Consider the following 217,969-nt stretch of genomic DNA (forward strand, 5'->3'; position numbering starts at 1 on the left):
GACGGCCGCGCCGCCGACCTGGACGTGCTCGCCTGCGCCACCCAGGGCGCCAACGCCTGCGTGATGCTGCTGGCGTTCCGCGACGGGCGCAACATGGGCACGCGGCCGTTCTACCCGCGTACCAATGGCGAGGAGAGCGCCGAGGAAGTGCTGGGCGCCTTCGTGTCCCAGTACTACGCCGAACAGACCCCGCCGCGCGAGATCCTGCTCGACCGCGAGATCCCCGATGCCAGCCTGATCGAATCCGCGCTGAGTACCTCGGCCGACTACAAGGTGCAGCTGAAGTGGAACGTGCGCGGCGAGCGCGCCGGCTATGTGGAACTGGCCAGCCGCAACGCGCAGATCACCCTGGTCAGCGAGCTCACCAGTCGCAGCGCGCAGCACGCGCGCAGCGAAGACCTGCGGCAGATGCTCGGCCTGGCCGAACAGGTCAAGCGCGTGGAGTGTTTCGACATCAGCCACACCATGGGCGAGGCCACGGTGGCATCGTGCGTGGTGTTCGACGCCAGCGGCCCGGTGCGCAGCCAGTACCGTCGCTACAACATCAGCGGCATCGAGCCGGGCGATGACTACGCCGCCATGCGCCAGGCGATCGACCGCCGCTTCCGCCGCGCCGTGGAAGAAGAGGGCGTGCTGCCCGACCTGCTGCTGATCGACGGCGGCGCCGGCCAGCTCGCCCAGGCCCAGGCGGCGCTGGCCGACCTCGGCGTGGAAGGGGTGATGCTGGTGGGCGTGGCCAAGGGGGTGGAGCGGCGCGCCGGGCATGAAGCGCTGGTGCTGCCCGACGGCCGCGAGCTGCGCCCGGGTGCGGCGTCGCCAGCGCTGCAGTTCATCCAGCAGGTGCGCGACGAAGCGCACCGTTTCGCGATCACCGGCCATCGCGGTCGCCGCCAGAAGGCGCGCATGACCAGCAAGCTGGAAGACATTCCCGGAATCGGGCCGCGCCGTCGCGCCAGCCTGCTCAAGCATTTTGGTGGCCTGGTCGGCCTGAAAGCAGCCGGCGAAGCGGAAATCGCGAAGGTCGAAGGCATCAATGACGCCCTCGCCGCACGCATCTACGCTAACCTTCATGGACTGCCCACGCCCCCTGCGGCCGGCGAGTAGAGAGACGCAATGAAGTTGACCCTCCCCACCTGGCTGACGCTGCTGCGGATCGTGATGATCCCGGTGCTGGTGCTGGTGTTCTACCTTCCCTATACCTGGACCAACTTCGCCTCGGCGGCGATTTTCGGGCTGGCTGCGCTGACCGACTGGCTGGATGGCTGGATCGCCCGTCGCTACGACCTGGCGTCGGCGTTCGGTGCCTTCCTCGATCCGGTCGCGGACAAACTGATGGTGGCGGTGGCGCTGTTCCTGATCGTGCAGGGCCACCCGACCCCGTGGATGGCGTTCTGGGCAGCGGTGATCGTCGGCCGCGAAATCGCGGTGTCGGCGCTGCGCGAATGGATGGCCGAAATCGGCCAGCGCGCGAAAGTGCGCGTGGCCCTGATCGGCAAGATCAAGACCACCGCGCAGATGGTCGCGCTGCTGTGCCTGCTGTATTCGGTCGCGCCGAACACGCCGGTGTCCGACATCTGGATGGGCGAACCGGTGTTCCATATCGGTGACTGGACCCTGGCCATCGCCGCCGTGCTCACGCTGTTCTCGGGCCTGCAGTACCTGCACGCCGCATGGCCGAGCCTGCGCGAGGACGAGCGCGCCGCACGCGAAACCGCGCGTGCGAAAAAGAAAGGCTGAGGGCTGTTGACAGCACCGCGTTTGGCTGTAGAATTTCGCCTCCCAAGCGGGAATAGCTCAGTTGGTAGAGCGCAACCTTGCCAAGGTTGAGGTCGCGAGTTCGAGTCTCGTTTCCCGCTCCAGATACAGAAAAAAGCGACCCGCGGGTCGCTTTTTTCGTGTCAGGCCGGTGTCGCGACTGGTCGAATGCGTCGCAGTCGAATCACGCTGAATATCGCTGCATAAACCTGTTGACGACGTGAAGGATTACCGACACAATAGCGCTCCTTCGACGCAGGTCGACGGAAAACGCAACAAATCTGCGGGAATAGCTCAGTTGGTAGAGCGCAACCTTGCCAAGGTTGAGGTCGCGAGTTCGAGTCTCGTTTCCCGCTCCAGATTGTGTCGCGATGTGAAAGAGCTGGTGTGTTTCCAGTGGTTTTGGTAGCATATCCGCTTGATTCTGCGGGAATAGCTCAGTTGGTAGAGCGCAACCTTGCCAAGGTTGAGGTCGCGAGTTCGAGTCTCGTTTCCCGCTCCAGATTCCCGGCCTGGTGGCAGAGTGGTCATGCAACGGATTGCAAATCCGTGTACGCCGGTTCGATTCCGACCCAGGCCTCCAGTTGTTGAAAAACCCCGCTTCGGCGGGGTTTTTCGTTTCTGCTGCCGACCTTCACCCGCCCCGTACAACGCCCTGCCTACTGTGCAGGAACGTTCCTGATCGAGGTGTTCGATGTATCTGGCCATGTGGATTGCGGCTGCCGGGGTGCCCGGTTCGTTCTGGGATTCGCCCAGCAACGTCAGCGGCGCGGTGGTGCTGGGGTTCGGGGTGGCGGCCATCGCCCTCTCGTTCGGCCTGGCCAAGGTGTTCAAGCGCTTCAACGGCGTGGCCTGGATGGTCCTCGGGGCGGGGCTGGCGATTGCCGCCTACGGCATCTGGCGGATGGGCGCCTGACATCATCCTGTCACCGCAGCACCGGCATGCTGTCTGCGTGTCGGTTTCAACTTGCTGAACGGTTCAGTTCACCAGCGAGGCCGGTTGCGCCACTGGTTGACTTCGCGCGAAGAGCGTGAAAGGGTGGAGTGAAACGTGGGTGAAGTTCCGTTGCCACCCAGCAGCGGAGCGGCAGGCGCAAGCCTGGCAGGGGGGAATTGCTCGTCTCGATCGCAGAGCAGGTCCAAGGGAGGTCGTATGCAATACGGCGCGAATGACCTGGCCAACGGTGTGCGCACCGAGCTGGAGGCCAGTTACAGCAAGCATGGATGTGGGCCGGAGTTCTGGACGACGTATCAGCAGGTGCTGGAGCGCCTGGTGCCGCAGGGGCGCAGCCGCACCCAGGTCACCAACGAGCTGGCCATGATCATTGAGCAGCTCGGGATTGTCCGGCGCGCGCAGATGGTGCCGCCGCCGAGCACGCGGGTGCGCTGAATCCGGTTGGGGAACCGGCGGTTACAGCTGTAGCAGACCCAATCCAAGCAGGCCCAGCAGGCACGCCAGCGCCGCCAGCACGCGTGGCCGCAGCCAGCGCCGGGGCCTGCCCTGCAGTGCATTGGCACTGGCCATCCTTACCAGCCCGGACGGGAACCGCCACGCACGCATCTGCGCATCGCAGGCGTCCACGCAGGCGCCGCAGGCGATGCAGTCCGGCAGCGGTGCACTGCGCACATCCAGCTGCATCGGGCACGCCTGCACGCAGGCCATGCAGTCCACGCAATCGCCCAGCCGGTCTTCGCTGAAGCGTGGCGGTGGCCCTGCCAATCCGGGATGTGCCGCACGGAACGCGTAGTCGCTGGCGCTGGTCGGGTCGAGCAGGCCACGGCCGCGTTGCGTCACGCTGCCCGTGCCGCGTCCGCGTGGGCCCCGCGGTTCGGCGCGGCGCGCGTCGTAGCAGACCTGCGGGGTATCGTCGTCGCACAGCAGCGGGGCCACGCGTGCGAACGGGCACAGGTCGATGCAGACCTGCTCGCGCAGGAAGCCGGCATTGCCCCAGGTTGCAGTGGCATAGAACAGCACCCAGAACCGCTCCCAGCCGCTCCAGCTGGCTGGCCAGAACCCGGCCACCAGCGTCTGGATGGGCGTGAACAGTCCGACGAAGGTGATGCCGGTCCACAGCGCCACCAGCGCCCACGCCAGTTGCGTGGCAACCGCTGCGGCGGTGGGTCGGGGCAGCCACCGCACGCAGGCGCGCTCGATCCAGCGGAACAGGCCGCTCCACAGCGTCTGCGGACAGGCATGCCCACACCAGACCCGGCCGGCCACGGTGGTCAGCAGCACCAGCGAACAGGCCATCACCGCGATCAGCCCGAACAGCATGCCCACGTCCTGTGGCCACAGGGTCCAGCCGAACAGGTCGAAGCGACGCGCCGGCAGGTCCAGCAGCAGCGCCTGGCGGCCCTCCCAGCGCAGCCAGGGCAGGGCGTAGAAGCCGCCCAGCAGCATCGCGTGCAGCAGCGGGCGCCAGCGCAGGGCAGGGCGCGCAACCGGGGCGCAGGGCGTACTCACCCCAGCGGCAGCTCGTCGTCGTCGCGCGACAGCGGCCGCAGCAGGTAGCCGGTGACCGCACTGGCCATCGCCGTCACCGCCCAGAACATGAAGAAGCCCAGGGTGTAGCCCAGCTCGCGGCTCACCGCGTGGCCGGGAAAGCTGATCTCGCGCAACCGCAGCGGGTCCACGAACGCGAAGAACACCGCGCTGGCCAGGCCGGCGGCGATGAAGCTGGGCCACAGCACCGCGCCCCAGTGCTGGACCAGCGTGCGGCGGTGGCGTCGGGTCGGGTCGTTCAGCGGCGTCATGGCCTGCACGGTAGGCCCTGCGACAGCACGCCACATTGATCCTGATCAAACCGGCGTAGCATCATGCCCACCCCACCGTGTGCCGTACGCTGCCGAGGAATCCATGTCGTCCCCCGCCGTTCCCGACCTGCCCGTGGCCTCGCTCGCTCTGTGCAGCGAACAGGAGGTCACGCGGCTGGTGCACGACTTCTACGCCCGGGTGCGCCAGGACCCGAAGCTGGGCCCGGTGTTCGATGCCCGCGTCCACGACTGGGACGCGCACCTGGCCCAGCTGGTCGATTTCTGGTCGGCCATGCTGCGCGGTACGCGCCGCTTCAGCGGCAACCCGATGTCCAAGCACATGGCCATGCCCGAGCTGGAACGCGAGCTGTTCGATCGCTGGCTGCTGCTGTTCAGCCAGACCACCGGCGAATCGGGCAACCCGCCGATGCAGCGCCTGGCCGACGACGTGGCGGTGCGGATCGCCGACACCTTCTGGCGGCGCATCCAGATGCAGCGCTGGCCGGAACTGCCGGTCGTGCGCAATCTGCGCCCGGATTGATCTGGCTCAATGCGTGAAGGCGCCCGGGCGCGCACGCTGGCGCCATGGACACCCTTTCGCCTGCCGCCGCCGGGCTTGCCTGGCACTTCGATCCCGAGCTGCTGCGCCGGCATGACCGGCCCGGGCCGCGCTACACCTCGTACCCGACCGCGCCGCATTTCCACGACGGCTTCGGTGAGCACGGCCTGCGCGCGGCGATCGCCGACAGCAATGCGCAGGCGCTGCCGCTGTCGCTGTACGTGCACGTGCCTTACTGCAGCAGTCCGTGTTTCTACTGCGGATGCAACCGGGTCATTACCCGCGACCATGGCAAGGGCATCGCGTACGTGGCACGCGTGCTCAGCGAAGCGGACCTGATCGCGCCGTTGTTCGATGCCTCGCGGGAGGTGATCCAGCTGCACCTGGGCGGTGGCACGCCGAACTTCCTGGCGCCTGCGCAGATGCGCGAACTGATCGACGGCCTGCGCCGCCGGTTTTCCTTCAGCAGCGCCGCCGACCGCGACTTCTCGATCGAACTGGATCCCCGTTTCGTCAGCCGCGACGACATTGCCGAGCTCGGCGCGCTGGGGTTCAACCGGGCCAGCCTGGGCATCCAGGATTTCGACCCGGTGGTACAGCGGGCGATCAATCGCGAGCAGGGGGTGGATGCCACGCTGGACGTGTTGCGTGCGTGTCGCGAACACGGCCTGTCCTCGGTCAACGTCGATCTGATCTACGGGTTGCCGCACCAGACGTTGGAGGGTTTCGCCACGACCCTGGAAACGGTGCTGCGCGAACGTCCCGACCGCCTGGCGATCTACGGGTACGCGCACCTGCCGAACCTGTTCAAGGCACAGCGGCAGATACCGGATGCGGCGCTGCCCAGCCCCGAGCAGAAGCTGGCCCTGCTGGGCCTGGCGGTACGGCGGTTGTCGCTTGCGGGCTATCAGTACATCGGCATGGACCACTTCGCGCTGCCCGGTGAGAACCTGGCGCGCGCGCAGCGTGCCGGCCAGCTGCATCGCAATTTCATGGGCTACACCACGCACGCCCGGACCGACCTGGTCGGGTTGGGCGCCAGTGCGATCAGCCGCATCGGCAGCAGCTACAGCCAGAACCCGCGCGACCTGCCCGGCTGGGAGAGCGCCGTGGACAGCGGCCGCCTGCCGGTGTGGCGCGGCCTCACCCTGGACGCCGACGACGAACTGCGCGCCGAACTGATCAACCAGCTCATGTGCCAGGGCGAAGTGGACGGCCGCGCACTGGGCGCGCGCCATGGTGTCGATTTCGACCACTATTTCGCCGACGCCCTGGCGTCCCTGTCGGCGCTGCAGGCAGACGGCCTGGCCGAGTACCGCGACGGCGTAGTGCGCGCCACCGAACGCGGCCGCCCCCTCCTGCGCCTGCTGGCCATGTGTTTCGACCGCTACCTGGCGCAACCCGAACAGCCGGTGCGCTACTCGCGGGCGATCTGAGCGCTTCTGCGTTTGGAGCCATGAATGGAAATCGGCGTTTTCATTCGGAAAATCGTCTGGAGGCGGGAAAACCGCAGCGGTAGCATCCCCCGGTCGCGGGGATGCGCTCATCCAATGATTCTGGCGAGCCAAAAGGCGCCTTTCCGTGGCATTGACAACCATTCGTCAATAAACGAAACTGGCCATGCACGCGATCGAGCACTACCTCACCCCTGAAGGTCAGAAGGACGTCTACGTGGAATGGCTGCGGCGACTGCGCGATGCGGAGGCCAAGGTCGCGGTCATCCGGCGTATCGCCCGCGTTGAACACGGGAACTTCGGTGACTGCAGGTTCTGCCGCGATGGCGTCTGGGAGTTGCGCATAGACGTGGGCCAGGGTTATCGCGTGTATTACGGCATGGCCGGCGCGCGGCTGGTGCTGCTGCTGTGTGGTGGCGACAAGCGAACCCAGGACGCGGACATCGAGCGCGCGGTCGACTATTGGCAGGACTGGAAGCGGAGAACCGAACAATGAGAAGCCGATCCCATGATGAGGCGATGGCCGAGCTGTACCGTAGCGATCCCGCGCTCGCGCTGGATGTCATCAACAGCATCCTTGCCGACGGAACGCAGGCGGAGCTCATGACGGTCCTGCGCCACGTGGCGCAGGCTGTCGGTGGCGTGCAGTCGGTAGCCGAACAGGCGCATCTCAATCCTACCCAGCTGTACCGGACCCTTTCGCCGAAAGGCAATCCGGCACTGAACAGTCTGACGGCCATTCTCAAGGCGATGGGGCTGAGGCTGGCAGTGCAACCGCTCTCTGCGGCCCCTGCGCTTCACGCAACGTGACAGGACGAAGTTGTGGCTGTCCAACTGGTGCCCGGAGCCGGAATCGAACCGGCATGGGGTTGCCCCCGGCGGATTTTAAGTCCGATGCGTCTACCAGTTTCGCCATCCGGGCGCGCTTGGCGGGGTGAAGTGTAGCGGAAAGCAGGCCCGGCGCTGCGCTAGCATGGCGCAACCCTCCTGCCCGGATCCGCTGGCCATGCTCGAGCTCCATATCGGCAACAAGAACTACTCCTCGTGGTCGATGCGGCCGTGGGTGCTGATGACCCAGGCCGGCATCCCGTTCAACGAGGTGGTGCTGCGCTTCGACAGCTTCGACCCGGACTCGCAGTTCAAGCGCAGTGCCGAGGCGTTGTCGCCCTCGGGCACGGTGCCGGTGCTGGTCGATGGCGAGCGGGTGGTGTGGGACTCGCTGGCGATTGCCGAGTACCTGGCCGAAGGCTTCCCCGAACATTCGCTGTGGCCACGGGATCGCGGCGAACGTGCCCTCGCGCGCAGCGCCACCGCCGCCATGCACAGCGGATTCGGCGCGCTGCGCTCGCATTTCCCGATGAACATCGAAGCGCGGCTGCCCGAGATCGGTGCGCGCGTGCTGCGCAACCAGCCGGACGTGGTCGCCGACCTGCAGCGCCTGCAGGCGCTGTGGGAACGCCTGCTGGCGCGGCATGACGGCCCGCTGCTGTTCGATCGTTTCAGCATCGCCGACGCCTTCTTCGCACCAGTGGTGATGCGCCTGCACACCTACGCGGTGCCGGTATCGCCGCGCGTGGCGTCCTACATGCAGCAGGTGCAGTCGTTGCCGGGTGTAAAGGCCTGGGTGGCCGCGGCGCTGGCCGAACACGACTTCCGGCCCTTTGAAGAACCGTACCGGCAGGCGCCGGACGGAGGCTGAGCATGGCCCGGGCAATCGCAGCGGGCGTCCTGCTGGCGTGGCTGGCCTGCGCCGGCCTGGCCGAGGGCAGGGCGCAGTCGCCGCCGCCGGAGGTGATCGACCTGGCCCCGGTCGTGGTGTCCGGGGTGCAGCCCGGGCCCGGCATGTGGCAGGTACGCAACGCGCAGGGCCACACCCTGTGGATCCTGGGCACGGTGTCGCCGCTGCCGGCCAGGCTGGACTGGCGCGCCGACGAGGTCGAAGCGGTGATCGCCAGTGCGGACGCGATACTGGGTTCGCCGGGCTGGTCGCTGGATGCCGACGTGGGTTTCTTCGGCCGGCTGACCCTGCTGCCGTCGGCCATGAAAGCCGCGCACGATCCCGAAGGGCGGCGCCTGCAGGAGATCCTTCCCGCCGATCTGTACGCGCGCTGGCAGCCCCTCAAGCAGCGCTACCTCGGTCGCGGCGATGGCGTTGAGAAAGACCGGCCGCTGGTGGCGGCGACACGGCTGTACGCCGCCGCGCTGGACGAGGTCGGGCTGACCCCGCGTTCGGGCGTGGGAAAACAGCTGTCGAAGGCCTACAAGCGACGCGGGTTGACGCCGGTCTTAACCAAGGTCGAGATCAAGGTCGACGATCCCCGCAAGGCGTTGAAGGAAGTGCGCGCCAGTACGCTGCAGGACGTGACCTGCCTGCAGCGCACGCTGGACGTGGTCGAACACCAGCTGCCGCTGCTGGTTGAACGCGCCAATGCATGGGCCGTAGGCGACACCGAGGCGCTGCAGCAGCTGGCACTGAAGAGCCAGTACGACGCCTGCGTGGGCGCCATCGCCAGCAGCGAGCTGGGACAACGCCGTGGCATGACCCAGCTGGACGCACGCGCGTCCGCGAAGTGGCTGGCCGCTGCACGCGATGCACTGGCGAGGCACCCGGTGACCTTCGCCACGGTACCGGTGCATTCGCTGGTCGAGCCGGGCGGGTACCTCGACCGGCTGCGCCAGGCCGGTTACGCCGTGCAGTCGCCCTGAAGATCGGCCCGCGCGTCTTTTCCACCGCGCAGGCTTCATGGCATAGTCGTCTCGACTACACCGGGGGGTGCATATGGCATTGCACGCGTTCGCCTACGTCAGCGAAGCGGTCGAAGGAATCGACGGGTCGGACATCGACCGCATACTCGCCGCCGCGTCCAGCTTCAACAAGGTCACCGGTGTCACGGGTGTCCTGATGTTCGACGGCCAGCGTTTCCTGCAGTACCTGGAAGGACCGGACGATGGCGTCGCCTCGGTCGAACAGCGCGTCCTGAATGCCCGAAGCCACCTGCGCGTCCGCGCGCTGGCGCGTGGCGAAGTGGCCACCCGCCATTTCCCGCGCTGGACCATGGCGTCGTCCCGGATCGACCCGGACGTGATGAGCGCGATCGTCGACGCCGAGTGGCCGGGATTCAGCGCGGCCCCACCGGTGGAGGGCCAGCGGCGGGTGGGTTTCGCGCGCCTGCTGGAGCTTTGGACCGGTGTCTCCGGCGAGCTGGAGCCGGCCGCAGTGACCCTCGGTTCGTGATTGCGTGCGCGCCGTAACAGAAAGATCACAGTGCAGCGCCTACGATGTGTCTACCAGCTGTGACCGGTCCGGGGGAGGCCCCCGGGGTTGTCTGAAAGGGTAGTAACCGCAGCTGGACCACTTTGTTGGCCGTCGTCCGTACTCTCCGCGGGCGGCGGCTTTGTTCTTTGTAGGCCTGCCCGCGACACGTTAGGCTTGTCGCACCTGCATCCTGCCTCCTGGCCACGAATGATCGAATCCAACCTGCCGTTCCCGCACGCGGCCAGCGCCGCTGCGCAGGCGCGCATCTGCGTCATCGGGCTGGGCTATGTGGGGTTGCCGCTGACCGTGGCCTTCGGCGCGGTGCACCCGACCCTGGGCTATGACATCGATACGGCACGGGTCACCGAGCTGCAGCAGGGCCGCGACCACACCCTGGAACTGGAACCGCAAGAGCTGGCTGCGGCGGTGCAGGCGCGCTACAGCGCCGACCCGGCCGACCTGGCCGACTGCAACGTCTACATCGTCACCGTGCCCACCCCGATCGATGCGCACGAGCAGCCGGATCTCGGCCCGCTGCGCGCCGCCAGCACCCTGATTGCCAGCGTGCTCAAGCCGGGCGACCTGGTGATCTACGAATCCACCGTGTATCCGGGCACCACCGAAGAAGTGTGCGTGCCGCTGCTGGAAGCTGGCTCCGGCCTGCGCTTCAACCAGGACTTCCACTGCGGCTACAGCCCGGAGCGGATCAACCCGGGCGACCGCCAGCGACGCCTTGCCGACATCCGCAAGATCACCTCCGGCTCCACCGCCGAAGTGGCTGCGGTGGTCGACGCGCTGTATGCGCGCATCATCCATGCCGGCACCTGGCCGGCGCCGTCGATCCGCGTGGCCGAGGCGGCCAAGGTGATCGAGAACATCCAGCGCGACGTCAACATCGCGCTGGTCAACGAACTGGCGCTGATCTTCGACCGGCTCGGCATCGACACCCAGGACGTGCTCGATGCCGCCGGCAGCAAGTGGAACTTCCTGCCGTTCCGGCCGGGCCTGGTCGGTGGGCACTGTATCGGCGTGGACCCGTACTACCTGCTGCACAAGTCCGAGAGCGTGGGCTACCACCCCGACCTCATCCACACCGCGCGCCAGGTCAACAACCGGGTTGGCGCGCACGTGGCGCAGCGCGTGCTGGCGCTGCTGCAGGCGCGGGGCCACGCGGTGCCGCAGGCGCGCGTGCTGGTGCTGGGCGTGACCTTCAAGGAGAACTGCCCGGACCTGCGCAACAGCCGTGCGCTGGAGCTGGCCCAGTCGCTGCAGGACGCCGGCGCCCGGGTACAGGTGCAGGACCCGTGGGTGGGGCCGGCCACGTTGCAGGGCAGTGGCCTGCAGTGGGTGGACACGCCGGACCCGCAGGGCTACGACGCGGTGGTGCTGGCGGTGGCGCATGACCGGTTCCGGACCATGGACCGCGCCGCGATCCAGGCGCTGCTGCGCCCGGACGGGGTGGTGTACGACGTGAAGTCGGTCTGGCCGCGCGACGTGGTCGACGACCGGCTATAGACCGGAACGGTTGTAGACTCCGCCGCATGTGTTGATTGAGGAACGCCATGCACCGGTATCTGGTCTACGTGCTCGCCATCCTGTTGTTCCCGCTCTGCGTCTGGCTGGCCACGATCTGGCCGGCCTGGTACTGGGGCGTGGGGATCACCGCGGCCATGGTCGCGATCGGTACCTGGGACCTGGTCCAGAAGCGCAGCACGCTGCGCCGCAACTACCCGGTGCTGGCCCACTTCCGCTATGGGCTGGAATCGATCGGGCCGGAGATCCGCCAGTACTTCGTGCAGAGCGACCTGGAAGACGTGCCGTTCTCGCGCCAGCAGCGCGCGCTGATCTACCAGCGCTCCAAGAACGAAATGGACGTCGTGCCGTTCGGCACGCTGCGCAGCACCTATGCGGTGGACTACGAGTGGATCAACCACTCGCTGGCGCCCACCGAAGTGGCCGACCATGATTTCCGCGTGCTGATCGGGCCGAACTGCGCCAAGCCGTACTCGGCCAGTGTGTTCAACATCTCGGCGATGAGCTTCGGCTCGCTGTCGGCCAATGCGATCCGCGCGCTCAATGAAGGCGCGCGGCGCGGTGGGTTCTACCACGACACCGGCGAAGGTTCGATCTCGCCGTACCACCGCGAAATGGGCGGCGACCTGGTGTGGGAAATCGGCTCGGGCTACTTCGGCTGCCGCGACGAACACGGCGGTTTCAGCGAAGAGCGGTTCGTGGCCAACGCCAACACCGACCAGGTACGCATGATCGAAATCAAGCTGTCGCAGGGCGCCAAGCCCGGCCATGGCGGCGTGCTGCCGGCGGCCAAGGTCAGCGCCGAGATCTCGGCCACGCGCGGCGTGCCGATGGGCGTGGACTGCGTGTCGCCGTCGAAGCATTCGGCGTTCAACACGCCGGTGGAACTGCTGCAGTTCGTTGCGCGGCTGCGCGAACTCTCCGGCGGCAAACCGGTGGGATTCAAGCTTGCAATTGGACATCCGTGGGAGTGGTTCGGCATTGCCAAGGCGATGCAGGAAACCGGGCTGCTGCCGGACTTCATCGTGGTCGACGGTGCCGAAGGCGGAACCGGCGCGGCGCCGGCGGAGTTCATCGACCATGTCGGCGTGCCGATGCACGAGGCGCTGCTGCTGGTGCACAACACGCTGGTCGGGCTGGACCTGCGCGACCGCATCCGGGTCGGCGCGGCCGGCAAGGTAAGCAGTGCGTTCGAGATCGCCCGCACCATCGCGCTGGGCGCGGACTGGTGCAATGCCGGGCGCGGTTTCATGTTCGCGCTGGGCTGCATCCAGTCGCTGAGCTGCCACAGCGACCGCTGCCCGACCGGTATCGCCACCCAGAATCCGAACCGCTGGCGGCACCTGGACGCGGCCGACAAGGCCACCCGCGTGCACAACTACCACGAGAACACCCTGCGCGCGCTGCGCGACCTGCTCTGCGCGGCCGGCCTGCAGCACCCGGCCGAGCTGGGCCCGGAGCACATCGTGCGCCGCGTCTCCCCGGTCGAGATCCGCTCGCTGGCCTCGCTGTACCGCTACCTCAGCCCCGGTGAACTGCTGCGCCGCGTCCCCGACCACGCCGTCTTCCACGACTTCTGGTCCGACGCCCGCAGCGACTCGTTCGAGCCGCCGGCGCGCATCCGGGCATTGCGTAACAGCAAATCGCGGTAGAGCCGGGCTCTGCCCGGCATGCCGGAAGCCGGGCAGAGCCCGGCTCTACGCCAGGAACTCCACGACCCCACGCCCCGCCCGCAACCCGCTCGCGAAGCACGCGGTCAGCAGGTACCCGCCGGTCGGCGCTTCCCAGTCCAGCATCTCGCCGGCACAGAACGTGCCGGGCATCGCGCGCAGCATCAACTGCGCATCCAGGGCCTCCAGCCGAACCCCGCCGGCGGTGCTGATCACCTCGGCGATCGGGCGCGGTCGCAGCAGCGACAGCGGCAGGCGCTTCAGCGCAGTGGCCACGGCCTCGGCCGGCAGATCGCCCGCCTGCCTGCCCAGCACCTCGAACAGCAGTGCCGACTTCACCCCGCCCAGGCCAAGCTGGCGACGCAGGTGCTCTCCGAAACTGCGGCCCTGGCGCGGCTTGCGCAGCTTCTCCAGCACCTGCGCTTCGTTCTGTCCGGGCAGCAGGTCGAGCTGCACGACCACCTCGCCATCGCGCGCCAGCGTGTCGCGCAGGTCGGCCGCCATCGCGTATACCAGGCTGCCTTCGATGCCGTCGGCGCTGATCACGCATTCGCCCTGCTGCGAACGCGGCTGGCCGTCCAGCGCGGTCCAGTGGGCCACCACCGGCTTGAGCGGCGCACCGGCCTGGCGTTCGCGGAAGTAGGGCGTCCAGGCGATGTCGAACCCGCAGTTGGCCGGCTTGATCGGCGCGATCTCCACGCCGCGCGCGGCCACCGGTGCCACCCACGCCGCATCCGAACCGAGCTCGGGCCAGCTGCCGCCGCCCATCGCCAGCACCACGGCATCGGCCTGCACGCGCACCACGCCCTCGGGCGTTTCGAACTGCAGCGCGCCGTCCTCGTCCCAGCCGGTCCAGCGGTGCTGCACATGGAAACGCACCCCGGACTCCTTCAGGCGCCGCACCCAGCCGCGCAGCAGCGGCGCCGCCTTGCGGTCCATCGGAAACACCCGGCCGGAGCTGCCGACGTAGGTGTCGATGCCGAAGCCCTGCGCCCACGCACGCAGCGCGGGGCCGTCGAAATCGGCGAGCCACGCGCCAACCTCCGCGGCGCGCTCGCGGTAACGCGCCACGAACACGTCCAGCGGATCGGAATGGGTCAGGTTCAGGCCGCCCTTGCCGGCGATCAGGAACTTGCGCCCGGGCGAGCCCTTGGCCTCGTACACGTCCACGGCATGGCCGGCGGCGCGCACGGTTTCGGCCGCCATCAGCCCGGCCGGGCCGCCACCGATGATGGCCACGCGTCGCATCGCGGGTACTGCTTCGTCCATGCCGGTCAGCGCGGCTTGACGTCGAGCAGCTCCACGTCGAACACCAGCGAGGCGTTCGGCGGGATCGGGCCGGCGCCGGACGCGCCGTAGCCGTACTCGGCGGGAATCATCAGGGTGCGCTTGCCGCCGACCTTCATGCCGGCAAACCCTTCGTCCCAGCCGCGGATGACCTGGCCCTTGCCCAGCCCGAAGCTGAACGGCTCGCCGCGATCGACCGAGCTGTCGAACTTCTCGCCGTGCTTGTCGGCCGCCTTCTCGTCGTACACCCAGCCGGTGTAATGGACCACGATGGTGCTGCCCGGGGTGGCCTCGGCGCCGATGCCGGGCTGGGTGTCGATCTTCTCGAACGCGGCGATGCTGCCACCCGGCGGCGGCCCGGGCGGGGTACAGGCGGCCAGTAGCGAGAGCAGCGCGGGAACCAGCAGGAACTTCGGCAGACGACGCATGGGCGGCACCGGTGGTAAAGGGGGACGCAAGGGTAGCGCATCGCCGGGCGCTATCATGGGCGGATGTCGAAACTGCTGCTCAACCTGCGCAACGTCGCAGACGATGAAATCCAGGACGTGACCGCCCTGCTGGACCAGGCGGGCATCGCCCATTACCGGACCGAGCCCAGCCCCTGGGGGATCTCGTTCGGCGGCATCTGGGTCCGTGACGACGCCGACCAGCCGCGGGCCAAGGCACTCATGGCCGAGTACCAGCAGGCGCGCAGCGTGCGGGTCCGGGCCGAGCGCCAGGCCGCGCTGGACGACGGCAGCGCCGAAACCTTCGGCACGCTGCTGCGGCGCCGCCCGCTGTTCGTGGTGGCTGTGCTGGCCGGCATGCTGGTGGCCGCCGCCCTGGTGCTGCTGCCGTTCGTGCTGCTGCGCGGGTGAACGCCGGATTGGGCGGGGCCGGTTAAAATGAGCGGATGATCGCCAATACCGCCGCCTACCACTTCACCCCCATTGCCGACCCGGACGCGCTGTGCGCCACGCTGCTGGAGCGCGCCGAAGCCGCCGACCTGCGCGGCACGGTGCTGGTGGCGGGCGAGGGCATCAACCTGTTCCTGGCCGGCAGCGAAGCGGGCATCGACGGCTTCTACGCTGCATTGCACGCCGACCCGCGCTTTGAAGGCATGCGGGTGAAGACCAGTTTCAGCCAGATGCAGCCGTTCGCCCGGCTCAAGGCCAAGGTCAAGCCCGAGATCATCAGCTTCCGCATCGACGACGGCCAGCCGCTGGCCTACCCGCGCGCGCCCTCGGTGGACCCGGCCACGGTGCAGCGCTGGCTGCGCCAGGGCCACGACGATGCCGGCAAGCCGGTGGTGATGCTCGACACCCGCAACACCCAGGAGATCGAGTTCGGCACCTTCCAGGACGCGCTGGTGCTGCCGATCACCAAGTTCACCGACCTGCCCGAGGCCCTGGCCCCGCATCGCGACGCGCTGCGCGACAGCACCGTGGTCAGTTTCTGCACTGGCGGCATCCGCTGTGAAAAGGCCGCGCTGTGGATGCGTAACGACGGCATGGACAACGTGCTGCAGCTCGAAGGCGGCATCCTCGGCTACTTCGAGGCGGTTGGCGGCGAAGGCTATGACGGCCGCTGCTTCGTCTTCGACGAACGCGTGGCGCTGGACCCGGCCCTGAACCCCATGGTCGATCACGCCGCGGAATGACCCGCGCGGGAATCAGCATCCCGCCAACGCCCATGGAATCGGCCGCTGGGCGCCCCATCTCAGGTGCATAACCTGGAATGGAACGCGTCCATGCAATTGTCGATTCTCGATCTGGCCCCGGTCTGCGAAGGCAGCGACACCACCGCCGCCTTCGCCAACATGCTGGACCTGGCCCAGCACGCCGAAGGCTGGGGCTACCACCGCTACTGGCTGGCGGAACACCACAACATGCCCGGCATCGCCAGCGCTGCCACGGCGGTGCTGATCGGGCACGTGGCCGGCGGCACCCAGCGGATCCGGGTCGGCGCCGGCGGCATCATGCTGCCCAACCACTCCCCGCTGCAGGTGGCCGAGCAGTTCGGCACGCTGGCCTCGCTGTACCCGGACCGGATCGATCTCGGCCTGGGCCGCGCGCCGGGCACCGACCAGCCGACCGCACGCGCGCTGCGCCGGTATTTCGACAGCGCCGACCAGTTCCCGCAGGACGTGCGCGAACTGCTGCACTACTTCGAACCGGCCCAGCCGGGGCAGGCCGTGCGCGCGGTGCCGGGCGCCGGCATTCCGGTGCCGGTGTGGCTGCTGGGCTCGAGCCTGTTCAGCGCGCGGCTGGCCGCGGCGATGGGCCTGCCGTTCGCCTTCGCTTCGCACTTCGCGCCGGACGCGATGGATGAGGCGCTGGCGGTGTACCGCCGCGAGTTCCGTCCTTCCCAGTACCTGACCGCGCCGTACGCGGTGCTGGGCCTGAACGTGGTCGCCGCCGAATCCGAGGCGGAAGCCAGGCGCCTGTTCACCACCCAGCAGCAGAGCTTCGTCAACCTGCGGCGCGGCAAGCCCGGCCTGATCCCGCCGCCGATCGACGACATCGAGGCGTTCTGGCAGCCGCACGAGAAGCTGGGCGTGCAGAACGCGCTGGCCTGTGCCGTTGTGGGCGACCTGCGCCAGGTCAGCGAAGGCATGGCCGCGTTCGCCGCGCGGCACAAGCCGGACGAACTGCTGCTCACCGCCAACATCTACGATCATGGTGCGCGCAAGCGTTCGTTTGGTCTGGCAATGCAGGCGTGGCAGTCGGCCACGCGTTGAGCCGCGAAGGCGACGTGACCAGTGGGTTCACGTCGCCATTCCCGGCGATCCGTTGAGATGAAGCTCCTTATTGCAGGAGACATCCCATGGCACACCAGGATCGCCAGGAGCACATCAAGCAGCTGGCCGAACTGATCCGCGGCGTGGACATCGCCATGTTCACCACCACCGGCGTCGATGGCCGTCTTTACAGCCGTCCGCTGGGCACCCAGGAAGTCGAGTTCGATGGCGACCTGTGGTTCGCCACCGCCGCCGACAGCCCCAAGGTCGCCGAGATCGCGCTCAATCCGCGCGTCAACGTGGCCTACGCCTCGCAGTCGAAGAACACCTATGTATCGGTGGCCGGCATCGCGCGCGTGGTCGATGACCGCGCCAAGATCGAGGAGCTGTGGTCGCCGCCGATGAAGCTGTTCTTCCCGGGCGGCAAGGACGACCCGAACCTGCGCCTGATCCACGTCAGCGCCGAGTCGGCCGAATACTGGGACGGCCCGGGCACGCTGCTGGGCAAGGCGCTGAGTTTCGTGTTGTCGGCAGTGACCGACGAGCCGGGCGCGTTGTCGGACAACGGCGTGGTCGATCTGCGTTAAACGTCTTTACCGGGGGCGCCGGCCAACGGCCGGCGCTACCGTGTCAGAACCACTTCTGGAACAACTCCGTCAGGTACTGCACGAGCTGCCCGGAGCTGAAACTGAAGAACAGCACCGCCGCAATCGCACCGATCCAGTTGATCAACATCAACGTGCCGTCGCGCTCCAGCAATGCCAGCGAAAACAGCAGCAGCTGGAAGCCGAACAGGTAATTCGTAAACGGGATCGGCAGCGACAGCAGCACGCCGGTCAGGATCAGCAGCAGGCCGGTGAATGCATGCGCCGGCAACGGCACCAGCAAGGTACTGCGACGCGGTTTCAGCATGCGGTCCAGGCGCCGCAGCGGCCCGTCGATCCGGGCCAGGAACTTGTGCATGGTGCCGCGCCGCGGCCCGCGGTTGGCAATGAAGCCCGGCAACCAGGGCCGTCGCATCCCGCACAGCATCTGCGCGCCGATCAGGATCACCAGCGGTCCACTGACCGCGCCACCGATGCCCGGAATCGGGATGAACGAGGGCAGGATCGCCACGAACAGGAACACCCCGAACGCGCTCTGCTGCAGGCCCTGCAGGATCTGGCCCAGGCGCAGGCGCTCGTCCGGATCGCCATGGTCGAACATCGCCAGCAGCGTGCGGATGCCCTCGTTCTGGTATTCGGGCCGGCTCTGGTCCGGCCCCGACGGCGGATCAGCCGGTGAGTTCATCGCTCTCCTCTTCGGCCAGTGCGCGCATCAGCAGCTTGTCCACGCGCGCGCCGTCCAGGTCGACGATCTCGATGCGCCAGCCGGCCCAGTCGAAGTACTCGCCCGCATGCGGGATGCGGCCGAAGTAGTGGATGCACATGCCGGCCAGCGTGTAGTAGTCGCCGTCCTCGGCATCGGGCAGTTCGGCATTGCCCATCAGTTCGCGCAGGTCTTCGATCGACAGCGAGCCGTCCACCAGCAGCGAACCGTCTTCGCGGGTCACCACCAGGGCGTCCTCGTCTACGTTTTCCACCGACTGCATGCGGCCGACCACGGCTCCCATCAGGTCGCTGATGGTGACCAGGCCCTGGATCTCGCCGTACTCGTCCACCACCAGCGCCATCGACTGCTGTTCCTCGCGGAAGATCTCCAGCAGCTTCATTGCATGGGTGGACTCGGATACATACAGCGGCTCGCGCAGCTGCTGGAACAGCGATTCTTCGTGGCGCGCCAGGCGGGTGACCAGGCTCTTCACTTCGAGCACGCCGACGATGTCCTGGTCGCTGCCGCGGTACACCGGATAGCGCGAGAACTCATGCTCGCGCATCGCCGTCAGGTTCTTCTCGGCCTCGGCCTGGGTGTCCAGCCAGGCGATCCGGTTGCGCGGGGTCATCAGGCTGTCGGCGGTGCGGTCGCCCAGGCGCATCACCCGGTTCATCATGTCGCGCTCGTGCGCGTCGATCACGCCGGCCTCGTGGCTTTCGGCCACCAGCATGCGGATCTCTTCTTCGGTCACCGTGGCCGCTTCGTCGTTGCCCAGTCCGATCAGGCGCAGCACCAGGCGGGTGGTTTTGGACAGCAGCCAGACGAACGGGAAGGCCAGCTTGGCCAGCCAGCTCATCGGCAGGGCGACCAGGCCGGCGATGTCCTCCGAACGGGTCAGGGCAAGCCGCTTGGGCACCAGTTCGCCGAAGATCAGGGTAACGAAGGTGATCAGGGTGACCGCCAGGCCCTTGCCGACCAGTTCGGCATGGCCGAAGCCGGGCATCAGGCCCTTGATCCACCCGGCAATGGCCTCGCCGATCGCGTCACCGCCGAGCAGGCCGGTCAGCACGCCGATCACGGTGATGCCGATCTGGACGGTGGAGAGGAAGCTTTCGGGCTTTTCGGACAGCTCCAGCGCCTTGGCGGCACGCTTGGAGGAGCCGGCCATCTGCTTCAGGCGGCTCTTGCGCGAGGTCATGACCGACATTTCGGACATGGCGAAGAACCCGTTGAGCAGGATCAGGGCGAAAACAAGCAGGATCAGTTCAAACACGGGCGTCGTCCCCGGTTGGTGGCAGGGAGGGCGTGTTCAAGCGGCGGCGGCTACCGGGCCAGGTCAGGCCTGGCGGGCGCGGCGGGGGGTAAGGGTCGTCGTCCATAGGGTGCACCCGAAGGTGCCGGAGCATCTTAACAAAAGCCGGGGGGAGGGACGCAAACAGGGTCGTTCAGGGAGCCCGGAGACGGTGTGAAGATGACGGGAGTACCCAGTTTGGACATCAAACGGTCATAATTCCGCCCGGTGCCGTCCTTCCTCGACGGCGAATAGGTTTCTCAATGTTCTCTCTGCAGACCATTTTCGGCTCCGGCAAACAGTTCTACACCCTGCTGGACGAGGCTGCCCAGGCCGCCCACGACAGCGCCAAGGCGCTGCATTCGATGCTGCGCGAAGCGGACCGCCAGCCGGCGCTGGACGCGTTCAAGCTGGCGCGCCTGCGCGAGCGCGCGGCGTCGGACAAGATCAGCCAGGCGCTGGTGGACAGCTTTATGACCCCGATCGAGCGCGAGGACATCGAAGCGCTGGGTTCGGCGCTTTACAAGATTCCGAAGCAGGTGGAGAAGTTCGCCGACCGCTACTCGCTGGCGACCAAGCACCTGGAGCACATCGACTTCGCGCCGCGCGCGGCGATGCTGGAGCAGGCGGCCAGCGTGGTGGTGGAGATGGTCAGCGACCTGCGCCACATGAACCTGGACCGGATGACGGCGCTCAACGAGAAGCTGCGCGCGCTGGAGAACGAAGCGGACCGGCTGATGCTGGAGCTGTACCGCGACATCTATTCCGGTCGCCTGGACAACCTGCAGATGTTCCTGCTCAAGGAGTTCTTCGAGATCCTGGAAAAGGCCATCGATCGCTGCCGCGAGGCGGGCGTGGTGGCGTACCAGATCGTGCTGAAGAACAGCTGACGGACGCCACAGCATGCTGACCCTCGTTCTGGTGGTGATCCTGGCCGCGCTCGTTTTCGAGTTCATCAACGGCTTCCACGACACCGCCAACTCCATCGCCACGGTAGTGGCGACCAAGGTGCTCTCGCCCGGCTGGGCGGTGATGCTCGCCGCCTTCATGAACCTGATCGGCGCGCTCACCGGTACGGCGGTGGCGCTGACCATCGCGTCGGGCCTGCTCAACACCAACATCATCGACGTGACTCCGCAGGTGATCCTGTGCGCGTTGCTGGGCGGAATCATCTGGAACCTGATCACGTGGTGGAAGGGCCTGCCGTCGTCGTCGTCGCACGCGCTGATCGGCGGTCTGTGCGGTGCCGGTCTGGCGGCGGCCAACAACAACTGGGACGCGTTGATCTGGTCCGAGCGGATCGGCACGTGGGCGCAGAACAAAGGCCTGCTGTGGAAGGTGTTCCTGCCGATGATCACCTCGCCGATCGCGGGCTTCCTGCTCGGCATCGTGGTGATGCTGCTGCTGTGGGCGATCATCGCGGGCATGGCGAAGGCGGGCGGCTGGCTGGGCCGGATGGCGCGGCCGCGCATCGTCAATGCGTTCTTCGGCAAGGCGCAGATCGTGTCGGCGGCGTACATGGGCTTCGCGCACGGCCACAACGATGCGCAGAAGACGATGGGCATCATCGCGATGACGCTGATCGGCGCGGAAGCGACCGGTGCGCTGAACGACCTGCCGTCGTGGCTGGCGTTCATGCATCCGGACGCGCACGCGGGCGAGGGCATTGCGATGTGGATCGTGCTGACCTGTGCGGTGGTGATGGCGGCGGGTACGGCGTCGGGCGGCTGGAAGATCATCAAGACGCTGGGCCACAAGATGGTCAAGCTGCACCCGATCCACGGTTTCGCGGCGGAGACCAGCTCGGCGACGATCCTGACCCTGGCCGCGCACTTCGGCATGCCGGTCTCGACCACGCACAGCATCTCCACCGCGATCATGGGCGTGGGTTACGCCAAGAACCCGCGTTCGCTGCGGTTCGGCGTGATCGAACGCATCGTCTGGGCCTGGATCCTCACCATCCCGGCCGCCGGCGGCTGCGCCTACCTGATCCTCAAGCTGTTCGAGCTGTTCGGCTGGGCCTGATCGGTCTGGTCTGAACCACGAAAAACCCGGCTCCGGCCGGGTTTTTTGTTGCCCGGCATTGGCCGACGCTCGTAGAGCCGGGCTCTGCCCGGCTGCTGTTGGATTCAGGCGAACAGCCCAGGTCTGCGGGGTTTTCCTGGCTTGGGCCGTCGGGGGTGGGTTGGTGGGGGACGCCGTAAACCCATCCATGGGGGCTAAGTCGCCGCATCCATGCGGCTCATTCCCCCACCAACCCACCCCCGCCGGCCCCAACCAGGGAACCCCGCAGCCAACGGCTGTTCGCCCAAATGCACGAAGCCGGGCGCTGCCCGGCGCCAACCGACCGCATGCAATCAGAGATGCACCCAACAAAAAAACCGCCGAAGCGGGTTTTCCGTAGTCCTCAGACTTCCAGCGATGCCAAGTCGCCCTTGTTCTCCAGCCACTGCTTGCGATCACCGGCGCGCTTCTTGGCCAGCAGCATGTCCATCAGCGCGCTCGTCTGCTCGCCGTCGTCGATGGTCAGCTGCACCAGACGGCGCGTATCCGGGTGGATCGTCGACTCGCGCAGCTGCTGCGGGTTCATTTCGCCCAGGCCCTTGAAGCGCGTCACGCTGACCTGGCCCTTGATCTTTTCCCGCTCGATCTTGTCCAGCAGCGAACGCTTTTCTTCCTCGTCCAGCGCGTAGAACACCTGCTTGCCCACGTCCACGCGGAACAGCGGCGGCATCGCCACGAACACGTGGCCCGCATCCACCAGCGCCGGGAAGTGCTTCAGGAACAGCGCCGTCAGCAGCGTCGCGATGTGCAGACCGTCCGAGTCCGCGTCCGCCAGGATCACCACCTTGCCGTAACGCAGCCCGGTGATGTCCTCCTTGCCCGGATCGCAGCCGATCGCGATCGCCAGGTTGTGCACTTCCTCCGACGCCAGCACGCTGCCCGACGACACCTCCCACGTGTTCAGGATCTTGCCGCGCAGCGGCATGATCGCCTGGAAGTCCTTGTCGCGCGCCTGCTTTGCACTGCCGCCTGCCGAATCGCCTTCCACCAGAAACAGCTCCGTGCGCGACAGGTCCTGGCTGATGCAGTCCGCCAGCTTGCCGGGCAGGGCAGGGCCCTGCGTGACCTTCTTGCGGACCACCAGCTTCTCGGTCTTCAGGCGCGCACTGGCGCGCTCGATCGCCAGCTGCGCGATCTGCTCGCCCAGCGCCACGTTCTGGTTCAGCAGCAGGCTGAAAGCGTCATGCGCCGCGCCCTCCACGAACCCCGCCGCCTGGCGCGACGACAGCCGCTCCTTGGTCTGCCCGCTGAACTGCGGGTCGGTCATCTTCAGCGACAGCACGAACGAGACCCGGTCCCAGACATCTTCCGGGGCCAGCTTCACCCCGCGCGGCAACAGGTTGCGGAAGTCGCAGAACTCGCGCAGCGCCTCGGTCAGGCCCGTGCGCAGGCCGTTCGCATGCGTACCGTGCTGCGCGGTCGGAATCAGGTTCACGTAGCTTTCCTGCACCAGCTCGCCTTCCGGCAGCCACGCCACCGCCCAGTCCACCACCTCGGTGTCCTTCTTCAGCGAACCCACGAACAGGTCCGCCGGCAGCATCTCGCGCTCGCCCAGCTCCGCCTTCAGGTAATCGCTCAGGCCGTCCTCGAAGTACCAGGTGTCCTGCTCGTCGGTGGCCTCGTCGCGCAGCTTCACCGTCAGGCCCGGGCACAGCACCGCCTTGGCGCGCAGCAGGTGGCGCAGCGCCCGCAGGTTGTACTTGGGCGTATCGAAGTACTTCGGGTCCGCCCAGAAGCGCACCCGCGTACCCGTGTTCTTCTTGCCGACGCTGCCCACCACTTCCAGCGGCGTGGCGCGGTCGCCGTTGCGGAACGTGATGCGGTGCTCGCTGCCCTCGCGCTTGATGTGTACTTCCACCAGCGTCGACAGCGCATTGACCACGCTCACGCCCACGCCGTGCAGGCCGCCGGAGAACGTGTAGTTCTTGTTGCTGAATTTGCCGCCCGCATGCAGCCGGGTCAGGATCAGCTCCACGCCCGGGATCTTCTCTTCCGGGTGGATGTCCACCGGCATGCCGCGGCCGTCATCGCTGACCTCGCAGCTGCCGTCCTTGTACAGGGTGACCTCGACCGTCCGGGCATGCCCGGCCAGGGCCTCGTCCACGGCGTTGTCGATCACTTCCTGCGCCAGGTGGTTCGGGCGAGCGGTGTCGGTGTACATGCCAGGACGGCGCTTGACCGGGTCCAGGCCAGACAGGACTTCAATATCGGCGGCGTTATAACGGGTGTTCATCGGTCTTCAGAAAGCGCAAAGCGACGGCGGAGTTTGCGGTCTGGGCGGCATTTTTGCACGCCACACGTTCAGGGGGCGGCCGAACAGCCCGCGATAGAATGGCCGCGTACCACCCCAGACACAGCGAGGAGACCTCCCCATGAAGAAGTTCCTGACCATCGCAGCCATTGCCGCCGCCGTCGTGGCCGTGCCGCTGGCCATGGCCCAGAACGCCGGACAGGGCCAGTCCACCGCGCAGCAGGGCGACCAGGCCGAGGCCAAGGCCCAGTCCGAGGCCGACGCCAAGGCCAAGCGCCGCGCCGCTGCCAGCGCCGAGATGAAGGCCAAGGGCCAGCAGGCGCCGCAGCAGGAAGAGGAAGAAGAGGCCAAAAAGAAGCGCTGAACCCGCTTCCTGGCCCCCCAGACGCCCCGGCTTGCCGGGGCGTCTTCGTTCCTGCCCCTTGGGCTTGGGCGCTTCACTCTGTAAACTATCGCTTTCCGGGAGCAGTACGTGTCATCCATCAGCGAATGGACGGGTCCGGTCGTGCGCGACCGCCCGCAGGGCAGGCAACAGGTGACGGTCCCCTCGGCGACCGGCACGGCCCTCCCGACCTCGCAGGATGCCCCGGCGCGTGACCTCTCCGCCGCCGCCCGGATTCCCACCGAGATTCCCCCCGATTCCCCCTTCACGTCGTCCGCCGCCTCGCGCGCCGGCGTCGTTTCCCCCTTCCTGACAGGACACCTCCAGCCATGACTCCCTTGATCTTCGTAACCGGCGGCGTGGTTTCCTCGCTTGGCAAAGGCATCGCCGCCGCCTCGCTGGCGTCCATCCTCGAAGCCCGTGGCCTGAAGGTCACGATGATGAAGCTCGACCCCTACATCAACGTCGACCCCGGCACCATGAGCCCGTTCCAGCACGGCGAGGTCTACGTGACCGACGACGGCGCCGAAACCGACCTCGACCTGGGTCACTACGAGCGCTTCGTGCGCACCCGCCTCAGCCGCAAGAACTCGGTCACCACCGGCCGCATCTACGAGAACGTGATCCGCAAGGAACGCCGCGGCGACTACCTGGGCGCCACCGTGCAGGTCATCCCGCACATCACCGACGAGATCCGCCGCTGCATGGACGAAGCCACCGAAGGCTTCGACGTGGCCCTGGTCGAGATCGGCGGCACCGTCGGCGACATCGAATCGCTGCCGTTCCTCGAAGCGATCCGCCAGGTACGTACCGAGCGCGGCCCGGAAAAGGCGCTGTTCATGCACCTCACCCTGGTCCCGTACATCGCCGCCGCCGGCGAGCTCAAGACCAAGCCGACCCAGCACTCGGTCAAGGAACTGCGCTCGATCGGCATCCAGCCGGACGTGCTGCTGTGCCGTTCCGAACAGCCGGTGCCGGAGTCCGAGCGCCGCAAGATCGCCCAGTTCACGAACGTCTCCGAACGGGCCGTGATCAGCGTGCCCGACGTCGACGTGCTGTACCGCATCCCGATGGGCCTGCACGAGCAGGGCCTGGATGAAATCGTCATCAACCAGCTCAAGCTCGGCGACAAGGCCGGCCCGGCCGACCTGCACGAGTGGGAAGCAGCGGTCGACGCCACCCTGCACCCGCTGGACGAAGTCACCATCGCCGTGGTCGGCAAGTACGTCGACCACCAGGACGCCTACAAGTCGGTCGGCGAGGCGCTCAAGCACGGTGGCCTGCGCCAGCGCACCAAGGTCAACCTGAAGTGGCTGGAAGCGCAGGACCTGGAAGGTACCGACATGGCCGCGCTGCAGGACGTCGACGGCATCCTGGTGCCGGGCGGCTTCGGCGACCGCGGCTTCGAAGGCAAGGTGCTGACCTCGCAGTTCGCCCGTGAAGAGAAGATGCCGTACTTCGGCATCTGCTACGGCATGCAGGCCGCCGTAGTCGACTTCGCCCGGAATGTTGTGGGCCTGGAAGGTGCCAACAGCACCGAGAACGACCGCCAGTCGCCGAACCCGGTGATCGGCCTGATCACCGAATGGCGCACCGCCACCGGCGATGTCGAGAAGCGCGACGACAAGAGCGACCTCGGTGGCACCATGCGCCTGGGCCTGCAGGAACAGCGGCTCAAGCCGGGCACGCTGGCCCGCGAGCTGTACGGCAAGGACGTGGTCTCCGAACGCCACCGCCACCGCTACGAGTTCAACAACCGCTACCGCACCCAGCTGGAAGACGCCGGCCTGGTGATCGCCGGCAAGTCGATGGACGACACCCTGGTCGAAGTGGTCGAGCTGCCGCGCGACCAGCACCCGTGGTTCCTGGCCTGCCAGGCACACCCGGAATTCCTGTCCACCCCGCGCGACGGCCACCCGCTGTTCATCGGCTTCATCAGCGCGGCACGCCAGCGAAAAGCGCAGCGAACTGCTGCATAATCACGACGCATGTTTCACGCGCCGCCGGAAGGGCGGCGCGTTTCCCTTACCGACTGGAAATTGGCCCGCCATGACCGCGATCCGCAGCATCCACGCCCGTGAAATCCTCGACAGCCGTGGCAACCCCACGCTGGAAGCCGAAGTCACCCTGGAGGACGGTTCGTTCGGCCGCGCCGCCGTACCGTCGGGTGCCTCCACCGGCACCAAGGAAGCGGTCGAGCTGCGTGATGGCGACAAGACCCGCTACCTGGGCAAGGGCGTGCGCAACGCGGTCAACAACGTCAACACCACCATCGCCTCGGCGCTGAAGGGCTTCGACGCCGCCGACCAGGAAGGCCTCGACCGCCGCCTGATCGACCTGGACGGCACCGAGAACAAGGGCCGCCTTGGCGCCAACGCGCTGCTCGGTGTTTCCATGGCCAACGCCCACGCCGTGGCCGCCTCGAACAAGCAGCCGCTGTGGCAGTACCTGGCCCAGGGCCGCGATGTGACCCTGCCGGTGCCGATGATGAACATCATCAACGGCGGCGCGCATGCCGACAACAACGTCGACTTCCAGGAGTTCATGGTGCTGCCGGTCGGCTTCACCTCGTTCTCCGAAGCGCTGCGCGCCGGTACTGAAATCTTCCATTCGCTCAAGTCGGTGCTCAAGGGCCATGGCCTGAGCACGGCGGTGGGCGACGAGGGCGGCTTCGCCCCGGACTTCCGCAGCAACGTCGAAGCGCTGGACACCATCCTCGAAGCGATCGGCAAGGCTGGCTACACCGCCGGTGAAGACGTGCTGCTCGGCCTGGACGTGGCCTCCAGCGAGTTCTACGAGAACGGCAAATACAACCTGGTCGGCGAGAACAAGCGCCTGACCTCCGAGCAGTTCGTCGACTTCCTGGCCGACTGGGCCGCGCAGTACCCGATCATCACCATCGAAGACGGCCTGGCCGAGAACGACTGGGCCGGCTGGAAGCTGCTCACCGACCGCATCGGCAAGAAGGTGCAGCTGGTCGGCGACGACCTGTTCGTGACCAACCCGAAGATCTTCAAGGAAGGCATCGAGTCCGGCACCGCCAACGCGATCCTGATCAAGGTCAACCAGATCGGCACCCTGACCGAGACCCTGGAAGCGATCGCGATGGCGCACAACGCCAACTACGCGGCCGTGGTCTCGCACCGCTCGGGCGAAACCGAAGACACCACCATCGCCGACATCGCCGTGGCCACCACCGCCACCCAGATCAAGACCGGCTCGCTGTGCCGCAGCGATCGCGTGGCCAAGTACAACCAGCTGCTGCGCATCGAGGAAGCCCTGGGTGCCGGCGCGCGTTACGCCGGGCGTGACGCGTTCGTTTCGCTGAAGCGCTGACCCGCATGCGCAACTGGCGCTGGCTGCTGCTGGTGCTCGCGGTACTGCTGGCATGGCTGCAGTACCGCTTCTGGTTCGGCCCGGGCAATTCGGGAGAAGTGATGACGCTCGAAGCCCAGGTCGAAGCCCAGAAGCGCGACAACGAAGGCCTGCAGCAGCGCAACGACGCGCTGGCGGCCGAGGTCAAGGACCTCAAGGAAGGCGAGGCCGCCATCGAGGAACGCGCGCGCAGCGAGCTGGGCATGATCAAGCCTGGCGAGAAGTTCTACCGCGTGGTCGAAAACGCCCCGGTGGCGGCGCCGCGTGCGCCGACCCAGGTCGCCGACCCGAACGCGCCGCACCAGGAAGTGCCCTGATGGGCAGCGTCTGGGCCGTGGTCCCGGCCGCTGGCCGTGGCACCCGTTTCGGTGGGCCGGTGCCCAAGCAGTACCTGGTCGCCGGCGACCGGGTGCTGCTCGCCCACACCCTGGAAGCGCTGCTCTCGCACCCGGTCGTGGCCGGGGTGATGGTGGTGATCGCCGAAAATGACGCCGACTGGCCGGGCTGGCAGTCGCTGGCCGACAAGCCGATCCTGGCCTGCACCGGCGGTGCGACCCGCGCCGAATCGGTGCTGGCCGGACTGCACGCGCTGCCCGACAGCGTGCGCGCCGACGATTTCGTGCTGGTCCACGACGCCGCGCGGCCGAACCTGGCCGCCGCCGACCTCGGCCGCCTGCTGGAAGTGGGGCGCAACGACCCGGTCGGGGCGATCCTGGCCGCGCCGGTGCGCGATACCCTCAAGCGTGCCGGCGACGACGGCGGCATCGACGGCACCGAGCCGCGCGCGCGCCTGTGGCGTGCGCTGACCCCGCAGCTGTTCCGCCGCCACCAGCTGGCCCGCGCGCTGCAGGACGCGGCCAGCGCCGGTGTCGAAGTGACCGACGAGGCCATGGCGATGGAGCGGCAGGGGCTGCGTCCGTTGCTGGTCGAGGGCAACGAAGACAACTTCAAGGTCACCACCCCGGCCGATCTGTCCCGTTTCGAATTCGAGCTGTGGCGCCGCGGGGCCTGAGTCCGCCGCGCGTCGCCCATTACTGCAGGTTTTTTGCCATGAACACCCCGTTTCCGCCCGTCCGCATCGGCCAGGGTTATGACGTCCACGCCTTCGGCGAGGGAGACCACATCATGCTCGGCGGCATCCGCGTCGACCACAGCTGCGGCGTGCTCGCCCACAGCGACGGCGACGTGATCCTGCATGCGCTGTGCGATGCCATGCTCGGCGCGCTGTCGCTGGGCGACATCGGCCAGCACTTCCCGCCGTCGGACATGCGCTGGAAGGACGCCGACAGCAGCCGCTTCCTGGAGCACTGCAACAGCCTGCTGCGCGAGCGCGGCTGGCAGGTCGGCAACACCGACATCACCGTGATCTGCGAACGCCCCAAGGTCGGCCCGCATGCGCTGGCGATGCGCGAGCGCATTGCCGGCGTGCTCGGGATCGCGCTGGATGCGGTCAGCGTCAAGGCCACCACCTCGGAGAAGCTCGGCTTCACCGGGCGCGGCGAAGGCATCGCCGCGCAGGCCGTCGTGCTGCTGGTGGCGCTGTGATTCCGCTGCCGCTGGCATTCGGCGCGCCGCTGCTGCGCGCCGACATCCGCACCGCGCCGGAGGATTTCCAGGTCGACGAACTGCCCGCGTTCGAGCCGAGCGGGGAGGGCGAGCACCTGCTGCTGACGATCCGCAAGCGCGGCGCCAACACCGTGCACGTGGCAAAGCTGCTGGCCAAATGGGCCGGCCTGCCTGAGATGGGGGTCAGCTTTGCCGGCATGAAGGACCGCCATGCGGTCACCACCCAACGATTCAGTGTGCACCTGCCCAAGCGCGTCGCACCGGACATCGCGGCGCTGGCCTCGGACGAAGTGGAGGTGCTCGAGTCGACCTGGCACAACCGCAAGCTGCAGCGCGGTGCGTTGGCCGGCAACCGGTTCCGGCTGGTGCTGCGCAACGTGGAGGGCGATGCGAAGGCGATCGACGAGCGCCTGTCGCTGATCGCCGCGCGCGGGTTGCCGAACTGGTTTGGCGAACAGCGCTTCGGTCGCGACGGCGGCAACGTGCCGGCCGCGCTGGCGATGTTCGGCGGCCGCCGGATGCGCCCGGACCAGCGCTCGCTGCTGCTCTCGGCGGCCCGTTCGGCGCTGTTCAACCAGGTGTTGGCCGAGCGCGTGGCGCAGGGCAACTGGGACGCGCCGCTGGACGGCGAAGTGTGGATGCTGGATGGCAGCCGCAGTGTGTTCGGGCCCGAGCCGTGGACCGACCTGCTGGCCGACCGCCTGGGCCGGTTCGACATCCATCCGAGCGGCCCGTTGTGGGGCGAGGGCGAGCTGCGCAGCAGCGGTGACGCCGCCGCGCTGGAGCTGGCGGCGATCAGTGATGAACAGTCCTTGCAGCTGCGCGCAGGGCTGGAAGGTGCACGGTTGAAGCAGGAGCGGCGTGCGCTGCGGCTGCGGCCGGCGAACCTGCAGCATCGCTGGCTGCAGGCCGATGTGCTGGAGCTGACGTTTGCGCTGCCGCCGGGATGTTATGCGACGGCGGTGTTGCATGAGCTGGGGCCGGTGAACGACGTTGCCGGGGTGTCGGCTTCGGAATGACCGGTAGAGCCACGCCCTGCGTGGCTGCACCGCCGGAAATCACCGGTTCGCCAACAACACCAATACCGCGCCGGTCCCACCTTGTCCGGCCGGCGCCGAATGGAACGCCAGCACGTCGTTGCGCTGGCGCAGCATCCGGTCCACCAGGTTCTTCAACACCGGCGCGCCGCCATCCGACTGCAATCCCTTCCCATGGATGATCCGCACGCAGCCATGCTCGTGCGCGTGCGCCTCCAACAGGAACTGGCGCAGCAGGGTCTCGGCCTGGGCCACGGTGGCGCCGTGCAGGTCCAGCTCGTCCTGCACTGAGTACTGGCCACGCTTGAGCCGCTGGAACATCCGCGCCGGCAGGTTCTCGCGCCGGTAGCTGGCGGTGTCGCCGGCCTCCAGCGGGCTGCTGTCGCGCAGCAGCCGGGCGAACTCCCCGCGTGCCGCATCGTCGTCCTGTTCGGCCATCCGCGCGCGCGGCTTCGGCCGCGGCGTGGCCGGCGGCGCGGCGACCGGTTTGCGCAGCGGCGTGACCTCGCCGATGGCCGCGCGGAACAGCGCCGCCGGATCTTCGTCTTCAGGATGTGACATGCGTACAGCCTAATGCCCTGAATCGGCCCTGCCTACCTCCCGGCGGGGTAGGCCGATCTGCCCGCTTGCGGCACAATAGCTGACGCACTTGCGCGGTCGGTGATCCCGGAACGGGTGAAGGCAGGCCCCGCCAACGCTGGAAAGTGATGGAAATGAAGTCTTGAACAATCAAGCGGTTAAAACCCCGATGCGGATCCTGGTCAGCAACGACGACGGTGTCGACGCGCCGGGCATCAGGATGCTCGCCACGGTCCTGCGCGAGGCCGGCCACGACGTGATGGTGGTCGCCCCCGACCGCGACCGGTCCGGTGCCAGCAACTCGCTCACCCTGGACCTGCCGGTGCGGGTCAAGCGCATCGACCACTACACCTGCTCGGTGGCGGGTACCCCGACCGACTGCGTGCACCTGGCCCTGACCGGCATGCTCGAGTACGACCCGGACATCGTGGTCTCCGGCATCAACAACGCGGCCAACCTGGGCGATGACGTCATCTATTCCGGCACCGTCTCGGCGGCGATGGAAGGGCGTTTCCTCGGCCTGCCGGCCGTGGCGATGTCGCTGGTCTCGCACAACCACGACCCGCGCAACTTCGAAACCGCCGCGCGCGCGGCGGTCGAGATCGTGACCCGGCTCAAGGCCGACCCGCTGCCGGCCGACACCATCCTCAACGTGAACGTGCCCGACCTCCCGTGGGCGGAGGTGCGTGGTTTCGAAGTCACCCGCCTGGGCAACCGCCACCGTGCCGAAGGCTGCATCGCCCAGCGCGACCCGCGCGGCAATGAAGTGTTCTGGATCGGCCCGGCCGGTCGCGAACAGGACTCGGGCCCCGGCACCGACTTCCACGCGGTGCGCAACGGTTACATCTCGATCACCCCGATCCAGGTCGACCTGACCCGCTACCAGGCGCTGGAAAAGGTCGCCAGCTGGGTCGGCGGCCTGACCGCCGCGCTGGACCGCCCGGCATGAGCCAGCGCCTTCGCCTGCAACCCGAAGCGGTCGGGATCGGCATGACCTCGCAGCGCGTGCGCGACCGCCTGGTCGAACGCCTGCGCGAAAGCGGCATCGTCGACGAAGCCACCCTCAATGCGATCCGGGTGGTGCCGCGCCACCTGTTCATCGACGAGGCACTGGCCTCGCGCGCGTACGAAGACACCGCGCTGCCGATCGGCCACGGCCAGACCATCTCGCAGCCGTGGGTCGTCGCGCGGATGACCGAAGCCGTACTGCAGTCGGCCCCCAAGCGCGTGCTCGAAGTGGGCACCGGTTCGGGTTACCAGGCGGCCGTGCTCGGCGCGCTGGGCCTGGAGGTCTACACCGTCGAGCGCATCGGCGACCTGCTGCGCCAGGCGCGCAAGCGCTTCCGCGCGCTGGGCATGAACATCCGCAGCAAGCATGACGACGGCCGCGTCGGCTGGGCCGAGCACGGTCCGTTCGACGCCATCGTGGTCACCGCCGCCGCCCCTGCACTGGTTGACGCACTGATCGAGCAGCTGGCCGTGGGCGGACGCCTGGTGGCGCCGGTGGGTGGGCCCGGGGCGCAATCGCTGATCCAGCTGACCCGCCGCGAAGACGGCAGTGTCGAACAGCAGGTACTGGCGCCGGTCACGTTCGTGCCGCTGCTGTCTGGCATGCTGGACTGATTCCAAGGAGCGTTGCGTCATGAAGATTTTCGGTCCGCTGTACGAGCGGGCAATGAAGTGGGCCGCGCACGAGCGCGCCCCGACCTACCTGACCGTGCTTAGCTTCATCGAGGCGATCATCTTCCCGGTGATGCCCGAAGTGATGCTGGCACCGATGTGCGTGGCCCAGCCCAAGCGTGGCTGGTGGTTCGCCACGCTCAGTCTGGCCGGCTCGATGGTCGGTGCCCTGGTCGGCTATGCATTGGGCCACTACGCCTTCGAAGCGATCAAGCCGCTGTTCGCGGCGATGGGCATGCTGACCAGCATCGAAGGCGGCATCGCCATCGTGCAGGCCAAGATGGCCGAGTCGCCGTGGGCGGTGTTCACTTTCCTGGTGCTGGGCGGCTTCATGCCGATCCCGATGAAGGTCTTCACCTGGGCATCGGGTATCGTCGGCGTGCCGCTGCCGCAGTATTTCCTGAGCATGCTGATCGGTCGCGGCAAGCGCGTGTACGTGCTGGCTGCGGTGATCCGCATCGGCGGCGCACGTGCCGAAGCCGCGCTGCGGCGCTGGATTGAACCGCTGGGCTGGATCGCCACCGTACTGGTGGTCGGTCTGGTGGCCTGGCTTGTATGGAGGTCGAAGTTCGCATGAGTGCTGATCGTTTGAACGGAAGCGCGCGCCTGGTCGCGCTGCTGCTGGTGGTGTCCACGCTGAGCGCCTGCGGCACCGCCACCGTGGTCAAGCCCTCGGGTGGCCGTACCGCGCACAGCACGCCGCAGAGTTCGGTGGCCAAGCCGGGCCAGACCGCCGTGGTGCGCCGGGGCGACACGCTGTACGCGCTGGCACGCATCCACAACATCACCCCGCGCGACCTCGCCGCCTGGAACGGGCTGGCCGAGCCTTACACCATCTACCCGGGCCAAAGCCTGCGCCTGTACCCGGGCGGCAGCCCCGGCCGCGCCCCGACCACCGTGGTCACCGCGCCGCGCCCGGGCAACGCAGCCACCCCCGCTCCGGCACCCACGCCGTCGCCGACCACCGCGATCAAGAGCAACATCAGCTGGCGCTGGCCGGCCGATGGCGCGCTGGTCGGCCGCTTCGTCGGTGCCGACGTCACCAAGCAGGGCGTGGACATCGCCGGCAGCAGCGGCCAGCCGGTACGGGCGACCGCGGCAGGCGTGGTGGTGTATTCCGGTGCCGGCCTGGTCGGATTCGGCGAGCTGATCATCGTCAAGCACAACGACCAGTGGCTGTCGGCCTACGGCCACAACCGCAAGCGCCTGGTCAACGAAGGCCAGAGCGTCAAGGCTGGGGAACAGATCGCCGAAATGGGCCGCACCGGCACCACCCGCGACATGCTGCACTTCGAGATCCGCTACAACGGCAAGCCGGTGGACCCGCTGCTGTACCTGCCGCCGAGGTAATGGCGGTGGGCGCAGCCACGTAGGGCGTGGCTCTACCGCCGAGAATCCCCCGCCGGTAGAGCCACGCCCTGCGTGGCTGAATCGCCGATCGGACATCAAAAAGGCTGCCAATGGCAGCCTTTTCTGAACGGAATCAACTATTTTCAGCCCGGCAGCAGGATCGCGGCGGCCACGTTCCGGCCTTCGCTGGCCAGCAGGTTGAAGGTCCGCGCCGCCGCCGCGTTGTCCATCACTTCCAGGCCGATGCCACGGCTCAGGCATGCGCCCAGCACGGCTGCGGACGGAAACCGCTGATTCGCCCCGGTTCCCAGGATCACCAGCTCCGGCTGCAACGCCAGGATAGGGGCCAGGTCGTCCGGGGCCAGTCCGCCGGCATCGCCGGCCACCGGCCAGGCCTCCACCAGCGTCTGCGGGGTCACGATGAAGCTCTGCTCGAGCTCACAGGTACGCACCAGCACCCGGTCCTCGATGAGCACCGAAGTACGGCCCACATTGCGGAACGAGTAGGCGTAATCCGGGATCTCGTGGTTCAGCTGCATGCCGGGATCAGCCGCGCGGCAGCACGATCTGGCGCATTTCCTTGCTCGGGCGGTACAGCACGGCGACGTGGCCAATGCGCTGCACCAGCGCGCTTTCCGAGGCTTCCACCAGCTCGGCGATCATCGCGTCACGGGTGTCGCGGTCTTCCGCACCCACCTTGACCTTGACCAGTTCATGGCGTTCCAGCACCTCGTTCAGCTCGGCCAGGAAGGCCGGCGTGATCCCCTTGCCCCCGATCTGCAGCAGGGCTTTCAGGTCATGGGCCTGGCCGCGGAGGAAGCGGGTCTGGGAGGAGGTGAGCTGGGTAGACATTCAGGAACAAGCGGTTAACTGGGGCGATCAGGGTATCATGACCACCCCGTCCGGCCCTATTTCCAATGGCTTCCCGCAGCAAAAGCAGTCAACGCTGGTTGAAAGAGCACTTCGCCGACCCCTTCGTGAAGAAGGCCCAGGCCGAAGGCATGCGCTCGCGCGCGGCCTACAAGCTGGAGGAGCTGCTCGAGCGCGACCGGCTGCTGAAGCCGCACATGGTAGTGGTCGACCTGGGCGCCGCCCCGGGCGGCTGGTCGCAGCAGGTGCGGCGCCAGATCGGCGCCACCGGCCGGGTGCTGGCGCTGGACATCCTGGAGATGCCGCCGCTGGCCGGGGTCGAGTTCCTTCACGGCGACTTCAGGGAGCAGGCCGTCCTATCGCAGTTTGAAGCCATGCTCGGCGACACCCCGGTAGACCTTGTGCTCTCGGATATGGCCCCCAATAAGAGTGGTGTGGACGCGGTCGACCAGCCGCGGATGATGCACCTGGCCGAGCTGGCGTTGGAGTTTTCCGACAACCATCTCAAGCCGGGTGGCGCGTTCCTGATCAAGCTGTTCCAGGGCGTGGGCTTTGACGACTACGTGCGCGAGATGCGCCGCCGGTTCGACAAGGTCGTGATCCGCAAGCCTGAAGCGTCGCGGAAGCGCTCGCCCGAGGTGTACGCCCTTGGGCAGGGCAAACGCGCCCAGATCAAGTAAGCTCAACCATACCAATAGCGTCAGGCATTAGAGGAACACCGGAGCCAATGAGGATGAACGACTTGACCAAGAACCTCCTGCTGTGGGTGGTCGTCGCCGTGGTGCTCATGGTGGTGTTCCAGAGCTTCTCGCCGAAGAGCTCCGGCGCCGGCGCCCAGGGCTCGACCTATTCGCAGTTCCTGGACCAGGTGGACAGCGGCAACGTGCAGAAGGTCACCTTCAGCGGCGACCTGCGCAGCGGCACCAACCAGCTGACCTACACCACCCGTGGCGGCCAGTCGGCCACCATCAACGCGCCGCTGGATCGCGACCTGATCAACGTGCTGCGCGGCAAGAACGTGGAAATCGTCCAGGAAGAGCCCTCCAGCGGCATCTCGCTGGGCGCGATCCTGATGAATTTCCTCCCGGTGATCCTGATCATCGGCTTCTGGCTGTTCATCATGCGCCAGATGCAGGGCGGTGGCGGCGGCGCCAAGGGCGCGATGTCCTTCGGCAAGTCGCGCGCCAAGCTGCAGGGCGAGGACCAGATCAAGGTCACCTTCGCCGACGTCGCCGGCTGCGACGAAGCCAAGGAAGAAGTCGGCGAACTGGTCGACTTCCTGCGCGACCCCACCAAGTTCACCAAGCTGGGCGGCAAGATTCCGCGCGGCGTGCTGATGGTCGGCCCGCCGGGTACCGGCAAGACCCTGCTGGCCCGCGCCATCGCCGGCGAGGCCAAGGTGCCGTTCTTCTCGATCTCCGGTTCGGACTTCGTGGAAATGTTCGTCGGCGTCGGCGCCAGCCGCGTCCGCGACATGTTCGAGCAGGCCAAGAAGCAGGCCCCGTGCATCATCTTCATCGACGAAATCGACGCCGTCGGCCGCCACCGTGGCGCCGGCCTGGGCGGCGGTCATGACGAGCGCGAGCAGACCCTGAACCAGCTGCTGGTCGAAATGGACGGCTTCGAGGGAGGCGAGGGCGTGATCGTCATCGCCGCCACCAACCGTCCGGACGTGCTGGACCCGGCGCTGCTGCGCCCGGGCCGCTTCGACCGCCAGGTCGTGGTCGGGCTGGCCGACGTCAAGGGTCGCGAGCAGATCCTCAAGGTGCACATGCGCAAGCTGCCGCTGGCCGACGACGTCGTGCCGATGGTCATTGCGCGCGGTACCCCGGGCTTCTCGGGCGCTGATCTCGCCAACCTGTGCAATGAAGCGGCGCTGTTTGCTGCGCGCAGCAACGAGAAGGAAGTGCGCATGGAGCACTTCGACCGTGCGCGCGACAAGATCCTGATGGGTGCCGAGCGCCGTTCGATGGCCATGAGCGAGGAAGAGAAGACGCTCACCGCCTACCACGAAGCCGGCCACGCCATCGTCGGCCGCCTGGTGCCCGAGCATGACCCAGTCTACAAGGTCACCATCATCCCGCGCGGTCGCGCGCTGGGCGTGACCATGTACCTGCCGGAAGGCGACAAGTACTCGATGAACCGCGTGGCGATCGAATCGCAGTTGTGCTCGCTGTACGGCGGCCGCGTGGCCGAAGAGCTGATCTTCGGCGCCGACAAGGTCACCACCGGTGCCTCCAACGACATCGAGCGCGCCACCAAGATGGCCCGCAACATGGTCACCAAGTGGGGCCTGTCCGACGAGCTCGGCCCGATCGCCTATGGCGAAGAGGACGACGAGGTGTTCCTGGGCCGTTCGGTGACCCAGCACAAGAGCGTGTCCGACGATACCGCGCGCCGCATCGACGAGGTCGTGCGCAGCATCCTGGACAAGGCCTATGCGCGCACCACCGAGCTGATGAACGCCAACCTGGACAAGCTGCACGCGATGTCGCAGCTGCTGCTGCAGTACGAAACCATCGACGCGCCGCAGATCGACGCCATCATGGAAGGCCGCGATCCGCCGCCGCCGGCCGGCTGGGGCAAGTCCAACAAGGACGGTGGCAGCAACAACGACAAGGGCGGCGACGCCCGCCCGCTGCCGCCGATCGCCGGTCCTGCCGAGCAGATCTGACGTTCTTGCGGCAAACCGTGGCGCCGGGCTCTGTCCGGCCGCTTCAAAGGCCGGGGCAACCCGGCCTTTTTCGTTCCAGACCTTCCGGAGTTTCCATGTCCACCCCACCGCCCCCGGTCTCCCACACCACCGAAATCGTGATCGCCACGGTGGTCGGCGCCGCCGTCGGCCTGATCAGCGGCAACTACTTCCTCGGCGGTGTCGCCGGCATCGTGCTCGGGATCGTGTTGAGCGTGGGCAAGACCCTGTATCTCGACCGCAAGCGCCGTCGTTGACGCAGCGCGGCGCGCGTAAACTACGCGCCTGCGCACTTCCTGGATGACCCATGTTCGACACCTCCCCCCAGCTTGACTGCGGCGGCCGCGTGCTGCGGCTGGACCGCCCGCGCGTGATGGGCATCGTCAACGTCACCCCGGATTCGTTCTCCGACGGCGGCGCGCACGATACGGTCGAAGCGGCGGTCGCGCACGGCCTGCAGCTGGTCGCCGAAGGCGCCGACCTGCTCGACATCGGCGGCGAGTCGACCCGTCCGGGCAGTGCACCGGTCCCGCTGGAGGAAGAGCTGCGCCGCGTCGTTCCGGTGATCGAGCAGCTCGCGCGGCAGGTCACCGTGCCGATCAGCATCGATACCTTCAAGCCCGAGGTCATGCGCGCGGCCGTGGCCGCCGGTGCCGGGATGATCAACGACATCCATGCGCTGCGCCAGGACGGCGCACTCGCGGCCGCAGCCGAGCTCGGCGTGCCGGTGGTGTTGATGCACATGCAGGGCGAGCCCGGCAGCATGCAGGATACCCCGCACTACGACGACGTGGTCGCCGAGGTGCACCGCTTCCTGGCCGACCGCATCTTCACGGCCGAAATGGCCGGCATCGCCAAGAAGAACCTGGTGATCGACCTGGGCTTCGGTTTCGGCAAGACCACCGAGCACAACATGATCCTGCTCGCGCGATCGGAACGCTTCCTCGAGCTGGGCTTTCCCATGCTGGCCGGACTGTCGCGCAAGCGCAGCATCGGCGAGCTGACCGGGCGCGACGTCCCGCGCGAACGCGTGGCCGGTTCGGTGGCCGCGCATCTGATCGCGGCCCAGCGCGGCGCGCGGATCCTGCGCGTGCATGACGTGGCCGCGACCGTCGACGCGCTCAAGGTGTGGGCGGCGGTCGACGCGGTGCCGATGCCGCGCGTGGACGCTGCCCCGGCCATGCCGCGCTGGCCGGACGAGGACTGATGGGCGCCGACCAGCGCCCGCTGGCGATCGCGGTGATGGGCCCGACCGCGTCGGGCAAGACCGCCACCGCCATCGCCCTGGCCCGGCAGCTGGGCGGCGAGATCGTCAGCGTCGATTCGGCGCTGGTCTACCGCGGGCTGGATATCGGCTCGGCCAAGCCCGACGCCGCCGAACGCGCGCAGGCTCCGCACCACCTGCTGGACCTGCGCGACCCGTGGCAAACCTATTCAGCGGCCGAGTTCGCCGCCGACGCCGCGCGCGCGGTGGCCGACATCGTCGCGCGGGGGCGCATGCCGATCCTGGCCGGCGGCACCGGGCTGTATTTCCGCGCGCTGCTGCAGGGGCTGTCGCCGATGCCCCCGGCCGACCCGGCGATCCGTGCCGCGATCTCCGCCGAGGCGGCCGTGCTGGGCTGGCCAGCGCTGCATGCGCAGCTGGCGGCGGTCGACCCGGCCGCCGGCGCGCGCATCCATGCCACCGACCCGCAGCGCATCCAGCGGGCGCTGGAGGTGTACCGCCTGACCGGCCGCGCCATCACCGACTGGCAGAAGGCACCCGGCGTGGACCGGCTGCCGGTGCGCTGCCTGAAGCTGGTGCTGGCCCCGCGCGAGCGCAGCGTGCTGCACCAGCGCATTGAAACCCGCTTCGACCGCATGCTGGAACAGGGCTTCCTGGACGAGGTGCAGGCCCTGCGTGCGCTTCCGGAGATGGCGGCGGTGGCCGCAGCGCTGGACCTGCCGGCGGTGCGCGCGGTCGGCTACCGCCAGGCCTGGGAGTTCCTGGACGGGCAGGGCACGGCCGCCGAATTCCGCGACCGGGGCATTTACGCCACCCGGCAGCTGGCCAAGCGCCAGCTCACCTGGCTGCGCGGCGAGCTTGATGCGCGCTGGTTCGACCCCCATATGGATCAGGCTTCCCTGGCGGACGCCGTTTCGGCCTTTGTGGGCCGCTGAGCCACAGCGTCAGGTCCCGTGCCCGTGTACCATCGGAGATTCCGGTGGCGGGGGCCGTGGCAGCTGCCGGAAGACCATAAAAACAATAATGAGGAGTGTGCAATGTCCAAGGGGCAATCGCTGCAGGATCCGTTTCTGAATGCACTTCGGCGCGAACGCGTGCCGGTGTCGGTGTATCTGGTGAATGGCATCAAGTTGCAGGGAACGATCGAATCGTTCGACCAGTTCGTTGTCCTGCTGCGCAATACGGTCAGCCAGATGGTGTACAAGCACGCCATTTCGACCGTGGTGCCGGCACGCAATGTCCGGGTCGGTCCCGGTGGCGGCTATGTGCAGTCCAATGAAGGTGGCGCCGACGGCGCCCAGGAAGAAGACGACGTTGAATGAAGTAAGTCACTGCGGAGACGCGCGTGTTTGACCGTTCCAAGCGAGGCGAACACGCGCTCCTGATCCAGCCGCACTCCGGCCGGCTGGAAGAAGACGTGCTGGAGGAATTCACCGACCTGGCCCGTTCGGCCGGGGCCAGCATCGCGGCCACCCTGACCGCGCGGATCGACCGTCCCAACGCGTCGATCCTGATCGGCACCGGCAAGCTGGACGAGATCAAGGCGGCCGCCGAGGCCACCGGCGCCGACCTGGTGCTGGTCAACCATGCCCTGTCGCCGTCGCAGGAGCGCAACCTGGAGAAGTTCCTGGAGCGCCGGGTGATCGACCGCACCGGCCTGATCCTGGACATCTTCGCCCAGCGTGCGCACAGCCACGAAGGCAAGCTGCAGGTGGAACTGGCGCAGCTGCGCCACATGTCCACGCGGCTGATCCGCGGCTGGACCCACCTGGAGCGCCAGCGCGGCGGCTCCATCGGCCTGCGTGGGCCGGGTGAAACCCAGCTGGAAACCGACCGCCGCCTGCTGCAGAAGCGGGTCGAACAGCTGCAGAAGCGGCTGGAAAAGGTCGAAGTGCAGCGCACCCAGATGCGCCGCGCCCGCGTGCGCAGCGAACTGCCGCGCGTGGCGCTGGTGGGTTACACCAATGCCGGCAAGTCGACCCTGTTCAACGCGCTGACCGGCGCTGAGGCGTACGCGGCCGACAAGCTGTTTGCCACCCTGGACCCGACCGTGCGCCGCATCGCGGTGCCGGGCGGCAACGTGGTGCTGGCCGACACCGTCGGTTTCGTCCGCGACCTGCCGCACGAGCTGGTGGCCGCGTTCCGCGCGACCCTGAGTGAAGCGCGCGAAGCTGACTTCCTGCTGCACCTGGTCGACGCCGCCGATCCGCATCGCGAGGAGCGCATCGCCCAGGTCGATGAAGTGTTGAACGAAGTCGGCGCCGGCGAACTGCCGCAGATGCTGGTGTTCAACAAGATCGACCGGATCGAGGGCAGCGAAGTCCGCCACGACGGCCAGGACGGCATTCCCGATACCGCGCGCCGCGAGCGCGTCTGGATTTCGGCGCGCGATGGGCTGGGGCTGGACCTGCTGCTGTCGGTGCTGGGCAAGCGCCTGGGCCTGCAGCACGTCAGCGGCGACCTGCGCCTGCCGCCGTCGGCTGGCCGCCTGCGCTCGCGCCTGCACCAGCTGGAAGTGGTGCGTGGCGAAACCGCCGACGAGGACGGCTGGCTGCTGCAGGTCGAGATTCCGATCGCCGAGGCCGAGAAATTGGCCGCAGGCGATGACGGCGCGCCGATCCGGGCGTTGTTGCCGGAGAAAGTGCCGGAATGGTGAGCAACATTCCCAGCGACGCGCAGCTGTCCGACCTCGCGCGCGAGGTCGGACAACGCCTGCAGCAGGCCTCGCTGCAGCTGGTCACTGCCGAAAGCTGCAGTGGTGGCTGGATCGCCAAGGCGATGACCGATATCGCCGGCTCGTCGGCGTTCTTCGACTGCGGCATGGTGGTCTACAGCTACGAGGCCAAGCAGCGCCTGCTCGGCGTGCGTGCGCAGACGCTGGAACAGTTCGGCGCGGTCAGCCGCGAAACCGTGCTTGAAATGGTCTCCGGCGCGCTGGTCAATTCCGGCGCCGGCATGGCTGTTGCGGTGACCGGCATTGCCGGCCCAGGCGGTGGCAGCGCGGACAAGCCGGTCGGCAGCGTCTGGATCGGCTGGAAGCAGCGCGGTGGCTATGCCCGCGCGCAACTGTTCCAGTTCGACGGCGACCGCGACGCGATCCGTCGCCAGACCGTGCTGCAGGCACTGACGGGAATTTTCCCGGCGGTGTGACATCCTTCCCCCGGGTTGTCGAACGAGGGTGCACCGATGTGGGAAACGCTGGGAACCGTCCGTGACCTCGGACGCCTGCAGGAAATCGCCTCGGTCCTGATCCGCTACGGCTTCGGCGACCTGGTGCGCCGGATCGGCCTGGCCGACGTGCTCGAACGCGCGGGCCGGCTGCTGCACTGGAACGACACCCAGCAGATCCTGCGCATGACCGCCCCCGTGCGGGTGCGCCGCGCGATGGAAGACCTCGGCCCGACCTTCGTCAAACTCGGCCAGGTGCTGGCCACCCGCGTCGACCTGTTCCCGCCGGACTGGATAGCCGAATTCTCCGAGCTGCAGAACGCGGTACCGGCCTTGCCGTATGCAGAGGTCCGCGAGCAGCTCGAGCATGACCTCGGCGCGCCGGCGCACGAGGTGTTCGCCTGGCTCGACGAAACCCCGATGGCGGCCGCCTCGCTCGCCCAGGCCCACCGCGCCACCCTGCACGATGGCAGCGCGGTGGTGCTGAAGATCCGCCGCCCCGGCATCCGCGAGGTGATCGAAGCCGACCTGCGTCTGCTGGCACGGCTCGCCGACATCGTCGAAGCGCGGTTGCCGGACCTGCAGCGCTACCGCCCGGCCGAAGTGGTGCAGCAATTCCAAGTCTCGTTGCGGCGCGAACTCGACTTCGCCGCCGAATGCCGCAATGCCGAGCGCATAGCGCGCAACTTTGCCGGCCGCAACGACATCCTGATCCCCAAGGTGCACTGGCAGTGGACCTGCGAGAGCCTCAACGTGCAGGACTTCGTCGACGGCATCCCCGGCCGTGACCTGGCCGGGGTCGATGCCGCCGGCCTCGACCGCGTACGGCTGGCCCGCACCGGCGCCCGCATCGTGCTGAAGATGGTGCTGGAGGATGGCTGTTTCCACGCCGACCCGCACCCGGGCAACATCATCTACCTGCGCGACGGCCGCATCGGCGTGATCGACTTCGGGATGGTCGGCGCGATCTCCGAACAGCGCCGCTTCCAGGTCGCGCAGCTGCTGCACGGCCTGGTCGGGCAGGAGCCGGAGGCGGTCACCGACGTGCTGCTGGACTGGTCCGGCGGCGGCGACGTCGACGAATCGCGCTTGCAGCAGGACATCAGCGCCTTCGTCGACCAGTACCGCGGGGTGCCGCTGAAGGACCTGCACATGGGCCTGATGCTGGGCAACATCACCCAGATCCTGCGCCAGCATGCGCTGACCCTGCCGGCCGACCTCGCGCTGATGATCAAGACCTTCCTGACCCTGGAAGGCATGGGCCGCCAGCTCGACCCGCAGTTCGACATGGCCACTGCCGCGCGCCCGTTCCTGGAGCGGGTGATGTGGCAGCGCTTCGCCCCGTCGGCGCTGCTCAAGCGTGGCAAGCGCAGCGTGGCCGGCCTGCTCGACCTGGCCGGCGACCTGCCGCGCGACGTGCGCCAGCTGGTGCAGATGGCGCGCCGCGGGCGCCTGCAGTTGAAGGTGGAGACCACCGCGTTGCAGGGCTTTGGCGAGCAGGTCAACCGGGCGGCGAACCGACTGGTGGTGGGGATCGTGACCGCCGCGCTGATCATTGGCTCCTCGATCGTGATGCACAGCGTGGGCGGCCTTTCCAGCCGCTGGCTGCTGGCGTTGGGCGTAGCGGGGTTCGTGGGGGCAGGGTTCTGCGGGGTGTGGATCCTGTTTTCGATCTGGCGGAGCGGGCGGGGACCATGACCGTGCCTCGGGGGTAGAGCCACGCCCTGCGTGGCTGCACTTCTTGCATCTTTCAAACGTTAGTAGTATTACTACTAACCATGGACCTTACGGACACCCAGCAGGCGATCCTGCAGTTGATCGCCGAGCGTATCGAGACCGACGGCGCGCCGCCGTCGCAGACGGAAATCGCCCGTGCTTTCGGCTTCAAGGGCGTCCGGGCCGCGCAGTACCACCTGGAAGCGCTCGAACAGGCCGGGGCGATCCGTCGCATTCCCGGCCAGGCGCGCGGTATCCGGCTGGTCCAGGCGCCGCCGCTGCAGGACGGCCTGCCGGGCGCGCTGGCGGTGCCGGCGCTGCCCGACCACGTGCTCCGCCTGCCGGTGCTGGGCCGGGTCGCGGCCGGCCTGCCGATCAGCGCCGACATCGGCTCGGACGACTTCGTGGTGCTGGACCGGGTGTTCTTCTCGCCCGCGCCGGACTACCTGCTCAAGGTCGAGGGCGACTCGATGATCGACGAAGGCATCTTCGACGGCGACCTGATCGGCGTCCATCGCACCCGCGACGCGCGTTCTGGCCAGATCGTGGTGGCCCGCATCGATGACGAGATCACCGTCAAGCTGCTCAAGATGGGCAAGGACCGGATCCGGCTGCTGCCGCGCAATCCGGACTACCAGCCCATCGAAGTCCTGCCCGACCAGGACTTCGCCATTGAAGGGCTGTACTGCGGGCTGCTGCGCCCGAACCGCTGATCCCTTCAACGCGCGAAATGCACGGTCTTTTGTGGCGATTCTCTGGTTCTGCTGAGGTTGGTACGGATGTCCGATAATTTTTTTCCGAATGCCGGGCAGAATCTCAGCCTGTGCGATACGCCAACTTTAAAGTGACCCCGTGGCCAAGAAGACCTCCAAAGACAACACCTCCAACGACATGACCTCTGCAAGGACCAATCCGATGGACGAGAACAAGAAGCGCGCCCTTACCGCCGCCCTGAGCCAGATCGAAAAGCAGTTCGGCAAAGGCTCGGTCATGCGCATGGGCGACCGCGTCATCGAAGCCGTCGAGATCATCCCGACCGGTTCGCTGATGCTCGACATCGCGCTCGGCATCGGCGGCCTGCCCAAGGGCCGTGTCGTGGAAATCTACGGTCCGGAATCCTCGGGCAAGACCACCCTGACCCTGCAGGCCATTGCCGAATGCCAGAAGAAGGGCGGCACCGCCGCCTTCATCGACGCCGAGCACGCCCTGGACCCGATCTACGCCGCCAAGCTGGGCGTGAACGTGGACGACCTGCTGCTGTCCCAGCCGGACACCGGCGAGCAGGCGCTGGAAATCGCCGACATGCTGGTCCGTTCGGGCTCGGTGGACATCGTGGTGGTCGACTCGGTCGCCGCGCTGACCCCCAAGGCCGAAATCGAAGGCGAAATGGGTGACCAGCTGCCGGGCCTGCAGGCCCGCCTGATGAGCCAGGCGCTGCGCAAGCTGACCGGCAACATCAAGCGCTCCAACACCCTGGTGGTGTTCATCAACCAGCTGCGCATGAAGATCGGCGTGATGATGCCGGGCCAGAGCCCGGAAGTGACCACCGGCGGCAACGCGCTGAAGTTCTACGCCTCGGTCCGCCTGGACATCCGCCGTATCGGCGCGATCAAGAAAGGCGACGAGATCATCGGCAACCAGACCAAGATCAAGGTCGTCAAGAACAAGCTGGCGCCCCCGTTCAAGCAGGTCATCACCGAGATCCTGTATGGCGAAGGCATCAGCCGCGAAGGCGAACTGATCGACATGGGCGTGGAAGCCAAGCTGGTCGAGAAGGCCGGCGCCTGGTACAGCTATGGTGAAGAGCGCATCGGCCAGGGCAAGGACAACGCCCGTGGTTACCTGCGCGACAACCCGCAGGTCGCTCAGCGCCTGGAAGCCGAGCTGCGCGAGAAGTTCCAGCCGGCCGAAGCCGTGCGCGAAGGCGGCGACGACGACAGCGACGACGAAGAGTGAGTTTCCTGCGGGGCAGGGCGGCGCCGTCAGTGACGCTCGCCCTGTCCCGCAGTTTCAGCAGCAGAGGTTGCCATGTTCGACTCCGATGCCCCGGAACCCGGCCGCAGGAAGCGCCGTGTACGTGAACAGACCCCCGTCCAGCGGGCGCTGGGGTTGCTGGTCCGCCGGGAGCACTCGCGCAAGGAACTGACCCGCAAGCTCACCGCGCGCGGGATCGAGACCGAGGCCGCCACCGCAGCGGTGGAGAAGCTGACCGAAGCCGGCTGGCAGGACGACACCCGCTTTGCCGAGAATCTGGTCCGCATGCGCGCCAACACCGGCTACGGACCGCTTCACATCCGTGCCGAACTGGGCACCCATGGGCTGGACAGCGAGCAGATCGCGGCTGCCATGGACACCTTCGAGGGCGACTGGACCGTCAACGCCCGCGACCTGGTCCGCCGTCGCTTCGGCGAGGCCGGCCCGCAGGAGCTGGCCCAGCGCCGCAAGGCGGCCGATCTGCTGGCCCGCCGGGGTTTCGACGGCGACAGCATCCGCCGGGCAACCCGATTCGATCTCGAAGATTAAGGCCGGGCACGCGCCGCGTGTCCCCATGCCCCGGGCCTGTTACCCTTGGTGGTTTCGGCGGTCCTGTAGGTGACACCCGGCCATAGGGGCCGCGTGCCAGGGGCCGACCGGCCCGCAGACAGCCAGCCCCCATGACCGAATCCGCCAAATTCACCACCTCCCAGATCCGCAGCGACTTCCTTGAGTTCTTCAAGGGCAAGGGCCACACCATCGTGCCGTCGGCGTCGCTGGTGCCGGGCAACGACCCGACCCTGCTGTTCACCAATTCCGGCATGGTGCAGTTCAAGGACGTGTTCCTTGGCGCCGAGAAGCGCAGCTACGTGCGCGCGGCCGACGTGCAGCGCTGCCTGCGCGCCGGCGGCAAGCACAACGACCTGGACCAGGTTGGCTACACCGCGCGCCACCACACCTTCTTTGAAATGCTGGGCAACTGGTCGTTCGGCGACTACTTCAAGAAGGACGCCATCGCCTGGGCCTGGGAGCTGCTGACCCAGGTCTGGAAGCTGCCGGCCGACCGCCTGCTGGTCACCGTCTACCAGACCGACGATGAGGCCTACGCGCTGTGGCGCGACATGGTCGGCATTCCGGAAGAGCGCATCGTGCGCATCGGCGACAACAAGGGTGCGCCGTTCGCGTCGGACAACTTCTGGCAGATGGCCGACACCGGCCCCTGCGGTCCGTGCACCGAGATCTTCTACGACCACGGCGCCCACATCGCCGGTGGCCCCCCGGGCTCGCCGGACGAAGACGGCGACCGCTACATCGAGATCTGGAACCTGGTGTTCATGCAGTTCGACCGCCAGCCCGACGGCAGCCTGGTGCCGCTGCCGGCGCCGTGCGTGGACACCGGCATGGGCCTGGAGCGCCTGGCCGCGATCCTGCAGCACGTGCACACCAACTACGAAATCGACCTGTTCCAGGCGCTGATCCGCAAGGCCAGCGAACTGACCGGCATGGCCGACCTGGAGAACAAGTCGCTGCGCGTGATCGCCGATCACATCCGCGCCTGTTCGTTCCTCATCGTCGACGGCGTGCTGCCGTCCAATGAAGGCCGTGGTTACGTGCTGCGCCGGATCATCCGCCGCGCGCTTCGCCACGGCTGGATGCTGGGCGTGCGCCAGCCGTTCTTCAGCAAGCTGGTGCCGACCCTGGTAGAGCAGATGGGCGAAGCCTATCCGGACCTCCCGGCCCAGACCGATACCGTGGTGCGTGCGCTGCAGGCCGAGGAGGAGCGCTTCGCGCAGACTCTCGACTCGGGCATGAAGATCTTTGACGACGTTGCCGCGCAGGTGACCAATGGCGTCATCCCGGGCGTGGATGCGTTCCGTCTGTACGATACCTATGGCTTCCCGCTCGACTTGACCCAGGACATTGCGCGCGAGCGGGACCTGACCGTAGATACCGATGGTTTCGATGCTGCGATGAAGAAGCAGCGCGAAGAGGGTCGCAAGGGCGGCAAGGGCGGCCCTGCAGTCGTTCTTTCCGCGGAGCTGGTCGCAACCCTGAAGCCGACCGCATTCCTTGGTTATGACCGCCTTCAGGCCGACGGGTTGACCGTCGTTGCGTTGCTCAAGGATGGTCGACCAGTGAATAGCGTGCAGGCGGGTGACGAGGTCATTGTGCTGACCGACCAGACCCCCTTCTACGCAGAGTCAGGCGGTCAGGTTGGTGATACCGGATCCTTGTCTGGAGCTGGCGTGCAACTTCAAATCAGCGATACCCAGAAGTTTGCGGGTCAGTACCACGGCCATGTTGCCGAAGTTTCCAGTGGCAGCCTGAAGGTGGGTGACGTGCTCAGCGGCCAGGTCGATGGCCAGCGCCGCGGCGCCACCATCCTCAACCACTCGGCCACCCACCTGCTGCACGCCGCCCTGCGCGAAGTGCTCGGCACGCATGTGCAGCAGAAGGGTTCGCTGGTCGCGCCGGACCGCCTGCGCTTCGACTTCTCGCACTTCCAGCCGATCAGTGCCGACGAACTGGCGGTGATCGAGCGCAAGGTCAATGAGCAGGTGCGTGCGAACAACGCCGCCGAAGTGCACAACATGGCCATGCAGGAAGCGCTCGACTTTGGCGCGATGGCCCTGTTCGGCGAGAAGTACGGCGAAAACGTGCGCGTGCTCAAGATGGGCGACTATTCCACCGAACTGTGCGGCGGTACCCATGTGTCGCGCACCGGCGACATCGGCCTGTTCAAGATCACCTCCGAAGGCGGTGTGTCCTCGGGCGTGCGTCGCATTGAAGCGGTGACCGGGCAGGGCGCATTGGACTATGTGGCGCACGAAGAAGCGCAGCTGGCCGAAGCCGCCGCGCTGCTCGGCGGCAATGTCGGCGAGGTGGTCGACAAGATCCGCCAGCTGGCCGAACGCCAGAAGAAACTTGACCGCGAACTGGAGTCGCTCAAGGCCAAGCAGGCCGCCGGCGCGACCTCGGATCTCGGTTCCAGCGCAGTTGAGGTCAATGGCGTCAAGATTCTGGCCGCGCGTCTGGAAGGTTTCGACGCCAAGGCGCTGCGTGAAGCGATCGACCGCCTCAAGCAGCAGCTGGGCGATGCGGTGATCGTGCTGGCCGGTACCCAGGACGGCAAGGCCGCCCTCGTGGCAGGCGTGAACGGCAGTGCAACCGGCAAGGTAAAAGCCGGGGAACTGTTGTCCCACATCGCCGGTCAGATCGGAGGCAAGGGCGGCGGCCGCCCGGACCTCGCCCAGGGTGGTGGTGAGGACGGGCCCGCCCTTGCTTCTGCACTGGCCGCCGTCGTGGACTGGGTCACCCCGCGTATCTGAACGCCTGAAGCCTCCTGCTCCTTGATGGCTCGGGAGGCCTGACGGTACTATGGCTAATCCTTTCCCTTTGTCGTGTGGCGTTCCCCAAGGGGGCGCCGAGCCGGTGGGGAAAATCCACCGGTTCCCTGGAGACTTGCAAAAATGTTGATCCTGACTCGCCGTGTTGGCGAAACCCTGATGATCGGTGACTCGGTCAGCGTGACCGTGCTCGGCGTCAAGGGCAACCAGGTGCGTATCGGTATCACCGCTCCGAAGGACGTGGCCGTGCACCGCGAAGAGATTTACCAGCGCATCCAGCGCGGCGACGAGCCGAATGCATCGGGAAGTGAAAATTCTTCCGATTAAGGCTTTACGTTGGGGTGTGAAAAACGTTATTCTTCGCGCCCCCGCTGAGAAGAAACACGCAGCGGCAGGACCAGATCTGGAGCGGTGCCCGAGTGGCTGAAGGGGCTCCCCTGCTAAGGGAGTATACGGCCAAAAACTGTATCGAGGGTTCGAATCCCTCCCGCTCCGCCAGTAGTAGAAAAGGCCTTCGTACGCGAGTACGAAGGCCTTTTTCTTTTACCGCTTCCGGCGTTTACAGCGGCAGGTCGAACACCAGTACTTCGGCATCATTGGCGTTCTCCAGCACCACCTGCGACTCGTCGGTGATCTGCAGCGCGTCGCCGGTGTCCAGGGTGATGCCGTTGACCTGCAGCTGGCCGCGGGCGACCTGCACATAGGCGCCACGCTTCGCGCCAAGGGCAAGGTGCGCGCGCTCGTCGCCGTCCAGGATCGTCGCGTAGATGTTGGCGTCCTGATGGATCAGCAGCGAGCCATCGCGGCCGTCCTTCGAGGCGATCAGGCGCAGCTGGCCGCGCTTGGCCTCCGGGGCGAAGTGGGTTTCCTGGTAGCTCGGGGTGATGTTCTCGGTATCCGGGAACAGCCAGATCTGCAGGAAGTGCACGGTCTCGTCGGCCGAGTGGTTGAACTCGCTGTGGCTGACCCCGCTGCCGGCGCTCATGCGCTGCACGTCGCCGTAGCGCAGCACCGAGCCGGTGCCCATCGAGTCCTTGTGCTCCAGCGCACCGCCCAGCACGTAGGAGACGATCTCCATGTTGCTGTGGCTGTGGGTGCCGAAGCCCTGGCCGCCGATCACCTTGTCCTCGTTGATCACCCGCAGCGGGCCGAAGCTGGTGTAGCGCGGGTCGTAGTAGTTGGCGAAGGAGAAGGTGTGCTGGGAGTTCAGCCAGCCATGGTTGGCCTGGCCACGGGTAGCGCTCTTGCGGATCTGCAGCATGGTGGTTCTCCTCGGGTGTTCGATGGTTTCGATGGCGGTCCGGGGTGGTTTGGGCCGCCCCTTTCCTGTTGGGGCCCAGTATCCGCTTGCGCCTTCGCTTTGAAAAACGGATAGTTTTGGCAGCCATCATCGAAAATTTCGAATGCTCAAGCTCAGCCTCGACGCGCTGCAGATCCTGGACGCCATCGACCGCCGCGGCTCGTTCGCCTCGGCCGGCAAGGAACTGCACAAGGTGCCCTCGACCATCTCCTACACCGTCTCCAAGCTGGAGCAGGACCTTGGGGTGCAGCTGTTCGACCGGATCGGCCCGCGCGCGGAGCTGACCGAGGCCGGCGTGGCCCTGCTCGAGGAGGGCCGGCACCTGCTGCGCGCGGCCCGCGAGCTGGAGATGCGGGTCCGCCGGGTCGCCTCCGGCTGGGAGGCCGAGCTGACCCTGGGCATCGACTCGATGTTCCAGCCGGCGCTGCTGGCCGGGGACATCGCCGACTTCAGCGCGGTGGCCGAGCAGACCCGGGTGCGGATGATCAGCGAGGCGCTGTCGGGCACCTGGGAGGCGCTGCTGGACCGGCGTGCCGACCTGCTGGTGGGCGCGGCGGGCGAGGGCCCCAGTGGTGGCGGCTACGTGGTGGAGCCGCTGGGCGTGGTCCGCTTCGTGTTCGCGGTGGCGCCAGGGCACCCGCTGGCCGCGATGACCGAGCCGATGGGCCGGGAGCAGCTGGCCGCCCATTGCGCCATCGCCGTTGCCGACTCGGCGCGGCGGCTGCTGCCCCGTACCGTGGGCCTGCTGATGGGCCAGGACACCGTGACCGTGCCGGACATGCTCAGCAAGTACCGGCTGCAGTGCGCCGGCCTGGGCTTCGGTTTCCTGCCCGAGCCCTACGTGCAGGCGGCGGTGGCGCAGGGGCGGCTGGTGGTGCGGCAGGTCGAGGAGCCCAAGCCGGACGAGACCTTCTGGCTGGCTTGGCGCACCGGCGAGGAGGGCGCGGCCCTGCGCTGGTGGCGCGAGCGCCTGCAGCAGCCCGGGCACATGGAAGCGTGGTGGGGGCAGATGCAGGGCTGGTTGGCATCCTGAACGATTGCCGGCGTGTCACGGTTCGGTCATCTGGTTGCGGTAGAGGGGCCGCAGGCGCCTCGGTAACCTGCCGGGCTCCACGTCGTGCACCTGATTCCCATGAAACGCCTCCTGCTGCTGTTGCTGGCGGGCGCCGGCCTCTGGCTGGCGGCCTGCTCGTCCCTTTCACCCCCGTCTGCCTCCACCTCGCTCAGTGACCGGCTGGTCGCGCCGGGTGGCGTCTCCACGCTGCTGGACACTGCCCGCATCGCCGAGGCGGTGGACGCGGTCCCCAACCGTCATGGTTTCGTGACCGGCCGCGCCGGCGTGCCGCTGTTCTGGCGTGCGTTCGACCCGGGCCGCTATGGCCTGCAGTACCACTACCTGGCGCAGCATCACGACAACGGCGAGCCCTTGGATACCGGCCTGCAGCTGGCGCTGCCCACGCCGTTCCAGGCGCAGGCGCCGCGCGGCACCGTGGTGCTGCTGCACGGATGGATGATGAACGGCGATTCGATGCTGCCGTGGTCGCTGCAGCTGGCCCAGTCCGGCTACCGGGTGGTCACCATCGACCTGCGCAACCACGGCCACTCCGGCGCCGGCCCCTCCGGCTACGGCACGTTCGAGTCCGACGATGTGATCGACGTGATCGACGCGCTGCAGGCGCGTGGTGAAGTCGTGGGACCGCTGTACTTGTTCGGCGTCTCCTACGGCGCGGCTACCGCGCTGTTCACCGCCGACAAGCTCGGCGACCGGGTCACCGGCGTGGTTGCGATGGAGTCGTTCGCCAATGCCGGCGACGCGATCCGCAGCATGATCCCGCACCTGATGTCGCTGCAACCCACCGCATGGAAGGCGCAGGCCATGGCCGCTTACGGGCGTTGGCTGTATGGCGGGCAGGACATCGACAAGGTGATCGCGGCGGCCAGCCAGCGCCTGGACCTGGACCTGGACCGCGTGGATGTCACCCGCGCGGTGGCGGACTCACGCGCGTGCGTGCTGCTGCTGCACGGCCAGGACGACGCGCATGTACCGGTCGGGCAGGGCCGTTTGATCGCGGCGGCCAGCGACCGCGTGCAGTACATCGAACTACGTGGCGAAGACCACATCACGCTGCCGCTGCGGCTGGACCTGCTGGGCGGGGTGGTGGACGACTGGCTGGCGCACGACGATCACGCCGGCGGCAAATGCCCGGCACCGGGACTGCCGGCAGAAGCGGACAGGCTGGCAATGGCAGATGCAATGTCCAAGCGCGCAGGGTAGAGCCACGCCCTGCGTGGCTGCACGGCCCGACCAAACAAAAAAGGCAGCCCATGGCTGCCTTCTTTCTCATCGCTGCAATGGTGCGCCCGGAGAGATTCGAACTCCCGACCGCCTGGTTCGTAGCCAGGTACTCTATCCAACTGAGCTACGGGCGCATTTGCATTGATGTGTCGCGATGTAATGGTGCGCCCGGAGAGATTCGAACTCCCGACCGCCTGGTTCGTAGCCAGGTACTCTATCCAACTGAGCTACGGGCGCATTTACATCACGTTTTTCTACAACCCTGTTGATGGTGCGCCCGGAGAGATTCGAACTCCCGACCGCCTGGTTCGTAGCCAGGTACTCTATCCAACTGAGCTACGGGCGCGTCAACAGGAGCGGAATTATGCGGATCGACGCCGCATCCGTCAACGTTTTTGTGAAGGACTTCATTCAAATGAATGAAAAAGCGCCTTCACCACGGCATCCGGCGACTTCATCCACGCGAAGTGATCGGCCCGCGTGCCAAGCGTGTCGGCGGGCAGAACCGACAGCGTTGCAGCGACCTGCGGCAGCTTGGCCAGCAGGCCCTGCATGGAGCTGGCAGGGGCGAACCAGTCGTCTGCCAGCACCACCGCGCTGGCCTGGCCGTGCAGCCGGCGCATGCCGGCTTCCAGGTCGGCGCTGATGCCCACGCCCGCGTAGTGGTTGCACCGCCCGACGCGCGCCCAGTCGGCGATCAGCCCGCGCGCCTCGGTGCCGCCAAAGCCCAGCCGGCGCCCGTGCAGCACGCCCTGGCGCTGCGCCAGCCACGGCAGGAAGCGGTACACCAGCGGCAGCAGCCACCCGCGCGGGGCGGGGAAGGTGCGCCAGTACGGGGTGCCGGTGGCGACCAGCCAGAACCGGGCGAACAGATCCGGGTGCTGCCCGGCGAACACGCAGGCCAGCTGGCCGCCCAGGCTGTGCCCGCCAATGATCAGCGGCGCGTTGCCGTGCAGGCGGATCGCCGCCAGGCTGGCCGGCAGGTCCTGTTCGAGGATCTCGCGGTAGCCCCAGTCGCGCTCGCGCGAAGGGCGCAGGCTGCTGCTGCCGTTGCCACGCCATTCGTGCAGGAACACGGCGATACCGTGCGCGGCCAGCGCGTCGGCAAACGGCTCGTAGTTGCGCGCCGACACGCCCAGTGCCGGCAGCCACAGCAGCTGCGCGCGCGGCTGCGCCGGGATCCGCGCGATCAGTTCGAAATGGTGGCCGTCGGTGGTCTCGACCGGAACCCGCACGGAACGGGTCATGCCGGCCGACCCGCGCCGAAGTGGTCGAGCACCAGTACCGCGCTGCGGCCGGGCATGTAACCGCCCTGCAGTGCGCGCGCGACGTAATCGATGCCGGCTTCGCAGGCGTTGGGCAGCGAGAGCCCGCAGCACAGCTGGGCCGCAATGGCCGAGGCCAGCGTGCAGCCGGTGCCGTGCGCGTCGACCGGCAGGCGTGCGTGGATGAACTCCTCGCGGGTGACGCCGTCGAAGTAGCGGTCGATCACGCGCGCGCCTTCGGCCAGGTGTCCGCCCTTGAGCAGCACCGCACCCGCGCCGAGATCGAGCAGCGCCGCAGCGGCATCCTCGGCCTCGTCGGCGGTTTCAATCGGGTGGCCCAGCAGCAGCTCGGCTTCGGGGATGTTCGGGGTCAGCAGCGTGGCGAGCGGCAACAGCCGCGTGCGCAGTGCCTGCAACGCGCTGTCCTCGAGTAGTTTCGCGCCGCTGGTGGCGACCATCACCGGATCCACGATCACATGGGTCGGGCGATGGCGTTGCAGGGCATCGGCGACCAGCTCGATCACCCCGGCATTGGCCAACATGCCCAGCTTGACCGCATGGATGTCGAAGTCGGCAAAGCACGCGTCGATCTGCGCCTGCAGGAAGTCCAGCGGCGGCACGTGCACCGCAGTGACCCCGCGCGTGTTCTGTGCAGTGAGTGCGGCAATCGCCGACAGGCCGTGCACGCGGTGCGCGGCAAAGGCCTTCAGGTCGGCCTGGATCCCGGCACCACCGCCGGAATCGGAGCCGGCGATGGTGAGGGCGGAAACGGGAGTCGATGGGCTCATGCCCCGATTGTGGAGCAGGCCATCGCCGGCTGCCAGCGTAGCGACACGCCATGCGTGTCCCACGGAACGCCGGTACCGCTCAGGCACGCATGGCGTATCAGTACGGCCCGTTGAACAGCACCTCGGAGAACTGGTTCGTGGCCGGATCAAACACCGCGCCCCAGAACATCCGTCCGCCATCGCAGACGCGGATCGCCTCGCGCGAGGGATCCACATCGCTGTGGTCGGGCAGGCGGAAGGCGTTGAGGTAGATCACCCTGCGTCCTTCCATTTCAATACCAACGTACTGCCGGTTGAAATCGGTGACCCCGGGAATCTGCGCGGCCAGCGTCGGCAGCTGCGCTTCCAGCTGCTCGACCTGCTGGCGGCTCGGCGCCCAGTAGCCGGTGACCCGGCCCGGGGTCTGGCCCGGGCTGGGACGCGAGCAGGTGTCGAGCACCTGCGCGACGATCACCGGGCGGGTCACCACCCAGGACTGGCCGGTCTTGACCGCTGTCGGCACGGTCGCGCCGGGACGCGTATTGGCGGGCGTGCACGCCGCCGCCAGCGCGGCGAGCGCCAGCGGCACGACTGCACGTGACAGGGAACGGTTCACAACACCTCCGAAGCGTAGTCGGCCAGGCGCGAACGCTCGCCCCGGCGCAGCGTGATGTGCGCGCTGTGCGGCCAGTTCTTGAAGCGGTCCACCGCGTAGGTCAGGCCCGAGGTGGTTTCGGTCAGGTACGGGGTGTCGATCTGTTCGACGTTGCCCAGGCAGACAATCTTGGTGCCGGGGCCGGCACGGGTGATCAGCGTCTTCATCTGCTTGGGGGTGAGGTTCTGCGCCTCGTCCAGGATCAGGTAGCGCGACAGGAAGGTGCGGCCGCGCATGAAGTTCAGCGAGCGGATCTTGATCCGGCTGGCAATCAGGTCGTTGGTCGCCGCGCGTCCCCACGCACCGCCTTCCTGGGTGTGGGTGAGCACTTCCAGGTTGTCGGTCAGCGCGCCCATCCACGGCGTCATCTTTTCTTCTTCGGTGCCGGGCAGGAAGCCGATGTCCTCGCCGACGCTGACCGTGGCGCGGGTCATGATGATCTCGCGGTAGCGCTGCTGGTCCATGGTCTGGGCCAGGCCGGCGGCCAGCGCCAGCAGGGTCTTGCCGGTACCGGCGGTGCCGAGCAGGGTGACGAAGTCGATCTCCGGGTCCATCAGCGCGTTGAGCGCGAAGTTCTGCTCGCGGTTGCGCGCGCTGATGCCCCACACCGCGTGGCTGCCATGACGGTAGTCGTTGACCAGCGACAGGATCACCTTGCCGCTGGGATCGACCTTGGCCACGCGCAGTTCGACTTCGTCGTCGCCGGGCAGGTAGGCGTACTGGTTCGGGTGCCAGTCTTCGTCGTCGCTGGCGTGGATCTCGTAGCTGGTGCGGCCCTTGTCGCTCCAGCTGCGCAGGTCGTCGGTGTGCTTCTTCCAGAAATCTTCCGGCAGTTCGGTGGCGCCGGTGTAGAGCAGGCTGAAATCGTCCAGCGCGCGGTCGTTCTCGTAGTCTTCGGACACGATCCCGGCGATCGCCGCCTTGATCCGCAGGTTGATGTCCTTGGAGACGAACACCACCGGAATGTCCGGGGTCTGTTCCTTCAGCGCGAGGATCGCACCGAGGATGGCGTTGTCCGGAATCACCGCGCCGAAACTTTTGCCGGCGTCGAAGTGGCTGGTCTGGAAGCGCAGCAGGCCCACGCTCTGCTTGCCGCGCAGCTGCAGCCCGTTGGGACGCTGCAGCGGGATGCCGTCGGCCAGGTTGTCCAGGCCCGAGGCCTGCACCAGCTCGTTGAGGAAGCGGCTCACCTGGCGGGCGTTGCGGCTCGCTTCGGAGGTGCCCTTCTTGCCGTTGTCCAGCTCTTCGATCACCTGCATCGGCAGGTAGACATCATGCTCCTCGAACTTGAACAGCGCGGTTGGATCGTGCATCAGCACGTTGGTATCCAGTACGTAGATGCGCTTGCCTCGGGTCATCGTCATTTCCTGGTGGCAGAACAGGGACAAGCCATCACGGCCTGCGGGGCAGGGTGATGGCCATTGCGGGGTGCCGGGTTGGTCACTGGGTTTTCGCGGCCTTCAGGGCTTCAAGGACGGACTGCGCGTGGCCGGCGACTTTCACCTTGCGCCACGACTGCACGATACGACTGTCGGGAGAAATGAGGAAGGTGCTGCGTTCGATGCCGCGCACCTGCTTGCCGTACATGTTCTTCAGCTTGATGACGTCGAAGGCGGTGCACAGCGCTTCGTCGGCGTCGCTGATGAGCGGGAAGGCGAACCCCTGCTTGGCGCAGAAGTTGTCGTGCGACTTCACCGAGTCGCGCGAGACGCCCAGCACGCGGGCGCCGGCGCGTTTGAACTGCGGCAGCAGGGCGTTGAAGTCGATGCCCTCGGTGGTGCACCCGGGGGTGCTGTCCTTGGGGTAGAAGTACAGCACCAGCCACTGGCCGGCCAGCGCGCCGAGGGTGGTGCTGTCGCCGCCGGACAACGCCAGCGGAAGCGAAAGGGTGGTGCTGTCCAGGGTATCGCCGTTGTTCATGAGGTCCTTGCTGCGGAGCCTGAGTGACGCGTTTTACAACTGCATGAAACACCGCGCCCGGGTGACGGGCGCGCGAAACCGTCAGAACTTCATCGGGTCCATGATCGCGTCCAGGTTCAGGTGGTCGCAGAACTCGAGGAAATCGTCGCGCAGGGCGGCGATGTGCATGTTGGCCGGCACGCCGATGGTGACCTGCGCCGAGAACATCTCCGCGCCGGTCTGCATGGCGCGGTAGCGGGTGCTCTGCAGGTTTTCGATGGTGATGCCCTGGCGGTCGAAGAAGTCGGCCAGCTGGAACAGGATGCCGGGCTTGTCGGCGGCGATCACTTCGACGATGTAGGGCAGCAGGTTGGACTGCGCCTGCTTGGCGCCGGTGCGGTACCACACCAGCTTCAGGCCTTCCTCGCGCTCGAGCCGGGTCAGCATGGCTTCCAGCTTGGCCACTGCGTCCCAGGAGCCGGTCGCCAGGGCGGTGACCGAGACGTCGCGGCCCACGGTGGACAGGCGGGCGTCGACCAGGTTGCAGCCGCTGTCGGCGATGCGCCGGGTGACGGGCAGCAGGGGGGACTCCGGATGCGTCGTGTAGGCGTTGATCAGGAGGTGGTTTTCGGTCGGCGCAGGCCGCGGCGTGGTGTCGGTCAAGGGGGTTCCGGTAATGCGGGGTGAGTCTGAACGGCGCCGAGGGGCGCACGTTCGCCGGAGTCCAGCATACTTGCCCGCGCTTTCGACCCGCAAGTAACATGCAACGTACCTCCGGCCGCGCTTTTCCGCGGCCTTTGGCCCCCTTACTTCCGAGCATCGTTTCCTTGTCCCTTTCCGGTCTCATCACCGCGCTGGCCACGCCTTTCCAGGCCAATGGCGCATTGGATCCCGACGGTTGGCAGCGCCTGCTGCACCTGCAACTGGAGGGTGGCGTTCACGGGGTGGTGGTGGCCGGTTCGACCGGCGAAGCCTCGACCCTGTCCGATGACGAATACGACCTGCTGCTGCGCAGCGCGGTCAAAACCGTCGCCGGGCGCATCCCGGTGCTGGCCGGTACCGGCCTGTCGGGCACGGCCAAAACGATCGCGCAGACCCGCCGCGCTGCGGCCAGTGGGGCCACCCACGCGCTGGTGGTGACCCCGCCGTACGTGCGCCCGACCCAGGCCGGCCTGATCGCGCATTACCGTGCGGTGGCCGACCAGGGCGGCCTGCCGGTGATCCTGTACAACGTGCCCGGCCGCACCGGCTGCGACATGCTGCCGGAGACGGTGGCCGAGCTGGCGGCGCACCCGAACATCGTGGGGATCAAGGAAGCGGTGGGCGACATCGGCCGGGTCCAGGCCCTGCTGGCGCTGCGTTCGCGGGACTTCGCGATCCTCAGCGGCGACGACGGCACGGCAGCGCGCTCGATCCTGTCGGGCGTGGACGGGCTGATCTCGGTCGGCTCGAATGCGCTGCCGGGCGCCTACCGCCGGATGTGCGACTTGGCTGCGGCCGGGGAGCGCGAGGCCACCGAGGCGTGGGACGCACGCCTCGAGCCGTTCCATGAATTCTGCGGGGTGGAGTCCAACCCGATTCCGGTGAAGGACCTGCTGCGCCGCATCGGCATCGGCCAGGGCCTGCGCCTGCCGCTGCTGCCGCTCTCGGCCGCCCACCACGCTGCCGCCGAACACCTGGCCACCGACATCGGTGCGCTCGAAGCCCTTTCCAGCCACTGAATACAGTGGCCTGACCCAGGAGATCCACATGCGTCAATCCGTTTCCGTCCTCCGCGTGCTGTCGTTCGCGATCGTGGCCACCGCTACCCTGGTCGGCACCACCGGCTGCTTCAAACGCGGCGCCCGCGGCGACTACGCCATGGCCCCGGAAGTGCGTCCGCTGGAAGTCCCGCCGGACCTGAACGCGCCGGGCAACAACCCGGCCGCGCAGGTGCCGGTGCTGGCCTCGCAGGCAGCCAAGCCGGCCCCGACCCAGGCGGCCGCCAACACCTCCGGTTTCACCATTCCGGGCACGAAGGAAGAGGTGTTCGGCAAGGTCGGCACCGCGCTGGAGTCCGTTGAAGGCGTGAAGATCGCCAGCAAGGCCCAGCTGCTGGGTTCCTACGATGTGAACTTCGAGGGCAGCGACTTCCTGGTCCGCGTGGTTGCCGTCGAAGCCGGCGCCTACATCTCGGCCGTCGACCCGCGCGGCCTGCCGGCCACCGGCGCCGCCCCGACCAAGCTGCTCGGCGAGCTGAAGGCCAAGCTGGCGCAGTAATGCGCGCGGAGCCGGGCTCTGCCCGGCTTCCCTGATTGCGTGCGATTCCTTGGAGCCGGGCTTTGCCCGGCTTCATGCGTTTTGGCGGACAGCCTGTGAGCTGCAGGGTTCCCTGGTTGGGGCCGGCGGGGGTGGGGGTACGGGACACGCCTTAAATCTCCCGTTAGGCTCGGGCGGCACATCCATGTGCCTTCACGGTCCCGTACCCCCACCCCCGCCGACCCTTCGACAGGGTGCAGGTGGCCATGGAAAGAGCCCAGCCCCGCATTCGTGTCGACCATTGGTCGGCATTTCGGCTTTTGCCGTGGCCATCGACGCACTGTCGGAGGGTCGGCGGGGGTGGGTTTGAGGGGGCACGAGCCGCATGGATGCGGCGATGAGCTTACATGGACGTACTTGCAGCGTCCCCCACAAACCCGCACCCGACGGCCCTGACCAGGGAAACCGCGCAGACCTCGGCTGTTCGCCTGAATGCACGAAGCCGGGCAACGCCCGGCGCCAGGCCACCACCTGCAACCCAAACAAAAAAGGCGCCCAGAAGGCGCCTTTTCGGCTTCACCGCTCCAGATACTGGAGCTTGTCCGGCTTGCCATCCCATTCGGCGGCATCCTCCGGCGGGTCCTTGCGTACGGTGAGCACCGGCCAGGCCTTGGCCAGCTCGGCGTTGAGCGCGACGAAGCCTTCCTGCCCGGCGGGCACGTCGTCTTCCGGGAAGATCGCGTTGACCGGGCACTCCGGTTCGCACAGGGTGCAGTCGATGCACTCGTCCGGGTCGATCACCAGGAAGTTCGGGCCCTCGTGGAAGCAGTCCACGGGGCACACTTCCACGCAATCGGTGTGTTTGCACTTGATGCAGTTTTCGGTGACGACAAAGGGCATGGCTGGATCTGGATTCCGCGTTGAGCCGGACAATTCTAGAACAGTTGCGGCTTTGACGCAGTGCACGATGCGCTGGGGGCCGCCGCTGGGGTTGAATGCGTTGGCTAGCGGTAGACAGGCTGGGGAGCCGGGGCCGCCTGCTGTGTTGACCCGTCGCTGTTCCCTTCCTGCCAGGGCCCTTCATGTCCACGACACTTAGCGCAAGCGCCGTCCGCGGCGAAAACACCGCCTTCATCGTCCTGATCAGCTGCGTCGCCACGATCGGCGGTTTCCTGTTCGGCTTCGACAGCGGCGTCATCAACGGCACCGTCGACGGCCTCAAGCAGACCTTCCAGTCCAGCGAGGCCGGGATCGGCTTCGAAGTCGCCTCCATGCTGCTGGGCTGCGCCGTGGGCGCCTTCTTCGCCGGCCGCCTTGGCGACCGGATCGGCCGGCGCGGCGTCCTGATCATCGCCGCCGTGATGTTCCTGCTGTCCGCGCTGGGTGCCGGGTCCGCGCACACCTCGCTGGCCTTCGTGATCGCCCGTGTGGTCGGCGGCATCGCCGTCGGCGCGGCCAGCGTCATGTCCCCGGCCTACATCGCCGAAGTCGCCTCCGCGCGTTATCGCGGCCGGCTGGCCACCGTGCAGCAGATCGCTATCATCAGCGGCCTGTTCTGCGCGTTCCTGAGCAACTTCCTGCTGGCCCGCGCCGCCGGCGCCTCCACCGAAGTGCTGTGGCTGGGCCAGGAAGCCTGGCGCTGGATGTTCTGGATGCAGGCCATTCCCTCCGCCCTGTTCCTGGTGCTGCTGCTGGCGATCCCGGAGAGCCCGCGCTACCTGGTGGTCAAGAAGCGTCGCGCCGAAGCGCTCGCCGTGATGACCCGCCTGTACGGCGCCGACGAGGCCCAGGCCAAGATCGCCGAGATCGAAGGCTCGCTCGCCCAGGACCAGCACCGCCCGCGCCTGTCCGACCTGGTCGACAAGACCACCGGCAAGCTGCGCACCATCGTCTGGGTCGGCATCGGCCTGGCCGTGTTCCAGCAGCTGGTCGGCATCAATGTCGTGTTCTATTACGGCGCGGTGCTGTGGCAGGCCGTCGGCTTCTCCGAAAACGACGCGCTGCTGATCAACGTCCTGTCCGGCGCCCTCAGCATCGGCGCCTGCCTGCTGACCGTCGTGCTGATCGACCGCATCGGCCGCAAGCCGCTGCTCTGGGTAGGCTCGGTCGGCATGGCCGTCGCGCTGGCGCTGATGGTGGTGGCGTTCTCCAGCGGGCACCTGGCTGATGGCCGCCTGCAGCTGTCCGACGGCATGGGCCGCCTGGCGCTGGTCGCCGCCAACGTCTACGTGGTGTTCTTCAACATGTCCTGGGGCCCGGTGATGTGGGTCATGCTGGGCGAGATGTTCCCCAACCAGATCCGCGGCTCGGGCCTGGCCGTGGCCGGCGCCGCGCAGTGGAGCGCCAATTTCGCCATTACCGTGACCTTCCCGGTCCTGCTGGCCAGCATCGGCCTGGCCGGCGCCTACGGCATCTACACCGTGGCCGCGGTGGCCTCGATCTTCTTCGTGCTGCGCTACGTGCGCGAGACCAAGGGCAAGGAGCTCGAGCAGATGGTCGGGTAGGGGGCTCGGCCGGCCGCAACGCAAAAACCCCGCCAAGGCGGGGTTTTTCGTAGCTCAGCGCGGCAGATGGTGCTCCCTAGGGGACTCGAACCCCTGTTTTAGCCTTGAGAGGGCCACGTCCTAACCTCTAGACGAAGGGAGCATGCTTTGTCGCGAACTGCGCAGCGCGCTAGTATATGGACCACGATGCCATTGGGCAATCCCGAAACTTCAACCGGAAGCGCCAACATCAATTCCTCCGCTACATCACCGTTCAGTCTGCGCGTGATCCCCCGCGACCAGCACAACATCTCCCGCAAGGACATCAGCCCGAACGCCCTGCGCGTGCTCTACCGGCTGCGCGAATCGGGCTTCGGCGCCTACCTGGTGGGCGGCGCCGTGCGCGACCTGCTGGTCGGCGGCAATCCCAAGGATTTCGACGTGGCCACCGACGCCACGCCGGAGCAGGTCAAGGCGCTGTTCCGCAACTGCCGCCTGATCGGCCGCCGCTTCCGCCTGGCGCACGTGGTGTTCGGCCGCGAAATCATCGAAGTGGCCACTTTCCGCGCCAACATCGATGACGGCAGCGGCGACCGCGAGATGGAAAACGGCATGCTGGTGCGCGACAACGTGTACGGCAGCATCGAAGACGACGCCGTGCGCCGCGACTTCACCTGCAACGCGCTGTACTACGCCATCGAAGACTTCTCGGTGCGCGACTACACCGGCGGCTTCGAAGACGTGCAGGCGCGCCTGATGAAGCTGATCGGCGACCCCGAAAAGCGCTACCAGGAAGACCCGGTGCGCATGCTGCGCGCCGTCCGCCTGGCGGCCAAGCTCGGTTTCCAGATCGAAGACGCCACCGCCGAGCCGCTGCCGCGCCTGGCCAGCCTGCTCGGCGAAGCCGCGCCGGCGCGCCTGTTCGAGGAAGTGCTGAAGCTGTTCCTGTCCGGGCATGGCGTGGCCAGCTTCGAAGGCCTCGAGCGTTACGGCCTGCTCGACGTCATGTTCCCCGAAAGCGCCGCCGCGCTGCGCAGCAACCGCAGTGGCGCGCTGCGCCGCATGGTGATCGAAGGCCTGCGCAACACCGATCTGCGCGTGGCCAATGACGAGCCGGTGTCGCCCTCGTTCCTGTTCGCGCTGCTGCTGTGGCCGGCGTTCTGCCGCGCCCTGGCGACCCTGCAGAAGCAGGGCGTCGCGCTCGAAGAAGCGCAGCGTCGCGCCGCCGACCGGGTCACCCTGCACCAGCTGACCACCATCGCGCTGCCGCGCCGGTTCTCGCTGCCGATGCAGGAAATCTGGCTGCTGCAGGGCCGTTTCAGCTCGCGCCAGCGCAAGCGCGTGATTCGCACCCTGACCCATCCGCGCTTCCGTGCCGCGTTCGACTTCCTGGCCCTGCGCCAGGTCGCCTCCAGCGAGCACGCGGCTGATGTGGAATTCTGGCGCGAGGCCCAGCTGCAGTCCGGCCCCGAACTGGACTCAACCCTCGACGCAGCGCATGCCGAAGCCGAACTGGACGAGAACGGCGCACCGCGCAAGCGTCGTCGCCGCCGCCGTCGTCCCGATGGGGCCGCGGGCGGGTAAGCCGTGACCCTGGCCTGTATTGGACTGGGCGCCAACCTCGGCGACGCCGCGCAGACCCTGCGCGGCGCGTTCGAGGCGATGGCCGCGCTGCCGTTGACCACGCTGCGGGCGCGCTCGCAGCTCTACAGCACCCCGGCCTGGGGCAATGAAGACCAGCCCGCCTTCATCAACGCCGCCGCCGTGCTCGAAACCGGGCTGGAGGCGACGGCGCTGCTGGACGCGCTGCTGGGGATTGAACGCGACTTCGGCCGGATCCGCGATGCGGCCGTGCACTGGGGTCCGCGTACCCTCGACCTGGACCTGCTGCTGTACGGCGACGCGGTGATCGACCTGCCGCAGCTCAAGGTGCCGCACCCCTACCTGCACGAACGCGGGTTCGCGCTGCTGCCGCTGGCCGAGATCGCCCCGGAGGCGGTGATTCCCGGCCGCGGCCGCGTGCGGGATGCTGCGATGCGTATCGAGGCCTGCGGGATCGCGCCAATAGGAGGATAATACGGGGCTTATCGCCACCGGTTATCAGCTAATGAGTACCCACGCAGACAGCAAGCCCTGGACCGTCCCCGCCCTGGCCGAGGCCAAGCGCAACGGCCAGAAGCTGGTGATGCTGACCGCCTACGACGCCGGCTTCGCCCGCGCGTTCGACGCAAATGGCGTCGACCTGATCCTGATCGGCGACTCGCTGGGCATGGTGGTGCAGGGGCATGATTCGACCCTGCCGGTGACCACCGACGACATGGTCTACCACACCCGCGCGGTGGCCCGGGTGCTGCAGCGTGCGCTGCTGGTGGCCGACCTGCCGTTCGGCGCCGACGCCACCCCGGAACGCGCGCTGGACGCGTCGCTGCGCCTGCTCCAGGCCGGCGCGGAGATGGTCAAGATCGAAGGCGCCGGGTTCAAGCTGGACATTATCCGTTACCTGGTCGAGCGCGAGATCCCGGTGTGTTCGCACCTGGGCCTGACCCCGCAGTCGGTGCTGCGCCTCGGTGGTTACAAGGTGCAGGGCCGCGGCGACGCCGCCCAGCAGCTGCGCGACGATGCCAGGGCCGCGGTCGAAGCCGGCGCCACCCTGGTGGTGCTGGAGTGCGTGCCGACCCCGATCGCCACCCAGGTCACCGCCGACATCGCCGTGCCCACCATCGGCATCGGCGCCGGCCCCGGCTGCGATGGCCAGGTGCTGGTGCTGCACGATTTCCTCGGCCTGGACAGCGGCCATCGCCGTCCCAAGTTCGTCAAGGATTTCCTTGCCGAAGGCGGGTCGGTGGCCGGCGCGGTCCGTGCCTACGCCGACGCCGTGCGCGACGGCTCCTTCCCCGACGCAGAACACGCCTACGCCTCATGATCGACACCGTCACCGACCTGTCCCGCCTGCGCACCGTCGTCAATGGCTGGAAGCGCGAGGGCCTGCGCGTTGCGCTGGTCCCCACCATGGGCAACCTGCACGCCGGCCACTATTCGCTGGTCACCCTGGCCCGGCAGTACGCCGACCGCGTGGTCTCCAGCGTGTTCGTCAACCCGACCCAGTTCGGGCCCAACGAAGACTTCACCCGCTACCCGCGCACCCCCGAAGCCGACACCACCGGGCTGGAGCAGGCCGGCTGTGACGTGCTGTGGCTGCCCACGGTCGAATCGATGTACCCGTTCGGGGTCGAACTGGCCGCCAGCGTGAACGTGCCGGGCATCTCCAGCCTGCTCGAAGGCGCGCACCGCCCGGGCCACTTCGACGGCGTCTGCACCGTGGTCTCGCGCCTGTTCAACCAGGTCCAGCCCGACGTGGCTGCGTTCGGCAAGAAGGACTACCAGCAGCTGGCGGTGATCCGCCAGATGGTCGAAGACCTGGCTTTCCCGATCCAGATCGTCGGCGGCGACATCGTCCGCGAAACCGACGGCCTGGCGATGAGCTCGCGCAACCAGTACCTCAACGCCGAACAGCGCTCGGTCTCGACCACCATCCACCAGGTGCTGCTGGGCATGCGCGAAGGCTTCATCACCGGCAAGCCGCGCAGCCTGATCGAGGCCGAGGCGGCAGCGGCCCTCCAGACGGCCGGTTTCCAGGTTGACTACGCCGTGGTGCGCAAGCCGGACCTGTCCGAGCCGGCCGACAGCGAGGCAGGCAACCGCGTGGCGCTGATCGCTGCCCGGATCGGCACTACCCGATTGATCGACAACCTCGAATTCTGACCCGTCACCTGCCTGAATCGTTGGCAGCGGCCGCGCCCCGGCCCCTGCCGTCGGGACGGCGGGTGCTAGAATTTCCCTTTCCTTTCATGTCGTCCCGTGCCATGCACCTCTCCCTGCTCAAGACCAAGATCCACCGCGCTACCGTGACCCATTCGGAGCTGAACTACGAAGGTTCCATCGCCATCGATGACAACCTGCTGCTGGCTACCGGCATCCGTGAGTTCGAACAGGTGCATATCTGGGACGTCACCAACGGTGCGCGCTTCTCGACCTATGCCATCCGTGCCGAGGCCGGCAGCGGCGTGGTCTCGCTCAATGGCGGCGCCGCGCGCCACGTGCAGGTCGGCGACATCATCATCATCGCCGCCTTCGCCAGCATGAGCGAAGAAGAAGCTGACAGCTTCCGGCCGAAGTTGGTATATGTGGACGGCAACAACCAGATCTCCCACACCAACGACAGCATCCCGACCCAGGCCGCATGACACAGAACAACGGATTCGACCCGCTTCATTCCCATGCCCAGCGCCTGCGTGGCGCGAGCATCCCCGCACTGATCGCCGCCGAACCGGGCCGCGCACAATCGCTGGGGCTGCGGGTCGGTCCGTTGTATGCCAGCTTCGCGCGGCAGAAGTACGACCGCGCGGCGCTGGATGCGCTGCTGCAGCTGGCCGCCGAGCGCGATGTCGCCGGCGGCTTCCAGCGCCTGTTCCGCGGTGAGACGGTCAACGTGACCGAAGGCCGCGCCGCGCTGCATACCGCGCTGCGTGGCGATGCCACCGGCGCGCCGGTCGCGGCCGAAGCGTTCGCCACGGCCGCGCAGGTGCGCGCGCAGATGGGCGAGCTGATCGCCGCGCTGGAAAAGACCGGCGTCACCGATATCGTGAGCGTGGGCATCGGCGGTTCGGACCTCGGTCCGCGCCTGGTGGCCGACGCGCTGCGTCCGGTCAGCGGTGCGCGCTTCCGCGTGCATTTCGTCTCCAACGTGGACGGCGCTGCCATGCAGCGCACCCTGGCCACGCTGGACCCGGCGACCACCGCCGGCATCCTGATTTCCAAGACCTTCGGCACCCAGGAAACCCTGCTCAACGGGCAGATCCTGCATGACTGGCTGGGCGGCAGCGACCGCCTGTACGCAGTCAGCGCCAACCCCGAACGCGCCGCCAAGGCCTTCTCGATCGCCGCCGGCCGCGTGCTGCCGATGTGGGACTGGGTGGGCGGGCGTTATTCGCTGTGGTCGGCGGTCGGCTTCCCGATCGCGCTGGCGATCGGCTTCGACCGGTTCGAACAGCTGCTGGCCGGTGCGGCCGAGATGGATGCGCATGCGCTCAACGCGCCGCTCGAGCAGAACCTGCCGGTGCTGCACGCGCTCACCGACATCTGGAACCGCAACCTGCTGGGCCATGCCACCCACGCAGTAATGACCTACGACCAGCGCCTGGCGCTGCTGCCGGCCTACCTGCAGCAGCTGGTGATGGAAAGCCTGGGCAAGCGCGTGCAGCTGGACGGCAGCCCGGTCGGCAGCGACACCGTGTCGGTGTGGTGGGGCGGGGCGGGCACCGACGTGCAGCACAGCTTCTTCCAGGCGCTGCACCAGGGCACCAGCGTGATTCCGGCCGACTTCATCGGCTGCGTGCACAACGACGACCCGTACACGGTCAACCACCAGGCGCTGATGGCCAACCTGCTGGCGCAGACCGAGGCGCTGGCCAATGGCCAGGGCAGTGACGACCCGCACCGCGAGTATCCGGGTGGGCGGCCGAGCACCCTGATCCTGCTGGATGCGTTGACCCCGCAGTCGCTGGGCGCGCTGATCGCGATGTACGAACACGCGGTGTACGTGCAGTCGCTGGTGTGGAACATCAACGCCTTCGACCAGTTCGGCGTCGAGCTGGGCAAGCAGCTGGCCAGCCAGCTGCTGCCGGCACTGCAGGGTGAGGCGCATGGCATCACCGATCCGGTGACGCTGGAGCTGCTGGAAAAACTGCGCGGTTGATCACCGCGTAGTGCCGGCCGCCGGCCGGCTCCGCACGGTGCCGGGTCATGCGTGGAGCCGGCCAGCGGCCGGCACTACGTCGGGATTTCCGGCAATGCCAGGTTACCCGGGGCGCTCGGGGCTTGGCCTTTTCGCCAGTTTTCGCTGCAACGAGCGCCGGTGCATGCCCAGCAGGCGTGCAGCGGCCGAGACGTTGCCGCCGGTCTCATGCATCGCCTGCTGGATGTGTTCCCACTGCAGGCGGCTGATCGGGGTCATCGCATCCGGTGGCTCCATCTCGCCGTCGTCGGCCGGGCCGTCGTCTTCCTCGCCCAGTGCGCGCAGGATCATCGGCACCGTCGCCGGTTTGGGCAGGTAATCGTCGGCGCCCAGTTTGATCGCTTCGACCGCGGTGGCGATGCTGGCATAGCCAGTCACCAGCAGGATGCGCATGTCTTCGCGCAGTGCCCGCAGCGGCTGGATCAACGCCAGCCCGGATTCCGAACCGAGCTTGAGGTCGATCAGCGCGTAGGCCGGCGGCTGCTGCCGGGCCAGCACCAGCGCCGAGGCGATGTCGCTCGCGGTCATGGTTTCCAGACCCTTGCGGGCCAGGCTGCGCTGCAGCGTGCGCAGGTACAGTTCGTCGTCGTCGACCAGCAGGCCATGGCTGGCGCCGGGCAGGGCAGGGGTAGTCATTCGGGTTTCTCCGGTGCAGCCAGGGGCAGGCGGAAGCCGACGCGGGTGCCGGCCCCCTGGGCCGGGCGCATCCACAACTCGCCGTCCAGGCGCTCGATGGTGGCATGGGACAGGGCCAGGCCCACGCCCATGCCCTGGGTCTTGCCGCTGTTGAACAGGGTGCCGGGCAGCACCGCGTCGCGCGCGTCGAAGCCGCGGCCGTAGTCGCGCACTTCGCCGATCAGGTCGGCGCCCTCGATGCGCAGGCTCAGGTCCACCTGCGGGCGCCCGGCCTGTTCGCCAGCGTCGGCGGCGTTGTTGAGCAGCACCATCAGCAGGTGACCCACGCCCGGGTCCAGCGGCAGCTGCAGCGGCGCGTCGTCATTGCGGTTGAGCGTGATGGTCGGGCGCACCAGGCGCCACTGTTCCAGCACCTGCGGCAGGGTGACCCGGTCGCGCGCGCTGGACTGTCCCGCCGCCGGTCGCGCCAGCGCCAGGACCCGTTCCCGGCACTGCACCAGCAGCTCGCGCAGGGTGTCGACGTCGTCGCGTACTTCGGGATTGTCGGTCTGGTCGGCGATGTCGTCGGCAAGCAGGGTCATCGTCGCCAGCGGGGTGTTCAGCTCATGCGCGACCGACGCGGCATGCGTGGCCAGCGCGACGATGCCTTCGTTGCGTGCGAAGCGCTCGCGCAGCAGCGCCACCTCGTGTTCGCGGCGACGCAGCGCCATCGCCAGGCGCGTGGCGAAGGCCAGCACGACCGCGGCCGAGAGCAGGAAGTTGGCGACCACGCCCCATTGGTGCAGGTCCATCGCGCTGAAGTAACCGTGCGGCAGCGGCTTGCCGAAGATCCCGCTGACCGCGTAGCCGAGCAGGCAGGCCGCCGCCACCGCCAACGTCCAGCGCACCGGCAGGGCCAGTGCCGCCAGCGCGATCAGGATCAGGAACAGCGACCCGAACGGGTTGGCCACGCCGCCGCTCCAGCCCACCATCCAGGTCAGCACCGCCACGTCCACCAGGATGTGGCAGAACGCGGTCAGCGGCGCGGTGTCGTCGTCCAGCACCCGCAGCTGCGCGTACAGGTTGAACAGGATCAGCACCAGCACGCCCGACCACAGCGGCAGCTGCGGCAGTTCCAGACCCAGCACCCGGCTGGCCACCAGGATGGTCGCGGCCTGGCCGGCCACGGCCAGCCAGCGCAGGCTGCACAGGGTGCGGAGGAAGGGGGCGTCGGTACCGGTCATCGGCTGCCATCGTATGCGCTTGCGCGCCGGCGTGCCTGCGACAATCGGCCGCGCCCGGCCCGCGCCATTGCGTTAAAATGGGCAATGCACGACGCCGTCAGCCAACCGACCCAACCTTCCGACACCACCGTGTGGGCCCGCCGCCAGACCCAGGCCGTCCGTATCGGCGGCGTGGTCGTGGGCGGGGGCAAGCCCGTGGTGGTGCAGTCGATGACCAACACCGACACCGCCGACGTCGCCTCCAGCGTCAAGCAGGTGGCTGAACTGTGGCGGGCCGGCTCGGAAATGGTCCGCCTGACCGTGAACAACCCCGAATCGGCCGCCGCCATTCCACGCATCGTGGAAAAGCTGCGGATGATGGGGATCGAAGTCCCGCTGATCGGCGACTTCCACTACAACGGCCACCAGCTGCTGACCCAGGAACCGGCCTGTGCCGAAGCCCTGGCCAAGTACCGGATCAACCCCGGCAACGTCGGCTTCGGCAAGAAGAAGGACACCCAGTTCGCGCAGCTGATCGAGTTCGCGATCCGCTACGACAAGCCGGTGCGCATCGGCGCCAACTGGGGTTCGCTGGACCAGTCGCTGGCCGCGCGCCTGATGGACGAGAACAACCACCGCGCCCAGCCCTGGGACGCCGGCCGGGTGCTGCGCGAAGCGCTGATCCGTTCGGCGCTCGACTCGGCGCACACCGCCGTGGAACTAGGCCTGCCGCGCGACCGCATCGTGCTCTCGGCCAAGGTCAGTGGCGTGCAGGAACTGATCGCGGTGTACCGCGACCTGGCCCAGCGTTCGGACTTCGCCCTGCACCTGGGCCTGACCGAAGCTGGCATCGGCAGCAAGGGCATCGTCGCCTCGTCGGCGGCGCTGGCGGTGCTGCTGCAGGAAGGCATCGGCGACACCATCCGCATTTCGCTGACCCCCGAACCGGGCCAGTCGCGCACTGCCGAAGTAATCGTCGCCCAGGAACTGCTGCAGACCACCGGCCAGCGCGCCTTCACCCCGCTGGTCACGGCATGCCCGGGCTGCGGCCGCACCACCTCCGAGTTCTTCCAGGAACTGGCCAAGGTCGTGCAGAACCATGTGCGCGAAAAAATGCCGATGTGGAAGATCAACAACCCGGGCGCCGAGAGCATGACGCTTGCGGTGATGGGCTGCGTGGTCAACGGCCCCGGTGAATCGCGCCACGCCAACATCGGCATCTCCCTGCCGGGTACCGGCGAAGCGCCTTCGGCCCCGGTGTTCGTGGACGGCGAAAAGTCCGTCACCCTGCGCGGCGAGAACATCGCCCAGGAATTCGTGGAACTGATCGACGCCTACGTCGAACGTACCTATGTCCGAAACGCCGGATAAGCCGCCAGTGATGGCGGCGCCGGAAGCGGCCGCCGGCTTCCGTCACTGGATGGCGCGCAACGCCTGGCGCTTCTTCCTGCTGTTCGCCGGCGTGCTGCTGCCACTGGCCGGCTTCGTCGCGCTGGCCGAAGAAGTGCACGAGCTGGAAGCCTTCTATTTCGATGCCCCGCTGCTGTGGCGCATGCACGACGTGGCCCGGCCCGGGCTGGACGCCGCCTTCGTGCTGGTCTCGAAGATCGGCTACCAGTGGGGCGTGATTCCCGGCGACATCCTGATCGTGCTGGCCCTGCTGCTGTACCGGCGCTGGCGCGAGGCCAGCTTCGCGGCGATCAGCTTTGCCGGCTCGGCGCTGCTCAACATCGGCAGCAAGCAGTTCTTCCAGCGCGACCGGCCGACCCTGTGGGAGTCGATCGCCCCGGAAAGCACCTACAGTTTCCCCAGTGGCCACGCCATGGGCTCGATGACCCTGGCCGCGGTGCTGGTCCTGCTGGCCTGGAACACCCGCTGGCGCTGGCCGGCCGTGGCGTTCGGCGTGCTGTTTGCCGGCTCGGTCAGCCTCTCGCGGGTCTACCTGGGCGTGCATTACCCCTCCGACATCCTGGCCGGGTGGTGTGCCGCGCTGGTTTGGGTGGTAGGGTGCTTCCTGGTGATGTTCCGCCGCCGCCATCCCTGGCGCCGCCGGAACTGACACCCGCCCGCAGGGAACGGGCTGCAAGCGGCAACGGTTTCCGCGGACTTCGATAGGCCCGGTATACCGAAAAGGCCCGGCTTGAAAGACGGCGTCTTGGGTAATGCACTTCGTATGTGATGTGGGCATCAGAACGCGCTGATGGGGAGCGAACTTCCTTGTTATCGCAGGACCCCGGGGCTAGGCTTGCCCCGGATTGCAGCGTTTGGAACAGGGTGGGTGGGATGACGATTCGAGTGTATCTGGTGGACGACCACGCGCTGGTGCGTACCGGCATGAAGATGATCCTGTCGAACGAGACAGACATCGAAGTAGTGGGTGAGGCCGAATCCGGCGAAGATGCCCTGCCGGAGATCCGCAAGCTGCGCCCCGACGTGGTGCTGTGCGACCTGCACCTGCCCGGCGTGAGCGGCATGGAAGTGACCGAACGCGTGATCCGTGGCGACCACGGCACCCGCGTGGTGATCGTCTCCGTGCTCGAAGACGGCCCCATGCCCAAGCGCCTGCTCGAAGCCGGCGCCTCCGGTTACATCGGCAAGGCCTGCGACGCCCAGGAACTGCTGCGCGCCGTACGCGACGCCGCCCTCGGCCGCCGCTACCTGGGCAGCAGCATCGCCCAGAACCTGGCCCTGTCCAACGTCGAAGGCAGCCAGTCCCCGTTCGACAGCCTCTCCCCGCGCGAACTCGAAGTCGCCCTCCTGCTGACCCAGGGCCTGCGCCAGGAAGACATCGCCAAGCGCCTGAGCCTGAGCGCCAAAACGGTGAACACCCACAAGGCGCGGTTGTTCGAGAAGATGGGCATCCACGACAACATCGCGTTGGCCCGCATGGCCAGCCAATATGGATTGGTGGACCCGGCGCGACCCATGTAAACGTCGCAGGACCGCCCAGAAAAAATGCCCGGAAAAGTCCGGGCATTTTTCGTTACGCCGGAAATGGGGCGTCAATGCGACCGGACGCGCGCCACGATCTTCGCCGCCTGCGCCGCGCTCTCGCGCACCTTGTCCCATTCGCCGTTTTCGATCCAGTTGTTCGGCACCATCCACGACCCGCCGATGCAGACCACGTTCTTCTGCTCCAGGTACTCGGCCGCCGTGGTTTCCGTGATGCCGCCGGTCGGGCACAGCTTCAGGTCCGGAATCGGACCGGCCAGGCCCTTGATCATCGCCAGCCCACCCACCGCCGACGCCGGGAACAGCTTGCACACCCGGAACCCGCGCGCATACAGCGCCAGCATCTCCGTCGGCGTCCCCGCACCCGGCACCACCGGCAGCGGCGCCGCCGCCAGCGCATCGGCCATGTGCGCCGGCGTACCCGGCGTCACCAGGAAATCCGCGCCCGCATCAATGGCCTGCTGCATCTGCTCCACCGTCAGCACCGTGCCCGCACCCACCACCACATCCGGCAGCTCGCGCTTGAGCATCGCCAACGCCTCCATGGCCACCGGCGTACGCAGCGTCAGCTCGATGGCCGGCAGGCCGCCTTCGAGAAGCGCAGCGCTGACCGCGCGGGCCTGGTCCAGCGTGTGAACGGTAACGACCGGCAGGATGCCAGCAGCAAGCAGAAGAGATTCAGCGCGTTTCTGATGTTCAGCAATAGACATGATTTTTCCCGATTCGCCGACGCCAACGAGGCGCCGAAATGTGTGGTGAGGCGGCGGCGGGGGCCTCCGTAGCGACGCTAGAAAACATGGATGTTTTCTAGCAGCCCCCATGGATGGGTTCACGGCGTGTCGCGGAGGAGGCCCCCGCCGTCGCCTCACATCAGGCGAAACCCACCGCAGCCGTTGGCGCAGACCCGTCAGGCGTCCTTGGCCTCATGCGGCGCAAGCGCTGCAGCAGCGTCATGCCCCAGCTCGTACTCCGCATCGTAATTCCAGACATCGCCATCGTCGGTAGCCGGACCGCACGAGATCGAAATCGCGCCCTGGTCGGCCGGACCCACCAGACGGCGGTTCATCGCGAACAGATTGCGGCCCAGATCGTGCGCCGCCGGCGCCGTGTTCGGCGCCAGCTCGCGCGCTGCCCACTCCGCCGCATCCACCAGCACCTCCAGCGTGCCCGCTTCACCATCCAGACGGATCATGTCGCCTTCCCGCATGCGCGCCAGCGGACCGCCACGCGACGCCTCCGGCGTCATGTGGATCGCCGCCGGGAACTTGCCCGACGCGCCCGACAGACGACCATCGGTCACCAGCGCCACACGCCGCCCCTGGTTCTGCAACAGCCCCAGCAGCGGCGCCAGCGAATGCAGCTCCGGCATCCCGTTCGCACGCGGCCCCTGGTAACGCACCACCGCCACGAAATCCTGCGGCAGCAAGCCCGCCGCGTGCAGCTTGTTCAACACCTGCGGCGCATCCACCACCACCGCCGGCGCCTCGATCGTCCGGTACTGCGGCTTCACCGCCGACAGCTTGATCAGCGAACGGCCCAGATTGCCGCGCAGCAGCCGCAGCCCGCCCTGTGCCTCGAACGGCTCCGCCACCCCGCGCACCACCTCAAGGTCCGCACTTTCCGCGATCCCCTCGATCCAGGTCAGCCCACCCTCGCGCAGCGCCGGATCCTGCGTGTACTGCCGCATTCCGCCCTCGGCCACCGTCACCAGGTCCGCATGCATCAGCCCCGCATCCATCAGCTCCCGGAACACGAACGCCGTTCCGCCCGCCGCCGCGAAACGGTTCACGTCCGCCTCCCCGTTCGGGTACACCCGCGCCAGCAGCGGCACCAGCTGCGACAGCTGGTCCATGTCGTCCCACGTCAGCACGATGCCCGCCGCCCGCGCCACCGCGATCCAGTGGATCGTGTGGTTGGTCGAACCGCCCGTCGCCATCAGCGTCACCACCGCATTGACGATCGCCCGCTCGTCGATCAACCGCCCCAGCGGACGGAAATCGTCGCCCAGCGCACTGATCTCCAGCGCCCGCGCCGCCGCATGCCGCGTCAGCGCATCGCGCAGCGGCGTCTCCGGATTCACGAACGACGCGCCCGGCAACTGCACCCCCATCGCCTCCAGCAGCGTCTGGTTCGAATTGGCCGTCCCGTAGAACGTGCACGTACCCACCCCGTGATACGACGCCGACTCCGCCTCCAGCAGCTCCTCGCGCGTCGCCTGGCCCGCCGCGTAACGCTCGCGCACCTCCGCCTTCTGCTTGTTCGGAATGCCCGGCGTCATCGGACCGGCCGGCAGGAAGATCGCCGGCAGATGGCCGAACGCCAGCGCCCCGATCAACAGCCCCGGCACGATCTTGTCGCACACACCCAGGTAGACCGTGCTGTCGAACATGTCATGGCTCAGCCCGATCGCCGTCGACTGCGCGATCACATCGCGCGAGAACAGCGACAGCTCCATCCCCCCGCGACCCTGCGTGACACCGTCGCACATCGCCGGCACGCCACCGGCCACCTGCGCCGTCGCACCCAGCGAACGCGCCGTCTCGCGCAGGATTTCCGGGTAATGCTCGAACGGCTGGTGCGCCGACAGCATGTCGTTGTACGCCGTGATGATGCCCAGGTTGGGCGTCACGCCGCCGCGCAGGCGGCTCTTGTCGGTCGGCCCGCACGCAGCGAAACCGTGCGCCAGGTTGCCGCAGCTCAGCCGCGAACGGAACGGACCATCGCGCAGCGCAGCGTCGATACCGGCCAGGTACGCCGCGCGCGACGCAGCGCTGCGCTTGAAGATCCGCTCGGTGATGGCATGAAGGGTGGGGTGCAGGCTCATTGGCTACTACCGGCTATGAGTGAGGCGAAAAGGAATACGCGGCATGCCGTCAATCGCACCAGTGGATGCGCAGCTTGGGACCGTCGATATCGATCGCGTTGAGGATGGGATACAGCTGTGCGTTGTTGCTTTCCAGCGCCTGCTTCAGCACTTCCAGCTTCTGCTTGCCACGCAGCAGCAACAGGCGCTGGCGGCACGTGCGCAGTCCGCGCGGGGTGAGCGTGATGCGCAGCGGCCACTGGTTCGCGCCCGGGCACCCGGTCGCATCCAGTGCCGCGTAGGGCAGGGTGCTTTCCAGCGCCTTCGCCAGGTCGCGCGAACCCGGGAACAGTGAGGCCGTGTGCCCGTCGTTGCCCATGCCCAGAACCGCGACGCTGGGCGCCTGGTTGTGCTGGGCCTGCAGGTTGGCCGCGTACACGCACTCCGGCAGCGGCTTGCCGACCCGCACCAGCGGATCGAAGTGTGCGCCTTCGGCGCGCTTGAGCAGGTTCTCGCGCACCAGCCATGCATTGCTGTCGCTGTCCTGCGGCGAAAGCCAGCGCTCATCGACCAGGCTGACTTCCACCCGGTCCCACTGCACATCCAGCTCGGCCAGCGCCTGGTACACCGGTGCCGGCGTCGAGCCACCGGACAGCAGCATGCGCGCGCGGCCGGTTTCCTCGATGTCGTGGTTGAGGATCTGCGCCATTTCCGCAGCGACCACCTCGATCCACGCGTCGGCTTCGCCATGCCGGATGAAGGTGAAACGATTGGAGTTTTCCAGCGAATTCATGCGGCGCCTCCTGGCAGGTCGCGTTCGAGATCGGCGGCATAGGCGGCTGCGCCCAGCAGCCCGGCATGCGGATGCATCACCGCCAGCGACGGCACCCGCGCCATGATCGAAGAGAACCGGCCCTTGTGTTCGAAGCGCTGGCGGAACCCCGAATGCTGCAGCGAATCGAGCATCTTCGGCACCAGCCCGCCGGTCAGGAACACGCCGTCCCAGGCGCCCTGGATCAGCACCAGGTCGCCCGCGATCGCGCCGAAGACCGCGCAGAACACATCCACCGTGCGCATCGCCTGCGGGTCGCCGTGAAGCGCACGCGCAGTGACGTCCACCGGCTGCAGCTGGCCCGGATCGACATCGGCCATTTCGCACACCGCGCGATGGATGTTGACCAGGCCCGGACCGCAGATCAGGCGTTCATTGGAGACCCGCCCGAACTGTTCGGACAGGATTTCCAGGATCCGGATTTCCTCCGGCGTACCCGGCGGGAAGCTGACATGGCCGCCCTCGGTTTCCAGCGGGTAGCAGCGGCCGTGGCGCAGGATCAGCCCGCCCACGCCCAGCCCGGTGCCCGGGCCGATCACCGCATAGTTGCGCGGCTGGCCCGGCTTGCCCGGCACCCACGCCGCGCCGCCGACCTGGACCACGTCCTGCGGCTGCAGCAGCGAGATCGCCATCGCCTGCGCGGCGAAATCGTTGATCAGGTGCAGCTCGGTGAAGCCCAGCATCTGCGCGGTGCGCATCCGCGAGATCACCCACGGATGGTTGGTGATGCGCGCTTCATCGCCATCGACGCGGCCGGCCACGGCGAACACGCCGCGCTGCGCTTCCGCACCGATCTGCTCCAGGTAATGCCGCGCCGCTTCGCCCAGCGAGGGGAAGTCGGCCACCACGAATTCGCGGATGCTGTCGTTGATCAGCGGCGCGGCCAGGCTGGTGTCGGCCAGCGCGAAGCGGGCGTTGGTACCGCCGATATCGGCGACCAGCGCCGGTTGGGTCGACACCGTCATGCCGGATCCTTGCGGGCGGCGTCGGCGTTCACGTCGGCAGGCAGGAAGCCGAAGGCCTGTTCCGGGCCCCACTCACCGGCCGGATACGGCTGCAGCGGCAGGTCCGCCGCCTTCCACGCATCGCTGACGCTGTCGATCCAGGCCCAGGCCGCGCGCACTTCGTCGTCGCGCACGAACAGCGCGTGGTTGCCGTTGAACGCATCTAGGAACAGGCGCTCATAGGCGATGCGGCGATGCAGGCCGGTCGGCACCGACAGTTCCAGTTCCAGCGGGTGCAGTTCCAGCGCGCCCCATTCCGGGCCGGCCAGGCTGCTCATCAGGCCCAACTCGATGTTTTCCTGCGGCTGCAGCTGGAAGGTGATGCGGTTGGGCGTGGCATTGCCGCGGTCCGGGCGCTCGAACAGCCAGTGCGTGACCGGCTTGAGCGTGACCACCACGCGGCTGGTGCGTTCGGCCAGGCGCTTGCCGGTGACCAGGTGGAACGGCACCCCGGACCAGCGCCAGTTGTCGATGTGCGCGGTGACACCCACGAAGGTTTCCACGTCGCTGCCTTCCGGCGGCTGGTAAGCCTGCGCCGGCTGGCCGTTGATGGTGCCGGCGGTGTAGCGGCCACGCACGCTGTCGCGCGCGGCGTGCTTTGCATCCAGCGGGCGCAGTGCGCGCAGCACCTTGACCTTCTCGTCGCGGATGCGGTCGGCTTCAAGCGACGCCGGCGGCTCCATCGCCACCAGGCACAGCAGCTGCAGGATGTGGCTCTGGACCATGTCGCGCAGCGCGCCCGAGCGTGCGTAGTAGGCATCGCGGCCATCCACGCCTTCGCTCTCGGCGACCAGGATGTGCACCGACTCGATGTAGTTGCGGTTCCACACCGCCTCCAGCAGCGTGTTGCCGAAGCGCAGCGCGATCAGGTTCTGCACCGCGGCCTTGCCCAGGTAATGGTCCAGGCGGAATACGCGGTCTTCGTCGATCCACTGGCCGATGGTGGTCAGGATCTGCTGCGCGCTCTCGCTGTCGCTGCCGATCGGCTTTTCCAGCATCAACCGGTGCGGTGCGGCGAGTGCGCCGCCCAGGGCCAGGCCTTCGCAGGTGGAGATGTACAGGCCCGGCGGAATGGCCAGATAGCTCACGCAGTTGCCGTGCACCAGGTCGCGCACCGAGTCGGCCACCGACTGCGCGTCGCGCAGGTCGACCGAACGGTAATCGATGCGATCCAGCAGCGACTGGATGTCGTCCTGGCTGGCGCTAGGCATCGCCTGCTGCAGGCGCGGGCGCAGGATGTCGCGGAACGCGTCGGTGTCATGCGCGGACAACGCCAGTGCGCGGATCTTGAAGTTTTCCGCCAGCAGGCCGTCGCCAAGGAGGCGCAGCAGCGAGGGGAACAGATAGCGCTGGGCGAGGTCGCCGGTGGCGCCGAACAGGAAGAGGGTGTCGTGCATCGCTCGAGTTTCAGATCCGGGTGACATCGTTGTCAATCGCTTCTCGTCTATGTTCTCGGGGGTCCCGCGGGGCGCGATGTCCGGTTGCTGCTTTGCAACATGAACAGGCGCGTACCCGCTCATCATGGGGCATGTCACGGGCAGAGTGCGACGTGGTCATGACCGACCATTGGATACTGCCACGTGAAAACGTTTACATGGCAGAATGAGCAGACTGTATTCGATTGCAGTGGTCGCCGTCATGCGGCACCACGCCATCGACCTGCCATCGGGAGGGCCGACGGCAGTTCCGCACAACAGCCCGGCAGCGGGCGGACTGGAATGGGTGATATGGCAAAAGTGCAGTTGCAGGGCGTGCGCAAGGTGTACGACAACGGCCAGGTGGCCGTTCAGGGCGCGACCTTCGAAGTGGCCGATGGCGAGTTGATGGTGCTGGTCGGGCCGTCGGGGTGTGGCAAGTCGACCCTGCTGCGGATGGTCGCCGGCCTGGAGGAAATCAGCGGCGGCACCCTGAGCATCGGCGACCGGGTGGTCAACGACGTGGCGCCCAAGGACCGCGACATCGCCATGGTGTTCCAGAGCTACGCGCTGTACCCGCACATGACCGTCGCCGAGAACCTGGCGTTCGGGCTGAAGCTGCGCGGGCACGACAAGGCGACCATTGCAAAGCGCGTCAACGACGCCGCGCAGACGCTGGGGTTGACCGAGATGCTCGACAAGCTGCCCAAGGCGATGTCCGGTGGCCAGCGCCAGCGCGTGGCGCTGGGCCGGGCGCTGGTGCGCGAGCCGGCGGTGTTCCTGCTCGACGAGCCGCTCTCCAACCTGGACGCCAAGCTGCGCCACAGCGTGCGCACCGAGATCGCGCAGCTGCACCGCAAGCTGGGCACGACCATGATCTACGTGACCCATGACCAGGTCGAAGCGATGACCCTGGGCCAGCGCATCGTGGTGCTCAAGGACGGGGTGATCCAGCAGATCGACACGCCGATGGCGCTGTACGACCGTCCGGCCAACCTGTTCGTGGCCGGCTTCCTCGGCAGCCCGGCGATGAACGTGCTGCGCGGGCGGCTGGACCAGGGCAGCGACGGCGTGGTCGTGCAGGACGGTGCGTTGCGTGCGCCGCTGGGCAACGCCACCATCGATCCGGCCTGGATCGGGCGGACCCTGGCCGTGGGCGTGCGCCCGGAGCACCTGCAGCCGGCGGCGGCAGGCGATGCGACCGCGTTCGACGCGGTGATCGACGGCATCGAGCCGGTGGGCAACGAGATCTTCGTCAACATGACCCACGGCAGCCAGGCACTGGTGATGCGCGTGGCGCCGCAGGCGTTGCCGGCGGTGGGCGGCACGATCCGCGTGGCGATCCAGCCGCAGGGGCTGCATTTCTTCGACGCGGACAGCGGCGAGCGGTTGAACCACGACGTTTGAGGGTAGGGCGGCACGCGGGTTCGTGCCGCCGCCCGTTGGTCGGGCGGTGCCGGTTTCCGTGGGACACGCATGGCGTGTCGCTACCGGGGTGGGTCGAGACGCGTAGAGACACGCCATGCGTGTCCCACGGAACCCGTCAGCGGGCGAGCCCGTCCAGCAACGGCACGCCATGTGCTTCCACCCCGCCCACGCTCAACGCGCCCTCGGCCAGCTCCAGCGGCAACACCGCCAGCGCCAAGTCCCCGGCCACGCTGGCCACGGTGCCGATGTCTGCGCCGTTCTGCTGCACCTTGGCCCCGCTTTCCACGCCATCGGCCACGCGCAGCAGCTGCAGGGCGCGCTTGGCCTTGCCCAGGAAATGGGTGCGCGCCACGATTTCCTGGCCCGGGTAGCAGCCCTTCTTGACGCTGTAGCCGTTCAACCGGTCCAGCCCCAGCTGCTGCGGGGTCCACTGTTCGCGCTGGTCGGCGGCCAGCCTCGGCAGCCCGTAGCGCAGGTCGGACTGGCGCCAGGCCAGTTCGAAGCCCGCATCCGGCGCGGGCACCCCGGCCGGCGCCGGGCCGATCTTCAGCGTGCGCGGCAGGGCGTCGCTGCCCACATCCAGCTCCAGCGTCTCACCGTCCACGGCGATTGCCGCGCCGCTAGCCGCTTCCGGTGCAGTGAAGCTGCCGGCGACCCACAGGTCATTACGCACCTCCACCTTGACCTTGCGGCGGAACACGAAGCGCTGCAACTGCGACGCAATCGCATCGGCGTCGCCGTCGGCGAGCACCAGCAGCACGTGCCCGGCGTCCACCTTCAACAGCTGGAACACCGCCAGGGTGCGGCCCTTGGCGCTCAACCACGCGCTCCACTGCCAATGCCGCTCGGGCAGGGCTGTGACGTCGCTGGAGAACTGGGCGTGGGCGAACACCGCCGCATCCGCACCGCGCAGACTGAGCAGCGCGTGACCGGAAAGCCGCGGAAAACCGATGAAATCGAGGGGCAGGTTGTCAGGCACGTGAACGGGGTCTAAAATTTGTGCGTTGCGAGACCACCCATGATAGGCCAAACAACCCCCACTCCAGATTCCGAACCTGAAGCCCCGCTGGTGCCGGAGGAGCAGACGCTCGTCCCGACCCCGGTGGAGCCTGTGGAAATCGGCGGCCGCGGCGGACTTGATCCGGTGCGGTATGGAGATTGGGAGAAAAACGGACGCTGCATCGATTTCTGATCAGCATTGAGCCAACGCGGCATTGTGCCGCCCAGCCGAGACAACGAGCCCAGCGAATGGCCGCCAGAGAACGTCCCCTTTCCCCGCACCTTCAGGTGTATCGCTGGCAGATCCAGATGGCCACCTCGATTCTTCATCGAGCGACCGGCATCTTTCTGTCTGTTGGAGCCTTGATCATCGCCGGCGGCCTGCTGGCCCTGATGATGGGTCCTGAATCCTGGAACTGCTTCACCGGCCATGCCGGCAGCTGGTACGGAAAGCTGTTCCTGTTCGCATGGACGTGGTCGTTCGCCTACCACCTGTGCAACGGCATCCGCCACATCGTGCAGGACTTCGCGATCGGCTTCAGCATTCCCGCCTTCGTGCGCAGCAGCTGGATCTCGGTGTTTGCCAGCCTGGTGATCACCGCGCTGGTCTGGGCGTATGTCTTCGTCGGAGCCGCCGCATGAGCAAGTACCGCACCCCCCTGAAGAACGTGCGTGGCCTTGGCGCTGCCAAGACCGGCACCGAACACTTCGTGATGCAGCGCCTGACCGCCACCGCGCTGGTCCCGCTGACCATCTGGTTCCTGGTGTTCGTGCTCAGCCTGATCAACGCCGACTACGTGACCGCCGCCGACGCGGTGTCCAAGCCGTGGAACGCGGTGCTGCTGGTCGGGTTCCTGGTGGCCATGTTCTGGCACGCCCAGCTCGGCCTGCAGGTCGTGCTGGAAGACTACATCCACAACTCGCTGCTGGCCCTGGCGCTGCAGACCACGGTGAAGTTCATCGCCGTGCTCGGCGCGATCGTCAGTGTTTTTGCGGTCGCCCGCATTGCGCTCGGCGTTGCCTGAGTCCAGGCACCAAGACAGGAATCCAGATTAGATGTCCGCTTACAAGATTACGGAACACAAGTACGACATGGTCGTGGTGGGCGCCGGCGGTGCCGGCCTGCGCGCCACGTTCGGTCTTGCCGCTAAGGGCCTGCAGACGGTCTGCCTGACCAAGGTCTTCCCGACCCGTTCGCACACCGTCGCCGCGCAGGGTGGTATCTCCGCCGCGCTGGGCAACATGGGCGAAGACGACTGGCGCTACCACTTCTACGACACCATCAAGGGCTCGGACTGGCTGGGCGACCAGGACGCCATCGAGTACATGTGCCGCGAGGCCATTCCGGCGATCATCGAGCTGGAGCACTACGGCGTGCCGTTCAGCCGCACCGAAGAGGGCAAGATCTACCAGCGCCCGTTCGGTGGCATGACCACCAAGTACGGCGAAGGCCCGGCGGCGCAGCGCACCTGCGCGGCGGCCGACCGTACCGGCCACGCCATGCTGCACACGCTGTACCAGCAGTCGCTGAAGCACGACGCGCGCTTCATGATCGAGTACTTCGCGCTGGACCTGATCTTCGATGACGAAGGTGCCTGCCGCGGCGTGCTCGCGCTGGACATGTCCGACGGCTCGCTGCACCTGTTCCGCGCCCAGGGCGTGGTGCTGGCCACCGGCGGCTACGGTCGCGCCTACTTCAGCGCCACCTCGGCGCACACCTGCACCGGCGACGGTGGCGGCCTGGCCATGCGCGCCGGCATCGCCATGCAGGACATGGAGTTCGTGCAGTTCCACCCGACCGGCATCTACGGCGCCGGCTGCCTGATCACCGAGGGTGTCCGCGGTGAAGGCGGCATCCTGCGCAACAGCAACGGCGAGCGCTTCATGGAGCGCTACGCACCGCATTACAAGGACCTGGCCTCGCGCGACGTGGTGGCCCGTTCGATGACCATCGAGATCCGCGAAGGCCGCGGCGTCGGCGAGCACAAGGACCACATCCTGCTCGACCTGACCCACCTCGGCCCGGGCGTGATCGACGAGAAGCTGCCGGGCATCGCCGAAAGCGCCCGCATCTTCGCCGGCGTCGATGTGCACAAGCAGCCGATCCCGGTCATCCCGACCGTGCACTACAACATGGGCGGCATTCCGACCAACTTCCACGGTGAAGTGGTGCGCAAGGTCGGCGACAACAACGACGCCGTGGTTCCCGGCCTGTACGCGATCGGCGAAGCCGCCTGCGTCTCCGTGCACGGCGCCAACCGCCTGGGCTCCAACTCGCTGCTGGACCTGGTGGTGTTCGGTCGTGCGGTGGCCAACCGCTGCGCCGAAACGATCAAGCCGGGCGCGTCGCACAAGCCGCTGGCGGCCGACGCCTGCGACAAGGCGCTGGGCCTGCTGGATAAGCTGCGTTACGCCAACGGCGACACCCCGACCTCGGTCATCCGCGACAACATGCAACGCACCATGCAGGCGGATGCTGCGGTGTTCCGTACCAGCGAGACGCTGAAGGAAGGCTGCGCGAAGATGGCGCAGGTGTTCGATTCGTTCCAGGACGTGAAGGTCACCGACCGTTCGCTGGTCTGGAACTCCGACCTGATCGAAACCTACGAGCTGAACAACCTGCTGCTCAACGCGGTGGCGACGATCAACTCGGCCGAACAGCGCAAGGAAAGCCGCGGTGCCCACGCACACGAGGACTATCCGGATCGCGACGACGTCAACTGGCACAAGCACACCCTGGTCAGCGTCGACGACAAGGGCAAGTGCAGCTTCGACTACCGTCCGGTGCACATGTACACGCTGACCGACGAGGTTGCCGTGGTGCCGCCGAAGCCGCGCGTGTACTGATCGCGACCCCCGCCTACCATGCAATCCGCGCCTTGAGGGCGCGGGCCGCCTGAGCCAACGAGAGCAGCCATGGCCGAGTTTTCCCTGCCAAAGAATTCCAAGATCACGAAGGGCAAGCACTTCCCCGCCAAGAGCGGTGGCAAGAACCTGCGCACCTTCAAGGTCTACCGCTGGAGTCCCGACGACGACAGCAATCCGCGCACCGACACCTACGAGATCGATCTGGACGCCTGCGGCCCGATGGTTCTCGACGCGCTGATCAAGATCAAGAACGAGATCGACCCGACCCTGACCTTCCGTCGGTCGTGCCGTGAAGGCATCTGCGGTTCGTGCGCGATGAACATCGACGGCACCAACACGCTGGCCTGCACCCGCGCCATCGCCGACTGCGGCAAGGCCGAAGTGCCGATCTACCCGCTGCCGCACATGAGCGTGGTCAAGGACCTGGTGCCGGACCTGACCCACTTCTACGCGCAGTACGCGTCGATCAAGCCGTGGATCCGCACCCAGACCCCGGCGCCGCCGGACCGCGAGCGCCTGCAGTCGCCGGAAGACCGCAAGAAGCTGGACGGCCTGTACGAGTGCATCCTGTGCGCGTGCTGCTCGACCAGCTGCCCGAGCTACTGGTGGAACGGCGAGCGTTACCTGGGCCCGGCGATCCTGCTGCAGGCCTACCGCTGGATCATCGACTCGCGCGATGAAGACACCGGTGCGCGCCTGGACGACCTGGAAGACCCGTTCAAGCTGTATCGCTGCCACACCATCATGAACTGCGCCCGGACCTGCCCGAAGGGCCTGAACCCGGCCCTGGCGATCGCCGAGATCAAGAAGTTGATGATGGCGCGCCGCGCCTGATGACCCGCGTGACACGCATGGCGTGTCACTACCGGGTTGGACGGTCCGCGGTGACACGCATGGCGTGTCACTACGCGTAGCGACACGCCATGCGTGTCCACGTGCAAATGATCGAAACCGGTAGAGCCACGCCCTGCGTGGCTTTACCGTATCCGGAGCCCGCAAAATGGAAGAAGACGTCCTCGTAAAGAAACTCCGCTGGCGCTGCCGCCGCGGCATGCGCGAACTGGACCAGCTGTTCGGCCGCTATCTCGACCGCGAATGGCCCACCGCCCCTACCGAAGAGCGCGAGGTTTTCCTGTTCCTGCTCGACTGCGAAGACGATAAGTTGTGGCGCTGGTTCATGGGATACGAGCAGTGCCCGCATGTCCACGCCGTACCGCTCCTCAACAAGATCGGCGCCCTGCCGGCTTGAGTGGCACCCCTCGCGCTGGCAGCTTGCCGCGCACCTGGTGTTCGCCGCGCTGATGCCCTGGGCTGCCGCCGCGACGGCACTGCCTGCCGCCGCGCAGTGGCCGGCGGGCCTGCTGGCCGCCGCGATGGCGGCAGGGCAGGGCTGGCACCATGCCCGGCGCCCGTCCCGCGCCTTCGTCATCCCCAGCGGAGAAGGTCCGGTCCGGGTCGATGGCCAGCCGGCAGAAGGCTTCACCGTGCACGACCGTGGCCCGCTGCTCCAGCTCGGCTGGCGTATGGACGGCCGTCGCCAGGCCTGCCTGTTCTGGCCGGACACGCTGCCGCCGCCCCGTAGACGTGAACTCCGGCTGGCCCTGCAGGCCCGTCCCATTTCGCGTTCACGTCCGTGATGGCACCATAGCCTGAACTGTCCGGCGTACCTGCATGTTCAAACCCATACCTGTCTCCATCGGCCTGCGCTACCTGCGGGCAAAACGCCGCAACGGCTTCATCTCTTTCATCTCCATGGCCTCGATCCTCGGCATCGCGCTGGGCGTGACCGTGCTGATCACCACCCTGGCGGTGATGAGCGGTTTCCAGAAGGAGATCCGCGACCGCCTGCTGCAGATGACCGCGCACACCACGGTGACCACCGACGGTGCGCCGATGTCGGACTGGCAGCGCACCGTCGACATGGCCCACAAGGACCCGCGCGTGGCCGGTGCCGCGCCGTACATCGAGATCCAGGCCATGCTCAGCGGCCCGCGCGTCCAGGGCGCGATCGTGCAGGGCATCGATCCGAAGCTGGAGCCGGCGGTCTCGGTGATCAACACCAAGGTCACCAAGGGCAGTTTCGACAGCCTCACCGAAGGCAGCTACAACCTGCTGCTCGGCCAGGAGCTGGCGCTGTGGCTCGGCGTGGACGTGGGCGACACCGTGCTGGTGACCCTGGCCGAAGTGCAGGGCACCCCGATGGGCGCCATGCCGCGGCTGAAGCGCTTCACGGTGAGCGGCATCTTCGAGGCCGGCTACAACGAGATCGACCGCGGCGTGGCCTACGCCAACATGGCCGACCTCGAGCGCGTGCTGCGCATGGACGGGGTGACCGGCGTGCGCCTGAAGCTGCACGACATGGACAAGGCGCTGGAAGTCGGCGTCGATCTCGCGCAGAACCTCGGCGGTGCCTACCGGGTCAGCGACTGGACCAAGCAGAACGCCAACCTGTACCACTCGCTGCGCATGGAGAAGGTGGTGATGGGCATCCTGCTCTCGCTGATCATCGCCATGGGCGCGTTCAACCTGGTGTCCTCGCAGGTCATGCTGGTCACCGACAAGCAGGCCGACATCGCGATCCTGCGCACGCTGGGGTTGACCCCCGGCGGGGTCATGCAGGTGTTCATGGTGCAGGGCTCGCTGATTGGCATCTTCGGCACCGTGCTCGGCGTGGTCGGTGGCATCACCCTGACCCTGAACCTGGAGCGCATCCTCGGCGCGATCGAGTCGCTGTTCAACGTCAAGCTGCTGCCGGAAGACGTCTACTACATCACCGGCCTGCCGACCGACATGCAGACCCCGGACATCGTCATCATCACCGTGGTTGCGCTGGTCATGAGCTTCCTCGCCACCCTGTACCCCGCGTGGCGCGCCGCCCGCACCCAGCCGGCCGAGGCCCTGCGTTATGAATGAGCCGATCAACCGCGGCGACGAAGTAATCCGTGCCCAGGGCCTGGCCAAGACCTATGCCGAAGGCCGCATGCAGACCCCGGTGTTCAACCGGCTGGACCTGAGCGTGGCCGCCGGCGAGACCGTGGCCATCATCGGGGCTTCCGGTGCCGGCAAGAGCACCCTGCTGCACCTGCTGGGCGGGCTCGATACGCCGACCGCCGGCGAAGTGTTCGTGGCCGGCCAGAAGATGTCCTCCCTGTCCGACGGCCAGCGTGGCCAGCTGCGCAACCGCGCGCTGGGCTTCGTGTACCAGTTCCATCACCTGCTGCCCGAGTTCACCGCGCTGGAAAACGTGATGATGCCGGTGCTGCTGGCCGGCGCCGAGGTCAACGACGCCCGGCAGCGCGCCAATGCGCTGCTGGAATCGGTCGGCCTGGGCCACCGCCTGGAGCACAAGCCGGGCGAGCTGTCCGGCGGCGAGCGCCAGCGTGCGGCGGTGGCGCGCGCGCTGGTCAACCGTCCGGCCTGCGTGCTCGGCGACGAGCCGACCGGCAACCTGGACGACAAGACCGCCGGCACCGTGTTCGAGCTGATGCTGGACCTCAACCGCGCGCATCACACCAGCCTGGTGCTGGTGACCCACGACCGCAGCCTGGCGCGCAAGCTGGACCGCGTGCTGGAGCTGCGCGAAGGGCGGCTGCACGCGCTGGCCCACGCCGACGTCTGAGCTGGCAGCTGAACAGCTTCGGGTCGACCGCTGCCGGTCGACCCGGACCGGTGCATGATCGCGGTACCCCCTTGCAGGCACCTGCCATGAAGAAGCTGATCGCCATCGCTGTGCTGGGCCTGACCCTCGCTGGCTGCGCCACCGGCCGGCTGACCAGCGCCGAGCGCCTGGACCTGTACCGCGCCCACGCCGCGCCGCCGCAGAATTCGATGCCGTACTTCGGCACGCTCAGCGGCTGGACCGAACTGGGCGACAGCGCGCTGGCGGTGTGGACGCGTCCCAGCGAGGCCTACCTGCTGGAGCTGCGCGGTCCGTGCTACGGGCTGAGCTACGCCACCGCGATCGGCCTGACCAGCCGCACCTGGCAGGTCTCCGCGCGATTCGACAAGGTGCTGATACGCGATCCCAACCAGGGCCCGAGCGTGCCGTGCTTCATCGGCACGATCAGGAAGCTCGACGTGCAGGCCCTGCGCGCGTCCGAAAAGGAACTGCGCCAGGCCCAGGTCGAAGAACGCGCCGATTAGGCCTCCGGAACGAACCCGGCCGGCTTTTCGGCGCCACCGCCGAACAGGTACTTGACCAGCTCTTCTTCCAGGAACGCGCGATGCTTCGGGTCGCGCGGCGAGAGGCGGTTCTCGTTGATCAGCATGGTCTGGTGCGCGAGCCAGGCGCTCCACGCGGACTTGCCTATGCCGTTGAAGATGCGCTGGCCCAGCTCGCCGGGGTAGGGCACGAAATCCAGACCCTCGGTCTCGCGTTGTTCGTACTGGCAGAAAACGGTGCGGGGCATGGGCTACTCGATGTTTTTCAGGGACGGTGCAGCGCGTAGTTTACGTCGCACGGCAGGGGCGGGCGGAACGCTGCCGGCATCCAGCAGTTTGCGGATCGGCGCGGGCAGGCCCAGCGTGTCCAGGTCCTGTGCGTCCACCCAGCGCAGCGCCGGGTCGTCGCTGCGCAGGCCCTCCACCCGCCGCACCAGGATCTGCAGGTGCAGGCGGTAGTGGCTGAAGGTGTGCTGCAGCACCGGCAGTTCTTCGGCGTCTTCCAGCGTTCCGTGCACGTGCGCGTCGAACCAGTCCTGCAGGGCGGTGCCGCTGTCGGCCTGGGGCAGGGTCCACAACTGGGCCCAGATGCCGGTGTCGGGACGCTTCTGCAGCAGTACGCGGCCCTGCGCATCGCGCAGCAGCAGCGCGACCGCTTCGCGCTCGGGCAGGGCCTTGGTCGGTTTCGGGGTGGGCAGCTGGTCGCTGCGGCCCTCGCGACGGGCCACGCAGTCCTGCTGCAGCGGACAGATCACGCAGGCCGGTTTCGCCCGCGTGCACACCGTGGCGCCGAGGTCCATCTGCGCCTGGGTGTAGTCGGCGAGGCGGCCGGCGGGGACCGCTTCGACATGGGTCTGGGCGAGCGCCCACAGCACTTTTTCCACCGCCGGCAGGCCGGGGAACCCCTCGATGCCGTGGTAGCGGCTCATCACTCGCTTGACGTTGCCGTCGAGGATCGAGAAACGATCGTTCCACGCCTGGCTGAGGATCGCGCCGGCGGTGCTGCGGCCGATGCCGGGCAGGGCGTGCAGCGCGTCGACGTCGCGCGGCAGGTCACCGCCATGCTGTTCGACGCAGCGCTGCGCAGCCGCGTGCAGGTTGCGCGCGCGGGCGTAGTAGCCGAGGCCGGCCCATTGCGCCATCACCGCATCGTTGCTGGCGGCGGCGAGGTCGGGCAGGGTCGGGAAGACCTGCAGGAACTTCAGGAAGTACGGAATGACCGTGGCGACCTGGGTCTGCTGCAGCATGATTTCCGAAAGCCATACCCGGTACGGCGAGCGCGGGTGCTGCCAGGGGAGGTCGTGCCGGCCGTGGGTGTCGAACCAGGGGAGCAGGTGGGTGACGAAGGCGTCAGCCACCCAACGCTTCCGGCAACAACGCATCGACAAAGGCTTCGGGATCGAATACGCGCAGGTCTTCCGGGCGCTCGCCGATGCCCGCAAAGCGGATCGGAATGCCGAACTCGCGGGCCAGCGCGAACACCACGCCGCCCTTGGCGGTGCCGTCGAGCTTGGTCACCACCAGGCCGGTCACGTTCACCGCGGCATGGAACTGGCGCAGCTGCGACAGCGCGTTCTGGCCGGTGGTGCCGTCGATGACCATCAGCACTTCGTGTGGTGCGTTGGGATCGATCTTGCCGAGCACGCGGCGGATCTTGCCCAGTTCGTTCATCAGCCCGCCCTGGGTGTGCAGGCGGCCGGCAGTGTCGGCGATCAGCACTTCGGTGCCACGGGCCTTGCCGGCCTGCAGCGCATCGAACGCCACCGAGGCGGCGTCCGCATTCTGGCCTTGGGCGACCACGGCCACGCCGTTGCGCTCGCCCCAGGCCTGCAGCTGGGCCACGGCGGCGGCGCGGAAGGTGTCGCCGGCGGCGAGCATCAGGCTGTGGCCATCGTCCTTGAAGCGCTTGGCCAGCTTGCCGATGGTGGTGGTCTTGCCGACGCCGTTGACGCCGACGGTCAGGATCACGAACGGCTTGGCGGTGCGGTCGATGACCAGCGGCTTGGCGACCGGCTGCAGGATCGCGATCAGCTCGGCGCGCAGCGCCTTGAGCAGGGCCGGGGCGTCTTCGAACTCGCGCGACTTCATGCGCTTGCGCAGGCCCTCGACCAGCGCGGTGGTGGCGCCCACGCCGACGTCGGCGGTGATCAGTGCGGTTTCAAGTTCGTCGAGCAGGTCGTCGTCGAGCTTGGGATTGCGCGAGAACAGGCCGCCGAAGCTGCGCGCGATGACGCTGTTGCGCAGGCGGTCGCGCCAGCCGGTCTTGCCGGGGGCGGCCGGGGCGGCTTCGTCGATGGCGGCCGGAGAGGCCAGCGGCTGGGCTGCTTCCTGCACGATCTCGGTGGTGACCAGAACCGGAGCAGGGGGGAGTGGGGCGACGGCAGGCTCCGCGAGCAGCCGGGCAGGGCCCGGCTCTACCGGCGATGCCGGAACCGCGATGTCATCGGCGACCGGGGCCTCGTCGGCCTGCGGGAACGCGGCGGCCAGCTCTTCAGCCGTGTAGTGCTGGGTCTTGGGCGCGTCCTGCGGAGCGTCCTGGGGCTTTTTGCGACGGAAGAAACTGAGCATGGGAATCGGCGCTGAAATCAGGGGGATATGCTAGCACCCGGGCCCGTTGGGCCCGTGTGCATTGGCCGGTGGCGGCGTTACGCCGACAGTTCCAGCAGCAGCTTGTTGAGCCGGCGCACGTAGGCGGCCGGATCCTTCAGGGTGTCGCCGGCCGCCAGCGCGGCCTGGTCGAACAGAACCCGGCTGAGGTCGCCGAAGCGGCTGGCGTCGGCTTCCTGGTCGAGCTTGCCGATCAGCGGATGGCCCGGGTTGAACTCGAACACCGGCTTGCTGTCGGGCACCTTCTGGCCGCTGGCTTCCAGGATCTGGCGCATCTGCAGGCCCAGGTCCTGTTCGCCGATGGCCAGGATTGCCGGCGAGTCGGTCAGGCGGTGTGAGACGCGCACGTCGGCCACCTCGTCGCCCAGCGCGGTCTTGAGGCGCTCGACCAGGCCCTGCTTTTCCTTGGCGGCTTCTTCCTGGGCCTGCTTGTCCTCGGCGCTTTCCAGGGCGCCCAGGTCGAGGTCGCCACGGGCGACGTCGACGAACGACTTGCCGTCGAACTCGGTGAGATAGCCCATCAGCCACTCGTCGATGCGGTCGGTCAGCAGCAGCACCTCGATGCCCTTCTTGCGGAACACCTCCAGGTGCGGGCTGTCCTTGACCTGGGTATGGCTGTCGCCGGTCAGGAAGTAGATCTTGTCCTGGCCTTCGATCATGCGGCCCAGGTAGTCGGCCAGCGACACGCTCTGCTCGCCGCTGGCGTCATGGGTGGAGGCGAAGCGCAGCAGGCCGGCGATCTTCTCGCGGTTGTTGAAGTCTTCGGCGGGACCTTCCTTGAGCACCTGGCCGAACTGCTTCCAGAACCCGGCGTAGACCTCGGGCTTGTCGGTGGCCAGCTTCTCCAGCATGTCCAGCGAACGCTTGGTCAGCGCGGACTTCATCGAGTCGATGACGGGGCCGGACTGCAGGATTTCGCGCGAGACGTTCAGCGAGAGGTCGTTGGAGTCGACCACGCCCTTGATGAAGCGCAGGTACAGCGGCAGGAACTGCTCGGCCTGGTCCATCACGAACACGCGCTGCACGTACAGCTTCAGGCCCTTGGGCGCGTCGCGGTGGTACAGGTCGAACGGGGCGTGGCCGGGCACATACAGCAGCGAGGTGTACTCGAGCTTGCCTTCGACCTTGTTGTGGCTCCACGCCAGCGGGTCCTGGTGGTCGTGCGCGGCGTGCTTGTAGAACTCCTGGTATTCGGCGTCGGTGATCTCGCTGCGCGGACGGGTCCACAGCGCGCTGGCGCGGTTGACGGTTTCCCATTCAATCTCGGCCGGGGCGTCGTCGCCGTGGTGCTCCTTGACCATCTGGATCGGCAGGCCGATATGGTCGGAGTACTTCTTGATGATGCTGCGCAGGCGCCAGGCATCGGCGAAGTCCTGCTGGTCGTCCTTCAGGTGCAGCACGATGCGGGTGCCGCGTTCGGGCTTGTCGACGGTTTCCACGTCGAATTCGCCTTCGCCACGCGAGGACCAGTGCACGCCCTCGCTGGCCGGGAGGCCGGCACGGCGCGAGTAGACGTCGACCTGGTCGGCGACGATGAAGGCGCTGTAGAAGCCGACACCGAACTGGCCGATCAGCTGCGAGTCCTTCTTCTGGTCGCCGGAGAGCTGGCGCAGGAAGTCGCCGGTGCCGGACTTGGCGATGGTGCCGAGGTGGGCAATGGCCTCGTCGCGGCTCATGCCGATGCCGTTGTCGTCGATGGTCACGGTATGCGCCTGCGGATCGACGCTGACCTGGATGCGCAGGTCCTGCCCGGCCGCTTCCAGCAGTTCCGGCTGGGTCAGCGCTTCGAAGCGCAGCTTGTCGGCGGCGTCGGCGGCGTTGGAGATCAGCTCGCGAAGGAAGATTTCCTTGTTGGAGTACAGCGAGTGGATCATCAGCTGCAGCAGCTGCTTGACCTCGGTCTGGAAGCCCAGGGTCTCTTTGTGGGTCTGCTCGGTCATGCGACGGTGCTCCTTGAATACGGTGGCGCGCGGTGCGCGGCGGCTGGCTCAAGGGGTAGGGATCGATTGTTCCAATTTCAAGGTGGCGGCGTTTCAATTTATACGTGCTGGGAAAGCCACCGGTAGCGCCGGCCGTTGGCCGGCCCTCATGGATCCGTGGCGGCGCGGTATCCTTCACACATGAAATCCCGCTCTTCACTTTCGGCCCCTGTCGGCCAGGTCCGCATCATTGGCGGCAAATGGCGCAATACGAAACTGCCGGTGCCGCTGGCGCCGGGCCTGCGACCCAGCAGCGACCGGGTCCGCGAGACCCTGTTCAACTGGCTGATGCCGCGCCTGGGCGGGGCCCGGGTGCTGGACCTGTTCGCCGGCAGCGGGGCGCTGGGGCTGGAGGCGGTGTCGCGTGGCGCGGCGCGGGCGACCCTGGTGGAGCGCGATGCCGGGCTGGCCCGGCAGCTGCGGGAGTCGGTGGCCAAGCTGGGCGCCCGGGCCCAGGTCGAGGTGGTCCAGGGCGATGCGCTGCACTGGCTGGCGCAGCGCCCGTCGGGGCTGGCGGACATCGTGTTCATCGACCCGCCGTTCGCCGATGGCCTGTGGGACAGCGTCCTGGCCGGGCTGGGGCCGCACCTGGCGGCCGATGCCTGGCTGTACCTGGAGTCGCCGGCCGGGCAGACCCTGCGCCTGCCCCCGGGCTGGCTGCTGCACCGGGAGGGGGGCACCCGCGAGGTCGGCTTTGCCCTGTACCGCCGCGCCACTGTTACACTTTCACCAGATCAGAACGCGTAGCGTCCGCATGACCGTAGCCAACCGCCGCATCGCCGTATACCCGGGCACCTTCGATCCGATCACCAACGGTCACATCGACCTGGTGAACCGGGCCGCGCCGTTGTTCGAGAAGCTGGTGGTCGGCGTGGCGCAGAGCCCTTCGAAGGGGCCCTCGCTGCCGCTGGAGCTGCGGGTGTCGCTGGCGCGGGACGCGCTGGCCCACCACCGCAATGTGGAAGTGCGCGGTTTCGACACGCTGCTGGCGCATTTCGTGCGCTCCGAGCAGGGTGGGGTGCTGCTGCGCGGGCTGCGCGCGGTGTCCGATTTTGAATACGAGTTCCAGATGGCGAGCATGAACCGCCACCTGATCCCGGAGGTCGAGACCCTGTTCCTGACCCCGGCCGAGCAGCACAGCTTCATTTCGTCCTCGCTGGTCCGCGAGATCGCCCGCCTTGGTGGTGACGTGTCCGGCTTCGTGCCGGCCTCGGTACTCGAGGCGCTGCGCAAGGTCCGCGAAGCGAAGTCGGGCCCGTCGTAACCCCAAGACCTACACATACCAAGAATCACCAAGAGGGAGACTCCATGAACAACACCATGCGTGCCATGTTGATCGCGTCGTTCGCGCTGGCCTTCACCGCCTGCAAGAAGGAAGAGGCCGCGCCGGTCGCCGAAGCCCAGCAGGCGCTGGTCGCCCCGGCCAAGGACGACGATGCGGGCTGGAAGAAGTACCTGCAGGCCGTGGCCGTGCAGAACATGGGCAACATCACCAACAGCCCGTTCCTGTACTACCTGGCGCCGGAATCGGATCCGGAGTTCCAGGCCAAGTACGACCGCCAGGTCGAAAGCGCCACCGCTGCGGTCGCCCGTGGCGTGCAGCCGGGCAACATGCTGGCCTTCGGTTCGTCTGCCTCGGGCAAGATGGCCGACATGATCCAGGCCGTGTTCAAGGACGTGTCCGCCGACTCGATGAAGGGTGTGCGCGTGGTGTACATCGGCCAGGCCGCCGACAACGCCCGCGTGCAGTCGATCGTGCAGCCGACCGGCGCCGAGTACATCTTCGTAGAAGCCAAGTAAGCCGTGCCATGGCGGCCGCGCCCTGTGCGCGGCCCGGGCGGCGTCCCTGCGAGGGGGCGCCGCTTTCCCTTTGCCGGCACTGGCGTGGAGTAACGCCATGTCGCTGAAAATCAATGAGCTCTGCGTCAACTGCGACGTATGCGAGCCGGCCTGTCCCAACCAGGCCATTTCGATGGGTGAAACCATCTACGTGATCGACCCTGCACGCTGCACTGAATGCGTGGGGCATTTCGACGAACCGCAATGCGTGGTCGTATGCCCGGTGGAATGCATCGATCCCGATCCGGATATTCCGGAAACCCAGGAGGCGTTGCTGGCCAAGTTGCATGGGCTGCAGCGCGATCATCCCGAACTGTATGCGGAGTCTTCCCCCGAATGAAAAAGCCGTCGCGTCGCTGGTTGTTGCTGGTCCTGCTGTGGACCCCTGCGCTCTGGGCCGCTGCGCCTGCAAAGGCGCTTTTGGCCACCCATCCGGATGGCGCGGCGATTGCCAGTGGCCACCACCTTGCCACGGAGGCGGGGATGGAGATCCTGGCCAAGGGCGGCAATGCATTCGATGCGGCAGTGGCGGTGTCGTCGACGCTGGCGGTGGTGGAGCCGATCAGTTCGGGGCTGGGCGGCGGCGGGTTCTTCCTGCTGCACGATGCGCGCACGGGCAAGGACGTGATGCTGGACGCGCGCGAGACGGCGCCGGCGGCGGCCACGCCGGAGGCGTTCCTGGACAAGAACGGGGCGCTGGACCGCGACCGTTCGGTCAATGGGCCGTGGTCGGCCGGTATTCCGGGGTTGCCGGCGGCGCTGGTTGAGTTGTCGGCCAGGCACGGCAAGCTGCCGCTGAAGGATTCGCTGGCGCCGGCGATCCGGATCGCGCGCGAGGGCTTCCCGGTGTATGCGCGCATGGCCAAGGGCTATGCGTCGCGCCGTGAGGTGATGGAACGTTTCCCGGGGACGCGTGAGGTGTACCTGCGCAACGGCAGGCCGATTACGGAAGGCGATGTGTTCAAGCAGCCGGAACTGGCGCAGACGCTGGAGCGTCTGGCGGCGGACGGGTTCGACGGGTTCTACAAGGGCGAAACGGGCACGCTGCTGTTGGCGGGCGTGAAGCAGGCCGGTGGCAAGTGGACGGCGGAAGAGCTGGCGGGCTACCGGGTCAAGCAGCGCGAGCCGATCGTGTTCAATTACCGGGACTGGAAGGTGACGACGGCGTCGCCGCCGTCGTCGGGCGGGATCGCGCTGGCGTCGATGCTGCAGATCCTGGAAGGCTGGGACCTGAAGTCGATGGATCCGGCGCACCGGACGCACCTGGTGGTGGAGTCGATGCGTCGTGCGTTCCGTGACCGTACGTTCTTCCTGGGCGATCCGGATTTCGTGCAGATCCCGCAGAAGGTGCTGACCAGCCGCGATTACGCGCAGGGGCTGCGTGCGACGATCCATCCGGAGAAGGCAACGCCGAGCGATCTGCTGTCGGGCAATCCGACGCCGCTGGAAGATGACGAGACGACGCATTTCTCGATCATCGATGGCGAGGGCAACCGGGTGGGCGCGACGCAGACGGTGAACCTGTTGTACGGGTCGGGCCTGATTCCGTCGGGCACGGGGGTGCTGCTGAACAATGAGATGGACGATTTCGCGCTGAAGCCGGGCACGCCGAATGCGTTCGGGGTGATGGGCTATGCGGCGAATGCGCCGAAGCCGGGCAAGCGGATGCTGAGTTCGATGACGCCGACGTTCATGGAGTCGTCGGACAAGGTGGTGGTGCTGGGCACGCCGGGCGGCAGCCGGATCATCACGATGGTGCTGCTGGGTGTGCTGGGCTACGACGACGGGCTGGACGCACAGCAGGTCGCGGCACTGCCGCGCTTCCACCACCAGTGGCTGCCGGACGTGATCGAGGCGGAAAGCAACACGTTCGACGAGGCGACGATCAGGCAGCTGCAGGCGATGGGCCACAAGATCGACCTGCCGGGCAACAGCGCGGCCGGCGGCCGCGGCTCGAGCCACGTCTGGGGCAACCTGCAGACGGTCGAATGGAACCGCCGCAGCAATGTGCTCAGCGTCGGCAGCGACCCGCGCAATCCGGTAGGCAGCGGTGAAATTTCCAAGTCCAAGTGATGCTTGGGATTGCATGTGATGCGTGAGGCCGGGCTTTGCCCGGCTTCATGCTTTTTGGCGAACAGCTGCAGGGTGCGAGGTTTCCCTGGCTTGGGCCGCCCGGTGCCGGTTTGCGGGGTCGCCGTAAACCCATCCATGGGGGCTAAGCGGACGCCATCCATGGCGCCGATTCCCCCGCAAACCGACCCCGGTCGACCCTTTGACAGTTGGCCGGGGGCCACGGGAAACGCGGATGCCGGGCAGGGCCCGGCACTACCGTCTGCGCGTAGCGATTTATTAACGCCGACCGCCGGATAATTTACCGATGAAACTATGGTCGATCCGCGGTAACTCACAGAAGCTCGATGGCGGCGCGATGTTCGGCAATGCGCCGCGCGCGGTGTGGGAAAAATGGGCGGCGCCCGACGATCTCAACCGGATCGAACTGGCCTGCCGCGCGTTGCTTGCCAGTCCGCTGGCCGGTAAGACGGTGCTGTTCGAAACCGGCATTGGTGCGTTCTTCGAGCCGAAGCTGCGTGATCGGTATGGCGTGCAGGAACCCAGCCATGTGCTGATCGAGTCGCTGCGCGAAGCAGGCTTCGAGCATGAAGACATCGACGTCGTGGTGCTGAGCCATCTGCACTTCGATCACGCCGGTGGCCTGCTTGCGCCGTGGAGCGAAGGGCGGGGGCCGGAGCTGCTGTTCCCGAACGCCACGTTCCTGGTAGGGGCCGAACATTGGGAGCGCGCGCTGCACCCGCATCCGCGTGACCGCGCCAGTTTCATTCCCGAGCTGCCGAAACTGCTGCAGGACAGCGGTCGTCTGGAGATCGTGCAGGGGCCTTATTCACGCACCCTGGGCCAGAGCGTGCGTTTCAGTTTCAGTGACGGGCATACGCCGGGGCTGATGCTGGCCGAAATCGTCGGGCCCGAGCAGGTCGAAGGCCAGCCGCGCGGGGGCGTGGTGTTCTGCGCCGACCTGATTCCCGGGCGCTCATGGGTGCATGTTCCCATCACCATGGGCTACGACCGCAACGCAGAGCTGCTGATCGACGAGAAGCGCAGCTTCCTGGAAGACAAGCTGGCCCGCAACGTGCACCTGTTCTTTACCCACGACCCTCAGGTCGCGCTGGCGCAGGTGACCCGCGATGAGAAGGGCCGTTTCGGAACGGCCCACGAACAGGGCGAGTTGAAGGCGCGCGCGTTGGCTTGAGACCGCGTGGGACACGCATGGCGTGTCGCTACGGGACCGCGTAGAGACACGCCACGCGTGTCCCACGCAATGCCCAATCAACGCCGATCTCAACCGGCCACGCGGGTTCCGAAGATGCGATCACCCGCGTCGCCCAGGCCCGGCAGGATGTAGCCGCGCTCGTTGAGGCGCTCATCGATGGCGGCCGTGAAGATCTCCACGTCCGGGTGCGCCGCCTGCACCGCGGCGATGCCTTCCGGCGCGGCCACCAGGAAAATGCCCTTGATCCGGCGTGCGCCGGCGCGCTTGAGCATGTCGATGGTCGCGATCAGGGTGCCGCCGGTGGCCAGCATCGGGTCCAGGATCAGCGCGTCGCGTTCTTCCAGGCGGCCGGTCAGGCGCTCGAAGTAGGGCACCGGCTGCAGGGTTTCCTCGTCGCGCTGCAGGCCGACCACGCTGACCCGCGCCGCCGGAATCAGCGACAGCACGCCGCTCAGCATGCCCAGCCCCGCACGCAGGATCGGCACCACGGTGATCTTGGCGCCGGCGATGCGCTGCACGGTGACCGGGCCGGCCCAGCCGGGAAGGGTGTGCGCCTCGGTATCCAGGTCGGCGGTGGCCTCATAGGCGAGCAGGCCGCCCAGCTCATTGGCCAGTTCGCGGAAGTCCTTGGTGCTCAGGGACGCGTCGCGCATCAGGCCGATCTTGTGCTGCACCAGCGGGTGGCGAACTTCGACGATTTTCATGGGAATGCCAGCAAAACGGGGAGGACGCCATTTTGCCGCAGTGGCCCCATGCCCGGCCAGAGGCGCCAGGCGCGGTGTGAAATCACCACCGGTGTCACGTTCATGCAATCTCGCGGACATACCGTGCTGACCCAATCTTTACACCGTTGGGGATGCCGTGCAGAACAAATCGCCTCTGGGGCTGGCCATCAGCCTCTCGTTGCTCGTCCTGTCCACCGCGCCCGCCGTGGCCGCCGCGAGCGGGGAGCTCGCCGGCGCTGCGGCGGCCACCGAACTGGACCGCGTGGAAGTCCGTCCGCAGCTGGAATCGCAGACCCGCGCCGTCGACCTCAAGCGCAGCAGCGACGCGATCCAGGACGCGGTGTCGTCCGATTCCATGGGCGTCTACCCCGACAAGAACGTGGCCGAGTCGCTGCAGCGCCTGCCGGGCGTGAGCGTCACCCGCGACCAGGGCGAAGGCCGCTTCGTGGTGGTGCGTGGCCTGGATGCCAACCTCAACAGCGTCAGCATCGACGGCGTGTCGGTCGGTACCCCGGAAGACTCCAGCCGCGCCGCGCCGCTGGACGTCATTCCCTCCGATTCCACCGAACGCCTGCGCGTGGTCAAGTCGCCCACCCCGGACATGCCCGGCGATGCCATCGGCGGCGCGATCCTGGTCGAGTCGGCCTCGGCCTTCGACCGCGACGGTCGCAGCCTGCGCGGCAAGATCGAAGCCAGCCACCAGGACCTGTCCGGCCACACCAGCCCGAAGGCCGCGTTCAACTACAGCGAAGTGTTCGCCGATACCTTCGGCGTGGCGCTGGGCGTGAACTACCAGAACCGCAAGTTCGAGTCCGACAACACCGAAGTGGAGTACGGTGAGTTCGACGGCGGCAGCGAAGACGACCTGTTCGCCACCAGCCTGCAGCACCGCAAGTACGAGATCGAGCGCAAGCGCATCGGCGCCAACCTCAACTTCGACTGGCGCCCCAGCGAAGACAGCCAGTACTACCTGCGTACGCTCTACAGCCAGTTCGACGACGCCGAAACCCGCCAGCGCGCCATCTTCAACTTCGGTGACGGCGAGGTTACCGCACTGGGCAACAACCAGTTCCGGGTCGACGAGCTGCCGGCCGACGCCATCCAGAAGCGCATGCGCTACCGCACCAAGGAGGAAAACACCTTCGCGGCGAGCCTGGGCGGTGAGAACCGCCTGACCAACGCGGTGGTCGATTACAAGGTCGGCTATACCCGTACCGAAGAGCGCGTCAACGACGAAATGGAAGCGCGCTTCGAGTACAACGGCGACGACCTGGCCGCCACCGTGGACCAGAACAGCGGCATCCCGCGCTACACGCTCAGCGATGCCAGCTGGATGGACAACGGCAACTACGACTTCGACCGTTTCGTGCTCTCGCCCAAGCGCGTGGACGACAAGGAACACAGCGCGCAGATCAACGTGCGCTTCGACGGCGACAACAGCAGCTACAAGTTCGGCCTGCTCGGCCGCTGGCGCGACCGCGACGTCGATACCGACGAGCGCGAACTGCGGGTCGGCCCGGACGTGGCCCTGTCCGACTGGACCACCTCCAGCCCCGACCACCGCGGCGGCAGCCTCGGCCAGGGCATGAGCTCGGACGCGATGCGCCGCTACTGGGCGCAGTTCGGCAGCCAGTACAGCGCCCGTCCGCAGGACGCCGGTGCCAATGCGATGACCTCGCTGGAAGAGGACTACACCGCCAGCGAAGACATCTTCGCCACCTACGCCATGGGCACCTGGGACATCGGCAACCTGCGCGTGATCGGCGGCGTGCGCGTGGAGAACACGCAGTTCCAGGCGACCGGCAACCAGGTGGACGTGGCCGCCAACGGTCGCAGCTACACCGTTACCCCGCTCACCGCCGACCGCAGCTACACCAACGTGCTGCCCGGCCTGCACCTGCGCTATGACGCCGGCAGCGACTGGGTACTGCGCGCGGCCGCCAACAAGACCGTCTCGCGTCCGTCCTTCGGCGACATCGCGCCGCGCATCGGCTACAACCGCGGCGACGAGGAAGTGCGGATCGGCAATCCCGAACTGGACCCGTACGAATCGAAGAACCTGGACCTGTCGCTGGAGCGCTACATCGGCAGCACCGGCATCGTCTCGCTGGGCCTGTTCCACAAGAGCATCGACGGCTACATCGTCAACACCGTCAGCGACAGCGACCCGGAGTACCCGGGCTTCGAAGTTACCCGCGTGATCAACGGCGACACCGCCAAGGTCTACGGCGCCGAGTTCAACTGGCAGCAGCAGCTGAGCTTCCTGCCGGCGGGCTGGGACGGCCTGCTGGTCGGCGCCAGCGGCACCTGGCTGGACACCGACTTCGACCCGGGCCTGGACGGCCGTGCCGACGAGGACTTCACCCTGCCGCGCGCGTCCAAGCACGTGTACAGCGCGCACGTTGGGTATGAAAAAGAGGGCTTCAGCACCCGCCTGGCCGCGGTGTACCGCAGCGAATACCTGGATACGCTCGGGGACAGCGGCGCCTACGATATCTTCGTGGCACCCAACACCCAGCTCGACTTCAGCCTGGACTACAAGATCACCGACAACGTGAGCGTCTACTTCGAAGCGCAGAACCTGCTGGACAAGCCGCTGGAGCTGTACCAGGGCGTGCGTTCGCGCACCCTGCAGAACGAAGAGTACGGCCGCACCTACGCGCTGGGCCTGAAGGTGGCGCTGTGATGCGCGCCGCTCCCGTCGCCAGCCTGCTGGCCGTGGCGCTGCTGGCCGGCTGCAAGCCGGCGGCGGCGCCGGCGCCGGCCGCACCGGCGGTGGACGCCGCGACGGCGACCACCACCAACCGGGCCGTGGCCACCGTGGCCGAGGCCTTCCTGACCCCGATGACCCCGGCCGACAACATCGATTCGCCGGCCAGCTGGACCACGCCGGACGGGCAGGTGTGGCTGATCGCCACCGCCAAGGCCACCGACAAGCTGGTGGTCTACGACGGCCAGACCGGCGCGCACCTGCGCGACGTGGGCAGCACCGGCACCGCGCCGGGCCAGTTCGTCCGGCCCAACGGCATTGCCGTGGTCGATGACCTGGTGCTGATCGTGGAGCGCGACAACCATCGCGTGCAGGTCCTGCAGCTGCCGGACTTCACCCCGCTGGGCGTGTTCGCCGCCGATGACCTGCGCAAGCCGTACGGCCTGTGGGTCAACAAGCTGGCCAATGGTTATGACGTGTACGTCACCGACTCCTACGACGCCGGCGAAGATGCGCAGGGCAACGACGTGCTGCCGCCGCTGGCCGAACTGGACAAGCGCGTGCGCCGCTACGCACTGCAGGTGCAGGACGGCAAGGCGCAGGCGACGCTGGTGTCCAGCATCGGCGACACCAGCGAGGCCGGCGCACTGCGCGTGGTCGAGTCGATCTGGGGCGACCCGGCCAACGACCGCCTGCTGATCGCCGAGGAAGATGAAAGCTACGCCAGCGAGTTCAAGGTCTACACGCTGGAAGGAAAGTTCACCGGCACCACCTTCGGCCGCGACGCCTTCAAGGCGCAGGCCGAAGGCGTGATGCTGCGCCCCTGCGGCAAGGACGGCTGGTGGATCACCACCGAGCAGGGCAAGCAGCGCAGCGTGTTCCATCTGTTCGACCGCCACACGTTGAAGCATGTGGGTGCCTTCCAGGGCAACACGGTCGCCAACACCGACGGCATCTGGATGAGCATGGCCGCGTCGCCGCGCTTCCCGCATGGCGCGCTGTATGCGGTGCACGACGACCAGGGCGTGGTCGCGTTCGATTGGGCCAGCGTGGCCAAGCAACTGTCCCTGCCGCTGGAGTGCGAAAACTGATGTCCGTGCGTGATTGTGTGAAGGCGCTGGGGCTGGCGCTGCTGCTGTGTTCGGGGGCTGCATCGGCCAGGACCGCGACCCAGGTGGAACCCAACACGCAGGTGCCGGTGGGTAATCGACATTACGCCGCCACCGGCTTCCCGGACCGCATCGTCGCTTCGCCGGCGCAGGACGCCGCGCGCGGTTTCGGCGTGGCCTGGCGCACCGACGGCACGGTGAAGGCACCGGTGCTGGAGTGGGTCGTGGCCGGCGATTCGCCGGACGTGGGCAAGGTGGCCCGGGTGACCGCGACCACCACCGCACTCACTACCGAGCTGGGCGCGTCCAACCACCACCGTGCGGACGTGACCGGCCTGGCGCCGGACACGCTGTACCTGTGGCGCGTGCAGGGCAACGGCACCTGGAGTGCCTGGAACCAGCTGCGCACGGCGGGGACGGCGGACAAGCCGCTGACCCTGCTGTACTTCGGCGACACCCAGAACAAGAACCTGAGCCACGTCTCGCGCGTGCTGCGCGCCGGCATCAAGGCGGCGCCGACCGCGCCACTGACCTTGTTTGCGGGCGACCTGGTCAGCGGGGGCGACGGCCAGGACGACAGCGAGTGGGGCGAGTGGTTCGCCGCCGCCGGCTGGCTGCCGCAGGAAACCATGGTGGCGCCGGCGATCGGCAACCATGAGTACTTCGAGGAGTTCGAAGACACGCCGCAGGAACGCCGCGTGCTCGGCAAGCACTGGCCGGTGACGTTCGCGCTGCCGCGCAATGGCGTGGATGCCGCTTCCACCAGCACCTACTGGTTCGATTACCAGGGCGTGCGGATCGCGGTACTCGACGGCACCTCCGCGCTCGACCTGGGCACGGCCAAGGCGCAGGCGCAGTGGCTGGACAAGGTGCTGGCCGGCAACACCCAGCGCTGGACCATCGTGCTGCTGCACCAGCCGTTCTACTCGCCGCGCGAAGGGCGGGAGAACACCGCGCTGCGCGAGGAGATCCTGCCGGTGGTACGCCGCCACAACGTCGACCTGGTGCTGCAGGGGCACGACCACACCTATGGCCGTCGCGGCGAAGGCAGCGATGCCACCCCGCAGTATGTGGTCACCGTGGCTGGTCCCAAGCAGTACCGGCTCTCGGACGAGGCGCGCGCCACCATGGCCCCGGTCGGTGAGGATACCCAGCTGTTCCAGGTGCTCACGGTCGATCCACGGCAGCTGCGCTATGAAGCCCGCACGGTGACCGGCCGCCTGTACGACGGCTTCGAACTGACCCGCGCGGCTGACGGCAGCAAGCGCAAGACCGAGCTGACCGAAGGCCGCATCGCCCCGCGCGACTGCGCGCGTACCGAGACCCTCAAGGGTCGCGCCGACCGATGCTGGGAATGATGCAGATGAAACGCCGCCTTCCGCTTCTCGCCCTCACCACCGCGCTGCTCCTGCTTGCCGGCGCCAGCCTGGCCAGCAACGCGGTCCTGCACCCGTTCCTGGCCGCGCAGCCCAAGGAAGCGCCGGAAGAAGCCAATCTGGCGGTGGAAATCCCCGCCGGCAGCTTCACCAAGTACGAGATCAAGGAAGACGGCCTGGTCCACGTCGACCGCTTCCAGTCGATGCCGGTGGCGTACCCGGCCAACTACGGTTCGATGCCGCGCACCCTGGCCGGCGACAACGACCCGCTCGACGCCCTGGTCCTGACCCGTGAGCCGCTGCACCCGGGCGTGATCGTGCGCTTCCGTCCGATCGGATACCTGAAGATGGTCGACAAGGGCGAGCACGACGAGAAGGTGATCGGCGTACCGACTGACAAGATCGACCCCACCTACGCCAACATCCGCGACCTGCAGGACCTGCCGCTGATCGAACGCCAGCGCATCGAGGCGTTCTTCCGCGTCTACAAGGACCTGCCGGAAGGTCGCAACCCGGTGCAGCTCAACGGCTGGGGCAACGCGGCAGAAGCCAAGGCCCTGATCCGCGAATCCATGCAGCGCTTCGACGCGCAGCAGCGGCGCGGCAAGGGCGACTGAGCCAGGGGCTGCGCGGCACCCTGACTTCCGGCCCTTCTGCGGGGCCCGTAGTGCAGTAGCCTTGGGATGGACGCCAAGGAGAGCCCGCATGTCACGCACCGTGCTGAAACCCGTTGTGTTTGCCGTCGCCCTGCTGCTGGCTGCCCCCGCTCTCGCAGAAGATTTCGCCATTGTCGGCGCGCAGGTGTTTCCTTCACCGGATGCCGCCCCGATTGCCGATGGCACGGTGGTTGTCCGTGACGGACGCATCACCGCCGTCGGCCCTCGTAGCAGGGTGAAGGTGCCGGAAGGCACCCGCATCATCGATGGCAAGGGCCGCAGCGTGACCGCCGGGTTCTGGAACAGCCATGTGCACCTGATGTCGCCGCCGTTCCACCAGCCTGACGCGCAGACGCCGGAGGCGCTGCAGGACGCACTGCGCGACCGCTTCGGAAAGTGGGGCTTCACAACCTTGTTCGACATCGGCTCCCTGCCGGGCGACGCAGGTGCGCTGCGCACGCGCATGGCAAAGGGCGAGGTTCAAGGCCCGCGCCTGCTGACCGTGGACATGCCGTTTTACCCCGAGCACGGCACGCCGATCTACGTACGCGAGCTGTGGGCGCAGACCCGCACGATCAGCGCGGAAGTCGCCACGCCCGCCGAGGCGCGCCAACGCGCCGAAGCCCAGCTGGACGCCGGCGCCGACGGCGTAAAGGTCTTCACCGGCGCGATCGTAGGCGGGCCCCAGGGCGTACTGCCAATGCGGGTGGACGTCGCCAGCGCGGCGGTGGACGCTGCACACGCGCACGGCAAGCCGGCCTTCGCTCATCCGACCAACATGGCGGGGCTGGAGGTTGCGGTGGCCAGCGGTGTGGACGTGCTGGCGCATACCGCACCGGACGCTGGCCCGTGGTCGCCGGAACTGGTGGAGAGGCTGAAAGCGAAGCACATGGCACTGGTGCCGACGCTGTCGCTGTTCGACGCCCACCTGCGCCAGGAAGGCGTGCCTGACGAGGTGGTGAAGCGATTCGTCGGCAATGCACAGCAGCAGGTCAAAGCCATGGCCGACGGAGGCGGGCAGGTGCTGTTCGGCACCGACGCCGGCTACACCGAGGTCTACGACACCCGGGTGGAATACCGGCTGATGACCGCCGCCGGCCTCGACTGGCGGCAGATCCTGGCCAGCCTGACCACCGCGCCCGCATCGCGGTTCGGCGACGCCACCCAGCGTGGGCGCCTCGCCGAAGGCTACGCCGCCGATCTGGTAGTGCTGGGCAGCGACCCACAGCAGTCGACAGAAGCATTTGCGGACGTAGCGATGACCATTCGCGACGGCAAGACCATCTACACCCCCCGGTAGAGCCACGCCCTGCGTAGCTGCCCAGCCGGTAGAGCCACGCCCTGCGTGGCTGCGCAAAGCGGGGCAGAGCCCCGCTCTACGGCGCGCGGTGGGTCGGTTCGTGAATCGGGCAGCGGTTGAACCGCGAACGGAACTCCCGTGAGGCTGCCATCACCACGCGCCGGGCGCGGTTGAGGTTGCCCAGTGGCTGGTGCGCCGCCAGGGCGTGCCATGGCGCAAAGGCGAGGGCATCTTCAGCCGCTTCGGCATCGGCGCTCCAGGACGGCTGTGCTTCCACCACGAGGCGACCCACGGGCAGGTACGGGCTGACGTCCTCCGGCCAGACCACCGATGCATCTTCGATCGGCATCTTCTCCAGATCGCGGCACAGCTGCACGCGCAGTTCCCATTCGGCCACCGCGCCAGGTTGCGCAAAGAACGCGGCGACCGCATCGCGCTGCGTGTCCGGCTCCGATTCCAGCTTCCTGCCCGTCAGCGCCACCAGGCCCGGCGAAATCGGCACCCAGGAGAACTTGGCGATGTAGTCGCCATAGCGGAACGGAACCTGGGTAAAGAACGTCTCGCCAAGGGGATGATGCTGCGGTTCGCCACCCAGCGCTTTCAACGATGCGCTCTGGCCGCCCACCGCTTCCAGGGCCGCCTCGGTACCGCGCAGCGTTGCCGAGATCACCTGTTTGGTGCGCGGCATGCGCTCGGTGGTGGCGGCCAGCAGCTTGGCCGAACGCAGGAAGCCGCTGATGCCCGGCGTGTTGAACGCGGGCCCGTTGACCATCAGGAAGTCCTGGCTGTGCAGCTCATCGCCGCCTTCAACGCGGGCGCCGGGCACGTCCAGGATCTTGACTGCCATTGCACGCGGGGTAGACACCGTGTCCGGCAGCTGTTCGGCCGGCGGCGACGACAACCGCACCAGTGCATCGAACTCGCCGGGTGCGGCGAACAGGCCCTGCGCAAGTTCTGGCGACAACCCATCCAGCACCCGGAAGCGTCCACGCAGCAAAGCGTGCCCCTTGGCATGCACGGCGCGATGCGCGTGCCCTTCATGCTCCGCCACGGTGTGGGCCATATCCGTGAACACTTTCACCATCTCGTCGATGGTGGCGTCCTCATCCGCATCACGGTGCTCGACGGCCGGGGAATAGGGAACAGCAGGCAGGGAAGGAGTCATCGCATGGGCATCCAGATCAGGCAGGAAGGGCTCCGCCACGCGGCCTTGGCAAACGTGCGGCTGGGGCATGCGCCCACCATGTGCGCTTCCGGGTGCAGGCATGGTGCATGCCAGATGCCGGTCATGCGAAGGACGCGTGCAGGGCCTTCACTGCGGCTCGCTATCATGTGCGCACCTTTCAAGCGTAGGCGGTAGTCGTGTCGGTAGCTCTGGTCTGGTTTCGCCGCGATCTGCGCCTTCAGGACAACCCTGCGCTGCAGGCCGCGCTCGAGGCCGGGCACACGCCGGTACCGGTGTACATCCATGCACCGCAGGAAGAGGGCGACTGGGCACCCGGCGCAGCCTCCGACACCTGGTTGCACCGTTCGCTGGCGGCGCTGGATGCCGACCTGCGCGCTCGCGGCTCGTCGCTGGTACTGCGCCAGGGCGACAGCGACGCCGAGCTTCAGGAGCTGATCGCCGAGACCGGCGCAGTGGCCGTTTACTGGAACCGCAAGTACGAACCGGCCACCCAGCCGCGCGATGCGCGGATCAAGCGTGAGCTGCGCGAACAGGGCATCGAAGCAGAGAGCCACAACGGCAGCCTGATGTTCGAGCCCTGGGACATCGCCACCCTGCAGGGCGGCCCCTACAAGGTGTTCACCCCGTTCTGGCGCAATGCGTTGACCCGCATGAACCTGCCCGCACCGTTGCCGGTGCCGGAGCGCCTGCCGTCGCACAAGGCCACGGGCGTAAGTCTTGACACGTTGCAGCTGACCCCCACGCTCGACTGGGACCGGCAGTTCTGGGAGCACTGGCAGCCGGGTGAGGCAGGCGCCGACGAAGCGCTGACGGTGTTCATCGACGGCGCACTGAACGGCTACCGCCAGCAGCGCGACCTGCCGGATCGGGTGGGGACCTCGCTGTTGTCCCCGCACCTGCATTTCGGCGAAATTTCTCCGTGGCAGATCGTGCGTCGGCTGGAGAAAGAGCGCAGCGCCAGCCGCGATGCCGACATCGACGGCTACATCCGCGAACTGGGCTGGCGCGAATTCTCCTACCACCTGATGCACCACTTCCCGCAGACACCGGAACAGAACCTCAATCCACGTTTCGCGTCCTTCAAATGGGCCGCGCCGAACGCAAGCCAGCTGCAGGCGTGGCAACAGGGCCGTACCGGCATACCGATCGTCGACGCCGGCCTGCGCGAACTGTGGGCCACCGGCTACATGCACAACCGCGTGCGCATGATCGTGGCCAGTTTCCTGTGCAAGCACATGCGCCAGCACTGGCTGCACGGCGCGCGCTGGTTCTGGGACACGCTGGTGGACGCCGACCTGGCCAACAACACCATGGGCTGGCAGTGGGTGGCCGGAACCGGGGCAGATGCGGCACCGTACTTCCGCATCTTCAATCCGGTCACGCAGTCGCAGAAGTTCGATCCGCATGCGCGCTACATCACGCGCTGGGTGCCTGAACTGGCGGCGTTGCCGGTCAAGGCGCGCTTCGCACCGTGGCAGTCGCAGGCCCTGCTGGCCGAGCTCGCGCCGTCCTATCCCGCCGTGCCGCTGGTGGATCTGGCAGCCGGGCGGGAAGCTGCATTGGCCGCATATCGGCACACGGGCTAGAGCCAGCTACCTGAATGGAATGCCGAATACCTGCGTGTTCATCATGCAGGCATCGCATTTCCCTGTTTATCCTTCTGGCCATTCACACGCCGCACGGCCGTCACTCGAGGAGAACACCATGATCCGATCCGCACCCCGCAACGTGGCCCTGGCCCTGATGACTGCCGCCGCCCTGTCGGCCTGCGCCACCGGTGGCACCTACGTGCAGAGCGACCAGTACGGCAACCCGACCGAGCAGCAGAGCCGCACCGGCCGCAATGCGCTGATTGGTACCGCCATCGGCGTGGCCGCCGGCCTGCTGACCGGCGACAGCGCCACCGAACGCCGCCAGCACGCCATGGTGGGCGCGGGCATCGGCGCACTGGCCGGTGCCGGCGTGGGCGCTTACCAGAACAAGCAGGAGCGCCAGCTGCGCGAGCGTACCGCCAACACCGGCATCGACGTGCAGCGCCAGGGCGACAACATCGTGCTGAACCTGCCGGACGGCGTGACCTTCGACTTCGGCAAGTCCGCGTTGAAGCCGCAGTTCTACCCGGCGCTCAATGGCGTGGCCTCCACGCTCAACGAGTACAACCAGACCATGATCGAAGTAGTCGGTCACACCGACAGCATCGGCAGCGACGCGGTCAACAACAAGCTCTCCAAGGAGCGTGCCGATTCGGTGGCCGCGTACCTGAGCGGCCAGGGTGTGCAGAGCGTGCGCATGGAAACCCTGGGCGCAGGCAAGGCTTACCCGATCGCCGACAACAGCACCGATGCCGGCCGCGCCAAGAATCGTCGCGTCGAAATTCGCGTGATCCCGCTGACGCAGTAACAACGCACAGCGTTGTTACTGCGATACGTCGGTAACACCGGCGTATAGCGAAAATGCCGCCCCGACGGGCGGCATTTTCTGTAGAGCCGGGCTCTGCCCGGCTGCCCCAACCATCACTCCGCAGTAACCGTCTCCAGAATCCGCTTCCCGGTCTCCTGCAGCTCCGCTTCCGCTTCCTTCGCCTGCTGCTTGGCCAGCTTCGCTGCCGGGCACTGCGCCAGCATGTAGTTCGCGTCGAAGTTCAGCTTTTCCACCAGGAAATCCACGAACGCGCGCACCTTCGGCGACACCAGCCGCCCACCGGCAAACACCGCGTTGAAGTCCACTTCCGGCCCGGTCCAACCCGCCAGCACGCGGCGCACCATGCCCGACTCGATGAACGGCTTGGCCATCACGTCACCGGTCAGCAGCAGCCCTTCGCCACACACCAGTGCGCCGTTGAGCGCTGACGGATCATTGGCCACCAGCAGCGGATTGACCGGGAAATCGCGCAGGTCGCCGCCATTCTCGCCAAGCTGCCAGAAGAACCGGTTGTTGTTGAGGTTGCGCGCCTTGCGCATCGCCAGGATGCGGTGGAACTGCAGCTCGTCCGGATGCAGGGGCTCGCCGTAGCGTTCGATGTACGCCGGGCTTGCGAATACCTGGGTGCGCAGGCTGCCCAGCTTGCGCGCCACCAGGTTCGAGTCCGGCAACGCACCCACGCGCAGCGCCAGGTCCGCTTCGCCTGCAATCAGGTCCAGCTTTTCGTTGCCCAGGTGCATGTCCAGCTGGATTTCCGGGTACTGCGCGTGGAACTGCCCCAGCAGCGGCGCGATCCAGGTGATGCCGATGGAGTAGGGCACGGTGAAGCGCAGCCAGCCGCGCGGGCCGGACTGCAGCTGGTTGACCGCACCTTCGGCTTCTTCCAGCTCGCGCGCGATGCGCTGGCAGTGCTCGTGGTAGACCGAGCCGGCCTCGGTCAGGCCCAGTCGGCGCGTGGTCCGGTGCAGCAGCCGTGCACCCAGGCGGGTTTCCAGTTCCTGCACCTTGCGGCTGACGGTGGTCTTGGGCAGGCCGAGCGCGTTGGCAGCTGCGATGAAGCTGCCTTGCTCGACCACCTTGACGAAGATCAGCGTGTCGTTGAGATCGTGGGCCATGAGGAGGATCCGAATCGGGGTGGGTAGGGTGCCCGAAAGATTGTGCCGGGTACGGGACGATTATTCCCCTTAATTCGGACTAATCAAGGGGGAGTTCGAGGACTAATCTGGCGCCATTCCCGATTTGGAGGACGCCAACCATGTGGTTGCAGAACATTCTTGGCCGCGTCATTGGCGGCCGTACCCCCTCGCTGGACCTGGCCCTCACCGTTGAGAAGCGCCCCTCGGCCTTCTCCGGCAAGGCTTTCCGCGAGTTCACCCCGCCCGCCAACCTGCAGCGCGGCGGCAGCCTGCGCCTGGGCGCCCGCAATGGCGGCCGACTGGGCCGAATTGGGATTATCCCGGCGACGGGAGTTAAAGTCCCATGAGTGGGACGCTGGCCCCCGAGGTTCTGGTGCTGGGCGGCACCGGCAGCGTCGGGCAGGGCATCGTGGCCGCGCTGCTGGAGGCCGGCAGCCCGGTCCTGGTGGTCGGCCGCGACCCGGGCCGGCTTGCCGCACTGCGCGAGCAGTTCGCCGACGAACCTGGCCTGGAAACCCTGCTCGGGTCGCTCGGCGATGACGGCTCCGCGCGCAGCGTGGCCGAACGCGTCGCGCAGCGCCGCCGCCCGCTGGCCGCCGTGGTCGACGCGATGGGCGGCCCTTACAACCGCGGCCGGGTCACCGACCGCAACGGCGACGCCCTGCTGCAGGCGCTGCAGGCCGACGTGATGCCGCATGTGCATGCCGGCCGCCACCTGCTGCCACTGCTGCAGGGCGGCCCGCACGCGCGCCGCTACGTCGTGATCGGTGGACCGGCCGGCTACAAGGCGTGGGCCGGGCACGGCGAAACCTCGATCACCATGTCGGCCACTCGCATGTATGCGCAGGTGCTGCACCAGGAAGCGCAGGCACTGGGCGTGCGTGCGCAGATGCTGGAAGTGAACAACCCCGTCTGCACGCCCATCAACGCCGCGAACGCCTGCATCGAATGGCCGAGCGCGCTGCTGGTCGGGCGCCGGCTGGTGTCGCTGCTCGACAACTGCACCGACAACCGCCCCATCGTCCGCTGCGACACCCGCGATGCCGAACTTCCCCGCGGCCTGCTCAACCAGGAATGGCCGCCGGACCGCTCGCACAACATCGCAGGGACCGCTTGACCTCTACCAAGGTTGAGGTCTCACGCTACGCCACCTCGTTGCACCGCCCTTCTGTTTTTCGCCTCACCCACTTTGCCGTAAGGATGCATCTCATGACCTCCCACACTCCCACCTCCACCCGCATCACCCGACGGCTGGCCATGGCCGGCGTGTCGATCCTCGCCGCTGCGGTGCTGGCCGCCTGCAGTGGCGGCCACGCCGAAGAAGCCGGCGCGCCACCGCCGCCGCAGGTCAGTGCCGCGCCGGTGCTGGTCAAGCCGGTCAGCCAGTGGGACGACTTCAGCGGCCGCGTCGAAGCGGTGCAGAGCGTTGAACTGCGCCCGCGCGTGTCCGGCTACATCGACAAGGTCAACTATGTCGAAGGCGATGAAGTGAAGAAGGGCGACGTGCTGTTCACCATCGACGCACGCAGCTACCGCGCCGAACTGGACCGCGCCACCGCCGAACTGGCCCGCGCCCGTACCCAGGCCACGCTCAGCCGCAGCGAGGCCGAACGTGCACGCCGCCTCTCCGACCAGCAGGCGATCTCCACCGAAACCTGGGAACAGCGTCGTGCCACCGCCGACCAGGCGCAGGCGTCAGTCATGGCTGCGCAGGCTGCCGTGGACGCGGCCCGCTTGAACGTGGAGTTCACCCAGGTCCGCGCCCCCATCGACGGCCGTGCCGGCCGCGCGATGGTGACCGCCGGCAACCTGGTCACCGCCGGCGACAGTGCCAGTGTGCTGACCACGCTGGTCTCGCTGGACAAGGTGTTCGTGTACTTCGATGCCGACGAAGGCACCTTCCTGCGCTACGCCCAGATGGCCCGCAAGGGCGAACGCCCGAGCGAGCGCGACAGCGACCTGCCGGTCAAGGTCGGCCTGTCCGGTGAAGAGGGCTTCCCGCACGCGGGCAAGGTCGACTTCCTCGACAACCAGGTCACCCGCAGCACCGGCAGCATCCGCGTGCGGGCACTGCTGGACAACGCCGATCGCGTGTTCACGCCCGGCCTGTTCGCCCGCGTGCAGCTGCTCGGCAGCGGTGAGTTCCAGGCCATGCTGATCGACGACAAGGCCGTGCTCACCGACCAGGACCGCAAGTACGTGTACGTGGTCGACAAGGAAGGCAAGGCGCAACGTCGTGACATCACCCTGGGCCGTACCGCCGAGGGCCTGCGCATCGTGCAGCAGGGCCTGAACGCAGGCGACCGCGTGATCATCGACGGCGTGCAGAAGGTCTTCATGCCCGGCATGCCGGTGCAGGCCAAGGCGGTTGCGATGCAGCCGACCCCGGCGGTCGTACCGGCACGTGCTACTGCGTTGAATTAAGGGCGGCCGGGCAGAGCCCGGCTCTACCCGCAGCCGGGCATGGCCCGGCGTTACCCGCCTCGTGCGCACCACCTCCGCTGTCGATTTCGACAGCGGCCGGGGTGCTGCACGCCGGCGTTGCTGAAAATACCAGGAATCCACACATGGACTTTTCCCGTTTCTTCATCGACAGGCCGATTTTCGCGGCGGTGTTGTCGATCGTGATCTTCGCCGCCGGCCTGATCTCCATCCCGATCCTGCCGATCGGCGAGTACCCCGAAGTGGTGCCGCCGTCGGTGGTGGTGCGCACCGTGTATCCGGGTGCCAACCCGAAGGTGATCGCCGAAACCGTGGCCACCCCGCTGGAAGAGGCGATCAACGGCGTCGAGGGCATGATGTACCTCAAGTCGGTGGCCGGCTCGGACGGCGTGCTGCAGATGACCGTCACCTTCCGCCCGGGTACCGACCCGGACGACGCGGCGGTGAAGGTGCAGAACCGCGTGGCCCAGGCGCAGGCGCGCCTGCCTGAAGACGTGCGCCGCCAGGGTGTGACCACCCAGAAGCAGTCGCCGACCTTCCTGATGGTGGTGCACCTGACCTCGCCGAACGGCAAGTACGACACCCTGTACCTGCGCAACTACGCCCGCCTGCACGTCAAGGACGCGCTGGCGCGCATTCCCGGCGTGGGCGACGCGCAGATCTTCGGCGGCGGCGACTACGCCATGCGCGCCTGGCTCGACCCGGACAAGGTGGCCGCGCGCGGCCTGACCGCCAGCGACGTGGTCCGCGCCATGCGCGAGCAGAACGTGCAGGTCTCGGCCGGCCAGCTCGGCGCCGAACCGATGCCCAACAGCCAGTTCCTGACCCTGATCAATGCCCAGGGCCGCCTGCGCAGCGAGCAGGAGTTCGGCGACATCGTGCTCAAGGCCGGCACCGACGGTGAAGTGGTCCGCCTGTCCGACGTGGCCCGGGTCGAACTGGGCGCCGGCGACTACACCCTGCGCTCGCAGCTGGATGGCAAGAACGCGGTCGGCATCGGCATCTTCCAGGCCCCCGGCGCCAACGCGCTGGAGATCCGCGATGCGGTGATCGGCACCATGGACGAAATGCAGAAGACCTTCCCGGCCGACGTGAAGTACGAAGCGGTGTACGACACCACCATCTTCGTGCGCGACTCGATCAAGGCCGTGGTTTCGACCCTGCTGGAAGCCATCGCGCTGGTGGTGCTGGTGGTGATCCTGTTCCTGCAGACCTGGCGCGCCTCGATCATTCCGCTGATCGCAGTGCCGGTGTCGATCGTGGGTACCTTCGCCGCGCTGTACGTGCTGGGCTTCTCGATCAATACGCTGAGCCTGTTCGGGCTGGTGCTGGCGATCGGCATCGTGGTCGACGACGCGATCGTGGTGGTGGAGAACGTCGAGCGCAACATCGAAGAAGGCCTGTCGCCGACCGCGGCCGCCCACCAGGCCATGAAGGAAGTCTCCGGCCCGATCATCGCGATCGCGCTGGTGCTGTGTGCGGTTTTCGTGCCGATGGCCTTCCTGTCCGGCGTGACCGGTCAGTTCTACAAGCAGTTCGCCGTCACCATCGCCATTTCCACGGTGATCTCGGCGATCAACTCGCTGACCCTGTCGCCGGCCCTGGCCGCGCGCCTGCTCAAGCCGCATGACGCGGCCAAGGACGCGCCGACCCGGATCATCGACCGCCTGTTCGGCTGGATCTTCCGGCCGTTCAACCGCTTCTTCAAGTCCAGCTCGGAGAAGTACGAGCGCAGCGTCTCGAAGATCCTCGGTCGTCGCGGCGCGGTGTTCGTGGTGTACGCGGTGCTGCTGGTCGGTACCGGTTTCATCTTCAAGCTGGTGCCGCCGGGCTTCATTCCGACCCAGGATAAGCTGTACCTGATCGCCGGCGTGAAGCTGCCGGAAGGTTCCTCGATCGCGCGTACCGATGAAATGCTGCGCAAGGTCGCCAAGATCGCGCAGGAAACCGACGGCGTGGCCCACACCATTTCGTTCCCGGGCCTGAACGCGCTGCAGTTCACCAACACGCCCAACACCGGCGTGGCGTTCATCCCGCTCAAGCCGTTCAACGAGCGCAATGGCCGCACCGCTGCCGAGATCAATGCCGAGATCAACCAGAAGATCGCCGGGCTGCAGGAAGGCTTCGCCTTCGCGATGATGCCGCCGCCGATCCTGGGCCTGGGCAACGGCAACGGCTACCAGATGTTCATCGAAGACCGTGGCAACCTGGGCTATGGCGCATTGCAGACGGCGGTGAGCCAGATGCAGGGCGCAGTGGCGCAGACCCCGGGCATGGCGTTCCCGATCACCAGCTACCAGGCCAACGTGCCGCAGCTGGACGCAGAAGTGGACCGGGTCAAGGCCAAGGCGCAGGGCGTGCAGCTCACCGAGCTGTTCGACACCCTGCAGACCTACCTGGGTTCGTCGTACGTCAATGACTTCAACGAGTTCGGTCGTACCTGGCAGGTCATCGCCCAGGCCGACGGCCAGTTCCGCAACAGCGTGGAAGACATCGGCAAGCTGCGTACCCGCAACGACCGTGGCGAAATGGTGCCGATCGGTTCGATGGTGACCGTGAAGGAAACCTACGGCCCGGACCCGGTGCTGCGCTTCAACGGGTACCCGGCCGCCGACCTGGCCGGTGAAGCCGACCCGCGCATGCTGTCCTCGGCCCAGGCCATGAGCAACCTGACCGAGATCGCCGCCAAGGTGCTGCCGGTGGGCATGACCACCGAATGGACCGACCTGAGCTACCAGCAGGCCACCCAGGGCAAGGCCGCCTTCATCGTGTTCCCGGTGGCGATCCTGCTGGCGTTCCTGGTGCTGGCCGCGCTGTACGAGAGCTGGTCGCTGCCGCTGGCGGTGATCCTGATCGTCCCGATGACGCTGCTGTCGGCCCTGTTCGGCGTATGGTTGACCGGCGGTGACAACAACGTGTTCGTGCAGGTCGGCCTGGTGGTGCTGATGGGCCTGGCGTGCAAGAACGCGATCCTGATCGTCGAATTCGCCCGCGAGCTTGAAATGGGCGGCAAGGGGATCGTGGAAGCCGCGCTGGAAGCCTGCCGCCTGCGACTGCGCCCGATCGTGATGACCTCGATCGCGTTCATCGCCGGCACCATCCCGCTGGTGCTGTCGCATGGCGCCGGTGCGGAAGTGCGCTCGGTGACCGGCATCACCGTGTTTGCCGGCATGCTCGGCGTGACCCTGTTCGGCCTGTTCCTGACCCCGGTGTTCTACGTGGCGCTGCGCAAGTTCGTCAGCCGCAACGGCGGCGGCAAGCTGGTCGCCCACGGCGACTCCACCCTCCATCACTGATCCCGATCCCCACGAGGACTTTCCATGAATACTGCTACTTCCAAGATCGCGCTGGTCACCGGCGCCACCCGTGGCATCGGCCTGGAAACCGTGCGCCAGCTGGCCCAGGCCGGCGTGCATACGCTGCTGGCCGGTCGCAAGCGCGACACCGCCGTGGCCGAAGCGCTGAAGCTGCAGGCCGAGGGCCTGCCGGTGGAAGCGATCCAGCTCGACGTGGTCGACGCTGCCAGCATTGCCGCGGCCGTGCAGGAGATCAGCGACCGTCACGGTCGCCTGGACATCCTGGTCAACAACGCCGGCATCCTGCTCGACAACCCGGCGCTGGCGCCGTCGGCGCAGACCCTGGACACCTGGCGCAGCACCTTCGACACCAACCTGTTCGCGGTGATCGCCGTGACCCAGGCGTTCCTGCCGCTGCTCAACCAGTCGCCGGCCGGCCGCATCGTCAACGTGTCCAGCATCCTCGGCTCCCTGACCCTGCACAGCCAGCCCGGTTCGCCGATCTACGGCTTCATGGTGCCGGCCTACAACGCCTCCAAGAGCGCGGTGAATGCCTGGACCGTGCAGCTGGCGTACGAGCTGCGCGAGAGCACCACCAAGGTCAACACCGTGCACCCGGGTTACGTGAAGACCGACATGAACAGTGGCGAAGGCGAGCTCGAAATCGCCGACGGCGCGCGCTCCAGCGTGGGCATGGCGCTGATCGGTGCCGACGGTCCCAACGGCAGCTTTACTTACCTGGGCGAGGTGCTGCCATGGTGATCCGTGTGTTGACCGCCGCCGTTGCCAGCGCACTGCTGGCCGGCTGCGTCAGCGTCGGCCCGAACTACCAGGCACCGCCGGCACAGCCGGTGGTCCTGCAGGGCGCGGCCGCGCCGGTGTTCAGTACTACTTCGCCGGTGGCCAGCTGGTGGGCGCAGTTCGACGACCCGGTGCTGGAACAGCTGGTGCACGACGCGCTGGGCGACAACCTCGACCTGCGCATCGCCATGGCGCGGGTCCGCGAGGCCCGTGCGGTGTTCGTCGAACAGCGCCTGGACCAGTTGCCGCATGTCACCGCGGGCGGCAGTTACGACCGCCGCAAGCAGCCGGACCTGACCGCCGGTGGCGAGCGCGTCTTCGGCGAAACCTACCAGCTTGGCTTTGATGCGGGCTGGGAGCTGGACCTGTTCGGTCGCCAGCGCCGGGCCGCCGAAGCGGCGCGCGCCGACCTCGGCGCAGAGCAGGACAACCTGGCCGACGCGCAGGTCACCGTGGCTGCGGAAGTGGCACGCAATTACTTTGAGCTGCGCGGCACCCAGAAGCGGATCGACGTCGCCCAGCGCACCCTGGTCAACCTGCGCGACACGCAGCGTCTGACCGAAGCACGCTGGGAGCTGGGCGCGGGTAGCGAGCTGGACGTGCAGAGCAGCCGGGCGCGGTTGAAGGCGATCGAGGCCGACATTCCGCTGCTGGAAGTGGCCGAGGTGCAGTCGCGGCACCGCCTGGCGGTGCTGCTGGGGCAGCGTCCGGATGCGCTGGATGCGTTGCTGGCACCGCGCGAGGTGCCGCCGTACGCGAAGGCGTTGCCACTGGGCGACACCACCGACCTGCTGCGCCAGCGCGCCGACGTGCGCGTGGCCGAGCGTCGGCTGGCGGCTGCCACTGCGCGGGTTGGGGTGGCCACGGCCGACCTGTTCCCGCGGATCAGCCTCAGCGGTTTCGTCGGTTTCCTCTCTGGCGATGCCAGCGGGCTGGTCAACGGCAACAACAAGGCGTGGTCGGTGACCCCGTCGATCAGCTGGGCCGCGTTCGACTTCGGCACGGTCAAGGCACGGTTGCGCGCAAGCAAGGCGCAGGCCGACGGCGCTGCCGCCGAGTACGAGAAGGCGGTGCTGCTGGCGCTGGAAGACACCGAGAATGCGTTGACCCGCTATGCCAAGCAGCAGGCGCGGCTGGGCATCGTGGCCGAACAGGCGCAGGCCGCGCGGCGTGCCGAACAGCTCGCGCAGATCCGCTATCGTGAAGGCTCGGAAGACTTCCTGACCCTGCTCGATGCGCAGCGCACCCAGCTGGCCGCCGACGATGCGTTGGCGGCGGCCGAGTCCACCGTCAACGTCAGCGTCGTCGGTGTGTACAAGGCGCTGGGCGGTTGGGGCCAGCAGCAGGATGCCACCCCGCCGGCACTGGCCGGCACGATGCGGTAATCGTATGCAGGGGGCGGCATGCGTCGCCCCCTGCCATTTTTGTAATGGTTCGCCGCAAGGGCGTACCGGGAAACCCCGCGCTGACGGCTTTGCCTCTGCCGGGTCGGTCTGGGCCGGTGCTAAAAACACCGCCAGTCCGGGAGATGAGCCATGCAACGGAAGTGCTGGGAGCCGCCACGCGCGGCCAGGGAAGAACGCCATGCAGGCACTGCGGGCCTGTCGGCCAGCGTGATAGTGCTGCTGGTCGTCGCCGCGCTGACGGTCAGCCTGGGCTTTGCGTGGCTACCCGACAGCCTGCTCGGCATCGGGGTGGTCGGCGTCGGCCTGTTCCTCGCCATCAGCGCCCGCATCTGCCAGGCGCGCGAACAACACCAGGCGCTGTGCAGGGTGTTGGACAGCCTGCGCAGCGCGTTGCGATGAAGACCGTCAGCGCTTCGGTGCGGCTGGGAACACCAGCTCCGCCATCACCGGATAATGGTCCGACGGCACCACGCCGTTGTACGTCTGATCCAGCGTGCTGAAATGTTTCACCCCGAAACCGCGCACCAGGATCCAATCGATCTCCACCGTGGGCGTGTCGCTGAAGTTCTGGAAGGTCAGGCGGGGCCCGTCCACCTTGCCGGCCAGTTTTCGTGCATCGGCCAGCGTGCGGGTGAATTCGGCATAGGTGGGGCTGGTCGGCTCGCTGTTGAAATCGCCGGTGACCACCACCGGAATGTCCTTCGGCAGCTTCGCCAGTCGTTCGGTAATCAGCTTCGCACCCAGCACGCGGCGCGGTTCGTCCTCATCGCGATAGGGCAGGTGGGTGTTGTACAGGTAGAACTGCTTGCCGTCGCCCTGGCGCTGGAACAACGCCCAGGTGACCATGCGCGGCATCAGGTTGCCCCAGGTGATGCTGCCGGCGACCTCCGGCGTATCCGACAACCAGAAGTTGCCCGACTCGACCACTTTCAGTTTGGCGCTGTCGTAGAACACGCCCATGTGCTCCTCGTTGTCGCCCGGACCGCGCGGTTCACCGAACCAGCGATAGCCGGGCAGGTGCTGTACCAGGTACTCGGCCTGGTTGGTCTTCAGCTCCTGGGTACCGAACACCGCCGGGTGCTGGTCCTTCAACAGCGCCACCATCGCATCGCGACGGTCCTCCCAGCGCTTGTTGGGTTCGGTATCCACCGGCGTGCGCACGTTGAATGACATCACCCGCAGCGGTTCGGGGCTCTTGGCCAGTGCGGAGCCGAGCGGCAACGCCAGCGCGATCAGGGCCAGCAGGGCCGGACGACGAAAACGAGACAACATGGGAATCCCTCCATTCCGTGAAATCGTTTCCAGAGGGTCGCACGGAACCTGTGTCGCTGGATATGCGCAGATTGGCGAAACGGGTAGGGCAGAAGTCATGTCAGGCCCCGCTCACGCCGCCAGTTCTCGAAAAATGTGACGAGGTTGGGGTTCGGGTCCATGTCGGTGGCCCCCGGCGGCGTCGGTTCGCGCGGAAGGGGCGGCGTGCCGTACTGCTGCAGGTAGCGCACCGAGAACGGAGTGGCTTCGGGGAACCGGGCGCGCAGCTGCGGCACCACCACGCCGCCGCAGGAATCGCAGGTGTCCAGCAGCGAGAACAGGCGGAAGCTGGTGGCGGTCTGGTCCTGTGCGATGCAGCTGGCGATGGCGCGTTCTGAATCGTCGATGCGCAGGAACTCTTTGGGATGCAGATACCGGTCCGAGCCCAGCACCCGCTCGCCGTCGCTGCCGAGCAGGACCGGCAGGCTGGTGATGGTGTGCAGCGGCTCCACACCTCGCATGGCCTCGCGCGCATCCACGAACCGGGTGCCATCGCCAAGGTCCGGATGAGCATCCAGGAAAATCCTGCGGGCACGTTGTCCGCCCGACAGCGCGTAGTAGATGGTGCGCTGGCCGTGCGCGTCCACCACCTCGGCAAACGCCAGGTTGGCGCCGTTGAGATGCTTGAGGATCGGTCGGCCGGCATCGGGCACCGCCAGCGACGCAGCCGTCACCGGCGCCAGGCTGCCCTTGCCGCCGGTGGCGGGAAGCAGCGCGTTGAGGATGCCGGCGACAGATGCGCGTTCTTCTTCGCCAGCGGTTGTAAGCGCACGCCAGTCCGGCACAAGCCTGCGGGCCTTGGCGACAAAGCTGCGCTGGCTTGCCCGACCGGTGAGGATCTGGTCGGCAAACACCAGCGGCGCATTGGATCCCCCGTGCACTGCCTTGTAGGCCGCATACTCCTCATACGTGGAGTACTTCTCCAGCATGTCGTCAGGCAGCAGGGGCCTTACGTAGTTGAACTCCAGCTTCGCGATGTTGTGTCGATCCTGCTCCAGGTACGGCCGCATCATCCTGAGCCGGTGGCGTTCCGACGCGGCCAGGAAGGCATCGATCGCCCCCTTGTCCCGGTCCGGCCGCAGGCGGGTGAAGTGGAAGACAGTCTGACCTGGCCCGGTCATGCGCGCCTGGTAGAACACGCCGTCATCGGGTTCGATGCACAGCCCGCACAGGAACGGCGAGGCCACCGGGATGCCGCGCACCCGCCGGGCGTCGTCGATACCGGGCAGCAGTGCCCGGAGGTCCACCACCGGCAGCTCCGTTTCCAGGCGCGCAACGTGTTCCTCCCCGATCCCGTCGGGAAGCCCGAACGTGCGCTGGTCAGAGAGCGTTCCCTCCAGCGTGTCGGGGTAGGTGACGGTAGCCGGTAGGCCGAGCGCTTCCAGCTGATCGACCGGCAAGGGCACCAGTTGTGGCGCCGCGGTGCGTGCGGAGGGATTCCATGAACATACGTGGCCCTCATGCACCATCAGGCGCAGTGTTTCTCCGCTTTCCGGCGCCTTGTGCGCCAGATCCAGCGTGAACTCGCGCGTGGCGGCGGCGATGCCGTCCACGCGCTCGGGCGGCAACTGATCCAAGGGCAGGTCCTTGGCGGCGTCGGGAGTGAAGCGCAGGCGCGACTGCTGCGCGCAGGGGATCGCCACCAGCGAACGGCGCGGCCTGCAGTGACGGCAGCTCGTGCCACTGGCCGGGTGTTTCGCGTTGCGCTTCGGCGGTGGTCAGCTCGAACGCACTGCGCTGCTCATTGAGCCGGTAACTGCGCTCGCCGATCAGCATTTCCCAGTCATCGTTGCCGTGATCGAGGAATTGCGCGGGCGTGTCGCCCAGCGCAACGTGCAGACCTTCGTCCGTATGCTGGACCGGAATGGTGGGAGGCAGTTCATTTGCGAAGGTGCACGTGTCCAACCGGGGGCCGTACGGTTTTCCGGTGAACACGTCGTAGCGATGCCAGGCCGTACCGCGTGCGGCGACCAAGACCACGCTGCCATCCTCCAGCGTCGCCTCCGCGAGCGTTGGGGTGGCGGCGCGTCGCGCCTGCAGCGCCGCCTTCGGGACCCGTCCACTGGCAACCGCATGCTCAAGGGCGAGGGCAGACTCCTGCAGCGCCGGGCTGCCGCGCGCGATCCGCTTCAGCCAGTCCGCGCCCATCAGCGCCGTCTCCCAGGCATGGCTGCCGACCCACTGCGAGCCCTTGACCACGTTGCGCACGGTGCCCAGCCCGCCCTGCATCACCAGCGACGTGGCCAGCTTCTTCAGGGCTTGGGCAGACTCGGCTGCAATCGACGTGATGGTGTGCTCGCCCGCAGTGCGCACGATGCGGACGGTGCTGGCGAAGAACTCGCCCACCGGCGCCACCGTGGACACGACGTCCATCACGCAGCCGCCAATGGTATCGGCCGAGAAGTCACCGGCCCGCAGCTGTTCAACACAGCTCAAGCCGGGTACCAGGAACTCGGCCAATGCATTCAGATCGTGCAGCTCCTTCGCGTGAAGTTGCTCCAGCCCAGTGCGCTGCGCAAGTTCGTCCGTACGCGCCTGGTCCAGCCGGTCCTTCCAGAGATCCGATGCCGCCGCTCGCGCGAGCGCCTGGAAGGTGTAGGGGCCATTTCCGGTCACCGTGCTGCTGTACGGCGTCAGGGTCAGGTCAGCCAGCGGATCGAGCAGGTCGCCGTCACGCTCGCGCTGGACGTTGCCGGTGAACAATCCGTCGGTGTCCACCAGCCTGCCCAGGCTCGGGTCCTGCCATACCCGCCGCGCCACCCCGGCCTGCGGGATGATTTCGAAGCACACCGGCTCCGCGCCATGCTGGGTGGGTGTGCAACGCAGCAGCAGGCCGCGGTCGGCGTGCCGGTCGCCCAGGCTGATGCGCAGCGGCGTGCATTCCGACGATTCGATCAGGCGCCGGTCGCCTGCCGGGAGGCCTTTCAGCACCGTCTCGATGACACCGGCCAACCCCGTTTCCACGGTGCGCTTCCATGCTTCGAATGCGCTTTCGAATCGGCTCGCAGTGGTAGGGCCGTTGGTCGACACCCAGGCGTCGGCCACCACCAGTGCCTGTAGCGTGTCGTCGTTGGTGACCAGCGCGCGTTCGCGCGGATCATCGCCGCTGCCGGCGCCGGCGTTGTCCGGCTTGGCCAGTTCATACAGGTGCCTCTCGAACGCAATCAAGCGCGATGACACGATACCGTGGCGTTCCAGGTATGCCTCGCCGATGTCGACGGGACGGTGCGACCACAGCGCCGGATCCACGCCTGCCTCGCGCAGTGTCTGCGCGGCAATGTCCATGCGCTTGGGCGGATCGCTGGCCAGCTGCTGCACATGCAGCGCGTGCATGGCCTGGTCGGCCTGCACCAAGGTGAGCGCGTCGCACACCTGTTGCCCGGTGGGGGCGTCCAGCCGCGTGAGGTTGCCCGCGTCACCGTGCGCGGCCGCATACGCCAACGCTGCGGGTGCAAGCGCACGTGCCAACGCATCGTGCAGGTGATCGTGTTCGCCAGGCGTCTGCGCGGGCAGCGAGAGTTGCGCGGGCAGGGCACAGACCTCGTCGAAGCGGGCACCGCTGCAGGCGCCTGGCTGCATGCCATCCAGCAGCGTCGCGCCATGCCGCAGGGCCACGCTCTGCAGCGAGCCGCCGTAGGTGAGCCAGTCGGGAATGCCGTCCACCATCAGTGCCGGCTGCTCCAGCTCGCTGGCCAGCATCCAGTACAGCATGTCCAGCGCGGCCGGCGACGCCTCGCCGTTGCCATCCAGTACCGCCTGGCGCAGTTCGTGGGCCAACTGCACAAATGGCACATCCACCACCTCCGGTGCGGCGAAGCGTTCGCGCAACGCGTCGATCCGGTCGAGGCCGATGTAGCGTTCCAGCATCAACTGCGCGAGCAGTGCCTGCGCACCGCGCGCGGAAGCTGTATCTCCGGCGTCGCCACCCACCCAACCGGCCTCGGCCAGCAGCGGTTGGCAGAACGCAGCGAACTGGCGGGTGCGCGCCATCAGTGCCCAGACATTGGGTGGGGTCAACGGTTGGTCACCGATGCCGTCGCCTTCGGGCGGCTGCAGCAGGGACAGGCCGAATCCTTCGAGCAGGTCAACCAGCGCTGGCAGCTGCGCCGGGTCTACGCGAGGCGTGTCGGGGCGCGGGGGTGTGTCCGACTGGACGAGTGCTGCAAGCAGCGCATCGTCCGATGCGTCCGCGCCAAGCTCTGGCGCGTGGGGCGTCTGCAGCAGCGGGAAGTCCAGCGGCGCGCGCGCTGGCGCGGCCACGCGTGCGTCAGGCGGTAACAGCACTGCGCCGAATGCCAACGCTTCATCGGCCGTCAGCGCCGGATGCAGCCTCTGCAGGTCGATCGCCAGCGATAACACCGGCGCAGCATCGTTGGCGGGGTCGTGGGTGAGTCCCTTGGGATCGTCGCCGAGCGACAGCTGCACCTCAGCCGACGCGCCCAACATCGCAGCGCAGGTACTGGGCGACAACGGCGCCTCGCGGTCCAGCCGCGAGCCGGCGCTGCGGCCGGCGACCGAGCGTTCCAGATGCTGCCAGGCGACCTGCTGCGCACCGTCGCTGGCGCACCACCGGTCCAAAGCCTGCGGTGCCTCCATAATCCGTGACCACCGCGTTGGCGGCGCCTGCGCCCCGCGCGTTGCGGAGGCGGCAGCGAGTGCCTGCTCTACGGCATTGACTACGCCCTCGCGGTTGCTGCGCATACCGGGCGTTCGCCAGAGCGATGCCAGCTCCCGGTCAGGCAGCAGGCTGAGCCACTCGTCCGGCGACAGGTGCCAGGTAGATCCGCGCTGGAAGTCGTCGCGCCAGTGGCCGAACGCTTCTGCGCCCGGCGCGTTGGCCAGCTGCCGGAAGAAACCATGGACCAGCTCTGTTGTCACGTCTTCCACGCTGATCTCCACTGCCTGTGCCACCAGCCGCCTGGTCTCACTGCCGCGCATCAGGCGCATCAGGTCGCGCGCCTGCTGCTGTGGGTCGTCCGCGATCCGGTCGCGACCGAGCAGGTGACGCAGCACGGCGGCCGGCAGGGGCAGGGTGACCGTCATCGGCAGCAGCAAGGGTCGCAGGCGCTCGGGATTGCGTGCCAGGTCCAGCGCTTCCAGCTGGGCCAGGGCGCGGGAGGCGTGGGTGCCACCGGCCCACGCGAAGAAGCCCGCATAGGCGGGGTAGGCAGCGCGGTACCACGGGTCGGCCTTTGCCATCGGCAGGTCCAGTCCCGAGTACAGCTGCAGCAGCGGAGCGATCACCTCACCGGTGAGCACACGCAGGTCGTTGCGGCGGGGATCGATCACCGACTGCAGCGGCGGTTCCAGGTCTTCGTAGCGCGCCAGCGAGGCGGCGACCTGGTGGAACAGCGCGCCCAGTTCGGTAACCCAATGCGTGCCAGCCACGGCAGCCTTGCGATCGAGGTGGTCGCGCCAGTCGGCAGTGCTGGGCGGCTTGCCGCGCCAGTCCCAGTCCTTGCCGAAGCGCAGTTCATCGACCTCACCGCGCAGCGTCACCAGCAGGTCCGCGAGCAGGGTGTCCGCGCTGTCGAGCAGGTCGAACGTCGTTTCGTCCAGCAACGCAGGTTGCGCCTGTACCAGCCAGGTGCGCATCTTTTCGGTACTGGAGCCGTGCGGTAATGGCCTGCCGTAGGCGAGGTGCATGCGCGCACGGTGCGCCTGCAGCTGCGCGTCGGTCATCGGCGTTGCCATGCGGCCAGCCACGGTGTCGGTGTGCCAGGCCAACCCATCGAAGTGCGCATGCGCGGTGACCAATGCGTTGGGGTCCTGTGCCTGCACGTGCGCGACGGCCGCGCGACCGACGCGGGCAAGGCTGTGCATCGCCCTGCGTTCGCCTTCGGCGTGCGGGTGCTGGGTGAGCTGTTCCAGCATGCGCGCGAACGCGTAGGCGCGTGCGCTGGCGCCGCCGTCGGCCAGGCTGCGGCGGGCGCCTTCCGGCAGCATCGGCAACTTCTGCAGCGCCTCGTACCACGCCCGTGCGGGCTTGGATCCGAAGAAGGCAGCCAGTGCGTCCGGGCTGGGAGCACGGTGCTGCAGGTCCAGCCCGGCCTGCGCAAACGCATCGGTGACTGCTGCATGCAGGCCACCGAGGGTGCGCGGTACCTGCCAATCCAACGCGTTCCACCAGTCGCCGGGTACCAGGCGGTCGAGCAGCGGCGCCTGTACCAGCAGCGGCAGCCGGCCGTCGACTGGAAGCATCTCCTGGGCCACCGCGCCGTAGCGCGGCAACGCGGCGGGCGCGGCGGCGGCCGGTTGGCCCACATCGGTCAGCGCGCCGGCATCTGCGCGTGGCGCGGGCGTGCGGTGGTGAAGCATCGGCCTCGCCGTGGGTGCCGGCACGATGTCGTTCACGGGGCACATCCCGTCTGTCGGCGTGGCGCGCGTGGCGTCGGGCGCCGTCAACGTGGTCGGTCCGGCGGGCTGACGTGCGAGGAATGCGCCGATCCCTGCGCTTTGCTCGCGCAACATGCCGGGTACGTTATGCGGCGCTTCCCAGCACTGACCGCGCAGCGCCACGGCACTGCCCATCTGCTGGCGGCCAAGCAGGGGGCCGGTGTCGTCCACTAGCGGTGCTTCACCCGCCAGCGGCGTACAGGCCACTACGTTGACCCGCTGTGCCCACGCACCGCCTAGCCCGAAAGGCTGCACGGCGTTCGCGACCGCTTCGGGCGTCGGCATGGCCCTGCTGCCCAGCAGACTCGCGCCTTTCACTGCAGCAAAGCCGAGGCCTGCGCCGGCCTCCACCAGCCTCTGCAGCTGCCACGGAAGGCTAAGCAGGCTGACCGCTGCATTCGCGAGGCTGTCGTAACGGCCCAAGGGCTGCACGGGAGCAGGGGTGTCGATGGTGGCCTGTTCCGCCACGGCCAGCAGCTGCATGGCCAGCGGCGGAGGCGCCTTTCCGGAAGCTGCTTCCGCCGTGGAGGATGCGTCGGACCCGGTGCGCGTTGTGACCTGCTGCATCGCGGACAAGCGTGCACGAATGTTCTCAATCGACCCGGCATCGCCTGCGTGGGCAAACACCGTGCGCAGTCCCGCGCGCGGATCGAGAAGGCTGGCATCGCGCTGCTCATGCTGGCGCACGCATTTGAGCGCCTCCCGCTGCGTCTCGGTGGAGGCGGTTGGTGCCAGTTCTGCGAGGATCTTCGCCATGGCGGCATGGCGTTTTTCGGTATTCAGACCACCGTACTGCGTGCGCTGATGGTCGAGCGCAACCTGCCGGGCGTCCACGTCCACGTCCGCATCGCGCGCACGCGGGTCGGCAAGCATTTCCTGCCACGCACCAGGCGTCTTGTCCAAGGGCCGATACAACGCATCGCGCAGGCGCTGCAACAGCGGATCGCGACCGGAAACAGCCGCAGTCAAGCGCGCCCTTTCGGCAATGCATTCCACCTCCCAGTGCGCCTGCGGCAGGCGCAGGGCATACAGCAGCACGCAGCGCCAGGCGCCGGCCTCGTCGTCGCTGCAGGAGGGAAGTGCGCACCGAGTGGCCAACCACTCCGACAGTGCATCGCCGAGCGGGCTGCCTGGCAACCCGCCGTCGAGCAAGGCCCCCAGCAGCGTGGTATCGATCGGCCCCTTGGCCAGCGCGTCCGCCAACGCGTCCAGCTGCGCGAGCGGCACGCCGACCAGCGACAGCGTCGTCGCCTCGCGGTTTTGGACCTGCCACGGTGCGGCCGCTGGGCGCGTCTGCACCTGGACGGGGGCAGGGGTGCGCTGCGCGGCAGTCGCGGTACGGGATGCGGTAGGGCAGGGGGACAGGTTCGGCACAGGCATTGAATCGTGACAGGCGCAGGGGCGCGGAAGGGCGCCGATCCTACGGATGGGTCGCAGCGCTGCAATCGACAACGCCAATGGAACCTGACTAAACGAGTGACGCCATGCATCGAGATCGTTGCAGCATGGGGGATACCGACAGTTGGCCGACGCGCGTAGTCGGGAACGGCGACGTGTCGGTATCGGAATAGTTGTATCGGCTAGACTCGCCCCATCCTGGTTCGGGAAGTGCGCACGATGAAGCGGACGTGGTCGACCCTGATGCTGCTGACGATGGCGTGGGCAGCCCCCGTGCTGGCCAGCGATCCGCTGACGCCGGTGCTGGCCCGCTGGGACCAGGACGAACATCCCGACCTGCGCGCGGTGGTGGTGATGCGTGACGGCAAGATAGTCGCCGAACGCTATTACAACGGCGAAACCGCAGCCTCGCTGCACGATGTGCGCTCAGCCGGCAAAAGCGTCACCGCGCTGCTGGCCGGCATCGCCATCGACCAGGGCGCGCTGAAGAATGTGGACGAACGCGTCCCCACGCACTGGCCCGAGGCCGCCGGCAGCGCCGTTGGCGACGTGCGCCTGGACGACCTGCTGACCATGCGGTCCGGCCTGGCCGCCTTCGACGAAGATCCCGCCTCGCCGGGCAACGAAGACAAGCTCGACGAAGCCGCCTACCCGCTGGCGTTCGTGCTGGCGGTACCGCGCGCGACCCCACCGGGCCAGGTCTATCGTTACAACTCGCTGACCAGTTATGTAGTGGGCGTGGAACTGGCCAAGGCCGCCGGCATGTCGATGGCCGACTTCGCCCGCGCCAATCTGTTCACGCCGCTGGGCATCACCCGCTGGGAGTGGGCCAGCGACGCCGCCGGGTACACCAAAGGGCAGGGCAACCTGTCGCTGACCGCGCGCGACTTCGCCACCCTGGGCGAGATGGTCCGGAACAAGGGCCTGTACAACGGCCGCCGCATCGTCAGCGAGGCCTGGCTGGGCGAAGCACTTGCGCCCCGCGTCCCCATCGCAGACAGCGACCCCTACGCCGACCATTACGGCTATTTCTGGTACCACAAGGTCCACGACATCAACGGCCAGAAGGTGCCGGTGTCTTTCGCCTCCGGCAACGGCGGCAACAAGATCTACGTCATCCCCAGCCGCAAGCTGGTTGTGGCGATCACGTCCAGCGCGTACGGCAAGGGTTATGGGCAACGTCGCTCGGAAGCGATCCTCAAGGCGCTGCTGTCGGCCGACACGCCCGCGCCGTGAGGTACTCTGGTCAGTCCCCCATGTCAGAACACCGGACCGCCCGATGGATTACCAGCTGATCATCAAGTTCTGGCGCAAGTCGCTGGACGACGAAGGCTTCCTGGCTACGCTCGAAGCCGAACTGGGCGCGGCGCTGGGCAGCGCTGCGAAGCTGGACGGCTACGACGTCAGCGCGAAAGAGATCAACCTTTTCATGGACACCTCCGACCCGCGCCCGACCTTCCGCAAGGCCAAGGACGTGCTGGAACGGCTGGGTGTAATGCACAGCGTGTCGGCCGCCTACCGGCTGGTCGGCGGCGCGCAGTTCACCTCGCTCTGGCCGACCCGGATGGCGCGCAAGTTCACGCTGCCCTGAGTCGAAGGACCGGCCTCAGTTCCCGACTGGGTTCAGATACAGCCGCGCTCCGTCGGACTCGCGCTTTCCCGACCAGCGGCCGCTGCGGTCCTGGCGGAAACGGCCAATGGTGGTGTTGTTGGTGTCGGTAATCAGCAACTGGTTGCCCGACAGCACCCAGCGGTTGGCCGGGAAGAACCCATCCGGACAGCCTGCGGGGACGTAGGCGCTGTGCCCACCGAACCACTCGGCGTCCTTGAGCTCGATGGTGCAGGTGTTGCCGTTCTCCTGGCCCAGGGTCCACCGACCCACGAGTTCCGCGCCCCAGCCCGGGCGCCCGCCGTGCCGGTCGCCATGATCGTGCCCATGCGGCCAGTCGTCGTCATTGCCACCCATGTCGATCTCCACCGAGCTGTCCCTGCTCTCGCTGCGCGACTCGGAGTGCGAGCTGCCGCTGGTGGTGGACTGCTGGTTGAGCGAACCGAAGTTGCCGAATGCCGAGTCGCCGTTCTGATCGGAGCTGGTCGTTCCGTCCTGGTCCTGCCCGGTCGTCGACTGGCTGCTGGTGGTGGTCGTGCTGGAGCTGTCCTGCTCGCTGCTGGTGTGCTCCTCCATCGAGCCGAACGAGACATCCTGGCCGAGGGCCACGGCGGGGGAGCCCAGCAGGAGCAGGGCGAGCAGGGGGGTAGAGGGGAAGTTCGTTGCCATTGCTTTCTCCAGACGTAGACCGACGGGAACAGCGCGAGGCAAGCGGAGCACACCCCGCGTGAGCGGACTGGCAATAAAAAAGCCGGGACCCCGTGTGAAGGAGGTCCCGGCTCTTTGGGTCCTTGCGGACCTGAACCGCCGAATGCACCAATCGAACGCCTTCGCCGTCGTCTCGTTCTCGCAAAGCGCTCAGGCTAGAACTTCAAGGCCATGCTTTTTCACAACATCCAACAGACGCATCGCCATGCCGCTGGGCTTCTTTGCGCCGGTTTCCCACTTCTGGACCGTGCTTTCGCTTGTGCTCAGATACAGAGCGAAAACCGGCTGGCTTACATTGTTGGCCGACCGGATCCGCACGATTTCCTCAGGTTTGAAGTCGGGTGCCTTGATCAGGTGGCGAGCGTCGAAGTCGCGCATGGTGGCTTTGCTGACTGCGCCAACCTTCATCAGGGCCGAGGCCGATGAGTGAAGGGCCTCAGACATATCGCTCTTAAATTTGGTCTTGGTTTTCATGGCAGATCTCCACCAGGTCTTTGTCTTTCAGCAAAACGGTCAGCTGCGTCTCGTCCAACTTTCCGTAGGCTTTGGCAAGTGTTCGGAAGTCTTCCAGTTCGGCTTCGTCCAAGCTCTTCTTGCCCTGCTTGGAAAAGATGAAGTTGAAGATCCAGTACCGACCGCCTTTCGCCAGGATGATGCTGCGGTAATCGTTGTTATGAAGACGTTTTTTGAAAACCCCTCCGCCGAGATCTTCCGCTTGGCCCAGCCGGACCTGTTTCACAGCCCTGCATAAGTCAGCGTCGCTGATGCCAATCTTCCTCGCCTTCTTGGCGAACCAGCTGGTCTTGAACGTGCGGCTCATAGAGATAAAGTAGCACTCAGTGCTACACATCGTCAATCCTGGACCGTCAGCCGAACACGCTGGCAATAAAAAAGCCGGGACCCCGTTTGAAGGAGGTCCCGGCTCTTTGGGTCCTTGCGGACCGTCTTATGGTGGAGGTGGGCTCTACCTGAAGCTGTCGCGGCGCCCTTACGCGGCAAGGGGTGGATGGGTGTCGTTGGCGCCGATACCCCCACTGGTACCCCCGCTTTCGAGCTGCTGGTCACGGGCGTGGACCTGCAACTGAATCCATTCCTCAACCTCCGATTCGAGCCACCGAACAGATGCCCCGACGGGCACCTGTTTGGGGAACGTTCCGGCCGAAATGCGCGAATACATGGTCGACTTGGGCAGGCCAGTGCGGTCGAGAACCTGCTTCAGGCGCAGGAGCCGGCGGGGTGCCTGGGCGATGTTGGTGGTGCTGGTCATGTGGTCTCCTTCGCCGCGCTGGGCGGCTGGCGGGGGATAGCAAGTAGAGGGCGAACCGGGCGCATCACCTTCAGGGCTTCCCCCATGTCGCCGGCGGCAAGGTGGTGCAGCGCCAGGCCACGGGCTTCCCAGAGGCGAACAGTTTCCGGCCGGGCGTTGGCCAAGTGCACGCCTTGCATGCTGGCAAGGTCGTGCGCGGTGCGCTCAACGGTGTCGCCAAAGTTGATGCCGGCCAAGCTATCCATAGAGCGGCTCCGTGGCAGAATGCGGAAAACTGCCAAGGGGGGCGCTATGATCATTTCTGCCGCGAACGCTGTTTCCGCCGCTGTATCCGCCGGACAAAGCTCGATCACGATCAGCGATAGTTTGATCGTTTTCGCAACCTTGCTCGGACCCGTGCTGGCCGTCCAGGCGCAACAATGGGTTGAGCGGGCGCGCAAGACATCGGATCTGCGCGCTTGGGTATTCACCACGCTGATGAATACACGGGCCACGCGAATGAGCACCGCGCATATCGAGGCGCTCAACAGCATCACCATCGCTTTCCACGACGGAGGAAGGCGTTGGAGATCTAAGAAGAGCCAAGCTGTTTTGAATAAGTGGCGCGAGTACCTCGCTCATCTCTCGCAACAAACGCCGGTGAGCGAGGCCGAGTTTGCCGCCCAGGCTGCCCGAGGTACGGAGATATTCACCAACCTGCTGGAAGCGATAGCGATCGAGCGCGGTTTTGATGTGGATCGCGCAGAGATTGTCGCTGGTGCGTATCACCCCCGAGGATTTGTGCATGGGGAGCTTCAGAGAAATGAGGCGATCGAGCGTGTGATGCAGATTCTCAGAGGGGAAAGCGGTCTGCCGGTCGTAGTCCGACCAGAAGCGCCGACGCCAGCTGGGGAAGAGAACGACGCGCGTCCGGAGGAATGAGGCTGGCTTAGTCATGGCGCACCTCCTGCGGCAGTAGCTTCTGCTGCTGGGCGTACTCGATCACTGTCTGGCCGCTGGGCAGCAGGATGTGCGACAGGAAGGCAGCTTCGAAGGTCAGCATGCCGATCTCGATCGCGGTGACCTGGCCCTTCACCCAGTCGCGCAAAATCGAGTACACGGCCACCCCGCCGATCTTGAGAGCCTTGGCGTCGTGGTCGGCGCGGGTGGCGCGCACGCGGGGGCCGTAGGGGTGCTCCCGCAGCCACGCGGCGGCGTAGCCCCGGGCGCTGGCCTTGAGTTGGACCAGCCGACCGCGGTGCTCGAACTGGATGAACAGCTCGCCGCTTTCGTAGTCCTCACCGGTGGCGAAGCGCTGGCAGCCGAACGACCGCAGCATCTTCTGGATGTCGTTGATCGCGTTGTTGCCGCTGGTGGCGTTCTCGTAGGGCAGGCTCACGATGTGCCCTCCGGGTGCATGCGGCGGTGTCCATCGATCAGAACCTGAACCTGCTGCTGCAACCCGGCAGCCATGTCGCAGAAGTTGGGCACCACGGTGGTGGCCATGACGTGCAGCTGGTTGCGGACGTCCAGCAGCTCCACCAGCGGGAAAACGGCCGGCGGGATTACCTGGACAGTGCCGCCGGGCTTCACCGTGGACAGCGTGCCCGGCACTGCAAACTGAAGCGCCTGGGCGACGATTGCACGCCCGGCGTCCGTCAGGTCGAACTCGCCGTTCTCATGTCCCTCCTGCAGCCATCCGCGATCCCGGAGGTCCAGCAGCTCTGAGAGCTTGAGGGTGGTTTCGCCAGTCCAACCGAACTGCGTGTCGCACACGATCAGGTTCCGGACGGCGTCGGTGGTGGTGGTGGTCGAGCTATTCATGCGGTCTGCTCCTTCGATTGCTGGGGCGCGCGTGCGGACTGCAGCGAAGCCCAAGTGAGGGGGAAAGGGCCGCGCTTGGCCCGGGTAGAGGCGGTTCCGACGGTGGTGCCGATCACGTCGGCGATCTGGCGGCTGGTGAGCAGCTTCCCTTCGACCACGTGGGCGAAGAGCCGGGCGCGCGCGAGTCCTGCGCGGCGGCTGTATTCCCGCTGCCGGCGGGCACATGCGACGACGGTCATGCGGCATCCCTCATCAGGCCCATGACCAGCGCCTTGGCAGTGCGGTTGGGGACAGCGTTGCCGATCTGCTTGGTGATCTCGGTGGCGGTGCCGGCGAAGTCGTAGACCTCGCCCTCGTCGTCGAACGACGTGGCCCTGGCCAGCTCGCGCCAGTGCAGCATTCGGTAGTTGACGTCGATCACGACCTCGTCGGCCAGGTCGGCCGCTGGCTGTGCGAGCCCGAGTTCGCCACGGTTGGCGCCGGTGATGGTGGGCAGAGGGTCATCCAGCCCGCGCACCCGGTCGCCGCCGTGGTGGGTCACCGGCATGGTGAACGGCTCAGCCAGCGCCAGGGACTCGGAGCAAGTGATCGTCGGCATCGGCTCGCTGGCCGGGCGCATGTCACCGGTGCGGCCGGTACCGACGTTGCCCCGCATGACGATGGGCTCGGCCAGCGCCCCCTCGTTGGAACCGGTCAAGGCTGGCATCGGCGCGTCTTGGTCCAGCACGCGGCTGGCTGGGTCGCGGCCATCGCTGTCGCCGTGCCCGGCGCGCATCAGAACTGGTTCGGCCATCCCGAAGCGAGCCTTTGTGGTCACCGATGGCACCGGCTCCGCCACCGAAGTCGCGGTGAGCCCAGAGCCGCCGCCGTAGTACGGCGCCACCAACGGCACTGCCATAGCCTGGTCGCCGCCCTTGGCGGTGGTGACGGTTCGAATCGGCTCAGCCACGGAGCGCGGCACACCGGCGCTGCTGGTGTTCGAGGTCGGAACGATGATGGCTTCGATCAGGTGCGGGCGCGCGCCGTTGCCGCCGGTGGTGATCGTGGGTACCGGATCGCCGACCGGACGCGCGGTGCCGCCGCTGGCGGTGGCCATGACCAGCGGTTCCACCAGCTGCGGCCGTGCGCAGCCAGGGCGCTCACTGCCGGCGCCGCCGGTGGTGATCGTCGGCAGGGGCTGGTCCAGGTCCCGCGCCGCGCCGCCGCTGCTGGTGGCCAGCACCAGACCGACGTGCCCGCCGCCGGCGGTGAGCGAGGGAAGGGGCTCCTCCACCGACTTCGCCGTGGCCTGCAGGTGCTGCTCGCTGGTGCCCCGCAGGTGGACCAGCATCGGGTCCGCCGAGATCAGCCCAAGCCCGATAGCCTCCGCGCGGGAGAAGATCAGGCGCGGCGTCTGCCCATCCAGCAGCGCCTGGACCGCGTCGACGTACGGCTGCGGCCACTGGTACTTCAGCGCGCCGGCAAGGATGCGGCGTAGCGTGTTCGGCCGCAGGGGCTTCTTCCGGCGGAAAATGCTCTTGCCGGCGATGCTCCAGTCGATGATCTCCCGCGCGCCGCGCCAGCGCGGCCGGGTGCCCAGCAGGTCGGTACCGCCCACGCGATCGTGGCTGAAGTCCTCCCAGGCGAGCCGCTTGCCATCACTGCGGCCGATCAGGAAGAAGCGGCGCCGGGTCGTCGGGTCGCCGAAGTCCGCGCAGCAGACCACCTTCCAATCGACCTTGAAGCCCACCGCCTGCAGGGCTGACACCCAGGCGCGGAAGTACTCGCCGCGGCGGGACTTGATCGGCCGGCCGGTGACCAGGCTGCACGGGCCCCAGTCCATGAACTCCGGCACGTTCTCCACCAGCAGTCGGGTCACGCGCAGTTCTGTGCACCAGCGCACAACGTGCCACGGGTCCATTCGCTGCTGGTCGTGTACCGGCCGACCGCCGCGCGCCCGGCTATGGAACACGCAGGAAGGTGCAGCCGTTAGCAGGTCCAGCCGGCCCTCGGGGACCAGCGTCAGCGGCAGAGCGGATTCCAGGTCAGCGCAATGGATGCGGTCAGCGTGTTCCTTGTGATTCCGGCGGTTGGTTTCGATGGCTACCGGCCAGTGGTTCACGCCGATGATGCGCACCGGCAGGCCCAGCTCCCGCATGGCGCGCGCGGCGCCGTTGGACAGCCCGCCGGCGCCGCAGAACAGATCCGCAATGAGCATCGGGCGGACCTTGCGGGTAACGCGAATCTCCGGCGAGCGAGAGCCGTCAGCCATGGTGTTCTCCAATCAGGGCGGCGCGCAGGGTGTCGACGCGCGCACGCCAGTAGTCGATGGTTTCGTCGCTGCTGGTGCGCAGCGTTTCGTGGTGCCCGAGGGCGGTGGCCGCCTCGATGAGGTCGATCAGGGTCTGGTGCTGGTCTGCCGGCAGAATCTGCCCGGCGCGATCGGCCTGCAGCCGCTCGACCAAGTCGTGCGCCTGGGCCAGCCACTGGCGGTAGGCGTCCTTGGTCGGCTGCCTCATGCGCACCGGTACTCCGGCATCGGTAGCGGGCGGCACCAGAACCAGGCCGCTCATGCCCGGGCGTCCCGCCGGGCTTCGGCCAGGATCTCGCGCAGGTCTTCTAGCACCTTGCGGTCCTCGCCTTGGACGGAAGCGGCTGCCACGGCGCGTTCCCAGGCATAGACGCGGTCATTGGGGAGGATACAGTTCATGGCAGAATCGGCTCCAACAAGGACGGAGGGGGCGTGACGTGTTTGGTCGGATAGGCGAATTTTTCGGAGCAGTGACCGAGTGCTGGCTTCTGAGTACTACCTGCGAGGCCAACTGGGAGGCTTGGTCTGGATGGGCTGACTGGGTTGGGGCTTTCGGCGGATGGGCGGGGGCGCTCGCAACTTTCCTCGCTGTCCTTTTGCCTTATCGGCGTGAGCGACGCAGGGCACAATTCCGAGCGAAGATCACGCTCGCGTCGTTCATGGATGGGTTGCAGCGGATGAGGACACAGCTCGATGGCATATCGAGCATCCGACTTACCTTGGAGCTCGGTGACTACCGTCCCCCGAAACAGGAACTGGAGGCCATGCTCAGCATTGCGATCAGCTTCCCGGTTGTCGATACGGAGCCCGAGATGGAAAAGGTGATCGCAGAGATTGGACACCTTCAGAGGGAAGTTGAGACCTGGAGAGCGGTTGTTCATCCCTATGCGTTCGGGCCGCGAGATCCTGTCGAACCGATCACGCTGGCCAACTTGAGGCCCATGCTGGATGCCTTGACCCAGCGTCTGCTTGAAAGCATTGAGCGAACTGAAGACGCCATTGTGGAGGCAGTCCCGAGCATCAATGGGGGCGAACGCAGTATCGAACGGAGCCGCTAGTGCTGAGGTCACGCTGCCACCCCAAGTGAAGCTAGGTCCAGAGCGTCTACGCGATCGCGCAGTCGGTGGCAGGCAGCGCGCAGCGCGATGGCCACATCGCTGCGGCTGTCTTGGCTATAGAAGTTCAGCCCCTCGAAGTGCAGGGCGCCGCCCAGGTCCCGCCGGAACAGGCGGTAGGCAATTACGCCGGTATCGCCCATTGGGTATCGGCCCCAGCTGAAGCCACCGTTACGCTTTGGTGCGCGCCGAACGAAGGGACGGCTCATGCCGCTGCTCCCTTCTTCGCTTTCCGCCGGCGGCTGAGACCGCCTTCGACCACCTGCCGGCGGGTGATGCCAGCCTTGCTGATCGGATCGTTGCCCAGGATCTGGACGCGGCCGCCCTTGCGGCGGAACTCGGCTACGTCGGCTGCCAGCCGCTGGCGCTGCTCGTCCTTCTCGCGGTCGCTGGCACTGCCGAACAGGGGCCTCACGTGGATGCTGGTCATGCTGCACTCCTTAGCGGCACGCGGCTGACCGGCCCGTGCCACAGGTTGAAGGTGTTGTTGATCCGGACCTGCGCGGGGTCGACGGCGATGGGCCGAAGCGGGGTATTCATCCGGCGCTGGTCGTTGAGGCAGGGCGAACACTTGTGGGCGCGCCCGTACTTTCCTGCCAGCGGATAAACCTCCAGCGGCAGCTTGCGGTCGCAGCCTTTGCAGGTCCGGAGCTTCATCATGCGGCCCTCTGGACCCAGGCATTGGCGGCGCGCAGGATTGCAGCCGACAGCGCGTTGCAGATGTCGATCACCCGCGCCTGGTCGTAAAGCTTCGCCGCGCCCTTCTCGGGGAGGGGATCGAATCCGAGCTTGGCCAGGCCGTCTGCGGAGATCGTCAGCGGGGCGATGATCGCGTTGATGTCGCCCAGCTTGATCTTGACCACCGGCCGTGGCGCCGTCGGCGCAGTGGCCACCGGTGCGGCCTGGGTGACGACACCGACCGGGCCGCGCTGGACCACGGCCTCTGCGACGGGCTCGGCCACTGCCGCCGGTGGGGTTTCGACGGTGGACGCGATCGGGGCCACTGCGGGGGCAGCAGCGGCAGCGGCAGCCGCCTGCTGTTCCTCCAACGCCTTGCGCGCCTTTTCGGCTTCCTCCACTCGCATCTGCTCACGTTGCTTGTCGAGGCGCTCCTGCTCCGCACGGTCGTGTTCGCTGATGCGCGCCTTCACCAGATTGCGCAGATCCTCCGGCGCCTTGTTCGCGCACAACGACACGCGGTCCGCGAACAGGCTGGAGTGCTCCGGATGCTCGGCCAGGATGGCCACGTTCGCCCGGACGCGGTCGGCGGTCTGGCTGGCGGAGATCTTCGCGTTGTTGGCCACCGTGTCCACGGCGTCCTGCATGCTGGAGAACGAACGTTTGCCCTTGATGGCCGCCTGCAGCTCGGAGATCAACGTCGCCGGCATCGGCAGGCCATGCTCACCCAAGGTGTCGTTGATGGCGCGGATGTGGTCCTGCACCGCGCGGCGGGCGTTGTTGCCGATCTCGGTACGGCGCTCCTCCTTCCGCTTCGTGACCAGCTTGTCCAGCTCCAGGCGGATCTTGCGGGTCTCCGCGCTGACGTCGTCCATGGTGCGGAACACCGCGTCGATGTCTGCCGTCTGGCCCAACACCTGCTGCTTCGTCGCCTCTAGGCGTTCCTCTACGCCTTTGCACCACACCACCGTCTTCTCGGCGTTTGCGAAGTCTTCGTCGGTCTCCAGCTCGCGGTTGATGGATCCCAGCACCGCCATGGCATTGTCTTTGAACTCGGCCAGGTTGGAGTTCGTAACCATGCCCGTGACCTGGATGCTCAGGGCCGGGAGCGTCTCGGGTGCGCGCCCGGTCGGCAAGGGCGCTGCAGCCGGTGCCGGCTCGTACGCAGAGACATCGGCTTCGAACTGGGCCCAGCCAGTGAGGACCCGCGCGCGCAGCTCAGGGTTGGGCGTGTACCAGCAGTGGCGCTCCTCTACGAGCTGCCAGTCGTTGCCGACGCGCTTCCACTCCGACGCCATGAAGAACACGCGTTCACACTCGGAGACCATCGCCTGGTGCTCCATCTGCACCTGATACATCAGCGGCAGGTCGGTACCGGTGCAGCCGTCGAACATGGCATCGCGCAACGCTTGGTTGAGGCGCTTGTGCTCCCACGCAGTATCTTCCAGTAGCGTCAACCCGTCGTAGCTGGCGGAGTACTTGCCCTTGGCGCCGGTGACCGGATAGAGGTCTTCGCCGACATAACCCTCGGCGATACCTCGCGCGAGCGCTTCGAACTCATGGCCCGGATCGATCACGCGCTCCTGCACGAAGTCGCTGAACTCGCGCGGGACGCCGGCCGCCAGCTCGCGCATGAGATCGGCGCGGGAGAAGTTCGTGGAGACGCCCAGCATCGCCGGCGCGTCGCTGGCGTTGAGGTGCTGAGCACGGTGAGCATGCCACTCCGGGCTGCCCTGGATCAGTTCGACGGTAATCATTCGGCCACCTCTTCAGCCACAGTGGTACCGCCTTCCTGCTGCTCGGCCGGCGCTTGGCCCAATGCCCGGATCTGCGCCTGCTGCGCCTCGCTCAGGGGGCCCTTGGTCTGCGCCATCGTGATGATGGCGTCGGGCGTTTTCTTGCCTGCCTTGATGGCGGCATCCCATTGCGGCAGCGCCGCGGCAAAGGCCTCATCGGTGTACGGCGCCAACGTCTTCTTCTGGGTGGCGGGCGCCCCCTCGGCGGCAAACGCTTCTTCCGGGGTGGTGTCGCCTTCCTTGATCGCGGTCACGATGCCGCGCAGGAGCACCAGGTGCTCCAAGCCGATATCCTCGAGCCCGGCAACCCCGAGCTTCGCGCACACCTGCTCGGTCGAGATCCCGAACCGCTGGAAGTGCGTCAGGGCGTCCGCGCGGCGGTTGGCCAGCGTCTTGATGTCGCCCATGATGACCTTCCGGGCTTCAACGTACATGTCCTCCCAGAACGCCTTCGGCACGCCCTTTAGCACTGCGTTTCGAAGCGCGATCGAGCAGGCGGCATTGGCGGTTACACCGATCATGTCTGCCTTGAAACGGCGCCCCTGACGGTCGACGATGCGGCGCTGCACCTCGTAGGTGATCGCGACGTTGCGCTCCAGGTCATGGAAGACACCCTGCGCGATGATGAATTCGCCCTTGTCGTCGATGACCCGGGCACCGGCGCGGTTGTTGCCCCATGCAGAGGCGATCACCTCGGCGAAGCGGGCGGAGGGGCCTTCAATGGTCTTGCCGTCGCGGGGCAGGGCGTAGACGCACTGCTCGGCAATGCTCTGGCTAAGCGTGACCATCTGAATGGCTTCGTCGCGGAACTTCTTGAGCGAGCGAGGGAAGCGGCGGGCGGTGCTGATCTGCTGCTCGATCTCCGAGCGGCTGATCATTGCGGCCATGCCCTCCTCGGGGACGAGCTGGCCTTCCTGTACCTGGGCATTCATGGAATGAAGTCTCCGGCCGGCAGCGCCGGCGATATTGAAGTGGGTGGAGAGGGCCGGTGCTGATCCCCGGCTTGCCTGCGGTGTTTTCTTGGTCCTTACCGGAGGGACGTCACCCATTCGGCAGTGGCCCGGCTGAATCTGTTGCCGGGGGCAAATCAGGCGGACCGTAGCTGCGCATCAGCCTGCGCATACCTCTCCGTGGTCGGTCAGGCGGCCTGCTGCTGCTCGGCGACCTTGTGGTACGGGTACTTGTCCGGGAACGGCTTGATGAACCCGCCGAAGTGCTTGCCGATGGATTCGGCGTTCTTGAACGCTTCGAACTCGTCGGCGCTGAAGTTCTGGTAGTGGTAGACCGAGCCCGGGCCGCGCGCAGCGCCAGTGCCGCGCTTGAAGCAGATGGCGAGGGTATTGGTGTCTGCGTCGTGGCCGATGCTGTGGATCTGCGAGCTGTCGACGTCGAACAGCTGGATGCGGCCGGTGGCCGGGATGGTGCTGGTCATGTTGTGCTCCAGGGCGGATAGAGGGTTGCCCGTCTTTCCAGGCTGTCAGCCTTGCGCAACAGGGGGCAGCGCAGGGCAGGGGGATCAGGCAGCCAGGTCTTCCTTCTGCTGGGCTTCGTCGTTTGCCTTGCCGGGCTGGAGCGACAGCACCACCGACTCGCGGATCAGGGCTTCGGTGAGCTCTGCGACCTCGTCCGGATCGACATTGGCCGATGCCTTAAAGGCCAGTTCCACGCTGCCGCCTTCCTTCGGGGCGATGACGAACTTCTTGAGCTTCACGTCGACCAAGAAGATGGGCTGCGTGCCTTCCAGCTCGCCGTCGATCTGGAGTTCAAAGCCCTTGAACTCGTGGCCGACCTTGAGCGGCTCCAAACTCGGGATTTTGATTTCGGTCAGGTGCTCACCGATGGACGGCAGCGACTGCTGCTCGCCCGCCTTCGGCTTGCGGAACAGAGACTTGCGGAGCTCCTTGTCGAAGTGGTCCAGCACCGTGTTGCTGGTGCTGGTGACGAAGGTGACGTCGACCGCGAGCGCGCGCTCCTCTCCGTGCCGTTCGATGCGCACGTTGAGGTTGCTGATCACGGCGGGGATTTTGTCCAGATGGAACATGGGAACCTCGTAGGTAGGGCCGGCCACGCCGGCAGTGGTTACTGCAGGTCGCAGGGGACGGCCGGGACCGGATCAGCAGCGCTGCTGCCAGAACGCAGCGCCTGCTCAGCCCGGATCCATTCCAGCGTCGTCAGGTAGACCAGGCCGGCCAGGATGGCGCGGGCCAGCAGCATTCCGCCGTAGCTGTCCGCCATGAAAGCCAGCGCGGCGCCGGCGGCGGAGACTCCGCAGCAGGTGGCAGCGATTAAGAGCGGCAGCAGGATCAGGAGGCGGGCGCGGGTCATGCGAGCAACGCCTGCACCACCAGCGTGCCAACGACGCCAAGGACCAGCCCGATGACCGCGCCGTAGAAGGCGAATTCGCGCGACATGCCGGCGGTCTCCTCCGCGATGAGCTTTTCGAAGTTCATGCGGCCTCCGGGCCATCGGTATGGAAGAACCGGCGGCGGTAGCGCTCGGACAGCTTGTTCTGGGCGTCCTTGGTGCAGCCGGCGGCGATGAACTCCAGCTCCACCTTGTGCACGTCGGCGCCAGCCCGCGCGGCCATCTGGCGCACGCTCTGGAGGCGATAGCGCGAGGCTTCATCGCGAACGGGGAAGGAGAGGATCTGGGCGCTCATGCGGCTCGCTCCAGGTCGGCGTTGCCAAGCAGCAGCTCGCCATCGCCCTGCCGGGATTGCACGGCGAAGGGATTCACCAGAGCACGAGCCTTGTGGATCAGCGCCTGGCGCGCGGTGCGTCGGCGTTCCAGCTCGGCAGAAGACATGCCCGAGCGGTCGCTGCGGGCATCCCGGCCGGTCGGCACGATGTCGGTTGCGTCGCCCAGCATCTGCAGCTGATGTCGGCGGGCTGCCTCCCAAGCCAGCTCGCAGTTGCCGTTAGTGGCCCAGTGGGCGCCGAGGTAGGCGACCTCGCAGCCCGGCATGTCCAGGCCGTGGTTCAGCAGCTGGGCGCGGAGGATGATGGCGATGTGGCGCTGAAAGCGGATGTCTTCGGCCGGGTGGGCCGAGAGAGGGGTCTTGCTGGCGGGCTGGTCCATGACGGTCTCCGTCGCCCTGCCTCGGAATGAGGATGCTGGGGCGTTGGCGCATTAAACACCCCGTTTAATACCTAAGTCAACACCATGTTTAAAAATTGGACAAAAAAAATCCCGAGGGGTTGGGGCCGCTCGGGATGAAGCGCGTCAGAAGGTCGCTTCGATAACTGGTGGGGACTCCACTGAAGGGAAGGTGAGACGGTACTTCCGGGTGACCCCAGCTTCGACGAACACCTCGGTAGATCGCCGGCGGGCGAGGGTAGCCTTCGAGCTGTTAAGGGAGCAAAGGCCGGGACCATCTACGCCAGTGACAGTGAGCAGGTGACGGCCTGGTCGAAGGTCGAATGATGCCGACTCGGCAATGTTGAGGTGGGCTGCGATCTGCTCGTCAACCATGACGCCAATCGCGCATTTGCTCCCTACGGCGCCGACGTCCCTCGTGACGACCACCGTCCCCGTTTCAGCTCCCTGAGGCGGCAAATCGAACAGGCGGTCCGCCGGTGCAGGGCGCACCACGGCGGCATCGGGCTGCTTGGTCGGCATGAAGCAACCAGTTCCCGCAATGGCTACGAGCGTGAGTGCCAACACTGCTCCGCGGCGGTTACTTACGATTCGCCTCATCCCCAGTTCTCCTGTTCAATCCCTACGTCGATTGTGCCGCGAACCAACCCGGCATCATCGAAAGCGATGCCTTCGACCCGGCATTCGCGGCCCAGTTCCATCTTCCCAAGCAAAGCGTCGAGCTCGGCATCTGTCAGGCACTCGATGATCCCATTGACGTGAGCGGTTTCCTGGCGAACTAGCCACATGAGCCAGTACATATTGCCCAGATCTCTGATCCGGGCGTAGAGAACATCGCGCTGCAGAGCGTTGAGTCCCTGTGTCGGGCCGTCGGCGCTTACCACCGTCAGGCGCCTGGCCCGCTTCCCTGTCCTTACCCCCATGGCAGACGCCACGGCAGCCGCCATTTCCTTCATCTCACGCTCGCCTACCGACATCAATCTCACCCTCCTGATCGGAACCTGGCGATGACGTTTCGTCCTGCGGCGGCCAGATCCTTCTCTCCATCAATCCCCTGTGCCCAGCGTTCAATGACCTCCGCTGTAGCGACGTCGATCAGCCTGTCACGATCTTCGTCGGGGATGGGATCAAGGACCATGTCGTCCACATAGTCGATCAACCTCACCGTGGTGGCGATGATGGTGCGCTGCAGTCCCGCAGGCTGAGACTGGCTCGGACTGTCGCCGCCGACGAACATCGGGAGCGACCCTTCGAGGATCCAAGTCGAGCTGATACCCAAGGCCTGCTGGGCTTTGGAGGCCCCCGCAGCACTGACGCCGGTAGCTCTGGACTCCCAGTTTTTTACGGTCTGCGGCGATTGCCCGAGGGCACGGGCTAGCTCCGACTGACCCGAGATTGGGGTGCCGAGCCACTGGGCGGCGTCGTACAGACGCTTCATGGAGGGGTGCATGGATGCCATGCGCCATTGTCCTGTTACTAAACACGGCGTTGTTACACGTGATGTTGACTGTCGATTAAACATGACGTGTAATGCGCCTATGAACGCCAAATCCGTGATCGAAGTGCACCCCGACGCCCAGCTGATCGATCAACTGGGCGGACCGGCCGTCGTTGCCCGTGCCCTTGGCTTCGATATGCCAGGCGGGGTCCAGCGAGTTCACAACTGGAAGAGCCGCGGCATTCCTCCGCTGACCCGGATCACTCGCACCGACGTCTTCGGCCCCATGCCCGCCAACGACAGCAGCCCCAACGGCGTCGCCGCATGAGCCAGTTCCATGCCCCGTCCCAGCCTGCCCGTGTGTGTGGTGACCGCGGACAAACGGCTGGGCGGGGCGCCTCTTCCCTGAATTGATCGTCTCCATGGCGCCTATCGTGCGCCGCCGCTGCCCAGCAGTCTCCAAACGAGAAGTCCGCCCATGAATGTCTCCGACGCCGCCTACGACACCGTCCACGAATACCCCGGTGGCAGCGAGTCCCTCGCCCCCCGCATGAGCAAGGGTCTGTCCGCCGCAACACTTCGCGCCAAGGTCAACCCGAATACCGACCGCAACCTGCTCAGCCTGCAGGAGGCAGACGAGCTGATGGGAAAGGCCGGCGACTACCGGATCCTGCATGCCCTGGCGGCGAGCCATGGTTTCGTGCTGCAGCGGGTGGACGCTCCGGACGGCGGCTCGATGATCGGGGCACTGCTGGCAGCGGCTGCCGCGAAGGGCGACCTTTCCCAGGTCATCGCCGACGCACTGGCAGATGGCCGCGTCACCCCAAATGAAGCCGACGCCGTCGGCCGCGCCTGCGCGCAGGTGATGGCCGCGATCGCGCAGGTCGGTCAGCATGCAGACGCAGCAGCGGAGCGGGGCGGGGTATGAACGTAACTGCCCGAATCTTGGGCGTGGTTACGGCACGCAAATGGCGCGCCCGTGCTACAGCATGGGTGTCCGCCCAACGAGGGGGACACCCCATGAATGCTCGACCCGATGTTCTCCGGCAGCTGCAATGCTGCCTGGACGTGATTGCCCGCAGCCAGCCGATGACCGACGCCGAGCGCGCGGAGCACCGCTGCCGCTGTGCTAAGGAGCAGGCCAGAGCCGAGGCGCGCCGCGCCGGCAACGCTGCACCTGATCTTCTGGGAGGGGTGTGATGGCCCGCATCCGCTCTATCAAGCCCGAGTTCTGGTCCAGCGAGCAGGTTATGGAGTGCTCGCCGATGGCTCGGCTGCTCTTTATCGGACTTTGGAACTTCTGCGACGACGGCGGCAACCACGTTGCCAGCGCGAAGACGGTGAAGGCAGAGATCTTCCCCGGCGACGACATCTCCTCGACGGACGTGCAGCGAATGCTCGACGAGCTCTCGTCGAATTCCCTCATTGCCTTCTACAGCAATGCTGGCAAGGACTATCTGCACGTCACTGGCTGGAAGAAGCACCAGAAAATCGACCGTCCGACCTTCAAGCATCCGCGCTATTCGAAGGATGATCGTCGAGCACTCGACGAGCCCTCACCCCCGGAAGGGAAGGGAGAGGAGGGGAGTGGAGAGGAAGGGAAAGAGCATTCCTCGCTTCGCTCGGAGTCGTCCCCGCAGCTGGCGCTGACGGGCGACCCGTCTGCCCCTGCTGACCTCAAGGCAAAACGAGCAGACCGGATACGCCAGATCTTCGAGGACGCCCGCGCCGCCTACAACGACGTCCTGGCCAAGCCAAACGGTCAGTTGCCGGCCTGCACCGTGGTCAACAAGCCGCGCCTCAAGGCCGTGGAGAAGGCCCTGCCGACCGTGCGCCAGCTGTGTCAGGCGATGTTCGGCAGCGAGAAGGTCACGCCGCAGTTCTGGCAAGCCTACTTCGAGACGGCTGCCGGCGACGACTTCCACAACGGGAACGGGCCCTACACTGCGCCGCACGAAAACTGGCGACCGGACTTCGAGTACCTGCTGCGGGAAACGGTCATCGCCAAGCTGGCTGATCGCGCCGCGTCGGAGGCTGCAGCATGACCGGCCGCGAGCACGAGGTGGACCGCCTGGCCGGCCTCTACCAGGACCAGCAGAGCCTGCGCCTGCCGCCGCACAGCGTCGATGCCGAGCAGGCGGTACTGGGAGGCCTGATGCTGCGCCACCGCGCGTGGGACGATGTTGCCGACCTGCTGAGTGCCGAGAGCTTCTACCGGGCCGACCACCGGCTGATCTGGCAGGCCATGGTCGACATGCCACGGAACGTGGAGTTCGATCCGGTCACGCTCGGCGAATGGTTCGAATCTCGCGGCAAGCTGGATCTCGTGCGGGGGGGAAGCTACTTGGTGGAGCTGGCCACCACCACGCCCTCGGCGGCGAACATCGCTGCATACGCCGAGATCGTGGCCGAGAAGGCGAAGCTGCGAGCGCTGATCTACGCCGGGCACGACCTGATCGACGCTGCCTACAGCCCGGAAGGGCGTAGCGCCCTCGACCTGGTTGGTCAGGCCCAAAGCCGCATCGGGGGGCTGCTGGACAACGAACCGTGCGACCTCGAACCGGTGGCGCCGGTTATGGCCAGGGTGTTCGACCAACTGAGCCGCGCGTCCGCGCTGCCCGGTGGAATCAGCGGGTTGTCCACCGGCATGGAGGACTTGGACGCGGTGCTGGATGGGCTGCAGCCTGGCCGCCTGTACGTGGTGGCTGCCCGTCCCAAGATGGGCAAGACGACGCTGGCGCAGAACATCGCCGAGCAGGTTGCTCTGCAGGCGAAGCGCTCGGTGGCGTTCTTCAGCTTCGAAATGAAGCCGGAAGAGCTGGGCAAGCGGATGCTCTGCAACAAGGCCGGAATCAGCGGTAGCAAGCTCCGCCGCGGCGAGCTGGACGAGATCGATTGGCAGAACGCGGCGGACTGGACCCGTCGCATCGGTGAGGCTGCCATCCGCATCAGCCGTCCGCGCACGGCCAAGGTGCAGCACGTCTGCGCCCAGGTCCGACGCATGAAAGCGCAGGACCCCGCACTGAGCGTCGTGGTCATCGACTACCTGCAGCTGATGCACGTCTCCGGCGACAACCGCGCCTCCGGCATAGGCGATATCACCCGGGCACTGAAGCTGCTGGCCAGCGAGATCGACGTGGCGGTGCTTCTGCTGAGCCAGCTCAATCGCGACGTCGAGAAGCGGGTAGGGGACAAGCGCCCCATCGTGGCGGACCTGCGCGACTCTGGCTCGATCGAGCAGGACGCCGACGCCGTGATCTTCATCTACCGCGACGAGATCTACCACAAGGACAGCCGATGGGATGGCACAGCGGAGCTGATCGTGGCCATCCAGCGGGACGGCGCCCCGGGCATGGCGCGGGTGTTGTACGAACCGGGCTACTTCCGGTTTTCCAACCTGCCGGAGTGGTGGCGCCCGAAGGAGAGCGCGGCCAGTGCGCCTGCGGCTGGCAAGGCACCAGCGAAGCGTCGAGGCCTGGCCGGCTTCCTCCCGCAAGCGGGCGATGCGCCATGACCCTCACAGCTGCAGCCAAGAAGATCCGGGCGAAGCGCGCGCGCCGACCGGTCTACCTGACCGTGAAGAAGCTGGTCGACCCCGACACTGGCGAACTGGTCGGTGCCCTGGTTCCCGCCCACGACGTGGATGCGCGTCTGCTGCGGGAGCGAAACTTCCACACTGGCCGCGAGGTGCGCGCCGAGTTGAAACAGCCGCGAGAGGGCTGGCAGCACCGACTGATCCACAAGATCGGGCAGCTAGTGGTGGACAACGTCGAGGGCTGGGAGCAGATCCAGAGCCACGATGCGGTGAAGCGGCTGCAGCGCGAGTCAGGCACCTGCTGCGACGAGATCGAGATCGAGGTTCCCGGCGTCGGTCGCTTGATGGTGAAGCAGGCGGAGAGCTTGTCCTTCGATGAAATGGATCAGGACCGCTTCCGGGTGCTGTTCGACGGAATCACCCAGCACATCGGCAACGCCTACGCGCACGTCATGCTGGACGACGTGCGCGCGGAGTTCTGGCAGATGGCCGGCCAGAACAGGAGAGCCGCTTGATCAAGAAAATTACGGTTTCCAAATGGACTTGCTTGGCACGGGGGTCAGCTTCTTCGCCAGAAGCTCGCCGCGAACCTGATGGCCGAGACCGGTCAGCCCGATGGGGTCAACATTGGCTAAGCCCCAGCTCTCAAGATCACTCAGCGATGGAGCGGTGTTGGGCACTTGCCCAGCTGCTACGGCGTCCAGAGAGGCTAGCAGCGCTTCTTCGTGTGGATACAACGGCATTGGAACGGTCCTTGTTTGCGTGTGGTGAGGCTCGATCATGAGGCGCGGCCGTTCCACGGGCAAGCCCACCATCGTCCAGCAGGCTCGGATGGACGCCATCACCGATATCGGCTGCATCGTGGCCAGGACCTTGGGCATCAGCTTCGGGGAAACGCCGGTACCGGCGGAGGTCCACCACCTGACCGTTGGGGGGCGGCACGGCCAGAGGCGCCGGGGCCACGACTTCACCATCGGCCTGAATCCGTGGTCGCACCGCGGGGAGCCGTTCGGCGGCATGTCGGTGGCCAGGTGCGAGGAGCTGTTCGGCCCGTCCTATGCCAAGCAGCCACGTCGCTTCCGTCAGGAAATTGGCAACGACGATTACCTGCTGGACCTGCAGAACACCTTGATCGAACTGCACCTGGAGAAGACCTCATGGCGACCAGTCGCCTGATTTTTGCAATTGACCCGGGCCTGAAAGGCGCGGTAGCGGCGTTGGCCGACGGCTTCCCATGCGCCGTGCTGGATATGCCCACCATGGAGGTCGACGGCCGAACCGAGATCGACTCCCGCGCCATCGCAGTGTTCCTGCGCGAGCAGCGAGCAGCCCACCCGGGCGCCGAGGTGCTGGCTTGCATCGAACGGGTCCGGGCGATGCCGGCGCATGGCCGGAAGCAGGGCGCTCAGTCGTCAATGAACTTCGGCGACAACTACGGCAAGGCCAAGGCCGTGCTGGAGCTGCTGGGGATTACCACGATCCGGGCAGAACCGCTGAGCTGGAAGCGCCGCTTCGGTTTGGTCGGCCAAGACAAGGACGCCTGTCGCTTGCTGGCCAGCCAGCGGTTCCCGGCGGCCGCGCATTACCTGACCCGCAAGAAGGATGACGGGCGCGCCGACGCCCTGATGATCGGCCTATGGGCTGCGCACCAGGTTGCGTTGGGCAAGGCGGCATGACGGGGGACGTCGCCGAGATCCGCCTCCGAAAGCGGTACCGGTCTTACCTGAAGAAGCACGGCCGGTGCGCGGTCTGCTCCTTCCGCAGCCAAGGCGAGGCCGGCTTCCACTGCAAAGGGTGGTCCGACCGGGTGGCCACCTGCGACACCGACGGCAAGCTGCCGGCGTTTCGATTCGATGATCAAGTACTGGAGCAACTTCGCGATGCGTAGCACTGACCCCCTGACCGAAGAACTCCGCCGCTGGGGCCATGCCCAGGTGAACCGCTTCGCCCTGAGCCGCGCCGACCGCAGCGTGCACGTGCTGGACAAGGTGCGGGACCACGCCCCGCTGACTCGGGAGCGGGCCGCACGCGACCTAGTCGCTCGTGACGGCGGAGAGCGCCGCCGTTTCATGGCCGCCCGCAGTGGGGTCGAAGGCATGGCCACGCTGCCGATGTGGGCGGTGGACCCGGTTCGGGCATCCAACGATGCCGACCATCCCCACGACAATCCGGAGATCGCCGTGGATACCGGCACCCCGGACGAGCTGCGTTGGGTGGACCGGGCGCTGGCGTCGATGGCGCGGCAATTCCCCCTTCGGGCACTGATCGTGCGTACCGAATATACGGTTTCGGCTAGCCAGACAGTGAAGTCGAGAATGGTGGCTGAGCAGTACGGTGGCCTACTGACACTGCGGCAATACCGCTACGAGCTGGCCAAGGCAACGGAGTGGTTTCGTGGTCGCTTAGCCGCCTAGCGCGGCCTTCGCTTGGCTCGCCGCACTGCAGCTTGAACTCGTCACTGCGCTGGTCGATTCTCATGGCTCCAACAACCGCAAGGAGCGATAGATGTCCAGCACCCCAATGCCCGGTCAAGCGACCAGCGTCCTCGATCTCGGTTCCGAGAATTTGGCCCTTAAGGCTGGGCTTGAAGCTTTGATCATGACCCTCAACCCCGCACAGAAGCAGGAATTCCTTCAGAACCTTCGAGGCCGGTCGGTGCGAGGAAATCCGGCCTATATGAAGGTGATCGTGGATCTGGAGAGCATCACGGCGCGATGAACCAGCTGCCCGGCTTGACAGTGACGTAAGCAATCTGCATGATTCTGCCACTGTCAAGAGTTGTACCTGAAGCCCCGGCCCTGCGCCGGGGCTTTTGCGTTCTTGGCCCCAATACCGATTGACCACCGAGCGACCAGGCCTGAACACCTCGCCGCGGGGCGACACGGGCCGGCACCAATACTCCAGGGCGGAGAGCGGCCGGGTCCATGACCCCGGCTATGGTGCCTATCCAGCGGTGGTGATCGGCTTTCTACGCCCGCAGCCCCCCGGACCAACCACGAACTGTCGAAGAGACCGGTCGAGGGGCGGGCACCCTACAGCAGCGTGGAGAAGCGGCATCTCACCGGGCCCATAACCCGGAGGTCACCCGTTCGAATCGGGCCGCTGCTACCAACCGACGGAGACGCCATGGTGAGCACCGAGACAGTCGCGGCCGCCATGGGCGCCGGCAGGTACGCCCAGGCGCTGGAAGAAGCATGCATCCGGTTCGGCATCGTGCCGGCGCTGGAAAAGGCTCACTTCCTGGCGCACATGGCAGTCGAGTCGCAGGGCTTTACCCGCGTCCGGGAGAATCTCGGCTACAGCGCGCAGCGCCTCCTCGAGGTCTTCCCTGGACGCAACGGCCTGAAGACGCTGGTACAGGCCCAGGCCATCGTCGCGCGCGGCCGTGACGGGATCGCCGAAGCGATCTACGGTGGCGCGTGGGGCGCGGCAAAACTGGGCAACACGCAGTCCGGTGACGGTGCACGCTTCCCGGGACGCAGCCTGATTCACCTGACGGGCCGCGCCAACGTCGCCGCCTACTCGCAAGCCATGTACGGCGATGATCGGGTGGTGCGGGATCCGACCATGCTGGAGCGGCTGCCCGACGCAGCGCTCGCTGCCGGCTGGTACTGGGTGTGGCGCGGCTGCGGTGAGCCGGCGCGGCGGGACGACCTGAAGGGCAGCACTCTCAAGGTGAACGGAGGCCTCAATGGGCTGGCCGACCGAGCGATCAAGCTGGCCCAGGCCAAGAAGCTGTTCGGCATCAAGGAATGACCGGGATGCCAGATCTGGACGACGCGACGCTGCTGCAGGCCGAGCAGGAGTCCCTCGGCGAAGCCGTGGTGCTGTTGAAGGAAGTGTGGGGCTGGACTCCGCGCCCCAGGCGGGACGCGCGCAACGTGCTGCGGCTCGGCTTCGGGCGAGCAATCGAGCTCCGCACGCAGAGCGAGCGGGCAGCTACGCTGGAACTGACGGAAGACCTGATGCAGGCGCAGGAAGTGTTGCGCGGCAGGGTTTTCGAGCTGCTGGCCTTGCATCCGGAAATGCGGCGGTCTATGCCCTACATCATCGCGATCGCTGACATCATGGGCGCAGAGCTGGTCAGGGACAGCAACGAGCTGTGGGCCGCCGCGCGCATGGGTAATTGGCTGGAGTTCGGTGCGGTTATCCAGGACTTCCGCTGGGATCACTTCAGCACCGCCACCGTGCGGGACAAGCGAGCTGTCAGCCGGCTGGTAATGCGGTTGGTGATGGGTGCCTCTGGGAGCGCGGTATGACCTTCGCGACGCGCAACGTCGGCGCTGCCCGAGTCGGTATCGCCGTGCTGGTGCTGACCATGCTCGGGCTGGCCATGGCCGCCTTGGTTTCGGTCGCAATCCCGGCAGAGAACAAAGACGCCTTCAGCCAACTGGTTGGCGGCCTGAACAATGCCACTGGCATGGTCATTGGCTACTTCTTCGGCATGGCCCGCAGGGGCTCTGGAGCCTGATATGCGACAGCTCATCTACATCACCGAGCAGGAAGCGGCAGATGCCGGCATGACCCATGAAGGCCGCCTGTTCGGCGTCCCCGCTTGGCTGCGCGTGGACAGCGATGAACAGGTCACGGGCACCCCGAAGGTGCCGGCTCTTCACCTGTGGTGCTGGGTAGCGGACCTGGCCATGGAGCTGAAGGCCTGCTTCTTCTACGTGGACGAGGTGGTCGAATCGCCGATCAGCATCGGCCGCCGGATCGAAGGCGCGTGAACCGCCTGATCGCGGCAGCTGCAGGCCTCGCCATCTGGACCGGTCTGGTGTTCTGGGCCGGCTCCACTTTCACCGAGCGGGGCGCCGACCTCAAGGCGTCCAAGAAGGAGACGGCCCAGGCAACCGCGGTAGTGGACCAGGTGAACCAGGCCCGCGCCACAGAGCAGAACCAGGCCGCGACCATGGCCGCCATCGGAGCGAAGCATGAAGAAGACCGGGCTGCGGCCGAGGCCGTCCCTGATGCTGTTGTGGCTGACCTGCGTGCTGACCGCCTCCGGCTGCGCGATGGGTGGGCAAGCTGTGAAACCCAGCGTCTGTCCGACGGTATCTCCAGCACCCGCGAACGTGATGAGGCAGCCCAGCGGCGAGCAGAGTTTGCGGGCCGAATTGTTCGAATCGGGCGAGACGCCGACGACCAGCTCCGCGCCTGCCAAGCCGTAGTCGCCGCAGACCGAGCCGAGGTGACACCGTGACCATCGGCTGGCCACAGATCATCGTCCTAGGGCTGATGTTCGTCAGCCTCGGTCTTGAGATCGGCCGGCACGGTACTGCCAAGGCCCGTGAGGTGGACAACCACAGCGCATGGGGCGAAGTGGTTGGATCCGTGGTGATGATTGGGCTGCTGTACTGGGGTGGCTTCTTCGGCTGATTACCTCCTGCGCCGCCGGCGGTTGACTGCCTCGATCAACCAGGTGAGAGCGATCACAAGGCCCGTGGCCAAGTGGATGAAGTCGGGACTGATGCTGATGTGCATTGGTGAAGCGTCTCCTGTGGGTGGTCTGTATCAGGTGCGTTCCGAATTACCTGCGTCGCTTCGGGGACGGACGTTCCCCCCCCTCCAGACCCCGGTGTTCAGCGCGGCTTAGCGGCCGGGTTGCTGCGAATCCTGACCTCCCATCGAGCACCGTTCCACTTGCAGGATTTCCGTCCGTAACCATGGCCAAGAAGACCTCAGTCCGCGCGGCCCCGCTGACGGCCAAGCAGCAGCGGTTCGTGCAGGAATACTTGAAGGACCAGAACGGCACCCAAGCCGCCATCCGCAGCGGGTATAGCGAGAAAACGGCGAAGCAGCAGGGCTCCAGGCTCCTCACCGAGCCACGGATCCAGGCGGCGGTGCGCGTCGGCCAGCAGAAGATGGCCAAGAAGGCCGAGGTCACGGTGGATAGCCTGATGGCCGAGCTGGAGCAGGCCCGGAAGCTGGCGCTGAAGGAAAAGCAGGCCAGCGCGGCGGTCACCGCCACTATGGGCAAGGGAAAGCTGGCCGGCCTGCTTGTGGAGAAGCGCCAGCACTCAGGCGCCGTGGGCACCTACAACCTGAAGGACCTCTCGGATAATGACCTCGACCGCCTTGAAAAGATCCTCGGTCCGCTTGCCGACTTTGGCGGAGATCCGGGCGGAGCGGACGAGGAGGGCAGCTGAGCGCGAGAGGGAGCGAATCGCGGAAGACGTAGAGGGCATCCGGGCGCGGTCGCAGACGTTGGAAGGCTTCATCCTCGAGCATTGGCACATCCTAGAGCCGGCCAGGCCGCTGAAGTTTGGCTGGGCACTGCGCGCGATGTGCCGGCATCTGGAAGCGGTCACCGAGGGGCACATCCAGTTCCTGTTGATGACCGTGCCGCCGGGCATGATGAAGTCGCTGCTGCTGGTGTTCTGGACGGCGTGGGAATGGGGCCCGGTTGGCCGCCCTGACCTACAGATGCTCGCCACCTCCTACAGCCAGCCCAACGTGTTGCGCGACAACCTGAAGCTGCGGCGCCTGGTCGAGAGCGACCAGTACCAGGCCGCGTGGCCAATGAAGCTTCGCGGGGACCAGAACGCGAAGGGCAAATTTGAGAACACCGGGAACGGCTTCAGTGAGGCCAGGCCCTTCAGCTCAATGACCGGCGGCCGCGGCGACCGGGTGAAAGTGGATGACCCGCACTCGACGGAGACAGCCGAGAGCGACGCAGAACGCAAGACAGCGGTCAGGATCTTCCGGGAGGGCATCACCGACCGCCTCAATGACATCACCTCGTCGGCGATGGTGATCATCATGCAGCGCCTGCACCAGCAGGACGTTGCAGCGGTGGCGCTGGAGCTGGACTTGGGGTTCGTCCACCTGAATCTGCCGATGGAGTTCGAGGCAGAGCGGGTCGACAAGGACGGAAAGAAGACGGGCGGTCCCTGCCGCACCTACGTGAACGGAGAGCTCTTCTTCGAAGACCCGCGCACGGAGGACGGCGAGCTTCTGTTTCCGGAGCGTTTCCCGCGCGCCGACGTCGACAGGCTCAAGCGTGCGAAGGGCAGCTACGCATACGCCGGCCAGTACCAGCAGCGGCCCACGCCGCGCGACGGCGGCCGGTTCAAGCGGGAATGGTTCGAGGTGGTAGAGGCGGCACCGGCGATCGCGTCGGCGCGAAAGGTTCGGCGATGGGACTTCGCCGCCACCGACCCGAAGGAGAAGAGCAGCAGCGATCCTGACTCCACCGTAGGCCTGTTGCTCGGAGAGACCGGGGGTACCTATTACGTCCTCGATGTGGTCCGCGACCAGGTGTCCCCTGCAGGTGTGGAGCGGATGCTGAAAAACACGGCGCTGCAGGACGGGAAGGGCATCAAGGTCCGGATACCGCAGGACCCCGGCGCCGCCGGCAAGAGCAATGCAGCTCACCAAGTGAAGCTGCTGGCCGGCTGGGACGTCAAGGCGGTGCTGGAATCCGGATCCAAGGAGGTTCGGGCAACACCAGTCGAGGCTCAAGCCGAGGCCGGGAACATCAAGCTGGTGAACGGTCTGTGGGTAGCAACCTTCCTGGACGAGATCGCCGAATTCCCCAACGCCAAGCACGACGATCAGGTCGACGCACTGTCCGGCGCCTTCGCTGAGCTGGCTACGGGCAGCACCTACAATCTCGGGAACGCACTCTGATGGGCAAAATCGCACAGATCAGGGACGGCCTCGTCAACCTGGTTTCCAACCTGGGCACGCCTCGCGACAAGGCGGCGTCGAGCTTCTACGGCATTCCGATGCTCACCGAGCAGGACGCGGAGAACGCCTATCGCGGCACTTGGCTGGCCCGGAAGGTGATCGACATTCCGGCTCTGGACAGCTGCCGGAAGTGGCGCAGCTGGAGCGCCGACCAGAAACAGATCACCGCGATGGAGGCGGAGGAGAAGCGCCTGGGGCTGCAACAAAAGCTGCTGCTGGCGATGATCCGCGCTCGCCTCACCGGGGGCGCCGCGCTCTACATCGGTACCGGCCATGCCGATCCGATGCAGCCCCTGAAGCCGGAGGCCCTGGGCAAGGGCGGCATCCGCCACATTAATGTGCTGTCCAAGCGCGTGCTGCAGGCTGGCGAGCTGGACCGCGACCCGGAATCGCCGGGGTATGGCCAGCCGGCCTACTACACGCTCAGCTCCGGCACTGCTGGCCAGTTGAAGATCCACCCGTCACGCCTGGTGCTCCTGCACGGCGCGGTCCGGCCGGACCCGGAAATGAACGCAGGGGATGGTTGGGGCGACTCGGTGTTGCTGGCGATCAGCAAGGCCATCAAGGACGCCGACGCCACGGCCGGCAACATCGCTTCTCTGGTGTTCGAGGCGAAGGTCGATGTGATCAAGATCCCGAATTTCATGTCGCAGTTGGCCGAACCGGGCTATGAGGCAAAGGTCCTCAACCGGCTGCAATTGGCCGCGATTGGCAAGGGGATCAACGGCACCCTGGTGATGGACGCCGAGGAAGAATACGAGCAGAAGCAGCTCCAGTTCGGCGGCCTCACCGATGTGCTGATGGCCTTCCTGCAACTTTCCTCGGGCGCGTCCGATATCCCGATGACGCGCCTGCTGGGTCAGTCGCCGGCGGGGCTGAATTCCACGGGCGAGGGCGACCTGCGGAACTACTACGACCGGATCAGTTCCGGGCAGGAACTGGTGTTGACGCCAGCGCTCCAGGTGCTGGACGAATGCCTGATTCGCTCGGCGCTGGGCAGCCGGCCGCCCGAGGTGTTCTACAACTGGCGCAGCCTGTGGCAGACGACTGACACCGAGCGCGCGGCCATCGGCAAGACCACGGCCGATACCATCAAGACCATCGCCGAAACGAGGCTTCTGCCGGATGAGGTCATGTCCACCGTTGCGGTGAACATGCTCACCGAGGCTGGCGTCGCGCCTGGCCTGGAAGCGGAGATGCTGGACTGGACACAGGCAAATCCGGCCGGCGTTGAATCGGGAGGAGATGACCCGGAGGAGGGCGGCTCGCCACGCGTGGTGGTGGATGCCGAGCCCCGTTCGCTCTACGTGCACCGGAAGGTGGTGAACACGCGCGACATCGAGGCTTGGGCGAGGGAACAGGGCCTCACCGACCTGCGGGACGACCTGCATGTGACGGTGGCCTACTCGCGGCAGGCATTCGACTGGATCAAGGCTGGCAACGCCAACGACTGGGGAACTGACGGTTCCGACCAGTTGGTGATCCCGGAAGGTGGCCCACGCGCCGTGGAGCCGCTTGGTGGGATGTCGGCGGTGCTGTTGTTTGCGTCGTCGCAGTTGTGCTGGCGCCACGAAAGCATCATCCGCGCGGGCGGCTCGCACGACTACCCGGAGTTCACCCCGCACATCAGCCTTACCAAGGCGCCCATCGACCTTTCGAAGGTCGAGCCGTACCGAGGCCGTATCGTGCTCGGCCCGGAATTCTTCGAAGAACTCCGAGAGGACTGACCTCATGTACCTGATTGATCACGTCCCGGTTTCGGCGCCCCGCCGAACCGCAGACGGCTACCTCGTGGCCGATGCATACGTGGCGCGGACCGGCATTCAGACCTATCTCGGGGAAGAGCTGGGCCGACCTGACCTGCTGAACGTGCGGGTCTATCGGCCGCCGGAGGAGGTGTTCTCCGACGCAACGCTGCGCAGCTTCGCGCACCGGCCGATGACCAACGACCATCCGCCGGAACAGGTGAACGCTCAGAACTGGAAGAAGTACGCCGTTGGTCAGACGGGCGATGAGGTAGTGCACGACAAGAACCGGGTTCGCGTCCCGCTGGTGCTGATGGACCAAGACGCGATCGCGGACTACCAGGCCGGCAAGCGCGAGCTGTCCCAGGGTTACTCGTCGGAGATCGATTGGACCGATGGGGTGACGCCGGAAGGCGAGCCCTACGACGCGGTCCAGCGAAACATTCGCAACAACCACTTGGCTCTGGTCCAGCGCGGCCGGGCCGGCTCTCAGTTTCGCATCGGGGATGGGCGCACCCCCGGTGCTCCGGATCTAAGCGCCCATCCACAATCCCAGGAGAACCACATGAGCGACAAGACCATCTTGGTCGATGGGCTGTCCGTCGTCACCAACGACGCCGGCGCCCAGGCCATCAGCAAGCTGCAGCAGCAGCTGAAGGATGCGCAGACCGCCGCGGGCACCGCAAACGCCAACTACGAGACGGTGATCGCGGCCAAGGACGCTGACATCGCCAAGCGGGACGCTGAAATCGATTCGCTGAAGGGCCAGGTTCTCAGCGATGCGGCGCTGGACCAGCGCGTGCAGGCCCGTGGCGACCTGATCGGCAAGGCCAAGGCCATCCATGACACCGACTACACCGGAAAGAGCGATGCGGAAGTCCGCAAGGCCGCCGTCGTCGGCAAGCTCGGCGATGCCGCGGTGGCCGGTAAGCCCGAGGCCTACATCGAAGCGCGTTTCGACATCCTGGCCGACGGAGCAAAGCCGCGTGATCCGGTGGCTGTCGCGCTCGGCGACCGGGTCACCTATCGCCAGCAGGTGCAGGACAACGGCTACGCCGCGTCCGTCGCCGGCCTGGATTACCGCACCGCCAACCAGAAGGAGGCGTAAGCCATGGCACTGCAGACCACCTATCCGGACACTCCGCCGGCAGCCATCCTCGGCGCGCAGGCGACCATGTTGCCGGCCACGATCATCTCCCGGGACGTGGAAACCGCCCCGGGCATCGGCTTCGGCCGCGCTGTTGCTCAAGGCACCGCCGACAAGGGAGTCGTCCTGGCCGGCACCGGCGCGCTGAAGCTCGTCGGAATCACCCTGTTGGACCGTTCTGCCGTCGGCAGTGTCGGAGTGCCCGACAGTTTCGCGCAGCGCACCTCCGCCCGTGTGATCACCAAGGGGGACGTGTGGGTCGCCGCTGCCGTGGCGGTTAAGGCCGGCGACCCCGTGTACGTCACCGGCGCCGGCACGTTCACCAATGTGGACACCGGCAACACCGCCCTTGCAGGCGCCCGCTGGGACACCAGCACCACCGCCGCCGGTCAGCTGGCCGTCGTCCGTCTCGGCTAAGGAGCCAACCCCATGAATGGAGCAATCCCCCTCTTCGACGCCCAGGCTGCACTGGGTTTCGTCGTCGCCCAGACCTCGATCATCGAGCCGGGCATCTATCGGACGGTCTATCCGTCCGTCCAGTACCGCGATCTGGTTCCCGTCGATACTTCGGGTAGCGAGTTCGCCACCTCGGTGACCTACTACTCGTCCGATCAGTACGGCAAGGCTGGCTGGATCAACGGCAACGCCGACGACATCCCCAAGGCCGGCACCACCCGCGCTCAGCACCAGACTGGCGTGCACACTGCGGGCATCGGCTACGGTTTCGGCTGGGAGGAGATCGGCCGGGCTCAGCTCCTCGGCATCAACCTGCAGTCGGATGATGCTGCTGCAGCGCGCCAGGCATCTGAGGAGATGGTGGACCGCGTTGCGCTGCTTGGCGACGACACCAAGGGTTTCACCGGCCTGTTCAATGCCGCCGGCGTCACCCCGGTTGCAGCCCCGACCGGCAGTTGGGACGTGAATACGGACACGCAGCTCATCGTCAACACGCTGAACCAGGCGCTGATCAACGTCTTCAATGGCACCAACACTGCCTCGATGGCGGACACCCTGTTGATGCCGTGGTCGAAGTACCAGCTCATCGCCACCCGCAAAATGAGCGACAACAGCGACATGACCGTGCTGCAGTGGTTCTTGGCCAACAACATCTACACGGTCCAGTTTGGCCGACCGCTCACCGTGCGCGGCCAGCGCGGCCTGGACACCGCAGGTGTTGGTGGCACCACGCGCTTGGTGGCCTATCGCAAGGATGCGCAGGTAATGAAGATGCACGTGCCCATGCCGCACCGCTTCCTGCCGGCATGGCAGAGCGGCCCGCTGCGCTGGGATATCCCGGGCGTGATGCGCCTGGGTGGCCTGGACGTCCGCCTGCCCAAGGAAGTCGTCTACCTGGACGGCATCTGACCGCAATGGCCCCGGCCACGCGCCGGGGCCTCACTGGAGCACAGCATGAAGATCACCAATCATCACAAGGGCCCCATCGGTCTGCCCGACGGCACGGTGCTGCTCCCGGGCGAGCCGACCACCGTCGCCTCCTGGGACAAGCTCAAGAACAACGCCGTAGTGAAGGGCTGGCTGGACGGGAAAATTCTCTCCGTGGGCGGTTCGCCTGCGGCCAATTCGCCGCCGCCTGCGCCTTCGCTGCTCGGCTCGGACCTTCTGCCCGCGCATGTTTTGCTGGTCGACGACACCGGCGTGTCGCTGGGGGAAATCGTCCAGCATGCGCACGCGGCTTCGGGTCTGTCGGTCGAGGGCTGGAATGAGCTGGATGGCACCGTGCGCGAGGCCAAACTGGCCGATGCCGTCGAGCTGCTGCGGTCCGAAGCCGTTGCAGCGGCCGAAGCCAAGAAGACTGGTGCTGGAACTGGCGACGCTGGCGGCAGCACCGGCACGAGTGGTGCTTCCGGATCCGCGGATGCTGGCGACAAGGATGCGCTGATCGCCCGTGCCAAGGCGCTCGGCATTGCCGCCAAGGCCACGTGGGGCGTGCCGAAGCTGCAGGAGGCCATTGCAGCGGCCGAAGCCAAGAAGGGCGAGGGCTGACCATGTACGGCACGATTGAAGGCGCGGACAGCTATCACCAGGCGCGCGGCAAGGCCGCCTGGGAAGCGGGCAGTGAAGACGCTCGCACCGGTGCGCTGGTCCGCGCCACGGACTACATCGACGGCCGGTACCGGGTGCTTCTGGCTTCCGGCCGCTGGTCGTCGATGTTCCCCGGCGTGCGCACTGCCGGGCGGGGCCAGCCGAACGAATGGCCGCGCACCGGTGCTGTGGACTACGACGGCGACCCGATCCAGCCTGATGTGATCCCGGACGAGGTAGAGCGTGCGACGTATGAGGCGGCGCTGCGAGAGCTGGTTGCGCCAGGCAGCCTGTCGCCCGACTACGTGGCCACCGAGACCGTGACCCGAGAGAAGGTGGGACCGATCGAGGTGTCGTACGCGGATGCCTCTGTAGCCGGCCAGGTTCCGAATCGGCCGGTGATCTCTGCCATCGACGAGATCCTGGCGCCGTTGCTCAGGGCGCCTGCCAGTGGTCCAGCGGTGCGCGTCGTATGAGTCGCTTCTACAACCGAATGCAGGCCACGGCGGAGCGCCTGATCGCTCGCTACGGGTATGCCACGAGTCTTGAGCGTGATGGCGCCCCAACTGGGCCGCCGCACAATCCGCAGCCGGGTCCGGTCGTTCTCCATGCTTGCAAGGTGGTGGAGGTGAAGTACAGCCTGACCGACCGCGACGCAACGCTGGTGCTGCAGGGCGACAAGCTTGGTTTGATCTCGACGGAAATCGATGTTGCCCCCGCGCTCGGCGACCGGCTCCAACTGGACGGTGCGGTGTACCACTTCGTGGACTTGCAGCCGCTCTCGCCGGGCGGTCAGGTCCTGCTTTACGAGTTCCACGCGCGACGCTGATGGATAACCTGACCCCCCGCGAGCTAGAAATGCTGGCGCGCCGCCTGGAACCGGCTATTCGCCGGGCGTTTGAGCAGGCCATCGCAGGCGTGCACAGCCAAGCTCAGCTGGAGACGTTGGCCGACCTGCTGCGGGCTGGCCAGGTGGATGCCGTGCTCGAGGCATTGGGGTTCGATACCGAGATCTTCTCGCCCTTGGCCGAGTCGGTGCGGCAGGCGTTCGTCGCTGGCGGCGACGCTGGAATCAAGGAACTGCCCAAGCTTTCGCTGCGGCAGCAGGTGCGCGGTGGCTACAACCCGAACAACCCGACGCCGGCGCTGCGCTTTCGGTTCGATATGCGCAACCGCGGTGCTGAGGCCTGGCTGCAGGAGAACTCCTCGCGCCTTGTAACCGGCATCGTTGAGGATCAGCGGCAGCTCGTGCGGCAACAGTTGGTGCGCGGCATGGCTGCTGGCCAGAACCCTCGCCAGACCGCGCTGGAGTTGGTAGGCCGGGTGGGGGAGACGGGTCGGCGCAGCGGCGGCGTCGTCGGCCTCACCGCGCAGCAGGCCCAGTTCGTGGCCAACGTCAGGGAGCAGCTAGCCAGCGGTGATCCTGGGCAGATGGCGGGGTACTTCGACCGCAAGCGGCGCGACAAGCGCCTGGACGGGATCGTCAGCCGCGCCATCAAGGCCGGCAAGCCGGTGTCTGAGGTCGACATCGACAAGATTGCTGGTCGGTATGCCGACCGACTGCTGGCCCTGCGCGGCGAGAACATCGCCCGCACCGAGTCTCTGACCGCGCTGAATGCCGGGCGCGACGAGGCCTACCGTCAGCAGATCGAGGCAGGGCGCCTGGCACCGGAGAACGTCACCTGCGGCTGGGATGCCACCGGCGACGCCCGGACCCGGGCCAGTCACCGGGCGATGAACGGCCAGAAGCGGCGCTTCGGCGAGCCGTTCCAGACCCCCAGTGGTTCGCTCCTGCGGTTCCCCGGTGACACGTCGCTGGGGGCGCCGGCAGAAGAGACCATCGGGTGCCGGTGCACCAAGACGTACCGCCTCGATATGGCAGCGGAGGTGAAGCGTGGCCAGTAAGTTCGGCGCCCAGGTGAAGGCGTTCGCCGAGAAGGGCAAGGCCATGCAGCTCGCGATCTTCCGCGAGTCTGCACAGCGCCTCATGGAAGAAGCCGGGACGCCCGAGGGCCAAGGCGGGCGTATGCCGGTCGATACCGGGTTCCTCCGCAACTCGCGCGCCGCCTCGCTCGACGGCATGCCCTCGGATGGCGGGCTGGATCCGCCCTTGGTGTTTGCCGAGATGGAGCTGGGCCAGACGGTGTGGGCAGGGTGGACCGCGAAGTACGCGATGCGCATGGAGCACGGGTTCTACGGCGAGGACAGCAAGGGCCGCACCTACGCCCAGGCCGGCAAGGGGTTCGCGCGCGCTGCCGCGCAGCGCTGGGACTTCATCGTGGCCGAGGTCACCGCGGAAATCAGGGGCAAGACGCGATGACTGACACCGAGATCTACGAGGCGTTCGCTGCACTGGTGACCCAGTTCGCGGCGGAGCAGGATCTGCCTTGCTCCTACCCAGGACTCACCTTCACCCCACCGACCGGGAAGGACGCGCGGTGGCTGGAGCTGCAGTGGTTCCAGAACCGCACCCAGAATTACGGTCTCGACAACGATGGCCCCTCGCTGCTCCAAGGCTTCGGGCAGCTGTCAGCTTGCTACCGGCCCGGCAAGGGAATCGTGGTCGGCACCGCCATCACGGACCAGGTCATAGCGGCGTTCCGGAAGGGCACGACCTTCGCCGGCATGTCGGTCTACGAGAAGCCGTCGACCTCGAGCATCATCCAAGACCCGGAGCGGATCCTGCACCCGGTCACCATACGGTGGAGGGGCTTCGTTTCGGGGTAGACTCCGGCCCATGAGCCCTAAGCCGCCCAATCTGCACCTGGTGTCCAGCAACCCGACCCCGAATGAGGGCGAGCTGCAGGCCATGCGTGACGCCATCACCCGCATGAAGCGGAACCGGGCGTTGCTGGACGAGTTCTGCGCCGAGCAGGCGCGGTTCGTTCGCGCCGAGTATCTGTCCTATGTTGAGGCCGGGTTCACTCGGCCCCAAGCGATGCAGCTGGTCGCGGCGAAACTTGGCCCTGGTCGCAAATAGGGTTGATCGATGCCAGATACAGCATGGACGATTGGCTGGAGTGTCTTCAGTTTCGTCGCGGGCGCCCTCGTCTCACATCAAGCAGCAGTGTTTCGCGACAAGCGCAAAGAGTTCAATGAGGCGGCTCGGCCCTTCCAAGATTGGATTGCTATCCATCTCACCCAGAATGAAGGGTTCGAAGAGCCTCCGGGGCCAGCTGCAAGGTTGGCCCTTGTCTCGCGGCTGGGTGAGGACGATGGCAGGCACTTCATCGTTCTGCTCAGCGCAATCGAGCTTGAGTACAAGCGAGCGGAACGACGGGCTCTTTCGGGCCGGATGTTGAAGGAGCGGTCATTCCGCGCGTACAACGATCTGCGAACCCTGCAACAACTGATCAAGCCAAGATGAACCGAGAAGGCCCGCCCACCAGCGGGCCGTTTACTTTTCCAACGACCCCGCCCCGTGGCGGGTTTTTTTTCGCCCATCGCGAGGAGACCACGGCTATGGCCGCTGAAGCAAAAACCAACGCAGGTTCCAAGCTCTTCATCTGCGTTACCCCCCAGAACGAAGACCTCACCCAGACCGAGTTCGCCGCGCTTGCCTATGTCCAGGTGAAGAAAGTCGGCAGTGTCGGCGAGCGCGGCATCAACACCAACATCGTCACGTACGACACCTGGGACACCCTCGTTGCCCTGAAGGGCAAGGGCATCACCAATGCCGGCGACCCGCCGGTGGAAGTGGCCGAGGATCTCACCGACCCGGGCCAGATCGCTATGCGCGCTGCTGGTGCTCCGAACGTGGCGGATGCCTACGCGTTCAAGGTCGAGCGCGCCGACGGCTCCGTGGAGTACCTGCGTGGCCTGGTGGCAGGCCCGAACACCCCCGGTGGTCGCAACGAAGACTTCGTGCTCAACACCTACGTGCTGGGTCTGAACCAGGTGCCGATCCCGGTCGCCGCCCCGGTCATCCCGTAACCGAACACCGGCGGGGTAGGGCGCGCGCCTGAAAGGCTGCCTGATCCGACAGCTTCCCCGCCGGTTCCTTTTCGGATCGCAACAAGGATCACGACATGACCGAACTGACAAATATCGTGGCGGCAGAGCGCCGTCTGGAAATCCTCCACCCGGCCACCGAAGAGCCGGTGGGCCTGGTGCTCATCCTCCTGCCCGACAGCCACCCGCAGGTGAAGGCAGCTTCCCGCAAGACGCTCAACGAGCGCATGGGCCACCGCGGCAAGGTGACCGCCGAGCAGCTGGAAGCTGTCCGGCTGGCGATGCTGGCCGCTTCGATCAGTGGCTGGGAGTGGAAAGGCGAGCTCACCTTCCATGGCGAGAAGCCGGCGTTCGACCAGCAGACCCTGAAGACCTTGCTGAAGGAGCTGCCCTGGGTGGGCGAACAGGCTGATGCTGCATTGAACGACCGACCCGCGTTCTTTCGCGGATCTGGCGAAGCAGGCGGCTGAAGCCACCTACATCGCCGTCCGCTACGACATGGCGGATGAGAACGGCGAAACCCGGCGTCAACGCAACGAGCGTTTCGAGGCCAACTCCCCAGAGCTGGAAGTCCCTGGCGCCATCACCCACGTCTGGGACTGGTTCTGGCAACTCTCCGGCCGCCGACACAGTGGCCCGGAGGCGTTGACGTTTGCTGACGTTGGGGAATGGAGCCGCCTGCTCCGCATCGAGGTCCTGCCCGAAGAGGTCCAGATGCTCATGGCGATGGATGACCAGTACCTGCGCGCGGTGCGCGAAGACCAGAAAGCCGCGCGTGAGCGGGCACAGCAGCATTAGAACGGGAGCCCCAGATGGATATCGCCGAGCTTGGCTACAAGGTCGACAGCAGTGGCTTGGTCGAAGGCACGAAGGCCCTGGACGAGAATGCGGCGGCCGCTGATCGCGCCGGTGGTGCCGCTGACCGTCTGGATCGGGATTTCCAGTCGCTGGCCAGGACGGTGGAACGCTCCTCCAGCGTTCTTGGTGACCGCCTCGGCGGCGCCTTGGACCGTATCGGCACCGGTACCGGCGCGGTCATTGGGGAGCTGCAGCTTCTCAACCGCACCAATGCGGAGATCCTGGCTTCGCTGGGGGCGCTGGATGGAAAGCTGGCCAGCACCACCGGGCAAGTGCAGGCCTACGGAGCGGCAGGCGCGGCTGCGGCTTCGTCGACCGCGCAGGTGGCCACTGCCAGCCAGCAGCTGGAGCAGCAGCTGGCGCAGCAGGAAGCCAGGTTGAAGAGCGTCGCACAGCAGGCGCTGGCGTGGTCCCAGAACAACCAGACGGCCAATGTGTCAGAGCGCGCTCTTGCTGAGGCAGCGCGTGATGCCGCCTTGGGCATCGACCACAAGGCGCGTGCCATGGCGTCGGCGGGCAGCGAGCAGGAGCGGCTGGCAGCGCGTGCGAAGGCCCTGCAGGAGGCTGAGGCGCGTACGGCGAACGAGCAGCGGCAGGCAGCAGCGGCTGCCGAGGCCCAGAAGATCAACCTGCAGCAGCTGCTTGGGCAGATCGACCCGACCGTGGCGGCGCTGAATCGCTTGGCTGCAATGGAGGACCGACTGGAGCGGGCCCACAAGGCTGGTCTGGTAAACGCCAGCGTCTTCGACCAGTACCAGACCAAGATCGAAGGAATGCGCACCGCCGTGCTCAACGCGACCAACGCGCAGAACGGCATGGGCATGTCCGCGCGGCAGCTGCAGAACAACCTGCGAATGGTGCCCATGCAGGTCACCGACATCGCCACGAGCTTGGCCAGCGGTCAGCCGGCGTGGATGGTGGCCATCCAGCAGGGCGGCCAGCTGAAGGACCAGTTCGGCGGCATCGGCCCTGCTGCCCGCGCTGTGGGTGGTTACGTAGTGGGCTTGATCAACCCGGTGACGCTGGCTGCCGCTGCGCTGGCGGCGATGGCACTGGCCGCAAAGCAGAGCCAGGACCAGCTGTTCCAGTTCCAGAAGGAGCTGATCCTCAGCGGCCAGGGCGCCGTGGTCAGCGTCGACGGCTTCGAGGCACTGGCCAGCAGCATCGACCGTCTGCAGGGCGTGTCCCGAGGCGGCGCTGTCACCGCGCTCACCGAGACGGCCAAGGCCGGCCGCTTCGCCGGCGAGCAGTTCGAGCTGGTAGCGGCGGCTGCGGCGCGCATGGAAGCCTCCACCGGTCGTGCCGCGTCGGCCACCGTCAGCGCCTTCCAGTCCATCGCGAAGGATCCGGTAGAAGGCCTGCTGAAGCTCAACGACGCAGAGCGCTTCCTCACCGCGTCGCAGCTGGCACGCATCACCGCGCTGCAGGAGGAAGGCCGCACCCAGCAGGCCGCCAACGAGGCGATCCAGCTCTACGCGACGCACCTCGATGAGGTGGCCAACCGCACCGAAGCTGTGATGCCAGGCATGTCGAAGTGGTGGCGGGATCTGAAGGACGACATCGGCGGTGCTTGGAGCGCCATCGGCAACGTCACGGGGGCGATCACGGATCTCGCTGGCGAATGGGGCATCCTCGCCCGCCTGCCTCGTCTCAGCGACATGCTGGGGCTGGGGGCTGTCGGTGGGACCTTGGTCAAGAACTTGGGCTTGCCGTCGCTTACAGAAGCCCTCAACGGCCTTTCCACCCGCATGCGCGGCATGCCCCGGATGCCCACGCCCATCGACGAGGGCCAGCTCGATCCACAGGCAGCACGTGACTTGGCAGCAGCCAGCCAAGAGCGCGCGAAGGCGGAGCAGAGTGCGTCCGAGGCTATCAACGCCCAGCTCGCCGGGCTCGACCGCGCCACCGCCAAGGAAGCGGCGCGGCTCAAGATCATTGCCCAGTACAACCAGCTGGCCGACAACGACGCGCGGCACTTCGATGGCTCCATGCAGCGCCTCATCGCCAAGGCGGAGGCCAGCATCGACAAGCAGTTCAACCGGGCCGCAGGCGTCGGCAAGCGGAATGCGGACGACACCGCCGCCCAGACCCTGCTCGCGAACGCACAGCGCCAGATCGAAGCGAACAAGCAGCTGGTCGACACCGGGGTGAAGGTCAGCGAGAGCGAGCGCCTGGCGGCCAAGATCAAGCAGGAGCTGGACGACAAGACCAACACCATGACGGCTTCCACCCGCGCACTGCTGGTGGGCGAGCGGGAGCAGCTGCTGACCTCCGGCCAGAAGGCCGCCGCCTTCGAGAAGGAGCGGCAGGCGACCGAGGCCCTCGCCCGTCAGCAGGCCATCCTCAACCAGGCAAGCAGTAACCGCGATCGCGCCAACGAGCTGGACCTGATGGGCATGGGCCGCGGCGGTGATGCGGTGGCGATGCTGCGCCGGCAGCTGGACATCCAGCGCGAGTACCAGGACGAGCTGAAGCGGCTGGGCAGTCGGGACGTGGCCAAGGACAAGGAGACCTGGGACCTGATGGCGGCCAACGCCGCGTCCTACCGCGATCAGGAGCTGGCCAAGGAGCGGACGTTCCAAGAGGCGCGGCTGGCCATGCTCGGCGACTGGCGCGCGGGCGCACATCGGGCGTGGGAGGACTACGCCTTCGCCGCCAACAACGCAATGGAGAACGCCAGCACGTTGATGAACACCGCGCTCTCGGGGTGGGAGGACGCTTGGGTGCAGTTCACCAAGACCGGGAAGCTGTCGTTCAAGGACCTGGCCAACTCCATCGTGGCCGACCTGGCCCGAATCGCGGCCAAGCAGGCGGCCGTCGGCATCATCAACGCAGTGGCCAGCGCATGGACCGGTGGCGGTGGTGCGTACACCGGCGACGGCACCGGGGCAGGCTCCCTCGGCGGCTTCGGCAACAACATGCCGAACTTCGGTGGCGGCCGGGCGAACGGCGGTCCCGTGCGCGGTTCGACGCTGTACGAGGTGGGCGAGGGTGGCCGGCCGGAGCTGTTCGACGATGGCAGTGGCCGCACCTACCTCATTCCTGGCAACGACGGCAGGGTGATCCCTGCAGCGCCGGCAGCGGGCGGCTCCGGCGGCGGTGGTGGTGCGGCCAACGTGAACGTTCAGGTCATCGTCAACAGCGATGGCACCACCGAAACCACTGCAGATACTTCGCTGATGCAGCAGTTCGGCAGGGAGCTTGGCCAGTTCGTAGAGACCAAGTACCGGCAGCTGCAGCTGAAGGACATGCGCCCTGGCGGCGCCCTGTACGCCATGGGGGCGGGCCGATGACCGACACATTCATCTGGAAGCCCACCAGCAGCGGCGCAGCAACAGCGAACGCGGCGGTGCGCAAGGCGGCCTTCGGCGACGGCTACACCCAAAGAGCGAAGGATGGAATCAATGCGCGAAGCCGCAGTTACCAGCTGACGTTCACCGGCGCTAAGGAGCGCATCGACGCGATCATCGAGTTCCTGGACGCGCACATCGGCCAGTCGTTCTTCTGGACCGGTCCGCGCGGCACCGCGCTCTACACCTGCGATACCCACAACGAACCACTTCCCAACGGGCTGACGCACACCGTCACCGCCACGTTCGAACAGACATTCCAGCCGTAAGGACTTCCCATGTCCCGCCAAATCATTGATACCACCACCAACAACGGGACCTACACGGGAGACCCGGCGAAAACGGCCTTCAACAAGGCAAACGACAACTTCGAAGAGCTGTACCAGCGTATGGAAGGCATGATCGTAGGGAATTACGCCAACAGGCCTGATCCAGCTACGGTCTTCGGCCGCGAGTACTACGCCATCGACGTGAAGGAACGTTATACGCCTGCATATGGCGGGTGGTTGCTGCTCCCGTCGGGGGGCACGGAACTTGGCTTCGCACAAATCTCCAGCAATTTCACCACCACTGCCGTAGTGGACGTCCCAGGGCTGACGGTCACCGTAAAGGTCGGCGAGAACCCGGTCGTCGTTACTTGGGGCGGCACCACCCAGTCAGCCAACGAGTACTACGTGCTGACGCTCTGGGTGGACAACGTCAACGTTAGTCAGATTCTGTTCCGGGGCACCTCCGTCCCAGAGGCGAACGGCAGCTTCATTAACGGCATGCGGGAGTTTCGTGTCGCTGGCCTCACGCCCGGCCAGATGCACACGTTCAAAGTGCAGTTCGGAAGCGTTGGCAGCACTCCCGCGACCCTATATGGGCTGCCCACCGACAAGGCCTTCATCCACGTGAGAACCTGCTGATGCATACCGATACCGCAGTTGGGCGCTATTTCGGCGGCGAACGAGACGTTGTTTGTAGACCACGTGCCAACGGACCGACCCGTCCAGGCGTGCTGATGGTGCATGGGGCTGAGGCGGGTGACGGGGCAATCGATTGGATGGGAATAAAAGCCAGGTGGCCGCTGTTCCACGCTGTCACCGATGCGGGTTACGTGATGGTCAGCGCTGACCTCGGTGGGTCCCGCACGTGGGGCAACGGGACCGCGATGAATCGAATCACGGACGCGGTCAGCTACCTTCACTCGCTCTCGGGTGTCGCGCCCGGGCCGGTCTACCTAGCCTGCCAGTCGATGGGCGGTCTGAATGGCCTGATTTGGGCGTCGAGAAACAAAAGCAGTGTCCGGGCTTTATCGGCAACCATTCCCGTTATCAACCTGACCGACGTCAGGGACAACAGTGCCTACCAAGCGACGATTGACGCTGCATACGCCGGTGGCTATTCACAGGCAGTCTACGGGGCCGCGCATAACCCGCTCACGCTTGCGCAGTCAGGTGCGCTCAACGACGTGCCGATCAAGCTGTGGTACGGCGACTCCGACACGTTGTGCAAGCCTCAGTTTGCACAGCAATTTGCGCTGAGCTGCAACAACTGCGAGGCGGTCAGCTTGAGTGGCGGGCACGAAGAGAGCACGTTTGCGAACTTTGATGAGCAACAGGTCGTCCAGTTCTACCGGGAGCATGAAGGGTGATCACTGCAGACGCCCAACAGCTGGAGCCGGGCGGACGAGTGACGGTTTATGAGCTGGACGCGAGTAGCTTCGGCGCTGACCAGCTATTCTTCCACCAGCACCTACAGACCGGCGTGATCTGGTGGCAGGGGCAGGAGTACGGGGCTTGGCCCATCGAGGCCACGGGCTTCGAGCGCACCAGCGATCAGCCGCCGAACCCGCGCCTGCGCGTGAGCAATATAGATGGCCGCATCGGCGCCCTCTGCCTTCTCTTCGACGACCTGGTCGGGGCGCGGCTCATCCGCCGGCAGACGCTGGTGAAATACTTGGACGCGGCGAACTTCCCTGGCGGCAACCCTACTGCGGATCCGGAAGAGCACTTCCTTGACGAGATCTGGTACATCGAGCGGAAGGTGTCGGAGGACTTCGAGACCATCGAGTTCGAGCTGACCACCGCGATCGACCTCAATGGCGAGCAGCTGCCGGGTCGCCAGATCATCGCCGGGATGTGCGGTTGGATCATCCGTGGCGGCTATCGCGGTCCCTACTGCGGGTACAACGGGCCGGCCGTGGCCGATGCCGACGATAACCCGACGGACGACCCTGCGCTCGACCAGTGCGGGGGCAGGGTGCGGAGCTGCAAGTTGCGGTACGGGGAAACCGAGCCGCTCCCCTACGGCGGAATGCCGGCGGCCGGCCTGCTCCGAACCTGATCTCCTGCACCCCCTGCATATCTCCGCTGCACCTGCAGCGCCGGCCCGCCTTGCGCGGGCTTTTTCAATTGGTGACCCATGCAACAGAGCACCCTGTTGGCAATGCAGGCACACGCCGTGGCCGAATACCCCCGCGAATGCTGCGGACTGGTGGTGGCCACCTCGAATGGCGAGACATACGTCCCGTGCCGCAACCTGGCCGAAACGCCCAGCGAGCACTTCCGTCTCCCGGCCGATGACTACGCTGCGGCCGAAGACCTGGGCGAAGTCCTGGCGGTCGTGCACAGCCACCCGAACGCCGTGGCCACGCCGTCGGACGCCGACCGCACCATGTGCGAAGCCAGCGGCCTGCGTTGGCACATCCTGAGCGTCGGACTGGACGATCACGGTGCGCCCGCAGCGGCGGACCTGCAGTCGATCGAGCCCAACGGTTACTTGGCCCCATTGGTCGGTAGGCAGTTCGTGCATGGCGTTCTGGACTGCTACACCCTTGTGCGCGACTTCTATGCCCGCGAGCTGGGCGTCCGGCTGAACCAGTACGAACGCCAGGACGACTGGTGGAACAAGGGCCAGGACCTCTACAGCATGGACCGGCTGCTGGCCGAGGGCTTCCAGCCGATCACCGGTGAGCTGCAGCGCGGCGACATGATCCTGATGCAGATCCGTTCCGCCGTGCCGAACCACGCCGGCGTCTATCTGGGGGATGGCCAGATGCTGCACCACATGCACGGCCGCCTCTCGGAGAGGGTGCCGTACGGCGGCATGTGGGCTGAGCGAACCCGCTACATCGTCCGCCACCGTGAGGTGCGCCATGACTGAGCGCGTGCGTACCGTGATCCTGTCCGGCCCCTTGGGCCGCGAGTTCGGGCGGGAGTTCCGGCTGGCGGTGAACAGCCCTGCAGAGGCCGTGCGCGCGCTCTGCATCATGGTGCCTGGCTTTCAGAAGTTCCTCGCGACAGCCAAGCAAAAGGGGCTTGAGTTCGCCGTGTTCATCGGGCGGCAGAACCTCAGCGTACAGCAGCTGCATGATCCGCCCGGCGGTGACGTGATTCGCATCGCGCCGGTCTTGGTCGGCGCAAAGCGCGGCGGAGTGCTGCAGACCATCGTAGGCGTCGTACTCATCGTGGTCGGCGTGGTCCTCAATCTCTACACCGGCGTGAGCGGCACGCCCTTCATCAACCTCGGAATCAGCATGGTGGCGGGTGGCATCGTCCAGATGCTGTCGCCCCAGCCAAAGGGCCTGGGCGCCAAGGACAGCGCCGAGAACGCGCCGAGCTACAGCATGAACGGTACGGTCAACACCCAGGCGCAGGGCAACCCGGTGCCACTGGCATATGGTGGGCACGATACGAAGGGCATGCTCATTGGTTCTGCTGTCATCAGCGGCGGCATCTTGGCAGAGGATCAGCAATGAACCTTGCTGCGGCCTATCACTTCCCCGGCACCGAGCTGGCCCTGACGACCGCGTGCCGGGAGATTATCGGCGCAGGCGGGAAGAGCGGGAGCAACGCTCGTACGCCTGTCGAGACCCCGGATAGCCTCCGCTCCATTGCGCGCGCACGCATCTTGGACCTGCTCTCGGAGGGCGAACTGCGCGGCTTGGTTGCCGGCAACCAATCGGTTTACCTGGACCAGGTCCCGGTCCAGAACGCCGATGGCTCGCTCAACTTCGAAGCTGTGCGCCTGGACACACGATCTGGCACGCAGGACCAGGAGCACATCGCCGGCTTCCCGTCGGTGGAGAACGAGATTGCGGTCAACGTCGAACTGCGCAGCGACAACCCTGTCGTGCGTACCGCAAGTGGCTCTGACCTCTCGGCTGTGCGCCTTCGCTTCGGCATTCCCGCTCTGCAGAAGGCCAACACCGAGAACGGCGATACCAACGGGTACTCCATTACCTACGCCGTGGATCTCGCCGTCGATGGCGGCGCGTACGGCAACGTGCTGGTGGACACCATCACTGGCAAGACCACGACCCAGTACGAGCGCAGCGTTCGAATCGACCTGCCCGAGGGCTCGCAGTGGCAGATCCGAATCCGGAGGCTGACGCCCAACGCCAATAGCTCGACCGTCGCCGACACCATGAACGTCCTGTCGATGACCGAGGTTATCGATGCCAAGCTCCGCTACCCCAACTGCGCGCTGGTGGCCATCGAGGTCGACGCCAGCCAGTTCCAGAACATCCCGACGCGCGCGTACCGGGTCTGGGGCCGAATCGTTCGAGTCCCAAGCAATTACGACCCGATCACCCGCACCTATTCCGGGGTGTGGGATGGCACCTTCAAGCCAGGCTGGACCAACAACCCTGCTTGGGCATTCTTCGACATCGTGACCATGGATCGGTTCGGCCTCGGCCACCGGATCTCAATGGACCTGGTGGACAAGTGGCGCCTATACCAGATCGCCCAGTACTGCGACCAGTTGGTCAGCGACGGCCAAGGCAACATGGAGCCGCGCTTCACCTGCAGCCTGTATATGCAGACCCGTGCGGATGCCTACAAGGTCCTGCAGGACATGGCGTCCATGTTCCGGGGCATCAGCTTCTACGCCGCCGGACAGGTGATGGCTTCGGCCGACATGCCTGCGGACCCCGTCTTCACCTATAGCCAAGCCAACGTTATCGACGGCCGCTTCGTGTACGAAGGGACTGGCCGCAAGGCCAGGCACACCGCAGCTCTGGTGTCCTGGACCGACCCTGACGACTTCGGGCGACAGAAGGTCGAGACGGTGCAGTACCTGCCGGGTGTCCAGCGCTACGGCATCCAGCAGACCGAAGTCACGGCCATCGGCTGTCATTCCCGCTCGCAGGCGCAGCGCGTCGGCAACCACATCCTCTACACCGAGAACCTCGAAACGGAAACGGTGTCGTTCGGCGTCGGGCTGGACGTGCTCAACTGCATGCCGGGCGACATTATCCAGGTGGCGGACCCCAAGCGAGCGGGGAGGCGAAATGCCGGCCGCATCAAGAGCGCGGGTCCCGACACGCTGGTCCTGGACAAACTGCCAGAGGTGATCGGCCCAGGCGACACGCTGCGCGCCACGCTGCCGAGCGGGCGCACTGAAGCGAGGACCGTAGAGCAGGTCGTGGGCAACACGGTGACCGTAACTGCTCCTTGGAGCGCGGTGCCCGTTGCCCAGTCCATCTGGTCGCTCGAGAGCAGCGAGCTGGTCTTGCAGCAGTTCCGCGTACTGGCCATCAGCGAGAACCCAATCAACGAGGAAGGGGGCATCACCTATCGCGTGACGGCCCTGAAGCACGTGCCCGGGAAGTACGCCGCGATCGACGACGGCACCCGCCTGGACCAGCTGCCGGTCAGCATCATTCCGCCGAGCGTCCAGACGCCGCCGACCAACGTGCACCTGAGCGCCCACTCGGTGATCGACCAAGGCATGGCCACGCACGTTCTGACCATTGCGTGGGATGCCGCGCCCAATGCGATCGCATACGACGTGGAATGGCGGCGCAACGATCTGGACTGGGTCCGGGCGGGGCGCGTTTCCAGCGCCAGCATCGAAATCCGTGGCATCTACACCGGCAACTACATCGCCCGGGTGCGCTCGGTCAACGCGCTCAACGCTGTGTCGCTCCCCGCGATGAGCGCCCTCACGCTGATCGAGGGAAAGACCACGCCGCCGCCGGCGGTCACGTCGCTGTCCACCACCAGCCTCGTGTTTGCCATTGGGCTCGAGTGGGGGTTCCCGCCAGGCGCGACCGACACGCAGCGCACCGAGATCTGGTACGGCCCTTCACCGAATCTTGCATCGCCGTCCACAATCAAGCTCGGCGACTTCGCCTATCCGCAGAGCAAGCACGAGATCAATGGCCTTGCCGCCGGCACTCGGTTCTTCTTCTGGGCCAGGCTGGTGGATCGGTCGGGCAACGTGGGGCCTTGGTATCCGGGGGAACTCTCGGCAGGTGTGATGGGCGAGGCCAGCACCGACCAAACCGAGTACGACGAGTACTTCTCGGGCCGCATTAGCGAGAGTGCGCTGGGACAGGACCTCCTTACCAAGATCGACTCGATCGATCAGATTGTTCCGCTGATCTGGGACCCCGACGCAACCTATGAGCCTGGCCAGACGGTCATCTATGCCGGCCATATATGGTCCTGGCAGGGCACGGACCCGGGCAACGAAGAGCCGCCTGGAACCCAGTGGCTGGACGTCGGTGACGCTATATCGGAGGCTGGAGCGCTTGTAGGCCGCGTCGACCAGATCGAGCTGGAGATCACCAACATCGATGGCGAGGTTAATGCGCAGGGGCAGAAGCTTGATGGCCTCTTCGTACAGCTCGACGTCGATGCGGCGGGGGACACCGACTGGGGTGCAGGCGATACCGATGTCTACGCCGGGACGATCACCATCCAATCCGTGATCGCCACTGGTGATCTGGCTCAGGCGAAACGCATTGATCAGGTCAACGCTGGTTTGGCCGGGGTCAGTGCAGCCGTGCAGCAGGAGTCGGTCGCCCGCGCCACTGGAGACTCGGCGCTAGCACAAAGCATCATCACCGTGCAGGCCAGCCTGCAACAGACGAACTCCGACCTCGAAGAAACGACAGCGTCCGTGTCCCAGGTCTCCCAAGCGGTGGTAAACCTTGACGGCCAGGTGAGCGCCACCTACACGATCCGCGCTCAGGTTGCCCAAGGAGGGCAGATCTACGCCTCGGGTATGGGCTTGGGTGTGGAGCAGCAGTCTGACGGCAGCTACCAGTCGCAGATTCTGATGCAGGCCGACCGGTTTGCCGTGATCAATGTGGTCAACGGCAATATCACCTCGCCTTTCGTCGTCCAAGGCGGTCAGACCTTCATCAGCCAGGCCTTGATCGGAACTGGCTGGATCCAGAACGCCATGATCGGTGACGTTATTCAGTCGAACGCCGTCGGCGCGGGGGGGCAGCCGCGGTGGAAGCTTGACAAGAACGGCACGCTTACCATGAACGGCCCTGTGAATGGCGGATACCTGAGGGTCACCGACAGCGTTATTGAGGTCTTCGACGCGAACAACGTGCGACGGGTCCGGATGGGGATTTGGCAGTGATTGCGGGGCTGGAAGTGAATGACGCCGCGGGGCGTCCTGTGGTCGATGTCACGAACCGATTGCCGCGCACCCTGGGCAGCGTCTGGACGGGGACCAGCGACGGATCGCTCGGCCATGCGGGGTTCTCGCAGGGCGAACCGTGGTTCGCGATGCTGGGGCAGGAGGTAGGTAACGTGTCGCCGGAGATCTCGTTCTCCGGAACCACCATGTCGTGGACGTTCCAATCCGCACTCACGGCCTATCGGGAGAGTTGCTTGATTCTGTATGGGGTGTACTGATGACCGCCGGCCTGACCATTGTTAACGGCAGCAACACCGTGCAGATCGATGAGAACTACAAGAACCTGGCGCTGGCGAGCAAGGTCGCAATCTCAACGACGATTACCCCGGGTGGATCCAACTGGGGCAACTACCAGCACGCCGACGTCGTATACACGTCCAGGTACGCTGAGCCGCCGATGGTTGCCGTCGAGGCGTCGGAGGCGAGCTTTGTAATGTTGCTTTCGGCGTCTGGGAACACATTCACCTACCGGATCGTCTTCTTGGCAGCTGGATCAACTGTCGCTGGAACCTTTTGGATCTTTGATCAGCCGCCGCCGGCGTCATCGAGCACCTTCGGGCTGCAGGTGTGTGATGCGCAAGGGCGTCTGACGTTCGACGCCTTGTTCCGATACGCGCGGGTGGTGGGACGGATGAGCATTCCGTTTCAGAACTCGGCTGACCCCGACCAGCAGTTTGTGGTTCCAACCGGGCGGAAGTACATCGCGGTCCAGTCGGTCTGCGGGACTTACGCCCAGTCCAATCCTATCTCGATTCCTGGGCAGCCACCTTCATTCGATAGAGTGATAGTGATGCGCATGATCAGGAATGCACCTGGCCTACTGCAGACGTCCAAATACACCTTCAGCTATCAGATGTCGTTCGCCATGCCCAGCCTTCGCCGCACCGCTGAATACACGATACTGGACATGACGGACGCATAGGTCACCAGCGGCCGTAGGTGCCGATCTCAGCTCTTGGCCGCGCAGCTGCTGTCGCCGGCGTGATCGTGCGGCCAGGAGTGGGGTATCGTATGTGCATGAAAAAGCGACACTCCTTGATTTCCATGGCTTTCGTCGCCGCTATGACTGCGGCATGGGGCACCGTCACCGTCAGTGCTGCATCGGTTCCACCACCTCCGATGGAACCTGCATCGCATTCGAGTGCGATCCGAGGTCAAGATTGCCTCGCGGCTGTTGTAGAGGATTTGAAGAAGGGGTGGCCGGATAACTCCGCAGTGAACATCGTTGCCTTTGGCCATAGCGTTCCTGCAGGGTATGGAGACGCGCCGACTGTGCATAAGCGCGACGCTTATCCACGATTGCTGGAAGATGCTTTGGTAGAGGCGTATCCGACGGCTGTTCTGAATGTGATCACCGCCGCTGTCGGTGGGGACAATTCGACGCGCGGCTTGGTCAGGCTGCAGCGAGAGGTCTTGGACTTCCATCCGAGGTCGGTATCGATAGATTTCGGCATGAACGACTTGGTGATACCCCTGACCGAGGCAAGGGCGAACCTTACAAGCATCGTAGAGCAGATTCGAAACGTCGGCGCTTGCCCGGTACTGGTGACCCCGACTTGGTACGTAGGTGCGGACGAGCCGGACAATGCCAAGAACCTCAAAGCGCAAGTTGCGATGATCCGTGACCTTGGCGCTGCTTTGGACGTTCCGGTCGCCGATGCGCAGAAGGCGTTTGCCGACTTCCCCGGCGACAAGGCCTCGCTGATGGCTACGTCGAACCATCCAAACCGGAAAGGGCATGAGCTGATCGCCGGCCAACTGGTCCCGATCTTCGTGCCCGCGATCTCGGCCGGCCCTACCCGATAGGCTGCAGCAGGCTCTCAGTGTTGCTGCGTGGCGTGTTGACGGCGCGGCTGACCCGGTAGGCCTCCATTGCGGGTGCCTCGCTGGCCAGGAGCATTGCCATGGCCTCATCGGCGTCGGCCGTCATCCACTCGGCGGCTTGGCCGGGCGCCAGCCATACAGGCATCCGATCATGGATGTCCGCTGATACGCCGCTGCTATCGCCGGTGATCACGGTGAAGGTGCCCAGGTTGTCCTCGCCGAGCAGCTGGCTCGAGTCTTCCCAAAGCCCGGCAGCCCACAGTGGCGTGGCCGCGTGGATGAACCACGGATCCTTCTTCTGATCCACCGGGCTCACCGACCACTCGTAATACCCCGCCATCGGAATCAGGCACCGCCGCGCCTTGAAAGCGCTGCGGAACGCCGGCTTCGTGGCCACGGTCTCGATGCGGGCGTTGATGGTCGAGCCTTGGAGGCCCTTCGCCTTGGCCCAGAACGGGAGCAGCCCCCACGCCAGCCGCTGGGCGATCAGCCCCTCGCCCCGGTCGAGCACCACGGTCGCGCGCTGGGTCGGCGCCAGGTTGTAGCTGGCCGGCATCGACAGCAGGTCGCCAACCAGCTGGGGGAAGCCCAAGCTGGCTGCATCGCGGATCGGGGTTTGGACGAATCGGCCGCACATGACGCGGAACATACCCTACCGTTTATCCGAAATCCGTCGCGCCGCGTACACGCCGCCCGCCGACGGGTGTAGGGTCGCGCCTATCGGGGGGGCCGATAATCAGGGAGGGAGGCACGATGCCTCTGCACGCGCTCGTTTACTGCAGCCAGGCTTTGCCCGGGCTGACCCTATACCAGATCGACGAACTGGCCAAGGATGCCGCTGCGCACAACCTCATCGCGGGCGTGACGGGGGTTCTGCTCACGGACGGCAAGAAGTTCCTCCAGTACATAGAGGGGCCGGAAGAGGGCGTCGCACTGGCGTACTCCCGGATCACCAATGCCACCAGCCACATGAGCATCGTGGAACTCGGCCGCAGTCGGGGCGGCCCCCGTCGCTTCCCGTACTGGTCGATGCGTTGGCTGCCGGTTGAGCCCGAGGACCTTCGCATAGCTGAAGTGAGCGACTGGAGGGGCTTGCCGTTCCGGGAGGAAGTAGACATGAATCAGGTGCCAACTGGCGTTGAGAGGATGACCTACCTGGTTGACCCCTACGTCGGCTTGGGGCCGATCATGGGACCAGGCGGCAGCGCGCTGTTCTGACAAACGACTCACTTTTTCGCCTCCTTCACAGCGCGGGAGAGACATTCCGCTCCAGTGACGGGGGAGACATCCTGGCCGTACTGGCAGGCTAGCTCCGAAGGACGTCTGGCGGATTCGCAGGCACTCCCTTGCCGTAATAGATTGGCTGGGCGTGGCCTGCGGATCCGCCGATGGTCGATCCGTAGCCAGCGTCGCATCGCCTGAGACCTGGAGCCGTAGGATTGCCGCCCATGCTCCCGCCCGACTTTCGCTGGCATGCCGTCGGCACTGCCCCATTCGACCAGCCCAACTCGCTGCTGCTGGACAGCACCGAAGTGCTGCGCCTACATCGACGGGTGGACGGCACCTGGTGGGTGAGCTTGAACAACCAGCGCGACGACTGGAACCTCCGGAAGCACCGAGAGTGCAGCAGCTACGCGCAGGGCAAGGCCGGTGCCGAGCTGTGGGCCGAACGACACCAGGTGCGGCTGCGCGCCGAGGTGGACCAGAGAATCAAGCGACTGAAGGCCAACAAGCCCTTCCTGATGCGCTGACGCTCCACAGTCAGCTGCGGTTGCCGCCGGCGCACGCTGTGCGACCGCGCCCATTCAACATGGCCGGATGACGAAAGCAGACATCGGCAAGGCGCGCTGGGCGCGCGCGCGGGCGGCTTCGCTATGGCAGCAGGCCGACGCCCTGGACCTCGATCGAAGCGGCGACTGGCGCGCGTGGGCGCAGCGGAACAGGGGAGCTGCACGGCTTCGCGCCGAGGCGGCACGATTCGAGAGCATCGCGAGCCGACTGGATCCCTGCGCGTTTGACGAAGCAGCGTGAGTTTGAGATGGCGTGCTTAGGGTTAGAACTTCTGCTTAGCGGCGCGACATTCGCCCCACATTTCCGCCTTCTGACCACTGACGTGGCCTTCCTTCGTGAGCGCAAGCGTGCCGGTGTATCGATCAATGGACAGCCAATAGCGCTGACCACTGGCGCCCGTCACCGTGCCCGAGAATTCACCATCCGACACCTTCACAGTCCCCTCGACAAGCTCAGACAGCGTGTGAAATTCAGCTCTTCCCGTCTGGGTATCGACATTGATGAGAATTTGAACTGGAGACCCTTGGGCATAGGTCGAGGGAGTATTGACCTCGCATATGAGTGGCGCACCTTGGGCTGCAACTGGCGCCAGCAGGATTGCGGCGACTATAGCTCTCATAGCTGGGCTCCATCCGGTCTGGGGGAAGTAGATCATGCCGCCCGCAGTTGCACCACGCCTCCGTGTCGAAGCCGGTCGAGGTAGTCGGCCCATTCCTGCATCATCCGCACCCGCTCCGCCAGGTGCGTGGTGCGGTTGTAGGCGCGACCGTTAGGATCTTTGACCGCGTGGGCCAGCTGGTGCTCGATGATGTCCGGTCGGAAGCCCAGAACCTCGTCCAGCAGCGTGCGAGCTGTGGCGCGGAACCCGTGCCCGGTGACCGTATCCTTGTCGAAACCCATGCTCCGTAAAGCGGCGAGGACTGCCACCTCCGACATCGGGCGGGAGTCCGTGCGCAAGCCTGGGAACACGTACCGGCCGGCATAGTCCGTAGGCATCGTTTCCTTCAGGTCCCGCAGGATGTTCACAGCCTGCCGGGCCAGCGGCACCACGTGGGGCTGGCGCATCTTCATCCTGCCGGCGGGGATGCTCCATAGGGCCGCGTCCAGGTCGACCTCCGTCCATTCTGCCGCGCGCAGCTCAATCGGGCGAACGAACACCAGCGGCATCAGCTTCAGGGCGGCGCTGACGACGCCCATGCCCCGGTACGCGTGCAGAGCCCGCAGCAGGCCGCCCAGCTGGACCGGATCCACCACCGCCGCATGGTTACGCTCGGGCGCCGGAACCAGCGCGCCGCGTAGGTCCTGCACTGGATTCCGTTCGGCCCGGTCGGTGGCCACGGCATACCGCATGACTTGTCCGCAGTTCTGCATCACGCGGTGCGCCGACTCGAATGCCTCGCGTGCCTCCATCTTCCTGGCTATGGCGAGGAAGTCCGACGCCTTCAGGTCGGCCGCGCGCCGCGCCCCAATGGCCGGGAACACGTCGTTCTCGAACCAGGCCACCACCTTCCTCTCGTACCCGGGCACCCACTGGCGGCCGCGCAGCCACTCCCGGGTGATCGACTCGAAGCTGTCGACGGGTATGCCGGCGGGGGAGGCAGCCACCGCTTTGCGCTGCAGGCCCGGGTCGAGGCCGGAGCGCAGCAGGCGCCTGGCGTCGTCGCGCGCCTCGCGGGCGCTGGCCAGGGTGACGTCCGGGTACAGCCCCAGCGTCAGCAGCTTCTCCTTCCCAGCGACCCGGTACTTCCAGCGCCAGCTCTTGGCGCCGGCCGTGGTGATCAAGAGGTAAAGGCCGCCGCCGTCAGCCAGCTTCTGTGGCTTGTCGGAGGGCTTGGCGCGACGGATTGCGACGTCGGTCAGGGGCATGGGGGTATCGGGTTTTGGGGCGGAGGCGATACCCCAAGATATACCCCCACAGTCGCATGGGCTGCAACGGATACCCCCGGACTGCACTGGACAAAAAGAAAGCCGAGAGGCCCGTTTTATAAGGCTTTCTCGGCTTCTGTGGGCCCCGTGGGACCCAGCGTTGGTGGAGGTGGGCGGAATTGAACCGCCGTCCGAAGGCACTCCATCCCCGGTTCTACATGCTTAGCTCACCGTTCGGTGTCGTCCTGAAGAAGTACGGTGTGCGAAACGCACTCCAGGATCAGCCTGCTTTAGGTTAGGTCGTGACTGACAGGCAGCCATCACAACCGATTCCATGATAATGACCCTACACCGACGAGCACGGACACAAGTGGGTTCGGGGCTCCGCCTAAGTCGGCAGAAGGTAACTCAAACAGCTTTTAGGCTGCGAGAGCGACCGGAGCGTAGTTGTCGTCGTTGGCAACTAGAGTTTTGCCGCTGGATTTACGAGGAAAGCTGCCCCCTCGGCATGCACCAAGTAACTTCACAACCCTCGTCGAAACCAATGCACCCCCGGTTTCTTCAAGACCTGCAAGCTGTCCAGCGACCCGGACATTACTTGACGGGCCCGATGCTACTCCAATTCAGCTGAACAGTCACCCGAAAGCGTCAGGGGCCTGTCGGCTTTACCTGCCTTCACGCTGGCGCTTGCTGTCGGCCTGGTGCTTGGCCCGGACCTTGCGGTCGTGGTTGGCGGCATTGCGCTGGGTCATGGCCTGCTTGCGGGCTTCGGGTTCGGCCCGGGCCATCAGGGCCTCGATCCGGGCCACCAGGCGGCGGTGCTCGAGGGAGTCGTAGCTCTGGTTTTCGGAGGCGATCCGCTTGGCGTTGCGCAGGGTGTAGGTCAGCACCTTGAGCAGGGCGGCCGGGTCCATGGCGCGCGCCAGCTCGCCGAAGATGGTCTCGTAGGCGGCCACGTCGGCCTGGAGCGTGGTGGTGGGGTCCGCGGTGGGGGCGGATTCCAGGGTGGTTTCTTCGGTCACGGGGACGCTCCGGGGTATTCGGGGGTAAAGCGGCCGGGAAGAGCCCGGCGCTGCATTGAGAAATCAGGCGTCGCGGTTGTGGCGGCGCATGGTGCGCTGCTTTTCGCGGGCCCAGTCGCGGTCCTTTTCGGCGTCGCGCTTGTCGTGGGTCTGCTTGCCCTTGGCCAGCGCCACTTCCAGCTTGATCTTGTTCTTGCTCCAGTACATCGCGGTGGGCACGATGGTGTAGCCGTCACGCTCGACCTTGCCGACCAGCTTGTCGATCTCCGCGCGGTGGAGCAGCAGCTTGCGCTCCCGGCGGTCGTTGGCGACCACGTGGGTGGAGGCCTGGATCAGCGGGGTGATCTGGGCGCCGATCAGGAAGATCTCGCCGTCCTTGACGTAGGCATAGGCGTCGATGATGTTGCCGCGGCCGGCGCGGATCGACTTGACCTCCCAGCCCTGCAGGGCCAGGCCGGCCTCGTAGCGGTCCTCCAGCGAGTACTCGTGGCGGGCACGCTTGTTGAGCGCGATGGTTTTGTTGGCCGTCGCGTTCTTTGCTTTATCCTTGGCGCTGTTCTTGCTCATTTACCTATTGTCTCCGATTCGGGCCCCACGTGGTCGATTCGCCAGCCAAGCCATCGCATGCCAACCATCAAACGTAGTGCCCTGGTCGAACATTCGGCTGCCCGCATGTTCGACCTGGTCAATGATATCGACGCCTACCCGCGCCGCTTCCGCTGGTGCTCGGCCGCGCAGGTCCTGGAAACGGGTCCGGACCGGGTGGTGGCGCGGCTGGATCTGGGCCTGGGGTCGTTTTCGACCTGGTTCATGACCGAAAACACCCTGCAGCGTCCGCACCATATTGATATGCAGCTGCGTGATGGACCCTTCAAGCGCCTGCACGGCCGCTGGGAGTTCCATTCGCTGGCCGAGGACGCCTGCAAGGTGACCCTGACCCTGGAGTTCGAACCGAACTCGCGCCTGCTCGGGCCGGCGCTGGCGCTGGGCTTCCAGGGCCTGGCCGACCGCATGGTCAATGATTTCGTCCGTGTCGCCGACACGCAGGACTGAGCGGTGATCCGGGTGGAGGTGGTGCTGGCCTGGCCAGAGCGGGTGAAATCACGCCTGCTGGAGCTGGGCGAGGGCGCTACCGTGGGCGAGGCGGTTGCGGCGGCCGGGATCGAGGGGAGTGCGGATTGCCCGGCCATGGCTGTGCATGGGGTGCTGGCGAAACCCGGCCAGGTGCTTCGTGACGGTGACCGGGTGGAGCTGTTGAGGCCGTTGGTGGCGGACCCCAAAGACAATCGGCGGCGGCGGGCTCGCGAACGGTGATAGCGGCCGGGCAGAGCCCGGCGCTACTTAGCCGTTCCGATTACCGGCCGCGCTGCTTCTTCTTGTCCTTGGCCAGGTTGCGGCCGAACTGGCGCACCTGGTCGCGGGCCAGCTGGGCGTCGTTGTTCGGGAAGAAATCACCCTCCCAACGGGTCACCTGGTCGTTCTCGAAGAACACCACGAAATTCTTGGTCTCGGTCCGGCCCAGGCGGTCCAGCCGCTGGCTGGCCGTGTAGTCCCAGCGCTGGGCGTGGAACGGGTCGTCGATGGAGGGGGTGCCAAGCAGGGCGTTGACCTGCTGCTTGCTCTGGCCCACCTGCAGCTGACCGACGGACTGCTCCCGGATCAGGTTGCCCTGGTAGATGGGTTGCTTGTAGATGATGCCGCAGCCCGTGGTGGACAGGGCAACGGCGGCGACCAGCAGGAGATTGCGCATCGGGAATGGCGTTTGGGGAAATCCAGTCGATGATACACTCCGAACGTGTCGCCGCGACCCGATCCGAGGCAGCTGGCGCTAAATCGCCAATGAACGGAGACCTATGGAAACCCACGACCTGCGCAAAGTTGGCCTGAAGGTGACCCATCCGCGTATGCGGATCCTTGCCCTGCTCGAGCAGCGGGACGCCCAGAAGCACCAGCACCACATGACGGCCGAAGACATCTACCGCCAGCTGCTGGAGCACGGCGACGAGATCGGCCTGGCCACGGTGTACCGGGTGCTGACCCAGTTCGAGGCCGCCGGCCTGGTGCTGAAGCACAATTTCGAAGGCGGCCAGGCCGTTTACGAACTGGACCGCGGCGGCCACCACGACCATATGGTCGACGTGGACTCGGGCAAGATCATCGAGTTCGAGAGCCACGAGATCGAGGAACTGCAGCGCAAGATCGCCGCAGACCACGGCTACGAGCTGGAAGAGCACTCGCTGGTGCTCTACGTGCGCAAGAAGCGCAAGTAACCTGCGGTTGCCTGCGCCCCTGAAAACCCCGGCCACGCCGGGGTTTTTTCATTTTCCGGGCACTGCCTGCAGGTCCACCGCCTCGGCCATGGCCCGGTTGCCGGCGTCGCTCGGGTGCAGGTGGTCGCCGGAGTCGAAGGCCTGCGCCATCCGCGCCGGATCGGCCGGGTCGCGTAGGGCCTGGTCGAGGTCGATCACCGCGTCGAACGGGGCGTCGGTGCGCAGCCAGGCGTTCAGTTGCTGGCGGAGCCTGTCCTTATCCGGTTGGTAGTAGCCTTCCAGCGGCGTCCCGGAGAGTGCCCCGACGAATGGCAGCAGGGTGGCTGCGACAACCCGCACCCCGGCGGCATGGGCGCGTTCAACCAGCTGGCGGTAGCCGGCCTGCAGTTCGGCCAGTGACGGCTGCGGCTGGTCCGGCGCGAAGGCCGTGCCCGGCCAGCTGATGTCGTTGATCCCGATCAGCACGATCGCCGTGGTGACACCGGCCTGGTCCAGCACGTCACGCTGGAAGCGGCCCAGCACCGATTCGCCCATGCCGTCACTCAGCAGGCGGCCGCCGGAAATGCCGGCATTGACCACCGCCACCCCCTTCGGTGAGAGCCGACTGGCCAGGTGGTCGGTCCAGCGCTGGTCGCGGTCCAGGCTGGCGGTGGCGCCGTCGGTAATCGAATCGCCGATCACCACCACGCTGCGCGCGGACGCGGGGGCCTCGACCTCGATGCCGGTCACGAACAGGCGGGCGGTGGTTGGCGTGCTGTCGCGCAGGGCGCTGGCCCGGGACTGGTTGCCCGGCGCGATCGCACTGGTCTGGCGCCCGTCCCAATGGAAGGTCTGCAGCGGCGTGGGGCCGGGCACGTACACGTCGACCTGCACCGCCTGCAGGGCTTCGGTGCGCAGCGCGACCGGGTCGCTGAGGCGCTCCTGCCCGGGGGCGATCTCGATGCCGGGGTGCCCGTCGAAGGCGAGCGCCACGGGCCGGGCTCCTGCTGCGCTGGCCACGCTGGCGGAACCGATCTTGAGCGGCGCCGTGCCGTAGGCATTGCTCAGTCGTACCCGCAGGCGCGGGCCGCCCAGGCTGATCCGCGCGGTCTGGCGGAAGGTCTGGTCGTTCAATGCCGGCGGAAGGTTCGTGGGAAAGATGAAGTCGGAACCCCACACCGGCTGCGGGCTGGCCTGCCAGCTGGCCACCCAGTGCGGCGGCGGTGCGGCCCGGGCCGGGTACGGCGCAACGGCGGCGAAGGCGATCAGGGTGGCGGCGATAAAGGGAACCAGGGGGCGCATGACAGGCATCCAGAGGAAGAGGAGGCCATCGTGCGCGGCACTCCATCTGTGAACTAGACTGCGTGCGGACAATCATCTGTGAACTGGATTCGCCAATGCCGACGCCTGACATCAACCGTTCCGGCCAGCTGGAGATCTTCGTGCGGGTGATCGAGGCCGGCAGTTTTTCGGCGGCGGCGCGCGCGCTGGACATGACGCCTTCGGCGGTCAGCAAGCTGGTGGCGCGGCTGGAGCAGCGGCTGGGTACGCGCCTACTGCAGCGATCGACCCGCCAACTCCAGCTCACGCCTGAGGGCTGCGCTTTCTACGAGCGCGGCCTGCGCGTGCTGGCCGACCTGGACGAGGCCGAGCGCTGTGCCAGCGCGCATGCCGAACCGCGGGGGCGGCTGCGGGTGAACAGCAACGTGCCGTTCGGGCACCACTTCCTGCTGCCGCTGCTGCCGGCGTTCCTGGAGCGGCATCCGCAGGTGGGCGTGGACCTGGTGCTGACCGACGAGGTGATCGACCTGCTCGAGCAGCGCACCGACGTGGCGGTGGGGGCCGGGCCGTTGAAGAGCTCGAGCCTGGTCGCCCGGCAGCTGGGGTCGACCCGGATGATGATCGTGGCCGCGCCGGGCTATGCGGCACGGCATGGGCTGCCGCGCGATGCGGTGGAACTGCTGGCGCACAACCGGCTGGATATCGGCCATGCGCGGGCGCAGACCGGTTGGCCGGTACTGCATGGGGGGCAGGTACAGGTGGTGCCGCCCAGCGGCAATGCGCGCGCCAGCGATGGCGAGGCGTTGCGTCGGCTGGTGGTGGCCGGGCTGGGGCTGGCCCGGTTGGCGGCGTTCCAGGTGCAGGCCGATGTGGCGGCCAGAAGGTTGGTGCCGGTGCTGGAGGACGCCAATCCCGGCGACCGCGAGGAGGTGCATGCGGTGTTCGTGGGGCAGGGGGGGTACCTGCCGCTGCGGGTGCGGGCGTTGTTGGATTTTCTGGTGGAGCGGGTGGATCTGGGGGCGCCTGTGGGGTGAAGCAGCGGGGCAGAGCCCCGCTCTACGCCTGGAGGAGCTTGCGGGCGGCGGCCCGGGCTTCCTTGGTGACTTCCACGCCGCCGAGCATGCGTGCCAGTTCTTCTTCGCGGGCGCGGGCGTCCAGCTTTTCGACCGCGCTCTGGGTCATGCCTTCCACCGGGGCCTTGCTGACCCGGTAGTGGGCGTGGCCCTTGGAGGCGACCTGCGGCAGGTGGGTGACGCACAGCACCTGGCGCTTTTCTCCCAGCGCACGCAGTTTCTGGCCGACGATGTCGGCCACCGCGCCACCGATGCCGGAATCGACTTCGTCGAAGACCATGGTCGGTACCGCGTCCAGGCCCAGCGCGGCCACTTCGATCGCCAGCGAGATGCGCGAGAGCTCGCCGCCGGAGGCGACCTTGCGCAGTGCGCGCGGGGGCTGCCCGGCGTTGGCCGCGACCAGGAATTCGACCCGCTCGGCCCCGTTCGGGTCCGGCTTGGCCGCCGCGTGCGGTTCGATCTCGATCAGGAACTGGCCGCCGCCCATGCCGAGCTCGCCGATCAGGGTGGTGGTGGTCTCCGACAAGGCCTTGGCGGCCGTGCTGCGGCTGGTACTGAGGGTGGCGGCCACAGCCTGCCACTGCCCGGCGGCGCGCTCGATCTCGCCGGCCAGCGCCTGCAGGCGGGTGTCGGCGCCGCGCAGCTGCTCAACCTCGGCCTCCATTGCGTCGCGGTGCTCGGCCAGGCCTTCCATCGGCACGCGGTGCTTGCGGGCCAGGTCGTGCAGGCGGCCCAGCCGGCGTTCGATGTCCTCGAACTGCTCGGGGTCGGCGTCCAGGTCGTCGTGGACGCGGTCGAGCAGGGCCAGGGCTTCGTGCAGCTGGATCACCGCGCTGTCCAGCAGCGCGTCCACCTCGCCCAGCCGGGCGTCGTGCTCGGCCACGCGTGCTAGGTCGTGCCGGGTCTGCTGCAGCAGCTGCAGCACCGACACGTCATCGTCGCCATTGAGGCGTGCGGCGGCCACGTCGCAGGCGCTGACCAGCGCCCCCGCATGGGCCTGGCGGCGGTGGCTGCTGCCGAGCGCGGCGATCGACGCCGGCTCCAGGTCTTCGCGCTGCAGTTCGCCGAGCTGGTGTTCGAGGAAGCCGATGCGGTCGCTGACATCGCCCTGGCGCGAGAGCGCGTCGGCTTCGTCCACCAGTGCCTGCCAGCGCGCGGCCGCCTGGCGCACCTGGGCGCGTTCGGCGTCATTGCGCGCATAGGCGTCCAGCAGGGCCAGCTGCGACGGCCGCGCCAGCAGCGCCTGCTGCTCGTGCTGGCCGTGGATCTCGACCAGCATGCCGGCCAGTTCGCTCAGCTGCGAGAGGGTCACCGGGCGCCCGTTGATCCAGGCGCGCGAGCCGCCGTCGGCGCGGATGATCCGGCGCAGCTGGCACTGTTCGTCGTCGTCCAGCTCGTTCTCGCGCAGCCAGCGCCGGGCCGGGGCGTCGTCGCCGGGGGCGAATTCGGCCGACAGCTCGGCGCGCGCCGCGCCGTGGCGGACCACGCCGCTGTCGGCGCGCAGGCCGGACAGGAAGCCCAGCGCGTCGACCATCAGCGACTTGCCTGCGCCGGTCTCGCCGGAAACCACGGTCATGCCCGCGCCGAACTCCAGTTCGGTGGCGCGGACCACGGCAAAATCCTTGATCGATAGATGTCTGAGCATGGTGTTCGTTTCTTGAGCCGCGCAACGCTAGCATGGGAGGGGCAGGCCGTGCTCCTGTCATTATCCAGTCCCGCGTCTCACAGGTTGATTCCATGCACCCGTCCGCGCCCCATCTCGCCCCGCGCGCCCGCCACCTGCTGCGGACGCTGATCGCGCGCCATATCCAGGATGGCGAGCCGGTCGGGTCGCAGACCCTGGCGCGGCTGGCCGGGCTGGACGTGAGCCCGGCGACCATCCGCAACATCCTTGGCGACCTGGAAGACCTCGGCCTGCTCAGCTCGGCGCACGTCTCGGCCGGGCGCGTGCCCACCGCGCACGGCTACCGGGTGTTCGTGGACAGCCTGGTCAAGATGCAGCCGCCGGGCGAGGGCGAGCTGAGCCGGCTGCGCAGTGAGCTCTCGAGCGGGGCGGGCACCCAGGCCCTGCTGGGCAGCGCGTCGGAACTGCTCTCGGCGATGAGCCACTTCGTCGGCGTGGTCGGTGCGCCCAAGCGCGAACAGTTCGCGTTCCGGCATATCGATTTCGTGGCGCTGGACGCGCGCCGGGTCCTGGCGATCCTGGTGTTCGCCGACAACGAGGTGCAGAACCGGGTGATCGAACCCCGGCGCAGCTGGGAGCCGGCCGAGCTGGAGCAGGTCGCCAACTACCTCAATGCCCACTGTGCAGGGCGGCCGCTGTCCGAGATCCGTTCAAGGCTGCTGGTCGAGCTGCGCGACGCGCGCTCGGAGATGGAACAGCTGCTGGCGCACAGCGTGGAGCTGGCCGAGCAGGCCATGGCGCCGCCGGCCGACGATATCGTGCTGGCCGGGCAGACCCGGCTGATGGGGGTGCAGGACCTGTCCGACCTGGACCGGCTGCGCGAACTGTTCGACCTGTTCGCCAGCAAGCGCGAGATCCTGCAGCTGCTGGAGCGCACCATCCAGGCCCCGGGCGTGCGCATCTTCATCGGCGAGGAGACCGGGGTGATGCCGCTGGAGAACATTTCGCTGGTCACCGCGCCGTATTCGGCCGGCGGCCAGGTGCTGGGCGTGCTGGGCGTGATCGGCCCGAAGCGGATGGCCTACGACCGCATGATCCCGCTGGTCGAAGCCACCGCCCAGGTGCTGGGCGCGGCGCTGGATTCGCCAGGCGGCGCCGGATTGTCCCGCGATCGCGGATAAACGCGCTTTTTGCTCTTGAATCGGGTCCGACCGCCCACATAGGGGTGGGTGGAGGCGGAGAGTCACCGCCAAGGATCCGACAATGAACCAAGATAACGCCGATATCGCATCCCAGGCCCCGGCCGGCGACGCCGCCCCGGGCGATTCCCTGCAGCAGCAGCTGGACAGCCTGCACAACGAGCTGGCCCTGCTCCGGTCCGAGTCGCTGCGTGAGCGCGCCGACCTGGACAACCAGCGCAAGCGCGTGGCCCGCGACGTCGAACAGGCGCGCCGCTTCGCCAATGAAAAGCTGCTGGGCGAGCTGCTGCCCGTGTTCGACAGCCTGGACGCCGGGCTCAACGCCGCCGGTGCCGAGCCGAGCCCGCTGCGCGAAGGCCTGGAGCTGACCTACAAGCAGCTGCTCAAAGTCGCCGCCGACAACGGCCTGACCCTGCTCGACCCGACCGGCCAGCCGTTCAACCCCGAACACCACCAGGCGATCAGCCAGGTCGACGCCCCCGGCGCCGCCCCGGGCAGCGTGGTCCAGGTGTTCCAGAAGGGCTACCAGCTCAACGACCGCCTGCTGCGCCCGGCCCTGGTCGTGGTCGCCCGCGACTGACCTGAACGTGTTTGGTCGTGATCGGACACAGCGTCCGATTCATGGCTTGAAAGTGACAACTGCGTCCCACACATCCCATTCATAACCCGGCAGCTGCCGGACGTTTCCCACATTTCAGGAGTCTCCCCCATGGGCAAGATCATTGGTATCGACCTCGGCACCACCAACTCGTGCGTGGCGATCATGGACGGCGGCAAGGCCCGCGTCATCGAGAATTCGGAGGGCGACCGCACCACGCCTTCCATCGTCGCCTACACCAAGGACGGCGAAGTGCTGGTCGGCGCCTCGGCCAAGCGCCAGGCCGTGACCAACCCGAAGAACACCTTCTACGCCGTCAAGCGCCTGATCGGCCGCAAGTTCACCGACGCTGAAGTCCAGAAGGACATCGCGCACGTGCCCTACGGCATCCTGGCCCACGACAACGGCGACGCCTGGGTGCAGACCAGCGACGCCAAGAAGATGGCCCCGCAGGAAATCTCCGCCCGCGTGCTGGAGAAGATGAAGAAGACCGCCGAAGCGTTCCTGGGTGAGACCGTCACCGAGGCCGTGATCACCGTGCCGGCCTACTTCAACGACAGCCAGCGCCAGGCGACCAAGGACGCCGGCCGCATCGCGGGCCTGGAAGTGAAGCGCATCATCAACGAGCCGACCGCCGCGGCCCTGGCCTATGGCCTAGACAAGGGCGACGGCAAGGACCGCAAGATCGTCGTGTACGACCTGGGCGGCGGCACCTTCGACGTGTCGATCATCGAAATCGCCAACGTCGACGGTGAGAAGCAGTTCGAAGTGCTGGCCACCAACGGCGACACCTTCCTGGGCGGCGAAGACTTCGACAACCGCGTCATCGAATACCTGGTGGACGAGTTCAACAAGGACCAGGGCATCGACCTGCGCAAGGATCCGCTGGCCCTGCAGCGCCTAAAGGACGCGGCCGAGCGCGCCAAGATCGAGCTCTCGACCAGCCAGCAGACCGAAGTGAACCTGCCGTACGTCACCGCCGATGCCTCGGGTCCGAAGCACCTGAACATCAAGCTGACCCGCGCCAAGCTGGAAGCGCTGGTCGAAGACCTGATCAAGAAGTCGATCGAGCCGTGCCGCATCGCGCTGAACGATGCCGGCCTGCGTTCGAGCGACATCAGCGAAGTGATCCTGGTCGGCGGCCAGACCCGCATGCCGAAGGTGCAGCAGGCGGTCACCGAGTTCTTCGGCAAGGAACCGCGCAAGGACGTCAACCCGGACGAAGCCGTGGCACTGGGTGCTGCGATCCAGGGCGGCGTGCTGGGCGGCGACGTCAAGGACGTGCTGCTGCTGGACGTGACCCCGCTGTCGCTGGGCATCGAAACCATGGGCGGCGTGTTCACCAAGATCATCGAAAAGAACACCACCATCCCGACCAAGGCGTCGCAGGTGTTCTCCACCGCCGAGGACAACCAGTCGGCCGTGACCGTGCACGTGCTGCAGGGTGAGCGCGAACAGGCCCGCTACAACAAGTCGCTGGCCAAGTTCGACCTCTCCGGCATCGAGCCGGCCCCGCGTGGCCTGCCGCAGGTGGAAGTGTCCTTCGACATCGACGCCAACGGCATCCTGCACGTGTCGGCCAAGGACAAGAAGACCAACAAGGAACAGAAGGTCGAGATCAAGGCCGGTTCGGGTCTGTCCGAGGACGAGATCGCACGCATGGTCGCCGACGCGGAAGCCAACCGCGAAGAAGACAAGAAGTTCCACGAGCTGGTCCAGGCCCGCAACCAGGCTGACGCGCTGATCCACGGTACCCGTACCGCGATCACCGAACACGGCAGCAAGGTCGGTGGCGACGTCATCGGCAAGGTCGAGTCGGCGCTGGCCGACCTGGAAACGGCGATGAAGGGCGACGACAAGGCGCAGATCGAAGCCAAGTCGAAGGCACTGGAAGAAGCCGGCCAGGCGCTGTTCGCTGCGGCTTCGGCCGGTGACCAGGGCGGTGCCCCGGGTGCCGACGCCGGTGCCGGTGGCAACGGCGGCGCGCAGGACGACGTGGTGGACGCCGAGTTCACCGAAGTCAAGGACGACAAGAAGTCCTGATCCGGACGCCAAGACGGGACGTTGCGCAGGCAACGTCCCGTTGTCGTATCCATGAACGCCTGACTGCCGGAACCCGATTCAAACCATGAGCAAGCGCGACTACTACGAGGTGCTGGGTGTTTCCCGCACCGCGACCGAAGAAGAACTGAAGAAGTCCTATCGCCGTTGTGCGATGAAGTACCACCCTGACCGCAATCCGGGCGACAGCGCGGCCGAAGCCTCCTTCAAGGAGTGCAAGGAAGCCTACGAAACCCTGTCCGATGCCAACAAGCGCCGCATGTACGACGCCCACGGCCACGCCGCGTTCGAGCACGGCATGGGCGGTGGTGGTCCGGGCGGTCCGGACATGGGCGACATCTTCGGGGACATCTTCGGCAACATCTTCGGTGGCGCCGGTGGTGGTCCGCGCCAGGCCCGTCGCGGCGCCGACATCGGCTACGTGATGGAGCTGGACCTGGAAGAAGCGGTGCGCGGCATCGAGCGCCGCATCGACATTCCGACCCTGTCCGAGTGCGACGACTGCCACGGCAGTGGGTCGGACGATGGCAAGGTCGAAACCTGCAGCGTGTGCCAGGGCCGTGGCCAGGTGCGCATCCAGCGCGGCATCTTCGCCATGCAGCAGGCCTGCCACAACTGCAACGGGCGTGGCCAGATCATCCAGAACCCCTGCAAGACCTGCCACGGCAACGGTCGCGTGGAGGAAGACAAGGTGTTGTCGGTGAAGGTGCCTGCCGGCGTCGACACCGGCGACCGCATCCGCCTGGCCGGCGAGGGCGAGGCAGGTCCGGCCGGTACGCCGCCGGGCGACCTGTACGTGGAAGTGCGCGTGCGCGAGCACGAAATCTTCCAGCGCGATGGCGACGACCTGCACTGCGAAGTGCCGATCCGCATCTCGCAGGCCGCACTCGGCGACACCGTGCGCGTGGCGACCCTGGGCGGTTATGCGGAAATTCGCATCCCGGCCGAAACCCAGACCGGCAAGCTGTTCCGCCTGCGCGGCAAGGGCGTGCGTTCGGTGCGCAGCCGCAGCGAAGGCGACCTGTACTGCCGCGTTGTGGTGGAAACCCCGGTCAACCTGACCAGCGAACAGCGCAAGCTGCTCGAGCAGTTCGAAACCACCTTCACCGGCGAGGAAGCGCGCAAGCATTCGCCGAAGTCGGCCACCTTCATGGACGGCGTGAAAGGTTTCTGGGACCGCATGACCTCGTAACCGATCGTTTCACCTGCAACACAAAAACACCGGGCATGTCCCGGTGTTTTCGTGTCTGCGGCGCTAAAATCCCCTGATGAACGATTCCCTCGAAAGCCACCTGGTCCACGGTCGCCGCCAGCGCCCGGACGGTCCGTCGCCGGTCGACGTCATCTCGGTTCAATCGCAGCTCGTGTACGGCCATGCCGGCAACAGCGCCGCCGTGCCGCCGCTGCGCGCCCTCGGCGTGCGCGTGGCCGAAGTGCCGACCACGCTGCTCAGCAATGCGCCGTTCTATCCGACCACGCGCGGCCGCGTGCTGCCGGCCGACTGGTTCGCCGACCTGCTGCTGGGCGCGGAAGAGCGAGGCCTGCCGGCGCGCGCGAAGATGCTGGTGTCCGGCTACTTCGGCAGTGTCGGCAACGGTGCGGCGTTCGCCGACTGGCTCGAACGCGTGCTGCCGGCCTCGCCGCAGCTGCGCTACTGCCTGGACCCGGTGATCGGCGACACCCATACCGGTCCCTACGTGGAGCCGGGGCTGGAAACCATCTTCGCCGAACGCCTGCTGCCGCATGCATGGCTGGTCACGCCCAATGCATTCGAACTGGGTCGTCTGACCGGCCTGCCAAGCCTGGCCGAAGCCGACGCCATCGCGGCCTCGCGCGCGCTGCTGCAGCGCGGGCCGGAATGGGTGCTGGCGCACAGCGTGGGCGGCGATCCGGGCGAACTGGTGACCCTGGCGGTCAGCCGCGACGCCGTCTGGCGCTGGTCCTCGCCGCACCTGCCGGTCGACGTGGCCGGCACCGGCGACGTGCTGATGTCGCTGCTGGTCGCCTTCCTGCTGCGCGGCGAGCGCTTCGAGCAGGCCCTGTCGCGCTCGATTTCCGGCGTGCATGCCGCGTTGGAAGCGACCCTGGCCAACGACCACGAAGAATTCGATGTGCTCGCAGCCGCACCGGCGGCGCTGGCGCAGCCGCACCGTTTCACCGCCGAGCGGATCGCGTGATGCAGCGTCCGGTGGTCGGCATCGTTGGCAGCGCCGGTGCCTACGGGCGCTGGCTGCGCACCTTCCTCGAGCAGCGCATGGGGCTGGAGGTGATCGGCCACGACCCGGCCGATCCGGCGTCCGACGGTCCCGAACTGCTGCTGGAACGCGCGCAGGTGCTGGTGTTCTCCGCGCCGATCCGGCACACCCCGGCGTTGATTGCCGAATACGTGCAGCGCTCGGCGGGCCGTGAGGCCGGACGCCTGTGGCTGGACGTCACCTCGGTCAAGAGCGAACCGGTCGCGGCGATGCTGCGGTCGCAGGCGGAGGTGGCAGGCCTGCACCCGATGACCGCCCCGCCCAAGGCGCCGACGCTGAAGGGCAGGGTGATGGTGGTGTGCGAGGCGCGCCTGTCGGCGTGGCAGCCGTGGGTGGCGCAGCTGTGCGCCGCGCTGGAAGCCGAATGCGTGCGCGCCACGCCCGAGCACCACGACCAGGTCATGGCGCTGGTGCAGGCGATGGTGCATGCCACCCACCTGGCCCAGGCCGGCGTGCTGCGCGACTACGCCGAGCTGCTGGGCCCGCTGCAGGACCTGATGCCATACCGGTCGGCCTCGTTCGAGCTGGATACCGCGATCATCGCGCGCATCCTGTCGCTCAACCCGGCCATCTACGAGGACATCCAGTTCGGCAATCCGCACGTGGCGCCGATGCTGGACCGGCTGCTGGCCCAGCTGCAGACGCTGCGCAGCCAGGTGGAGCAGGGCGATGACGCAGCGCGCGCCGCGTTCCGCCAGCAGCTGCTCGCCGACAACCGCGAACACCAGGGCGCCGCGCTGCTGGCCGACGGCAACTACACCTTCGAACGGGTCGGTTACCTGCTGGCCGACCTGACCGAGCGCAACGCGATCAGCGTGCACCTGCCCGAGGATCGCCCCGGCTCATTGCGCGAGCTGCTGCATGTGTTCGAACGGCATGGGGTGAGCCTGGCCTCGATCCATTCCTCGCGCACGCCCGGTGGCGAAGTGCATTTCCGCATGGGCTTCGTGCCGGGCAGCGACCTGCAGGCGATGCAGCGGGCGGCGGTGGAGATCGACGCCAGTGGCATCGGCCGGGTCCTGCCACGCTGACGCGCTGCCGCATTCATCCACAGGGGGTGTGGATGAAATGCGGACAAGCATGTGGATAAGCGAGCGCAGCCCCCGTACCGCAAGGCTGTCAAGATGGGTGGCGATTAATTGACCATGCCGGTCAGGTGGTCAAGGTAAGCTCGCCACCGCTGGTGCGGAAGGTCCTGCCATCGCGGACCAGATGCCGGCCGTCGGCCAGCTCGTAACGCACATGCGGATCGGCCGCGGTGTTTGCGGTGGCGGCCAGCTCATCCTTGAATTCGATGACGACGTAATCGTCACCGTTCGCATCGGTAGCGGGAAACTGACGGAACGACATGCAACACCTCCTGCAGCGGTCTGATGGGACGAGTGTCACCATGCGACCGCAGGTGTTAGCGGTGCGTCATCAATCGATGAACTGCAGTTTCGCCAGTTCAGCATACAGGCCACCCTCGGCCAGCAGCTCTGCGTGGGTGCCTTGGGCTACGATGCGGCCGTGGTCCATCACCACGATGCGATCGGCCTTCAGTACCGTCGCCAGCCGGTGCGCGATCACCAGCGTGGTGCGCCCGGCCATCAGGCGTTCCAGTGCCTGCTGCACCGCGCGCTCGCTCTGCGCGTCCAGCGCGCTGGTGGCTTCGTCCAGCAGCAGGATCGGGGCGTCCTTGAGCAGTGCGCGTGCAATGGCGATGCGCTGCTGCTGGCCGCCGGACAGGCGCGCCCCGCGCTCGCCCAGTTCGCTCAGGTAGCCGTCCGGGAGCGCCTCCAGGAATTCATCGGCCTCGGCCGCTTCGGCCGCGCGCTGCACCTCTTCATTGCTGGCTTCCAGCCGCCCGTAGCGGATGTTGTCCAGTGCGCTGCTGGCAAACAGGGTCGGCTGCTGCGGCACCAGCGCCATCTGCGCGCGCAGCTGTGCCGGGTCGACCCGGCGCACGTCCACGCCGTCCACCTGCACGCTGCCGGCGGCGGGGTCGTGGAAGCGCAGCAGCATCGACAGCACCGTGCTCTTGCCGGCGCCGGACGGCCCGACCAGCGCCACGGTTTCGCCCGGGCGCACGTGCAGGTCGAAGTGGTCCAGCGCGGCGGTGTCGCGCCGCTGCGGGTAGTGGAAGACCACGTCCTGGAAGCGGATCTCGCCGCGCAGCGGCTGCGGCAGCGGCAGCGGGTCGGCCGGGCTGGTGATCTCGATGTCCTCCTGCAGCAGTTCGGCGATCCGGCCCATGCCGCCGGAGGCACGCTGCAGTTCATTCCAGACTTCGGCCAGCGCACCTACCGAACCACCGCCGATCAGCGCGTACAGCACGAACTGGCCCAGCGTGCCGGCGCTCATGCGGCCGTCGATCACGTCGTGCGCGCCGAGCCACAGCACGCCCACGATCGCACCGAACACCAGCACGATGGCGGTGGCGGTCACCAGCGACTGTGCCCCGATGCGACGCCGGGCGGCGCGGATCGACTCGCCCAGCGCCGCGTTGAAGCGGCTGCGTTCGTACGGCTCGCGCGCATGCGCCTGCACCGTGCGCACCGCGCCCAGGGTTTCGGCGGCCAGGCTGTTGGCATCGGCGATGCGGTCCTGGCTGGCGCGCGAGATGCCGCGCAGCCGGCGTGCACCGATGATGATCGGCAGCACCGCCAGTGGAATGCCGACCAGCGACCACGCGGCCAGGCGCGGGCTGGTGACGAACAGCATCACCAGGCTGCCCACTACCGTGACGCTGCTGCGCAAGGCCACCGACATGGTCGAGCCGATCACGCTGCGCAGCAGTTCGCTGTCTGCGGTCAGCCGCGAGACCAGTTCGCCGCTGCGGCTGCGGTCGTGGAAACCGGCGCCGAGTGCGATCAGGTGCGCGTACAGGCGGCTGCGCAGGTCGGCCACCACTTTTTCGCCAAGCAGCGAGACGAAGAAGAAGCGTGCGGCCGTGGCCAGCGCCAGCACCACCGCCACCAGGAACAGCAGTGCGAAGGCGCGGTTGATCTGGCCGCCGCTGTTGAAGCCATGGTCGATCATCTGCTTCACCGCCGGCGGCAGGCTCAGCGTGGCCGCCGAGGACACCGCCAGCGCCACCAGCCAGGCCGCGAACAGCCCGCCATGGCGGCGCACGAACGGCCACAGCGTGCCCAGGCTGCCAAGGCGGCGCAGGGTCGGGGCCGGCGGGGAAACGGGGTCAGTCATGGGCAAGGCCTGGTTCGGTGCGTGCGTGCACCCGGATACGATCACGGGTGGCGTCGCGAAGGCGGATTTTCAACGGGTCGACCTGGTCGGCGGGCAGCCGGACGTGCAGTTCCACCCCGGAAGCGGTGAAGGTTTCGTCCAGTTTGTCGGCCAGGTGCTGCGCCAGCGCCGCATGCAGCGCGCCGAGGTCCTCGAAACCGGCGTGCACGGTCAGCTCGGCCAGCGCCACCAGCGGCAGACGCGGCGCGGTGCGCAGGCATTCGGCGGCGGTGCCGCCATAGGCCCGCACCAGGCCGCCCGCACCGAGCTTGATGCCGCCGTACCAGCGGATCACCACCACCATGATGCGGTCGAAGCCCTGGCCGTCGATGGCGGCCAGGATCGGGCGACCGGCGGTGCCGGCCGGCTCGCCATCGTCGCTGGAGCGGTACTCGTTGCCGTGCCGGTAGGCCCAGCAGTTGTGCGTGGCGTCGGCCACGGCGACCTGCTGCAGGAAAGCGAGCGCATCGGCGGCCGCCTCGATCGGCGCGGCGTGCGCGACGAAACGGCTGTGTTTGATGTCCAGGCTGTGGCTGACGGTGGTGGCGAGCGTATCGGGCATCGGGATTATTGTAATGCGGCATTGCTGCCAGCCGGGCAGGGCCCGGCTCTACCGGGCACGCATCACGGATCCAACAACGCGCGCAGGTCGCCCGGAATACGCGCTTCCGGATATGCCTGCAGATAACGCTCCAAACTCGCCCGCGCCGTGTCCAGATCGCCCGCATCGCGGCGCTCGCGGATGCGCTTGATCCACTGTCGGCGTGGCAGCGCGGCGTCGGCATCGACCGCGCGGGTGAGCGCATCCGGCGATGCCAGTGCGCCGTACGCGTCCACCGGTGCCGGTGCGGTGCGGCGCATGACCCCGGGGGCTCCCTGTGTGCGTGCAGGGGCAGGCGCGGCCAGCTTGGCGCGCTCGCGCGCATCGGTGGCACGGCTGCCCGTCACTTCCACGCGGTCCAGGTCGGCCGACTGCACTGCATCGGCCTGCTCGTTCTGCAGGACCGGGGCCGCCATCGGCGCAGGGGGCGCCGGGGGAGTGGGCATGGCCATCGGTGCCGCAGCGGGCATCGGCGGTGGCGCTGGCAGGGGTGCCGGCTTGGGCGCTGACAGTACCCGCGCCGACGCAGCGGCAGGTTTCTCCTGGGGCGCCGCATCGGCAGCCGGCGCGTCGGCCGGTACAGCCGCAGGTGCCGTGTCGGCGCTGGCGGCGGCTTCGGCCTGCGGTGGCGCTTCCGTGGCCATTTCGCTCGCCATCGGTGCCGGTGCGGCCGGCGGTGGCCCCTCCGGCTTGAGCTGCCAGGCGATGCCCACCGCGAACACCAGCGAGGCGGCCAAGCCGAGTGCTGCCGGGAAGCGCGAACGCCTGCGCGGCGGCGTGGTGGACACGGGCGCAGCAGGAGGCGCAGACGGTTCGGCAGCGGGTGTTGCGGCCACCGGTTGCACTGCCGCACGCGCAGCGGCCAGCACCGCATCGTCCACCGCCGCCGGCGGTGCACTGGACGCCGGCCGACCCAGCAGGCGGGCCAGTTCGCGTTCTTCCGGCGTCAGCGGATCGGGGCGGTTCATGGGCTCAACTCCGCGCGCAGTTTGTCCATCGCGTAGCGCAGCCGCGATTTCACGGTTTCGCGGCCCACGCCGGTGACCTGCGCGATCTCTTCCAGGCTCAGCTCCTGTTCCAGCCGCAGCTGCAGCACGGTGCGCTGGTCATCGGGCAGCTGCTCCATGGCCAGCTGCAGGCGGCGGCGCTGTTCGAATTCGGACAGCTGGGTTTCCGGCGTGCGCGTATCGCTCATGCGCGCCACGCGCTCGTCGGCGTCGCCAGGCGCGGCCGGGCGGTGGCGCATCGCCCGCCAATGGTCGTTGAGCCGATTATGGGCAATCCGGAACAGCCAGGTGGTGAAGGCGGCCTCCGGCTGCCAGCCCGCACGGGCGGCGATCACCCGCTGCCACACGTCCTGGAACATCTCGTCGGCCAGCGCCGCATCGCGCAGCTGGCGCAGCAGGAAGCTGTACAGGCGGTTGCGGTGGCGCGCATACAGGCTTTCGAAGGCACGCAGGTCGCCCCCGGCCCAGGCCAGCATCAGAGACTCGTCGGTTGGCAGGGCAGCAGCATCCACGGCGCACAGAGTAAGCGCTGGAGGGGTCTGCGCATAGCCGCGCTGGGCAGGGGCAGTGGCGGGGTTCAAGGCGTCGACAGGGGTGGCACACCCTCACAACAACGGCCGAGGGCAGGCAATGGGGTGAAGGACTTCCATTCACCCCCGGTTTGCGCGTTATGCTCGGGGGACAGGGGAGGCGCCGGGTATCCGGCGTCAAAAGAGATGAACATGTTGTCCAGCCAGGCAGTGTCGACTTCGGGACAGAAGGACCGCAGCGCAGCGGTATCGGCAGCGCTTGGGCGCACGCTGTGCGCGCTGTTGCCGGCCGGCGCCCAGCTCACCCTGGGCTGGTCCGACGCCACGCTGGGCGAAGGGTGCCTGCGGCATCCGCCGCGGGCCGGTTCGGATCGCGCGCTCCTGGATACGCTGCTGGCCTCGCCGCCGGTCTGCCCGCAGGGCGGGGCGGTGTACCGCTGGCAGCACCAGGGCGGCGAGCTGGTCATCCACGTCCTGCTGGACGATGGCGCAAGCCCGCCCGACGCCTGGTGGGGCGTGGCTCGCAGCGGCCTGCAGGACGCGTTGGCGCTGGCCCGGCAACGCGAGCAGATCCGCTCGCTGGAAAATTCCAAGCGGCTGCAGCAGGCGTTGTATGAAATCGCCGACCTGGCCGGTGCAGACCTGGAAATGAGCGAGATGCTGCGCCACTTCCACCGCGTGCTCAATTCGCTGATGTACGCGCAGAACTGCTACATCGTCGAGTACGACGATGTGCGCCGGCGGATCCGCTTCCTGTACTTCGCCGACCAGCGCGACAATTTCGTGGCCGATCCGGACCGCAGCTACGAAGAACATGAAATGCCGCGCAGCCTGACCTTCGCGCTGCTGCGCCACGGCCAGCCGCTCAGCGGGCCGTCCAACGAACTGCTGGCGGCGATGAGCGACGAGTACGACCCCAGCCGCGGGCCGGAGAGCCTGGACTGGCTGGGCGTGCCGATGCTGCGCGACGGCCGGGTCTGCGGCGCCATCGTGGTGCAGAGCTACGAACAGCGCGTGCGCTACAACGAAGCCGACCGCACCCTGCTCGGTTATGTGGCCCAGCACATCCTCACCGCGATGGACCGTCGCCAGGCGCAGGTGCAGCTGGAGCGCCAGGTGGAGCGACGCACGCTGGAGCTGCAGCGCGCCAACCACAGCCTGCAGGACGAAGTGATCGAGCGCCGCCGCGCCGAGAAACTGCAGCTGGCGCTGTTCAACATCGCCGAAATGGCGATGAGCGCTGAAAGCCTGGCCCAGTTCTACGTGCAGGTGCATGGCGTGGTCGGCACGCTGCTGGACGCGCGTAATTTCTACATCGCGCTGGTCGACGAATCCGGCGAAGGGCTGGAGTTCGTCTACTCGGTGGACGAATACAACCCGGCCCGCGCCCCGCGGCCGTTCAGCATGGGCCTGACCGAGTACATCGTGCGCAACCGGCAGCCATTGCTGGCGTCGCGCGAGCATATCGACGCGCTGCGCGCCTCGGGTACCGTCAACGAGTTCGGTGCGCGCTCGCACTGCTGGCTGGGGGTGCCGCTGCTGAGCGATGACGACGTGGTCGGCGTGATCGTGGTGCAGAGCTACTCGCCGGAGATCAGTTTCACCGCGCACGACCAGCGCCTGCTGACCTTCGTTGCGCAGAACATCGGCAACGGCCTGGCCCGCCAGCGCGACCAGGAGCGCCTGCGCAACGCGCACGCCGAGCTGGAAATACGCGTCGACGAGCGCACCCGCGAGCTGGCCGAGGTCAACGACAAGCTGCTTGGCCAGATCGGCGAGCGCCTGCGCGCCGAACAGCGCCTGACCCACCAGGCCCTGCACGATGCCCTGACCGGGCTGCCCAACCGCGCGCACCTGCTGGATCGCCTGGAGGATGCCATCGCCCGCGCACGCTCGCGCGACGGCCTGCGGTTCGCGGTGCTGTTCCTGGACCTAGACCGCTTCAAGCTGGTCAACGACAGCATCGGCCACGCCGCCGGCGACCAGATGCTGGTCGAGGTGGCCAAGCGCATCGTGTCGATGGTCGGTGGCGATGACGTGGTGGCACGCCTGGGCGGCGACGAGTTCGCGATCCTGCTCGAGTGCGAGCAGGGCCTGGAGTCGGCCCGCGAGTTCTCCCAGCGCATGCTGGTGGCGCTGGAAGAGTCGATGTGGGTGCAGGGGCGCGAGCTGTTCCCGTCCGGCAGCCTCGGCATCGCGATGTGGAGCCCGCGCTACCGCAACGGCGAGGAGATGGTGCGCGACGCGGACGCGGCGATGTACCGTGCCAAGGCGCAGGGCAAGGACCGCTGGGCGGTGTTCGACGAAGCCATGCGCGAAGAAGCGCTGCGCAGCCTGGACCTGGAAGCCGACCTGCGCCGGGCCATCAACAACCGCGACTTCATGCCGTTCTACCAGCCCATCGTGCGCCTCACCGACGGCCAGGTGGTAGGCTATGAGGCGCTGCTGCGCTGGCAGCACGAGCGGCGCGGCCTGCTTCTGCCTAGCGCGTTCCTGGACCTGGGCGAAGAGAGTGGCCTGATCGAACAGGTCGACTGGCTGCTGTATGAGGAAGTCATCGGCCAGCTCGCGCGCGGTGGCGAAGGCTATCTGTCGGTGAACGTGTCGCCGCGGCATTTCCGTTCGCCCGATTTCAGCTCACGGCTGTTCGGCCTGATCGAAGCGGCCGGTGCCGACCCGCGCCGGCTGCGCCTGGAAATCACCGAAGTGGCGTTGCTCGACGACGGCCCGCGCACGCTGCGGATCCTACAGGCGCTGCGCGAGCGCGGCGTGCTGGTGCAGCTGGACGATTTCGGTACCGGCTTCTCGGCGCTGTCCTACCTGCACCGCTTCCCGATCTCCACGCTGAAGATCGACCAGAGCTTCATCGCCGGGCTGCATGGCCAGGACCTGCAGAGCACCTACGCGCTGGTCCAGGGCGTGCTGTCGCTGGCGCGCACGCTGGGCATCGAAACGGTGGGCGAGGGCATCGAAAATGCCGCCCAGCGCGAGACCCTGCTGCAGCTGGGCTGCGATTACGGGCAGGGCTACCTGCTGGGTCGCCCTGCGCCGATGGAAACGTTCGTTACCGCGTGATCAACGCAACGCGGTACGCCGCTTCTCGTCGATCCACTTCGAGGCCTGCGCCGGCTCATACGCGCGCATCCACTCCAGCATCGCGTCGATGTCCTGGCCGTACCACAGGTCGGCGCGCTGGTCGGGGTGCAGGAAGCGCTCTTCGACCATGCGGTCGATCATGCCGATCAGGGGTGCGTAGAAGCCGTCCACGTCCAGGAAGGCGCACGGCTTGTTGCCGATCCCGAGCTGGCGCCAGGTGAGCATCTCGAAGATCTCTTCCATGGTGCCGAACCCGCCGGGCAGGGCCACGAATGCGTCGGACAGGTCGAACATGCGCGACTTGCGTTCGTGCATCGAGCCGACGATTTCCAGTTCGGTCAGGCCGCGGTGGGCCACTTCCCAGTCGGCCAGCTGCTGCGGGATGACCCCGGTCACTTCGCCGCCGCCGGCGAGCACCGCATTGGCCACCGTGCCCATCAGGCCGACATTGCCGCCGCCATAGACCAGGCGCAGGCCGTCACGGGCAATGCGGTCGCCCAGCGCGATCGCGCGTTCGGTGTAGATGGGCTTGCTGCCGGCGTTGGAGCCGCAGTAGACGCAGATGGACTTCATGGGTGGTTCCCGGTGGAAACCACCCATTGTCGCATGGTGGGGTTTACGCCGCCTGCGATTGTTCCCGGCGCGGGCCTTCCTTCAGGGCGCGACCCACCAGGTTCACCAGCAGGTCCAGCTCCTCGCTGTCCATGCCGAAATGCGGGGTGAAGCGCAGCGAGTTCTCGCCGCCATGGATGACGTTGATGCCATGGTTGCGCAGCCACTCTTCGGTCGAATTGGCGCCGTAGCACTTGAACTGCGGGGCCAGTTCGCAGGAGAACAGCAGGCCGGTGCCCTGGACCTTGGTAATCAGGCCACCCAGCTCGCTGCGCAGCTGTTCCAGCTTGCGCACCGCTTCATCGCCGCGCTGGCGGATGTTCTCGCGCACCTCCGGGGTGAGCAGGCCCAGGGTGGCGCAGGCCACGTCCAGCGCACGCGGGTTGGAGGTCATGGTGTTGCCGTAGATGCCCTTGCGGTACAGCTGCGCGGCATGTTCGGTCACGGCCAGCACCGACAGCGGGAACTGCGCGGCGTTCAGTGCCTTGGAGTAGGTCTCCATGTCCGGCACCTCCAGCCCTTCGAAGCCGGGGTAGTCCACGATCGAGAGCACGCCATGCGCGCGCAGGCCGGCCTGGATCGAGTCCAGCAGCAGCAGGCTGCCGTGCTGGCGGGTGAGCTCGCGGGCCAGTGCGTAGAACGACGGCGGCACCGAGCGGCCCGGGTCGCCTTCGCCCATCACCGGCTCCAGGAACACCGCTTCGATGAACCAGTGGTTCTGTTCGGCCTCGGCGAACACCCGCTTCAGCGCGTCTTCGTCGTACGGCGCGATGGCGATCACGCTGTCCTCGCCACGGTAGCTGGCCAGGTGCTGCATGTAGGTCTTGCGGCTGGAATCGGAGTACAGGCCCGGGCGGTCGGTACGGCCATGGAAGCTGCCCTTGACCACCACGCGCTTGATCTTCGCACCGGCATGGCGGGCGCCCGGATCGGTCTGCAGCTTGGCGTTGACGTCGGCGATGCGCGCGGCCAGGCCGACCGCTTCGGAGCCGGAATTCAGGCACATGAACCGCGCATACGGGCAGCCGCCGCGGCGGTGGCCGATCTCGCGGCGCAGCGCCTGGATGAAGCGATGCTGGGACAGGTTCGGGGTCATCACGTTGGCCATCACCTGCGGCGCGGCCATCGCGTCCAGGACCGCCTGCGGGGTGTGCCCGAAGCCGAGCATGCCGTAGCCGCCGGCGTCGTACAGCACCGCACCCTTGAGCGTGACCACCCACGGACCACGGGCGGCGAGGGCGACGTACGGGGTCACCGCGTCGTCGGCATAGAAATTGACGAAACCGTCCTGCATGGCATCGATCTGGGCGCGTTCGTCCAGCGCCAGCAGGTCGGCCAGGTCGGCGCGGACCCGCTCGAATTCGGCAGCGGCGGCGTCCACGGCAGCCAACAGCTGCGGGTGGCCGGCGGCCAGGCGGTCGAGGGTGGCGTCATCCAGGCCGGCGGTGAGGCGGGTGCCGGGCTGGGCGCGGAGGGGGGCGAGGCGTTCGATGAAGCTCATTGCAGATCTCCTGAAACGATTGGCGGCACGGCGCAAATGCAAAACGCGCGACCGTGGCGCGCGCTTGGGGGAATGCGGCTCGTGCATCAAGACTTCCGGTTCGATGCTAGCACGCGCTTTTTCGCGCGATAACCCCGGCAAAAACTGTTGCATAGCAGCATTTTGCGCGACGTTCGCCGCCATGCTCTTTGCTACCGGGAGCCAGTCGTACAATGCGCGACATTGCCTACACGTTGCCGTGCGCTCCCTTGAAGAAGTCCGATTTCCATTACGACCTGCCCGCCGAACTGATCGCCCAGGCCCCGCTTGCCGAGCGCTCGGCCAGCCGCCTGATGGTGGTGCCGCCGGCCCCGGCAGCCTTCGACCACCGCCAGGTGCGCGACCTGCCGGACCTGCTGCAGCCCGGCGACCTGCTGGTGTTCAACGACACCCGTGTGATCCCGGCGCGCCTGTTCGGGCAGAAGGCCAGCGGCGGCCGGGTCGAGATCCTGATCGAGCGCCTGCTCGGCGGGCAGCAGGCGCGGGCCCAGGTCGGTGCCAGCAAGTCGCCCAAGCCGGGCAGCCGGATCGCGCTGGACGCCGGCGGCGAAGCCGAGGTGCTGGGCCGCGACGGCGAGTTCTATGTGCTGCAGTTCCATGTGCCCGAGTCGCTGGAACAGTGGCTGCTGCACGCCGGCCGCCTGCCGCTGCCGCCGTACATCCAGCGCGAGCCGGGGCTGGACGACCGCGAGCGCTACCAGACCGTGTTCGCCCGCGAAGTGGGCGCGGTGGCCGCGCCGACCGCCGGGCTGCACTTCGACGAGGCCCTGCTCGCCGCCCTCAAGGAAAAGGGCATTGGTTTCGGCCACGTCACCCTGCACGTGGGCGCGGGCACCTTCCAGCCGGTGCGTGCCGATGACCTGAAAGACCACGTCATGCACCGCGAGTGGCTGAACGTCGGCGCCGAGCTGGTCCAGCAGGTCCGCCAGACCCGTGCGGCCGGCGGGCGGGTGATCGGCGTGGGCACCACGGTGGTGCGCGCACTGGAAAGCGCGATGCGCGACGGCGAACTGCTGCCGTATGCCGGCGAAACCCAGATCTTCATCACGCCCGGCTACCGGATCCGCAGCGTGGACGCCATGGTCACCAACTTCCACCTGCCCGAAAGCACGCTGCTGATGATGATTTCGGCCTTCGCCGGGCAGGAGCGGGTGTTCGAGGCCTACCGCGCGGCAATCGCGGAAAAGTACCGGTTCTTCAGCTATGGCGACGCCATGTTGTTGTTCCCGCAGGGGGATTGAAAGCGGGCGCGGCGGTTTTGGGCGATAATCGAGGATTATTTGCCCCGATTCCGCCGATGTCCCGACTCCAGTTCCAGCTCCAGACCACCGACGGGCGTGCCCGCCGCGGCCGCCTGACCTTCCCGCGCGGGACGGTGGAAACCCCGGCATTCATGCCGGTGGGCACCTATGGCTCGGTCAAGGGCATCCTGCCGGAGCAGATCCGCGCGCTGGGCGCCGAGATCATCCTGGGCAACACCTTCCACCTGTACCTGCGCCCGGGCCTGGACGTGATCGCCGACCACGGCGGGCTGCATGGCTTCGCGCGCTGGAACGGGCCGATCCTGACCGATTCCGGCGGTTTCCAGGTGTTTTCGCTGGCCCATCGCCGCAAGATCACCGAGCAGGGCGTGACCTTCGCCTCCCCGACCGACGGCGCCCGGGTGTTCCTGGGCCCGGAAGAGAGCATGAAGATCCAGAAGGTGCTCGATTCGGACGTTGTGATGATCTTCGACGAGTGCACCCCGTACCCGGCCACCGAGCCGGTGGCGCGCACCTCGATGGAGCTCAGCCTGCGCTGGGCCCAGCGCAGCCGCAACGCGCACGACGAACTGGGCAACGACGCGGCGCTGTTCGGCATCGTCCAGGGCGGGGTCCACCACGACCTGCGCACCCGTTCGGCCGAGGGCCTGCAGCAGATCGGTTTCGACGGCTACGCCATCGGTGGCCTGGCGGTGGGCGAGCCGGAGCACGAGCGCAACGCCATGCTCGACCACATGCATCCGATCCTGCCGGCGGACCGTCCGCGTTACCTGATGGGCGTGGGCCGGCCGGAAGACCTGGTCGAAGGGGTCGCCCGTGGCGTGGACATGTTCGACTGCGTGATGCCGACCCGCAACGCCCGCAACGGCCACTATTTCACCTCCACCGGCACGGTGCGGATCCGCAATGCCCGCTATGAACGGGACATGGACACCATCGAGCCGGGCTGCGGCTGCCATGCCTGCACCAGCGGCTACACCCGGTCCTACCTGCGCCACCTGGACCGCTGCAACGAGATGCTGGCACCGATGCTGGGCACCATGCACAACCTCTTCTATTACGAGAAGCTGATGGCCGACATGCGCGCGGCGATCGCGGCGGGAACCTTCGGGGCCTTCCGCGAGTCCTTCTATGCGGCCCGGGGCATGGCCACGCCGCCGCTGTAACCCGCCCGGGGCCGTGGCATACTTCGCGGCTGACCCCTGTTTCGCGGCGACACCCGACCCCATGTGGGGAAGGGCGCCTCCCAACCCAAGGACACACCATGAACCTGATCGCCTTCCTGATTCCCGCCGCCCACGCCCAAGCCGCCGGTGGCCAGCCGCAGGGCATGGGCCTGACCACGCTGCTGTTCCCGATCATCCTGATCGCGATCATGTACTTCCTGATGATCCGCCCGCAGATGAAGCGCCAGAAGGAACACAAGGCGATGCTGGAGAAGATCAAGATCGGCGACGAAGTCCTGACCAACGGCGGCATCGCCGGCACCGTCAAGGGCATCGGCGACAACTTCGTCACCATCGAAGTGGCCGACAACGTCAACATCCGCGTGCAGAAGGGCGCCGTGGGCAACGTGCTGCCGACCGGCACGCTGAAGTCGGCCAACTGAGTCACCTCCTTTCCGAAGCACAACCGCGGCGCCGGGAATGGCGCCGCGCAGGAACCTGGCAATGCTTGAATTTCCACGCTGGAAATACGTCGTCATCCTGATCGTACTGGCGCTCAGCGCGCTGTACGCTCTGCCCAACATCTATCAGAAGGACCCCGCCGTCCAGATCACCGCCAACCGTGGCGGGCAGGTCGACGAGGCCCTTCGCGAGCGCGTGCTGGCCGACCTGAAGGCGGCCGGGATCGCCAACATCGGCGTGGACAAGGAAGGCGAGAGCCTGATCGTGCGCCTGCCGGACCTGCAGACGCAGGCTGCGGCCAGCGCCCGGCTGCGCGACAGCGTGGGTGAGAACTACACGGTGGCGCTGAACCTGGCCTCGACCGTGCCGGACTGGCTGCAGCGCCTGGGCGGTCGCCCGATGGTGCTGGGCCTGGACCTGCAGGGTGGCGTGCACTTCGTGCTGCAGGTGGACCAGAAGGCGGCCATCGACAAGCGCATGGACGCCTACGCCGAAGACGTGCGCGGCACGCTGCGCGAGTCGCGCGTTCCGTTCCAGTCGGTCGAGCGCCGCCCGGACAACTCCATCGTCGCCACGCTGAGCCCGTCCACCGATGACGCGGCCGTGGACCGCGCCCGCGTGGCGCTGGCCAAGGCGCAGCCGACCCTGGGCTACGACGTGGTAGGCAAGCGCATCACCGTGACCGTGCCGGAAACCGAGCTGAGCCAGATCACCAACGGCGCGATCGAGCAGAACATCAACACCCTGCGCAACCGCGTCAACCAGCTGGGCGTGGCCGAGCCGATCATCCAGCGCCAGGGCGCCGACCGCGTGGTCGTGCAGCTGCCGGGCGTGCAGGACACCGCCGAAGCCAAGCGCATGATCGGTGCGACCGCCACCCTGGAGTACCGTGCGGTGGTCGACGGCAACGCGCAGGACGCCATCGATACCGGCCGCATCCCGCCGGAAGCCAAGGTCTACACGCGCCGTGACACGGGTGCCCCGATCCTGCTGAACAAGCGCGTGATCGTCACCGGCGACCAGATGGTCGCGGCCCAGGCGGTCAACGACGCCACCACCGGCACCCCGTCGGTCAGCGTGACGCTCAACAGCGTCGGCGGCCAGCGCATGTTCGATTTCACCAGCGCCAATGTCGGCAAGCCGATGGCGGTGGTGTACACCGAGCGCGTGCCGACCGTGACCATGGTCGACGGCAAGGAAGTGCGCAGCTTCCGGGTCAACGAGGAAGTGATCTCGGTGGCCAACATCAACGGCGTGTTCGGCAAGAACTTCCAGACCACCGGTCTGGAGAAGAAGGAATCCGAAGAACTGGCCAAGCTGCTGAAGTCCGGCTCGCTGGCCGCGCCGATGGACTTCGTGGAAGAGCGCGTGGTCGGCCCCAGCCTGGGTGCCGAGAACGTCGAGCGCGGCATCACCGCGGTGATCTACGCCTTCATGTTCACCCTGGTGTTCTTCACCGTGTACTACCGCATGTTCGGCCTGATCACCTCGGCGGCGATGCTGTTCAACCTGCTGATCGTGGTTGCGGTGATGTCGCTGTTCGGCGCCACCATGACCCTGCCGGGCTTCGCCGGCCTGGCGTTGTCGGTGGGCCTGTCGGTCGACGCCAACGTGCTGATCAACGAGCGTATCCGTGAAGAGCTGCGTGCCGGCGTGCCGGGCAAGACCGCGATCGTCACCGGTTATGAGCGCGCCAGCGGCACCATCCTGGACGCCAACCTGACCGGCCTGATCGTGGGCGTGGCCCTGTTCGCGTTCGGTACCGGTCCGCTGAAGGGCTTCGCCCTGACCATGATCATCGGTATTTTCGCCTCGATGTTCACTGCGATCACCGTGTCGCGCGCCCTGGCGACGCTGATCTACGGTCGTCGCAAGAAGCTCCAGAACGTGGCCATCTGACGGGACGACTCGCACAATGAAACTGTTTCCGCTGCACATCCTCCCGAACGACACCACGATCGACTTCATGCGGTGGCGCCATGTCGCCATGGCGGTCACCATCGCGGTGTTCCTGGCCTCGGTTGCCATCATCGGCATCAAGGGCTTCACCTTCGCACTGGACTTCACCGGCGGCACCCTGATCGAAGCGCGCTTCGATCGCCAGGTGGACGTGGAAGAAGTCCGCTCGCGCCTGGAAGCCAACGGCTTCGAAGGCACCCAGGTGCAGAGCTTCGGTGGCAACACCGACGTTCTGATCCGCCTGGCCCCGCACGGCGAACATGCCCCCGGCACCGGCGCAGCCAGTGCCGAGGACAAGGCCACCGGTGCGGCGGTGCTCAAGGCGATCACCACCAGCGAGAACCCGGCCACGATCCTGCGCAATGAGTTCGTGGGCCCGCAGATCGGCAAGGACCTGGCCATGAACGGCCTGTACGCGACGATCTTCATGCTGGCCGGCTTCCTGATCTACATCGGCTTCCGCTTCGAATGGAAGTTCGCGGTCACCGCGAGCATCGTGGCGCTGTTCGACCTGCTGGTGACGCTGGCCTACGTGTCGCTGATGGGCCGCGAGTTCGACCTGAACGTGCTGGCCGGCCTGCTGTCGGTGATGGGCTTTGCGATCAACGACATCATCGTGGTGTTCGACCGCGTCCGCGAAAACTTCCGCAGCCTGCGCGTGGAACCGCTGGAAGTGCTGAACCGCTCGATCAACCAGACGCTGTCGCGTACGGTGATCACTGCGGTGATGTTCTTCCTGTCGGCGCTGGCGCTGTACATGTACGGCGGCGCGTCGATGGAAGGCCTGGCCGAAACCCACATGGTGGGTGCGGTGATCGTGGTGCTTTCTTCGATCCTGGTCGCGGTGCCGATGCTGACGATCGGCTTCCTGCGCGTGAGCAAGCAGGACCTGCTGCCGAAGGCCAAGGACGTCGAAGCCCTCGCCCGACGCCCGTAAGATGCAGGTCCGGCCGCTGGCCGGACTCCGGTAAGACGAAAAAGCCGCGCACTGCGCGGCTTTTTCGTTGCCACCGTACCGGGGCGTCGGTTGTGCTGTCTGCCCGTGCGCACTACGATTTCGGGGTTGCGTGCGGCCGTTCCCGTGGCCGCACCGTTCCTGACGAGGTTTCCATGGTCATCAAACCGCGTGTGCGCGGCTTCATCTGCGTCACCACCCATCCGGTCGGCTGCGACGCAGCCGTCAAGCAGCAGATCGATTACATCAAGGCGCAGCCGAAGATCCAGAACGGTCCCAAGCGCGTGCTGGTGCTGGGTGCGTCCACCGGTTATGGCCTGGCTGCGCGCATCACCGCCGCGTTCGGCAGCGGCGCGGCGACGCTGGGCGTGTTCTTCGAGCGTCCGGGTACCGAAACCAAGCCGGGCACGGCGGGCTGGTACAACTCGGCGGCCTTCCAGAAGTACGCCAAGGATGCCGGCCTGTACGCCCGCAGCGTGAACGGCGATGCGTTCTCGGACGAGGTGAAGGCCAAGGTCATCGAGCTGATCCGGCAGGACCTGGGCCAGGTCGACCAGGTGGTGTACAGCCTGGCCGCGCCGCGCCGCAAGCACCCGAAGACCGGTGAGGTGATCAGCTCGACGCTGAAGCCGATCGGCGCGCCGATCACCCTGCGCGGCCTGGACACCGACAAGGAAGTGATCACCGAAACCACGATCGAGCCGGCCACTCCGGAAGAGGTCGCCGGGACGGTGGCTGTGATGGGCGGCGAAGACTGGCAGATGTGGATCGACGCGCTGCTGGAGGCCGGTGTGCTGGCCGAAGGCGCGACCACGACGGCCTTCACCTACGTGGGCGAGGAAATCACCCAGGCGATCTACTGGAACGGTTCGATCGGTGCGGCGAAGAAGGACCTGGACCAGAAGGTGCAGGGCATCCGCGCCAAGCTCGCGCCGCTGGGCGGCGACGCGCGCGTGTCGGTGCTGAAGGCGGTGGTCACGCAGGCCAGCTCGGCGATTCCGACCATGCCGCTGTACCTGTCGCTGCTGTTCAAGGTGATGAAGGAACGCGGTACGCACGAAGGCTGCATCGAGCAGCTGGATACGCTGTACGACATCGTCTACGGCGGCAAGGACAGCGGCACCGCCGTGGAGCGCCTGCGCCACCAGTTGCTGGCTGACGGCCGCACGGTGGAGCTGGTCGACGAAGCCGGCCGCCTGCGTGCGGACTACAAGGAAATGGCGCCGGACGTGCAGGCCGAAGTCGTCGCGCTGTGGCCGCAGGTGACCAACGAGAACCTCTACGAGATCAGCGACCTGGCTGGCTACAAGGCCGACTTCCTGCGTCTGTTCGGCTTCGGCGTGGAAGGCGTGGATTACGAAGCGGATGTGGCGACGGATGTGGCGATTCCGGATATCGTAGACCTGACCTGATTCGAACCTGAGTTCGAAAACGAGATGCTGCCCTTGTGGCGGCATTTTCGTTTCTGAAGCCAAGAGCAGCGTCTCAGTTCATACGTGCAGGGGCGGCCGCCGGGCAGCCCCGCTCCGAGACACGCCGTGAACCCGTCCATGGGGGCTGCTAGAAAACATCCATGTTTTCTAGCGTCTCTCCGGGGGCTACCCGGCGGCCGCCCCCAAACATGGTCGTGTGCGGTTGGAAACGGCGGACACGCGTGGCGTGTCACTACGCGGATGGTCCGTCGGCGTAGTGGGGTTTCCCGTGGCCACCTGCCAACTATCGGAGGGTCGGCGGGGGTGGGTTTGAGGGGGCACGAGCCGCATGGATGCGGCGATGAGCTTACATGGACGTACTTGCAGCGTCCCCCACAAACCCGCACCCGACGGCCCTGACCAGGGGAACCGCGCAGGCGGCGGCTGTTCGCACGAATCCAACAGCAGCCGGGCAGGGCCCGGCTCTACCGGCGCTCTCCAACCACCAATCGCATCAACCGAAATCGAAGTTCATCACCGGGCCGGCCGGGCCGACGAATTCGCCCTGCACGTAATCGACGCCAGCACTGAACAGCATGCTCATCGAGTTCGCGTCCGCGATGAACTCGGCGATGGTGCGGATGTTGGCTTCCTGCGCGCGCGTGGTGATCTCGCTGATCTTGTCCGCGTTCTCCCGCGTGCGGGCAAAATCGCTGGTGAAGTCGCGGTCGAGCTTCAGGAACTGTGGCTGGAAGTGCGCCAGCAGCTGGAACGAATCCAGCCCCGAACCGAACTGCTCCAACCCGATCCGGCAGCCCAGCGGCGCCACGTCCGCCAGGAACTGCTGCGCGTTGCGCAGGTGCGTGAATACCTTCGCTTCCGGCGCGTGCAGCCACAGGCGTTCGCCCGGCACCCCGTGTGCCTCCAGCTCGCGACGGATCGTCGCCACCATCTGCGGGTCGTTGAACGACTCCGGCGTGATCTTCACCATCATGTGCGTCGCATGGCCCGCACGCGCCCGCTGGCCCAGCACGCTGATCGCATGCCCCACCACCCAGCGGTTGATGTCCGCCAGCAGCCCGTGTTCCTCCGCAATGCCCAGGAAGGCCGCCGGGCTCACCAGCTCCCCGTTGTTGTCCAGGCGCAGGTACGCCTCGTACAGCTCCAGCGGCTCACCGCCCAGGTTCAGCACCGGCTGGTAGTGCAGCTGGAAACCATCACCGGCCAATGCCTCGTTGATCCGCGCCACCCAACGCTGGATGCGCTCTTCCTCCACCCGGTCCACCGCCGCCGGGTCGAAGATCCGGCTCGTGTTGCCCAGTTCCGACGCCGCCTGCTGGCATTCTGTCGCACGCGCCAGCACCTGCCCGACGCTCGCGATCTTCTCGCCCACCTGCACGCCGCCAATGCTTACCGTCACCGTCGCCGAACGCTCGCCGATGCTGAACACCTGCGCCGCGAAGGCCTCCCGGATCCGGTCCGCCAGCGCCTCGGTGTCCGCGAACGCGCCCTCGGTCAGCACCGCCAGGCTGTGCTCGCCGTAGCGCGCCAGCTGCGCACTGTCGCCCACCGTGTCCGCCAGCACCTTCGCCAGCGCCGCGATCAGCGCATCCGCCGAATCCAGCCCGATGTCCGGCAACAGCCGCGCGTAATGATCCGGCTCAACCAGCAGCAGCCCGAACCGGCCCTCGCTGCGACCGGCCTGCGCCACCGCATTTTCCACGTGCAGCATGAAGGTCTGCCGGTTGAGCAGCCCCGTCACCTGGTCGCGCTGGCGCAGGTCCTCCACCTCGCGCGCCAGTTCCGGGTCGAACTCCATGCGGCGGCGGAACACCACCTGCAGGCAGCTCTCGCCTTCATAGGTCGCCGGCGTGAATTCCATCGTCGCGGCAAACACCGCGCCGTCCTGGTTGCGCGCATCCACCTGGTACTGCGGCGGCGGTGGCTCGCCCTTGCTGAGCGACTTGAGCAGCTGCTTGAAGCCTTCCACGTGCTGCGGCGCGACCATGTCCAGCAGCGAAATGCCTTCCACGTCGTCGAACGCCTCGTACCCGAACATCTCCAGGTAGGCCTCGTTGGCGCGGATGTGCATGCCCTCGTGGACGTACGCGATGGGGTCGCGCGAGGACGCGATCAACGCATCGCAGCGGCGCTCGGTCTCGCGCATCTGCGCCTCGATCCGGCGCAGCCCGCGGCGTGCATGCAGGTCGGTCCACTCGTTGCGGACCACCGCCAGCAGGTGTTCCGGACGGTTGCGCAGGGCCACCGCGCGGATGCCGTTGGCACTGGCCTCCACCCATTCCGACTCGTTGATGCTCTCGGCCAGCAGGATCATCGGGATGTCCTTGCCGCTGGCCGCGATCTGCTGGGTCACCTGCAGCAGCGGAATGCTCTGCGCCGGCGCCGCCAGCACCAGGTCGATCGGCTGGCTGCCGATGATCTGCGCCAGCTCCTCGGCGTTCTGCGGGCGCGCCGGGCGCACCGCGATGCCGCTGTTGCGCAGCAGGCTGACGATGGTTTCGGCGTTCTCGCCGCTGTCATCCACGATCAGCAGGCGGACGGTGATGTCATTCGCGTTCTGCATTCACTACTCCCCAGACTGCAAACTTGATACACGATGCGTGCCGCTTCGTCCATGCCGGCGGCGGGCGCCGGTCACGGAATGCGTGCGCGCCTATACGACCTGGCCAGCGGCGTGGCCGCTGGCCCAGGCCCACTGGAAGTTGTAGCCGCCCAGCCAGCCGGTCACGTCCAGCACCTCACCCACGAAATGCAGGCCCGGAACCAGCTGCGACTCGAACGTACTGGACGACACCCTGCGCGTGTCCACGCCCCCCAGCGTGACCTCCGCGGTACGGTAGCCCTCGGTGCCACTGGCGACCAGCGGGAAGTCCTGCAGCAGGGCCGCCGCCTGGCGCAGCTCGCGCTCGTCGATCTGGCGCACCGGCCGGTCCGGCAGCCAGTGCTCGCACAGGCGCAGCGCCAGCCGGCGCGGCAGCACCTCCGACAGCACCGTGCGCAGCTCGGCCGCGCCGCGCTCGCGCTTCATCGTGCGCAGCCACTCCTCGGCGTCCTGGCCGGGCAGCAGGTCCAGGCGCAGGTCGTCGCCCGGCTGCCAGAACGAGGAGATCTGCAGGATCGCCGGTCCGCTGATGCCGCGATGGGTGATCAGCAGCGAATTGCGGAACTCGACGTCGTTGCAGCGCGCTGCCACCGGCAGCGCGACCCCGCTGAGGTCCTGGAAGCGTTCCTGGTGCTTGCCGCTCAGGGTCAGCGGGACCAGCCCGGCCCGGGTCGGCAGCACCTCGTGGCCGAACTGGCGGGCCAGCTCATAGCCGAATCCCGTGGCGCCCAGGCTGGGAATGGACAGCCCGCCGGTGGCGACCACCAGCGAGGCCGCATGGAAGCGCCCCTGCGTGGTCTGCACATGGAAGCCGTCGCTGCTGCGCTCGACCTTCTCCACCGTGCAGTCGGTGCGGACCTGCGCGCCGGCCGCCGTGCACTCGTCCATCAGCATGCGCACGATCTGCTTGGACGAAATGTCGCAGAACAGCTGGCCCAGTTCCTTCTCGTGGTACGCGATGCCGTGCCGCTCCACCATCTCGATGAAGTTCCACGGCGTATAGCGCGCCAGCGCCGACTTGCAGAAATGCGGGTTGGCCGACAGGAAGTTGGCGGGGGTGGTGCCGGTATTGGTGAAATTGCAGCGGCCGCCGCCGGACATCAGGATCTTCTTGCCGACCTTGTTGGCGTGGTCGATCACCTGCACCATGCGCCCGCGCCGGCCGGCGGTGAGCGCGCACATCAGGCCGGCAGCGCCGGCGCCGATCACCAGGACATCGCAGCGGGTGGTGCTCATGCCGCGTTGCTCATGCCTGCGGAGCGGGCTTGCGCCAGGTGGGAATGACGCTCAGCTCGGCCTTGTCGGACATCAGCTGGACCTCGCCGTCCTGGATGATCACCGTCCAGCGCATGCTGCGCTCGATCTGCGCACCCCACTGCTCGACGAACTCGCCGGGCAGGTCCAGCACTTCCAGGGTCTTCAGCTTGTTCAGCGCCGAGGCATTGCGCTCCCACCAGATATCGGCCGCGCGACCGCCGTAGGTGATCAGCTGCACCGCGCCGGCGCGGCCGGCGGCCTTGCGCAGGCGCGACTCGTCCGGCTGGCCCAGGTCGATCCAGCGCTCGATGGCGCCGGTGTAGTCCTGCTTCCACAGGTCCGGTTCGTCGTCCACGCTCAGCCCGCGGCCGAACTCCAGCCGGTCCTCCGCGTTCAGCGCGAACGCCAGCAGGCGAACCATCAACCGGTCATCGGTCTCGGAAGGGTGCTGGGCCAGGGTCAGGTTATGGCTGGCGTAGTAGCCGCGATCCATGTCGCTGATCTGCAGTTCGGCCTTGCGGATGGTGGCGGTGAGGGCCATGGGGGTACCGTGAACAAAGAGCGCCATGATAATGGGTGGGCCATGACTGCGCCCGATTCCATTCATACGACCGAACGTCCCAGCCGCCTGCAGCTGCCGCCCGGTGACTGGCGGTGCCTGCTGGACGGGCTGTGCGAACGCTTTCCGCGCATCGACCGGGCCCAGTGGCAGGACCGTTTCGCGCGGGGCAGGGTCCGTGACGCGCAGGGCAGGGCGCTCTCGCCCGACCAGCCCTGGCAGGTCGGGCTGGAGATCCAGTACTTCCGCGAGGTAAGCGACGAGCCGGTGATTCCCTTCGAAGAGGCGATCCTGCACGTCGACGCGCACCTGCTGGTGGCCGACAAGCCGCACTTCCTGCCGGTCACCCCGGCCGGCGGCTACGTCCGCGAGACCCTGCTGGCGCGGCTGGTGGCGCGAACCGGCAACGCGGCGCTGGCGCCGCTGCACCGGCTGGACCGGCTGACCGCCGGTCTGGTGCTGTTCTCCACCAGCGCTGAGACGCGCGATGCCTACCAGCGGCTGTTTCGTGAGCGGCGCATTGAGAAGACCTATGAGGCCCTGGCGCCGGCCCTGCCCGGAGTGGGTTTTCCGCTGGAGCGGCGCAGCAGGCTGGTGCCCGGAGAACCTTTCTTCCGCATGGCGGAGGCCCCGGGCGAGCCAAATGCGCTGACCCGGATCGAGGTGATCGACGCCGATGGCCCGATATGGCGCTACCGGCTGCACCCGGAGACGGGCCGCAAGCACCAACTGAGGGTCCACATGGCTGCACTCGGCGCGCCGATCCGGGGTGACGACCTGTATCCGGAGCTGGGGGAGGCGTGTGGCGTGGACGGGCACCCGCTGCAGCTGCTGGCGCGGGCGCTGGCGTTTGACGATCCGCTGACGGGGGAGCCAAGACGCTTCTCGAGCGAATTGACCCTGTAGAGCTACGCGGGCGTGGCTCTACCCCTCTTATCGGCGCCCCGTCTACCCATCCTTAATCAACATGCGGCCCCCGTTTGGCTGAAATTAAGCCTGGAAATACATGAATGGGGAGCGCCTTTTCGTGTAGGATTCGCCCATCCCTTGTCCTGTCAGGCGGGACCGGGGAGATGGCTGAATAAATCAGCTATCGCTTTTTCGGTAAAAGGCGCGTATCGTCCCCCACACTGTGTTTGCTAGGGTCACCGTGAATCGTGGCCTGGTGCAGTTGATCTCACGATCCGCTCATCGATCCGCTTTACCAACGCCTGCAACTCAGTCTCGGCTCCGGAACTCCGGCGGCCGCGATTATTTCAACTTATGTTTCAGGAGTTAGTAACATGTCTGATCGTCAGAACGGTACCGTCAAGTGGTTCAACGATGCCAAGGGCTTCGGCTTCATCACCCCGGAAAGCGGCCCGGACCTCTTCGTCCACTTCCGCGCCATCCAGGGCACCGGCTTCAAGTCGCTGCAGGAAGGCCAGAAGGTCACCTTCGTCGCCGTGCAGGGCCAGAAGGGCATGCAGGCTGACCAGGTGCAGGCGGCTTAATTGCCCCTGCAACCGTAAGGTTGCCAGGAACGCCGGAAGCGAAAGCTTCCGGCGTTTTTTATTGCGCGGTGCAGACGCGCCGACGGGTAGCATGACGGTTTGCCTTCGCGGACCTGTCGATGATCAAGGTGCACCATCTGGACCACTCGCGTTCGCAGCGCGTGCTGTGGATGCTTGAAGAACTGAACCTGCCGTACCAGCTGGTCAACTACCAGCGCGATGAGAAAACCTGGCTGGCGCCGCAGGCCCTGCGCGACATCCACCCGCTCGGCAAATCACCGGTGCTGCAGGACGACGCGCTGGTCCTGGCCGAGTCCGGGGCGATCCTGGACTACCTGGCCGACCGCTATGACAGCGGCCGCCAGTTGTCGCCGGAACTGCTGCCCGCACAGGCGCCCGAGCGCGTGCGCTACCGCTACTGGATGCATTACGCCGAAGGCTCGGCGATGCCGCCGCTGTTGATGAGCCTGGTGTTCGCGCGGGTGCGCAAGGCGCCGATGCCGTTCTTCGCCAGGCCCATTGCGCGTGGCATTGCCGACAAGGTGATGAAGACCTTCGTGGGCCCGCAGCTGAAGC

The 217,969-nt window shown here is 66.9% G+C and carries 237 protein-coding genes, 11 tRNA genes and 1 other RNA gene (2 of these 249 running past the window's edge); 164 read left to right on the forward strand and 85 right to left on the reverse strand.

Going from position 1 to position 217,969, the window contains the following annotated elements:
* The 8 genes from uvrC to HGB51_RS14185 form a co-directional block, all read left to right on the forward strand.
* A protein-coding gene (gene uvrC / locus HGB51_RS14150; protein WP_070209305.1) for an excinuclease ABC subunit UvrC crosses the window boundary here: on the forward strand, positions 1–1,104 show its 3' portion. 744 nt of this gene lie to the left of the window's left edge; 1,104 of the gene's 1,848 nt are visible here — the last part of the coding sequence; its start codon lies off the left edge, out of view; the stop codon is at positions 1,102–1,104.
* Positions 1,105–1,113: 9 nt separating this feature from the next.
* Positions 1,114–1,737 carry a CDP-diacylglycerol--glycerol-3-phosphate 3-phosphatidyltransferase gene (pgsA, locus tag HGB51_RS14155; RefSeq protein ID WP_070209304.1) on the forward strand — a complete coding sequence of 208 codons (624 nt, stop codon included), beginning with the start codon at positions 1,114–1,116 and terminating at the stop codon, positions 1,735–1,737.
* Between the two features lie 46 nt (positions 1,738–1,783).
* Positions 1,784–1,859, forward strand: a tRNA-Gly gene (locus HGB51_RS14160).
* 179 nt (positions 1,860–2,038) lie between these two features.
* Positions 2,039–2,114: transfer RNA gene (locus tag HGB51_RS14165), tRNA-Gly, on the forward strand.
* 67 nt (positions 2,115–2,181) lie between these two features.
* Positions 2,182–2,257 (forward strand) — tRNA-Gly (locus HGB51_RS14170).
* 7 nt (positions 2,258–2,264) lie between these two features.
* Positions 2,265–2,338: transfer RNA gene (locus tag HGB51_RS14175), tRNA-Cys, on the forward strand.
* A gap of 111 nt (positions 2,339–2,449) precedes the next feature.
* Entirely contained in the window at positions 2,450–2,671 is a 222-nt protein-coding gene (locus HGB51_RS14180) for a hypothetical protein (protein WP_070207241.1), read from the forward strand.
* A 237-nt stretch (positions 2,672–2,908) separates the two neighbouring features.
* On the forward strand, positions 2,909–3,145 hold the full coding sequence (locus HGB51_RS14185) for a hypothetical protein (protein WP_070207242.1): 237 nt from the start codon (positions 2,909–2,911) through the stop codon (positions 3,143–3,145).
* A 21-nt stretch (positions 3,146–3,166) separates the two neighbouring features.
* On the opposite strand, the gene HGB51_RS14190 is transcribed toward HGB51_RS14185, so the two are convergent.
* Together HGB51_RS14190 and HGB51_RS14195 are read right to left on the reverse strand one after the other, a co-directional pair.
* Positions 3,167–4,219, reverse strand: coding sequence for a 4Fe-4S dicluster domain-containing protein (locus tag HGB51_RS14190; protein WP_070207243.1), 1,053 nt, complete (start codon positions 4,217–4,219; stop codon positions 3,167–3,169).
* The gene (locus tag HGB51_RS14195; RefSeq protein WP_070207290.1) at positions 4,216–4,509 is read right to left on the reverse strand and encodes a hypothetical protein; all 294 of its coding nucleotides are present in this window, start codon (positions 4,507–4,509) and stop codon (positions 4,216–4,218) included. The genes HGB51_RS14190 and HGB51_RS14195 overlap by 4 nt, the downstream gene beginning before the upstream one ends.
* A gap of 103 nt (positions 4,510–4,612) precedes the next feature.
* On the opposite strand from HGB51_RS14195, the gene HGB51_RS14200 reads away from it, so the two are divergent.
* The 4 genes from HGB51_RS14200 to HGB51_RS14215 all read left to right on the forward strand — a co-directional run bounded on the left by HGB51_RS14200 (position 4,613) and on the right by HGB51_RS14215 (position 7,332).
* Positions 4,613–5,050, forward strand: coding sequence for a group III truncated hemoglobin (locus HGB51_RS14200; RefSeq protein WP_070207291.1), 438 nt, complete (start codon positions 4,613–4,615; stop codon positions 5,048–5,050).
* 44 nt (positions 5,051–5,094) lie between these two features.
* Positions 5,095–6,504 carry an oxygen-independent coproporphyrinogen III oxidase gene (gene hemN, locus HGB51_RS14205; RefSeq protein WP_070207244.1) on the forward strand — a complete coding sequence of 470 codons (1,410 nt, stop codon included), beginning with the start codon at positions 5,095–5,097 and terminating at the stop codon, positions 6,502–6,504.
* 184 nt (positions 6,505–6,688) lie between these two features.
* Positions 6,689–7,018, forward strand: coding sequence for a type II toxin-antitoxin system RelE/ParE family toxin (locus HGB51_RS14210; RefSeq protein WP_070207245.1), 330 nt, complete (start codon positions 6,689–6,691; stop codon positions 7,016–7,018).
* Positions 7,019–7,041: 23 nt separating this feature from the next.
* The gene (locus HGB51_RS14215) at positions 7,042–7,332 is read left to right on the forward strand and encodes a helix-turn-helix domain-containing transcriptional regulator (RefSeq protein WP_246233588.1); all 291 of its coding nucleotides are present in this window, start codon (positions 7,042–7,044) and stop codon (positions 7,330–7,332) included.
* 25 nt (positions 7,333–7,357) lie between these two features.
* On the opposite strand, the gene HGB51_RS14220 is transcribed toward HGB51_RS14215, so the two are convergent.
* Positions 7,358–7,444: transfer RNA gene (locus HGB51_RS14220), tRNA-Leu, on the reverse strand.
* 84 nt (positions 7,445–7,528) lie between these two features.
* Between HGB51_RS14220 and HGB51_RS14225 the strand changes: the two genes are divergently transcribed.
* From HGB51_RS14225 to HGB51_RS14245, 5 genes are all read left to right on the forward strand, one after another.
* Positions 7,529–8,221, forward strand: a complete 693-nt coding sequence (locus tag HGB51_RS14225; protein WP_070207247.1) for a glutathione S-transferase family protein — start codon at positions 7,529–7,531, stop codon at positions 8,219–8,221.
* Between the two features lie 2 nt (positions 8,222–8,223).
* Positions 8,224–9,228: a TraB/GumN family protein gene (locus tag HGB51_RS14230; RefSeq protein WP_070207248.1), complete on the forward strand. Its 1,005-nt coding sequence runs from the start codon at positions 8,224–8,226 to the stop codon at positions 9,226–9,228.
* Positions 9,229–9,301: 73 nt separating this feature from the next.
* Positions 9,302–9,757, forward strand: a complete 456-nt coding sequence (locus HGB51_RS14235; RefSeq protein WP_070207249.1) for a BLUF domain-containing protein — start codon at positions 9,302–9,304, stop codon at positions 9,755–9,757.
* Positions 9,758–9,985: 228 nt separating this feature from the next.
* Positions 9,986–11,293 carry a nucleotide sugar dehydrogenase gene (locus HGB51_RS14240; protein WP_070207250.1) on the forward strand — a complete coding sequence of 436 codons (1,308 nt, stop codon included), beginning with the start codon at positions 9,986–9,988 and terminating at the stop codon, positions 11,291–11,293.
* Positions 11,294–11,340: 47 nt separating this feature from the next.
* A complete protein-coding gene (locus HGB51_RS14245; RefSeq protein WP_070207251.1) occupies positions 11,341–12,963 on the forward strand; it encodes an FMN-binding glutamate synthase family protein in 1,623 nt (540 codons plus the stop codon).
* Between the two features lie 45 nt (positions 12,964–13,008).
* On the opposite strand, the gene HGB51_RS14250 is transcribed toward HGB51_RS14245, so the two are convergent.
* On the reverse strand, positions 13,009–14,250 hold the full coding sequence (locus tag HGB51_RS14250; protein ID WP_070207252.1) for a TIGR03862 family flavoprotein: 1,242 nt from the start codon (positions 14,248–14,250) through the stop codon (positions 13,009–13,011).
* A 5-nt stretch (positions 14,251–14,255) separates the two neighbouring features.
* Entirely contained in the window at positions 14,256–14,696 is a 441-nt protein-coding gene (locus tag HGB51_RS14255; RefSeq protein WP_070207253.1) for an FKBP-type peptidyl-prolyl cis-trans isomerase, read from the reverse strand.
* Between the two features lie 63 nt (positions 14,697–14,759).
* Here HGB51_RS14255 and HGB51_RS14260 point away from each other — a divergent pair, with 63 nt between their 5' ends.
* From HGB51_RS14260 to HGB51_RS14275, 4 genes are all read left to right on the forward strand, one after another.
* Positions 14,760–15,125, forward strand: coding sequence for a DUF6164 family protein (locus tag HGB51_RS14260; RefSeq protein WP_070207254.1), 366 nt, complete (start codon positions 14,760–14,762; stop codon positions 15,123–15,125).
* Positions 15,126–15,160: 35 nt separating this feature from the next.
* Entirely contained in the window at positions 15,161–15,907 is a 747-nt protein-coding gene (locus HGB51_RS14265) for a sulfurtransferase (protein WP_070207255.1), read from the forward strand.
* A gap of 90 nt (positions 15,908–15,997) precedes the next feature.
* Complete coding sequence (locus tag HGB51_RS14270) at positions 15,998–16,987, forward strand: LLM class flavin-dependent oxidoreductase (protein WP_070207292.1); 990 nt, start codon at positions 15,998–16,000, stop codon at positions 16,985–16,987.
* 86 nt (positions 16,988–17,073) lie between these two features.
* Entirely contained in the window at positions 17,074–17,574 is a 501-nt protein-coding gene (locus HGB51_RS14275; protein WP_070207256.1) for a pyridoxamine 5'-phosphate oxidase family protein, read from the forward strand.
* 43 nt (positions 17,575–17,617) lie between these two features.
* Here HGB51_RS14275 and HGB51_RS14280 read toward each other — a convergent pair whose 3' ends face one another.
* Positions 17,618–18,277, reverse strand: coding sequence for an exopolysaccharide biosynthesis protein (locus tag HGB51_RS14280; RefSeq protein WP_070207257.1), 660 nt, complete (start codon positions 18,275–18,277; stop codon positions 17,618–17,620).
* A complete protein-coding gene (locus HGB51_RS14285) occupies positions 18,261–19,517 on the reverse strand; it encodes a hemolysin family protein (RefSeq protein ID WP_246233643.1) in 1,257 nt (418 codons plus the stop codon). The genes HGB51_RS14280 and HGB51_RS14285 overlap by 17 nt, the downstream gene beginning before the upstream one ends.
* Positions 19,518–19,855: 338 nt before the next feature.
* Between HGB51_RS14285 and HGB51_RS14290 the strand changes: the two genes are divergently transcribed.
* Entirely contained in the window at positions 19,856–20,482 is a 627-nt protein-coding gene (locus tag HGB51_RS14290; protein WP_070207259.1) for a DUF47 domain-containing protein, read from the forward strand.
* Positions 20,483–20,495: 13 nt separating this feature from the next.
* Positions 20,496–21,617 carry an inorganic phosphate transporter gene (locus tag HGB51_RS14295; protein WP_070207260.1) on the forward strand — a complete coding sequence of 374 codons (1,122 nt, stop codon included), beginning with the start codon at positions 20,496–20,498 and terminating at the stop codon, positions 21,615–21,617.
* Between the two features lie 382 nt (positions 21,618–21,999).
* Here HGB51_RS14295 and parE read toward each other — a convergent pair whose 3' ends face one another.
* The gene (gene parE / locus HGB51_RS14300) at positions 22,000–23,889 is read right to left on the reverse strand and encodes a DNA topoisomerase IV subunit B (RefSeq protein ID WP_070207261.1); all 1,890 of its coding nucleotides are present in this window, start codon (positions 23,887–23,889) and stop codon (positions 22,000–22,002) included.
* A 139-nt stretch (positions 23,890–24,028) separates the two neighbouring features.
* On the opposite strand from parE, the gene HGB51_RS14305 reads away from it, so the two are divergent.
* The 7 genes from HGB51_RS14305 (at position 24,029) to truD (ending at position 30,249) form a co-directional block, all read left to right on the forward strand.
* On the forward strand, positions 24,029–24,271 hold the full coding sequence (locus tag HGB51_RS14305; RefSeq protein ID WP_070207262.1) for a hypothetical protein: 243 nt from the start codon (positions 24,029–24,031) through the stop codon (positions 24,269–24,271).
* A 347-nt stretch (positions 24,272–24,618) separates the two neighbouring features.
* A complete protein-coding gene (gene pyrG / locus HGB51_RS14310) occupies positions 24,619–26,268 on the forward strand; it encodes a CTP synthase (protein ID WP_070207264.1) in 1,650 nt (549 codons plus the stop codon).
* A gap of 70 nt (positions 26,269–26,338) precedes the next feature.
* The gene (eno, locus tag HGB51_RS14315; protein WP_070207265.1) at positions 26,339–27,625 is read left to right on the forward strand and encodes a phosphopyruvate hydratase; all 1,287 of its coding nucleotides are present in this window, start codon (positions 26,339–26,341) and stop codon (positions 27,623–27,625) included.
* 5 nt (positions 27,626–27,630) lie between these two features.
* On the forward strand, positions 27,631–27,981 hold the full coding sequence (gene ftsB, locus HGB51_RS14320) for a cell division protein FtsB (RefSeq protein WP_070207266.1): 351 nt from the start codon (positions 27,631–27,633) through the stop codon (positions 27,979–27,981).
* Complete coding sequence (gene ispD / locus HGB51_RS14325; protein WP_070207293.1) at positions 27,978–28,676, forward strand: 2-C-methyl-D-erythritol 4-phosphate cytidylyltransferase; 699 nt, start codon at positions 27,978–27,980, stop codon at positions 28,674–28,676. Before ftsB ends, ispD begins: the two co-directional genes overlap by 4 nt.
* A gap of 38 nt (positions 28,677–28,714) precedes the next feature.
* Positions 28,715–29,209 carry a 2-C-methyl-D-erythritol 2,4-cyclodiphosphate synthase gene (gene ispF, locus HGB51_RS14330; protein WP_070207267.1) on the forward strand — a complete coding sequence of 165 codons (495 nt, stop codon included), beginning with the start codon at positions 28,715–28,717 and terminating at the stop codon, positions 29,207–29,209.
* Complete coding sequence (gene truD, locus HGB51_RS14335) at positions 29,206–30,249, forward strand: tRNA pseudouridine(13) synthase TruD (RefSeq protein WP_070207268.1); 1,044 nt, start codon at positions 29,206–29,208, stop codon at positions 30,247–30,249. The genes ispF and truD overlap by 4 nt, the downstream gene beginning before the upstream one ends.
* A 39-nt stretch (positions 30,250–30,288) precedes the next feature.
* On the opposite strand, the gene HGB51_RS14340 is transcribed toward truD, so the two are convergent.
* Positions 30,289–30,828 (reverse strand): Smr/MutS family protein, encoded by a 540-nt coding sequence (locus HGB51_RS14340; protein WP_070207269.1) that lies wholly within the window; start codon positions 30,826–30,828, stop codon positions 30,289–30,291.
* A gap of 187 nt (positions 30,829–31,015) precedes the next feature.
* Between HGB51_RS14340 and surE the strand changes: the two genes are divergently transcribed.
* From surE to HGB51_RS14360, 4 genes are read left to right on the forward strand one after another with little or no spacing between them, the layout of a single operon-like run.
* Positions 31,016–31,795 (forward strand): 5'/3'-nucleotidase SurE, encoded by a 780-nt coding sequence (gene surE, locus HGB51_RS14345; RefSeq protein ID WP_070207270.1) that lies wholly within the window; start codon positions 31,016–31,018, stop codon positions 31,793–31,795.
* On the forward strand, positions 31,792–32,469 hold the full coding sequence (locus tag HGB51_RS14350; RefSeq protein WP_070207271.1) for a protein-L-isoaspartate(D-aspartate) O-methyltransferase: 678 nt from the start codon (positions 31,792–31,794) through the stop codon (positions 32,467–32,469). The genes surE and HGB51_RS14350 overlap by 4 nt, the downstream gene beginning before the upstream one ends.
* A gap of 19 nt (positions 32,470–32,488) precedes the next feature.
* Positions 32,489–33,103, forward strand: coding sequence for a YqaA family protein (locus HGB51_RS14355; RefSeq protein WP_070207272.1), 615 nt, complete (start codon positions 32,489–32,491; stop codon positions 33,101–33,103).
* A complete protein-coding gene (locus HGB51_RS14360; protein WP_070207273.1) occupies positions 33,100–33,876 on the forward strand; it encodes a peptidoglycan DD-metalloendopeptidase family protein in 777 nt (258 codons plus the stop codon). Before HGB51_RS14355 ends, HGB51_RS14360 begins: the two co-directional genes overlap by 4 nt.
* A gap of 143 nt (positions 33,877–34,019) precedes the next feature.
* Here HGB51_RS14360 and HGB51_RS14365 read toward each other — a convergent pair whose 3' ends face one another.
* The gene (locus tag HGB51_RS14365) at positions 34,020–34,415 is read right to left on the reverse strand and encodes an Mth938-like domain-containing protein (RefSeq protein WP_070207274.1); all 396 of its coding nucleotides are present in this window, start codon (positions 34,413–34,415) and stop codon (positions 34,020–34,022) included.
* A 7-nt stretch (positions 34,416–34,422) separates the two neighbouring features.
* Complete coding sequence (gene yhbY, locus HGB51_RS14370; protein ID WP_070207275.1) at positions 34,423–34,728, reverse strand: ribosome assembly RNA-binding protein YhbY; 306 nt, start codon at positions 34,726–34,728, stop codon at positions 34,423–34,425.
* A gap of 65 nt (positions 34,729–34,793) precedes the next feature.
* Here yhbY and rlmE point away from each other — a divergent pair, with 65 nt between their 5' ends.
* The 15 genes from rlmE (at position 34,794) to HGB51_RS14445 (ending at position 49,366) form a co-directional block, all read left to right on the forward strand.
* On the forward strand, positions 34,794–35,426 hold the full coding sequence (rlmE, locus tag HGB51_RS14375) for a 23S rRNA (uridine(2552)-2'-O)-methyltransferase RlmE (RefSeq protein WP_070207276.1): 633 nt from the start codon (positions 34,794–34,796) through the stop codon (positions 35,424–35,426).
* Between the two features lie 53 nt (positions 35,427–35,479).
* On the forward strand, positions 35,480–37,420 hold the full coding sequence (gene ftsH, locus HGB51_RS14380) for an ATP-dependent zinc metalloprotease FtsH (protein ID WP_070207277.1): 1,941 nt from the start codon (positions 35,480–35,482) through the stop codon (positions 37,418–37,420).
* Between the two features lie 95 nt (positions 37,421–37,515).
* Positions 37,516–37,695, forward strand: coding sequence for a hypothetical protein (locus HGB51_RS14385; protein WP_070207278.1), 180 nt, complete (start codon positions 37,516–37,518; stop codon positions 37,693–37,695).
* A gap of 50 nt (positions 37,696–37,745) precedes the next feature.
* Positions 37,746–38,645 carry a dihydropteroate synthase gene (gene folP, locus HGB51_RS14390; protein WP_070207279.1) on the forward strand — a complete coding sequence of 300 codons (900 nt, stop codon included), beginning with the start codon at positions 37,746–37,748 and terminating at the stop codon, positions 38,643–38,645.
* On the forward strand, positions 38,645–39,598 hold the full coding sequence (miaA, locus tag HGB51_RS14395) for a tRNA (adenosine(37)-N6)-dimethylallyltransferase MiaA (RefSeq protein ID WP_070207280.1): 954 nt from the start codon (positions 38,645–38,647) through the stop codon (positions 39,596–39,598). Before folP ends, miaA begins: the two co-directional genes overlap by 1 nt.
* 102 nt (positions 39,599–39,700) lie before the next feature.
* Complete coding sequence (gene hfq / locus HGB51_RS14400; protein ID WP_068850887.1) at positions 39,701–39,985, forward strand: RNA chaperone Hfq; 285 nt, start codon at positions 39,701–39,703, stop codon at positions 39,983–39,985.
* Positions 39,986–40,008: 23 nt separating this feature from the next.
* A complete protein-coding gene (gene hflX / locus HGB51_RS14405; RefSeq protein WP_070207281.1) occupies positions 40,009–41,319 on the forward strand; it encodes a ribosome rescue GTPase HflX in 1,311 nt (436 codons plus the stop codon).
* Positions 41,313–41,813 carry a CinA family protein gene (locus tag HGB51_RS14410; protein WP_070207282.1) on the forward strand — a complete coding sequence of 167 codons (501 nt, stop codon included), beginning with the start codon at positions 41,313–41,315 and terminating at the stop codon, positions 41,811–41,813. Before hflX ends, HGB51_RS14410 begins: the two co-directional genes overlap by 7 nt.
* Positions 41,814–41,849: 36 nt before the next feature.
* Complete coding sequence (gene ubiB, locus HGB51_RS14415) at positions 41,850–43,529, forward strand: 2-polyprenylphenol 6-hydroxylase (protein WP_070207283.1); 1,680 nt, start codon at positions 41,850–41,852, stop codon at positions 43,527–43,529.
* A gap of 80 nt (positions 43,530–43,609) precedes the next feature.
* The gene (lexA, locus tag HGB51_RS14420; protein WP_070207284.1) at positions 43,610–44,260 is read left to right on the forward strand and encodes a transcriptional repressor LexA; all 651 of its coding nucleotides are present in this window, start codon (positions 43,610–43,612) and stop codon (positions 44,258–44,260) included.
* Between the two features lie 202 nt (positions 44,261–44,462).
* Positions 44,463–45,503: a recombinase RecA gene (recA, locus tag HGB51_RS14425; protein WP_070207285.1), complete on the forward strand. Its 1,041-nt coding sequence runs from the start codon at positions 44,463–44,465 to the stop codon at positions 45,501–45,503.
* Between the two features lie 72 nt (positions 45,504–45,575).
* Entirely contained in the window at positions 45,576–46,070 is a 495-nt protein-coding gene (gene recX / locus HGB51_RS14430; RefSeq protein WP_070207286.1) for a recombination regulator RecX, read from the forward strand.
* A 131-nt stretch (positions 46,071–46,201) separates the two neighbouring features.
* On the forward strand, positions 46,202–48,850 hold the full coding sequence (alaS, locus tag HGB51_RS14435; protein ID WP_070207287.1) for an alanine--tRNA ligase: 2,649 nt from the start codon (positions 46,202–46,204) through the stop codon (positions 48,848–48,850).
* 141 nt (positions 48,851–48,991) lie between these two features.
* Entirely contained in the window at positions 48,992–49,195 is a 204-nt protein-coding gene (gene csrA, locus HGB51_RS14440) for a carbon storage regulator CsrA (protein ID WP_019183311.1), read from the forward strand.
* Positions 49,196–49,273: 78 nt separating this feature from the next.
* Positions 49,274–49,366: transfer RNA gene (locus tag HGB51_RS14445), tRNA-Ser, on the forward strand.
* Between the two features lie 61 nt (positions 49,367–49,427).
* On the opposite strand, the gene HGB51_RS14450 is transcribed toward HGB51_RS14445, so the two are convergent.
* Entirely contained in the window at positions 49,428–50,129 is a 702-nt protein-coding gene (locus HGB51_RS14450; RefSeq protein ID WP_070207288.1) for a pirin family protein, read from the reverse strand.
* Between the two features lie 142 nt (positions 50,130–50,271).
* On the opposite strand from HGB51_RS14450, the gene HGB51_RS14455 reads away from it, so the two are divergent.
* Together HGB51_RS14455 and HGB51_RS14460 are read left to right on the forward strand one after the other, a co-directional pair.
* Complete coding sequence (locus HGB51_RS14455) at positions 50,272–51,201, forward strand: LysR family transcriptional regulator (protein ID WP_070207289.1); 930 nt, start codon at positions 50,272–50,274, stop codon at positions 51,199–51,201.
* Between the two features lie 99 nt (positions 51,202–51,300).
* Positions 51,301–52,443 (forward strand): alpha/beta hydrolase family protein, encoded by a 1,143-nt coding sequence (locus HGB51_RS14460; protein WP_171966866.1) that lies wholly within the window; start codon positions 51,301–51,303, stop codon positions 52,441–52,443.
* A 78-nt stretch (positions 52,444–52,521) separates the two neighbouring features.
* Here the strand turns inward: HGB51_RS14460 and HGB51_RS14465 are convergent.
* The 9 genes from HGB51_RS14465 to HGB51_RS14505 all read right to left on the reverse strand — a co-directional run bounded on the left by HGB51_RS14465 (position 52,522) and on the right by HGB51_RS14505 (position 57,713).
* Positions 52,522–52,598: transfer RNA gene (locus tag HGB51_RS14465), tRNA-Arg, on the reverse strand.
* 26 nt (positions 52,599–52,624) lie between these two features.
* Positions 52,625–52,701, reverse strand: a tRNA-Arg gene (locus tag HGB51_RS14470).
* 32 nt (positions 52,702–52,733) lie between these two features.
* Positions 52,734–52,810, reverse strand: a tRNA-Arg gene (locus HGB51_RS14475).
* A gap of 61 nt (positions 52,811–52,871) precedes the next feature.
* Positions 52,872–53,711, reverse strand: coding sequence for an alpha/beta hydrolase family protein (locus tag HGB51_RS14480; RefSeq protein WP_171966867.1), 840 nt, complete (start codon positions 53,709–53,711; stop codon positions 52,872–52,874).
* Positions 53,708–54,517: a bifunctional hydroxymethylpyrimidine kinase/phosphomethylpyrimidine kinase gene (thiD, locus tag HGB51_RS14485; RefSeq protein WP_171966868.1), complete on the reverse strand. Its 810-nt coding sequence runs from the start codon at positions 54,515–54,517 to the stop codon at positions 53,708–53,710. Before thiD ends, HGB51_RS14480 begins: the two co-directional genes overlap by 4 nt.
* A 97-nt stretch (positions 54,518–54,614) precedes the next feature.
* Positions 54,615–55,112, reverse strand: a complete 498-nt coding sequence (locus HGB51_RS14490; protein ID WP_070208880.1) for a hypothetical protein — start codon at positions 55,110–55,112, stop codon at positions 54,615–54,617.
* Positions 55,109–56,509 (reverse strand): PhoH family protein, encoded by a 1,401-nt coding sequence (locus tag HGB51_RS14495; protein ID WP_070208881.1) that lies wholly within the window; start codon positions 56,507–56,509, stop codon positions 55,109–55,111. The genes HGB51_RS14490 and HGB51_RS14495 overlap by 4 nt, the downstream gene beginning before the upstream one ends.
* 82 nt (positions 56,510–56,591) lie before the next feature.
* On the reverse strand, positions 56,592–57,071 hold the full coding sequence (locus tag HGB51_RS14500) for a peroxiredoxin (protein ID WP_070208879.1): 480 nt from the start codon (positions 57,069–57,071) through the stop codon (positions 56,592–56,594).
* Between the two features lie 81 nt (positions 57,072–57,152).
* Positions 57,153–57,713, reverse strand: a complete 561-nt coding sequence (locus HGB51_RS14505; protein ID WP_070208878.1) for a glycine cleavage system transcriptional repressor — start codon at positions 57,711–57,713, stop codon at positions 57,153–57,155.
* Positions 57,714–57,877: 164 nt separating this feature from the next.
* On the opposite strand from HGB51_RS14505, the gene dapA reads away from it, so the two are divergent.
* Positions 57,878–58,771 (forward strand): 4-hydroxy-tetrahydrodipicolinate synthase, encoded by an 894-nt coding sequence (dapA, locus tag HGB51_RS14510; protein WP_070208877.1) that lies wholly within the window; start codon positions 57,878–57,880, stop codon positions 58,769–58,771.
* Positions 58,772–58,799: 28 nt separating this feature from the next.
* Positions 58,800–59,309, forward strand: a complete 510-nt coding sequence (locus tag HGB51_RS14515; protein WP_070208876.1) for a hypothetical protein — start codon at positions 58,800–58,802, stop codon at positions 59,307–59,309.
* Positions 59,310–59,864: 555 nt separating this feature from the next.
* Here HGB51_RS14515 and fdxA read toward each other — a convergent pair.
* The gene (gene fdxA, locus HGB51_RS14520) at positions 59,865–60,188 is read right to left on the reverse strand and encodes a ferredoxin FdxA (RefSeq protein ID WP_070208875.1); all 324 of its coding nucleotides are present in this window, start codon (positions 60,186–60,188) and stop codon (positions 59,865–59,867) included.
* Between the two features lie 182 nt (positions 60,189–60,370).
* Between fdxA and HGB51_RS14525 the strand changes: the two genes are divergently transcribed.
* Complete coding sequence (locus tag HGB51_RS14525) at positions 60,371–61,792, forward strand: sugar porter family MFS transporter (RefSeq protein ID WP_070208874.1); 1,422 nt, start codon at positions 60,371–60,373, stop codon at positions 61,790–61,792.
* 67 nt (positions 61,793–61,859) lie between these two features.
* Here the strand turns inward: HGB51_RS14525 and HGB51_RS14530 are convergent.
* Positions 61,860–61,934, reverse strand: a tRNA-Glu gene (locus HGB51_RS14530).
* Between the two features lie 50 nt (positions 61,935–61,984).
* Here HGB51_RS14530 and pcnB point away from each other — a divergent pair.
* The 6 genes from pcnB to pgi all read left to right on the forward strand — a co-directional run bounded on the left by pcnB (position 61,985) and on the right by pgi (position 67,526).
* A complete protein-coding gene (gene pcnB, locus HGB51_RS14535) occupies positions 61,985–63,355 on the forward strand; it encodes a polynucleotide adenylyltransferase PcnB (RefSeq protein ID WP_070208873.1) in 1,371 nt (456 codons plus the stop codon).
* 3 nt (positions 63,356–63,358) lie between these two features.
* Positions 63,359–63,847 carry a 2-amino-4-hydroxy-6-hydroxymethyldihydropteridine diphosphokinase gene (folK, locus tag HGB51_RS14540; RefSeq protein ID WP_070208872.1) on the forward strand — a complete coding sequence of 163 codons (489 nt, stop codon included), beginning with the start codon at positions 63,359–63,361 and terminating at the stop codon, positions 63,845–63,847.
* A 31-nt stretch (positions 63,848–63,878) separates the two neighbouring features.
* Positions 63,879–64,694: a 3-methyl-2-oxobutanoate hydroxymethyltransferase gene (panB, locus tag HGB51_RS14545; RefSeq protein ID WP_070208871.1), complete on the forward strand. Its 816-nt coding sequence runs from the start codon at positions 63,879–63,881 to the stop codon at positions 64,692–64,694.
* The gene (panC, locus tag HGB51_RS14550; protein WP_070208870.1) at positions 64,691–65,533 is read left to right on the forward strand and encodes a pantoate--beta-alanine ligase; all 843 of its coding nucleotides are present in this window, start codon (positions 64,691–64,693) and stop codon (positions 65,531–65,533) included. The genes panB and panC overlap by 4 nt, the downstream gene beginning before the upstream one ends.
* Positions 65,534–65,634: 101 nt before the next feature.
* Entirely contained in the window at positions 65,635–66,015 is a 381-nt protein-coding gene (gene panD / locus HGB51_RS14555) for an aspartate 1-decarboxylase (protein WP_068850963.1), read from the forward strand.
* The gene (gene pgi, locus HGB51_RS14560; protein WP_070208869.1) at positions 66,012–67,526 is read left to right on the forward strand and encodes a glucose-6-phosphate isomerase; all 1,515 of its coding nucleotides are present in this window, start codon (positions 66,012–66,014) and stop codon (positions 67,524–67,526) included. Before panD ends, pgi begins: the two co-directional genes overlap by 4 nt.
* Before the next feature lie 102 nt (positions 67,527–67,628).
* On the opposite strand, the gene HGB51_RS14565 is transcribed toward pgi, so the two are convergent.
* Complete coding sequence (locus HGB51_RS14565; RefSeq protein ID WP_070208868.1) at positions 67,629–68,201, reverse strand: response regulator transcription factor; 573 nt, start codon at positions 68,199–68,201, stop codon at positions 67,629–67,631.
* Positions 68,198–69,424 (reverse strand): ATP-binding protein, encoded by a 1,227-nt coding sequence (locus HGB51_RS14570; RefSeq protein WP_070208867.1) that lies wholly within the window; start codon positions 69,422–69,424, stop codon positions 68,198–68,200. The genes HGB51_RS14565 and HGB51_RS14570 overlap by 4 nt, the downstream gene beginning before the upstream one ends.
* Before the next feature lie 84 nt (positions 69,425–69,508).
* On the opposite strand from HGB51_RS14570, the gene ispG reads away from it, so the two are divergent.
* The 3 genes from ispG (at position 69,509) to HGB51_RS14585 (ending at position 72,334) form a co-directional block, all read left to right on the forward strand.
* A complete protein-coding gene (gene ispG / locus HGB51_RS14575) occupies positions 69,509–70,774 on the forward strand; it encodes a flavodoxin-dependent (E)-4-hydroxy-3-methylbut-2-enyl-diphosphate synthase (protein WP_070208866.1) in 1,266 nt (421 codons plus the stop codon).
* Positions 70,755–71,462 (forward strand): phosphatase PAP2 family protein, encoded by a 708-nt coding sequence (locus tag HGB51_RS14580; RefSeq protein ID WP_070208865.1) that lies wholly within the window; start codon positions 70,755–70,757, stop codon positions 71,460–71,462. Before ispG ends, HGB51_RS14580 begins: the two co-directional genes overlap by 20 nt.
* A 224-nt stretch (positions 71,463–71,686) precedes the next feature.
* Positions 71,687–72,334 carry a response regulator gene (locus HGB51_RS14585; protein WP_070208864.1) on the forward strand — a complete coding sequence of 216 codons (648 nt, stop codon included), beginning with the start codon at positions 71,687–71,689 and terminating at the stop codon, positions 72,332–72,334.
* 71 nt (positions 72,335–72,405) lie between these two features.
* On the opposite strand, the gene HGB51_RS14590 is transcribed toward HGB51_RS14585, so the two are convergent.
* The 5 genes from HGB51_RS14590 to zwf all read right to left on the reverse strand — a co-directional run bounded on the left by HGB51_RS14590 (position 72,406) and on the right by zwf (position 78,391).
* The gene (locus tag HGB51_RS14590) at positions 72,406–73,065 is read right to left on the reverse strand and encodes a bifunctional 4-hydroxy-2-oxoglutarate aldolase/2-dehydro-3-deoxy-phosphogluconate aldolase (protein WP_070208863.1); all 660 of its coding nucleotides are present in this window, start codon (positions 73,063–73,065) and stop codon (positions 72,406–72,408) included.
* A 197-nt stretch (positions 73,066–73,262) separates the two neighbouring features.
* Positions 73,263–75,179: a phosphogluconate dehydratase gene (gene edd, locus HGB51_RS14595; protein WP_070208862.1), complete on the reverse strand. Its 1,917-nt coding sequence runs from the start codon at positions 75,177–75,179 to the stop codon at positions 73,263–73,265.
* A gap of 49 nt (positions 75,180–75,228) precedes the next feature.
* Positions 75,229–75,951 (reverse strand): 6-phosphogluconolactonase, encoded by a 723-nt coding sequence (pgl, locus tag HGB51_RS14600; protein WP_171966869.1) that lies wholly within the window; start codon positions 75,949–75,951, stop codon positions 75,229–75,231.
* Positions 75,948–76,955 carry a glucokinase gene (gene glk, locus HGB51_RS14605; protein WP_070209661.1) on the reverse strand — a complete coding sequence of 336 codons (1,008 nt, stop codon included), beginning with the start codon at positions 76,953–76,955 and terminating at the stop codon, positions 75,948–75,950. The genes pgl and glk overlap by 4 nt, the downstream gene beginning before the upstream one ends.
* Positions 76,952–78,391, reverse strand: a complete 1,440-nt coding sequence (gene zwf / locus HGB51_RS14610) for a glucose-6-phosphate dehydrogenase (protein WP_070209660.1) — start codon at positions 78,389–78,391, stop codon at positions 76,952–76,954. The genes glk and zwf overlap by 4 nt, the downstream gene beginning before the upstream one ends.
* A 330-nt stretch (positions 78,392–78,721) precedes the next feature.
* Here zwf and HGB51_RS14615 point away from each other — a divergent pair, with 330 nt between their 5' ends.
* Positions 78,722–79,816 carry an ABC transporter ATP-binding protein gene (locus HGB51_RS14615; RefSeq protein WP_171966870.1) on the forward strand — a complete coding sequence of 365 codons (1,095 nt, stop codon included), beginning with the start codon at positions 78,722–78,724 and terminating at the stop codon, positions 79,814–79,816.
* A 136-nt stretch (positions 79,817–79,952) separates the two neighbouring features.
* On the opposite strand, the gene ygfZ is transcribed toward HGB51_RS14615, so the two are convergent.
* The gene (gene ygfZ, locus HGB51_RS14620) at positions 79,953–80,816 is read right to left on the reverse strand and encodes a CAF17-like 4Fe-4S cluster assembly/insertion protein YgfZ (RefSeq protein WP_070209071.1); all 864 of its coding nucleotides are present in this window, start codon (positions 80,814–80,816) and stop codon (positions 79,953–79,955) included.
* 39 nt (positions 80,817–80,855) lie between these two features.
* Here ygfZ and HGB51_RS14625 point away from each other — a divergent pair, with 39 nt between their 5' ends.
* The 10 genes from HGB51_RS14625 to HGB51_RS14670 all read left to right on the forward strand — a co-directional run bounded on the left by HGB51_RS14625 (position 80,856) and on the right by HGB51_RS14670 (position 87,847).
* A complete protein-coding gene (locus HGB51_RS14625; protein WP_084739082.1) occupies positions 80,856–81,029 on the forward strand; it encodes a DUF1674 domain-containing protein in 174 nt (57 codons plus the stop codon).
* A gap of 56 nt (positions 81,030–81,085) precedes the next feature.
* Positions 81,086–81,478: a succinate dehydrogenase, cytochrome b556 subunit gene (sdhC, locus tag HGB51_RS14630; protein ID WP_070209072.1), complete on the forward strand. Its 393-nt coding sequence runs from the start codon at positions 81,086–81,088 to the stop codon at positions 81,476–81,478.
* On the forward strand, positions 81,475–81,861 hold the full coding sequence (sdhD, locus tag HGB51_RS14635; protein ID WP_070209073.1) for a succinate dehydrogenase, hydrophobic membrane anchor protein: 387 nt from the start codon (positions 81,475–81,477) through the stop codon (positions 81,859–81,861). The genes sdhC and sdhD overlap by 4 nt, the downstream gene beginning before the upstream one ends.
* A gap of 31 nt (positions 81,862–81,892) precedes the next feature.
* Positions 81,893–83,683 (forward strand): succinate dehydrogenase flavoprotein subunit, encoded by a 1,791-nt coding sequence (gene sdhA / locus HGB51_RS14640; RefSeq protein WP_070209074.1) that lies wholly within the window; start codon positions 81,893–81,895, stop codon positions 83,681–83,683.
* 69 nt (positions 83,684–83,752) lie between these two features.
* Complete coding sequence (locus tag HGB51_RS14645) at positions 83,753–84,538, forward strand: succinate dehydrogenase iron-sulfur subunit (RefSeq protein WP_070209075.1); 786 nt, start codon at positions 83,753–83,755, stop codon at positions 84,536–84,538.
* 166 nt (positions 84,539–84,704) lie between these two features.
* Positions 84,705–84,953, forward strand: a complete 249-nt coding sequence (locus HGB51_RS14650) for an FAD assembly factor SdhE (protein ID WP_070209076.1) — start codon at positions 84,705–84,707, stop codon at positions 84,951–84,953.
* Complete coding sequence (locus HGB51_RS14655; RefSeq protein ID WP_070209077.1) at positions 84,904–85,341, forward strand: hypothetical protein; 438 nt, start codon at positions 84,904–84,906, stop codon at positions 85,339–85,341. Before HGB51_RS14650 ends, HGB51_RS14655 begins: the two co-directional genes overlap by 50 nt.
* Before the next feature lie 34 nt (positions 85,342–85,375).
* Positions 85,376–86,617: a lipoprotein-releasing ABC transporter permease subunit gene (locus HGB51_RS14660; protein ID WP_070209078.1), complete on the forward strand. Its 1,242-nt coding sequence runs from the start codon at positions 85,376–85,378 to the stop codon at positions 86,615–86,617.
* Positions 86,610–87,323, forward strand: coding sequence for a lipoprotein-releasing ABC transporter ATP-binding protein LolD (lolD, locus tag HGB51_RS14665; RefSeq protein WP_070209079.1), 714 nt, complete (start codon positions 86,610–86,612; stop codon positions 87,321–87,323). Before HGB51_RS14660 ends, lolD begins: the two co-directional genes overlap by 8 nt.
* A gap of 86 nt (positions 87,324–87,409) precedes the next feature.
* A complete protein-coding gene (locus HGB51_RS14670) occupies positions 87,410–87,847 on the forward strand; it encodes a DUF6491 family protein (RefSeq protein WP_070209080.1) in 438 nt (145 codons plus the stop codon).
* Here HGB51_RS14670 and HGB51_RS14675 read toward each other — a convergent pair.
* The 4 genes from HGB51_RS14675 to htpG form a co-directional block, all read right to left on the reverse strand.
* Positions 87,844–88,113 carry an oxidative damage protection protein gene (locus HGB51_RS14675; protein WP_070209081.1) on the reverse strand — a complete coding sequence of 90 codons (270 nt, stop codon included), beginning with the start codon at positions 88,111–88,113 and terminating at the stop codon, positions 87,844–87,846. The two genes, HGB51_RS14670 and HGB51_RS14675, sit on opposite strands and share 4 nt — an antisense overlap.
* A gap of 3 nt (positions 88,114–88,116) precedes the next feature.
* The gene (mutY, locus tag HGB51_RS14680) at positions 88,117–89,247 is read right to left on the reverse strand and encodes an A/G-specific adenine glycosylase (protein WP_070209082.1); all 1,131 of its coding nucleotides are present in this window, start codon (positions 89,245–89,247) and stop codon (positions 88,117–88,119) included.
* Complete coding sequence (ftsY, locus tag HGB51_RS14685; RefSeq protein ID WP_070209083.1) at positions 89,216–90,433, reverse strand: signal recognition particle-docking protein FtsY; 1,218 nt, start codon at positions 90,431–90,433, stop codon at positions 89,216–89,218. Before ftsY ends, mutY begins: the two co-directional genes overlap by 32 nt.
* Before the next feature lie 77 nt (positions 90,434–90,510).
* On the reverse strand, positions 90,511–92,412 hold the full coding sequence (gene htpG / locus HGB51_RS14690) for a molecular chaperone HtpG (protein WP_070209084.1): 1,902 nt from the start codon (positions 92,410–92,412) through the stop codon (positions 90,511–90,513).
* 180 nt (positions 92,413–92,592) lie between these two features.
* Here htpG and rsmD point away from each other — a divergent pair, with 180 nt between their 5' ends.
* From rsmD to HGB51_RS14720, 6 genes are all read left to right on the forward strand, one after another.
* Positions 92,593–93,198 (forward strand): 16S rRNA (guanine(966)-N(2))-methyltransferase RsmD, encoded by a 606-nt coding sequence (gene rsmD, locus HGB51_RS14695; protein WP_070209085.1) that lies wholly within the window; start codon positions 92,593–92,595, stop codon positions 93,196–93,198.
* A gap of 7 nt (positions 93,199–93,205) precedes the next feature.
* On the forward strand, positions 93,206–93,715 hold the full coding sequence (gene coaD, locus HGB51_RS14700; protein ID WP_070209086.1) for a pantetheine-phosphate adenylyltransferase: 510 nt from the start codon (positions 93,206–93,208) through the stop codon (positions 93,713–93,715).
* A 44-nt stretch (positions 93,716–93,759) separates the two neighbouring features.
* Positions 93,760–94,251: a hypothetical protein gene (locus HGB51_RS14705; RefSeq protein ID WP_070209087.1), complete on the forward strand. Its 492-nt coding sequence runs from the start codon at positions 93,760–93,762 to the stop codon at positions 94,249–94,251.
* Positions 94,252–94,348: 97 nt separating this feature from the next.
* On the forward strand, positions 94,349–94,630 hold the full coding sequence (locus HGB51_RS14710; protein ID WP_070209088.1) for a YfhL family 4Fe-4S dicluster ferredoxin: 282 nt from the start codon (positions 94,349–94,351) through the stop codon (positions 94,628–94,630).
* Positions 94,627–96,363 carry a gamma-glutamyltransferase gene (gene ggt / locus HGB51_RS14715; RefSeq protein WP_070209089.1) on the forward strand — a complete coding sequence of 579 codons (1,737 nt, stop codon included), beginning with the start codon at positions 94,627–94,629 and terminating at the stop codon, positions 96,361–96,363. Before HGB51_RS14710 ends, ggt begins: the two co-directional genes overlap by 4 nt.
* Before the next feature lie 304 nt (positions 96,364–96,667).
* Complete coding sequence (locus HGB51_RS14720) at positions 96,668–97,555, forward strand: MBL fold metallo-hydrolase (RefSeq protein WP_070206419.1); 888 nt, start codon at positions 96,668–96,670, stop codon at positions 97,553–97,555.
* An 89-nt stretch (positions 97,556–97,644) separates the two neighbouring features.
* Here HGB51_RS14720 and upp read toward each other — a convergent pair whose 3' ends face one another.
* On the reverse strand, positions 97,645–98,280 hold the full coding sequence (gene upp, locus HGB51_RS14725) for a uracil phosphoribosyltransferase (RefSeq protein ID WP_070206420.1): 636 nt from the start codon (positions 98,278–98,280) through the stop codon (positions 97,645–97,647).
* 157 nt (positions 98,281–98,437) lie between these two features.
* On the opposite strand from upp, the gene HGB51_RS14730 reads away from it, so the two are divergent.
* The 5 genes from HGB51_RS14730 to HGB51_RS14750 all read left to right on the forward strand — a co-directional run bounded on the left by HGB51_RS14730 (position 98,438) and on the right by HGB51_RS14750 (position 105,452).
* Complete coding sequence (locus HGB51_RS14730) at positions 98,438–100,987, forward strand: TonB-dependent receptor (protein WP_070206421.1); 2,550 nt, start codon at positions 98,438–98,440, stop codon at positions 100,985–100,987.
* On the forward strand, positions 100,987–102,102 hold the full coding sequence (locus tag HGB51_RS14735; RefSeq protein WP_070206422.1) for an NHL repeat-containing protein: 1,116 nt from the start codon (positions 100,987–100,989) through the stop codon (positions 102,100–102,102). Before HGB51_RS14730 ends, HGB51_RS14735 begins: the two co-directional genes overlap by 1 nt.
* Positions 102,099–103,478, forward strand: coding sequence for a purple acid phosphatase family protein (locus tag HGB51_RS14740; protein WP_171966889.1), 1,380 nt, complete (start codon positions 102,099–102,101; stop codon positions 103,476–103,478). The genes HGB51_RS14735 and HGB51_RS14740 overlap by 4 nt, the downstream gene beginning before the upstream one ends.
* A 5-nt stretch (positions 103,479–103,483) precedes the next feature.
* On the forward strand, positions 103,484–104,113 hold the full coding sequence (locus tag HGB51_RS14745) for an inorganic diphosphatase (RefSeq protein WP_425505387.1): 630 nt from the start codon (positions 103,484–103,486) through the stop codon (positions 104,111–104,113).
* An 88-nt stretch (positions 104,114–104,201) separates the two neighbouring features.
* Positions 104,202–105,452 (forward strand): amidohydrolase family protein, encoded by a 1,251-nt coding sequence (locus tag HGB51_RS14750; RefSeq protein WP_246233592.1) that lies wholly within the window; start codon positions 104,202–104,204, stop codon positions 105,450–105,452.
* A 76-nt stretch (positions 105,453–105,528) separates the two neighbouring features.
* Here the strand turns inward: HGB51_RS14750 and HGB51_RS14755 are convergent, their stop codons facing one another.
* A complete protein-coding gene (locus tag HGB51_RS14755) occupies positions 105,529–106,617 on the reverse strand; it encodes a catalase family protein (RefSeq protein ID WP_070206425.1) in 1,089 nt (362 codons plus the stop codon).
* Between the two features lie 197 nt (positions 106,618–106,814).
* Here HGB51_RS14755 and HGB51_RS14760 point away from each other — a divergent pair, with 197 nt between their 5' ends.
* Positions 106,815–108,224, forward strand: coding sequence for a cryptochrome/photolyase family protein (locus HGB51_RS14760; RefSeq protein ID WP_070206426.1), 1,410 nt, complete (start codon positions 106,815–106,817; stop codon positions 108,222–108,224).
* A 118-nt stretch (positions 108,225–108,342) separates the two neighbouring features.
* Entirely contained in the window at positions 108,343–109,038 is a 696-nt protein-coding gene (locus HGB51_RS14765) for a YiaD family glycine zipper/OmpA-like lipoprotein (protein ID WP_070206427.1), read from the forward strand.
* Between the two features lie 113 nt (positions 109,039–109,151).
* Here the strand turns inward: HGB51_RS14765 and HGB51_RS14770 are convergent, their stop codons facing one another.
* Positions 109,152–110,174: a LysR family transcriptional regulator gene (locus HGB51_RS14770; RefSeq protein WP_070206428.1), complete on the reverse strand. Its 1,023-nt coding sequence runs from the start codon at positions 110,172–110,174 to the stop codon at positions 109,152–109,154.
* Between the two features lie 140 nt (positions 110,175–110,314).
* Between HGB51_RS14770 and HGB51_RS14775 the strand changes: the two genes are divergently transcribed.
* From HGB51_RS14775 to HGB51_RS14805, 7 genes are all read left to right on the forward strand, one after another.
* The gene (locus HGB51_RS14775) at positions 110,315–110,542 is read left to right on the forward strand and encodes a hypothetical protein (RefSeq protein ID WP_070206429.1); all 228 of its coding nucleotides are present in this window, start codon (positions 110,315–110,317) and stop codon (positions 110,540–110,542) included.
* Positions 110,539–111,312, forward strand: coding sequence for an SDR family NAD(P)-dependent oxidoreductase (locus HGB51_RS14780; RefSeq protein WP_070206430.1), 774 nt, complete (start codon positions 110,539–110,541; stop codon positions 111,310–111,312). Before HGB51_RS14775 ends, HGB51_RS14780 begins: the two co-directional genes overlap by 4 nt.
* 92 nt (positions 111,313–111,404) lie before the next feature.
* Complete coding sequence (locus tag HGB51_RS14785; protein ID WP_084738799.1) at positions 111,405–112,619, forward strand: efflux RND transporter periplasmic adaptor subunit; 1,215 nt, start codon at positions 111,405–111,407, stop codon at positions 112,617–112,619.
* A 143-nt stretch (positions 112,620–112,762) separates the two neighbouring features.
* Positions 112,763–115,933, forward strand: a complete 3,171-nt coding sequence (locus HGB51_RS14790; protein ID WP_070206432.1) for an efflux RND transporter permease subunit — start codon at positions 112,763–112,765, stop codon at positions 115,931–115,933.
* A gap of 24 nt (positions 115,934–115,957) precedes the next feature.
* Positions 115,958–116,695: an SDR family oxidoreductase gene (locus HGB51_RS14795; RefSeq protein WP_070206433.1), complete on the forward strand. Its 738-nt coding sequence runs from the start codon at positions 115,958–115,960 to the stop codon at positions 116,693–116,695.
* On the forward strand, positions 116,689–118,119 hold the full coding sequence (locus tag HGB51_RS14800) for an efflux transporter outer membrane subunit (RefSeq protein WP_070206434.1): 1,431 nt from the start codon (positions 116,689–116,691) through the stop codon (positions 118,117–118,119). The genes HGB51_RS14795 and HGB51_RS14800 overlap by 7 nt, the downstream gene beginning before the upstream one ends.
* 150 nt (positions 118,120–118,269) lie before the next feature.
* Positions 118,270–118,539: a hypothetical protein gene (locus tag HGB51_RS14805; protein WP_070206435.1), complete on the forward strand. Its 270-nt coding sequence runs from the start codon at positions 118,270–118,272 to the stop codon at positions 118,537–118,539.
* Positions 118,540–118,545: 6 nt separating this feature from the next.
* Here the strand turns inward: HGB51_RS14805 and HGB51_RS14810 are convergent, their stop codons facing one another.
* The 3 genes from HGB51_RS14810 to HGB51_RS14820 form a co-directional block, all read right to left on the reverse strand.
* Positions 118,546–119,412 carry an endonuclease/exonuclease/phosphatase family protein gene (locus HGB51_RS14810; RefSeq protein ID WP_070206436.1) on the reverse strand — a complete coding sequence of 289 codons (867 nt, stop codon included), beginning with the start codon at positions 119,410–119,412 and terminating at the stop codon, positions 118,546–118,548.
* Positions 119,413–119,507: 95 nt separating this feature from the next.
* Entirely contained in the window at positions 119,508–121,028 is a 1,521-nt protein-coding gene (locus HGB51_RS14815) for a deaminase domain-containing protein (RefSeq protein WP_171966871.1), read from the reverse strand.
* The gene (locus tag HGB51_RS14820) at positions 120,910–127,146 is read right to left on the reverse strand and encodes a hypothetical protein (protein ID WP_171966872.1); all 6,237 of its coding nucleotides are present in this window, start codon (positions 127,144–127,146) and stop codon (positions 120,910–120,912) included. Before HGB51_RS14820 ends, HGB51_RS14815 begins: the two co-directional genes overlap by 119 nt.
* 318 nt (positions 127,147–127,464) lie before the next feature.
* Here HGB51_RS14820 and HGB51_RS14825 point away from each other — a divergent pair, with 318 nt between their 5' ends.
* Together HGB51_RS14825 and HGB51_RS14830 are read left to right on the forward strand one after the other, a co-directional pair.
* Positions 127,465–128,481, forward strand: a complete 1,017-nt coding sequence (locus HGB51_RS14825; RefSeq protein ID WP_216666844.1) for a serine hydrolase domain-containing protein — start codon at positions 127,465–127,467, stop codon at positions 128,479–128,481.
* A gap of 43 nt (positions 128,482–128,524) precedes the next feature.
* Positions 128,525–128,836, forward strand: a complete 312-nt coding sequence (locus HGB51_RS14830; RefSeq protein ID WP_070206439.1) for a hypothetical protein — start codon at positions 128,525–128,527, stop codon at positions 128,834–128,836.
* A 15-nt stretch (positions 128,837–128,851) separates the two neighbouring features.
* On the opposite strand, the gene HGB51_RS14835 is transcribed toward HGB51_RS14830, so the two are convergent.
* The 5 genes from HGB51_RS14835 to HGB51_RS14855 form a co-directional block, all read right to left on the reverse strand.
* The gene (locus HGB51_RS14835; RefSeq protein WP_070206440.1) at positions 128,852–129,523 is read right to left on the reverse strand and encodes an AprI/Inh family metalloprotease inhibitor; all 672 of its coding nucleotides are present in this window, start codon (positions 129,521–129,523) and stop codon (positions 128,852–128,854) included.
* A 189-nt stretch (positions 129,524–129,712) separates the two neighbouring features.
* Positions 129,713–130,036 (reverse strand): helix-turn-helix domain-containing protein, encoded by a 324-nt coding sequence (locus HGB51_RS14840; RefSeq protein WP_070206441.1) that lies wholly within the window; start codon positions 130,034–130,036, stop codon positions 129,713–129,715.
* Positions 130,014–130,382, reverse strand: a complete 369-nt coding sequence (locus HGB51_RS14845; RefSeq protein ID WP_084738806.1) for a type II toxin-antitoxin system RelE/ParE family toxin — start codon at positions 130,380–130,382, stop codon at positions 130,014–130,016. Before HGB51_RS14845 ends, HGB51_RS14840 begins: the two co-directional genes overlap by 23 nt.
* Before the next feature lie 168 nt (positions 130,383–130,550).
* Positions 130,551–130,829 (reverse strand): helix-turn-helix transcriptional regulator, encoded by a 279-nt coding sequence (locus tag HGB51_RS14850; RefSeq protein ID WP_070206443.1) that lies wholly within the window; start codon positions 130,827–130,829, stop codon positions 130,551–130,553.
* The gene (locus tag HGB51_RS14855) at positions 130,826–131,074 is read right to left on the reverse strand and encodes a hypothetical protein (protein WP_070206444.1); all 249 of its coding nucleotides are present in this window, start codon (positions 131,072–131,074) and stop codon (positions 130,826–130,828) included. Before HGB51_RS14855 ends, HGB51_RS14850 begins: the two co-directional genes overlap by 4 nt.
* Positions 131,075–131,120: 46 nt before the next feature.
* Between HGB51_RS14855 and HGB51_RS14860 the strand changes: the two genes are divergently transcribed.
* Positions 131,121–131,750, forward strand: coding sequence for a DUF6680 family protein (locus HGB51_RS14860; protein WP_070206445.1), 630 nt, complete (start codon positions 131,121–131,123; stop codon positions 131,748–131,750).
* 7 nt (positions 131,751–131,757) lie between these two features.
* Here the strand turns inward: HGB51_RS14860 and HGB51_RS14865 are convergent, their stop codons facing one another.
* Genes HGB51_RS14865 through HGB51_RS14890 form a run of 6 tightly spaced genes read right to left on the reverse strand, consistent with a single transcriptional unit; the run spans position 131,758 to position 135,321 of the window.
* Complete coding sequence (locus HGB51_RS14865) at positions 131,758–132,207, reverse strand: hypothetical protein (RefSeq protein WP_070206446.1); 450 nt, start codon at positions 132,205–132,207, stop codon at positions 131,758–131,760.
* Positions 132,204–132,632 (reverse strand): hypothetical protein, encoded by a 429-nt coding sequence (locus tag HGB51_RS14870; RefSeq protein WP_070206447.1) that lies wholly within the window; start codon positions 132,630–132,632, stop codon positions 132,204–132,206. The genes HGB51_RS14865 and HGB51_RS14870 overlap by 4 nt, the downstream gene beginning before the upstream one ends.
* A complete protein-coding gene (locus tag HGB51_RS14875) occupies positions 132,629–132,871 on the reverse strand; it encodes a hypothetical protein (protein ID WP_070206448.1) in 243 nt (80 codons plus the stop codon). Before HGB51_RS14875 ends, HGB51_RS14870 begins: the two co-directional genes overlap by 4 nt.
* Positions 132,868–134,883 carry a DNA cytosine methyltransferase gene (locus tag HGB51_RS14880; protein ID WP_070206449.1) on the reverse strand — a complete coding sequence of 672 codons (2,016 nt, stop codon included), beginning with the start codon at positions 134,881–134,883 and terminating at the stop codon, positions 132,868–132,870. The genes HGB51_RS14875 and HGB51_RS14880 overlap by 4 nt, the downstream gene beginning before the upstream one ends.
* Positions 134,876–135,184, reverse strand: a complete 309-nt coding sequence (locus HGB51_RS14885; RefSeq protein WP_070206450.1) for a hypothetical protein — start codon at positions 135,182–135,184, stop codon at positions 134,876–134,878. The genes HGB51_RS14880 and HGB51_RS14885 overlap by 8 nt, the downstream gene beginning before the upstream one ends.
* Positions 135,181–135,321, reverse strand: coding sequence for a hypothetical protein (locus HGB51_RS14890; protein ID WP_171966873.1), 141 nt, complete (start codon positions 135,319–135,321; stop codon positions 135,181–135,183). Before HGB51_RS14890 ends, HGB51_RS14885 begins: the two co-directional genes overlap by 4 nt.
* 365 nt (positions 135,322–135,686) lie before the next feature.
* On the opposite strand from HGB51_RS14890, the gene HGB51_RS14895 reads away from it, so the two are divergent.
* Positions 135,687–135,980: a hypothetical protein gene (locus HGB51_RS14895; protein WP_141738984.1), complete on the forward strand. Its 294-nt coding sequence runs from the start codon at positions 135,687–135,689 to the stop codon at positions 135,978–135,980.
* 8 nt (positions 135,981–135,988) lie between these two features.
* Here HGB51_RS14895 and HGB51_RS14900 read toward each other — a convergent pair whose 3' ends face one another.
* The 14 genes from HGB51_RS14900 to HGB51_RS14960 all read right to left on the reverse strand — a co-directional run bounded on the left by HGB51_RS14900 (position 135,989) and on the right by HGB51_RS14960 (position 143,045).
* Positions 135,989–136,246, reverse strand: coding sequence for a hypothetical protein (locus tag HGB51_RS14900; RefSeq protein WP_070206452.1), 258 nt, complete (start codon positions 136,244–136,246; stop codon positions 135,989–135,991).
* Positions 136,243–136,467 carry a hypothetical protein gene (locus HGB51_RS14905; RefSeq protein ID WP_070206453.1) on the reverse strand — a complete coding sequence of 75 codons (225 nt, stop codon included), beginning with the start codon at positions 136,465–136,467 and terminating at the stop codon, positions 136,243–136,245. Before HGB51_RS14905 ends, HGB51_RS14900 begins: the two co-directional genes overlap by 4 nt.
* On the reverse strand, positions 136,464–136,697 hold the full coding sequence (locus HGB51_RS14910; protein ID WP_246233595.1) for a hypothetical protein: 234 nt from the start codon (positions 136,695–136,697) through the stop codon (positions 136,464–136,466). The genes HGB51_RS14905 and HGB51_RS14910 overlap by 4 nt, the downstream gene beginning before the upstream one ends.
* Positions 136,694–138,472, reverse strand: a complete 1,779-nt coding sequence (locus tag HGB51_RS14915; RefSeq protein ID WP_070206454.1) for a YqaJ viral recombinase family protein — start codon at positions 138,470–138,472, stop codon at positions 136,694–136,696. Before HGB51_RS14915 ends, HGB51_RS14910 begins: the two co-directional genes overlap by 4 nt.
* Positions 138,469–139,443: a hypothetical protein gene (locus HGB51_RS14920; RefSeq protein WP_070206455.1), complete on the reverse strand. Its 975-nt coding sequence runs from the start codon at positions 139,441–139,443 to the stop codon at positions 138,469–138,471. Before HGB51_RS14920 ends, HGB51_RS14915 begins: the two co-directional genes overlap by 4 nt.
* 206 nt (positions 139,444–139,649) lie before the next feature.
* Positions 139,650–139,943: a KTSC domain-containing protein gene (locus HGB51_RS14925; RefSeq protein ID WP_070206456.1), complete on the reverse strand. Its 294-nt coding sequence runs from the start codon at positions 139,941–139,943 to the stop codon at positions 139,650–139,652.
* 84 nt (positions 139,944–140,027) lie between these two features.
* Complete coding sequence (locus tag HGB51_RS14930) at positions 140,028–140,552, reverse strand: hypothetical protein (protein ID WP_070206457.1); 525 nt, start codon at positions 140,550–140,552, stop codon at positions 140,028–140,030.
* A gap of 38 nt (positions 140,553–140,590) precedes the next feature.
* Positions 140,591–140,836 carry a hypothetical protein gene (locus HGB51_RS14935; protein ID WP_070206458.1) on the reverse strand — a complete coding sequence of 82 codons (246 nt, stop codon included), beginning with the start codon at positions 140,834–140,836 and terminating at the stop codon, positions 140,591–140,593.
* Positions 140,833–140,961, reverse strand: a complete 129-nt coding sequence (locus tag HGB51_RS20410; RefSeq protein ID WP_256123580.1) for a hypothetical protein — start codon at positions 140,959–140,961, stop codon at positions 140,833–140,835. Before HGB51_RS20410 ends, HGB51_RS14935 begins: the two co-directional genes overlap by 4 nt.
* Entirely contained in the window at positions 140,958–141,170 is a 213-nt protein-coding gene (locus HGB51_RS14940) for a hypothetical protein (RefSeq protein ID WP_070206459.1), read from the reverse strand. Before HGB51_RS14940 ends, HGB51_RS20410 begins: the two co-directional genes overlap by 4 nt.
* Entirely contained in the window at positions 141,167–141,589 is a 423-nt protein-coding gene (locus HGB51_RS14945; RefSeq protein WP_070206460.1) for a hypothetical protein, read from the reverse strand. The genes HGB51_RS14940 and HGB51_RS14945 overlap by 4 nt, the downstream gene beginning before the upstream one ends.
* Before the next feature lie 144 nt (positions 141,590–141,733).
* Positions 141,734–142,129, reverse strand: a complete 396-nt coding sequence (locus tag HGB51_RS14950; RefSeq protein WP_141738985.1) for a hypothetical protein — start codon at positions 142,127–142,129, stop codon at positions 141,734–141,736.
* 74 nt (positions 142,130–142,203) lie between these two features.
* The gene (locus tag HGB51_RS14955) at positions 142,204–142,584 is read right to left on the reverse strand and encodes a hypothetical protein (RefSeq protein WP_141738986.1); all 381 of its coding nucleotides are present in this window, start codon (positions 142,582–142,584) and stop codon (positions 142,204–142,206) included.
* A 5-nt stretch (positions 142,585–142,589) separates the two neighbouring features.
* The gene (locus tag HGB51_RS14960; protein WP_141738987.1) at positions 142,590–143,045 is read right to left on the reverse strand and encodes a helix-turn-helix domain-containing protein; all 456 of its coding nucleotides are present in this window, start codon (positions 143,043–143,045) and stop codon (positions 142,590–142,592) included.
* 100 nt (positions 143,046–143,145) lie between these two features.
* On the opposite strand from HGB51_RS14960, the gene HGB51_RS14965 reads away from it, so the two are divergent.
* The 44 genes from HGB51_RS14965 (at position 143,146) to HGB51_RS15180 (ending at position 176,597) form a co-directional block, all read left to right on the forward strand.
* A complete protein-coding gene (locus HGB51_RS14965; RefSeq protein WP_070206464.1) occupies positions 143,146–143,373 on the forward strand; it encodes a helix-turn-helix domain-containing protein in 228 nt (75 codons plus the stop codon).
* Positions 143,374–143,523: 150 nt separating this feature from the next.
* The gene (locus HGB51_RS14970) at positions 143,524–143,973 is read left to right on the forward strand and encodes a phage regulatory CII family protein (RefSeq protein ID WP_070206465.1); all 450 of its coding nucleotides are present in this window, start codon (positions 143,524–143,526) and stop codon (positions 143,971–143,973) included.
* Positions 143,974–144,244: 271 nt separating this feature from the next.
* Positions 144,245–145,090, forward strand: coding sequence for a hypothetical protein (locus HGB51_RS14975; RefSeq protein ID WP_070206466.1), 846 nt, complete (start codon positions 144,245–144,247; stop codon positions 145,088–145,090).
* The gene (gene dnaB, locus HGB51_RS14980) at positions 145,087–146,559 is read left to right on the forward strand and encodes a replicative DNA helicase (protein WP_070206467.1); all 1,473 of its coding nucleotides are present in this window, start codon (positions 145,087–145,089) and stop codon (positions 146,557–146,559) included. The genes HGB51_RS14975 and dnaB overlap by 4 nt, the downstream gene beginning before the upstream one ends.
* Entirely contained in the window at positions 146,556–147,095 is a 540-nt protein-coding gene (locus tag HGB51_RS14985; protein ID WP_070206468.1) for a hypothetical protein, read from the forward strand. Before dnaB ends, HGB51_RS14985 begins: the two co-directional genes overlap by 4 nt.
* 265 nt (positions 147,096–147,360) lie before the next feature.
* Positions 147,361–147,756: a Ref family recombination enhancement nuclease gene (locus tag HGB51_RS14990; protein ID WP_070206469.1), complete on the forward strand. Its 396-nt coding sequence runs from the start codon at positions 147,361–147,363 to the stop codon at positions 147,754–147,756.
* Positions 147,738–148,256 (forward strand): RuvC family protein, encoded by a 519-nt coding sequence (locus HGB51_RS14995; protein ID WP_070206470.1) that lies wholly within the window; start codon positions 147,738–147,740, stop codon positions 148,254–148,256. Before HGB51_RS14990 ends, HGB51_RS14995 begins: the two co-directional genes overlap by 19 nt.
* Positions 148,257–148,433: 177 nt before the next feature.
* Positions 148,434–148,994, forward strand: a complete 561-nt coding sequence (locus HGB51_RS15000) for a hypothetical protein (RefSeq protein ID WP_246233599.1) — start codon at positions 148,434–148,436, stop codon at positions 148,992–148,994.
* Positions 148,995–149,085: 91 nt separating this feature from the next.
* Positions 149,086–149,298 (forward strand): hypothetical protein, encoded by a 213-nt coding sequence (locus HGB51_RS15005; protein WP_070206473.1) that lies wholly within the window; start codon positions 149,086–149,088, stop codon positions 149,296–149,298.
* Between the two features lie 318 nt (positions 149,299–149,616).
* A tRNA-Met gene (locus tag HGB51_RS15010) sits at positions 149,617–149,691 on the forward strand.
* A gap of 15 nt (positions 149,692–149,706) precedes the next feature.
* Positions 149,707–150,336: a glycoside hydrolase family 19 protein gene (locus HGB51_RS15015; protein WP_070206474.1), complete on the forward strand. Its 630-nt coding sequence runs from the start codon at positions 149,707–149,709 to the stop codon at positions 150,334–150,336.
* 5 nt (positions 150,337–150,341) lie between these two features.
* On the forward strand, positions 150,342–150,839 hold the full coding sequence (locus tag HGB51_RS15020; RefSeq protein ID WP_141738988.1) for a hypothetical protein: 498 nt from the start codon (positions 150,342–150,344) through the stop codon (positions 150,837–150,839).
* Complete coding sequence (locus HGB51_RS15025) at positions 150,836–151,051, forward strand: hypothetical protein (protein WP_070206476.1); 216 nt, start codon at positions 150,836–150,838, stop codon at positions 151,049–151,051. The genes HGB51_RS15020 and HGB51_RS15025 overlap by 4 nt, the downstream gene beginning before the upstream one ends.
* Before the next feature lies 1 nt (position 151,052).
* Positions 151,053–151,307, forward strand: a complete 255-nt coding sequence (locus HGB51_RS15030; RefSeq protein ID WP_070206477.1) for a hypothetical protein — start codon at positions 151,053–151,055, stop codon at positions 151,305–151,307.
* Positions 151,304–151,780, forward strand: coding sequence for a lysis system spanin subunit (locus tag HGB51_RS15035; RefSeq protein ID WP_070206478.1), 477 nt, complete (start codon positions 151,304–151,306; stop codon positions 151,778–151,780). The genes HGB51_RS15030 and HGB51_RS15035 overlap by 4 nt, the downstream gene beginning before the upstream one ends.
* The gene (locus tag HGB51_RS15040; RefSeq protein WP_070206479.1) at positions 151,777–151,956 is read left to right on the forward strand and encodes a hypothetical protein; all 180 of its coding nucleotides are present in this window, start codon (positions 151,777–151,779) and stop codon (positions 151,954–151,956) included. The genes HGB51_RS15035 and HGB51_RS15040 overlap by 4 nt, the downstream gene beginning before the upstream one ends.
* A gap of 287 nt (positions 151,957–152,243) precedes the next feature.
* The gene (locus HGB51_RS15045) at positions 152,244–152,726 is read left to right on the forward strand and encodes a terminase small subunit (RefSeq protein WP_070206480.1); all 483 of its coding nucleotides are present in this window, start codon (positions 152,244–152,246) and stop codon (positions 152,724–152,726) included.
* Positions 152,641–154,209 carry a phage terminase large subunit gene (terL, locus tag HGB51_RS15050; RefSeq protein WP_246233600.1) on the forward strand — a complete coding sequence of 523 codons (1,569 nt, stop codon included), beginning with the start codon at positions 152,641–152,643 and terminating at the stop codon, positions 154,207–154,209. Before HGB51_RS15045 ends, terL begins: the two co-directional genes overlap by 86 nt.
* The gene (locus HGB51_RS15055; protein ID WP_070206481.1) at positions 154,209–155,996 is read left to right on the forward strand and encodes an anti-CBASS protein Acb1 family protein; all 1,788 of its coding nucleotides are present in this window, start codon (positions 154,209–154,211) and stop codon (positions 155,994–155,996) included. The genes terL and HGB51_RS15055 overlap by 1 nt, the downstream gene beginning before the upstream one ends.
* A 4-nt stretch (positions 155,997–156,000) precedes the next feature.
* Positions 156,001–157,122: a DUF2213 domain-containing protein gene (locus tag HGB51_RS15060; RefSeq protein ID WP_070206482.1), complete on the forward strand. Its 1,122-nt coding sequence runs from the start codon at positions 156,001–156,003 to the stop codon at positions 157,120–157,122.
* A 3-nt stretch (positions 157,123–157,125) separates the two neighbouring features.
* Positions 157,126–157,578 (forward strand): structural cement protein Gp24, encoded by a 453-nt coding sequence (locus HGB51_RS15065; protein ID WP_070206483.1) that lies wholly within the window; start codon positions 157,126–157,128, stop codon positions 157,576–157,578.
* Between the two features lie 12 nt (positions 157,579–157,590).
* Positions 157,591–158,526 carry a DUF2184 domain-containing protein gene (locus tag HGB51_RS15070; RefSeq protein WP_070206484.1) on the forward strand — a complete coding sequence of 312 codons (936 nt, stop codon included), beginning with the start codon at positions 157,591–157,593 and terminating at the stop codon, positions 158,524–158,526.
* A 45-nt stretch (positions 158,527–158,571) separates the two neighbouring features.
* Positions 158,572–159,165 (forward strand): hypothetical protein, encoded by a 594-nt coding sequence (locus tag HGB51_RS15075; protein ID WP_070206485.1) that lies wholly within the window; start codon positions 158,572–158,574, stop codon positions 159,163–159,165.
* Between the two features lie 2 nt (positions 159,166–159,167).
* Positions 159,168–159,680, forward strand: coding sequence for a DnaT-like ssDNA-binding protein (locus HGB51_RS15080; RefSeq protein ID WP_070206486.1), 513 nt, complete (start codon positions 159,168–159,170; stop codon positions 159,678–159,680).
* The gene (locus tag HGB51_RS15085) at positions 159,677–160,033 is read left to right on the forward strand and encodes a hypothetical protein (RefSeq protein WP_141738989.1); all 357 of its coding nucleotides are present in this window, start codon (positions 159,677–159,679) and stop codon (positions 160,031–160,033) included. The genes HGB51_RS15080 and HGB51_RS15085 overlap by 4 nt, the downstream gene beginning before the upstream one ends.
* On the forward strand, positions 160,033–161,109 hold the full coding sequence (locus HGB51_RS15090; RefSeq protein ID WP_070206488.1) for a phage minor head protein: 1,077 nt from the start codon (positions 160,033–160,035) through the stop codon (positions 161,107–161,109). The genes HGB51_RS15085 and HGB51_RS15090 overlap by 1 nt, the downstream gene beginning before the upstream one ends.
* Positions 161,099–161,524 carry a hypothetical protein gene (locus tag HGB51_RS15095; RefSeq protein WP_084738803.1) on the forward strand — a complete coding sequence of 142 codons (426 nt, stop codon included), beginning with the start codon at positions 161,099–161,101 and terminating at the stop codon, positions 161,522–161,524. Before HGB51_RS15090 ends, HGB51_RS15095 begins: the two co-directional genes overlap by 11 nt.
* A complete protein-coding gene (locus HGB51_RS15100) occupies positions 161,521–161,931 on the forward strand; it encodes a phage tail terminator-like protein (RefSeq protein ID WP_070206489.1) in 411 nt (136 codons plus the stop codon). Before HGB51_RS15095 ends, HGB51_RS15100 begins: the two co-directional genes overlap by 4 nt.
* A 10-nt stretch (positions 161,932–161,941) precedes the next feature.
* On the forward strand, positions 161,942–162,184 hold the full coding sequence (locus HGB51_RS15105; RefSeq protein WP_070206490.1) for a hypothetical protein: 243 nt from the start codon (positions 161,942–161,944) through the stop codon (positions 162,182–162,184).
* 9 nt (positions 162,185–162,193) lie between these two features.
* The gene (locus HGB51_RS15110; protein ID WP_070206491.1) at positions 162,194–162,571 is read left to right on the forward strand and encodes a hypothetical protein; all 378 of its coding nucleotides are present in this window, start codon (positions 162,194–162,196) and stop codon (positions 162,569–162,571) included.
* 95 nt (positions 162,572–162,666) lie between these two features.
* A complete protein-coding gene (locus tag HGB51_RS15115; RefSeq protein ID WP_070206492.1) occupies positions 162,667–163,137 on the forward strand; it encodes a hypothetical protein in 471 nt (156 codons plus the stop codon).
* 95 nt (positions 163,138–163,232) lie between these two features.
* A complete protein-coding gene (locus tag HGB51_RS15120; RefSeq protein WP_070206493.1) occupies positions 163,233–163,625 on the forward strand; it encodes a hypothetical protein in 393 nt (130 codons plus the stop codon).
* Positions 163,626–163,653: 28 nt separating this feature from the next.
* Positions 163,654–163,953 carry a phage tail assembly chaperone gene (locus HGB51_RS15125; RefSeq protein WP_070206494.1) on the forward strand — a complete coding sequence of 100 codons (300 nt, stop codon included), beginning with the start codon at positions 163,654–163,656 and terminating at the stop codon, positions 163,951–163,953.
* A gap of 14 nt (positions 163,954–163,967) precedes the next feature.
* Positions 163,968–167,306 (forward strand): phage tail length tape measure family protein, encoded by a 3,339-nt coding sequence (locus tag HGB51_RS15130; protein ID WP_070206495.1) that lies wholly within the window; start codon positions 163,968–163,970, stop codon positions 167,304–167,306.
* On the forward strand, positions 167,303–167,632 hold the full coding sequence (locus tag HGB51_RS15135) for a phage tail protein (RefSeq protein ID WP_070206496.1): 330 nt from the start codon (positions 167,303–167,305) through the stop codon (positions 167,630–167,632). Before HGB51_RS15130 ends, HGB51_RS15135 begins: the two co-directional genes overlap by 4 nt.
* Before the next feature lie 9 nt (positions 167,633–167,641).
* Complete coding sequence (locus tag HGB51_RS15140) at positions 167,642–168,271, forward strand: hypothetical protein (RefSeq protein WP_070206497.1); 630 nt, start codon at positions 167,642–167,644, stop codon at positions 168,269–168,271.
* The gene (locus HGB51_RS15145; RefSeq protein ID WP_141738990.1) at positions 168,271–168,999 is read left to right on the forward strand and encodes an alpha/beta fold hydrolase; all 729 of its coding nucleotides are present in this window, start codon (positions 168,271–168,273) and stop codon (positions 168,997–168,999) included. The genes HGB51_RS15140 and HGB51_RS15145 overlap by 1 nt, the downstream gene beginning before the upstream one ends.
* On the forward strand, positions 168,996–169,691 hold the full coding sequence (locus HGB51_RS15150) for a phage minor tail protein L (RefSeq protein WP_070206499.1): 696 nt from the start codon (positions 168,996–168,998) through the stop codon (positions 169,689–169,691). Before HGB51_RS15145 ends, HGB51_RS15150 begins: the two co-directional genes overlap by 4 nt.
* A 78-nt stretch (positions 169,692–169,769) precedes the next feature.
* The gene (locus HGB51_RS15155) at positions 169,770–170,510 is read left to right on the forward strand and encodes a C40 family peptidase (RefSeq protein ID WP_070206500.1); all 741 of its coding nucleotides are present in this window, start codon (positions 169,770–169,772) and stop codon (positions 170,508–170,510) included.
* A complete protein-coding gene (locus HGB51_RS15160; RefSeq protein ID WP_070206501.1) occupies positions 170,503–171,105 on the forward strand; it encodes a tail assembly protein in 603 nt (200 codons plus the stop codon). The genes HGB51_RS15155 and HGB51_RS15160 overlap by 8 nt, the downstream gene beginning before the upstream one ends.
* On the forward strand, positions 171,102–174,731 hold the full coding sequence (locus HGB51_RS15165) for a TipJ family phage tail tip protein (protein ID WP_084738804.1): 3,630 nt from the start codon (positions 171,102–171,104) through the stop codon (positions 174,729–174,731). The genes HGB51_RS15160 and HGB51_RS15165 overlap by 4 nt, the downstream gene beginning before the upstream one ends.
* Positions 174,722–175,009 carry a hypothetical protein gene (locus tag HGB51_RS15170; protein WP_141738991.1) on the forward strand — a complete coding sequence of 96 codons (288 nt, stop codon included), beginning with the start codon at positions 174,722–174,724 and terminating at the stop codon, positions 175,007–175,009. The genes HGB51_RS15165 and HGB51_RS15170 overlap by 10 nt, the downstream gene beginning before the upstream one ends.
* Positions 175,009–175,713, forward strand: coding sequence for a hypothetical protein (locus HGB51_RS15175; RefSeq protein ID WP_070206503.1), 705 nt, complete (start codon positions 175,009–175,011; stop codon positions 175,711–175,713). The genes HGB51_RS15170 and HGB51_RS15175 overlap by 1 nt, the downstream gene beginning before the upstream one ends.
* A gap of 293 nt (positions 175,714–176,006) precedes the next feature.
* Positions 176,007–176,597, forward strand: a complete 591-nt coding sequence (locus tag HGB51_RS15180; RefSeq protein WP_171966875.1) for an SGNH/GDSL hydrolase family protein — start codon at positions 176,007–176,009, stop codon at positions 176,595–176,597.
* Here the strand turns inward: HGB51_RS15180 and HGB51_RS15185 are convergent.
* Positions 176,587–177,252 (reverse strand): SOS response-associated peptidase, encoded by a 666-nt coding sequence (locus HGB51_RS15185; RefSeq protein WP_070206543.1) that lies wholly within the window; start codon positions 177,250–177,252, stop codon positions 176,587–176,589. The two genes, HGB51_RS15180 and HGB51_RS15185, sit on opposite strands and share 11 nt — an antisense overlap.
* Positions 177,253–177,368: 116 nt before the next feature.
* Here HGB51_RS15185 and HGB51_RS15190 point away from each other — a divergent pair, with 116 nt between their 5' ends.
* On the forward strand, positions 177,369–177,833 hold the full coding sequence (locus HGB51_RS15190) for a BLUF domain-containing protein (protein ID WP_070206505.1): 465 nt from the start codon (positions 177,369–177,371) through the stop codon (positions 177,831–177,833).
* A 230-nt stretch (positions 177,834–178,063) separates the two neighbouring features.
* Positions 178,064–178,366 (forward strand): hypothetical protein, encoded by a 303-nt coding sequence (locus tag HGB51_RS15195; protein ID WP_070206506.1) that lies wholly within the window; start codon positions 178,064–178,066, stop codon positions 178,364–178,366.
* 302 nt (positions 178,367–178,668) lie between these two features.
* Here HGB51_RS15195 and HGB51_RS15200 read toward each other — a convergent pair whose 3' ends face one another.
* The 5 genes from HGB51_RS15200 to smpB all read right to left on the reverse strand — a co-directional run bounded on the left by HGB51_RS15200 (position 178,669) and on the right by smpB (position 181,861).
* On the reverse strand, positions 178,669–179,025 hold the full coding sequence (locus HGB51_RS15200) for a hypothetical protein (RefSeq protein WP_141738993.1): 357 nt from the start codon (positions 179,023–179,025) through the stop codon (positions 178,669–178,671).
* A 32-nt stretch (positions 179,026–179,057) separates the two neighbouring features.
* Complete coding sequence (locus HGB51_RS15205; protein ID WP_070206509.1) at positions 179,058–180,272, reverse strand: tyrosine-type recombinase/integrase; 1,215 nt, start codon at positions 180,270–180,272, stop codon at positions 179,058–179,060.
* A 161-nt stretch (positions 180,273–180,433) separates the two neighbouring features.
* Positions 180,434–180,826, reverse strand: a transfer-messenger RNA (tmRNA) gene (gene ssrA / locus HGB51_RS15210).
* A gap of 111 nt (positions 180,827–180,937) precedes the next feature.
* Entirely contained in the window at positions 180,938–181,294 is a 357-nt protein-coding gene (locus HGB51_RS15215; protein ID WP_070206510.1) for a hypothetical protein, read from the reverse strand.
* 63 nt (positions 181,295–181,357) lie between these two features.
* Entirely contained in the window at positions 181,358–181,861 is a 504-nt protein-coding gene (smpB, locus tag HGB51_RS15220; protein ID WP_070206511.1) for an SsrA-binding protein SmpB, read from the reverse strand.
* Positions 181,862–181,918: 57 nt separating this feature from the next.
* On the opposite strand from smpB, the gene HGB51_RS15225 reads away from it, so the two are divergent.
* Together HGB51_RS15225 and HGB51_RS15230 are read left to right on the forward strand one after the other, a co-directional pair.
* Positions 181,919–182,347 (forward strand): type II toxin-antitoxin system RatA family toxin, encoded by a 429-nt coding sequence (locus HGB51_RS15225; protein ID WP_070206512.1) that lies wholly within the window; start codon positions 181,919–181,921, stop codon positions 182,345–182,347.
* A gap of 3 nt (positions 182,348–182,350) precedes the next feature.
* The gene (locus HGB51_RS15230; RefSeq protein ID WP_070206513.1) at positions 182,351–182,608 is read left to right on the forward strand and encodes an RnfH family protein; all 258 of its coding nucleotides are present in this window, start codon (positions 182,351–182,353) and stop codon (positions 182,606–182,608) included.
* Between the two features lie 40 nt (positions 182,609–182,648).
* Here HGB51_RS15230 and HGB51_RS15235 read toward each other — a convergent pair whose 3' ends face one another.
* Entirely contained in the window at positions 182,649–183,044 is a 396-nt protein-coding gene (locus HGB51_RS15235) for an outer membrane protein assembly factor BamE (RefSeq protein ID WP_070206514.1), read from the reverse strand.
* A 103-nt stretch (positions 183,045–183,147) separates the two neighbouring features.
* Between HGB51_RS15235 and fur the strand changes: the two genes are divergently transcribed.
* Entirely contained in the window at positions 183,148–183,564 is a 417-nt protein-coding gene (fur, locus tag HGB51_RS15240; protein WP_068851145.1) for a ferric iron uptake transcriptional regulator, read from the forward strand.
* 48 nt (positions 183,565–183,612) lie between these two features.
* On the opposite strand, the gene HGB51_RS15245 is transcribed toward fur, so the two are convergent.
* The gene (locus HGB51_RS15245) at positions 183,613–184,845 is read right to left on the reverse strand and encodes an SGNH/GDSL hydrolase family protein (protein WP_070206515.1); all 1,233 of its coding nucleotides are present in this window, start codon (positions 184,843–184,845) and stop codon (positions 183,613–183,615) included.
* Positions 184,846–184,940: 95 nt separating this feature from the next.
* On the opposite strand from HGB51_RS15245, the gene HGB51_RS15250 reads away from it, so the two are divergent.
* Complete coding sequence (locus HGB51_RS15250; protein WP_070206516.1) at positions 184,941–185,858, forward strand: LysR family transcriptional regulator; 918 nt, start codon at positions 184,941–184,943, stop codon at positions 185,856–185,858.
* Between the two features lie 22 nt (positions 185,859–185,880).
* Here the strand turns inward: HGB51_RS15250 and recN are convergent, their stop codons facing one another.
* Positions 185,881–187,542, reverse strand: coding sequence for a DNA repair protein RecN (recN, locus tag HGB51_RS15255; protein WP_070206517.1), 1,662 nt, complete (start codon positions 187,540–187,542; stop codon positions 185,881–185,883).
* 92 nt (positions 187,543–187,634) lie between these two features.
* Between recN and hrcA the strand changes: the two genes are divergently transcribed.
* From hrcA to HGB51_RS15285, 6 genes are all read left to right on the forward strand, one after another.
* Positions 187,635–188,702: a heat-inducible transcriptional repressor HrcA gene (hrcA, locus tag HGB51_RS15260; protein ID WP_070206518.1), complete on the forward strand. Its 1,068-nt coding sequence runs from the start codon at positions 187,635–187,637 to the stop codon at positions 188,700–188,702.
* Positions 188,703–188,784: 82 nt separating this feature from the next.
* Complete coding sequence (gene grpE, locus HGB51_RS15265; RefSeq protein ID WP_070206519.1) at positions 188,785–189,300, forward strand: nucleotide exchange factor GrpE; 516 nt, start codon at positions 188,785–188,787, stop codon at positions 189,298–189,300.
* Positions 189,301–189,429: 129 nt separating this feature from the next.
* Positions 189,430–191,361 carry a molecular chaperone DnaK gene (gene dnaK / locus HGB51_RS15270; protein ID WP_070206520.1) on the forward strand — a complete coding sequence of 644 codons (1,932 nt, stop codon included), beginning with the start codon at positions 189,430–189,432 and terminating at the stop codon, positions 191,359–191,361.
* A gap of 85 nt (positions 191,362–191,446) precedes the next feature.
* Positions 191,447–192,571, forward strand: coding sequence for a molecular chaperone DnaJ (dnaJ, locus tag HGB51_RS15275; RefSeq protein WP_070206521.1), 1,125 nt, complete (start codon positions 191,447–191,449; stop codon positions 192,569–192,571).
* Between the two features lie 76 nt (positions 192,572–192,647).
* Positions 192,648–193,556 carry a pyridoxal kinase gene (gene pdxY / locus HGB51_RS15280; protein ID WP_070206522.1) on the forward strand — a complete coding sequence of 303 codons (909 nt, stop codon included), beginning with the start codon at positions 192,648–192,650 and terminating at the stop codon, positions 193,554–193,556.
* Positions 193,556–194,665 (forward strand): prephenate dehydrogenase, encoded by a 1,110-nt coding sequence (locus HGB51_RS15285; RefSeq protein WP_070206523.1) that lies wholly within the window; start codon positions 193,556–193,558, stop codon positions 194,663–194,665. The genes pdxY and HGB51_RS15285 overlap by 1 nt, the downstream gene beginning before the upstream one ends.
* 121 nt (positions 194,666–194,786) lie before the next feature.
* Here HGB51_RS15285 and HGB51_RS15290 read toward each other — a convergent pair whose 3' ends face one another.
* The 5 genes from HGB51_RS15290 to HGB51_RS15310 all read right to left on the reverse strand — a co-directional run bounded on the left by HGB51_RS15290 (position 194,787) and on the right by HGB51_RS15310 (position 198,979).
* Positions 194,787–194,984, reverse strand: a complete 198-nt coding sequence (locus HGB51_RS15290; RefSeq protein ID WP_070206524.1) for a hypothetical protein — start codon at positions 194,982–194,984, stop codon at positions 194,787–194,789.
* Positions 194,985–195,053: 69 nt separating this feature from the next.
* Positions 195,054–196,820 (reverse strand): ABC transporter transmembrane domain-containing protein, encoded by a 1,767-nt coding sequence (locus HGB51_RS15295; RefSeq protein WP_070206525.1) that lies wholly within the window; start codon positions 196,818–196,820, stop codon positions 195,054–195,056.
* On the reverse strand, positions 196,813–197,421 hold the full coding sequence (locus HGB51_RS15300) for an IMPACT family protein (protein ID WP_070206526.1): 609 nt from the start codon (positions 197,419–197,421) through the stop codon (positions 196,813–196,815). The genes HGB51_RS15295 and HGB51_RS15300 overlap by 8 nt, the downstream gene beginning before the upstream one ends.
* Positions 197,422–197,483: 62 nt before the next feature.
* A complete protein-coding gene (locus HGB51_RS15305) occupies positions 197,484–198,428 on the reverse strand; it encodes a hypothetical protein (RefSeq protein ID WP_070206527.1) in 945 nt (314 codons plus the stop codon).
* Positions 198,425–198,979 (reverse strand): RNA polymerase sigma factor, encoded by a 555-nt coding sequence (locus HGB51_RS15310; RefSeq protein WP_070206528.1) that lies wholly within the window; start codon positions 198,977–198,979, stop codon positions 198,425–198,427. The genes HGB51_RS15305 and HGB51_RS15310 overlap by 4 nt, the downstream gene beginning before the upstream one ends.
* A gap of 210 nt (positions 198,980–199,189) precedes the next feature.
* On the opposite strand from HGB51_RS15310, the gene HGB51_RS15315 reads away from it, so the two are divergent.
* Positions 199,190–202,072, forward strand: coding sequence for a bifunctional diguanylate cyclase/phosphodiesterase (locus HGB51_RS15315; RefSeq protein WP_425505388.1), 2,883 nt, complete (start codon positions 199,190–199,192; stop codon positions 202,070–202,072).
* On the opposite strand, the gene HGB51_RS15320 is transcribed toward HGB51_RS15315, so the two are convergent.
* Positions 202,073–202,666, reverse strand: coding sequence for an LOG family protein (locus HGB51_RS15320; RefSeq protein ID WP_070206530.1), 594 nt, complete (start codon positions 202,664–202,666; stop codon positions 202,073–202,075).
* A 43-nt stretch (positions 202,667–202,709) separates the two neighbouring features.
* Entirely contained in the window at positions 202,710–204,206 is a 1,497-nt protein-coding gene (locus HGB51_RS15325; protein ID WP_070206531.1) for an aminotransferase class III-fold pyridoxal phosphate-dependent enzyme, read from the reverse strand.
* Positions 204,207–204,454: 248 nt separating this feature from the next.
* Here HGB51_RS15325 and queA point away from each other — a divergent pair, with 248 nt between their 5' ends.
* The 6 genes from queA to fabV all read left to right on the forward strand — a co-directional run bounded on the left by queA (position 204,455) and on the right by fabV (position 211,461).
* Positions 204,455–205,486 (forward strand): tRNA preQ1(34) S-adenosylmethionine ribosyltransferase-isomerase QueA, encoded by a 1,032-nt coding sequence (queA, locus tag HGB51_RS15330; protein WP_102945636.1) that lies wholly within the window; start codon positions 204,455–204,457, stop codon positions 205,484–205,486.
* A gap of 56 nt (positions 205,487–205,542) precedes the next feature.
* The gene (tgt, locus tag HGB51_RS15335) at positions 205,543–206,673 is read left to right on the forward strand and encodes a tRNA guanosine(34) transglycosylase Tgt (RefSeq protein WP_070206533.1); all 1,131 of its coding nucleotides are present in this window, start codon (positions 205,543–205,545) and stop codon (positions 206,671–206,673) included.
* A gap of 98 nt (positions 206,674–206,771) precedes the next feature.
* The gene (gene yajC, locus HGB51_RS15340) at positions 206,772–207,116 is read left to right on the forward strand and encodes a preprotein translocase subunit YajC (RefSeq protein ID WP_070206534.1); all 345 of its coding nucleotides are present in this window, start codon (positions 206,772–206,774) and stop codon (positions 207,114–207,116) included.
* Between the two features lie 61 nt (positions 207,117–207,177).
* A complete protein-coding gene (gene secD / locus HGB51_RS15345; RefSeq protein WP_070206544.1) occupies positions 207,178–209,034 on the forward strand; it encodes a protein translocase subunit SecD in 1,857 nt (618 codons plus the stop codon).
* Positions 209,035–209,050: 16 nt separating this feature from the next.
* The gene (secF, locus tag HGB51_RS15350; protein WP_070206535.1) at positions 209,051–210,031 is read left to right on the forward strand and encodes a protein translocase subunit SecF; all 981 of its coding nucleotides are present in this window, start codon (positions 209,051–209,053) and stop codon (positions 210,029–210,031) included.
* A gap of 173 nt (positions 210,032–210,204) precedes the next feature.
* Positions 210,205–211,461, forward strand: coding sequence for an enoyl-ACP reductase FabV (gene fabV / locus HGB51_RS15355; RefSeq protein ID WP_070206536.1), 1,257 nt, complete (start codon positions 210,205–210,207; stop codon positions 211,459–211,461).
* A gap of 514 nt (positions 211,462–211,975) precedes the next feature.
* On the opposite strand, the gene HGB51_RS15360 is transcribed toward fabV, so the two are convergent.
* The 3 genes from HGB51_RS15360 to HGB51_RS15370 all read right to left on the reverse strand — a co-directional run bounded on the left by HGB51_RS15360 (position 211,976) and on the right by HGB51_RS15370 (position 215,882).
* On the reverse strand, positions 211,976–214,045 hold the full coding sequence (locus HGB51_RS15360) for a GGDEF/EAL domain-containing response regulator (RefSeq protein ID WP_070209581.1): 2,070 nt from the start codon (positions 214,043–214,045) through the stop codon (positions 211,976–211,978).
* A gap of 90 nt (positions 214,046–214,135) precedes the next feature.
* Positions 214,136–215,320, reverse strand: a complete 1,185-nt coding sequence (locus tag HGB51_RS15365) for a BaiN/RdsA family NAD(P)/FAD-dependent oxidoreductase (RefSeq protein ID WP_070209580.1) — start codon at positions 215,318–215,320, stop codon at positions 214,136–214,138.
* 10 nt (positions 215,321–215,330) lie between these two features.
* The gene (locus HGB51_RS15370) at positions 215,331–215,882 is read right to left on the reverse strand and encodes a YaeQ family protein (RefSeq protein WP_070209579.1); all 552 of its coding nucleotides are present in this window, start codon (positions 215,880–215,882) and stop codon (positions 215,331–215,333) included.
* Between the two features lie 42 nt (positions 215,883–215,924).
* Here HGB51_RS15370 and HGB51_RS15375 point away from each other — a divergent pair, with 42 nt between their 5' ends.
* The 3 genes from HGB51_RS15375 to HGB51_RS15385 form a co-directional block, all read left to right on the forward strand.
* Entirely contained in the window at positions 215,925–216,806 is an 882-nt protein-coding gene (locus tag HGB51_RS15375) for a pseudouridine synthase (RefSeq protein ID WP_070209578.1), read from the forward strand.
* A 377-nt stretch (positions 216,807–217,183) separates the two neighbouring features.
* Positions 217,184–217,393, forward strand: coding sequence for a cold-shock protein (locus HGB51_RS15380; protein ID WP_070209577.1), 210 nt, complete (start codon positions 217,184–217,186; stop codon positions 217,391–217,393).
* A 119-nt stretch (positions 217,394–217,512) separates the two neighbouring features.
* Positions 217,513–217,969, forward strand: the 5' portion of a protein-coding gene (locus tag HGB51_RS15385) for a glutathione S-transferase family protein (RefSeq protein ID WP_171966876.1). The gene runs 236 nt beyond the window's last position; only the first 457 of its 693 coding nucleotides appear in the window; the start codon lies at positions 217,513–217,515; its stop codon lies beyond the right edge, outside the window.

The organism is Stenotrophomonas bentonitica (assembly GCF_013185915.1).
Taxonomy (GTDB): domain Bacteria; phylum Pseudomonadota; class Gammaproteobacteria; order Xanthomonadales; family Xanthomonadaceae; genus Stenotrophomonas; species Stenotrophomonas bentonitica.

What these genes read in the sequence shown, in the direction of transcription:
- HGB51_RS14995 (WP_070206470.1), top strand. Translation starts at nt 147,738, where the DNA reads ATGGCGACCAGTCGCCTGATTTTTGCAATTGACCCGGGCCTGAAAGGC.
- HGB51_RS14860 (WP_070206445.1), top strand. Translation starts at nt 131,121, where the DNA reads ATGATCATTTCTGCCGCGAACGCTGTTTCCGCCGCTGTATCCGCCGGA.
- pgi (WP_070208869.1), top strand. Translation starts at nt 66,012, where the DNA reads ATGACACAGAACAACGGATTCGACCCGCTTCATTCCCATGCCCAGCGC.
- recN (WP_070206517.1), bottom strand. Translation starts at nt 187,542, where the DNA reads ATGCTCAGACATCTATCGATCAAGGATTTTGCCGTGGTCCGCGCCACC.
- HGB51_RS14775 (WP_070206429.1), top strand. Translation starts at nt 110,315, where the DNA reads ATGTGGTTGCAGAACATTCTTGGCCGCGTCATTGGCGGCCGTACCCCC.
- HGB51_RS14230 (WP_070207248.1), top strand. Translation starts at nt 8,224, where the DNA reads ATGGCCCGGGCAATCGCAGCGGGCGTCCTGCTGGCGTGGCTGGCCTGC.
- HGB51_RS20410 (WP_256123580.1), bottom strand. Translation starts at nt 140,961, where the DNA reads ATGAACTTCGAAAAGCTCATCGCGGAGGAGACCGCCGGCATGTCGCGC.
- HGB51_RS14215 (WP_246233588.1), top strand. Translation starts at nt 7,042, where the DNA reads ATGGCCGAGCTGTACCGTAGCGATCCCGCGCTCGCGCTGGATGTCATC.
- HGB51_RS14975 (WP_070206466.1), top strand. Translation starts at nt 144,245, where the DNA reads ATGGCCCGCATCCGCTCTATCAAGCCCGAGTTCTGGTCCAGCGAGCAG.
- HGB51_RS14885 (WP_070206450.1), bottom strand. Translation starts at nt 135,184, where the DNA reads ATGAGCGGCCTGGTTCTGGTGCCGCCCGCTACCGATGCCGGAGTACCG.
- HGB51_RS15145 (WP_141738990.1), top strand. Translation starts at nt 168,271, where the DNA reads ATGCATACCGATACCGCAGTTGGGCGCTATTTCGGCGGCGAACGAGAC.
- HGB51_RS15365 (WP_070209580.1), bottom strand. Translation starts at nt 215,320, where the DNA reads ATGAGCACCACCCGCTGCGATGTCCTGGTGATCGGCGCCGGCGCTGCC.
- HGB51_RS14780 (WP_070206430.1), top strand. Translation starts at nt 110,539, where the DNA reads ATGAGTGGGACGCTGGCCCCCGAGGTTCTGGTGCTGGGCGGCACCGGC.
- HGB51_RS14835 (WP_070206440.1), bottom strand. Translation starts at nt 129,523, where the DNA reads ATGGCAACGAACTTCCCCTCTACCCCCCTGCTCGCCCTGCTCCTGCTG.
- HGB51_RS14495 (WP_070208881.1), bottom strand. Translation starts at nt 56,509, where the DNA reads ATGACCCGAGGCAAGCGCATCTACGTACTGGATACCAACGTGCTGATG.
- HGB51_RS14855 (WP_070206444.1), bottom strand. Translation starts at nt 131,074, where the DNA reads ATGGATAGCTTGGCCGGCATCAACTTTGGCGACACCGTTGAGCGCACC.
- HGB51_RS14895 (WP_141738984.1), top strand. Translation starts at nt 135,687, where the DNA reads ATGCTCAGCATTGCGATCAGCTTCCCGGTTGTCGATACGGAGCCCGAG.
- HGB51_RS15245 (WP_070206515.1), bottom strand. Translation starts at nt 184,845, where the DNA reads ATGCGCCCCCTGGTTCCCTTTATCGCCGCCACCCTGATCGCCTTCGCC.
- ggt (WP_070209089.1), top strand. Translation starts at nt 94,627, where the DNA reads ATGAAAAAGCCGTCGCGTCGCTGGTTGTTGCTGGTCCTGCTGTGGACC.
- HGB51_RS15190 (WP_070206505.1), top strand. Translation starts at nt 177,369, where the DNA reads ATGCCTCTGCACGCGCTCGTTTACTGCAGCCAGGCTTTGCCCGGGCTG.
- HGB51_RS14765 (WP_070206427.1), top strand. Translation starts at nt 108,343, where the DNA reads ATGATCCGATCCGCACCCCGCAACGTGGCCCTGGCCCTGATGACTGCC.
- HGB51_RS15015 (WP_070206474.1), top strand. Translation starts at nt 149,707, where the DNA reads ATGGTGAGCACCGAGACAGTCGCGGCCGCCATGGGCGCCGGCAGGTAC.
- HGB51_RS14410 (WP_070207282.1), top strand. Translation starts at nt 41,313, where the DNA reads ATGGTGAGCAACATTCCCAGCGACGCGCAGCTGTCCGACCTCGCGCGC.
- HGB51_RS14385 (WP_070207278.1), top strand. Translation starts at nt 37,516, where the DNA reads ATGTCCACCCCACCGCCCCCGGTCTCCCACACCACCGAAATCGTGATC.
- zwf (WP_070209660.1), bottom strand. Translation starts at nt 78,391, where the DNA reads ATGCACGACACCCTCTTCCTGTTCGGCGCCACCGGCGACCTCGCCCAG.
- HGB51_RS15045 (WP_070206480.1), top strand. Translation starts at nt 152,244, where the DNA reads ATGGCCAAGAAGACCTCAGTCCGCGCGGCCCCGCTGACGGCCAAGCAG.
- HGB51_RS15080 (WP_070206486.1), top strand. Translation starts at nt 159,168, where the DNA reads ATGTACGGCACGATTGAAGGCGCGGACAGCTATCACCAGGCGCGCGGC.
- HGB51_RS15370 (WP_070209579.1), bottom strand. Translation starts at nt 215,882, where the DNA reads ATGGCCCTCACCGCCACCATCCGCAAGGCCGAACTGCAGATCAGCGAC.
- HGB51_RS14580 (WP_070208865.1), top strand. Translation starts at nt 70,755, where the DNA reads ATGTCCGAAACGCCGGATAAGCCGCCAGTGATGGCGGCGCCGGAAGCG.
- fabV (WP_070206536.1), top strand. Translation starts at nt 210,205, where the DNA reads ATGGTCATCAAACCGCGTGTGCGCGGCTTCATCTGCGTCACCACCCAT.
- HGB51_RS15380 (WP_070209577.1), top strand. Translation starts at nt 217,184, where the DNA reads ATGTCTGATCGTCAGAACGGTACCGTCAAGTGGTTCAACGATGCCAAG.
- HGB51_RS14650 (WP_070209076.1), top strand. Translation starts at nt 84,705, where the DNA reads ATGGAAGAAGACGTCCTCGTAAAGAAACTCCGCTGGCGCTGCCGCCGC.
- fdxA (WP_070208875.1), bottom strand. Translation starts at nt 60,188, where the DNA reads ATGCCCTTTGTCGTCACCGAAAACTGCATCAAGTGCAAACACACCGAT.
- HGB51_RS14950 (WP_141738985.1), bottom strand. Translation starts at nt 142,129, where the DNA reads ATGCCGACCAAGCAGCCCGATGCCGCCGTGGTGCGCCCTGCACCGGCG.
- HGB51_RS14245 (WP_070207251.1), top strand. Translation starts at nt 11,341, where the DNA reads ATGCACCGGTATCTGGTCTACGTGCTCGCCATCCTGTTGTTCCCGCTC.
- HGB51_RS14250 (WP_070207252.1), bottom strand. Translation starts at nt 14,250, where the DNA reads ATGGACGAAGCAGTACCCGCGATGCGACGCGTGGCCATCATCGGTGGC.
- HGB51_RS14340 (WP_070207269.1), bottom strand. Translation starts at nt 30,828, where the DNA reads ATGTCACATCCTGAAGACGAAGATCCGGCGGCGCTGTTCCGCGCGGCC.
- HGB51_RS14350 (WP_070207271.1), top strand. Translation starts at nt 31,792, where the DNA reads ATGAGCCAGCGCCTTCGCCTGCAACCCGAAGCGGTCGGGATCGGCATG.
- ftsB (WP_070207266.1), top strand. Translation starts at nt 27,631, where the DNA reads ATGCGCAACTGGCGCTGGCTGCTGCTGGTGCTCGCGGTACTGCTGGCA.
- HGB51_RS15030 (WP_070206477.1), top strand. Translation starts at nt 151,053, where the DNA reads ATGCGACAGCTCATCTACATCACCGAGCAGGAAGCGGCAGATGCCGGC.
- HGB51_RS14705 (WP_070209087.1), top strand. Translation starts at nt 93,760, where the DNA reads ATGAACAACACCATGCGTGCCATGTTGATCGCGTCGTTCGCGCTGGCC.
- HGB51_RS15375 (WP_070209578.1), top strand. Translation starts at nt 215,925, where the DNA reads ATGACTGCGCCCGATTCCATTCATACGACCGAACGTCCCAGCCGCCTG.
- dnaK (WP_070206520.1), top strand. Translation starts at nt 189,430, where the DNA reads ATGGGCAAGATCATTGGTATCGACCTCGGCACCACCAACTCGTGCGTG.
- HGB51_RS14805 (WP_070206435.1), top strand. Translation starts at nt 118,270, where the DNA reads ATGCAACGGAAGTGCTGGGAGCCGCCACGCGCGGCCAGGGAAGAACGC.
- panD (WP_068850963.1), top strand. Translation starts at nt 65,635, where the DNA reads ATGCACCTCTCCCTGCTCAAGACCAAGATCCACCGCGCTACCGTGACC.
- HGB51_RS14625 (WP_084739082.1), top strand. Translation starts at nt 80,856, where the DNA reads ATGATAGGCCAAACAACCCCCACTCCAGATTCCGAACCTGAAGCCCCG.
- HGB51_RS14570 (WP_070208867.1), bottom strand. Translation starts at nt 69,424, where the DNA reads ATGACCGGTACCGACGCCCCCTTCCTCCGCACCCTGTGCAGCCTGCGC.
- HGB51_RS14235 (WP_070207249.1), top strand. Translation starts at nt 9,302, where the DNA reads ATGGCATTGCACGCGTTCGCCTACGTCAGCGAAGCGGTCGAAGGAATC.
- HGB51_RS14810 (WP_070206436.1), bottom strand. Translation starts at nt 119,412, where the DNA reads ATGTTGTCTCGTTTTCGTCGTCCGGCCCTGCTGGCCCTGATCGCGCTG.
- hfq (WP_068850887.1), top strand. Translation starts at nt 39,701, where the DNA reads ATGTCCAAGGGGCAATCGCTGCAGGATCCGTTTCTGAATGCACTTCGG.
- HGB51_RS14590 (WP_070208863.1), bottom strand. Translation starts at nt 73,065, where the DNA reads ATGTCTATTGCTGAACATCAGAAACGCGCTGAATCTCTTCTGCTTGCT.
- HGB51_RS14900 (WP_070206452.1), bottom strand. Translation starts at nt 136,246, where the DNA reads ATGAGCCGTCCCTTCGTTCGGCGCGCACCAAAGCGTAACGGTGGCTTC.
- hemN (WP_070207244.1), top strand. Translation starts at nt 5,095, where the DNA reads ATGGACACCCTTTCGCCTGCCGCCGCCGGGCTTGCCTGGCACTTCGAT.
- HGB51_RS14925 (WP_070206456.1), bottom strand. Translation starts at nt 139,943, where the DNA reads ATGACCAGCACCATCCCGGCCACCGGCCGCATCCAGCTGTTCGACGTC.
- HGB51_RS14735 (WP_070206422.1), top strand. Translation starts at nt 100,987, where the DNA reads ATGCGCGCCGCTCCCGTCGCCAGCCTGCTGGCCGTGGCGCTGCTGGCC.
- HGB51_RS14800 (WP_070206434.1), top strand. Translation starts at nt 116,689, where the DNA reads ATGGTGATCCGTGTGTTGACCGCCGCCGTTGCCAGCGCACTGCTGGCC.
- ftsH (WP_070207277.1), top strand. Translation starts at nt 35,480, where the DNA reads ATGAACGACTTGACCAAGAACCTCCTGCTGTGGGTGGTCGTCGCCGTG.
- HGB51_RS15295 (WP_070206525.1), bottom strand. Translation starts at nt 196,820, where the DNA reads ATGACTGACCCCGTTTCCCCGCCGGCCCCGACCCTGCGCCGCCTTGGC.
- HGB51_RS15020 (WP_141738988.1), top strand. Translation starts at nt 150,342, where the DNA reads ATGCCAGATCTGGACGACGCGACGCTGCTGCAGGCCGAGCAGGAGTCC.
- lexA (WP_070207284.1), top strand. Translation starts at nt 43,610, where the DNA reads ATGGACCTTACGGACACCCAGCAGGCGATCCTGCAGTTGATCGCCGAG.
- HGB51_RS14365 (WP_070207274.1), bottom strand. Translation starts at nt 34,415, where the DNA reads ATGCAGCTGAACCACGAGATCCCGGATTACGCCTACTCGTTCCGCAAT.
- HGB51_RS14240 (WP_070207250.1), top strand. Translation starts at nt 9,986, where the DNA reads ATGATCGAATCCAACCTGCCGTTCCCGCACGCGGCCAGCGCCGCTGCG.
- HGB51_RS14880 (WP_070206449.1), bottom strand. Translation starts at nt 134,883, where the DNA reads ATGGCTGACGGCTCTCGCTCGCCGGAGATTCGCGTTACCCGCAAGGTC.
- HGB51_RS15155 (WP_070206500.1), top strand. Translation starts at nt 169,770, where the DNA reads ATGCAACAGAGCACCCTGTTGGCAATGCAGGCACACGCCGTGGCCGAA.
- panC (WP_070208870.1), top strand. Translation starts at nt 64,691, where the DNA reads ATGATCGACACCGTCACCGACCTGTCCCGCCTGCGCACCGTCGTCAAT.
- lolD (WP_070209079.1), top strand. Translation starts at nt 86,610, where the DNA reads ATGAATGAGCCGATCAACCGCGGCGACGAAGTAATCCGTGCCCAGGGC.
- glk (WP_070209661.1), bottom strand. Translation starts at nt 76,955, where the DNA reads ATGACGGTGTCGACCCAACCGGCGCTGGTCGCCGATATCGGCGGTACC.
- recX (WP_070207286.1), top strand. Translation starts at nt 45,576, where the DNA reads ATGTTCGACTCCGATGCCCCGGAACCCGGCCGCAGGAAGCGCCGTGTA.
- HGB51_RS14990 (WP_070206469.1), top strand. Translation starts at nt 147,361, where the DNA reads ATGAGGCGCGGCCGTTCCACGGGCAAGCCCACCATCGTCCAGCAGGCT.
- HGB51_RS14935 (WP_070206458.1), bottom strand. Translation starts at nt 140,836, where the DNA reads ATGACCCGCGCCCGCCTCCTGATCCTGCTGCCGCTCTTAATCGCTGCC.
- HGB51_RS15065 (WP_070206483.1), top strand. Translation starts at nt 157,126, where the DNA reads ATGGCACTGCAGACCACCTATCCGGACACTCCGCCGGCAGCCATCCTC.
- HGB51_RS15200 (WP_141738993.1), bottom strand. Translation starts at nt 179,025, where the DNA reads ATGAGAGCTATAGTCGCCGCAATCCTGCTGGCGCCAGTTGCAGCCCAA.
- miaA (WP_070207280.1), top strand. Translation starts at nt 38,645, where the DNA reads ATGGGCGCCGACCAGCGCCCGCTGGCGATCGCGGTGATGGGCCCGACC.
- upp (WP_070206420.1), bottom strand. Translation starts at nt 98,280, where the DNA reads ATGAAAATCGTCGAAGTTCGCCACCCGCTGGTGCAGCACAAGATCGGC.
- HGB51_RS14285 (WP_246233643.1), bottom strand. Translation starts at nt 19,517, where the DNA reads ATGTCCGAAATGTCGGTCATGACCTCGCGCAAGAGCCGCCTGAAGCAG.
- mutY (WP_070209082.1), bottom strand. Translation starts at nt 89,247, where the DNA reads ATGCGTTGTTGCCGGAAGCGTTGGGTGGCTGACGCCTTCGTCACCCAC.
- HGB51_RS15175 (WP_070206503.1), top strand. Translation starts at nt 175,009, where the DNA reads ATGACCGCCGGCCTGACCATTGTTAACGGCAGCAACACCGTGCAGATC.
- HGB51_RS14670 (WP_070209080.1), top strand. Translation starts at nt 87,410, where the DNA reads ATGAAGAAGCTGATCGCCATCGCTGTGCTGGGCCTGACCCTCGCTGGC.
- HGB51_RS14910 (WP_246233595.1), bottom strand. Translation starts at nt 136,697, where the DNA reads ATGATGAAGCTCCGGACCTGCAAAGGCTGCGACCGCAAGCTGCCGCTG.
- HGB51_RS14785 (WP_084738799.1), top strand. Translation starts at nt 111,405, where the DNA reads ATGACCTCCCACACTCCCACCTCCACCCGCATCACCCGACGGCTGGCC.
- HGB51_RS14845 (WP_084738806.1), bottom strand. Translation starts at nt 130,382, where the DNA reads ATGAGCCGCACGTTCAAGACCAGCTGGTTCGCCAAGAAGGCGAGGAAG.
- HGB51_RS15140 (WP_070206497.1), top strand. Translation starts at nt 167,642, where the DNA reads ATGTCCCGCCAAATCATTGATACCACCACCAACAACGGGACCTACACG.
- HGB51_RS15120 (WP_070206493.1), top strand. Translation starts at nt 163,233, where the DNA reads ATGACCGAACTGACAAATATCGTGGCGGCAGAGCGCCGTCTGGAAATC.
- HGB51_RS15315 (WP_425505388.1), top strand. Translation starts at nt 199,190, where the DNA reads ATGTTGTCCAGCCAGGCAGTGTCGACTTCGGGACAGAAGGACCGCAGC.
- HGB51_RS14930 (WP_070206457.1), bottom strand. Translation starts at nt 140,552, where the DNA reads ATGTTCCATCTGGACAAAATCCCCGCCGTGATCAGCAACCTCAACGTG.
- HGB51_RS15105 (WP_070206490.1), top strand. Translation starts at nt 161,942, where the DNA reads ATGAGCCCTAAGCCGCCCAATCTGCACCTGGTGTCCAGCAACCCGACC.
- HGB51_RS15360 (WP_070209581.1), bottom strand. Translation starts at nt 214,045, where the DNA reads ATGCAGAACGCGAATGACATCACCGTCCGCCTGCTGATCGTGGATGAC.
- HGB51_RS14675 (WP_070209081.1), bottom strand. Translation starts at nt 88,113, where the DNA reads ATGCCCCGCACCGTTTTCTGCCAGTACGAACAACGCGAGACCGAGGGT.
- dnaJ (WP_070206521.1), top strand. Translation starts at nt 191,447, where the DNA reads ATGAGCAAGCGCGACTACTACGAGGTGCTGGGTGTTTCCCGCACCGCG.
- HGB51_RS14790 (WP_070206432.1), top strand. Translation starts at nt 112,763, where the DNA reads ATGGACTTTTCCCGTTTCTTCATCGACAGGCCGATTTTCGCGGCGGTG.
- recA (WP_070207285.1), top strand. Translation starts at nt 44,463, where the DNA reads ATGGACGAGAACAAGAAGCGCGCCCTTACCGCCGCCCTGAGCCAGATC.
- HGB51_RS14945 (WP_070206460.1), bottom strand. Translation starts at nt 141,589, where the DNA reads ATGGACCAGCCCGCCAGCAAGACCCCTCTCTCGGCCCACCCGGCCGAA.
- HGB51_RS15085 (WP_141738989.1), top strand. Translation starts at nt 159,677, where the DNA reads ATGAGTCGCTTCTACAACCGAATGCAGGCCACGGCGGAGCGCCTGATC.
- HGB51_RS14355 (WP_070207272.1), top strand. Translation starts at nt 32,489, where the DNA reads ATGAAGATTTTCGGTCCGCTGTACGAGCGGGCAATGAAGTGGGCCGCG.
- HGB51_RS15090 (WP_070206488.1), top strand. Translation starts at nt 160,033, where the DNA reads ATGGATAACCTGACCCCCCGCGAGCTAGAAATGCTGGCGCGCCGCCTG.
- HGB51_RS14225 (WP_070207247.1), top strand. Translation starts at nt 7,529, where the DNA reads ATGCTCGAGCTCCATATCGGCAACAAGAACTACTCCTCGTGGTCGATG.
- csrA (WP_019183311.1), top strand. Translation starts at nt 48,992, where the DNA reads ATGTTGATCCTGACTCGCCGTGTTGGCGAAACCCTGATGATCGGTGAC.
- hrcA (WP_070206518.1), top strand. Translation starts at nt 187,635, where the DNA reads ATGCACCCGTCCGCGCCCCATCTCGCCCCGCGCGCCCGCCACCTGCTG.
- fur (WP_068851145.1), top strand. Translation starts at nt 183,148, where the DNA reads ATGGAAACCCACGACCTGCGCAAAGTTGGCCTGAAGGTGACCCATCCG.
- dnaB (WP_070206467.1), top strand. Translation starts at nt 145,087, where the DNA reads ATGACCGGCCGCGAGCACGAGGTGGACCGCCTGGCCGGCCTCTACCAG.
- thiD (WP_171966868.1), bottom strand. Translation starts at nt 54,517, where the DNA reads ATGAGCCCATCGACTCCCGTTTCCGCCCTCACCATCGCCGGCTCCGAT.
- pdxY (WP_070206522.1), top strand. Translation starts at nt 192,648, where the DNA reads ATGAACGATTCCCTCGAAAGCCACCTGGTCCACGGTCGCCGCCAGCGC.
- HGB51_RS15110 (WP_070206491.1), top strand. Translation starts at nt 162,194, where the DNA reads ATGCCAGATACAGCATGGACGATTGGCTGGAGTGTCTTCAGTTTCGTC.
- HGB51_RS15075 (WP_070206485.1), top strand. Translation starts at nt 158,572, where the DNA reads ATGAAGATCACCAATCATCACAAGGGCCCCATCGGTCTGCCCGACGGC.
- HGB51_RS14515 (WP_070208876.1), top strand. Translation starts at nt 58,800, where the DNA reads ATGCGTCAATCCGTTTCCGTCCTCCGCGTGCTGTCGTTCGCGATCGTG.
- HGB51_RS15300 (WP_070206526.1), bottom strand. Translation starts at nt 197,421, where the DNA reads ATGCCCGATACGCTCGCCACCACCGTCAGCCACAGCCTGGACATCAAA.
- HGB51_RS14965 (WP_070206464.1), top strand. Translation starts at nt 143,146, where the DNA reads ATGAACGCCAAATCCGTGATCGAAGTGCACCCCGACGCCCAGCTGATC.
- HGB51_RS15225 (WP_070206512.1), top strand. Translation starts at nt 181,919, where the DNA reads ATGCCAACCATCAAACGTAGTGCCCTGGTCGAACATTCGGCTGCCCGC.
- HGB51_RS14255 (WP_070207253.1), bottom strand. Translation starts at nt 14,696, where the DNA reads ATGCGTCGTCTGCCGAAGTTCCTGCTGGTTCCCGCGCTGCTCTCGCTA.
- ftsY (WP_070209083.1), bottom strand. Translation starts at nt 90,433, where the DNA reads ATGCTCAGTTTCTTCCGTCGCAAAAAGCCCCAGGACGCTCCGCAGGAC.
- HGB51_RS15000 (WP_246233599.1), top strand. Translation starts at nt 148,434, where the DNA reads ATGATCAAGTACTGGAGCAACTTCGCGATGCGTAGCACTGACCCCCTG.
- yhbY (WP_070207275.1), bottom strand. Translation starts at nt 34,728, where the DNA reads ATGTCTACCCAGCTCACCTCCTCCCAGACCCGCTTCCTCCGCGGCCAG.
- HGB51_RS14195 (WP_070207290.1), bottom strand. Translation starts at nt 4,509, where the DNA reads ATGACGCCGCTGAACGACCCGACCCGACGCCACCGCCGCACGCTGGTC.
- HGB51_RS14970 (WP_070206465.1), top strand. Translation starts at nt 143,524, where the DNA reads ATGAATGTCTCCGACGCCGCCTACGACACCGTCCACGAATACCCCGGT.
- rsmD (WP_070209085.1), top strand. Translation starts at nt 92,593, where the DNA reads ATGAAATCCCGCTCTTCACTTTCGGCCCCTGTCGGCCAGGTCCGCATC.
- HGB51_RS14985 (WP_070206468.1), top strand. Translation starts at nt 146,556, where the DNA reads ATGACCCTCACAGCTGCAGCCAAGAAGATCCGGGCGAAGCGCGCGCGC.
- HGB51_RS14795 (WP_070206433.1), top strand. Translation starts at nt 115,958, where the DNA reads ATGAATACTGCTACTTCCAAGATCGCGCTGGTCACCGGCGCCACCCGT.
- edd (WP_070208862.1), bottom strand. Translation starts at nt 75,179, where the DNA reads ATGAGCCTGCACCCCACCCTTCATGCCATCACCGAGCGGATCTTCAAG.
- HGB51_RS14870 (WP_070206447.1), bottom strand. Translation starts at nt 132,632, where the DNA reads ATGAATAGCTCGACCACCACCACCACCGACGCCGTCCGGAACCTGATC.
- HGB51_RS14290 (WP_070207259.1), top strand. Translation starts at nt 19,856, where the DNA reads ATGTTCTCTCTGCAGACCATTTTCGGCTCCGGCAAACAGTTCTACACC.
- pgsA (WP_070209304.1), top strand. Translation starts at nt 1,114, where the DNA reads ATGAAGTTGACCCTCCCCACCTGGCTGACGCTGCTGCGGATCGTGATG.
- HGB51_RS14920 (WP_070206455.1), bottom strand. Translation starts at nt 139,443, where the DNA reads ATGAATGCCCAGGTACAGGAAGGCCAGCTCGTCCCCGAGGAGGGCATG.
- HGB51_RS14565 (WP_070208868.1), bottom strand. Translation starts at nt 68,201, where the DNA reads ATGACTACCCCTGCCCTGCCCGGCGCCAGCCATGGCCTGCTGGTCGAC.
- HGB51_RS14615 (WP_171966870.1), top strand. Translation starts at nt 78,722, where the DNA reads ATGGCAAAAGTGCAGTTGCAGGGCGTGCGCAAGGTGTACGACAACGGC.
- HGB51_RS15100 (WP_070206489.1), top strand. Translation starts at nt 161,521, where the DNA reads ATGACTGACACCGAGATCTACGAGGCGTTCGCTGCACTGGTGACCCAG.
- ubiB (WP_070207283.1), top strand. Translation starts at nt 41,850, where the DNA reads ATGTGGGAAACGCTGGGAACCGTCCGTGACCTCGGACGCCTGCAGGAA.
- yajC (WP_070206534.1), top strand. Translation starts at nt 206,772, where the DNA reads ATGAACCTGATCGCCTTCCTGATTCCCGCCGCCCACGCCCAAGCCGCC.
- HGB51_RS14645 (WP_070209075.1), top strand. Translation starts at nt 83,753, where the DNA reads ATGGCCGAGTTTTCCCTGCCAAAGAATTCCAAGATCACGAAGGGCAAG.
- HGB51_RS15325 (WP_070206531.1), bottom strand. Translation starts at nt 204,206, where the DNA reads ATGAGCTTCATCGAACGCCTCGCCCCCCTCCGCGCCCAGCCCGGCACC.
- HGB51_RS14265 (WP_070207255.1), top strand. Translation starts at nt 15,161, where the DNA reads ATGATCGCCAATACCGCCGCCTACCACTTCACCCCCATTGCCGACCCG.
- HGB51_RS14960 (WP_141738987.1), bottom strand. Translation starts at nt 143,045, where the DNA reads ATGAAGCGTCTGTACGACGCCGCCCAGTGGCTCGGCACCCCAATCTCG.
- HGB51_RS14825 (WP_216666844.1), top strand. Translation starts at nt 127,465, where the DNA reads ATGAAGCGGACGTGGTCGACCCTGATGCTGCTGACGATGGCGTGGGCA.
- HGB51_RS14955 (WP_141738986.1), bottom strand. Translation starts at nt 142,584, where the DNA reads ATGTCGGTAGGCGAGCGTGAGATGAAGGAAATGGCGGCTGCCGTGGCG.
- HGB51_RS15060 (WP_070206482.1), top strand. Translation starts at nt 156,001, where the DNA reads ATGTACCTGATTGATCACGTCCCGGTTTCGGCGCCCCGCCGAACCGCA.
- HGB51_RS14480 (WP_171966867.1), bottom strand. Translation starts at nt 53,711, where the DNA reads ATGACCCGTTCCGTGCGGGTTCCGGTCGAGACCACCGACGGCCACCAT.
- HGB51_RS14750 (WP_246233592.1), top strand. Translation starts at nt 104,202, where the DNA reads ATGTCACGCACCGTGCTGAAACCCGTTGTGTTTGCCGTCGCCCTGCTG.
- HGB51_RS15125 (WP_070206494.1), top strand. Translation starts at nt 163,654, where the DNA reads ATGGCGGATGAGAACGGCGAAACCCGGCGTCAACGCAACGAGCGTTTC.
- surE (WP_070207270.1), top strand. Translation starts at nt 31,016, where the DNA reads ATGCGGATCCTGGTCAGCAACGACGACGGTGTCGACGCGCCGGGCATC.
- HGB51_RS14890 (WP_171966873.1), bottom strand. Translation starts at nt 135,321, where the DNA reads ATGAACTGTATCCTCCCCAATGACCGCGTCTATGCCTGGGAACGCGCC.
- HGB51_RS15160 (WP_070206501.1), top strand. Translation starts at nt 170,503, where the DNA reads ATGACTGAGCGCGTGCGTACCGTGATCCTGTCCGGCCCCTTGGGCCGC.
- HGB51_RS14275 (WP_070207256.1), top strand. Translation starts at nt 17,074, where the DNA reads ATGGCACACCAGGATCGCCAGGAGCACATCAAGCAGCTGGCCGAACTG.
- HGB51_RS14940 (WP_070206459.1), bottom strand. Translation starts at nt 141,170, where the DNA reads ATGAGCGCCCAGATCCTCTCCTTCCCCGTTCGCGATGAAGCCTCGCGC.
- alaS (WP_070207287.1), top strand. Translation starts at nt 46,202, where the DNA reads ATGACCGAATCCGCCAAATTCACCACCTCCCAGATCCGCAGCGACTTC.
- htpG (WP_070209084.1), bottom strand. Translation starts at nt 92,412, where the DNA reads ATGACCGAGCAGACCCACAAAGAGACCCTGGGCTTCCAGACCGAGGTC.
- folP (WP_070207279.1), top strand. Translation starts at nt 37,746, where the DNA reads ATGTTCGACACCTCCCCCCAGCTTGACTGCGGCGGCCGCGTGCTGCGG.
- HGB51_RS14295 (WP_070207260.1), top strand. Translation starts at nt 20,496, where the DNA reads ATGCTGACCCTCGTTCTGGTGGTGATCCTGGCCGCGCTCGTTTTCGAG.
- ispG (WP_070208866.1), top strand. Translation starts at nt 69,509, where the DNA reads ATGCACGACGCCGTCAGCCAACCGACCCAACCTTCCGACACCACCGTG.
- HGB51_RS14525 (WP_070208874.1), top strand. Translation starts at nt 60,371, where the DNA reads ATGTCCACGACACTTAGCGCAAGCGCCGTCCGCGGCGAAAACACCGCC.
- HGB51_RS14830 (WP_070206439.1), top strand. Translation starts at nt 128,525, where the DNA reads ATGGATTACCAGCTGATCATCAAGTTCTGGCGCAAGTCGCTGGACGAC.
- HGB51_RS14905 (WP_070206453.1), bottom strand. Translation starts at nt 136,467, where the DNA reads ATGACCAGCATCCACGTGAGGCCCCTGTTCGGCAGTGCCAGCGACCGC.
- HGB51_RS15305 (WP_070206527.1), bottom strand. Translation starts at nt 198,428, where the DNA reads ATGAACCGCCCCGATCCGCTGACGCCGGAAGAACGCGAACTGGCCCGC.
- HGB51_RS15055 (WP_070206481.1), top strand. Translation starts at nt 154,209, where the DNA reads ATGGGCAAAATCGCACAGATCAGGGACGGCCTCGTCAACCTGGTTTCC.
- sdhD (WP_070209073.1), top strand. Translation starts at nt 81,475, where the DNA reads ATGAGCAAGTACCGCACCCCCCTGAAGAACGTGCGTGGCCTTGGCGCT.
- HGB51_RS15165 (WP_084738804.1), top strand. Translation starts at nt 171,102, where the DNA reads ATGAACCTTGCTGCGGCCTATCACTTCCCCGGCACCGAGCTGGCCCTG.
- HGB51_RS14260 (WP_070207254.1), top strand. Translation starts at nt 14,760, where the DNA reads ATGTCGAAACTGCTGCTCAACCTGCGCAACGTCGCAGACGATGAAATC.
- HGB51_RS14875 (WP_070206448.1), bottom strand. Translation starts at nt 132,871, where the DNA reads ATGACCGTCGTCGCATGTGCCCGCCGGCAGCGGGAATACAGCCGCCGC.
- HGB51_RS14280 (WP_070207257.1), bottom strand. Translation starts at nt 18,277, where the DNA reads ATGAACTCACCGGCTGATCCGCCGTCGGGGCCGGACCAGAGCCGGCCC.
- HGB51_RS14840 (WP_070206441.1), bottom strand. Translation starts at nt 130,036, where the DNA reads ATGAAAACCAAGACCAAATTTAAGAGCGATATGTCTGAGGCCCTTCAC.
- HGB51_RS14460 (WP_171966866.1), top strand. Translation starts at nt 51,301, where the DNA reads ATGAAACGCCTCCTGCTGCTGTTGCTGGCGGGCGCCGGCCTCTGGCTG.
- HGB51_RS15235 (WP_070206514.1), bottom strand. Translation starts at nt 183,044, where the DNA reads ATGCGCAATCTCCTGCTGGTCGCCGCCGTTGCCCTGTCCACCACGGGC.
- HGB51_RS14455 (WP_070207289.1), top strand. Translation starts at nt 50,272, where the DNA reads ATGCTCAAGCTCAGCCTCGACGCGCTGCAGATCCTGGACGCCATCGAC.
- sdhC (WP_070209072.1), top strand. Translation starts at nt 81,086, where the DNA reads ATGGCCGCCAGAGAACGTCCCCTTTCCCCGCACCTTCAGGTGTATCGC.
- HGB51_RS15320 (WP_070206530.1), bottom strand. Translation starts at nt 202,666, where the DNA reads ATGAAGTCCATCTGCGTCTACTGCGGCTCCAACGCCGGCAGCAAGCCC.
- HGB51_RS15250 (WP_070206516.1), top strand. Translation starts at nt 184,941, where the DNA reads ATGCCGACGCCTGACATCAACCGTTCCGGCCAGCTGGAGATCTTCGTG.
- HGB51_RS15135 (WP_070206496.1), top strand. Translation starts at nt 167,303, where the DNA reads ATGACCGACACATTCATCTGGAAGCCCACCAGCAGCGGCGCAGCAACA.
- HGB51_RS15205 (WP_070206509.1), bottom strand. Translation starts at nt 180,272, where the DNA reads ATGCCCCTGACCGACGTCGCAATCCGTCGCGCCAAGCCCTCCGACAAG.
- HGB51_RS14500 (WP_070208879.1), bottom strand. Translation starts at nt 57,071, where the DNA reads ATGAACAACGGCGATACCCTGGACAGCACCACCCTTTCGCTTCCGCTG.
- HGB51_RS15290 (WP_070206524.1), bottom strand. Translation starts at nt 194,984, where the DNA reads ATGTCGTTCCGTCAGTTTCCCGCTACCGATGCGAACGGTGACGATTAC.
- HGB51_RS14915 (WP_070206454.1), bottom strand. Translation starts at nt 138,472, where the DNA reads ATGATTACCGTCGAACTGATCCAGGGCAGCCCGGAGTGGCATGCTCAC.
- HGB51_RS15005 (WP_070206473.1), top strand. Translation starts at nt 149,086, where the DNA reads ATGTCCAGCACCCCAATGCCCGGTCAAGCGACCAGCGTCCTCGATCTC.
- HGB51_RS15025 (WP_070206476.1), top strand. Translation starts at nt 150,836, where the DNA reads ATGACCTTCGCGACGCGCAACGTCGGCGCTGCCCGAGTCGGTATCGCC.
- HGB51_RS15070 (WP_070206484.1), top strand. Translation starts at nt 157,591, where the DNA reads ATGAATGGAGCAATCCCCCTCTTCGACGCCCAGGCTGCACTGGGTTTC.
- sdhA (WP_070209074.1), top strand. Translation starts at nt 81,893, where the DNA reads ATGTCCGCTTACAAGATTACGGAACACAAGTACGACATGGTCGTGGTG.
- secF (WP_070206535.1), top strand. Translation starts at nt 209,051, where the DNA reads ATGAAACTGTTTCCGCTGCACATCCTCCCGAACGACACCACGATCGAC.
- pyrG (WP_070207264.1), top strand. Translation starts at nt 24,619, where the DNA reads ATGACTCCCTTGATCTTCGTAACCGGCGGCGTGGTTTCCTCGCTTGGC.
- terL (WP_246233600.1), top strand. Translation starts at nt 152,641, where the DNA reads ATGACCTCGACCGCCTTGAAAAGATCCTCGGTCCGCTTGCCGACTTTG.
- HGB51_RS15195 (WP_070206506.1), top strand. Translation starts at nt 178,064, where the DNA reads ATGCTCCCGCCCGACTTTCGCTGGCATGCCGTCGGCACTGCCCCATTC.
- HGB51_RS14710 (WP_070209088.1), top strand. Translation starts at nt 94,349, where the DNA reads ATGTCGCTGAAAATCAATGAGCTCTGCGTCAACTGCGACGTATGCGAG.
- eno (WP_070207265.1), top strand. Translation starts at nt 26,339, where the DNA reads ATGACCGCGATCCGCAGCATCCACGCCCGTGAAATCCTCGACAGCCGT.
- HGB51_RS14360 (WP_070207273.1), top strand. Translation starts at nt 33,100, where the DNA reads ATGAGTGCTGATCGTTTGAACGGAAGCGCGCGCCTGGTCGCGCTGCTG.
- HGB51_RS14745 (WP_425505387.1), top strand. Translation starts at nt 103,484, where the DNA reads ATGAAACGCCGCCTTCCGCTTCTCGCCCTCACCACCGCGCTGCTCCTG.
- HGB51_RS14850 (WP_070206443.1), bottom strand. Translation starts at nt 130,829, where the DNA reads ATGACCAGCACCACCAACATCGCCCAGGCACCCCGCCGGCTCCTGCGC.
- smpB (WP_070206511.1), bottom strand. Translation starts at nt 181,861, where the DNA reads ATGAGCAAGAACAGCGCCAAGGATAAAGCAAAGAACGCGACGGCCAAC.
- HGB51_RS14770 (WP_070206428.1), bottom strand. Translation starts at nt 110,174, where the DNA reads ATGGCCCACGATCTCAACGACACGCTGATCTTCGTCAAGGTGGTCGAG.
- HGB51_RS14720 (WP_070206419.1), top strand. Translation starts at nt 96,668, where the DNA reads ATGAAACTATGGTCGATCCGCGGTAACTCACAGAAGCTCGATGGCGGC.
- HGB51_RS15130 (WP_070206495.1), top strand. Translation starts at nt 163,968, where the DNA reads ATGGATATCGCCGAGCTTGGCTACAAGGTCGACAGCAGTGGCTTGGTC.
- HGB51_RS14655 (WP_070209077.1), top strand. Translation starts at nt 84,904, where the DNA reads ATGTCCACGCCGTACCGCTCCTCAACAAGATCGGCGCCCTGCCGGCTT.
- HGB51_RS14585 (WP_070208864.1), top strand. Translation starts at nt 71,687, where the DNA reads ATGACGATTCGAGTGTATCTGGTGGACGACCACGCGCTGGTGCGTACC.
- HGB51_RS14305 (WP_070207262.1), top strand. Translation starts at nt 24,029, where the DNA reads ATGAAGAAGTTCCTGACCATCGCAGCCATTGCCGCCGCCGTCGTGGCC.
- rlmE (WP_070207276.1), top strand. Translation starts at nt 34,794, where the DNA reads ATGGCTTCCCGCAGCAAAAGCAGTCAACGCTGGTTGAAAGAGCACTTC.
- HGB51_RS14755 (WP_070206425.1), bottom strand. Translation starts at nt 106,617, where the DNA reads ATGACTCCTTCCCTGCCTGCTGTTCCCTATTCCCCGGCCGTCGAGCAC.
- HGB51_RS15285 (WP_070206523.1), top strand. Translation starts at nt 193,556, where the DNA reads ATGCAGCGTCCGGTGGTCGGCATCGTTGGCAGCGCCGGTGCCTACGGG.
- tgt (WP_070206533.1), top strand. Translation starts at nt 205,543, where the DNA reads ATGTCCCGACTCCAGTTCCAGCTCCAGACCACCGACGGGCGTGCCCGC.
- HGB51_RS14660 (WP_070209078.1), top strand. Translation starts at nt 85,376, where the DNA reads ATGTTCAAACCCATACCTGTCTCCATCGGCCTGCGCTACCTGCGGGCA.
- coaD (WP_070209086.1), top strand. Translation starts at nt 93,206, where the DNA reads ATGACCGTAGCCAACCGCCGCATCGCCGTATACCCGGGCACCTTCGAT.
- pgl (WP_171966869.1), bottom strand. Translation starts at nt 75,951, where the DNA reads ATGAATTCGCTGGAAAACTCCAATCGTTTCACCTTCATCCGGCATGGC.
- HGB51_RS14185 (WP_070207242.1), top strand. Translation starts at nt 2,909, where the DNA reads ATGCAATACGGCGCGAATGACCTGGCCAACGGTGTGCGCACCGAGCTG.
- HGB51_RS14270 (WP_070207292.1), top strand. Translation starts at nt 15,998, where the DNA reads ATGCAATTGTCGATTCTCGATCTGGCCCCGGTCTGCGAAGGCAGCGAC.
- ispF (WP_070207267.1), top strand. Translation starts at nt 28,715, where the DNA reads ATGAACACCCCGTTTCCGCCCGTCCGCATCGGCCAGGGTTATGACGTC.
- panB (WP_070208871.1), top strand. Translation starts at nt 63,879, where the DNA reads ATGAGTACCCACGCAGACAGCAAGCCCTGGACCGTCCCCGCCCTGGCC.
- parE (WP_070207261.1), bottom strand. Translation starts at nt 23,889, where the DNA reads ATGAACACCCGTTATAACGCCGCCGATATTGAAGTCCTGTCTGGCCTG.
- HGB51_RS14450 (WP_070207288.1), bottom strand. Translation starts at nt 50,129, where the DNA reads ATGCTGCAGATCCGCAAGAGCGCTACCCGTGGCCAGGCCAACCATGGC.
- secD (WP_070206544.1), top strand. Translation starts at nt 207,178, where the DNA reads ATGCTTGAATTTCCACGCTGGAAATACGTCGTCATCCTGATCGTACTG.
- HGB51_RS14180 (WP_070207241.1), top strand. Translation starts at nt 2,450, where the DNA reads ATGTATCTGGCCATGTGGATTGCGGCTGCCGGGGTGCCCGGTTCGTTC.
- HGB51_RS14210 (WP_070207245.1), top strand. Translation starts at nt 6,689, where the DNA reads ATGCACGCGATCGAGCACTACCTCACCCCTGAAGGTCAGAAGGACGTC.
- grpE (WP_070206519.1), top strand. Translation starts at nt 188,785, where the DNA reads ATGAACCAAGATAACGCCGATATCGCATCCCAGGCCCCGGCCGGCGAC.
- HGB51_RS15185 (WP_070206543.1), bottom strand. Translation starts at nt 177,252, where the DNA reads ATGTGCGGCCGATTCGTCCAAACCCCGATCCGCGATGCAGCCAGCTTG.
- HGB51_RS15115 (WP_070206492.1), top strand. Translation starts at nt 162,667, where the DNA reads ATGGCCGCTGAAGCAAAAACCAACGCAGGTTCCAAGCTCTTCATCTGC.
- HGB51_RS14200 (WP_070207291.1), top strand. Translation starts at nt 4,613, where the DNA reads ATGTCGTCCCCCGCCGTTCCCGACCTGCCCGTGGCCTCGCTCGCTCTG.